We start from the raw sequence: 230,686 nt of genomic DNA on the forward strand, positions 1-230,686 counted from the left end.
GAAAGATGACCTCTACCTTTCCGCAGAACAGATGAAATTCTGTATGCACGGTGACGTGATCCTGGCGCAGCCGCTGGGTGCCGATCGCAAAGGCCGCCGCGAAGCGCGCGTGGTCCGGGTGCAGGAACCCCGCAACAATCAGATCGTTGGCCGTTACTTTACCGATGCCGGTGCCGGCTTCGTGGTGCCGGACGACAGTCGCCTGAGTTTTGATATTCTCATCCCGCCTGAAGAGACGATGAATGCCCGCATGGGTTCCGTGGTGGTGGTTGAGCTGGTCCAGCGTCCGAACCGTCGCAGCAAAGCGATCGGAAAAATCGCCGAGATTCTGGGCGATGATATGGGTACCAGCCTGGCCGTGGATATGGCGCTGCGTACGCATGAAATCCCGCACACCTGGCCGCCGGAAGTGGAAGCTCAGGTCAGCAAACTGAAAGAAGAAGTCCCGGAAGAGGCCAAAAAAGGCCGCGTCGATCTGCGTAAGCTGCCGCTGGTCACCATCGATGGTGAAGATGCCCGTGACTTTGATGATGCTGTTTACTGTGAGAAGAAGCGCGGTGGCGGATGGCGTCTGTGGGTAGCTATCGCGGATGTCAGCTATTACGTCCGTCCGGGCACCCCACTGGATGACGAAGCGCATCAGCGCGGAACCTCGGTCTACTTCCCGTCGCAGGTTGTGCCGATGCTGCCGGAAGTGCTGTCGAATGGCTTATGTTCGCTTAACCCGCAGGTCGATCGCCTCTGTATGGTGTGCGAGATGACCATCTCGACCAAAGGTAAACTGACCGGCTTCAAGCACTACGAAGCGGTGATGAACTCCCATGCGCGTCTGACCTACAACAAAGTCTGGAACATTCTGCAGGGCGACAAAGAGCTGCGCCAGCAGTATGCGCCACTGGTTAAAGACCTTGAAGAGCTGAACAACCTCTATCATGCGCTGGAAGCCGCTCGTGAAGAGCGCGGCGGTATCTCGTTTGAAACGGAAGAGGCGAAGTTTATCTTCAACGCCGAGCGCCGTATTGAGCGTGTTGAGCGCGTGTCACGTAATGACGCCCATAAGTTGATCGAAGAGTGCATGATCCTGGCGAACATCGCCTCGGCACGCTTCGTTGAGAAAAATCAGGAACCGGCGCTGTTCCGCGATCACGATCGCCCGACCGACGAAAGCATCAAGAGCTTCCGTACCGTGCTCAACGAGCTGGGACTGAGTCTGCCTGGCGGCAATAAACCGCAGCCAATCGACTATGCGGCGCTGCTGAAGCAGGTTGCCGATCGTCCTGATGCGGAAATGCTGCAAACCATGCTGCTGCGTTCGATGAAGCAGGCCGTTTACGATCCGGAAAACCGCGGTCACTTTGGTCTGGCGCTCTCGTCGTATGCGCACTTTACCTCGCCAATCCGTCGTTATCCGGATCTGACGCTGCATCGCGCCATCAAATATCTGCTGGCAAAAGAGCAGGACGAAGGTAAAGGCCTGGTACAGCGCGCCATTAAATACCTGATGCCGAGAGATCGCAGCGTCGCCAAAGATATGACGACAGCAACCGGCGGCTATCACTACGAGATGCCGCAGATGCTGCAACTGGGCCTGCACTGTTCCCTGACCGAACGCCGCGCCGATGAAGCGACCCGTGACGTCGCGGACTGGCTCAAGTGTGACTTCATGCAGGATCAGGTTGGCAACGTCTTCAACGGCGTCATTTCCAGCGTGACCGGATTTGGCTTCTTTGTACGCTTAAGCGATCTGTTCATTGATGGTCTGGTCCACGTTTCGACGCTCGACAACGATTACTACCGTTTTGACCCGGTAGGTCAGCGTCTGATCGGTGAATCGGGCGGTCGCACCTATCGTCTGGGTGACACGGTTGAAGTGCGTGTTGAAGCCGTCCATATGGATGAGCGTAAAATCGACTTTGCCCTGATCTCCAGCCAGCGTCAGGTACGTGGTGAAGGCAAAACCGCACGCGACCGGGCGAAGCGTGACGACAAAGCGCCAGCGAAACGCCGTCGTGATGCGAGCAAGAAGTCCAACTTCGAGCCGGACGCCGCTTTCCGGGGCGACAAGAGTAAGCCCGCCGCTGCAAATACCGAGAATAAAAGTAAAAACGTCTCGGAAAAAACCCGTAAAATCGCCGCCGCCACCCGGGCGAAGCGCGCCAGAAAAAAGGCGCAGCCTGACTGATGCGCGCACCCGCCCTTTCTCACTGAGAAAGGGCGGTCATTCATTCATTTCCAAACACTGAGCAGATCGATGAGCGAAATTATTTTTGGTATCCATGCCGTGCAGGCGCTGCTGGAACGTGATCCACAACGTTTCCAGGAAGTCTTTATCCTCAAAGGCCGCGACGATCGTCGCCTGCAACCCGTGGTCGCCGCGCTGGAAGCTCAGGGGGTCGTGATTCAGCTGGCCGAGCGCAAGTGGCTCGACAGCCAGGTTGAAGGCGGTGTGCATCAGGGTATTGTGGCGCGGGTAAAACCGGGTCGTCAGTATCAGGAAGGCGACCTGCCGGATCTGCTGCAGAGCCTGGAGAAACCCTTCCTGCTGGTGCTGGACGGGGTCACCGATCCGCACAATCTGGGTGCCTGCCTGCGCAGTGCCGATGCGGCCGGTGTGCACGCGATTATCGTGCCGAAAGATCGCTCTGCGCCCCTGAATGCAACGGCCAAAAAAGTGGCCAGCGGCGCGGCAGAAAATGTGCCGTTGATCCGCGTCACCAACCTGGCACGTACCCTGCGTCTGCTGCAGGAGTACAACATCTGGGTTGTCGGTACCGCAGGTGAAGCTGACCATACCGTCTTCCAGAGCAAAATGACCGGTCCGATGGCGCTGGTGATGGGCGCGGAAGGGGAAGGCATGCGTCGTCTGACCCGTGAGCATTGCGATGAGCTGATCAGCATTCCGATGGCCGGCAGCGTCTCTTCGCTGAATGTCTCGGTGGCTACGGGTGTCTGCCTGTTTGAAGCGGTGCGTCAGCGCAACGCCTGATCCCCGATGTGATCCTCGCCACAAATTAGTTTCTGTACCAGGCATAACTGCGCGTCATTCGTATATACCCAAAGGATTTCGGGTTGCATTGAGGCGGCAAGAGAACGAATCCCGATGAGCTTACATGAGTAAGTGATTCGGGTGAGTGAACGCAGCCAACAAAAATGCAGCTTGAAAGACGACGGGTATACTTACTGAGTGACATCCGCGAGGAGTGGTTATGACCTGGACAACACACACCGTTTTTAATCAGCCCCATCCTCTGAGCAACAGCAACCTGTTCCTGTCTGATACGCCGCTCGGCGAGGCACTGTCACGCGAAGGCGCCGGATGGGATCGGGAGTGGCTGGCTTCGGTAGGCCGACAGCTGGGCAGCGCCGAGTCGCTGGAGCTGGGCCGGCTCGCCAACGCGGAGCCACCTGAACTGCTGCGCTACGACGGCCGTGGCGTACGGATGGATGAAGTCCGTTTTCACCCCGCCTGGCACCTGCTGATGCAGGGTGTCTGCGCCAGCCGCCTGCATAATCTCAGCTGGCATCCCACAGTACGTGAACAGGCCAGCGTGGCGCGGGCTGCGCGCTTTATTCTGCACGCGCAGGTTGAAGCGGGCACGCTTTGCCCGGTGACCATGACGCACGCGGCCATTCCACTGTTGCAGACTTATCTGCCCGCCGCGTTTGAAGGCTGGCTCGATCCGCTGCTCAGCGATCGTTACGACACCCATGCGCAGCCCGGCGACCAGAAGCGGGGTCTGCTGATCGGTATGGGCATGACGGAAAAACAGGGCGGCAGCGATCTGCTCACCAGCACTACCCGGGCCGAGCCGCTGGGGGCGCGCGGCCCGGGTGAAGCCTACCGGCTGACCGGCCACAAATGGTTCTTCTCGGTGCCGCAGAGCGATGCGCATCTGGTGCTGGCGCAGACGCCCGCCGGATTAAGCTGTTTCTTCCTGCCGCGCCTGTTGCCTGATGGGTCACGCAACGCCATCCAGCTTGAGCAGCTTAAAGATAAGCTGGGTAATCGCTCAAATGCCAGTTGTGAGGTGGAGTTTCGCGATGCGACCGGCTGGCTGCTGGGAGAAGAGGGCGAAGGCGTGCGGCTCATCCTTAAAATGGGCGGTATGACGCGCTTCGACTGCGCACTCGGCAGTCATGGTCAGATGCGGCGTGCATTCTCGGTGGCACTCTGGCATGCACATCAGCGCCAGGTGATGGGGAAAAACCTGGTGGATCAGCCGCTGATGCGTCAGGTTCTGGCACAGCAGGCGCTGCAGCTGGAGGGACAAACCGCGCTGCTGATGCGGCTGGCGCGCGCCTGGTCACAACCGGCAAAACCGCATGAGGTCACGTTTGCCCGCTTATTCACTCCGGCTGCAAAATATCAGATCTGCAAAGCGGGAGCCCCGTTCGTCGCGGAGTCGATGGAAGTACTGGGGGGCATCGGCTACTGCGAAGCGAGCGAGCTGCCGCGCCTCTATCGTGACATACCGGTCAACAGCATCTGGGAAGGGTCGGGCAACGTGATGTGTCTTGACGTACTGCGCGTGCTCACCCGTCAGGCAGAGGTTTCGGAGATGCTGAGTCAGGAATTTGAAGCGGTGAAAGGGAGTAATCGTCATTTCGATGCGCGCTGGCGTCAGTTACGGCTGCGAATGAGCAAAGTCCCCGAAGAGCAGGCGCGCGAGGTGACCCGCACGCTGCTGCAGCTTGCGACCGGCGCTCAGCTACTGAAATATGGCGAACCGCCGCTGGCGGATGCATGGTGCCAGCAGTGGCTCGATCGGCGTGGCTCCCGCCTGCTTGAGACAGCAATCACAGACCGTTTACTGGCCCGTGCCTGTGGCAGGTGATGCGCCGTAAAGAATCGCGCTGGCGTACCAGAGACCGGGCATTACCGTTTCACTCAGCGCCACGATCTGATAGTAAGCCGCACCGGCCTGGTTAGCCCGGGCGGCGACGGCCCGCCCGGCATCATCCGGTGAGCCGCGCACGTTAACGGTAATATTGCCCAGCTTTGGCAAACCGCCACTCTGCGCCCGTGAAATCTCCTGCGCCTGTTGCGTCGGTGCGGGCGGTGCTTTTGGCGTGGTCTCAAGCGCGGAACAGCCTGCCAGCAGCAGGCTTATCACCAGTAAATAAGCGGAACGCATAGCAAAACCCTCTTTCAGGACGAAACATTAAGTGTATGCCATCGCCCTGAATGACGTCAGGATTTAAGGCTGAATACGCTGACCAGCTGGGTCAGGTGATGCCCTTTATCACTCAGGTTCTGCGCGCTGTTTTCCGCCTGTGTCACCAGTTCGCTGTTCTGGTGAGTCGCCTGGCTGATCTGGTTCATCGCCAGATTAACCTGGCCGATGCCTGCCGCCTGCTGCTGCGCCGCCACGTTGATCTCGCCCATCAGCGCCTGCACCTGCTCGATGTGGGTCACAATGTCGCTCATCGCATCGCGCGTCTGCTCAGATAACTGATGGCCTTCCGCCACGTTGCTGATGGAGGTCGCAATCAGTCCATCAATCTCTTTAGCGGCCTGCGCAGAACGCTGTGCCAGCGCACGCACTTCTGCGGCCACCACGGCAAAGCCACGGCCCTGTTCCCCGGCACGTGCCGCTTCAACGGCGGCATTCAGCGCCAGGATATTGGTCTGGAAGGCGATCGACTCAATCACGTGGGTGATATCCGCAATGCTTTGTGATGAAACCTTAATCGCCGACATGGTGTTGACCGAGCGCACCACCGTCTGGCTGCCGTGACTGACGATATCGCTGGCTTCGGCCACCAGTGACATCGCCTGACGCAGGCTGTCTGCGGTGTGTTCAACTGTCGCGCCAAACTGCTCCATGCTGGCGGAGGTCTGCTCCACGCTGCTGGCCTGACGCCCGATCTGCTCGCTGATGTTATGACTGCTGGCCGCGATGGTGTCCGTGCCGTCGCTGATCTCCTGCGCCGCGCCGCGCACCTGGCTGACGATTTTCTCCAGGCCATCGCCAATGCCGTTGATCGCAACGATCAACTGGCCCACTTCATCGCGACGCTGGGTATCCATATGGACCTGCAGATTCCCGGCGGCATACTGCTCCGCCAGATGGATCACCTGCTGCAGCGGACGGGTAATCGCCCGACGGCTGTACCAGACAAACCCCAGCGCAAAGACCACCACCAGAATCAGTCCGGTTATCAGGAACAGGTTACGGCTATGCGTAATCGGGGCGAGCAGGCTTTCACGGTTAACTTCGCCGGCGATCACCCAGTTCCAGCCCGGCAGCTGCTGCCAGGCCAGAATCTGGTGCTCGCCGTTGATCTCTGCCTGCAGCATGCCCTGCGGCTGAGTCAGCAGCGGCTGGAGTGTCGCGTCATCCCAGGCGGGTCGTTTTCCTTCGTTGTGCTGATCGAACAGATACTCTCCCTGCGTCTTACCGGGTGTGCCGTTGAGCACAAAGAAATGACCACTATCACCCAGCTTGCGTGCCAGGATTTTTTCACGCATCAGCGCATACTGCTTATCAATGCCAACGCCGACAAACAGGATGGCGACAACCTTGCCACTCTCATCTTTTACCGGCTGATATTGTGTGATGTAGCGATGGCCGAACAGCGTCGCCAGCCCCTGATAGACGTCGCCCTGACGGACGCTTTTCCAGGCGGCGCCGTTGCGGTCAAGCTGCGTACCGATCGCGCGACTGCCATCCTGCTTTTTCAGCGAGGTGGAAATACGGATAAAATCATCGCCGTCGCGCACAAAAATGGTCGCCACGGCGGCGGTGCGTTCGGTGAAATCGTCTACCGCGGTCTGGTCGAGGTTCAGCGTTTTTAACCCGGCGCGCAGCACCGGCGTCGAGAAGGCACCGACCTGCACCCGGGAGCCTTCATCCAGGCTAAAACGCTTAGGCAGGAAACTGGTAAACAGACTGGTGTAGTGAGCCACCTCTTCGGTGAGGGTGGCGTTGAACATAGTGGCCATTTCACTGATGCCCTGCACCTGGTTTTGCATGTCATCAATGGCGAGATTTTCCAGCTGCCGCGAAGCGGTGTGGCTCTGGGTTAGCGTCAGAACCAGCAACAATAACGCTACGCTGAGAGACGTCAGTACAGACAGCTTAACTCCAAGACTCAGGCCGCTGAGAGAGAGACGCTTCATAAATTACCTTTGATCAAGTTAGGGGGACACAACATCAACGGCAAAGCGCGGGAAAAGTTTAGGCCGAAATCTGGCGACTAAACGCAGCAGGGGATTTCGTAAATTAACCCGCAGACGTACACTCAATCGGCACGCCTTGCCCCTTCTCAGGAGAGACCATGATTGAACTCACCACAGAAACGCTGGCCGGTATCGAATGCCTGCACGCCACGCCTGCCGGACAACGGCATAAGCCACTTCCTACCGTGCTGTTTTATCACGGCTTTACCTCTTCAAAAGAGGTCTACGCCTACTTCGCAGTCGCGCTGGCACAGGCGGGGTTCCGGGCGGTGATGCCGGATGCAGATCTGCACGGCGCGCGCTATCACGGTGATGCCGATGCACGCCTTGGCCGCTTCTGGGAGATTCTGAAACAGAACATTGATGAGCTGCCGCAGCTGGAATCGGCGCTGCGCGCTGACGATCTGATCGCCGGCGAGCGCTTTGCGGTGGCGGGCGCGTCGATGGGCGGCATGACGGCGCTGGGCGCGATGGCGCGTTATCCGCAGATTCAAAGCGTCGCCTGCCTGATGGGATCGGGCTATTTTATGCAGCTCAGTCAGTCGCTGTTTCCGCCGCTGGTGGCCGACACGCCTGAGCAGCAAGCGCAGTTTGCTGCCCGCATGGCACCGCTGGCCGACTACGATCCCTGCAACCGGCTGGAGGCACTGGCAAACCGTCCGCTGCTGTTGTGGCATGGTGAGGCGGATGAGGTGGTGCCCTGGGCGGAGAGCGTCCGGCTGGAGAGGGCGCTGCGTGACAACGGGCTGGCGCAGCATCTGACTTCGCTGTCTGAAAAACAGATTGGACATAAGATCACGCCATCAGCATTGACGGCGCTGGTCAGCTTTTTTAAACAGCAGCTATAAAAATGAGCGGGCGGAGAGTGGTTCTGCCGCCCGTAAATTTACCGGCACTTACCAGTGCGCAGACGATTTTTCTGCTGCTCTGGCAGGCGCGTTGACCGGGTTCTTTTGTGGCGCATCCAGCCGATTAATGTAGATATAACCCGATGCCGCTTCGCTGCTGTGACTTCTTATCTGCTGCGCACAGTCAGCATTGCTGGCAAGAGCGGGTGGAGACAGGAAGAGACCCAGTAAAGTGGCGATGACGAACGTTTTCATGCCCGACTCCTCACTTCAGGGAACACACTCTGTTAGACGCCGATAAGCCAAACCGTAACGTCTGCATTAAGTTTAGCGACTGTGCACATTATCGCCAGATCGTCCGCCTGAAGCTCTTTATCAGCTTTTTTGAACCTTTCCCGCTTAACGCGCTGTATTCACATGATTAGCACGAAAAGCTACCGTATATGGCACGCCGGATGGCATTTGTTGAAATGTGCGCTTGAGTTTAGCCGTCGCCGCCAGTATGATTACGCGTCAATTTTTCAGCCGCATTCTCAGGCTGTGTCCCACAAACGCTCGTCACAACGAACCTTTGTGGGACACAGCCTATAACGTTCCTTGCTTCCATGGGCCGCGGTTGACCCCGACAGGAGGCTGAATAATCCGTAAGGAGCAATTTCGATGCGTCATTACGAAATCGTATTTATGGTTCATCCTGACCAGAGCGAACAGGTTCCTGGCATGATCGAGCGTTACACTGGTGCTATCACTGGTGCAGAAGGCACGATTCACCGTCTGGAAGACTGGGGCCGCCGTCAGCTGGCTTACCCGATCAATAAACTGCACAAAGCGCATTACGTTCTGATGAACGTTGAAGCGCCGCAGGAAGCGATCGATGAGCTGGAAACGAACTTCCGCTTCAACGACGCCGTTATCCGTAGCATGGTTATGCGCGTTAAAAACGCGGTAACTGAAGCATCGCCGATGGTTAAAGCGAAAGATGAGCGTCGTGATCGTCGCGAAGATTTTGCTAACGAATCCGCTGATGAGTCAGATGCTGGGGATTCTGAAGAGTAATCCATCGTGACGGTTAATCGACTTCGCCTGTCTGGCACTGTGTGCAAGACGCCGGTTCGAAGAGTTAGCCCGTCAGGAATTCCTCACTGTCAGTTCGTGCTTGAGCACCGCTCAGTGCAGGAGGAGGCCGGGTTTCACCGGCAAGCCTGGTGTCGTATGCCGGTTATTATCAGCGGCAGCGCCCATCAGGTGATTACTCAACATATAACGGTCGGCACGCAACTCACACTCGACGGTTTCATTAGTTGCCATCAGGCACGAAATGGCCAGAGCAAAGTGGTGTTCCATGCCGAGCAGATTGAATTGATAGATTCTGGAGACTAGCCTAATGGCACGTTATTTCCGTCGTCGCAAGTTCTGCCGTTTCACCGCGGAAGGCGTTGTTGAGATCGATTACAAAGACATCGCAACGTTGAAAAACTACATTACCGAAAGCGGTAAAATTGTCCCGAGCCGTATCACCGGTACTCGTGCAAAATACCAGCGTCAGTTGGCTCGCTGCATCAAGCGTGCGCGTTACCTGTCTCTGCTGCCGTACACTGATCGTCATCAGTAATCGGCAACTGTCCATTAACGACTTTAAGAGGATAAGGTAATGCAAGTTATTCTGCTTGATAAAGTAGCAAACCTTGGCACCCTGGGTGATCAGGTTAACGTTAAAGCGGGCTACGCTCGTAACTTCCTGGTACCACAGGGCAAAGCTGTTCCTGCTACCAAGAAAAACGTTGAGTTCTTCGAAGCACGCCGTGCTGAACTGGAAGCCAAACTGGCTGACGTTCAGTCTGCAGCAACTGCACGCGCTGAGAAAATCAATGAACTGGGCACTGTAACCATCACGTCTAAAGCGGGCGATGAAGGTAAACTGTTCGGTTCAATCGGTGCCCGCGACATCGCTGATGCAGTGACTGCAGCTGGCGTTGAAGTGGCTAAGAGCGAAGTTCGTCTGCCGAACGGCGTTCTGCGCACTACCGGTGAGCATGAAGTAAGCTTCCAGGTTCACAGCGAAGTATTCGCGAAACTGAACGTGAAAGTAGTTGCTGGTTAATCTTTATTAACTGAGCACGACACAAACGCCGGCCCTGTGCCGGCGTTTTTGTTTTTGTGCCTTTTAATCGCCGCTGTTCGCGTTACTGCGCGCGAATAAAGCTGCCGTCTGGCTGACGTGTAAACAGCACCGGACCGTTTGCGCCCTCCACCGTCAGACCGGTTACCGCCCCCTGCGCATCCTGACGGATTTTCACCTGCTGACCACTTTTCAGTGAGCTGAGTGGCTGATCGCTGCCTTCCACCCGCGCCATCGCAAACACATCATTGACCGGCAGACTATTATCACGAAACAGCTGCGCCAGCGTCTGACCGGAAGCGATGGTCAGATTGCGCCACTCGCCCTGAGAATCGGCTTTTGGCGTCTGCTGAGACGGTGAGGATGACGGCTGGCGGCTACTGTTGTTCTCATAAATATCCGCCTGCATCGGCACCTCTTTCTCCGTCTGGGGTGCGACCGGCTGCTCGACCGGATAGCGCAGCGTGCTGGCGGGCCAGAGAAACGCCACCAGCATCACCAGCAGTGCGGCCACAATGCCACGGCGGTGCGGCGCAGGCAGCGGGTCCATCCAGCGAATGTGGTCGGTAAAATGCCAGATACGCTGAAGCCATGTCGGCAGGCGGGATGACGTGTCTGAAGCCATTCGGGGTTCCTCCTCTCCGGCAGGCTGCTTTAGCCTGCGTGCGGCCAGCCAGGTCTGCAGCCGGGATACAAGATGTTTTGCACGCATCCTGCGGCGTCGTGGGGCTATCTGGCCCATGTTTGCTCTCTTATTCGTGTGCTACAGAGGGGGTGATCCCCCCCGATAGTTATAGTATGGGCAATACCGGCGCGAAGTGCCTGCCAGCATTGATAAAATTGACGGCTCTATTGTTTCTCTTTCCCCGGCAAAAGTCATCTGCGATGCAGGGCATTTTACGCCAGCGGCCTGCGCTGCTATGCTGCCGGTTCGAATTTATCCGAGAGTGAAAGGAACGAAGATGACTACCCCTTCTTTCGACAGCGTCGAAGCACAAGCAAGTTACGGTATTGGTTTACAGGTTGGCCAGCAGTTGCTGGAATCTGGTCTGCAGGGTCTGCAACCAGAAGCACTGCTCGCGGGTCTGCGCGACGCGCTGGAAGGGAACTCGCCGGCCGTACCGGTTGATGTGGTTCATCGCGCACTGCGTGAAGTGCATGAACGCGCTGAAGGCGTGCGTCGTGAGCGCACCGAAGCCATGGCCGCAGAAGGTCAGGCGTTCCTGCAGGAACATGCGCAGCGTGAAGGCGTGAGCAGCACCGAATCAGGCCTGCAGTTCAGCGTGATTACGCAGGGCGAGGGTCCAATCCCATCACGTCAGGATCGCGTACGCGTGCACTACACCGGTAAACTGATCGACGGCAGCGTATTCGACAGCTCTGTTGCCCGTGGCGAACCGGCGGAATTCCCGGTAAGCGGCGTAATTCCAGGCTGGATTGAAGCGCTGACCCTGATGCCGGTTGGCTCAAAATGGGAACTGGTGATCCCACAGAACCTCGCGTATGGCGAGCGCGGTGCGGGTGCCTCTATCCCACCATTCAGCACCCTGATCTTCGAAGTCGAACTGCTGGAAATTCTGTAATTCCGGATGCTGCAACCCCCCCGGTTGCAGCGTTTTCTTCCGCCTTATTTCTGCTGTAAATTCACCTGCCACAGAGCAAAGCCGATCTCATCTGTCCCTTTGGGCTGAAGCGGATATTGCGCATGCTGCTTAATAAATCCGGTCGCTTTATCACCCGGTGCCGTTTCAAACTGAATGTCGAGCGGGGTGGATGAGGTAATCGGTGCCAGCCGCCAGTTATTGTCCGCCTTCGGCTGAACTTCACCGTGCGCTTTGGTTTCCGCGCTGATGTAGGCTGCAACCACGGAACGGTTCTCATCCGGTGAGGCAAAGGCGATGTATTTATCTCCGGTGCCGGCAAACTTGCCGCCGTAAGCGCGATAGTTATTGGTCGCCACCAGGAAGGTCGCCTGTGGATCGACGGGTTTACCCTGCCAGCTAAGCTGACGGATACGTGAGGCCTCAGGATGGATCAGCTGGCACTCTGCGTCGTAGCGCGCGGGCTGGGTCACATCAATCTGATAATTAACCCCGTCAATCACATCAAAGTTATAGGTGCGGAAATCCCAGTTGATCAGCGACTGCGTTTTCGTGCTGTGGGGATCGATCTGATTAAACTGGCCCGCTGAGCACTCCAGCCACTCTTTTACCTGCGCACCGGTGACTTTCATGACCACCAGGGTATTGGGATAGAGATAGAGATCGGCCGCGTTACGGAAGGTCAGCGCGCCTTTCTCCACTTCGACATAGCTGGCCGGATCGTTTTTACGTCCGCCCGCTTTAAACGGCGCAGCAGCAGAGAGCACCGGCAGGCGGCCCAGATCCGGATCGCCCTGAATGAAATGCTCCACGTAGGCGCGCTGGGCATTATTGACGATCTGTACCGTCGGATCGTCCTGTACCAGCGACAGGTAGCTGTACATCACATCGGCGGACTTGCCGATGGGCTTCGCCACAAACTCTCGCGTGGCGCGGTGATCGTCAGCCAGTACCTTCACCAGCGCCGGATCCTCTGCCGCCAGCGATTTCTTCGCTGCGGTATCGTAGATTGGCCGCGCCTGTGCTTTGCCGCTGCTCACCTGCCAGCGTCCTCCCTCATTGTTCAGCACCAGGTCAACCACGCCAAGGTGATCGCCCCACATGCCTGGCATCACCGCCGGAATACCGTTCAGGGTGCCGTTGGCGATATCTGCGCCCTTGATGTCAGCAAACTCCTTGCCGGGGAAGACCGCATGCGCATGACCAAACAGGATGGCGTTAATGCCTTCCACCTGGCTGAGATAGTAAACCGAGTTCTCCGCCATCGTGTGATACGGCTCGCTGCTCAGGCCGGAGTGGGGAATAGCGATAATCAGATCGGCGCCCTGCGCGCGCATCTCAGGCACGTAGCGGCGAGCCGTTTCGGTGATGTCATCGACGCGTACCTTGCCCTGCAGGTTGGCTTTATCCCACACCATGATCTGCGGCGGCACAAAGCCGATATAACCTATCTTCAGGGTCTGCGTTTTGCCCTCACGATCAACCACCGTAGTGGATTTGATGAGGTATGGGGTAAACAGCGGTTTGCCGCTCTTCACATCAATCACGTTGGCGTTCACATAGGGAAAGCGTGCGCCCGCCAGCGCTTTTTTCAGGTAGGGCAGGCCATAATTGAATTCATGATTACCGAGGTTACCGACGCTGTAATCCAGCGTGTTGAGCGCCTTGTAGACCGGATGGATCTCGCCCTCATGTAATCCTTTGGCCGCCATGTAGTCACCCAGCGGGCTGCCCTGAATGATGTCGCCGTTATCGACCAGCAGGCTGTTTTTCACCTCCTGGCGTGCGGCGTGGATCAGCGTGGCGGTTCGCACCAGACCAAACTTCTCGGTTGGCGTGTCTTTGTAATAGTCGAAATCCATCATATTGCTGTGCAGATCGGTGGTTTCCAGTATCCGCAAATCCACCGTCGCCGCCTGGGTGGCGATGGAAACGCTCAGTGCCAGTAACATCATTCCGGGCTTAAACATGCTTGCTCCTGCTGCAAAATAAATAAGGATCTCAAAATAATGTAAAAGCATGACAGATAGTCATTTTAAATCGTGATGGGTATAACGTTTTGGCGCATCGGTCAGCGACGGATTCTTAAACGATGGAGGCGTAGCGGCACAGGCGTGGCGATAAATGGGTAACTATGATATTGATATATCTATAAATTGAATCGCCAAAGTGCCTGTAAATGGGTACTTCAGGCGGAACTGCTAAAATGTCACTATCTGACGATGAGCTGATCCTGCAGCAGACAGACACAATGAGGTGAAAAATGTTAGAGCAAATCTGCCAACTGGCACGCGAAGCAGGCGACGCGATTATGCAGGTCTATAACGGTGCCGCGCCGCTTGACGTTTCTCACAAATCGGATGATTCGCCGGTGACCGCCGCGGATATCGCTGCACACGAGGTGATCCTCGCGGGCCTCAAAAAGTTAACGCCTGATCTCCCCGTGCTGTCAGAAGAAGATCCGCCAGCCTGGGAGGTGCGTCAGCACTGGCAGCGCTACTGGCTGGTCGATCCGCTGGATGGCACCAAAGAGTTCATCAAGCGTAACGGCGAATTTACCGTTAATATTGCGCTAATCGAAGCAGGCAAGCCGGTAATGGGCGTAGTCTATGCGCCGGTGCTGGGCGTGATGTATTCCGCTGCAGACGGCAAAGCGTGGAAAGAGGAGGGCGGTCAGCGTGAACAGATTCATGTCCGTGATGCGCGACCTCCGCTGGTGGTGGTAAGTCGTTCACATGGCGACGACGATGAGATGAAAGAGTACCTGAAGCAGTTAGGTGAACATCAGACCGTCGCGACCGGATCCTCACTGAAATTCTGCCTGGTGGCAGAAGGAAAAGCGCAGCTCTATCCCCGTTTCGGACCCACCAACATCTGGGATACCGGCGCGGGCCATGCCGTGGCGATGGCGGCGGGCGCGCATGTGCACGACTGGCAGGGTAAAACTCTGGACTACGCGCCGCGCGAATCCTTCCTTAATCCTGGCTTCCGCGTATCACTGTTTTAACGCTGTCTGAGCGCTCAGCCTGCTGAAGGCTGAAACCCCGGCGGGCGATGCTCTTCCCACCGGGGCTTCAGCGATTAATCCTTCAGCAGGGAGGTGACCAGCGTAATCACTTTTGTCACTTCATCCTGCGTCAGCGATCCATCCTTCACAAATTTCACCTTACCCTGCTTATCCAGCACCACAATGGCGGAACCGCCCGGCTGTAACTGCCAGGCATGCTGCACATTGCCCTTGCTGTCGACAACAAGCTGCGACCACGGATATTGCTGCTTGTTAGTCTCGACGCTGCTGCGCACAAACATGCCCGTACCGGGAATGGCATCATCTGTATTCACGATGGTGGTGGTCTGATAGCGATCATGCGGCAGCTTCGCGGCCTTAATCGCCTCGATCAATGCGGCATTCATCTCTTTAGCGGATGAGCGACCCGCGATGTGCTGAACCACGCGAACTTTTCCGCCGAGCTGCGCGCTATTCCAGTTTTTGTAGCTAAACTTATCCTGCTGCAATAACAGCTCGCCTTTGTCGTTCACGCCAACGGCCGGTACCCGCATATCCTGCCTGAGGTCATGAGCCATCACGCTTGCCGGTATCAGTAAAGACAACGCTACAGCTGCCAGAATTATTCGCATTGCTATTTCCTTGAGTGATCAGACCAGTTAGTCATTTTACTGCAATAGTAAGCAGGGATGATGCGCCTGTCCTGGAAAGGTGTCAGGTTTGTTATGGCCGCCACAATTCCTTAACCAACGAAGGTTTATACTGTGTTGTGTGAGCCTGATAACAGAGTGTTCTGTAATGATGTGTCAATTCAGTAAAAAAAATCACTTTTAGGAACATTAGTAGGTTTGAGTGTTCTATAGTTATCGCGAATTCGCGCTTCATGGGCTGGAACCAAATTTGGAAACGGCGAAGCGTGCTTAAAAATGTACAGGAGTTAGTCAGTATGAAGATCTTCCAGCGCTATAATCCGCTACAAATAGCGAAATATGTAAAAACGCTGTTCAAAGGAAGGTTGTATATCAAGGACGTCGGCGCGTTCGAGTTCGACAAAGGGAAAGTATTAATCCCGCGCGTCAAAGACAAACAGCACCTGAGCGTGATGTCAGAAATTAACCGCCAGGTCGTTCGTCTCAAACTTGAGTTCAACTAATCATAAGGGCGCCGATGGCGCCCTTAGTGTCTGGCCAGTCAGGCCATTTTATTTGTCACTCTGAACCTGAGCAGTGCCAACAATTCTCACAGACTACGTCACATTCCGGTTGTTCCGCGCTGTCCATGTCCAGACTGCTGGTCATTCTACTCTTCTTCGCTTTTTGTCATGCTCAGCACCGGCGGTCGTTCATCGATGCGGGTGACCAGCAACTGATCGATGCGATAGCTATCAATATCCACTACCTCGAACTTGTAGCCAGCAAACTTCACAAAATCGGTACGCTTCGGAATCTTACGCAACATATACATCATAAAGCCGCCGATGGTTTCGTAGTTGCCTGACTGCGGGAAATCATCAATGTCCAGCACGCGCATCACGTCATCAATCGGCGTACCGCCTTCAACCAGCCATGAATTCTCATCGCGCGCCACAATCTGCTCTTCCATACCCTGGCCAACCAGATCGCCCATCAGCGTGGTCATTACATCATTCAGGGTAATAATGCCCACAACCAGCGCATATTCGTTCATGATCACCGCGAAATCTTCTCCGGCGGTTTTAAAACTTTCCAGTGCTTCAGAGAGGGTCAGCGTGTCCGGCACGATCAGCGCCGAGCGAATCTGCAGGCCGCTGTTCAGCGCCATGCTCTGATTACCCAGCACGCGCAGCAGCAGCTCTTTGGAGTCGACATAGCCAACGATATGGTCGATATCGCCGCTGCAGACCAGAAACTTCGAGTGAGGATGCTGGGCGATTTTGGTTTTGAGGCTGGTCTCATCTTCGTGCAGATCAAACCAGACAATATTCTCACGTGAGGTCATGGAGGAGGGAACAGTACGTGACTCCAGCTCAAACACGTTTTCAATCAGCTCGTGCTCCTGCTTACGCAGCACGCCAGCCAGCGCACCCGCTTCAACCACCGCGTAGATATCGTCGGAGGTGATGTCATCTTTACGCACCATCGGCAGCTTGAAAATACGGAAGAAGACGTTAGCCAGGCCATTAAACAGAAACACCAACGGACGCATTATCAGCAGGCAGAAACGCATCGGGTTGATGATGCGCAGCGCGATGGTTTCCGGTGCGACCATGCCGACCCGCTTTGGGGTTAAGTCAGCAAACAGGATAAACAGGCTGGTGACGATGGTGAAGGAGCAGATAAAGCTGAGCTGCTCCGCCAGTTCCGGCGAGACAAACCGGTTAAACAGGCCGCTGAAAACCGGCGAAAACGCCGCATCGCCAACAATACCCCCCAGGATGGCGACGGCGTTGAGGCCAATCTGCACCACGGTGAAGAACATGCCCGGCGTTTCCTGCATTTTCAGCACGCGCTGCGCATTTACGTTGCCTTCATCGGCCAGCAGTTTCAGTTTGATCTTACGGGCGGCCGCCAGCGAGATCTCCGACAGAGAGAAAAAGGCACTGATTACGATCAGTAACAGAATGACAAGTAAGCTATCTAACATATGAGATCCAAAGGGTTATCCACTTGTCATTTTTGGCCTGGGCAGCGTGGGTAAGCGCAAACAGAGTTGGTTTATCCGTGAAACAAAGCTATCCGTGCCAAAAATGTCTGCGCCAGTTCGACAACAAACGACATGTCGGGGCAGAAATGAAAACAGGCGGCATGCCTGTGGTGGCCGATTATAGCAGGAGCGCTCATTGCGCCGCCAGAGGGCAAACCGCTGCTTAAGGGCGCATTAGCAGCCAGAGCGGCCGGTTACAGACTCGGATTTATCTGAGTGAGTCATATCGGACTGATCATTCCGACCCGCAGGAGTTGTATCGCTCACCCCATTTACCGACAATAGCCCCGTTATTTGACTTAGATGTCAGAGTTGCTCCGCCGTTTGCCATAAAGTGCGGCTATGATGAGGATGTTGCCGTTGCGGTAGTGCGGGCAAAGAAGATTAATAAGCGCCCCGCGGAAAAGGGGCCGGCATGATTAACAGGAGTACAGGTGCCACGATTTTATGTTTATTGCATGGCTGGCCTGCTGCTTGCCGCGCCCGCCCTTGAGGCGGCGACAGTGCGATTACAGGTAGACGGCTTATCCGGGGATCTGCAAAAGAATGTCAGAGCGCGTCTGTCCACCATCGGCAGCGATGAGGTCTCTAATGATGGCCGCTTTCGCGCGCGCGTTTCTGTTGCGATAAAAGAGGGGCTGCGCGCGCTCGGTTATTACGAGCCCACCATCGATTTCGAATCCCGCCCCGCGCCTGCGCAGGGTGGACGACCGGTATTAGTGGCACACGTAACGCCTGGTGAACCGGTAAAAATCGGCGGCAGCACGATTGTGGTCGAAGGTGATGCGCGCAATGACGCGGATTACAAAGCCTGGGTGAAGCAGGGACGCCCTGAAGTGGGCAGCCAGCTTAACCACGGGCAATATGACAAATTCAAAAGCGGCTTCTCTAATCTCGCACTGCGTAACGGCTATTTCGACGGCACGTTTAAAAAAAGCCAGCTTGGTGTCTCGGTTGAGCGGCGTGAAGCGTTCTGGGATATCGACTACGACAGTGGCGAACGCTATCGCTTCGGCGACGTTACTTTCCAGGGATCGCAAATTCGCGAAGAGTACCTGCAAAACCTGGTGCCGTTTAAAGAGGGGGACTACTACAGCTCCCGCGATTTAGCCGAGCTGAACCGCCGCCTCTCCGCTACCGGCTGGTTTAATTCGGTGGTGGTCGCGCCGGAATTCAGCAAGGGACGACAGACCAAAGTGCTGCCGCTGAGCGCAGTAATGTCACCCCGCACCGAAAACACCATTGAAACCGGCGTCGGCTATTCCACAGACGTCGGTCCGCGCCTGAAAGGGACCTGGAAAAAACCGTGGATCAACGACAGCGGCCACAGCCTGGCGGCCAGCGCCTACGTTTCCGCGCCGGAACAGCAGGTCGATCTCAGCTACAAAGTGCCGCTGCTGAAAAGCCCGCTTGAGCAGTACTACACCTTCTCCGGCGGCCTGAAGCGCACCGACCTAAACGACACCAAAGCGGATACCACTACGCTTGCGATGTCGCGCAACTGGGACAGCAGCAGCGGCTGGCAGAAGGCGGTCAACCTGCGCTGGAGCCTGGATCACTTTACTCAGGGCAGCGTGACCAACACCACTATGCTGCTCTATCCCGGCGTCAGCGTAAACCGTACCCGTTCCCGTGGCGGCCTGATGCCGACATGGGGCGATTCACAGCGCTATTCGGCAGACGTCTCTGATACCACCTGGGGTTCAGAGGTCGACTTCCTGATCCTGCAGGCGCAAAACGTCTGGATCCGTACCCTTGGCGACAGTCATCGCTTTGTGGCGCGCGGCAATCTGGGCTGGATCGAAACCAACGACTTCGAAAAAGTGCCGCCGGATCTGCGCTTCTTTGCCGGTGGTGACCGCAGTATTCGTGGCTACAAATATAAAAACATTTCACCGCGCGATGATGACGGCAAACTCACCGGTGCATCAAAACTCGCCACCGGATCGCTGGAATATCAGTACAACGTCACCGGGAAATGGTGGGGCGCGGTGTTTGTCGACTCGGGCGAAGCGGTTAACGACATCAAGCAAAGTAACGTCAAAACCGGTGCGGGCGTCGGCGTGCGCTGGTCTTCACCGGTTGGCCCAATCAAATTTGATATCGCCAGACCCATCGGGGATGACGAAGAGCATGGATTACAATTTTACGTAGGGCTGGGGCCAGAACTATGAAGCTGTGGAAAAAGGTCCTGATCGGCATTCTGATCTTTCTGGTCGTGCTGTTGGGTGGGGTGGCATTTTTAATCGGTACCACGCCTGGGCTGCATTTAGTGCTGAAAGGTGCGTCGCGCTGGGTGCCGGGCCTGTCAATCAAGCAGGTCGATGGGGGCTGGCGTAACCTGACCCTTAACGGTCTGCGTTACGAAATGCCTGGCGTCAGCGTCGATGCCGGGCAAATTCATCTGGCGGTGGATCTCAACTGCCTGCTGCACTCCTCCGTGTGCGTTAACGATGTCTCCCTGCGCGATATCAGCGTGGTGGTCGACAGCAAGAAAATGACGCCTGCGGCACCAGCGCCGGAAGAGGAGAGTGGCAACACTAACCTCAGCACGCCATACCCCATCACGCTGCGTCACTTTGGCCTGCACAATATCAATGTCAAAGTTGATGACACCGCAATATCGCTGCTCGACTTCACCACCGGCCTGCAGTGGCAGGATCGTGCGCTGACGCTGAACCCGACCCATATTCAAAGCCTGCTGATTGCGCTGCCGAAAGCGGCGAAAGTGGTCAATGACGAGGTGGTGGAGCCGAAAGTCCAGCAGCCACATCCCGCTGAAAAACCGCTGGGTGAAACGCTGCAGGCGATGTTTGCGCAACCCCTGCTGCCTGAGATGCCTGATTTCCGTCTGCCGCTGGATATTGAGGTGCAGCAGATTCTGGGTGAACAGCTGCGTATTACCGGCGACACCGATATTTCCGTCAGCCGGTTGCTGCTGAAAGCCAGAACCGCCGATCGTCAGATGCAGCTCAGCACGCTGGAGGTGGACTCGAACCTCGGCAACCTGAAGGGTAGCGGTCAGGCGACGCTGGCGGATAACTGGCCTGTCGATTTCTCCCTTAACGGCACAGTGAATACCGATCCGATTAAAGGCGAAAAGCTCGCGCTGAAACTTAATGGCGCGATGCGCGACGAGCTGAAGATGGGGCTGAACCTCTCCGGTCCGGTGAATGCGCAGCTGGACGCCACGACCCAGCTGGCGGTGGCGGGACTGCCGCTGTCACTGAAGCTGACCAGTCCGCAGTTACGCTGGCCGCTGACCGGTCCGGTAGCGTATCAGGCGGATAACCTGGACTATCAGTTCAAAGGCAAAGCCACCGACTATGTGATGTCGCTGCAGACTGCCGTGAAGGGTGAATCTGTACCACCGGCGACGATCTCGCTGACGGGTAAAGGCAACGTTGAGCAGTTCAGCCTCGACCGCCTGCGCGTGGCTGCGCTGCAGGGCAATATCGATCTCACCGCGCTGGTGGACTGGAGCAAGGCGATAAGCTGGCGCAGTGAGCTGACGCTGGCGGGAATTAATACCGCTAAACAGTATCCCGACTGGCCAGCAAGGCTGGATGGCAAAATCACCACCCGCGGCAGTCTGTATGGTGGCAGCTGGCAACTGAGCGTGCCGCAGCTACAGCTGAAAGGCAATGTGAAACAGAACGCCGTGACCGCTGATGGCTCCCTGACCGGTAACAGCTACAACCAGTGGACGGTGCCGGGCATTAAGCTGGCGCTGGGACGCAACCATCTGGATGTTAAAGGCGCGCTGGGCGACAGTCTGGATCTCGATGCCAGTATCGACGCACCCCAGCTCGACAATGCGCTGCCGGGTCTGGGCGGCGTCATCAACGGCACAATAAAAGCGCGGGGTACCCTGAAGGCACCGCAGCTGCTGGCCGATCTTAATGCCCGTGGTCTGCGCTGGCAGCAGATGCAGATCAATCGCGTCACCCTGAATGGCGACGTCCGTTCAGGCGAGCAGGTGGCGGGTAAACTGCAACTGCGCGTCGAGCAGCTGAAGCAGGATGCGCTGAACATCAGCCTGCTGACGCTGAACGCGGACGGCAATGAGCATCAGCATCAGCTGAAGCTCAATGTGCAGGGCAAACCGGTCTCTGGCCAGCTGGCGCTGAACGGCAGCTTTGATCGCCAGACGGAGCGCTGGAAAGGGTCGCTGAACGACACCCACTTTGATACGCCAGTCGGTGAGTGGCGTCTGACCCGCGCCATGGCCATCGACTATCTGAACAGCCGCCAGACGGCCACCATCGGCCCACACTGCTGGCAGAACCCCAATGCGCAAATTTGTGTGCCGGAGCCGGTTGAAGCGGGCCCGGCAGGCAAGGCGCATGTGGTGCTGAATCGCTTTGACCTGGCGATGGTGAAGCCGTTTATGCCGGATGCGACTCAGCTTAGCGGCCTGTTCAGCGGCGACGTGCGCGTCAACTGGACTGCCGATGGCAGCCTGCCGACCGGTACCGTGGCGCTGAAGGGCAACGGCGTGAAAGTGGTGCAGGATGTGCAGGGCAACAATCTGCCGATCGCCTTTGACACGCTGAACCTCAATGCCGCGCTGCGAAACGGGCGCGCCCAGCTCGACTGGCTGATCCGCATCGCCAATAACGGTCAGCTGGATGGCAACGTGCAGATCGACGATCCGCAAAATCGCCGCACGCTGGGCGGTAACGTCAACATCCGCAATGTCTCGCTGGCGATGCTCAATCCGGCACTGATGCAGGGCGAGAAGATCAAAGGCAGCCTGAACAGCAGCCTGCGCCTGGGCGGCAGCGTGCAGCAGCCGCAGGTATTTGGTCAGCTTGGCCTGACGGGTGTGGATGTGGATGGCAACTTTATGCCGGTTGACCTGACCAGTGCCAACCTGAATCTGGTGTTTAACGGCATGAGCTCCACCCTGAACGGGCTGGTGCAGACCGGGCAGGGCAATATCAACCTCAGCGGTAACGCAGACTGGAGCCAGCTCGACAACTGGCGTGCGCGCATTGCGGCGCAGGGCAGCCGGGTTCGCGTGACCGTGCCGCCGATGGTGCGCATGGATGTCTCGCCGGATCTGGTGTTTGAAGCGACGCCAGCGGCCTTTAACCTTGATGGCCGGGTCGATATTCCATGGGCGCGCATCACGGTGCAGGAAGTGCCGGAAAGCGCCACTGGCGTTTCGTCGGATGAGGTGTTGCTGGATAAACAGCTGAAGCCGATTGCACCGCAAACCGCCGCGATTCCGATTAACAGCAATCTGGTGATCCACGTCGGCAACGATGTGCGACTCTCTGCGTTTGGCCTGAAAGCGAAGCTGAATGGCGATCTGAAAATGGTGCAGGATAAGTCAGGACTCGGCCTGAACGGTCAGATCAACATTCCGTCCGGTCGCTTCCACGCTTATGGTCAGGATCTGATCGTGCGTAAAGGCGAGCTGCAGTTTGCCGGTCCGCCGGATCAGCCTTACGTCAACCTGGAAGCCATCCGTAACCCGGATGCCACCGAAGATGGCGTCACCGCGGGTCTGCGCGTCACTGGCCTGGCGGATGAGCCAAAAGCGGAAGTCTTCTCCGATCCGGCGATGTCGCAACAGGAAGCGCTTTCCTATCTGCTGCGCGGTCAGGGATTGGGCAGCGACGGCGACAGTAACGCCCTCACTTCAGCACTTGTTGGCTTAGGGGTTGCACAAAGTGGGCAGGTTGTGGGTAAAATCGGGGAGACATTCGGTGTCAGCAATCTCGCTGTTGATACTGCCGGTGTTGGCGACAGCCAGCAGGTGCAGGTCAGCGGCTATGTGCTACCGGGTCTGCAGGTAAAATACGGTGTTGGCATATTTGATTCACTGGCGACGTTAACCTTGCGTTACCGCCTGATGCCTAAACTCTATCTGGAAGCCGTGTCCGGTGTGGATCAGGCTCTCGATTTGCTCTATCAGTTTGAGTTTTAGCAATGCGAATAATTGTCTACGGCAGTTTACGGCGCAAACAGGGAAACAGTCACTGGATGACGAATGCGCAGTGGCTGGGTGATCACCAGATTGAAGGCTTTGAGCTTTACAGTCTGGGCCATTATCCCGGCGTGATTGAGGGCAATGGAGCGGTACATTGTGAGGTGTACCGCATTGATGCCTCAACCCTTGCGGAGCTGGATGCGCTTCGCACCAAAGGGGGAGAGTACAAACGTTATCTGACTCAGACGCCGTTTGGCAGTGCATGGCTTTATGTCTATCAACGCTCAGTGGCAGGACGCCAGCGCATCATGAGTGGTGACTGGCTGAAGCGCGATGAGGAGCCAGAGGCCTGAACAAAAACACCGTCCATCCGGACGGTGTTTTTTTTTCGACTCACAAACCGGCAGCAGAATTACTTCTTCTGTGCGCGCTCGTAAGAGGAGATGATTTCAGCTTTAGCGGCTTCGGCATTATCCCAGCCATCCACTTTCACCCATTTGCCTTTTTCCAGATCTTTGTAGTGCTCAAAGAAGTGGGTGATCTGTGCACGCAGCAGTTCTGGCAGGTCGTTCACATCTTTGATGTGATCGTACTCTTTAGAGAGTTTGGTGTGCGGAACGGCAACCAGTTTGGCATCTTCGCCAGACTCGTCGGTCATTTTCAGCACGCCAACCGGACGGCAGCGGATCACTGAGCCTGGAACCAGTGGATACGGGGTCGGAACCAGTACGTCAACCGGATCACCATCCAGAGAAAGGGTATGGTTGATGTAGCCGTAGTTGCACGGATAGAACATGGCTGTAGACATGAAACGGTCTACAAACAGGGCACCAGACTCTTTATCAACTTCATATTTGATCGGATCAGCATTCGCTGGGATCTCAATGACAACGTAGATATCTTCTGGCAGGTCTTTACCTGCTGGCACCTGGTTCAAACTCATCTGGCATTCCTTCAGTAGTCGTATGTTGAGTGTCGGCTATTATAGCCAACTGACTCTGAAAGTATGCCCCCTTTTTGGCGTTTCGGAATGCGCCCAAACGCTACTTAGCCGCCACAAACAGCGAAACAATGCCTGCGGCAATCAGTGGTCCTACCGGCACCCCTCGGAAGAACGCCACGCCAATCACTGTACCAATCAGCAGACCACCAATCACCGAAGGCTGGACGCTCATAAAGTTCACGCCACGGCCGCCCAGCCAGGCGACAAAGATCCCCACCAGAATCGCCACAATCGACTTCCAGTTAGCAAACGACTTGATCAGCGCAGAGGCGGGCAGTGAGCCGCTTGCCAGCGGGGCCATCACAGCCACGGTAAGAATAATGATGCCTAAGGTAATGCCCTGTTTTTCTACGTAGGGGAAGAACTGAGCCAGCGGGGTAATTTTAATCGCCAGCAGCACCAGAATTGAAATTGTGACCGCGTTGTTGTGAACGAAATAACTCAGCACGGCAAGGCAAATCAGAATGATGGTCGAGGCGTAAGCAGCCATGGTTTCTCCCTGAAGGTTAATGAGCGCGCTGACTTCAGCCAGCGCAAAAACCGGTTATCGATCAGCAGTCATCGGGGTTAGCACAGCTGCCTTTACCAAGTGACTGCAACATCAGTGCCTGATTGCGCACCAGGCTCAGGCTCTGAGCGCTCAGCGCCACGCTGCCCAGCGAGCCTTGTGAACTGAGCTGGCTGCGGCTCGCCTCAAGCCAGCTGTCGCGGTAGCTCATCCAGGCGCGTTGCGCGGCACGCAGTTTGTTTTTAGGTTCGCCGGAGAGGGTTTTCATCAGTTTGTTGTACTGCTTATTCATCTCCTGATCCCAGGCCCGATTGGCCGCAGCGTAGCACTGGTTCATGGCAAGGGTAGTCGAGGCGTCATTGAGGCAGCGATCGGGCGAGGCGTCTGTCGGCAGATCCTCTGCCAGCACCGCTGTGCTGAGGCACAGCAGCATCAGAAGTAATCCTGGTTTCATTCTTTTCTCCGGATAACGGATAAGCGGCGATTAGCTTGATGGATGTTCCCGTGATGATCAAGTTGTTAACACTAATCAGGGTTAAAGTTTCGCGCCGTTACTGCCGATACTTCATCCGTTTTAGGGCCGCTGGAAAATTTGCCTTTTCACATACACGGAAACTATCTGGATGAAACAGTTATCACTTCGCACGGGGTTGCTGGCATTGCTGGCATTTATGACACTGCTGCTGTTGGCGGTGAGTTTTATGGGTATCGTGGCAATTAACAAAGGGAATCGCTCGCTGGATGTGATCAACCGCATTCAGGGGATCGAGCTGAACAGTCTTTACCAGAGCAATGCCGATCTGATGCGGGCCCGCGCTAACGCCGCGCTGGCGGTGCGTAAAATTGAAATTGGTTTGCTGGAAGAGGGGGCGGCAGTAACAAAACTGTCGCAGGCGGATGTGGTCTCATCAAAGCAAAGCCTGAAGCGCTTTGTGGACGCCGGAACGGTGACGGCGCACGGCAAAAAGCTGGCCGATGCGGTTTCGGCCAGTTACAAAGCCTATCTCGACCAGGGCATCAAACCGATGATGAACGCCCTGGATAAGCAATATACCGACGAGTATTACCAGCTGCTGGAAGGCAACCTGGCGACGCTGGCGGCCAGCTACAACAAGGCCGTCACGGACTTCAGCCAGCTGGCCGATCAGATCACCCAGGCCCAGCTGGCGCAGGCGGCCTACAACGAAACCAAAATGAAAATCCTGATCGCCGTGGCGGTGGTATTAACACTGCTGCTGCTGGTACTCGCCTGGCAACTGCTGCGCCGGATGCTGCTGCAGCCGCTGAACCTGGCCATTCTCCATCTTGAGCAGGTCGCGGCGGGCGACCTCTCGCAGGCGCTGCCACCGTCGGGCAACAATGAGCTGGGGCGGCTTAATCATGCGCTCGCCGGGATGCAGCAGTCGTTGCGTACCTCGGTGAGTCAGGTGCGCGAAGCGAGTATGCAGATCGACATCGGCAGCCGTGAACTGGCCGCGGGCAACGTCAATCTGTCGCAGCGTACCGAAGAGTCCGCCGCCTCGCTGGAGCAGACTGCCGCCAGCATGGAGCAGCTCACGGCAACCGTGCGGCTTAACGCCAGCAATGCCCAGCAGGCGCACCAGCTGGCTAACGCGGTCTCTGATACTGCCGATCGCGGCGCGGAGGTGGTCTGCTATGTGATGGAAAAAATGCATGAGATTACCGACAGTGCCAATCGTATCGGCGACATTCTTGGCGTGATTGATGGTATCGCCTTCCAGACCAATATCCTGGCACTCAACGCCGCCGTTGAAGCGGCGCGCGCAGGCGAGCAGGGCCGTGGCTTTGCGGTGGTGGCAAACGAAGTGCGCACGCTGGCACAGCGCAGCGCTAACGCGGCCAAAGAGATCCGTACGCTGATTAGTGATTCACAGTCGAGGGTCAAAGAGGGCAGCGAGATGGCGACGCGGGCCGGGGAAACCATGGATGAGATTTCTGGTGAGGTCATGCGCGTAACGGCACTGATGAAAGAGATCTCGATGGCCTCCGACGAACAGAGCCGTGGCATTGAGCAGGTTAATCTGGCGGTCACACAGATGGATGCGGCGGCGCAGCAGAACGCGGCGCTGGTAGAGCAGGCCACCGCCGCGACCCAGTCGCTGGAAGCGCAGTCCGATCAGCTTCAGGCAACCATGGCGCAGTTCAGGTTGCAGCCTGAGTAACACCGATGAGCGCATCCTCTATGCGCTCATTATCCCGCTGTTTTTTGCGTCTTACGCTGCGCCTGTCGCATAAGCGGTTTCCCCGCATCTCCCTCGCCGAAGATTTCTCCTTAGCCTGAATGGTGTTCAGTCCGGACCTTATTCGCTAACATTGCCCGCAGACCATTATGTTACAGAATCGGGAGCAAAGACGTGTACGCTTCAGTTATTGAAAACATCGACAAATTATTGTCCACATATGAACATTCACCGCTCTTTTTTATGTTAATAGTGGGCCTGTTTTTTGTGGCAGGGATACTTCGCTGGCTCTCTAAGAATATAAAGGGCGAACACCTCTTCCAGCATACAATTAATAATAAAATGCGGTTCATAAAGAATGAACTCAGTGAGGGGTTAGTGAGCGAGCGGGAACAAGCACAGCTGACAAGCCGTTATATCACCCTGTTAAACCAGAAAATATATGGGGTAAAAAATAGCGCCATCCAGCAAGAAGTTATTAAAATTATCGATACATCCAGCGAAATCACAAATTTTAGATATTTTGCCGTACATCAGTATACGCTCAGCCTCAGCCGTAACGGCCGATTATACTTTAACAGAGAGAAGATAAATTCCCGGTTCTTTACTGCTATTGCGCTGTTAATCTGCAGCCTGTGCCTGCTGGCTCTGGGCTTTTTGATGATTTATGCGAGCCTTTTTATCGGGCTGGTGGTCTGCACGTTGAGTCTGATTTTATATTTCGCCGGGCTGGATCACTTTCCGGCTAGCCCGGGTATGCGTAAGCGGGCAGAAGAAGAGATAGAAAAGTATTACCAGCATTGTAATGCCTGCGATAGCCGCGAAACGGAAAAAAATAAGCCTGCATTAAGCAGGCTTTGAATATGTCACTATCTACGCCGGATTAACCCTGACGGCAATCCGGGAACTCGGCCAGGAAACGCTCAACGTCGTTCACCATCGCCTCGTTACCGCAGTAGAACGGGCAGCGCTGGTGCAGCGTGACCGGTGGAATATCCAGAATACGCTTCTGACCGTCGCTGGCTTTACCGCCCGCCTGCTCTGCCAGGAACGCCATCGGGTTGCACTCATACAGCAGACGCAGCTTACCCTGAGGATGGCTGGCGGTGCTTGGGTAGAGGTAGATGCCGCCTTTCAGCAGGTTACGATGGAAATCCGCGACCAGCGATCCGATGTAACGTGAGGTATAAGGACGGTGCGTTGGCAGATCCTCTTCCTGACAGAACTTCAGATATTTCTTCACACCCTGCGGGAAACGAATGTAGTTACCTTCGTTAATGGAGTAGGTGTAACCCGTTGGTGGATAGGTCATACGTTCGTGGCTGAGGCAGAACACACCCAGAGACGGATCGTAAGTAAACGCATGCACGCCTGCACCGGTGGTATAAACCATCATGGTGGAGGAGCCGTAAACCACGTAACCGGCAGCGACCTGCTTGTTGCCTGGCTGCATGAAGTCAGCTTCAACAACCGGCGTACCCGGCTCGCTGACGCGGCGGTAGATAGAGAAAATGGTGCCGACGGAAACGTTAACGTCGATGTTAGAAGAACCATCCAGTGGATCCATTAACACCACGTACTTACCGTTTTCTTCACCTTCAAAGATCACAAACTCGTCTTCTTCCTCAGAAGCGATACCGGCGACGATGCCGCGTGCTTTCAGTGCTGCCTTCAGTTTCTCGTTGGCAAACAGATCAAGTTTCATCTGCTGCTCACCCTGAATATTCTCGACGCCGCTGGCACCCAGAATATCCACTAAACCGGCTTTGTTGATATCGCGGTGGATGATTTTGGCACCCAGCTTAATAGCGGAAATCAGCGCTGTCAGTTCACCTGTAGCGTGCGGAAAGTCATGCTGCTTCTCGACGATAAATTCGCCCAACGTTTTCATAACACATTCCCTGAATCTTCGATGGAGTGGCAGCACGCGTAACAGTCTGCCAACGGATGCGTACGCAGTTTAGCCGATTGAACTTCAAAAACCATAGTCCTAATCCGTTTCTTCCATCTGCGAGCGGCGTTACACTGTGCGCCGAACTTTTGAGTAATGGATCACGTAATGCGCATTCACATCCTCGGGATTTGTGGCACTTTTATGGGCGGTCTGGCGATGCTGGCCCGTTCACTTGGTCATCAGGTGACCGGGTCAGACGCCAACGTTTACCCACCTATGAGTACTCTGCTTGAACAGCAAGGTATTGAATTAACAGAAGGTTACGACGCCAGTCAGCTTGACCCGGTGCCTGATCTGGTGATTATCGGCAACGCGATGACGCGGGGTAATCCTTGCGTGGAAGCGGTGCTGGAACGCAACATTCCTTACCTCTCTGGCCCGCAGTGGCTGCACGATTTCGTGCTGCGCGATCGCTGGGTGCTGGCGGTCGCGGGAACCCACGGCAAAACCACCACAGCCGGCATGGCAGCGTGGATTCTCGAGGCCTGCGGCCTTGAGCCAGGCTTTATTATTGGTGGTGTGCCCGGAAACTTCGATGTCTCGGCAAAATTAGGAAAAAGTCCATTCTTCGTGATTGAGGCGGATGAGTACGACTGCGCGTTTTTCGATAAGCGTTCCAAGTTTGTCCATTACTGCCCACGTACGCTGATCCTCAATAATCTTGAGTTTGATCACGCCGATATCTTTGACGATCTGCGCGCGATCCAGAAGCAGTTCCACCATCTGGTGCGGATCGTACCGGGCCAGGGCAAGATCCTGCTGCCGGAACATGATCCTAACCTCAAACAGGTGATGGCGATGGGCTGCTGGAGCGAGCAGGAGAACGTGGGCGAGCACGGGCGCTGGCAGGCGAAGAAGCTCACCAACGATGCGTCTCACTGGGAAATCTGGCTCGACGGCGAAAAAGTCGGGGAAGTGAACTGGGCGCTGGTGGGTGAACACAATATGCACAACGGGCTGATGGCGATTGCTGCCGCGCGCCATGTGGGTGTGAGGCCGGAAGATGCAGGCCAGGCGCTGAACAGCTTTATCAATGCGCGTCGACGGCTGGAGCTGCGCGGCGAAGTGAACAGCATCAAAGTCTATGATGACTTCGCCCACCATCCGACCGCGATTCTGGCGACGCTGGCTGCCCTGCGTAGCAAAGTTGGCGGCAGAGCGCGTATCCTGGCTGTGCTGGAGCCACGCTCTAATACCATGAAGATGGGCGTCAGCAAGAACGATCTGGCACCGTCGCTGGCGCGTGCTGATGAGGTCTTTCTGTTCCAGCCGCACCATATTCCGTGGCAGGTATCAGATGTCGCAGAAGCGTGCATTCCGCCTGCGCACTGGAGCGCGGATATCGATACCCTGGTGGAAATGGTGGCCAAAGCCGCTCAGCCAGGCGACACGATTCTGGTCATGAGCAACGGCGGGTTTGGTGGCATCCACCAGAAGCTGCTGGACAGGCTGGCATAATGTCACAGGCGCCCGTTTCGGGCGCTTTTTTTTTAAAAGCATTATCTCCGGAAATATTATTCCCTCAATAAATCCCGCATATTTTTGAATTCGATCTGCTTACTCTTCCTGCCGTTGCCATATTTTTCTTATTAGTGTCTGAAACAGAAAGGCCGCTCTCGCCGGTTATTTCTAGCATCATCCCTGTAGTAACTGAGGAACAATAATTAACGCGTTAAAGTTAAAGGGATAAATAACAGTCTCTCTTTATGCGCGATCTTATATTGATGAGGTTTTTAAATATAAGTTAACTCTGGGTTAAACGAATGAGTTCGGATAATTCATTGCTCTGATTACCACTAATAAGGATGTTCATATGGGAAATAATAATTCATTGTCGTTTTTGCTGGGCGCCGCGTTGTTATGCAGTTCTGCTGCGGCGCTGGCCACGGCCACCGTTGATTACCGGCATGAGTACCGCCTTCGCGACCGCACGCACTACGACAAGCTGGGTCTGAGCACCACGCTGCCAGACAATATGTTTCTCGGCGTCGAAACCAAATTCAAAACCGGCGGCGCCGATCCAAAAGACAAATATTATAACGACACCGTGTTAAATGTGGTGGAGGTGACCTTTCTGAAGTCGTATTACTGGGGAAACTGGACAGTGTCGCCTTTTATTCAGCCAGAGTTTAACTCCTCGCGCACTGAATGGAAATTTGGTGTGGCACCCTGGTATAAATTTAATGATCGCTGGTCTCTCGGTGGCCTTTATCGTCTTGAGCTGACCGATTATGCGCATGACGATCAATGCCGCACCGGCGGTATTGATTATTGCGATGCTGACCGGCATCGCACTGCCAACCGTTTTGATCTCTATCTGCGAAATAAAAGCGATCGGCTGACCACCACCTATAAGCTGGTGTATAAGCACGCGGATGCGAAACTCTTTGCCAATAAACATGACGATTACGAACAGGAGTTACAGTTCGATTATGCGCTTGGCAACGATCGCGTCTGGGTGCCTTACGTCACCTTTGGCGATATCGGACGTTCTGCGACATCGAGCGAACGCCAGCTGCGGCTGCGCACCGGTATTCTCTATATCTATCGATAAATGCGCTGCCGGGAGGCGGGCGAGGCTGCCCGCCATGGCGTTACTTCGCTTCGGCCAGTTCGCGCAGATACTGGAAAATCTGACGGGCAGACTTCGGCGGCTTGCTGCCCGCTTTCTCTTTCTGCGCGTTACGGATCATGCTGCGTAACTGCTGACGATCGGCATCGGGATAAAGCGCAATCACGTCGCCCATCGCTTCATCACCCTGTTCAATCAGACGATCGCGCAGCATTTCCAGTTTATGGAACAGCGCAACCTGCTGGTTATGGCGATTATTGAGCTTATCCAGCGCAACGCGGATCGGCTCCACATCAATACTGCGCAGCAGTTTACCGATCAGCTGCAGCTGACGACGGCGACCCTCTTTCTTGATGCGCTGTGCCAGTTCCACTTCGGTACGCAGGCGCTCATCCAGCGGGATTTTATCCAGCGAGTTTTTACCCAGATCAACCAGTTCGGCACCCAGGCGCTTTAACTCTTCTGCATCGCGTTTAATTTCACTCTTACTGACCCAGATAATCTCTTCATCTTCTTCTTTGTCATTATCTGGCACATCGTCGAGCCACTCATCGGGCTGTTTGGTCATTTCCGGGCTCCCAAAAAAAAGAGGCTAATCCTACCAGTTTATCGGGTGACTGCGAAATTGTTCTCTGACTCTGATAGACTCAAATCATTCACACATAAGATTAGACGGCAGGTCGATGAACGTATCTACTCAGGTTGCAGAACAGCGAAAAGTACTGGAGCAGGCCATTGCGCAGGCACTTGAACTGGCTAAAGCAAGCACTGACAGCGCGGAAGTGGCAGTCAGTAAAACCACCGGCATCGGGGTCAGCACCCGCTATGGCGAAGTGGAAAACGTCGAATTCAACAGCGACGGTGCGCTGGGCATCACCGTCTATCATCAGAATCGTAAAGGCAGCGCCTCATCGACCGACCTCAGCCCGGACGCGATCAAACGCACCGTGCAGGCGGCGATTGATATTGCGCGCTATACCTCGCCCGATCCCTTCGCCGGTCCGGCCGACGCAGAGCTGCTGGCCTATGATGCGCCAGACCTGGATCTCTACCATCCGTGGGAGATTGATGCTGACCGCGCCATTGAACTGGCTGCGCAGGCGGAACAGGCATCACTGCGCGCCGACAAGCGTATTACTAACACTGAAGGTGGCAGCTTCAACAGCCACGTCGGCATCAAAGTCTTTGGCAACAGCCACGGTATGTTACAGAGCTACTGCTCAAGCCGTCACTCGCTCTCCAGCAGCGTGATTGCCGAGCAGGATGGCAACATGGAGCGCGACTACGCCTACACCATTGGGCGCGCGTTTGAAGATTTGAAGAGCCCGGAGTGGGTTGGTGCAGAGTGCGCGCGCCGCACGCTCTCTCGTCTGGCACCGCGTAAACTTCCGACCATGAAAGCCCCGGTGATTTTCGCCTCTGAAGTGGCAACCGGCTTATTTGGTCATCTGGTTGGCGCGATCAGCGGCGGCAACGTTTACCGTAAATCGACCTTCCTGCTGGATTCTATGGGTCAGCAGATCCTGCCGGAGTGGCTCACCATCAATGAACAGCCGCATCTGCTGAAAGGGCTCGCCTCCACGCCATTCGACAGCGAAGGGGTGCGTACCCAGGCGCGCGACATCATCAAAGATGGCGTGCTGCAGACCTGGCTGTTAACCAGCTACTCAGCCCGCAAACTGGGCCTGACCAGCACCGGTCACGCTGGCGGCATTCATAACTGGCGCATTGCGGGCCAGGGCCACAGCTTTGACGACCTGCTGAAGCAGATGGGCACCGGGTTAGTGGTGACCGAACTGATGGGACAGGGCGTCAGCGCCATTACCGGTGATTACTCACGCGGTGCGGCCGGGTTCTGGGTCGAGAATGGCGTTATTCAGTACCCGGTCAGCGAAGTGACTATCGCCGGAAATCTCAAAGAGATGTGGCGCAATATGGTGACCATCGGTGACGATATTGAAACCCGCAGCAATATCCAGTGCGGTTCAGTGTTACTGCCTGAGATGAAGATAGCGGGACAATAAAGATGGATTCCTGAAGCAGCCGGTTGGCTGCTTTTTTTTCATCACAATAAAAAGGAAGTAATGATGCGTAAGCATGTGATTGCAATGTTGTCGGCTTCTCTGTTGTTCTCCAGCGTCAGTCTCTATGCGGCGGATCTGGAGCAGGATATGGATACACTGAATGCGAACCTGAAAATCGTCAAAAAAAGTGACAATGCTCAGGAGATGCAGCAGGCGTTAACCAAAATGCGTGCCGCAGCGCAGGATGCGCGACAGGGCACGCCGGATAAGCTGGAAGGCCAGCCGGCTGACAGCCCACAGGTGAAAGATTTCCATGCCGGTATCGACTCGCTGATCGCGCAGATCGATGTGGTCAGCGCGCTGGCGAAAGCCAACAATGTGGACGGGGCGAAACGCGAAGCAGCGAAGTTCGACGACATCCGCAATACCAACCATAAGAAATTCCGTTAATCAGATCGCCGGCCAGCCAGGCCGGCGGTTTTTTACCATCACTTCTGCTTATCACCGTACCCTGAACCCCAGCGCGTCCGGCTTGTCGCCGCACAACATCACCGCTTTTCTCGGTTAAATCCATCAAATTATGCATTCTGCGACGCGTGTCGCACTAAGCATGCAGCCTGCGATCTGACGCACAACCTTCACTTCAATTTCCACTTGCTGCTGGAAATGTTGCCTCTCCACAGCCGGGGCGATGACCGCTAATTTGTTTTTAACGCGAATTATCCGGTTTAACAGGAGTAGCAAGGTGAGTAATAACGGCGTCCCGGTGTATGAAGCGGCACCTGAGAAAGTGCAACAGCTGGCTGACAGCGTGATGACGCAGATTGCTGCGATCTATCAGCAGCAGGGTATTCAGCCCAATGCGGTTCAGCAGCAGATGCTGCAATCGCATGTCGGTGCCATGGCGTCACGCTCGCTGAGCGGTGAGCCGCTGCCGGAAGTGGAAGCGGAGCTGTTTGAGGATATTCCGCCGGAAACGTTAGCGCTGGCGCAGCAGGTCGTCGATCTGTTTGGCAATCTGCCCCGCGAAGAGGCCTGGCTGCTGTCAGTGCATATTGAAGTCGCGCGATCAAACAACCAGAGAGGAACATAAGATGGTAACAGTAGTGATTGGCGATCGTTTAGGTAAAGGACAGAAAGTGGCTGCGGGCATCGAAAAAGCGGGTGGCCGTGCCGTCGTGGTGCCAGGTGTCGCCGCTGACATGAAACTGGGTGACGTGATGAAGGCGGAAAACGCCGATTTCGGCATCTCGTTCTGCGGCAGCGGCGGCGCCGGTGCTATCACCGCTCAGAACAAATATGGCTACAAAGCAAAACATGGCATGCGTTCTGTCGACGAAGGCGTCACCGCCATTAATGAAGGTGCCACGGTGCTGGGCTTCGGCTTTATGGATAAAGAAGAGTTAGGCGAGCGGCTGGTGCAGGCCTGGAACAAGAAGCACGGCAGCTGATTATGAAAGAACAATACGTTACCCAGGTGACGGTCGAGGGCAAAGGCGACACCAAAGCGAAAGCCTTTGCCGATGCCCTGAGTCGTGTGCAGAACCAGGTTCTGCGCGCGACGCAAAAAATTCTGCTGCGCATTGAACCTCAGGATGTCCGGGTGCTGCGCGCGCAGGAGAGCGTCAAAACCGAGAAGTTTCTCTTCTTCTTTCTGGCGCGCCAACGGCGGAGCTTCAGCGTCACGCTGGAGATCACCGTCAGCGTCACCGTTTTCGACACCGAACAGGTGGCGTTCACGGCGGCATCGTAAAACAGAGCCTGTTAACGCCAGCCAGCCGTTTGCCCGATGCTCTGCTGTCGCGACATCGCGATGATCAGGCGTGGGCGATGCGGCGGCGTGCGATTGGGCAGGTAAAAACGACAACAAGGTACAACAACATGTTTTTAATCATTTTGTTTAAGTCGTTGATCATTGGCGGGCTGGTAGGGGTCGGCGTCGGTGCGGGTGCTGCGCGCATGTTCCACGCGCCAACCACTCAGGGCATGGGCGCTTTCCGTACGCTGGGCGAACTGAACTCGTGCGAGGGCGATCCGGCATCCCACTTCTCCTTTGGTCTTGGCTTCTTTTTCAATGCCTGGGCATCGTCGGTTGCAGCCGGTTCATTCACTCAGGATGTGGATCATCGCATCATTCCAAACTGGGGTGCGGCCGCCTTGATGGTGAAGAATCGTAATGTGGCGGAGACGCTGCACGATCCGAAAAAAATGGCCATCGCCTGCGGCATCATCGGCATGATCGTGGTCGCCTTCCTCAACTCCACCGCCTCGGCTGTTCCGGCTGCGCTGCAGGTCACGGCAGTCAAAGTGCTGGTGCCCGCCGCTAACCTGCTGGTGAACACCGTCATGCCGGTGATCTTCTGGCTGGCGGCGATCGACGCGGGCAGAAAGTCAGGCTTCTGGGCCACCATTTTTGGCGGTCTGGCACAGCTGATCATGGGCAACGCCGTGCCGGGACTGGTGCTGGGAATCCTGATCGGTAAAGGCGTGGAAGAGAGCGGCTGGAACCGGGTCACCAAAGTCATGATGACCGCCATCGTGCTGCTGTTTGTGCTGAGCGGCTTCTTCCGTGGTTTCGATATGAAGCTGCTGCAGTCCTTCCAGCTCGGCATTCCCGGCTGGCTCGACATGATCCATAACTCAGTCAGCGGCAAATAAGAGGCGATGCGATGAACGAAAATAAAGGCTTCTGGTACGCCGACTGGTCTTTCCCGATCTTTGTTGGCCTGCTCTCTTCTGGCGTCTTTGCCGGGACACACATGTATTACCTCTATGGTATCGGCGCGTTCAACGAAGTGGCGTTTGTGTCGATGCTGCGTGCAGGCATGGAGACCGGCGTCTACGGCGCGGTCGCCGCCTTTGGTGCCAGCTTCCTGTTCGCTCGTATCATCGAAGGCTCGCTGGTGGGCATTCTGGATATCGGCGGGGCGATTCAGACCGGCGTCGGGCTGGGCGTTCCGGCACTGCTGCTGGGTGCGGGCATTGTCTTCCCGGTGGCGAACTTCGCTGCCTCGCTGGCGACGGGCCTGGTGATTGGTGTGGCGATTGGCTACCTGATTATTCTGGCGCGTAAATTCACCATCAATCAGAGCGACTCAACCTACGGCGCAGACGTGATGATGGGTGCGGGTAATGCCTCGGGGCGCTTTCTGGGGCCGCTGATCATCCTGTCAGCCATGGCGGCATCCATTCCGATTGGCCTGGGTTCGCTGCTGGGCGCGCTGCTCTTCTATCTCTGGAACAAGCCCATTACCGGCGGCGCCATCCTCGGCGCGATGATCCTTGGGGCACTGTTTCCGATTGCTCTCTGATCTCACCGGCAGCCCGGCAGCGGGCTGCCGTTAAGGAGAAACCATGTACGACTTGATTATTCGCGGTGCGCGTCTCAGCGATGAGCAGGTGGTCGACATTGCGCTGCAGGATGGCCGCATCGCCGCCATAGGCAAGGTGCAGGGTAACGCGCAGCACGAGCGCGATCTGGCTGGCCGTTACTACCTCAGCGCAGGCTGGATCGACTCCCACGTTCACTGCTATCCCAAATCACCAATTTATCATGATGAAGCGGATGCGATTGGCGTAGCGCATGGCGTCACCACGGTTGTCGATGCGGGCAGCACCGGCGCAGAGCACATTGATGACTTTTACCGGCTGACACGCGCGGCACAGACCCAGGTTTATGCGCTGATCAATATCGCCCGCACCGGCATCGTCACCCAGAATGAGCTGGCTGACATGACGCAGATAGATGGCGAGGCGGTGCAGCAGGCGGTGGCGCGGCTGCCCGATTTTATTGTCGGCCTCAAGGCGCGCATCAGCAGCAGCGTGGTGGGCGAGAATGGTGTGCAGCCGCTGATTAAAGCGAAGGCGATCCAGCAGGAAACCGGCGGGCTGCCGCTGATGGTTCACATTGGCAATAATCCGCCCAATCTCGACCAGATTGCGGATCTGCTCACCACGGGTGACATCATCACGCACTGCTTTAACGGCAAACCCAACCGTATCCTGACGCCGCAGGGTGAACTCAAAGCGGCCGTAAAACAGGCTATCGCGCGTGGCGTCAAACTCGATGTCGGCCACGGCAGTGCCAGCTTCAGCTTTGAAGTCGCCCGCGCGGCGATTGCGCAGGGCATTCTGCCCGACACCATCAGCTCTGACATCTACTGCCGCAATCGTCTGGCCGGACCGGTTCACAACCTGGCGCATGTGATGTCGAAATTTTTCAGTGTCGGTATGACGCTGCCGCAGGTGATTGACTGCGTAACGGTCAATGCGGCGGCAGGACTTCGCCTGCAGCGCAAGGGCCAGCTGAAAATCGGCTACGACGCCGATCTGACGGTGTTTAGCGTCAAAGAGGAAACCCGGCCATTCATCGATTCAGAAGGTGAACAGGTCGCAGGTGAGAAGCATCTGGTCCCGCTGGCGGCCGTCGTTGCTGGTACGTGGATCGCGACTGAAGAAGGAATAGCGCATGACCTCGGTATATGAAAAGTATGGCCTGAAGCCGGTGATTAATGCCTCTGGCCGTATGACGATCCTCGGCGTCTCTACGCCATCGAGTGAGGTGATCGATACGGTGAAATATGGCCTCGATCACTACTTCGAAATGAAAGATCTGGTGGATAAGACCGGTGCTTATATCGCCGGTCTGCTGAAGGTGGAGAACGCGCTGGTGGTCTCCTGCGCCTCGGCCGGTATCGCCCAGAGCGTGGCGGCGGTGATTGTGAAAGACAACGACTGGCTGGTGGATAACCTGCATGCCGCGCCGCTGACCGTCCCGCATCAGATTGTGGTGCCGAAAGGGCACAACGTGAACTATGGCGCACCGGTCGGCAGCATGGTGGCACTGGGTGGCGGACAACTGGTGGAAGCGGGTTACAGCAATGAGTGCTCACCCGCCCAGCTGGCGGCAGCGATCACCCCACAGACCGCGGCGATCCTCTATGTAAAATCGCACCACTGTGTGCAGAAGAGCCATCTCGATGTGGCGCAGGCCGCAGCCGTTGCGCGCCAGCATGGCGTCCCGCTGATCGTCGATGCGGCGGCAGAAGAGGATCTGCAATGCTACTACCAGGCGGGTGCCGATCTGGTGATCTACAGCGGAGCAAAAGCGATTGAAGGGCCGACCAGCGGACTGGTAATTGGCCGACACCACTACGTTGAGTGGGTCAAACGCCAGACCAACGGCATTGGCCGCGCGATGAAAGTGGGCAAAGAGGGGATCCTGGGGCTGACCCAGGCGATTGAAAACTATCTGACGCAGCCAAAAATCAGTGGTGCGCACATGGCAGAAAAAATGACGCCGTTCATTGAACAGCTCAACAGTCTGAATGGCGTGACGGCCCGGGTAGTGTGGGACGCCGCCGGACGCGACATCGCCCGGGCTGAGATCAAGTTCGACGAAGCCGCGATCCAGCAGCGCACCGGCGATCTGGTGCAGGCGCTGAAAAACGGCGATGTGGCGATCTACTTCCGCGGCTACAAAGCCAACGAAGGGATCATTGAGGCGGACGTGCGCAGCGTCAGCGCCGATCAACTGCACACTATTTTCACCCGCATTCAGGCACTGTTAAACGGAGAGAAAAACGCATGACGCTGACCCCCAATTTCTATCAGGATCGTCTCTGCCTTAACGTACTGGCGGGATCGAAAGAGAATGCGCGCGCCATCTGGCAGGCGGCAGAAGGGCATGTGCTGGTCGGCGTGCTGTCGAAAAACTACGCCAGCAATGAAGCCGCTATCGCCGATATGCGCGAGTATGCCGCGCTGATCGATAATGCGCTCTCGATTGGTCTGGGTGCGGGCGATCCCAACCAGTCACAGATGGTGAGTGAGATCGCGGCAGTGCTGCAACCGCAGCATGTGAATCAGGTCTTTACCGGCGTCGCCACCAGCCGTGCGCTGCTGGGGCAGTCGCAGACGATAGTGAACGGTCTGATCTCGCCCACCGGTACGCCAGGCCAGGTGAAAATCTCCACCGGACCGCGCAGCTCAAAACAGCGTGATGGGATTGTGCCCGTCGAAACGGCGATCGCGATGCTGCAGGATATGGGCGGCAGCTCGGTAAAATATTTCCCGATGGGCGGTCTGCAGGCGGTGGATGAGTATCGCGCTGTGGCGGAAGCCTGTGCAAAGCTGGATTTCTGGCTGGAGCCTACCGGCGGTATCGATCTGGAAAATTTCGGTGAGATCGTGCGCATTGCGCTGGAGTCGGGCGTCAGCAAAGTGATCCCGCACGTCTACAGTTCGATCATCGACAAAGCCAGTGGAGAGACCCGCATTGAAGATGTGAAGCAGTTGCTGGCCATCTGTAAAACGCTGCTGGCTTAGAGATCAACACGATCTGCCTGCAACAGGCTAGATCGCGCAACATGGACGTTGCGAGACGATCTCCGTAGGCTAATGTTCCCTATTTCTGTCTGCAAACAGGTAACGCTTGTGAGATTTCCCAATCAGCGCCTTGCGCAACTGTTCGATGCCATGCAAAACGAAACGCTGCCTCAGGATGAGCTGGCGCGGCGTTTCGCCGTCTCGACACGCACCGTGCGTACCGATATCACGGCGCTGAATGCGCTGCTGGCAGAACATGGCGCGCAGTTTGTCCTCAATCGCGGCGCGGGCTATCAGCTGAAGATTGAGGATGCTCAGCGCTTTCAGCATCTGCAACAGCATACCGCGTCGCCGCTCCGGGTACCGCGCACCTCGCCGGATCGGGTTCGCTACCTGCTGACCCGCTTTCTTACCGCCGCTTATTCCCTGAAACTTGAAGAGCTGGCAGAGGAGTGGTTTGTCAGCCGCGCGACCCTGCAGAATGATATGGCGGAGGTGCGCGAATGGCTGGGGCGCTATCACCTCACCATTGAGAGCAAGCCCCACTACGGCATGAAGCTGTTTGGCAGCGAAGTGGCAATTCGTACCTGCCTGACCGACCTGTTATGGCAAATTGATCAGGCGCAGCCCGAGAGCCCGCTGCTCACTATCGAAGCGCTGAACAGCGGCATGCTGGAGACGCTGCGCCCGCTGCTGCAAAGCTGTTTTGCTCAGCACAACATTCGGCTCAGCGATGAGGGTGAACGCTATCTGCGGCTTTACTGCGCCGTGGCGGTGCGGCGCATCAGTGAAGGCTATCCGCTTAACGATCCGGGTGCAGAGGAGATTGGTGATGAGGTGCGTGAAGCGGCCCATCACCTGGTTAATCTGATGCGCCCGCTGGTCAGCAAACCGATTTCACCGGCGGAAGAGAACTGGCTGCGGGTCAATATCGCCGCGCGACGCATTCAGGCGATTGCTCCCAGCGCCATCAATGCTGATGACGCCGACGCGCTGGTGGATTATCTGCTTAGCTTTATCAACACCCATTACAACTTCAATCTGCAAAACGATCAGCAGCTGCGTGCTGACCTGCTCACCCACATCAAAACCATGATTACGCGGGTGCGCTATCAGATTCATATTCCCAACCCGCTGCTCAGCAACATCAAACAGCACTATCCCATGGCCTATGATGTCACCTTAGCGGCGGTGACCAGCTGGGGAAAATATACCCCTTACGTCATCACCGAGAATGAGATTGGCTTTCTGGTATTGCATATCGGTGTCGGGCTGGAGCGCCACTATGACGTCGGTTATCAGCGTCATCCGCAGGTGCTGCTGGTCTGCGACAGCGGTAACTCTACGCTGCGAATGATTGAGGCGATGCTGCTGCGCAAATATCCGCAGTTGCAGGTCACGGCCCGCCTGTCCCAGCGCGAGTATGAGGCGCGCAGCCGCATCGACGAAGATTTTGTTATCTCTACCATCCGGCTCAGCGAAAAAGAGAAACCGGTGGTGGTGATGTCGCCGTTTCCCACCGGTTTTCAGCTGGAACAGATTGGCAAGCTGGTGCTGGTGGACCGTACCCGGCCCTATATGCTGGCGAAATTTTTTGATGCTCAGCACTTTCATATCGTCGACAGGCCGATGACCCAGTCTGAACTGTTTCGCCAGCTGTGCGATCAACTGGAGGCGGAGGGATTTGTGGATGCGGCGTTCTATCCGTCGGTTGAAGAGCGCGAAGCGATTGTCAGCACCATGCTCGGCGAAGGCATTGCGCTGCCGCACTCGCTGGGGCTGCTGGCAAAGAAAACCGTGGTTTACACCGTGCTGGCGCCGCACGGCATCGCCTGGGGAGACGATACCGCCTATGTCATTTTCCTGCTGGCGATCAGCAAAAGTGAATATGAAGAGGCGATGGCGATATACGATCTGTTTGTGACGTTCCTGCGTGAAAGGGCGATGACCCGCCTGCGGGACAGCACCGATTTCATCCGCTTCAGGGCAGTGGCGATGGATTGCCTGAGCCGCTCCTGGCCCTCGCCCTGAATCGGCGCTTTAGTTTTTCTTCGCCAGCAGGCGCGGGATCTCACGCAGGCACCAGGATTTGGCTTCGCCCATGCTGTCACGCCGCCACGCCATAATAATATCGACCTCGCGGGTATATTCCGGACTCACCACCCGCAGACGGCCTTCCGCAATATCCTGCTCCACCAGCGAATAGGGCATGGTCGCCACGCCCAGGCCAGCCAGCAGCGCACGGCGCTTATCGTCCATGCTGCTCACGGTCAGGCGCTGCTGCTTATCCAGTAACTGCACGGTCAGCACCGGACGCTCACGCGCGGTATCTGCGACCGCAATGCCACGGTATTTCACCCGCGTCACTTCAGACTGGGGTTCAGGCTCGTTATGAATCGGATGGTCGGCACTGGCGACATAGACGCTCATCATGGTGTAGAGCTTGCGGGTATTGATCTCGGTGGAGGCGCGGAAGTGCATATCGGGGGCGATCACGATATCGGCCCGGCCCTGTTCCAGCCGTTCCCATGCGCCCGCCAGCACTTCCGTCACCAGCGAAAATTGCGTATTGGCCTTGTCGGCCAGTCGCGTCACCAGCGGAAACAGCGCATCAACAGGTACCAGTGCTTCGGTGACGATGGTCAGATGGGTTTCCCAGCCACGTGCCAGCGCTTCCGCATCGGTGGTGAGCTTATCGGCCGCTTCCAGCAGCACCCGGCCACGCTCCAGCAGCATGCGTCCCACGTTAGTAAATTTGGTACGGTGACCGGAACGGTCAAACAGCACCACATCCAGCTCCTCTTCCAGCTTTTGCATGGTGTAGCTGAGGGCGGAAGGAACGCGCCCCAGTTCATCCGCCGCCGCGGCAAAACTGCCACGCCGATCAATCGCATCCATAACGCGTAAAGATTCAAGGGTTAACGCACGCTCTTTAGCCATCCCGGTTCTCTGTCAGGAAATTTGAACATGCCCGGCAGATTAACTGGCTAACAATCCGGCGTCCAGACTTTTACCATGGGAGCATATAGTCCGTGGCCGATCCTCGTCACCGGATGCTGGAGGTAAACAATGATAACGACACGCAGTGCGTCCGCATGTGGTCAGGCCGATTTCGGCTGGTTACAGGCGCGCTACAGTTTCTCTTTTGGCCACTATTTTGATCCCAAACTGATGGGGTACGCGTCGCTGCGCGTACTGAACCAGGAAGTGCTGGCGCCGGGTGCCGCTTTTCAGCCGCGCACCTATCCACAGGTTGATGTCCTGAACATCGTGCTGCAGGGTGAAGCTGAATACCGCGACAGCGAAGGCAACACGATCAGCGTGCGGGAAGGGGAGGCGCTGCTGCTCTCTGCCCAGCCGGGTGTGAGTTACACCGAAATGAACCTGAGCAAAGATCGACCGCTGACACGCATGCAGCTCTGGCTGGCCGCCTGTCCGGAGCGCGAAAATCCGCGGATGCAGAAAATCGCCCTGACGGATGGCCGGTTGTCCCAGCTGATCGCCTCGCCGGATGGCATGGACGACAGTCTGCAACTGCGTCAGCAGGTGTGGATTCATCAGGTCGAGCTGGCACCAGGCGAAAAGCATTCGCTGCAGTTACAGGGGCCGCGAGCCTATCTGCAGTCGATTCACGGTTCGCTGGAAGCGATGTCCGGCACGGATCATCAGGAGAAGCTGGGCTGTGGCGATGGTGCCTTTTTGCAGGAAGAGAAGCTGTTGCAACTGACGGCGAAAACGGCGACCCGCGCACTGGTCATCGACATTCCGGTCTGAATATCGGGCAATAAAAAAGGCGGCCATGGCCGCCTTTTTTGCGTTTTGCGTATTACTTCAGCATGGTGAAGGCCGTGGTGACGTGCTTCACGCCACTGACGCGGCTGGCGACATCAGCCGCTGCCTGCGCTTCCTGCGGTGTCACCAGACCCAGCAGGAACACTTCGCCATTCTCCGTCGTCACCTTCACGTTGGAGGATTTCACCTGATCGCTGCCCAGCAGCTGCGAGCGGATTTTGGTGGTAATCCAGGTGTCTGACGATGTGGTGCCCAGCGTCACTTTCTGGCCGATACGGATCTCGTTATAGACCTCGGTTGCGCCATCAACGCCCATGGTGATCTGTTTGGCTCGACCGGCGATCTCCTGCGAAGGCGCCTGACCGGTCAGCAACACTTTGCCCTGATAGGCCGTGGCGATAATGCGGGCATCGGTTTTAATCTGCTGATCTTTAGCCAGCGCGTTAGTCACGCGTAGCTCCAGCGTGCTGTCATCAACCTGCGTACCCACCGAGCGTGGATCGGTGGCCGTTTTAGTGGCAACCGCTGCGCCACCCGCCACAACCGCAACGCAGCCCTGCAGCAGCATGGCGGTTAACAGAATAGCTATAGCATTCAATGCTTTCATTCGTGCTCCTTCGGTCATTCCTGATGGGGAAAGAGAGTGTTATCGATCAGATCGCATAAGCAATTAACGGTGAGCATATGCATCTCCTGAATACGGGCGCTGCGGTGCGACGGAATGCGGATCTCCACATCCTGCGGACCCAGCAGTCCGGCGAGCTCTCCGCCATCATACCCGGTAAGCGCAACGATAGTCATATCGCGTGTTACCGCCGCTTCCACGGCCTTAACGATGTCACGGGTGTTGCCACGGGTTGAGATAGCCAGTAACACATCGCCTGCGTGTCCCAGAGCGCGCACCTGCTTGGCATAGATTTCATCGTGCAGGCGGTCATTACCAATCGCGGTCAGCATCACGTTGTCGGCGCTCAACGCCAGCGCCGGTAAGCTTGGGCGTTCGGTCTCGAAACGGTTGATCATGCTGGCGGCGAAGTGCTGTGCATTGGCGGATGAGGCACCGTTGCCACAGCTCAGGATTTTATTGCCATTCAGTAACGACTGCACCAGCGTCATAGCGGCGCGGGAGATGGCATCGGGCAACGCTTCGGCTGCGGCAATCTGAGTTTGAATACTTTCGGTAAAACACGCTTTAATTCTGTCCTGCACACGACCACCTGGTTCTAAACGTCTGCATTAAAGGCATTCGGCAGCCACTCGAGCGCCGTGCCGGTAATGGCGATGATGTCGAAACGGCAATTCACTGTTTCAAAACTCCCGCCGCGTTGCGCCAGCCAGAGAGCGGCAGCGCGCAGCAGCTTTTGTTGTTTATTCCGGGTTACGCTGGCGAGCGCGCCACCATAACGCGCATCGCGTCGGTAGCGAACTTCAACAAACACCCAACAGTGCCCGTCACGCATTATCAGGTCAAGTTCACCATTGCGAAAGTGAACATTACTGGCGACCCATATCAGGCCAGCCTGCTCCAGATAGCGCCGGGCATCTTCTTCATACCTGGCGCCAGTCTGACGCCCATTTAGTTGGCCGGTGCGATTTCGCCCCGACGATACTGGTTCCATGTCAACTTCCTGTTGATCACACAATCCGTGTCGGCGCTGAGCTTGCCGGTATTGCCGTCCAGCGTAAAGCCAGGTGACTGACGCATCTGGTTAAAGTGATTCGCCAGCGTCCAGGCATCCATTCCCATGGCATAGAGGCGCACCAGCGAATAGTCATTATTGAATGACTTTGATGTCTGCTGCATCAGGCCAGGATTGCTGCCGGAGAGCAGCGGAATATCGCTGAACTGCAGGCCATCCATTTCCAGACGGAAGTCCGGGCCGGCACCGGCTTGCGCGCTGCGCGAACTGGCGTAGAGCGAGATATTGCTGCGACTGCCGGTGCGCATGGTGATCATCGGTTTGATCAGCTGCAGTTCGTCCTGCGTTGAGACGATGTAGACCGCATCGACACCACCACCGCTGCTGGTGCTGACCACATCTGGCGTGTTCTGCTGCGGTGCCGGGATAGTCAGGCCCGCAATCGTAACACCCTGCGGCTCGGCAGGTGCAGCGTTCACTGGCGTACCGGATAAGCTGATGCCCGCGCCGCTGTTAATGCCCTGTTTCAGCTCTGAGGTCGAACCAAAGCGCTGCTGCATCACCGTGCTGCCACCCAGCGTCTGCCACTCCTGAGCAAAGGCATTGGTGACGCGATCGCCCAGTCCACTACGCGGAACCAGCAACAGCGGCTGGCGTTTGCCCTGATCCCAGATATGGTGCGCCGCATCGCGCGCTTCGTCTTCAGGAGAAAGCGCAAAGTAGCAGATATTCGGATGGTTCTGGATCTTTTCCGGCTCGTTGAGCGCCAGCACATTCAGTGGCGTCTGGCTGTTGGCGACCTTCTCAACGTTGCTTTTCAGCAGCGGGCCGACCACGATGGTGGCGCCATCCTGCTGTGCCTGCTGCATCACCTGTTCAATCGGCTGGCTGCTGGTGTCATAGACCTTGATCTGTGCGTTGCTGGCCGGTTCTGCGGCAGCAGGCTGTGATTGAGGCTGTGGCGTCGCGTCGGCAGGCTGTTGCTGCTGCGGCGCGCTGATGGGATCGGTGGAAGAACCAGCAGCGGCAGCGGGTTGGGTGCTGGCGGTTGCATCAGCAGCGGCGGGCTGAGCTGCCGCAGGCTGAGCGACCGGCGCGGAGATGCCATTCTTCGCATCATTAAAGCCTTTCTGAATCGCGTTGGCGAACACCTGAGCCTGGCCATTCAGCGGCAGCAGCAGTGCGATGATGCTGGTTGAAGCTTTGGTGTAGTTCTGCATCTGGCTCAGCTGCGTCGGCAGCGTTTTGGCCGCCGGGTTCTGCGGATAGCGGGTCTGCCAGTCTTTGATGCCTGACTTGAGCATCTCGGCATCCTGCGTGTTGGCGCGCCAGACCGCGAGCAGATCCAGCCAGCCCTGCAGCACATTTTCATCGGCATTGATGACCAGGTTGCTGACTTCCTGCGGCGACATCTGGGTCAGTGTCTGCCAGGTGGCGTCGATATTGCCCTGATGATCGGTGCCTTTCAGCAGCGGCTCCTGGGCAATATAGTTGCGCAGCAGCGAGAGTGAAGGGCGACCCTGTGCGCTGGCGATCTGCAGGCTGTAGTAACGCGCCAGCTGATCCTGCGACAGTGCGCCGGTTTTCACTGCCGCTAACAGCGGTTCGGCGTCTTTGATCTTCTGCTGTGCAATCAGCAATTGCGCTTTCAGCAGCAGGGATTCCTGTTGCTGCGTCTCAGAGAGCTGCTGCGGCAACTGGCTCAGTTGCTGAGTCGCCTCAGGATACTTTCCTTCCTTCAACAGGGCGCGGATTGCAAGTAATTGCCAGTCGGTCTTGCTATCATCGCTGCTTTGCTGCGCTTGCTGCAGATAGTAAGCGGAGCTGGCTGTGACGGGCCCCTGAATATTGACGGTTGAGGTTTGCGGCCCCTGACCGCTACATGCGGCTAAAATCAGCCCAGCAAGAATGACAGGCAGAAAGCGTCCTGCTTTATGACGAACGACTTTTGAAGGAAGCATACTGTATCCAGTGATGTTTTTTTCAAGATGCTCAATATTAAATCGGCAATTCGGATGAAACAATGAAACAACTCGATCGGGCAGAGATTTCTGCCAGCACGCTCTACATCGTTCCAACCCCGATTGGTAATTTGGGTGATATCACCCAGCGGGCGCTGACGGTGCTTTCGAGCGTCGATCTGGTCGCTGCGGAAGATACACGTCATACCGGACTGTTGCTACAACATTTCGCCATCAATGCGCGACTCTTCTCACTTCATGACCACAACGAGCAGCACAAGGCTGAACTGCTGCTGACGAAGCTGCAGGAGGGTCAAAGCATAGCCTTAGTTTCTGATGCTGGCACGCCGCTGATCAACGATCCGGGCTACCATCTGGTGCGTCGCTGCCGTGAAGCGGGCATTCGTGTGGTGCCGCTGCCGGGCGCCTGTGCTGCCATTGCTGCATTAAGTGCTGCAGGACTGCCATCCGATCGTTTCTGTTACGAAGGGTTTCTGCCCGCCAAAACCAAAGGCCGTTGCGACGCCCTGCGGGCGCTGGTGCAGGAGCCGCGCACGCTGATTTTCTATGAGTCGACCCACCGTCTGATCGACAGCCTGCAGGATATGGTGAGTGAGCTGGGTGCCGAACGCTACGTGGTGCTGGCGCGTGAGCTGACTAAAACCTGGGAGTCGATCTACGGTGCACCGGTCGGCGAGCTGCTGGCGTGGGTTAAAGAAGATGAGAATCGTCGCAAAGGCGAGATGGTGCTGATTGTCGAAGGGTACAAGACCGATGATGAAGATGCGTTACCAGCCGATGCGCTGCGTACGCTGGCGCTGCTGCAAAAAGAGCTGCCGTTGAAACGCGCGGCTGCGCTGACCGCTGAGATCCACAGCGTGAAGAAAAATGCGCTTTATAAGTATGCGCTGGAGCAGCAAGAGGCGTGACAAATGCCGGCGAATGTCCTATTATCCCGCGCCGAAGCTGACCAGACAGTCGCCGCTTTGTCGTCGTCCTCACTTGTGGGGAGACGGGCAGAGGGGAGGAAAGTCCGGGCTCCATAGGGCAGGGTGCCAGGTAACGCCTGGGAGGCGCAAGCCTACGACCAGTGCAACAGAGAGCAAACCGCCGATGGCCCAGAAATGGGATCAGGTAAGGGTGAAAGGGTGCGGTAAGAGCGCACCGCGCGACTGGCAACAGTTCGTGGCACGGTAAACTCCACCCGGAGCAAGGCCAAATAGGGGTTCACAAGGTACGGCCCGTACTGAACCCGGGTAGGCTGCTTGAGCCAGTGAGCGATTGCTGGCCTAGATGAATGACTGTCCACGACAGAACCCGGCTTAACGGTCAGCTTCGACTTTTTATCAAAAACCCCGCTTCGGCGGGGTTTTTGCTTTGCAGGGTATAAGCAGGCAGCGGTCAATGTCGAAGTTTGGTGCATCATACTCAGCGTCCCTGGGCAGACGACTACAGAGAATGAAAAACTTTTTGCATTTACATCAACAGCAATTACAGCTTCATATACATCACAAAGTCCAAGCATTGCCTATATAGCAAAATATTCGATACTGAGTACAGGTACAGCTAATACCGGTGCATCATTTTTCGCAGGTTACCGTACACCTGGTATTCACTAAATAGAGCTTTTCCTGTGGTTTGTGCTTATTGTTATTGTGGTTAAATTTTGTAATATTCCTCACAGGGTAAATGGAAATTAAATAGAGGGAATTATGACTCGTGGATTTGCGAGGTACCCAATTTGAGCAATCGTGGAGAAATCCTGGATTCATCCCGATTTGGTTCAGAAAACGGGATTAGGCATGGGCTTCTTTATTCAGGAGTGCTTGGCTGGCTTGATATGGGTCACGCTCGCGGAGATGATGTTCGTAAACTTATGGCACAGTTTTCCACTGGTGAAGCTGGCAGCGATTCTTATTACCGGGTGCGTTATGAACAAACTATGGGGATCAGCCGGTTTGCTACTGGTCGCTTTAATGTCTGGGAGATAAAAAAAGGGAGAACTCTCACAGAAAGGCAGAGTATTGCATTGGCGATGATGATGAGTACTGCTGTCGCTTTTGAAAATTGGCAGTCAATGCCCTGGTTCAGTTGGTATACTGATAGCGGTTTCAGTGGCGAGGATCTTGTGTCGGACTTATTTGGTTTCTATAAAGTTAATTATCCCCGCGTATATTGGGGAGAACTTAAGATTGCCAGCAAAGAATCAGCCCTACGCCGATGGGACCATTATGGACCGATTAGTCGTTATAAGAACACGGGTTTTTTACCCTTGTTATTTCCTGATCCTATAGAAAAATTCACCTGCCCACGCCCTTATAAAGGTCAGCTTCCGCGATTTATGAAACAGGTTATGCCATATAAATTTACTCCGAATGATGACATAGTGCGACGGTCTAATGATAAAGCCGGAATCATTAACGCATTTCAGTAAACAGAGAGTGAAAATGTTAAAAAGGATCGCTGCAATCGGCGCTGTCATTATCATTATTTTCCTGCTGATTGATTTTAGTATGCAGAAGGTGGCTGAACGGGATGAAGGTTACACTCAGTCAAATCTATGGGCATATTATCTATACACTGACAGGGATATCAGGAGGGCCCCACGTGCATCTGAATCATATCATTTTACGTTTACCGCGCAGGATGGTAGTCAACCGCAGGAAAGTAGTATTGTTTACAGCACGGATGCTCCTTTAGTTGAGGTTAAAAATTATCTGTCGTCCTTAGGTTACAGGGCAGTGGAGCATAATGGATGGTCTGAAAAATGGGAAAAGGAAGGTAATGTTACGCCTTACTTCTATATATCTCATGACAGCAAATCACATTCGCTAACGCTAAGTAAGGTAGATTTTCGCTGACAATCTTCAGTGACCCAATCTCCAGCACTAATCAAGCGACTCTTCCCCCCAAAACCAGATACGCGACGTGTGGTTTAAGCAATCTGCCTGAACGGTCAGCGTCGGCTTTTTATCAAAAACCCCGCTTCGGCGGGGTTTTTGCTTTTTGACGCGCGGTGGTTTGAAGGTCAGCGGTGAGATCGCGCCTGCAAAGGAAACAGGGTCAGATCGGAAAGTCGCAAAATCCGTCATCCCTGACATGCTCGGCCCGCGCCATCCCTGGCGCGGGACGCTTTCCTCTTCTGACCCTGTTCCCTTCGCGTTTAGATTGTCATTGCGGTCAGATTGTATCTGCTCCCTGCGCGATATGCAGGCAGCTTAACCGCGGCCGTGCGGCTCGTCCCAGTCAAACGCCGGGCCCAGTGAAATGACGCCGTTCGGGTTGATGGTCTTATGGCTGCAATAGTAGTGATGACGAATATGCGGCAGATTAACCGTCTCTGCGATACCAGGCATCTGATAGATATCACGCAGGAAACCACTCAGGTTTCTGTAGTCACTAATGCGATGGCGATCGCATTTAAAGTGGGTCACATAGACCGGATCAAATCGCACCAGCGTGGTCCATAACCGCAGATCCGCTTCGGTCAATTGATCGCCAGTAAGATAGCGATGCTGGCCTAAAATCTGCTCCAGCCGCGACAGCGAATGGAACAGCGCAGTGACTGCCTCGTCGTAAGCGGACTGAGAAGTGGCAAAGCCTGCTTTGTAAACGCCGTTGTTCACGGTGTCGTAGATCCAGCTATTCAGTTCATCAATCTTTTCGTGCAGTGCAACAGGATAATAATCCCCGGCACGGGCACCGACAGCATCAAACGCACTGTTGAACATGCGGATGATATCGGCAGACTCATTGCTGACGATGGTGTTCTGCTGCTTGTCCCACAATACCGGCACGGTTACGCGGCCACTGTATTGCGGATCGGCGTGCAGATAGAGCTGATAGAGGAACTCATTCTGGTAGAGCTTATCGCCGGTCGCATCCTGAAAACTATCATCGAACGTCCAGCCATTCTCCAGCATCAGCGGATGCACTACGGAGACATCGATCATGCTATCAAGGCCCTTCAGCTGACGCATCAGCAGCGTGCGGTGCGCCCAGGGGCAGGCCAGCGAGACATAAAGATGATAGCGGTCGCGTTCGGCGACAAATCCCGCTTTACCCACCGGGCCAGCACTGCCATCCGCGGTAACCCAGTTGCGGAAAGCCGACTCTGAACGCTTGAAGCGTCCGCCGGTAGATTTGGTGTCGTACCAGGTGTCATGCCAGACACCGTCAATTAACTGTCCCATAATGGCTCCAATGCAAACAGGGCGGGGAAATGTCCCCGCCCTGCTAAGTATATGTGGCATTACGCTTTATGTGAGATTAGCGCGCAATCGCTGGCTGTGTTTTTCTTTTGCTGATCAGGCGATCAATGCTGTATGCACCAGGACCCACCAGACCTAACACCAGGAAACCACCGGCGATAGAGAGGTTCTTCATGAACATCAGCTGGTTCACGCCTTCGGCAAAGTTACTGTGGAACAGAAACGCGGTCAGGATGGTGAAGCCTGCAGTAAACAGGGCAGTGAAACGGGTCAGGAAACCAAACAGGATAGCCAGACCGCCGCCAAACTCCAGCAGGATAACCAGCGGCAGCATAAAGCCCGGGACGCCCATTGCTTCCATATATTGCTGAGTACCTGCATAACCGGTGATTTTGCCCCAGCCAGCCGTAATGAACAGGATTGGCATCAGGATGCGAGCCAGTAACAAACCAACGTCTTCGAATTTTTTCATCATTTACTCCAGCGCTATCAGGGATGCAGGGCAAGCTGCCCGCAAGGTTTATGCCCGCTGAAAGCAGTATTGCGTTCATTGGGTTGATAGCTGGAGATGATAGTCGCGGAGTGGAAAGGTTGTAAGCGAGATATACTGTCAGTGTTTTTCAGAAATTCTGATGAAGAAAAGCCGGCCTTTTCAGGACCGGCTTTTAGCAAAATTAACGCGGTGGCAGAGCGGACTTGATCATGCGCCAGGTACTCCAGGCGCCGAATCCCCGTTTTACCCAGCGTAACAGCATGTTGGGACTGCGAACGGAGTAGATAGCCAGCGCACTGCTGCCAATGGCCAGGTAGCGGCGCAAGCTGAGGAAGGTGAACCAGCCGCGATCGTAATGGGCGGTGCCTTCCAGCCAGTCACGCCGCGCAGCGCTTAAATCCAGCCGCTGCTGCTGCACATGCTTAAGCAGTTCATGGATGCGTTCTTCACGCTCGCGGCGGCTCATCAGCGCTGGTCCTCAAGTAAATCCCGGTCTGTTTCCAGCTCCTTGCGCGTGTGGCGCAACAGCGTGGACTGACGTGATTTGTGAAGCGTCCAGAGCCCCAGAATAACCGCCAGCAATAGCAGCGTGCCGGTCGTGATGCCAATGGCCATCAGACGGTACTGCGCATCCACTGCCCAGATAATCAGAACCATCAGGCTCATCAGACCAAATGCAGTGAACAGCATTGTCAGGCCAACCATCAACAGCAGCTGAATCAGGTTAGCTTTCTCGTGCTCCAGTTCCACCACTGCCAGACGAACGCGTGTCTCGACCATGCCAACCAGCGTGGTAACAATGCGCTGGCCGATGTTAATGACCCCTTTAGCCGGGCCGTGGTTATGCTGTGAGTCAGCCATAATTATCGACGCGAAATGAGCATGCCCAGTGCGACGCCAATCGCTGCACCGATACCCACACCATGCCATGGATTTTCACGCACGTAGCCTTCGGCTTTTTGCGCCGCTTCGCGGGTGGTCGCAGCAATGCGCTCGCTTGATTCGCCCAGACGTTCACGTGAGCTATCCAGCGCCACACGCGCTTTATTGCGAAGTTTATCCAGCTCGCCTTTGGATTTTTCAGTGCTGCTGCTCAGCACCTCTTCCAGGGTATCGGCCAGGTTTTTCAGTTCAGCACGCAAATGTTCCGATGATGTGTCTTTAGACATAAAATACTCCTTTAACATCAGTTGGTTAGTTCCGATTAATAGGGCTCCGCCTGTAACTTTTTCAGCTCCCGGCGCGCTTCATCCAGTTTTTGTTGTCGCTTAGCAATCTTCTCCTTGTCATGGCCCTCTTCACGCTCTTCCCTGAGTGCGTGCTCACGCTCAGCAACTTTCTGCTTCTGAGCGTTAATTCTTTCCAGATGGGCGGCCTCGAGCTTTTTGTCGCTGCAATCGGCCCGGACTTCGGTCAGCGCGCGCTCCAGACCGTTAACCCGGCGCTGGTTGTTATGCTTCTGCGCCATCCCGATTTCACGCTGAATATCCTGCTCTTTCTGCTCACACAGCGATTCCGCTGCCAGCAGCGAACCCGACAGCGAAAACAGCGCGACTCCCAGTAATACTTGATATTTCATTGGTCCTGGACCCTTCCATTGCGACCTGATCCGTCATCACCCGCGTAATCATATGGCTGCGGGTGCTAAGAATCGACTCTCGCTTAAGCATAGACACCCATAGTAAAAAGTTCAAAGAAGACCGGGAGATAGAGCGCCTTTCAGACCGCCGAGCGATGGCGCGACGGTCTGAAAAGGAGAGGGGAGTCGGGAGATTACGCCAGTGAGAGGTGCTGAGAGTGATCGTGCTGCGCCACAATAAAGCCCTGTGGCAGCAGACGGCGTAACACCTTCTGGGCCGCCAGGCTCTGCTCTTCGCTATCAAAATGGATGATCAGTGCATCACCCGCAGGCGTAATGCTTTTGATACGAATACCCTGCGCACTTAATTGCTGGTAGAGATAAAAACCATCGGGCAGGGTGGCGCCAGCATGGGAAACCCGAATCTGCACCACCGTCTCGTGCTTCATCAGACCGGGGACCACACAAAGCGCGACCAGCGCAAAGACGCCAGCGATCAACCACGGTAACCACCGTTTAGGAATAGCCTGCAGTAGTTTCATTACTCGGCTTTCCCGTTCTGATTCGCCTGACGCTTACGCCATATCACCACCAGCGATCCCACCAGACCAAACACCAGCAGCGCCAGCGGCAGCATCATCAGGAAGAACATCATCTCATCTTCATAACGACGGAAAATCGGGGTTTTACCCAGCGCGAAGCCGATAACGGTCAGAATCACCACCCACAGGAACGCACTTACCCAGTTGAAGAACTGAAAGCGGGCATTACTGAGGCCTGATAATCCGGCGATGGTAGGCAGCAGAGTCCGCACAAACGCGATAAAGCGACCAATCAGCAGGGCAGATAAGCCGTGACGATGGAACATGCTGTGCGCGCGCAGATGATACTGGGCAGGAAGATGGGAGAGCCATTTCTGTACCGTGGGCGTGTTACCCAGCCAGCGGCCCTGTAAGTAGCTCACCCAGCAGCCAAGACTGGCACCGGTCGTTAACACCAGAATCGTCAGGGGGAAGCTCATGGTGCCTTTGGCAATCAGTACGCCGACCAGAATCAGCAGACTGTCACCCGGCAGAAATGCAGCGGGAAGAAGGCCATTTTCTAAAAACAAAATCATAAACAGCACGCCGTAAATGGCCCATACCAGCGTGGGATCGGAGAGGGTTTCGTAGTCCTGCTGCCAGAGGGCATGCAGCAACGATTGCAAAATATCCATCAATTCATTCCTGAACATCATTGTTAAACATGTCCCACAGGGACTTAAACGCAGACCGGCATTTCGTTATAAATTTTAGGAGCGCAGCCTGGGCGGGATTTTCCGGATCCTTCCAGAATTGATTGTTAAATCAGCGACTTTATAACCCCCAGTCGCAAAGGGTAATAAAAGGGCGATAACTGTAACAAAAATCGCCTGTCTGAGACAGGAAAACTCTCTGGCGAACAGGAGTTTTACCTTGTGAAACGGCGTGTAAAAAGGAGCTTTACATGACCTGACACTATTGCAGATTAACTGACCGTCTCAGGGCATTTTCAGGCACTTTTAGCGGGCGTTATTGGACCCATCAGGCAGGATGACCGGATTCTCACCAAACATGTATCGATCCACGTTAAATTCAAAATCATCCGCCGTCGCGTTAAACAGCATCTGTTTAGTATTTTCCAGATGTTGCCACATCGCCAGTTTGCTGGCGGCGGGATCTTTGCGCATCAGAGCTTTAAGAATCTGATCGTGGTCGTCGCACCAGCTGAGAATGCTGCGCTGGTCGATGTGTTCGTGAAGTTTGAGCCAGTAGGGATTGTGCAGGCGATGCAGCCACATTTTTTCAACGATGGCGGCTAAGGCACTGTTCTGGGTGGATTGCGCGATACGTACATGAAACTGCATATCCCACTCGGAGTCGCGGAAGTGATCCTCCTGGCGGGCTTTTTCCTGAATCGCCATCAGGTCGATAATGTCCTGACGCGTTACCTGCGTTGCAGCGAACTCGGCCACATTACTCTCAATCAGCTGACGAGCCTGGAGCAGTTCGAAGGGGCCAAACGTGGCGAACTCCAGCTGACTGCTGGTGGAGGCGATGCGGTTCTGCTGCTGGCTGGCAATGACGTGGATGCCCGAGCCTTTGCGGACCTCAACATAGCCTTCAACTTCCAGCATGATGATCGCTTCGCGTACAACGGTGCGGCTCACTTCCATCTCTTCGGCAATCAGGCGCTCAGCAGGCAGTTTGTCACCCACCGGATAGATCCCGGTTTCAATGCGGCTTTTCAGCTCGCTGGCCAGCTGTTGATAAAGTCGACGGGATTCAGTGAAGTCCATAGCACAATCCTGGTAGCAGACAGATAAGTTGTTATACCACTTCAGGAGGTGCGAGGAAATGGGCTGGCTTGCGCCAGCCCGGCAGATTAACTGCGAACGGCGCTGGCCTGCGGAATAACGGCTTCGGCATTCAGCTCTGAAATGGGTTTATTTTTCAGAACCGTCCAGATAACGACGGCGCCCAGCAGATCAAACACCGCCAGCGCGGCAAACAGCGGGCTGAAGCCCAGCGTATCGGCCAGTGCACCGACCACCAGCGCAAACATGGTGCTGGCGGTCCAGGCTGCCATGCCGGTCAGGCCGTTAGCCGTGGCAACTTCATTGCGGCCGAAAACGTCTGAGGAGAGGGTGATCAGCGCGCCAGAGAGGGCCTGATGCGCAAACCCGCCGATGCACAGCAGACCAATGGCGACGTAGGGGCTGGTGAACAGGCCGATGGTGCCCGGCGCAATCATTAACACCGCACCCATCGTCACGACCATCTTACGGGAGACGATCAGGTTAACGCCGAACCAGCGCTGAAACAGCGGCGGCAGATAGCCACCGAGGATGCAGCCGAAGTCCGCGAACAGCATCGGCATCCAGGCGAACATCGCAATCTCTTTCAGATTGAAGCCGTAAACCTTAAACATAAACAGCGGAATCCAGGCGTTGAACGTTCCCCAGGCCGGTTCTGCCAGAAAGCGCGGCAGGGCAATACCCCAGAACTGGCGGTTACGGATAATCTCCAGTGCTGACATTTTGCGGGTGTTGCCGGTCTGATGCTGCGCTTCCTGGCCGAAGATAATATAGTCGCGCTCTTCATCGCTCAGCTTCTTCTGCTGTTTCGGGTGCTTGTAAAACACCAGCCAGCTGAGTGCCCAGGCCATGCTCAGCACACCGGTCATGATAAATGCCATCTGCCAGCTGTGCGCCACAATCGCCCAGACCACCAGCGGCGGAGCCAGCATCGCACCGATAGACGAACCCACGTTAAAGTAGCCCACGGCGACCGAACGCTCTTTAGCCGGGAACCATTCGCTGCTCGCTTTCAGTCCGGCCGGGATCATCGCCGCTTCAGCCGCACCGACTGCGCCACGTGCCAGCGCCAGTCCGCCCCAGCTGCCCGCCATCGCGGTAGCGGCACAGAAAATCGCCCACATAATAGCAAACACCGCGTAGCCGACTTTGGTGCCGAGCAGATCCAGTACATAACCTGCCACCGGTTGCATCAGCGTGTAGCAGGCTGAATAGGCCGCAATTATGTAGGAGTACTGCTGCGTGGTGATATGCAGCTCTGACATTAATGTCGGGGCCGCCACGGCAATGGTGTTACGGGTCAGATACCCTAACACCGTACCGAGCGTCACCAGTCCAATCATGTACCAGCGTAACCCTTTGATCTTACGCATCCTCTACCTCTTCCAGTTCTGTATGCGGTCTTGCCGCTGTTGTTATCTGGAGCGGGACAGCACGTGATGCAGCTCTGCTCACGCCCGCAGGTTCTGTATGAGCAACCCTGTTATGACCTTGCCATTTGTGAGTCGCTAACGACCTCACGATGGGGCGAGAGCCTAACTTGTTATACAACTTTAAAAGTTGAGAGCCATCACAAAAACCCTTTCTGCACTGTGGGATACTGGAAACCTGCGTAATGACAGCCATTTAGCGCGATGCGGGCGACAAAAACGTCCATAACGGCAGCCAGCTACCGCCGTTTATGTGAGCAGGATCGCAAATAAATCCGTAACGGACTAAAATTGGTATGATAACTTTGGGCCATCCGTGGTTCAGTCGATGAGGAAGCATGTATGTCACGTTTCATGACCGAAGATTTTTTGCTGGATACCGAATTCGCCCGTCGTCTCTATCACGACTATGCAAAGGATCAGCCGATTTTCGACTATCACTGCCACTTACCGCCGCAGCAGATTGCCGAAAATTATCGCTTCGCCAACCTTTATGACATCTGGCTGAAGGGCGATCACTATAAGTGGCGGGCCATGCGCGCCAACGGTGTGGCTGAGGCGTTCTGTACCGGTAACGCCAGCGATCGTGAAAAATTTGACGCCTGGGCGCGCACCGTGCCGCACACTATCGGCAACCCGCTCTATCACTGGACCCACCTGGAGTTACGCCGGCCTTTCGGTATTACCGATACGCTGCTTTCTGAGAAAACGGCTGACAGCATCTGGCATCGCTGCAATGAACTGCTGGCGCAGGATAGCTTTACCACGCGCGGCATCATGCAGCAGATGAAGGTGAAGATGGTGGGCACCACTGACGATCCGCTGGATGACCTGCGCCATCACCGCGCGCTGGCAGACGATGCCAGTTTCAGCGTTAAAGTGCTGCCGAGCTGGCGTCCGGACAAAGCGTTTAATATCGAAGCGGAAACCTTCCTGCCGTGGATCGAGACGCTGGAGCAGCTGACGGATATCAGCGTGCAGCGTTTTGACGATCTGCGCAGCGCACTGCATCAGAGGCTGGATCACTTCGCGGCGCACGGCTGTAAAGTCTCCGATCACGCGCTGGATGTGGTCTGCTACGCCGAGGCGGATGACGCTACGCTGGATGCGATTCTGGCGCGTCGTCGCAGCGGTGCCGCGCCCAACCCGCAGGAAACGGCACAGTTTAAAACGGCGGTGCTGGTCTGGCTGGGCAGCGAATATGCCCGCCGTGGCTGGGTGCAGCAGTATCATATTGGCGCACTGCGCAACACCAATCCGCGCCAGTACCAGCTGCTGGGGCCTGATGTCGGCTTCGATTCAATCAACGACCAGCCGCTGGCCGAACCGCTGGCACGCCTGCTGGGCGCGCAGAATCTCAATAATGCGCTGCCTAAAACCATTCTCTACTGCCTGAACCCGCGCGACAACGAAGTGCTGGCCACCATGGCGGGCAACTTCCAGGGCGAAGGTCAGGCGGGCAAGATGCAATTCGGTTCAGCCTGGTGGTTCAACGACCAGCTGGATGGTATGCAGCGTCAGATGACGCAGCTGGCGCAGATTGGTCTGCTGAGCCGTTTCGTCGGCATGCTGACCGATAGCCGCAGCTTCCTCTCCTACACCCGCCACGAATATTTCCGCCGCCTGTTGTGCCAGATGATAGGCCGCTGGGTGGAACAGGGTGAAGCGCCAGCCGATGAAGCGCTGTTAGGTCAGATGGTACAGAACATCTGCTTCAACAATGCCCGCGATTACTTCGGCATCGAGCTGGGAGCCTGATAATGAAAAGGCTAAACCGTCACGACTTTCCGGGCGCCGTCTATCGCGACCGGGTGATCCAGTTCGGCGAAGGCAACTTCCTGCGCGCCTTTATTGACTGGCAGATCGACTGGCTCAATGAACATCAGGGCACCGATGCCGGGATCGTGGTGGTGCGGCCGCGCAACCGTGAAGTCAGCGACAGCCTGAATCAGCAGGATGGACTCTATACCACACTGATCCGCGGGCTGAACGATCAGGGCGAGCAGGTCAGCGAAACCCGGCTGATTCGCAGTCTCAACCGTGAAATCCAGCCCTGGCAGCAGTTCGGCGAGTTTATGGCGCTGGCCCGTAATCCTGATCTGCGCATAGTCTTCTCCAATACCACCGAAGCGGGCATCGCCTTTGTCAGCACGGATCAGCTTACCGATCAGCCTGCCAGCAGTTTCCCTGGCAAACTGACGCAGCTGCTGTGGGCGCGCTATTCCCACTTCAATGGCGCCAGCGACCGGGGCTGGCTGGTGGTGCCGTGCGAGCTGATTGACCATAACGGCGACACGCTGCGCGATCTGGTGCTGCGCTACGCCGATCAGTGGCATCTGCCCTCCGAATTTAAAACCTGGGTTCATCAGCACTGCGCGTTCTATAACACCCTGGTCGACCGCATCGTCACCGGCTTCCCGGCGGAAAGCGAGCAGCTACAACGCGAGCTGGGTTATGAAGATCGCTATCTGGTGGCGGGCGAAGTCTACTATCAGTTTGTGATTCAGGGGCCGTCGGCGCTGTTTAATGAACTGAAGCTGGCGGCGCTGTCGCCGCAGGTTCGGCATGTGGATGACATTGCGCCCTATAAAGCGCAAAAAGTGGCCATTCTCAATGGCGCGCACACTGCAATGGTACCGGTCGCGTTTCTGGCCGGTATTGAGAGTGTGGGAGAGGCGATGGCCGATCCGGCTATCGCCGGATTTGTGGATGACCTGCTGCGTCACGAAGTGATCCCGACGCTGGATCTGCCTGCCGATGAACTGCACGCGTTTGCCGATGCGGTACAGCGTCGTTTCCGCAATCCGTTTATTCGCCACGCGCTGCTGTCGATTGCCCTTAATGGCATGACCAAATTCCGCACCCGTCTGCTGACGCCACTCCTTGCCGCGCATCAGCAAACCGGCGAGTGGCCGGCACACATCACCTTTGCGCTGGCTGCGCTGATCGCTTTTTATCGCGGCGAGTCAGCCGGCAAGAGCTGGCCATTGCAGGACGAGCCGCAGTGGTTACAGCGCTACGCCGACGCCTGGAAAGCACTTGATGCGGATCAGCTGTCACCGCAACAGCTGGTGAACGGCGTACTCAGCGACGCGCAACACTGGGGTGAAGATTTAACCCGTCAGCCCGGACTGGCTGCGGTTGTCACCCAACACCTGCAAAATATCATCGCCCACGGAATGCGTGAGGCGCTGAGCCAACTGAGATAACGCTATGCAAGACGCAATCAAAATTGATCCCCGCGACAATGTCGCCGTGGCGTTACGTGATTTAGACGCGGGCGCCACGATAGAGCTGCCGCCACTGCGTGTGGCGGTGCAACAGGCGGTCGGACGCGGGCATAAATTTGCCCTGCAGCCTATCGCGCAGGATGAGCTGGTGATCAAATATGGGCTGCCGATTGCCCATGCCACGCAGCCTGTGGCCGCCGGTGAGTTAATCCATTCGCAGAACGCCCGCACCAATCTCAGCGATCTGGATCAATATGCGTATCAGCCCGAGTTTGTGACGCTGCCGCCGCAGCCGGGTGACCGTGAGGTGCAGATCTACCGTCGTGCTAACGGCGAGGTTGGCATCCGCAATGAGCTGTGGATCCTGCCGACCGTCGGCTGCGTCAACGGCATTGCACGGCAGATCCTGCAGCGTTTCCTGAAGGAGACGCAGGATGCAGAAGACATCGATGGCGCGTTCCTGTTCAGCCATACATTCGGTTGTTCGCAGCTGGGGCAGGATCACGAAAACACCCGCACCATGCTGCAGAATATGGTGCGCCATCCTAATGCTGGCGCGGTGCTGGTGATTGGTCTCGGCTGCGAAAACAATCAGGTTGATGCCTTCCGTGACACCCTCGGCGCGTTTGAAAGCGACCGGGTCGAGTTTATGGTGTGCCAGCAGCATGACGATGAGGTGGAAGCCGGGCTGGAGCGGCTGCACGCATTGTATGAAAAAATGCGTCACGACCAGCGCGAGCCGGGCAAACTCAGCGAGCTGAAGTTTGGTCTGGAGTGCGGCGGTTCGGATGGTTTGTCTGGCATCACCGCCAATCCGTTGCTGGGACGTTTCTCGGACCAGATGATCGCCAATGGCGGCACGACCGTACTGACCGAAGTACCGGAAATGTTTGGCGCAGAACGGATTCTGATGAGTCGCTGTCGCGACGAGGAGACCTTCAGCAAAACGGTGGCGATGATCAACGATTTCAAACAGTATTTTATCGATCACCAGCAGCCGATCTACGAAAACCCGTCGCCAGGCAACAAAGCGGGCGGTATCACCACGCTGGAGGAGAAGTCGCTGGGCTGTACTCAGAAAGCGGGGCAGAGCCAGGTGGTTGATGTGCTGAAGTATGGCGAACGGTTAAAAACGCCGGGGCTGAATCTGCTGAGTGCGCCGGGTAACGATGCGGTCGCCACCAGTGCGCTGGCGGGAGCCGGTTGCCACATGGTGCTGTTCAGTACCGGACGCGGCACGCCTTATGGCGGTTTTGTGCCGACGGTGAAGCTGGCCACCAACACGCCGCTGGCGGAGAAGAAACCGCACTGGATCGACTTTAATGCCGGACGGTTGATCGAGGGAATGAGTATGGATGCGATGCTGGAAGACTTTGTCGACAGCATTGTGGCGATTGCCAGCGGTCAGCCGACCAACAACGAGAAGAACGATTTCCGCGAGCTGGCGATTTTCAAAAGCGGTGTGACGCTATAGTTTGTCAGGCAAACAATGGCGATCCTGATGTTGTTATTACCGTCGGTTAATCCTGTGCCCTTCGTGGGTGGCAGAGTCCGATCGCAAAGTCGCTTAAAGCATCCCTGCTCGCTCGGCCCGCGCCTTCCCTGGCGCGGGACGCTTTGCTCTTCGGACTCTGCCACCCACTCTTTGAGCTTTTGAGCTATCTGAAAGGTTAAGCCCGGCTGGTTTCGCGCTCCGCTTCTGCCTGACAGACGGCTGCGGTAAACAGAATATCGGTTGAGGAGTTCAGCGCGGTTTCCGCCGAATCCTGCAGGACGCCGATAATAAAGCCGACCGCCACCACCTGCATTGCCAGATCATTCGGAATGCCGAACATGTTACAGGCCACCGGGATCAGCAGCAGCGAACCGCCCGCCACGCCAGATGCACCACAGGCACAGAGTGACGCCACCAGACTCAGCAGAATCGCCGTCGGCACATCAATGCTGATCCCCAGCGTATGCACCGCCGCCAGCGTCAGCACGGTAATGGTAATCGATGCCCCCGCCATACTGATGGTTGCGCCCAGCGGAATCGACACCGAATAGGTATCCTCATCCAGATCCAGACGTTTCGCCAGCGCCATATTCACCGGAATGTTGGCGGCAGAACTGCGGGTAAAGAAGGCGGTCACGCCGCTTTCGCGCAGGCAGGTGAAGACCAGTGGATAGGGGTTGCGACGGATTTTATAGAACACCAGCAGCGGGTTCACCACCAGCGCCATCAGCAGCATACAGCCGATCAGTAGCGCCAGCAGATGCGCATATTGCCACAGCGCGCCAAAGCCGGTAGACGCGAGGATCGAGGCCACCAGACCGAAAATACCAATCGGCGCGCAGCGAATCACGCAGCGTACCAGCCAGGTCACCGCATGAGAGGCATCATTGAGAAAGGCGCGGGTAGTGTCACTGCTGTGACGGAACGCCAGCCCGAGACCAATTGCCCACACCAGAATGCCGATGTAGTTGGCGTTCATCAGGGCCGTGATTGGATTCGACACCATGCTCATCAGCAGTCCGCGTAGCACTTCGGTAATGCCGGATGGTGGTGTGATTTCCGTGGTGCCCACCGCCAGCGTCAGCGTCTGCGGGATCAGATGGCTGAAGACCACCGCGACCACCGCCGCGAAAAAGGTGCTCAGCAGATAAAGCATAATAATCGGCCGGATATTGCTCTTCTGGCCCTGCTGGTGGTTGGCAATCGAGGCGATCACCAGCATCAGTACCAGCAATGGCGCGACTGCTTTCAGCGCACTGACAAACAGTTCACCCAGCAGACCGACCGCGATAGCGGCATCGTGTGAAATCCAGGCGAGCGCCACACCGGCGATCAGCCCAATCATGATTTGCTTCACCAGGCTTCCGGCGAGCAGCGTGCCCAGACGTGCGGAGAGAGTTTTCTGCATAATATTTTCTATATTTTGTCGCGGATGTAGTTTCAGACGCGATGTTTTGCATCGGCTAAAACGGTTTGCCCGGCGGAGTATAAGGAAAAGATCGGACGAGAAAAGAGAAAGTTCTGTCACTGTGGAGCAGGTCAGATTTTTATTATGCTGGATAGTGGAAGTGTGACAGAGGGATGAAATGGCGTGACAGGCTGCCACAAAATAAAACAGGGGCATCGGCTGCCCCTGCAGGTAATTATGGTGCGAGCTTTTTCTGGTCTCTTTTGCGGTTAACCCAGGCATTAATCAGCAGGGTTGATGCCAGAATGGCACCGACCACACCCAGCGAGATACCGACCGGGATATGGTAGATGTCGACAATCAGCATCTTAAAGCCGATGAACACCAGCACAATCGCCAGGCCATACTTCAGCATCGAGAACCGTTCCGCCACGTTTGCCAGCAGGAAGTACATGGCACGCAAACCCAGGATAGCGAACAGGTTTGAGGTCAGTACGATAAACGGGTCAGTGGTCACGGCGAAGATCGCCGGGATACTGTCGACCGCAAAGATCACGTCGCTGATTTCTACCATGATCAGCACCAGCAGCAGTGGCGTCGCAAACAGCACGCCGTTTTTGCGGGTGAAGAACTTCTCGCCGTCGAGATCGTCAGTCATGCGCAGATGCTTACGCAGCCAGCGCACCACAGGTTTTTCGCCCACCGCGCTGTCATCCTCTTTCGCCAGCGCCATTTTCACACCGGTGAACAGCAGGAAGGCACCGAACACATAGAGGATCCAGCTGAACTGCGTGACCAGCCAGCTACCGGCGAAGATCATGATGGTACGCAGCACGATAGCGCCTAATACCCCATAGATCAGCACCCGGCGCTGCAGATTGGCCGGAATAGAGAAGTAACTGAACAGCATCAGCCAGACGAAGACGTTATCCACCGCCAGCGCTTTTTCCAGCACGTAACCGGTCAGGAAGGCGAGCGTCTGCGTGTTAGCGACTTCACGTCCCGCGCTGCCCTCCAGATACCACCAGAAGGCGGCGCTGAACAGCAGTGAGACTGAAACCCAGATCAGCGACCAGACGGCCGCCTGCTTGAAAGACATGGTCTGCGCGCCACGGCGTCCCTGCAACAGCAGGTCGATAGCCAGCATGATAAGCACCACAACCGCAAAGCTGCCCCACAGTAAAGGCGTACCCACAGTTTGCATATTCGTATCCTGTCCGAAAAATAAAAAAAAACGGCTGAAGTCAGAAGACGTCAGCCGCTTATTTTTGTGTAAGCAAACCTCGCCTTCCGGCAAGGTCTCACTTACAACACAGAAATTGATTCCGGGTTGCCTGATGACCGGATGCTTTCGCATCGTAATGACGATCAATCAGCTTACAAGTTACTCCCCTTTGCAGGAGGGTAAGTTACGGTTTAGCCGCACAGGAAGCAACACCTCTCAGACATATTTAGAAATATTTACACAGCAGCCTGGTCGGCCGGGAAGATCACGCCGGTCTGGCGGCGTATCTCAGTCAGCAGCGACGCAGTAATCCGCGAAACCTCAAGCGAAGGGTGGTCCACCTGGCGCTGCTCAACCAGCCGGGCAAAAGCGGCGGCCTCATACAGCATGGTGTTGATATGCTGCGGCTGGCTCAGCGTCTGCTTTTCCGCGCCCCGCGGCACAAAAGTCAGCTGCTGGCACTCCGATAACTTCTCTATCACCAGCGCGCCCGCTTCACCCTGAATCTCGCTGGGGAGGCTGGAATCACTCACCTTCGAATGCAGAATCGTTACGTCGAAATCAGCGTAACTCAGCACCACCACGCCGTGCGCGTCCACGCCGCTTGCAAGCAAAGTCGCGCTGGCCTGCACGCGATCTGGCTCGCCCCATAGCGTCACCGCCGAGGCCAGGCAGTAATAACCGATATCCATAATTGAGCCATTCGACCAGCGCGGATCAAAGGTATTGGGGTTCTCGCCGTTGAGATAGCGTGGGTAACGTGAGGAGTACTGGCAGTAATTCAGCAGCGCTTTTCGCAGTTTCCCCACGTCAGGCAGTGCCTGCTGCAGCCGCAGGAAATTCGGCAGGCTGGCAGTTTTAAACGCCTCAAACAGAACCACCTGATGCTCACGGGCGCAGGCGATCATCTGCTCCACTTCTGCCAGGTTAGAGGCCAGCGGTTTTTCGCAAATCACATGCTTGCCGTGCGACATAAAAAGCAGCGCCTGCTGGCAGTGCAGTGCGTTGGGGCTGGCCAGATAGACCGCATCGATCTCCGGACTGGCGGCCAGCGCTTCCAGTGAGGTAAAGGTCTGTTTGCAGGGATAATCGGCGATAAAGGCCTCAGCCTGCTGCTGACTGCGTGAATAGACCGCACAGAGCTTCATCGCTCCGGTTTCATGAGCGGCATCAATAAACTGGCGTGTAATCCAGTTTGTTCCCACAATGGCAAAACGAATCACGTCATCTCTCCGGCAGCTGTAAAGCGGCAGAGTAACATCTCACCCACGCTGTGCAATGGTGCCGGGCGGGCAGGGATTGATCCTGCGATCCGCATTCCAATAATATGCGGAAGCGATGATGTTTATGTACCAACCAGGGAGCGCAGGTGAAAGCAAGTAAGCACGCATTAAACTGGACCACACTTCTGATCGCCATTCCGGTCGGGTGTACGGCGTCGCTGGTGACGCTGGCTTTCCGCGGCGTGATTGAACTGATCAACCATCTGCTGTTTGCCCGCAGTGGCGAAATAACCGAATCCCTGCATCTCTGGCCGTGGATCTTCTGGCCGCTGCTGGTGGGGGCGGGCGGCGTTCTGGCGGGCTATTTTCTGCGTTATGCCGTTGCCATTGAGCAGCAGCAGACGGTGAAAACGGATTACCTTGAAGTGATCAACGCCCGGCTCGATGCGGTGCCGACCCGGACCTCACTGTTCCGTGCCTTATCGTCGATTGCCAGTATCGGCAGCGGCGCGTCGATAGGTAAAGAGGGGCCGATGGTGCAGCTCTCGGCACTATGCGGCAGTGCGATTGGTCGCCTGTTACCGGCCTCACTTAACCTGAAAAACAGTGACGTGGTGGCGATGGCGGCGGCGGCGGGCCTCGCGTCGGTTTACCATGCGCCGCTGGCGTCGGCGATTTTTGTGGCGGAAATCGCCTTCGGCATTTCTGCGTTGCAGCGGCTGATTCCCCTGATCATCGCTGCCGCCACGGCGGTGATGACCATGTGGACGCTGGGTTTTCGCAGCGCGCTCTATCCGCTGGCAGACGCGAACTTCGCTATGGATCTCAGCAGCCTGCTGATGACGGTGGTGATTGGTCTGTGCGCCGGTCTGGCGGGCTGGATCGTGATTAAATGCATCGCCCGCAGCAAAGTGCTGTTCAGCCGGGTCGCCTCCCTGCCGCTGCGCCTCGGGGCGGGCGGCTTTGCGGTCGGCTTACTGGCGCTGATCTCCACTGATATCCTCGGCAACGGCTACGAGGTGATCGTCAAAGTGATGGCAGGGCACTACCTGCTGCCGGGTCTGCTGCTGTTGCTGGTGCTGAAAACCCTTGCTACCAGCCTGTCGGTAGGGTCGAACGCCGTCGGCGGACTCTTTACCCCTTCGCTGCTGATTGGCGCGCTGCTGGGGGTGATCATCGCGACGGTGGGTGCGGCGCTGCATCTGCCGCTCGGCAATGTGCTGCTCTATGCCGCGATTGGTATGGCGGCGGTGCTGGCGGCGGTCAGTCAGGCGCCGTTGATGGCGATGCTGATGGTGCTGGAGATGACACTCAACAGCAGCCTGCTGTTTCCGCTGATGATCGCCACGGTGCTGGCGTCGATGGTGGTCTATCGCCTGCAATCCGCCAGTACTTATCCGGTCGTGAGTCATCACTTCAGCCGTTCAGAAGCGAAATATGATTTCGATAACATGCGCATTGCCGAGCTGATTATTGCGGGTGCGGCGTTGCAGCCGGAGGAGTCGGTGGGGCAGGCGCTGGCGGTCAGCTCCCTGAAGCGTGAACGCTATGTTTATGTGATCAACGCCGCGGGCGCTTTCCTTGGCGTGGTCTCGATTCATGAGATTTCGCGCCGGGTGCTGGCCCAGGAGATCACCCTCGACTCACCGGTGCAGTGCGTGATGGATCAGGATTTCCCGGTGGTGTATCAGAATCAGAGTATGCGTGAGGGATGGGAAGCCTTTGCGGCGGTGACGCTGGAGCGGTTGCCGGTGCTCAACAATCCGCAGGAACGGCGCTTTCTGGGGGCGCTGACCAAAACCAGTCTGATTCAGAAAGCGCAGGAGTTTCTTTAAGCCGCGTTGCCGCGCATCGCCTGGTCCGTCATCCACAGTCGCGCATCAAATTCGAGCTGGTGATAATCCGGCTCCATATGGCAGCAGAGCTGGTAGAACGCCTTATCGTGATCTTTCTCTTTAAGGTGTGCCAGCTCATGCACCACGATCATCCGCAGAAACGGCTCTGGCGCGAGGCGGAAAAAGGTCGAGATACGGATTTCCGCTTTCGCCTTAAGCTTACCGCCCTGAATCCGTGAGATGGCTGTGTGCAGTCCGAGTGCATGCTTCATCACCTTAATCTTGTTATCCCACATCACTTTGCTGATCGGCGGCGCATTGCGCATATAGCGATTTTTCAGCGCCTGCGTGTAGTCATACAGCGCTTTATCACTCATCACGTCGTGGGTGTCGGGATAACGTTCCTGCAGGAACGCACCTAAGCGCTGATGGGCGATCAATGACTGAACCTGCTCAAGAAGGGGGGCAGGATAACCCTGAAGGTAGATCAGTGAGGACATTAGGGATTCCAGGCGAAAGACAGTATACTGCGCCCCCGATTTTGGGACGAAAATCAACCAAAGTGTACCACGCCGGAGAATTCATGAGCCAACTTGAACTGAACGATCGCACACTGATCCTGCATCGCTTCCCGCAGATGCGTGACGAAAGTCCATTACAAGCCTGGGATGCGGCTGATGAATATCTGTTACAGCAGGCGCTGCCAGAGGGGCCGGTGCTGGTCTTCAACGACAGTTTCGGGGCCTTAACCTGCGCCCTGAATTCGCGTACCGTCTGGCACGTCAGCGACTCCTGGCTGAGCCAGCAGGCCGCCCGTCAGAACCTGACCTTTAATGGGCTGGATGACAGCAACGTTCACTTTGTTGATAGCCTGGCTGAACTGCCTGCTTCACCTGCGGCTGTGCTGATCAAGGTGCCTAAAACCCTGGCGCTGCTGGAGCACCAGCTGCGCGCCATTCGCGAAGTTGTCACGCCTGATACGGTTATTCTGGCGGCGGCGCGCGCCAAAGAGATCCATAACTCTACCCTGCAGCTGTTCGAACAGATCATTGGTGAAACCAAAACCTCACTGGCGTGGAAAAAAGCGCGTCTGATCTACAGCCAGTTCAGCAAGCCTGCACTGCGTGAGGCCACGCCGACGCTGGTCTGGCCGCTGGATGGTACCCCTTATCAGATTCACAACTACGCCAACGTCTTTTCACGCGCTTCGCTGGATATCGGCGCACGGCTTTTTGTGCAGCATCTGCCGGAAAACATTGAGGGCGAGATTGTCGATCTCGGCTGTGGTAACGGCGTGGTGGGACTGGTGGCGCTGGAGCAGAACCCGCAGGCCGAGGTGCATTTCCTTGATGAGTCTTACATGGCGGTCGCTTCCAGCAAGCTTAACGTGGAAGTGAACCGTCCTGAGGATTTGTCACGCTGTCAGTTCCTGGTGAACAACGTGCTGAGCGGCTATCCGTCAGATCGGCTGCACGCGGTGCTGTGCAACCCGCCGTTCCACCAGCAGCACGCGGTGACCGATCACCTGGCATGGCAGATGTTCCGTGATGCCAAACGCTGCCTTCAGTATGGCGGCGAGTTGCGCATTGTCGGCAACCGCCACCTCGATTATCACCACAAGCTGAAGAAGCTGTTTGGTAACTGTACGCTGATCGCCTCTAACCAGAAGTTCGTGGTGCTGCGCGCGGTGAAAATGCGCTAGTCAGACGGTTAATGCCAGCTGCGTCGCCTGCGCAATCGCACGGCGCGCATCCAGCTCCTGCGCCACATCTGCACCGCCGATGACTGTCACCCTCTGTCCTTTTGCACGCAGCGCGGCTTCCAGTTCGCGCTGCGGCTCCTGTCCGGCACAGATAATCACATTATCGACCTCCAGCAACAGCGTTTCGCCGTTGCGCCGCAGATGCAGGCCGCTGTCATCAATCGCCAGATACTCAACGCCGCCCCACATCTCAACGCCCTGCGCCTGCAGACTGGCGCGATGGATCCAGCCGGTGGTTTTTGCCAGCCCGGCACCCGGTTTTCCCGATCGGCGTTGCAGCAGCCAGATTTGCCGTAACGCAGCAGGCGGCTCGGGTTTCATCACGCCGCCACGCTGCGTCAGGCTGTGGTCGATGCCCCATTCGGCATAAAACGCCGCCAGATCTTCGTCATGGGATGGCTGTGACAGATACTCCGCCACATCAAAGCCAATACCGCCTGCGCCGATAATCGCTACCCGTTTACCTACCGGGCGCTTATCGCGCAGCACCTCCAGATAGCTCAGCACGCTGGGGTGGTCGATGCCCGGAATATCGGGCGTACGCGGCTGAATGCCGGTCGCCAGCACCACTTCATCGGCGTCACTCAACTGATCCGCCGTTACCCGACTGCCTGTCTGAACCGTCACGCCTGCGGCCGCCAGCTCATGCCGGAAATAGCGCAGCGTTTCGCTGAATTCCGATTTGCCAGGGATCAGCCGTGCAAGATTGAACTGGCCGCCTATCTCCGGCGCGGCCTCATAGAGTGTTACCTGATGACCGCGCTGCGCCGCCTGCAGCGCAAACGCCATGCCGGCCGGACCGGCACCCACTACGGCCAGCATGCGCGGGGCGGTGCTGGCGATGACCGGCATCAGCGACTCATGGCAGGCGCGCGGATTGACCAGGCAGGAGGTAATTTTACCGGCGAACACCTGATCGAGGCAGGCCTGATTACAGGCAATGCAGGTGTTGATGCTGTCCGGTTCACCGCGCTGTGCTTTAGTGACAAAGGCGGGATCGGCGAGAAAAGGGCGCGCCATCGACACCATATCGGCGCAGCCGGACTGCAACAGCTGCTCGGCGACGGCGGGATGGTTGATGCGATTAGTAGCGATGACCGGTACCTTCACCTGTTCACGCAGGCGCTGCGTCACCCACGCAAAGGCCGCACGCGGCACGCAGGTGGCGATGGTCGGGATGCGCGCCTCGTGCCAGCCAATACCGGTATTAAACAGCGTGACGCCGCACTGCTCCAGTTCGCCCGCCAGCAACAGCGTCTCCTCCAGCGTGCTGCCCTCTTCGATCAGATCGAGCATCGACAACCGGAAGATGATGATAAAGGCGTCACCGGTCGCGGCGCGAACGGCGCGGGTAATCGCCAGCGCGAACTGCATCCGCTGCCGGAAGTCGCCACCCCAGCGGTCGGTGCGCTGATTGGTGTGCTTTACCAGAAACTGATTAATCAGGTAGCCTTCGGAACCCATGATCTCCACGCCATCGTAGCCCGCCTGCTGTGCCAGTCGGGCGCAGCGGGCAAAGTCATCAATGGTCTGTTCAATCGCCGCCTCGCTCATCGCCTGTGGCGTAAACGGGTTAATCGGCGCCTGGCGTGCCGAGGGCGCAACCAGATCGGGCTGATAGCTGTAACGACCGGTATGCAGGATCTGCAGGGCGATTTTGCCCTGATGCTGATGTACCGCCTCCGTGATCTGCCGGTGCCAGTCACATTGCGTCTCGTCGGTGAGCATCGCGCCATGCGCGGTGGTGACACCCTGGGCATTGGGGGCGATGCCGCCGGTGACGATCAGCGCGACGCCTTCACGCGCCCGCTCGCCGTAAAAAGCCGCCAGCCGGGCTGCACCATCCGGGTGTTCTTCCAGTCCGGTGTGCATCGACCCCATCAGGAAGCGGTTTTTCAGTCGGGTAAAGCCAAGGTCCAGCGGCGTAAACAGCGCAGGATAGTCAGGATTGACGGACATGATAGTCACTCACGGTAAAGTGGTCGGATGAGTTCACTCTAGCCACTTCTGCGTTAAAAAAAAGTGAAAGAATGTCAGGGTGTGAGTGAAATCATAAACAACGGCAGGGGAGTGAGGTGAGTAACAAAGAGTGGGCGGAGGTCGCCCGTGCCTTGCGCAAAGAGGTTAAGACCGTCATCCGTGGCCCGCGTAGCTTCGCGACAGGCGTCAGCGCCCGTCGCTGTTCAGGTTCCGCTACATGCTGTCAGCGCGGTGCCAGAAAACCCATTAACGTCGACGGATCCACGAATAGCGGGAGTGATAGCCGCTGCTGTGGTGGGTATTGAAGCGGTAGCTTGAACCGCTTTCGGCCATGCAGTAGGTGCAGACATTGACGTTATCGATCTGCGCAGCCGGCACACCCGCGTTTATCAGCAAATGCGTTGCCAGCGCAGGCAGATCGAACCAGACACCCTGCTGGCGGGCAGCGGCCTGTGGACGTTGCGCCAGAGGATTAACCGGCTGGTTCTGGTGCCAGCGCAGCCCGCTGGCCAATGCCGGGTTCTGCGCAATCTCCGCCAGCTGCGGTTCGGCCAGTTCATAACAGCAGGGGCCCATCGCCGGACCGATCGCCACCATCAGGTTCTGCGGCTCACAGCCCTGTTCGCACAGTTTTTCAACCGCGCGGGTCAGCACACCCGCCAGCGTACCTTTGAGTCCGGCATGAACCGCGGCCACGATCCGCTGCTGGCGATCGGCGAACAGCACTGGCAGGCAGTCGGCAGTGTAGACCGCCACCGGGCGCGTCCCGCTGCCGATCACGCCATCAGACTCGCAGCTTTTGGGTGGGATGTTCTCGATATCGGTGACCACGGTCGCGCTGTGGCGCTGATGTCCATAGGCGGCATCAGCGGGTGGGGGCTCTCCGGCTGGCTGAAACGCATATTCGAGCCACTCCAGCGAATCGAGCAATGGCGAGCGCGGGATCACGGCCATAGGAATCTCCTGTTATAACAGCGTGCGTTGGGCTGCCCACAGCTTACGTTAACTGCTACATTTTTGAAGCTTCTCCTCAGACCTTTCTCACCTTAAGGATGAAATGATGAAAACCTCCGCAAAACTGGCTGCATCCGGACTGGTCGCGCTGCTGCTTACCGGCTGCGCCTCGTCGACACATCAGACCGCGCAGCAGCAACTCGGCCAGCAATCGGTGCTGGCGGTAAACTGGTTCCAGCAGTCTGGTGAATATCAGGCGCTGACCTGGCAGGCATTTAATACCGCGCGTATGGCGTTTGATCAGGCCCCCTCGCTGACTGGCAAACCCAAAGCGGTGATTGTCGATCTGGATGAGACGATGCTGGATAACAGTGCCTACAGCGCGTGGCAGGCGAAGAACGGCCAGCCGTTCAGCAGCAAAACCTGGTCAGCCTGGACACAGGCGCGGCAGGCGAAAGCGGTGCCGGGCGCGATAGAGTTTGCGCGTCATGTCACACAGAATGGCGGCACGCTGTTCTATGTGTCGAACCGCGATCAGAAAGATTACGCGGCCACGGTCGCTAACATGCAGCAGCTCGGCTTTCCCAACGTCAGCGATAAAACGGTACGTCTGAATACTGACAGCTCCAATAAGCAGGCGCGTTTCGATGCCATTAAAAATGCCGGCTATAACGTGGTGCTCTACGTTGGCGATAACCTCAACGATTTTGGTGGCGCGACCTGGCATCAGGGTAATCAGACGCGTCGTGATTTTGTGAATCTTAACCATCAGCAGTTTGGAACGCAGTTCATCGTGCTGCCGAATCCGCTCTACGGCGACTGGGAGAGCGGAATGGCGGAAAACTACAATAAACTGACGCCCGAACAGCAGCTGTCTGTGCGGGAATCGCGCCTGCAAAGCTGGAACGGTAAATAATTCGTCAAGAAAAAGAGCCTGACCGTGTCAGGCTCTGTTAAAACATGGTCCTGATTTACTTTCTCCCGTCACTATTTTGCTGCAAATTAAATTAATTATCTCTTGCTTCATTCTTATCTAAAATCAGGCATATCTGACTGGCTATCAGCAATTAAGCCGGTTGATCGTGCTAATGGTTAATTTTTTAATTAAGAGTATTCCTGGTAAAAAGCAGGCCGGTTGGTATGGCAGTGAATATCCCCTTGGTTAATGATTGTATTTTTTTGTCAGCAATAACTTTAGTTTATTATCTTTTATATTTTAATCTATTGATATTATTGATCTTAAAATGGTTTCCGCTAATTATTTCACTTCTCTGCTGCTTAATTAAATTTACTTACCCCTGACTCTTACTGACGCCAGATTGACAAATAGCATGATGTTAAAGTGCTGTGAAATATTGCTCGTGCATTGGTAATGGTTAGCGGCTATAACCTTTTTCTGTGACTCAGTTCTTATTTACCTGGCGGCTCACGCTTTATTTGTGAGCCGATACACTTTGTGGTTAGCCAGGATGCGACATCCCGGTAGTAGAGAGAAGATGATTGTGACGACACTTAAACCCTTATTAGCGAAAAATCGCAGTTGGGCATTACAGCGCCGCCAGCGTAATCCAGACTACTTTAAAAAATTCCTTCATCAGCAAAAGCCGCACTCACTCTGGATAGGTTGTTCTGATAGTCGCGTTCCGGCAGAAGTCTTAACCGGCTCCCATCCTGGCGAACTCTTTGTGCATCGTAATATCGCCAACATGGTGATTGAGGACGATGACAATTTACTGAGCGTGCTGCAATACGCGCTCTTCTTTCTCGGTGTAAAACGCATTGTATTAAGCGGCCACTATGGCTGCGGTGGGGTGGAAGCCGCGCAGAATCTGCCGGGTAGCGTGCTGGACGGGCAGGAGAGCGCGCTGGCGAGACGCATTCAGACGCTGCGTCATGACATTCAGCATGGCCTGGCGGAAAGCCCCCCTTCAGACGCGGAGCCGGGTGAACAGCTCGATCGGCTGGTTGAGGCCAACGTTAAGGCGCAATTCGCCAGACTGGTGAAATCTGAACCGGTCCGGCAAATCTGGCAATCGGGCCAGGAACTGGAGGTGTTTGGTTGTGTGTATGACCTGCGCTCCGGCCATCTTAAAGAGCTGATTCATCAATCTGCAGAGGAACCTTCATTATGAACCTCGATACCCTGCGTCGCGACATTCCTGCGGGTCTGGTGGTGTTTCTGGTCGCCTTACCGCTCTGTCTTGGCATCGCACAGGCCAGCGGATTACCGCCGTTTGCCGGTCTGCTGACCGGTGTGATTGGCGGCCTGGTGGTCACATCACTGAGTCCGTCCCGGTTTGCCGTCAGCGGCCCGGCGGCAGGCCTGGTCACCATCGTCGTCGCCTCAATGGCGTCTCTGGGCAGCTTTTCCGCCTTTCTCACCGCGCTGATTATCGCCGGAGCACTGCAATGTCTGTTTGGCCTGCTGCGTGCCGGACGGTTTATTTCGCTGGTGCCGGGCAGCGTCATCAAAGGGATGCTGGCAGCGATCGGTTTGCTGCTGATCATGCAGCAGATCCCGGTGGCGCTGGGAGCCGCGGGCGATGCGGAGCTGGTTTCACTGGTGACCGGTGAGATGACCTTCTCGCTGCCTGCGGTAGCGGTAGCGGGTGTCGGTCTGGCCATTTTATGTCTCTGGACCACCGCACCGGTGAAGCGGATCAAAGCGCTGGCCTGGATCCCTGGGCCGCTGATTGCCGTGCTGATAGGCTGCCTTGCTACCGTCGTGGGTGGACGGCTGTTCCCGGAGATGACCAGCGGTCTGGCGCGCATTTCGTTGCCCGCTTTTGACAGCATTTCTGCGCTGGTAGCAGAGCTGGAAACGCCCGACTGGATGGCCTGGCAGAATCCGCAGGTCTGGGTCGTTGCGGTGACCTTAGCCCTGGTCGCCAGTCTGGAAACGCTGCTGAGTCAGGAGGCGCTGAAAAAACTGCGTCCTCAGACGCCCGCGCCATCGCCTAACAAAGAGATGTTCGCGCAGGGCATCGGTAACCTGGCGGCCGGTTTTCTTGGCGCGATGCCGATAACGGCGGTGATCGTGCGCAGTTCGGTTAACGTCAGTGCGGGCGCGCAGACCAAACTGTCGATCTTCATTCACGGTGTGCTGCTGCTGATTTGCGGTATGTGGTTCAGTGAGATGCTGAACGCCATTCCGCTGGCCAGCCTCGCTGCCGTGCTGCTCTATACCGGCTACAAGCTGGCGACACCCAAACTGTTTATTGAGCAGTTCCGGATGGGCGCCCAGCAGTACGTGCCGTTTCTGGCCACCATCGTCGGTATTATCACGTTGGGCATGCTGGTCGGGATTGGTATCGGCATCGCCACGCAGATCCTCTATAGCATCTATAAGAGCCATCGCAACGCGCTGCAGCTCACCCGCTATGACGACCACTACGTGCTGCGCTTTCAGCAGAACCTGACCTTTATGCACAATCCAAAGCTTCAGGGATTGCTGGATGAGATCCCGGAGAACAGCGTCGTCATCGTCGATAACGACAATGCGGAATATATCGATCCCGACGTCAAAGCGGTGCTGAAAGATTTTGGCGATAACGCCGACAAACGCGGCATTCGCCTGAGTCAGTGGCCGGTTGCCGTAAAATAGCGTTTAGCGCAACGGTAAAGTCGTCAGAACAGCAAAAATCGGATATCTCGGATATCCGATTTTTTTATTTGCGATGCATAATAGAGCCCCAGTTTTTGCTGTCATCTGATGGGTTTAGCCTCAAAACGGTAACTTTTCTGAGTTAGCCCATGAAACGAGGTTTTATCGCCGGATGACATTGAGGATATTCAGGATTTAATCATTCTGACACCACGCGCCTGTCCAGGCTGGCGTGGACAGCCAGCCTCTCTGTGACAAGGTCCGGATGTATGCGCATACAGCTGTTTGAAGAGCACAACGTTAAGAAGAACGCATTTTCACTGTTTTTAATCACGTTGCTGTTTTGCTTTATCGGCGGACACCTGCGCTTTCCACAGGAGCTGTCGCTGTTCTGGCCGGTCAACGCGATCGTCACTGGCGTGATCGTCCGGAATCCTTTTCTTCATCAGACCCGCTATTACCTGGCCACCTTTGCTGCGATGGTGTTTAACGACATCGTTTTTTCAGGCTGGGCGCTCTCTGCTTTTACCCTCAACATGGCGAATCTTCTGTTTGTGCTGGTGGCGGTGACGCTGCTGGTAAAACATCTTCAGCACGACTCCGGCAGCGAGCGTATAACCAGCGTGCTGCGCATTTTTCCGGCCTGTCTGCTGGCCGGACTGGCCTGCGCCAGCTGGGGGGCGCTGGCGCAGCAGGCCGATTTTAACAGCGGGCTGGTGACGGCCTGGGGCGAATGGTTCAGCGAACAGTTCTCAACCGGGCTGATGCTGCTGCCCTTTTTGCTGACGCGCGACTGGGCGTCGCTGTCGCCCCGGCAGTTTATGCAGATGCGCAAGCTGGCACCGGTTGTCGCCGTGATTTTTTCGCTGATGATTGGCGCGATGATGGGCGGCGCAGGCAGCCTGACGTTCCCGGTTCCGGCGCTGGTCTGGTGCGCCATCGTGCTGCCGATGCCGCTCACCAGTCTGGTGATTTTGCTCACCGGCATTAGCGAAATCATTCTGGTTTCGCATGGCGTGATGAATATCCAGGGCGATGACAATATGCTGCCGATCACCCATCTGACCTCGGCACGGCTGGGCGTGGCGACCATTGCGATCAGCCCGCTGATTGTGGCGGTGAGCATGGATGCGATTCGCCAGCTCAACCAGCGTCTGGCGCTGCGCGCCAACTATGACTTCCTGACGCGGCTGCTGTCGCGTTCCGGCCTCTATGAAAGTCTGCGTGCTGAGCCGATCTTCCCGGACCGCCGGGTGGGCGTGATCCTGCTGGATGTCGACTACTTTAAAGCGATTAACGACAATTTTGGTCATGATGCGGGTGACAGCGTGCTGGAAGAGATCGCCCGCCGTATGCAGCGCGTCGTGGGTAAAGAGGGGCGCATCTGCCGTTTTGGCGGCGAAGAGTTTGCGGTGGTGCTGTTCGACCAGAATCCGGAAAAGCTCTACTTTCTTGCTGAGAGCATCCGGCAGAAGATGGCGAAAGAAAAGTTCTGGCTGCAGGGCAGTACGGCCACGGTCACTGTCAGTCTGGGGCTGGCGCATGGCTGTGCCGGTGAGGCGACGGAGTGGCACCGCGTGATCAACCGGCTGATTTCTGCAGCCGATAAAAATCTCTATCTGTCGAAACGCAATGGCCGCAATCAGACCTCGCCGGTTAACTACCGTGCCATCACCAGCGACGTGGCATAACGCCACGCCGCCGGGTTCTGTCAGCTGACGCTGCTTTTCAGGGTACTGGCCTGCTGGTGGCGTTCAATTGCCAGGTCGATCAGGCGACTGATCAGATCCTGATAGCTGAGTCCGGCTGCCTGCCACAGTTTCGGATACATGCTGATATTGGTGAAGCCGGGCAGGGTATTCACTTCGTTGACGATAATTTCGCCATCGGCAGTTAAAAACACATCGACGCGCGCCATGCCAAAGCACTCCAGCGCGGTAAAGGCTTTGATGGCAACCTCACGTATCGCATCGCTGGTTTCCGATGAAATAGCCGCCGGGACCACCGTCTGCGCACCGCTCTCAGAGATATATTTGGTGTCATACGAGTAGAAGGCGTCATGCACCACCACCTCACCGCAGGGGCTGGCTTCAGGGGCATCGTTGCCCAGCACCGCACACTCGATCTCGCGACCTTTGATACCCTGCTCAATCAGCACCTTGCGGTCAAAGGAGAAGGCCAGCGCCAGCGCGGCATCAAACTCTTCAATGCTGTCCACTTTGCTGACGCCCACGGATGAACCCTGGTTGGCGGGTTTGATAAACAGCGGCAGGCCAAAGCGGGCAATGACTGCGCTGGCGTCCAGCTGTGCGCGCTGGGCCTGGGTGACGCTCACCCACGGCGCGACGTTGAGGCCTGCGTCGCGCAGCAGGCGTTTGGTAAAATCTTTATCCATGCTGACCGCAGAGCCCAGCACGTCGGAACCGACAAAAGGTAACGAGGCCATACGCAACAGGCCCTGCAGGGAGCCATCTTCACCCAGCGTACCGTGCACGATAGGGAAAATAACGTCGATCTGCGACAGCGGATGGGCGTTATGACGGGTGATGATCTGCTGCTGAGTCGTGCCGGGCACCAGCGCCACATCTTCAGCGGCGTGATTCAGCGCGATCAGCGCCGGATTTTCAGCGTTAAGTAAGAAGTTTGAAGCATCGTTAAGACGCCAGTGTCCCTGCTTATCAATGCCCAGCAGCACCACGTCAAACCTGGTTTTGTCGATCGCCTCAAGGATATTTTTGGCCGACTGTAACGACACCTCATGCTCAGCCGATTTCCCGCCAAACACGATCCCTACCCGCAACTTTGTCATCAATTTTGCCCACTGAAAAAATCAAAACCACAAGATAGCATGGGCTTCGCGAGGGAAAACAGGGCAGGGCGACAGATAATTGTGGGCAGGTGATTAACCCTCGCCATTCAACAGAACGCTGCCGTTGAACTGCCCGTGCTGACGCCGGTGGCAGCTCAACGGCTCGCTCGCAAAGGTCACTGAATCTCCTCTTTCACCTGATGCAGGCGGAGTGTCAGGTTTAACTTAATCTGACGCAGAGCCCAGCCAGACTTCAACCTGGTGTTCCTGGCGATGGCTTTCCAGCGCTATTTCGTCACCGTCACACCGTTTGCCATCCAGCCACAGCTGATAGGTGCTGTCACCGCGAGTAACCCGGATGTTGTAGATCCCTTCCCCCTCACGGTAGACAATTTTTATCTCTGACCAGTCAGCGGGAAGCTGTGGCCGGACAGACAGCGCGTTGCCGCGCCGGGTTATCCCAAGCAGACTCTCACTGATAAGCTGATAGGTCCAGCCTGACGAGCCGGTATACCAGGTCCAGCCGCCTCGCCCGCTGTGGCCTTCGGCCGCATACACATCCGCAGCCATCACATAAGGCTCTGCTTTGTAGATCGCCATATCCTGTTGATTGCCACTATGATTAACCGGATTAATCATAGAGAGCAGGGACCAGGCGCGCTCTGTTTCACCCATCGCCGCAAAGGCCATAATCGCCCACAGAGCCCCATGAGTGTACTGACCGCCATTTTCCCTGACGCCCGGTAAATAACCGCGAATGTAGCCCGGATTTGGCCCTGCACCATCGAAAGGCGGAGTGAGCAATTTAATCAGCCGGTTATCCTTATCAACCAGATGCTGATAAAGCGCCGCCATCGCTGACCGGCATCTGGCGTCCTCGCCTGCGCCAGAGAGTACCGACCAGCTCTGAGCAATGGCGTCTATCCGGCACTCACTGTCAGCATGTGAACCGAGCGTCTGGCCACTGTCAAAAAAGCCGCGCAGATACCATTCGCCATCCCAGGCCGCATGGTTAAGCGCGGTTTTGAGCGTCTGCGCGTGCTCCTGACAGTGGCGGGCGGTATCGGTATCGCCGAACCGCACAGCCAGCGCGGCAAAGCGGTCCAGAACCGTATAGAGGAAGAAGCCGAGCCAGACGCTTTCACCCTTGCCGGCAATCCCGACGGTACTCATACCATCGTTCCAGTCCCCGGAGCCCATCAGCGGGAGGCCGTGCTGGCCGAAATTAAGGGCGTGGTTAACCGCGCGAACGCAGTGCTGCCATAGCGGTTCATTAATCTTACTGACGCCCGGAAGCTCATAGACAGACTCTTCGTCCTCTGCCAGCAGGCGACCTTCAAGGTAGCTGACGGGCTGTGACAGCAGCGCAATATCATCGGTTGCCTGCACATAGCGGCACAGCGCATAGGGCAACCACAGGTAGTCGTCGGAGCAGCGGGTTCTGACGCCGCGGCCAGCAGGCGGATGCCACCAGTGCTGTACATCTCCCTCGATAAACTGGCGGGATGCACACAACAACAGCTGATCGCGCAGCCGCTGCGGGGCAGCGTGGGTCAGCGCCAGCGTATCCTGCAACTGATCGCGGAAACCAAAGGCACCACCGGATTGGTAATATCCGCTGCGCGCCAGCAAACGGCTGGCCAGCGTCTGGTACAGCAGCCAGCCGTTTGCCAGTAAATCGACCTCCGTTGCCGGCGTCTGGATTTGCACTTTAGTCAGTAGCTGGTGCCAGTGCTGTTTAACCCTGGTCAGCTCGTTCTGAGCCTCCCCGGTGGAGAGGAACTGCTGCATCAGCGCGGTCACTGCACTCTCATCTTCCCCGACGCCAAGGGCAAAAACAAAGCTGCGGCTGTCGCCGTCAATCAGTGTCGTCAGCGTCTGCAGCGCGGCGCAGGGATCCATTCCTGCCCCGGTGTTACCCGACAGACCGCGAACATTCATCATCGCGGGCTGCCGTGTGGTGCCGTTACGACCCAGACACTCAAGCCGGTTGCCGCTGTGCGCAATCCGGGTACCTGTGACGGCAAAAAAAGCGGTCCGTGCAGAGCCCGTGCTGTTATAAAAGTTTCTGGCCAGAACCGCGCTGCCTGTCGCGATAGCGGCAGGGGACGTCACCACATGCCTTGCGGAGCGGCTCGCCAGCTCACCCAGAACCCATTCGACGTATCCGGTAATCGACAGATTACGCGTTTTGCCAGAGAGGTTACTCAGCGTCAGCAGGGAAAGTCTGACCGGCGCCTCTTCTGCCACGAACACCGTTAACGTGCTGCTGATGCCATACTCCGTGTGTTCAAACGTGCTGTAACCGAAGCCATGACGGGTCAGATAATCCCCCTTGCCGCGAACCGGAAGCGGCGTGGGCGACCAGACATCACCCGTCTCTTCATCACGCAGATAAAGCGCTTCGCCAGAGCTGTCACTGACGGGATCGTTGTGCCAGGGCGTCAGACGATATTCATGCGCGTTTTCATACCAGCTATAGCCCTGGCCACTCTCGGAAATGACGGTGCCCAACTGGCTGTTGGCCAGCACATTGCACCACGGCGCAGGCGTCTGCTGCTGGCCGGAAAGAATGATGTGATATTCGCTGCCGTCCTCGTTGAAGCCACCGGTGCCATTGAAAAACTGCAACCGCTCCGGCGAAAAGGTGACGGCTGCAGGCGGCGGCGTCTTACTGACCGATGGAAACGCAAAAGCAGGCAGGGTGCGCACCGGTTTTAACAGCGTGCTGAGCTGATCGGCGAGGCTGCCGTTCCGGCCTTCCAGCACGACAGCCGCAACGCTCAGCAACAGTTGCAGATCGTCAGCGGAAAAACTTTCGCTTTTGCGGATAAATATGCCGCCAGGTTTGTCCGCCTGCTGCCGTTCATCTCCGGCGGGGATCAGGGTCGTGAGCTGATTGAACAGGTTCTGCTGGTAGCCGCCCTGGTCGCTGTTCAGGATAAGCAGATCGACCGTCAGCCCTTTTTGTCGCCAGTACTGGTGCGCCTGAATGAGCGTGGTGACCAGGTCGAGCTGATTATCGTTTTCTATCCGAACCAAAAGAATCGGCAGATCACCCGAAATCGCATGACGCCACAATGACTCCTGGCCCAGCCGGTTCTGCATCAGCGCGTCTGATTCGCCACGCATTTCGGCACTGGAAAACAGTACGGCACTGGCCAGTTGATTAAACAGGCTGGTATCTTCGGTGCGTATATTCAACTGACGCAAGGCGACCTGACTGTGGGACCACGCCAGTTCAAACACCCGATCGGCGCTGATGTGGTTACGGTACTTCTCAATCAGCGCAATAGTGGTGTCACGCTGAAGTGTCACACCGTAAAGCATATCGATGGTGACGGCCTCTCCCGCTTTTAACGTCACTGACTGGCGAATTGATAACACGGGATCTAACACTGCCCCCTGCTGACCCGTTAATTCACTGCCCGGCATCAGCGCCTGAGCATCGGCTGGTGTCCTGCCACGCCCGAGAAAACGAGCCCGGTCGGTTTCAAAAGAGGTCTGGCGGCCGGTATTGCCATGTATCGCCATCGCGTGAAACATCCATGCCGTCACTTCTTTCTCTTCACGTGGCCGACGGTGAGCCAGAATCGCTTCCAGTCTGTCAACGATTTCAGTCTGGACGAACAGATTACTGAACGCAGGGTGGGCCATATCGCTGGCTGCTGGTGCCAGTACCACTTCGGTGTAGCTGGTGATATCGAACGGGCGGGTCTGACGGGAACGGTTAGTGACCGTGATGCGTCTGATCTCCACATCATCTTCCGGGGAGACCACGATATGTGTGTGAATGCTGAAGGTGGTGCCTGAAGCGTCAAACTCAATCCCGGCATCATTGAAACGGGTTTTATAATGCGGACGCTCGCAGCAGGTCGGCTGATAGCTGTGAGCAATCACTTCGGCGGATTGCTGATCGGTAACGTAGCAGAACGTTCCGTAGTTGTTGCTGGTGCTATCCGCACGCCAGCGGGTGAGTGCCAGCCCCTTCCACTGGCTGTAGCCTGTCCCCGCGTGCGTCACCATCAGATGATAATCTGCGTTTGAAAGCAGCTGAAGTTGTGGCTGGCGCGGATCTGAACCACTGAATTCACGCTGGTCGGGAATGCTGCGCTGCTGTTTAGGGTCACTGTTTTCGACAAAACTGCGGCGTGGGGTATAGAGCTCAATATCATCAGGCACTTTTTCCTGAAGCAGCAAACGCGAAGACTGAAACAGTGCGCTGGACATAAACCGCGCGACCATGGGCGCATCCAGCAACTGGTGAGAGAGTGCAAGCAATCCCATCGCCTGATGATGGGCCATATACGATTTGACGATCGTAAATGGCTGACCGGGAGCCAGTCGATCCGCTGTGAAATCCAGCGCTTCGTAATAACCGTAGTCACCGCTGGCACCCATTTTTTTAAGTCTTATCAGATTAGCCGTCGCCTCCTGCGGCAGCACCATCAGCGCCAGCAGCGTCGCATAGGGCGCAACAACATGATTGTCATTCAGGCCGCGTTTCAGCCCCAGTTCTGGCGTGCCAAATGCCCGATACTGGTAGTTATGATTGACGTCAAACGCAGCGTAACCCGATTCCGAAACGCCCCAGGGCGTATCGGTGCTGTTACCCGAGGCAATCTGTTGCCTGACCGCCGATAACGCCATCTTCTCCAGCAGCGTGTCGGGGTAAACCGGCATGACCAGGTGCGGCATCAGGTATTCAAACATTGAGCCGCTCCATGACATCACGGCGGGCTGGTTATTCAGCTGAGTAAATAAGCGACCCAGTACAAACCAGCTCTTGGCCGGAAGCTGGCTGGTGGAGATAGCAAAGTAGTGCGTCAGGCGGACTTCTGAAGGGAAAAGGTCATATTTGCTGGCGTCCAGCAGACCGCTGTCCATGTTGTAGCCCACGCTGAGTAAAGACGTGGCCGGATAATAGAGAAAGCGGAAGTCCATACTGGCGTGATCGCTAAGGCGGCTGTCCAGCTCCAGCAGGGCAGCCATCCGTTCGCGGGCGGCCCATATCGCAGTCTCTGCCTGTTTTTCCGGGAGTCCGGGGCGGTTCAGGTTCAACTCAGCGAGCCACAGCAATGACGGAATCTCGGCAGGCAGTGGTGCATCCGGGCTAACCCAGCTGAAAAGCAGGGCCCACTCCTGAGTAAAATCGACCAGCTGCTGCTGGAAAAGCGCCGGCCAGTTTACCCGCGTTGTCGGAAGATAAGCCTGTTCTGCCAATACGCTTAATGCCAGCAGAGCCTGCATCCCGGCGTGAAAATCGACGGGCGAAGCGCGCTGCATCAGGCTTAGCTTAGCTGCGATTTGTTCCACAATGTCGCTGCGGGTGTCGCTCAGTTGGTCTTTAAGCAGTGAGAAGGTATCGGAGAGACCTTCCAGGATACAGGGGAGAGACATCACTGGCTGGTATTTCCACTGCGCCAGGCCAGCCTGAAGGGTCACAAGGTGAGCCGCCATATTACCGCTGTCTACGGTTGAGACGTAGCGTGGGTTCAGTGGTTTTAACGTCTGGGTGTCATACCAGTTATAAAGATGTCCTCTGAAATGCTCCATTCGATCAAGGGTATCGAGGGTGTCGAGAGTACGGCTGATGACCCGATTCTGGCTGATATAACCAAAATCCCATGCCGTCAGGTTTGCCAGCAGCGACAGGCCAATGTTGGTCGGTGAGGTCCGGTGGGCCACCCGCGACTCCGGAATCTCCTGCAGATTATCCGGCGGCAAATGGTTGTTATCACTGCTGGCAAATTCGTTAAACCAGGCCCAGGTTCTACGCGCGGTGCGACGCAAAAAGATGCGCTGTTCCGCTGAAAGGCTGCCTGGCTGAGCGCGTTCAGGCTGGCTCATGCGGCTCAGTAACGCGGGGGCGACCGCCCACAATAAAGCGAGCGCCAGTGCGACATGCGTCATCAACGGCATGCTCAGGCTGGTCAGGAATACCAGAGCCGCGCCTGCTACCGGATTAATCCACATGCGGCGGTAGAAATGGCGCACATCAGGCTCGACAGGTTTCTGTGATGAAGCGCTTTTCCACTCGTTCAGAAAGCGGTGGCTGATAGTCAGGCGCCATAAGGTTACGATAATCGCCTTCAGCGACCAGTAACTCTCGTGAGGCAGGATGGCCAGCGCCAGGCCAGCGCGGGAGAGGCGGTTAAAGGCATCGGTGACCAGCATGGATAAATGCTGCCGCCAGGCACGCTTTTTACTTTTCGTCACCCCGTCGATTACCAACGCTGGCAGTCCCGGAAGCAGCAGAAAGAGCATGATGCATCCTAGCCAGAATGCCGGGTTCGGTACTATCGTGCACAGCATAAACACCAGCATCAGCAGGGCAGGCGCCACCAGGCTGCGGCGCAGGTTGTCTGTTAATTTCCAGCGGGAAAGCGCACTGAGCGGGTTCTTTTGACGACTGCAATCTTCCTGCCGCACCTGCAACCGTAGCCAGTTAAGGAGCTGCCAGTCGCCCCGCACCCAGCGAAATCGTCGGGCAACATCGCTCAGATAACTATCCGGATATTGTTCATACAGGACGACGTTACTGACCACACCGGAGCGGGCATAGCACCCCTCAAGCAGGTCATGGCTCAGCACCAGATTTTCCGGACAGGTATTGCGTATCGCCCGGCTAAAGGCAGCGACATCGTAAATACCCTTGCCGACAAATGAGCCTTCACCAAACAGATCCTGATAAATATCGGATGAGAGTGAGGAGTAAGCATCATTCCCCGGAATGCTGCTGCACAGCCGGGCATAGCGGCTCTGACCGTTAACCGGTATCTCTTCAGCCAGACGAGGCTGCAGGATGGCATAGCCTTCAACTACTCGATTTTTGACATCGTCGAACACCGGTGCATTGAGTGGGTGGGCCATGACGCCAATCAGCTTATGCGCAGTCTCACGCGGCAGTATTGTGTCGCTGTCGAGAGTAATCACATATTTAACGCTGTGCAGCTGCGTCTGCGTGGCACCTACCGTGACGCTGAAGGCGTTTTCTTCACCCTGAAGCCAGCGATTCAGGGCATGGATCTTACCGCGCTTGCGTTCATACCCCATCCAGACGCCCTGAGAAATATTATGGGTGCGGTCACGGTGTAACAGGGAGAAGAGCGCAATGTCCGATTTACCCCCGCTGTAGCGCCGATTCAGCGCTTCCGTTTTCAGCACGGCGTAACGGATAAGCGCGGCGTCATGATGATGATCCTGTTCGGCGCTATCGGTAAAGTCGGTCAGTAACGCAAAACTGATATTCGTTAAGGCGTTACCGAGATAGCAGATTTCCAGAGAGCGCAACAGGGCGTCTGTTCCCTCATTGCTGCTGAGTAAACAGGGGATAACTACCAGTGTGCGGTCATGCTCCGGTACCGCCAGAGAATAATCGAGTCGGGGCAGGGGAAGGGGATGGCGGCTGCGGGTGGTTAACTCGCTCAGCAACTGCAAGGCTAGCTGACTGCTGACAATGATGGCGGGCAGCACCAGTAACCAGAGTAATGACGCCATGCCCGCCTGATGGGTACTGTAGAGCATCTCGGCGGTAAACGCGGTTGTCAGCAGTAAAAGGCTGCCTAACCAGGAGAGTAAAGGAGTCTGGCTCAGATGCTGCCGGCTCCTGTTCAGCCACGTCACTTTAACGTCAAGCTGCTGTTCCAGTTGCTGAAATCCTTTATCCAGCAGGTAATAGCCGACATGCTGCTGACGCAGGGGAAGATCAGGCTGGCTGGCCAGCGTCAGCACCGCCTGGGCGACTTCACGTTCATCAAAGCGACTGTGCCGTGCCAGACGTTCAATCACGTGGCGGTAGTCATCGCGACTGTCAAAATGCATCAGCGGGTATGTCCCGGTGGGATCCTGCTGCAGGACTTTCTCAACCAGGCTGACGGATTCGACAAAAGCCTGCCAGTCAATTTCGCCGAGTTGCCGCAGGCCGGTAATACTGTTGCTGACAGAGAGCTGACTCAGGGCCAGCTGCCGGTTGAACTGCTCAATGACTTCCGAGGTTTTCCGGCCGGTATTTTCCAGCTGTTGTTCGACCCAGGTTAACGCCAGAGTATTGTTCTGGCCACTTAATCGCCGTTCAAGTTCAGCGACGAAAGCGCCTGAAACCTGCGGGTTCTGGCGAGCCATATCAGCGATGACCAGAATAACTTTTGACGCATCTTCGGCGGCAGTGGAGAGGATATCGCTGATCCACTGCTCCGCTTTATTACGTTCCTGATGTACCCTGGCGACGTCAGCCGCAATCCGGGCCAGATTGTTGATAAGCGCAAACCGTAACATGGCAGGCATGGCCCACAGTTCGCCGAGCAGCAGGGGCGTAACGCGCTGGTAGGCAGCGATAAAAGGATGCAGGACGCTGGTTTCCAGTCGGCCATCACTGTGCTTAATCATCTCCTCGGCGATAGCCTGGATGCGCAGGTAATGAGCCGACTCCTCCAGCATGGGCAGCCCTTTACCGAATTTTGCCGGTAACAGGTGCCGGACCAGGCGGATCTGCTCTTCAATGATGTAAAAATTATCCAGTATCCAGACGGCCGCCGGTGTCTGGCTGCGTTTATCGCCTTCACTCAGGATCTCTGCGCTGCGCGTCAATGACAATTCATTATCTGCCAGCTGCTGCAACAGTCGGTAGGACCATTTTCCACCCGACAGATTATGCGTTTTCGCTAATTTTTCGCCGTAGTTATCCATCTGTTCAGCTGAAAAAATATCTGGCCGGTGGGCCTGATAAATACCTTCAGTCGGGAACAAAGGAAAATGCTCATCGGGTAATTCACTTTCCCGGCTGAACCACGTCGTCAGTTTTATTTTCACACTCATTTCCTTGCGCTTGCGCAGCAGCTGGATCCGGAAAAAAAAAGGATGACAAAAAAGGAGCAAAAAGAAGGGCTGGAGGTGATAAACAGGTGTAGATGATATTGATTATAGTCCTGTTTCCGTTATTCGTAGCTATCCTGATTAACCGTCTGGCGTTCTCTTATGGCGATAAAATAAAGTTAAAAAAAATAAATAGCTGCCTTCTCCTCACCTTAGCCCTTTTTAACATCAGAGCCGACAGATAAAAAAATTAATTTACCTGCACTGTGTTACGCTGATGGCAACATTTCAGAGGATAACGACATGACCTGGTTGAGCTTTCTCTTCGACGCGCTACACAGCAGCGAAACCAATACACAGTGTCCGGTGTGTAAAAAGTTTTCCAGACAGTCTGTAGCTAAAAAGAATAAAGGACAGGCAGTCTTATGCCCTCACTGTAAGTCATTGTATGTTATATAAAGTCCGTCGTCTTTTTATGTTGCGATCACCAGGCAGCAGCAAGTCATACTGTTTAACCCTATCCCTCATTGAGGCAATATCTTCGTAACATGTATTTCAATGTGCTGATAACTCTGCATTATCTTTCGTACTCGGTGAAATAACGCTGTGATTCACCCTGGTCGAGAAATTCGAATGGTGAAAGTTGAATAATATCTGGTCCTGCAGACCACACTTCATTAACTCTTGAAATAATATCGCCTTCCTGAAGCGTCAGAAGGTTATTAATGCGTAACACAGCAAATCTGCCATTTTCAAATTCGACCTGATACAACGCAACTTTCTTCAGCGGCATGATAGTTCTTCCATGAATTACCCGGCAGCAGAGTTCAGCACTCGATGAACTTTTCATGATAAACCTCTAACCTATTCATACTCTTCTGTTCAATAAATTAATCTGCAGAATTGTGAATCTGACCTAAGCGCACACGTTGTGCAGATTTCAATTGGCCCGTTTTGACTGCATTTGTTCATATCCGTAAATATAGCGGGTTTATGAAAATAATCTGATACACCCTCTGCCGGGTTAAAAAGTGACTCCGGAGTATTGTCGGGTTATCAGAATGAGGATTAGCGGTGTCTTTTACAGGGAAAATAGTGGGTAAGAAAGTGTGAGGTTAATCAGGGAAAGGGAGAGGTGAAACTACTGACGCGGCAATATACTGAAGCCTTCATTTCCCTGACGTAGTTTACTCGGCACGGCCCCGAGCAGTGGAGATATGCGCACTAAGGCATCACCACGCCGCCTGTTGAGTTCGCGAAAGGCCGAACTTTCCATCTGATGGAATCGGACATCAATCAGCAGATTTCCGGCCTGCCGGGTTAGCTGTCGGTGGCTTAACAGAAAAATTTCAGATTTTTATAGGAAGAGAGAAACAAGGAAGGGGGATTTGAAGGATAAACAAAAAGCTACCCTGAAAGGTGGCTTCAATATGCTGATTTAACAGGTAAAATTTGGTGTCCCCTGCTGGGTTTGAACCAGCGACCAAGCGATTGTGGGTCATATGAATAGCTTGTTTCATTATTTTTCATATTTACCTATATTTACTTATTAATTAATATAAATCAGATGTTTATGGTTATCTCTTGGTTTCATGTTGTTCCGGGTTTTCCTTTCAGTATCATCCTTACGTCACCTGTTACATTACCCAGAAAACGGCAATAAAATTCTCGTAAGGACTCTCTCTTGGCAGACAATCTAACGGACTCAATGGTGCGCGGACTGAAAGCACGCGACTCGGCTTATCAGGTATGGGACAAGAGTGGTGAGCGCGGAGCAGGGCGTCTGGGCGTTAAAGTTGAGCCATCCGGGCAGCGGGTTTTCTACTATCGCTACTACTGGGATGCTAAGCGCCATTTCATTCAGTTGGGTCGTTACCCTGAAATGTCGTTAGCTCTAGCTCGCCAGCTTGCGAAAGGTTATGCCGGTACGCTGAAGGAAGGGAAGAACCCTAAGGTCGAAAAAGCTGAACAGGCAATCGCGCTGGAAAAGCAAAAGCGTGCTGAACAGTTAAAGGGCAGCATTGAGCAGCTTATTCAGGGCTACACCAACAAAATGCGGGAAGACGGAAAACGGACATGGCAGCAGGTGCTATACCGCCTTGAGAAGGAAACCTATTCCTTTATCGCCAAAGATACCAAAGCAAATGAAGTCACGCCGCTACATATCAAACAGATCTTATCTGCCATTATTCAGCGCGGTGCGAGCGTTGAAGCGAACCGTGTGCGCTCTTATCTGATGGCAGCGTTCAACTATGGGCTCAAAGCGGACAACGATCCGGCCAACCACCAGCAGAACGTGATGTTTGGGCTTGAGATGAACCCGGTGAGCGTCATTCCTAAACAGTCGGCTGCAGAAAAAGCGGGGACGAACTGGCTGAAGTTGTATGAACTGCAACAGCTGATGGGTGACTTTCCTAAAACGCCAAGCGTCGGCAGCACGGTGAGTTTGCTGCTTAATTTATGTGTTTACGCTGGTGGTCAGCGCCCACATGAACTGGCTTCCAGTCGGTGGGATGCCGTGAACTGGGAAGAGAAAACGCTGTTGATAGTTGCTGACGTTTCAAAGAACAAGCGTGACCATCTGGTGCCGTTAACGGATTCAGCGGTCGAAATTCTAGAAAGGCTGAAGGTGGAAAACGTTAACGATAGTCCGTTTATCTTCCCGCAGCGACTGGATGCGGGCAAGCATCTACGAACTGACAGCTTTGCGCAGGCAATTATCTATTATCGCGAGCACTTTCCTGATCATCTGGTGTTTGTTGCGAGGGATTTACGCCGGACCTGCAAAACGCTGATGGGCGAAATCGGTGTTTCGAAAGAGCTGCGCGATCGCATTCAAAACCATGCATTGCAGGATGTCAGCTCGAAGCACTATGACTGCTATGATTATCTTAGCGAGAAACGTAAGGCACTGGAGTTATGGGAACGGCGTGTCAATAAGGTTGAAAAAACTACCAGCAATGTGGTTAATCTTTTTGGTTAATTGTAAGTTTGTTTTTTTAAGATAAAAATCACATAAACTCATTCTTTAATTGCAAAATATGCCATTACAGAGCTTGACCCGCTCGGTGTGAAAATGCTTATTAGCCATCAGATCAAGGCGAGCCGCCCAATTATCACGATTAGTCACCATGAGCTATTTAATGCTGTAATTACGCTTAGAGATTTCGTACACGATGTGCATGCAGTCAATCAGCTCATTTAGATTAGTACGGTCTATAGTTTTTTTAAAAAGTATTAGCAAGCCGATATTAGGTAGTCGGACAACGCGCGAATCTTTGCGGGGTTGTTGGTTTCAACATTTTTCGGCCAAGAGTTGAGTTGCTGTAAGATACAGAAGGCAAAGGCGTAAATCGATAAAGGCGGTACTTCCCACGATTAATGCGTGCAATTGGTGAGCAGAGCTATCTGGTTAAGAATAGTCATGCTACGCGGTACAGGCATTCAGCTCCATGAAGTGATCAGCACCAACAGCACAAGAAAAGCGCATGCAATGCGCAGTGATTTGATGTGCTTATCGCCGCGGAACTGGCTCATTTTCCGACTCCCTTCGGTGTATGGCACAGAGACCAGCTGTGTGAGCTGATGATGAGAGAGCGATTGCCGTAGCCCATACGGCGCTTCTCCTCCTCCAGCCGCTGCCAGATATAGTTTTCTGGCTTGCCGCGTTTAAGGCGGGCTCCCCAGCGCCCGCCAAACGCAATGAGTAGCAGCGGCATGAGCAACATCCCTGTAGGAATGATGACCCAGCCAACCAGTGGATAAAAGGCAGACATATCACGCCTCTAACCGCCAATCCAATCCATGCCGCTAGCCCCTGTTCCTGCGTGATGAAATCGCTAAACACAACAGGTTCGGCATTCAGTCGTTCGGGTTGGAAACAGATGGTCTGCATGCTTATCCCCTTACAGAATGATTTCGGCAGACTGGCCGAGCAGCCAGATAGTCGCGACCAGCAACACCACGCCGGTTGCAACGATGGAGCCAAACTTGGTCTAGGTGGCGCGTTCGTTACGTACTTCAACGAACGTATGCACCGCGCTGGTTGCAACGTTGATAAATGCAACGGCACAGACCAGCAGACCGGCGAACACGATGAAGTCCTACGCGTAGCCTTTGATCTGGCCTATCAATCCAGTACTAATGCTAGATTCCGGCGCTTCAACGGATGGCACATCGGCCAGTGCCGGTTTGCCGGACATCCAGGCCATACACAACTTGGAACCCAGCGCATAACCTGACGGCCTTTAAAGCGAGACAAGCGAACAAACTTTGATTTCATGAAATATTCATCTTTGACGGGTAAAGGCACTTCAAAAATGTCTGCGTTAACTGGCGAACATTCAGATGCAGAAGATTAGTAAAGCCACAGAACGGATAACAAATCGAGCAAGTGCGGAACCCCTGACTTTAGTATTTGCCCAGCTATGCCAGACATCTACCTTCGCCCATGCTCCCCAGAGAAACAGCACGCACAGTAGTGGCCTAACGGACACCAGATACAGAACGCGAATATCAATGTTGCCGGAAGCCGTTTTAAAAGCGTTGATCTGCGCGGCAGTCATCGCCATAGCGGACGGCCCCGCTTGTAATCGCCGCTGACCTTGCCGTAATCCAGCGGCTGCGCACGCGAAGGCTGCGTGTAGCGGTCGATGCCAGCACGCATGGTGTTAAGGTCTTCAGTGGCTTCCTTGTAGTCGAACAGGTAGAGGCGGTGGTAATTGGGATCGGACTGCGCGGCGACGGTTCGGTCGGGGGAGAGCTGGACTTGGTTTAGTAGCCGTTAGATGGTGCGATTTCGCCGATTTCTGAAGAGAAAACTAATGATGACTGAAGAGATATGAGTATAAGTAAAGCATTTCTGAAAATTAATGTCATAACCCATCCTCCTAATTTGGTCGGGTTATGATTGCTTAGAGTAATCTGGTAGCGTGGGGGGGAACCTTTAAAATTTTTTAAATTAACGCCACCCTGAAACTTGCCGGTTTTCTCGAAAATAGTAGGTGAACTTTTCTTCATATAACGATTTGAAGTGAATTTTAAAGTCTAACCTTTTATCTTTATTGAAAATCTCGTCAAGCATAAAGATGCTTTGATCCAATTGGCATATTGGCTTGGTTTCTTGTCGAGCTTCAATGAAAGGGGTCTCTTTATTTTTTATTAAAAAATCATTTTTTCTTGGTGTGCTGTAAACATAACAGTCAGCATTGTGGCCAAGTAGTTTCATCGCAGAGTAAAAATTGTTATTTTCAAAGGGTGTGATGATATTCCCATCTATCAAAATGACAATATCATTAACAATCGCATTTCCCATCCCGCCATTGTAGAAATAAACTCCATCTCTAGGGCTTTCCTCTCTTCCATCGATAGAGAAATAAGCTGTGATTACTGGCCTGACTGAGATTTCATCTTTATGGCGCTGTAAATACATTTGATAAAATGTGGCTAACAAAGCAATCAAAGAAATAATAACTCCGACATTGCGCCTTAAAAAATCCATTCAATCATCCCTTTTAATGTACCCGAAGGGAGCAGAACCATCGATATATACTTCATTGCGAAATAGTAACCGGCACCCACTGAAAGAGCTTTTGCCCAGAAAAAGAAAATTGCCGGCCAATTAATTACTGGCCAAGGTTGATTAATTTCTATTTCTTCTTTGTTGGGAGTGTTTTTTCCGATTTTCACGTCATGCCAAGTATGCACAATGCCCCAAGCGAAAGATTTATAAAAGTATTGAAGGTAATCTGAAACCAAACAAAGTATGAAAAAACAAAGTGCATTGTATAACTCATCCTGAATTAAATAAAGCCCAGCATCAGTGCTTGAATTGTTTATACCTGTTGGTAGAAGACTAGTTTTGAATAACCAGACTAAAGCTACACCAGCAAGCGCCAGTTGACGAGTTATATTTGATAGTGATTGTGACGAGTCATAATAAGCTTCTCTAAAATCCTTGAGTTTCATTTCATTTCCTTGATCATTTTGGTCCGGTGCTGCTTGTCATTTTAGGCGGAATTCTATTGGAATCAGTAGATATAACCCTAATTCGCCAGCCATCACTTTTAATTCTTTTTTCATCAATCTTCACGCGACCATTTCTAACTCTTATATACTTTGAGTTGATACCAAACGATTTTGCATTATCAATATTATCTAATTTTATTAGAGTAATATGTGTATTCAATAGAAGAATGTTTTTCACCTGCCATTTATTTCTTTTTAATCTTTTCATTTTAGTTTCCTTGTTTTAACCATTTTTGTTTATCGGCGATCGTAATAACAACTTTAGGCCCTGCCACGCCGCCAAAGCGGCTTGCCTGCTGATGACAGCGCACAAAGTCGAGGTTTGCACGCTGTCGTCCAGCTTACAAATACTTTTTGAATGAAGCTGTTAGCACCGCCAGTGCCATTCCCAACATCAGCGCAGCAGGCAGCAATAACAGATTTGGGTACACAACCGATGGCTACGACAGATAAACCATGCAAGGCACATAGAGCGCAGGCTTAACGAAGCGTTTGGCGTGATGATAAACAAAGCTGGATTCATACGCTGCGCCATAGCGACGCAGATCTCGTCGCCCCAAGTCATCGACCACCGCGACTAGCACCACCATCAGAAATAATAGTATTGACAGCACCAGAATCGTCACGCGAATCAGCGTCACGACAGCGACATAAACCGTCGCCAGCAGATATTCCTGTGGTGCCGATGCCAGCCAGATGCTACCGGCACTCAATCCGGCAGCAATAGCATTCCCGCCGTTTTTCATCTTCTGATTTTGCTGTGCAATCCATCTCTGCAAGCCGCTATCAACAACCAGTAGTTGATAAACCTCTGTTACCTAGGCAGAAACCGTTGTCGTTGACTATGACAGTAGCAGGCTGCGCGTAAACTCTGTAGAGAGATAGTCACTCTCAATCTGTATAACCTGCAGGCTATGCGGCGCCAGCAGCACCAGACCACCAGACTTTACTAGTGCGGTAACTTCGGCGCATCTCAGCAGCGATCTTCAGCAGGTTATCCGGCGTCAAATTGGTTTTAACAGCAGCGGGTAGCGGCATGCGTATCTTCCACAACTGGCCACCTTCCAGTAGAGCGAACGCCTGGCCTTTGGGCAAATTAATGATGTCAGCAGGAGTGAACATCGGCATTTTCACCATGCTCACACGATCCTGAGTGTTGGAGGTGAAATCGGTGCCTTGTTCATGGTTCGTGATATCTGTGTAACCCGAAACCAGTGTTTTGGAATACAAATCTACTTCAGGCAGCTGGCTGGTGAGCAATTTGGCGGTGCGATTCACACGCACGCGCAGCATGATAATTCTGTTGAAGTTGCCCGTGACCTGAGCGACTTTGGCGCTGCTGGCAATACGCGCTTCGATGTAAGAAATCGTTTGGGTGTACGCCGTCACCTCGATGCCCGCACCGTCGCTTCTGTTAATCAGCGGAAAGAATTCATCGCCCATCAGCTCATTGAACTCGTCGCAATGCAGACTGATCGGTAGCTTGCCGTCGCCGTTTTCCGGCAGTCCATCATTGATGCCGAGCTTATAGATATGGCCCGCGATACTAACCAAATCAGCGAACATGCTGTTGCCAACGGCAGCACCGGCTTCACTATCAGAGAGTGCATGCAGTCCTACATAAACGATGCCGCGCTGGTGAATCACCTGTTGCCAGTCGAACCTCGGGCGCGGATCGTCGAGGTCTTCATAGTCTGGAGAAAGCAGCGCCGCCGTTTTACCGGTGGTGAGTTTTTCCAGTAGCGGCAGCAACCAGCGCCAGCTCCATTGCCCAAATGTGCGTGGCATTTGATTGCCCCTGCATATTGCGCGGCAGATCCTTCTCCTTGAGCACATTGCTGCCATTCTCAATTTTGCTGCGCAACTCTGGCAGATGCTTATCAACCAGATGTTCCACGTAGCGCTGATAGAGATCGCCGATGTTGGTAACGTAGCAAAGATTAGCGAGTAGTCGGGTCGTTGGCCAAGCGCAACCAGCGCGCGTTATGAAGTTGATGAACCGCCAAGCGAACTCGCGAAACGCGGCGCTGTTGCCGTCAGCCCCCAATTGACCGGCAATGCGCGAAGCTACTTCCTAAACACGCCCGAAGCGGCCAACCGCGTTGTAACGCGCTAAGATCTCTGGCCAGCCAAGATGGAAACGTGGAAGTCATCCTGACGACCGGTACGATTGGCTTCAGCCCACATTCGTTTCAGCAAATCGACATCGCCTTTGGGGTCGAAGACAATGGTATATTACCGCGCCGAATATCCTAAGTGACCAGTAGCTCCTCCAGTCGCCTTCAACCAACTGCCGGGGCTGCGTTCCCAGCCCTCGCAAAGAATGCGCGCAGCTGCGTTCAGGTTGATATATGGATCAAACGCATCCCATGTTGAACTGAAGCGATGGCCATTCAGGCCAAGATTGACCTGCATATCTATTCTCTTCAGTGAATGGCTTTTCATGAACTGCTGTAGCGCCTATCAGTCAGCTTGTCTGCTTTCATAGCGGTAGCCTTTGCCCGCGACATTGATTGTCCAGGGCCACGGGCGCGTGCCGTGTGGCAGCTTGCGTGATGATGCAGCCAGCGCCAGTGAGTAAAGTGATTCAGCAGGAATACCGTGTTGCAGTGCGACTTTCTGATAGCCCGACGGCACGCTTTGCATGCTGATTGACGCCACAGAGCTGGCGGCACTCAACAATAAAGCGATGGTTAGAACGCTACGATATGCCATCCGCTTTCCCTTTGCTGGAGCAGAACCGACATGATGCCGTTGCCATAACGCATCCAGCGGCCTCCGTCATGATTCAGAGTGTTAAGGCGCTCGCGAACTTTTTTGGCGGGAATACGGTGCTGCTGCGCGCCCGGTTAAGGCGTTTATGATCGTTGCCTTTGCTATCAACTAGGTAGATATCAACGGCGCGTTTGTCGGCAGGAACAGCGGAGAGTCGAGCGTCGCAGCGTTGGCAATCTGCTTCGCGCACAAACAGTGCGAGCCGACCACCTGAGTCATGGGCGACACCTACGGCGTCGCCCATATTCACTAGCAATATGTTGGGCATCAGGCGCTTCCAGGCAGCATCCACTTCGCGCTGGAATTTGAGCTCTTTTTCGGTGCGCTCGTATCCTTGTTTTACCAAGAATTGGGCGTAGTGACGACGTTCGGCGTCTGAATCTGCTTCTATGTCTAAAACAGTTACAGGATCAATTTTAGGAGAATGGATATCTCTGATTCCATTTTTTATTTTAAGGGTTTTTTTGTATTCTTCTTCATTAAGTCCATAGACATAAAAGAATGTCCTTTTCTTCGATTACAGCATCTTTGTTTTTACTTATCTGTATGCCTCCAGCATAACTAAAGCTTGCAAAAAACAATGAAAAAATAAGCAGTTTCTTTTTAACGCCATGGAGCTCATTTGATAATGTCAAAGCTTAATTCTCATTAACAATCACTTGATAATAATTATAATGAGAATTGCTTTTCCTGTGGAGATAAAAGTAAATAGATTTAAACAAGGTTAATCAATGCTTATTTCACAACACCCTCAAGAAAACTCTCGTTTTTATATGCCCATGCTTTTATTCCGTTTTTACATGGTGATGTTCCAACTATAATGAAAATTGGACTGCTGATTATATTTTTGTTCGTAAGATAAAAACGTTCAATGCTGGTTTTATCTTGATTTGAGAGCGCAGGTATTGATTGGGGGTGAGTATGCCAGTAACCGGCAAAAATCAGACCGTGTTTCCTAGCTTGGGTTTGCTCAGATTCACATCGGTTGGGATTAAACTCTACCCAATGCCTTGTTGATTTGTCAGATGGATGAGGCAACGTGGCAGATGATAGCCATAAACCGTTATTAAATGAAGGATCAATGAATAGCAGTCCTCCACATTCTATTTTATGGCCGTGCTGTCTATGATCATTGAAAACAGTAGACACATATTCACTAACTTGTATTTTAAAATCATACTCTTCCCACTCCCAAGCCCATGCAAGAGAAGGGAGGTTATTCGTTATTCCATTCATTTTTGATTACCATAGACTCAATGTTTTCATCAACCTTTGGACCTATATACTTTCCTCCAGCCATAATTATTTTACTGCTTTCGGTAATGAGTGAGTTCCAGAGGTTACTTTCTAAATCTTCCTTTTCCTCCAAGGTTTTAATTACTGACTTTGATACCATCCCTGCAATTTGTTGAATGTTTAATGATCCGCCAGGAATAAAACCCACGCCGCATGCTGGTAATTTATAATAACCATTATTATCCCAATAAGTGAACTTATTTTTAAAGTTTCCTTCCTTGTCAAATAAAGATCTTGCGTCTGCAGTTTTTGATTTATTGCTACATAAGACGTGACCGACAAAAGCGAAAGGCTCAACCCAAGCCTGCACAAAAGAAAAGTCTTTTATTTTTGATTTCATTTCCCATAGGAAATATTCGGTTGGCCAGTCTGCCGAAGTTGAAATAATACAGTCGTAAGAATTAATATTAATATCTTTATGAGCGATCGCTTGATGAAAGTATTTTGGAATTGCTGTTATTAAAGCTGTAGGTATGCAAGACTTAAGGTAATTTTTGAGTGCTAACGATTTGTTTTTTCCTAAATCATTGACTGTTAAGATATGCCTACCTAAATTAGAATCATCTAGACTATCAGGGTCAATAATTGTAAGATCTGTTATGCCTGAATGTATTAGTTGTGATGCTACGTGGCATCCAAGTGAACCAGCACCAATTAGGAGGACTTTTTTTTGAGTAGTTTCTTCTATATTGACATCTTTTGAACGTGAAAAAATAACTTCGTTATCAAGAAAAAAAGTTTCAGTAATTAGTAAATTATCTTTTTCACCTACAGGGTTTTTTATCGATTTTTTCTTGGCTTTTCTTAACCCGAAATTATATGCTTGGCTATCTTTTACTCCTTTTCTTTTAATTAGGAAAGCTATTACACTTACTGGTTCAGCATTAAATATCTCAAGAATCACCCATCTTAAGGGATAATTAGAATCATTTTCTAACCATTCTTTTAGCGCCTGAATATCACTTACTTCAGTATTATTTGAGAGCCAATCGACAAAACCATAAGCAGTTGGCAATTTCACATTTGGTGTGGATTTGAGCTTTAAATAAAACGCACCTTTTGCTGCCTCAATTTTCTTTTTAGAGGGAGATACTTGCCATTGATAGTGTTCTAAAATTTTACTGTCACTGTCTGAAGCCCAAATTTCTTCATTACCTAACTTGCCACTCTTGGATAAAGTGTATAGAGGTGCAGATGTTTTTGGTTTACTTAGTAAAAATAATTTCTGCTGGCTTAATGTAGCTTGCATAGCCCAATAACTGATTACTTCGCTATCAAATTCATTTTTGATTTCACCAAGGTTTTGAGTTTCGCACACAAGGGAGATCATCTTCCCTAATCTCAAAAACGTGCTATCTACAACTTCTACAGGGTCACCATATACAGCCCTATCTCCACTACCAAATAAACAAACAAACTCATCTAAGATATGAGGCCATTCTAACCAAGGACTTGGTTTGATGGATAATGCTAAAGCTACACTCGGGAAACTTTCGCTAAACCCTATCTGTAGTTTCCTTTTTACCCCTAGGTAATCAACGGGGAGACTCAGCTCAAATCTAATCACTTCCTTTTTATTTGCTGTCTTAACTTCAATTAGGAAACAATTGTTGAATATTTCATAAAGTCTGTTTACACCTGCCTGGATGGCAGGTGTAATATTATTATTATTATCCAAGGCGTTCGACCGTCCCTGCATTAGCTTGACCTGACCCAGATAATGTGCCAAACGCACTCAGTAATGTTTTGTTTAAAGTTTCACCAGATTTTCTTCCCGGCAATGTCCAGGAAGTGCCAAAGTCTTTGGATATCTCATTAATCATAGATTGGGGAACGCCAAACTTATCACATACTTCCTGTTCAAATCTCTGTTGAGTGCCCCAATCGCTTAAACCAAGTGCGATATCAGTGATGGCATCAGCATGCCATTCGTAAAATGCATTTTTATATTTTTCTCCCTCTCCATTACCTCTATTCCATTTTTCGGCGAAATTTTCACCTTCATCACATGGATTTAATACTTTATATTCATCATTAGAATATTTAATATGCTGAGCCATATCAGATACTATCGAGAACATCACATCGATTTTCCTCATTGGTGTCAAAGCAGACCTTAGAGCAATCTTATAATAAGCTTGTGTTGCCAATGTTGTAATAACTGCTGAAATTGGCCTATGAATTTCAGTTGAAGAACGTATAGCCCAGCGATCGCGGTGCCTTTTTAAAAGCTTAATGGTTGCACCGAGAGGGTGAGAATCTGAATATTCTTGATACTTGGGTAGAGGGTCCATAGTGGACTTGGCGAATTCTTCATTACCAACAACACTATCCATAGTCCTGGTTGATTCAGAGATCATCACAATTTTTTCAGTGCTAATACTCTCAAGCCATTGGGAGTAAGAACGCGGAGCACTAGCTTTCCAACCATCTTGCCTGTCTGGAACAAGTAATTTACCATATCCTTCGTTTTCATAATTTCCATGCGCTTTAATAGCAGGCGTTATGTCTATATGAAAGCCTGGGTTTTCATCAGAATAGACGATTCTTATTCCCCGTCTGAGTTGTTGTGGGTCAGCTTTAACAGCTGATTCAGTTCTAAATAACTCCTCAATTGCAAGCAATACATCTTCTGGTTTGGAATTAGTAGCATTAGGTAATAGTATGATAGCGTCGGCATCAATAGTCGCCATATCGCCTTTGGCTTCAGGTGCTGGTTTAACAGTGGTTTTTAGACCAATAGAACCTTGGATAAATATATGAGCCCCGGACAAACAAAACTCTTGAGCTTTATCTAATATTTTTTGCAATTGAGAATATCGACTTTCAATCAAATCATATTGTGAAGGAGTTAAAGATATTTTCTTTGAGGCTTCTATGAGCATCTTTTCCCAACTGTTCACTTGTGAAGCATCTTGCGCTGTATAGTCTAAAACTTGAGAGCTCATACTTATCTCCAGATTAAAATTCTATTTGTTTGAAATTATGCTAAATATTTCTGATTGATATATCGCATCTTGAAGAGCATTATGGGTTGCTGTATTTTTTGTTTTTAGCTTTATATCTATTTTACTGGATTTAGTTTCCTGCCAAAGTGTTCCATACTTACCCATATAATATGATTTAATATCAAGCGCTGTAAAACCAAAGGGATTTTTACCCAAGTGCTTGATAAATGCATAATTAATAAAAGACCAATCAAAAGCAGCATTGAACCCAACAAAAACTATTTTTTTATGTTTGAATTGTTCGCTTTCCAACCAATTATTAAAAAGCTCAATAGCGAGATTTATGTTTTTACCATTTTCATTTAACTCATCAATACTCAATCCAGTAACTGCTAGTGCCTCATCCTCCACCAAGCCTCCCTGTGGTTTAACTAAGCAACTGAAATTTTCTTCCGGTTTTCCAACTAGGCAGGCACCAATACTAATGAGATCATATTCCCCTGGGATAGGGCCGGTAGTTTCAATATCAACAGAGATATAAATTTCTGGCGAAGACATTACAACCTCGCTAAATTTAGTTTAGATATGCTAATGCTGGAATGTAACAAAAATCAATGGAAAGTCAATGAATCAATAGTGCCTGAGAATCAATGAAAGTTTAACTCTATGTTTAAATTGATTTTTTATCTAAACGATCTGTGAAGTGTTGAGTTTTCATTAAGGTGTGACATGATGATTTATAAGATTGACTGCTATCAGTCCTTATCAAAAGTAAAGCAATGGTCATTTGACTTAAGTCATAATTTAAACGGTGCATTTAAATGAATAAAATTGAGTTACTCAATCAAACTAATTACCCTCCTCTTGAGGATGACCTGTCATTTAACGAATTCTTGTCTTTCATAGAAAGTGAAATAGTATGGGAATGTGTTGCCGTAATCAGTGATGAAGGAAGCTCTAATATAATTATTGTCACAATTGACAGTGGGGTTGTGAATTCATGCTTTAGATTAAACTTATCACCTAGGGAGTTTGTGGAGGTTATTAAGAAAGTTGCTTGCAATAAAAAAATAATACTATCGTATCTTCAAGGTGAAAAATTATCTATTGATAATTTATCAACTCTGGAATCCATTCAAGATATATATCTTCGTACTTTAGGACAGGCATGTGAAGTGGATTATCCTGAATTGACTGATTTTCTTGAATCCGTTGATAAAGGATCTAGGGATAAAGGTCGAGGTAAAGAATTCACAGTTGAAACCAAACGAAGTGTAAATATGGCTAGTCACAGTCGCTGCATGTTTACTGGATGCGGAGAATATTTATATATTGATGAATTGACAGGGCGGGATGGGAATTTCTCCTATTTGGCTCACAATGTTGCTTCCTCTGAGAATGGTGAACGTGGCATTCCTGTACTGTCTAATTTGCTTTCAAACGAGCCCAGCAACATCCTTTTGTTATGCGACAAACATCACCGTTTAATAGACCGTGTTGCCGCTTGTGATTACACTGCAGAAATACTTTCTCGCATGAGAAGTAAGTTCATAAATGATGCTGATGAATTGCTAGATGGTCTTAGGTATCAACCAATACCTGTTTACTCGATCTTATGGCCTATAAACACTAATGTTGCATCCCCGCCGAACAAAAAGGAAATATCAGCATCTCTTTCTACACTCAACTTAAAAATGGGTGGTGCAATAAATTGCATCTACGATAGTAATGATTCAACTCGAGAAATGCCAGAGCTTCAAAAGTGTATTATGCCATCTAGTATTAAAAATGCTGCAGATAAAATCATTCAGCAAACGGGAGGTTCAGGGCATCGAGCTGCATTGTTTGCGTTTGGCCCGACACCTGCATTAGTAGCGTTAGGAGCATTACTAGGAAACAAAAGCCAGTACACTCCAATGCTAAGATACCGTGATGGTGCTTGCTGGAAGTGGCCTTCTGTGATTGCTACTGGAGAATTTTATGACTACGACGGATTTGACGAATTAGATCTAAATGAGGAGGTTATAATATGCATCGCCTTTACTGCATTTCCGGATATTATGAGAGAAAAAGCTACTGATTTGAGCGAGAAACTCAATGCAAAAATAATCACTTACAAACCAAAGAATGATGAATTCGATAACGGTGCAATACCCCACCCCGCTGATGGAGTGTTATTTTCATCAAGACTACATTACGATTTCCATACACTAAAATCACGCTATGGCGTTAAAAAGATGCATCTCTTAATTTGTGCATCAAATGCTGCATCTGTATTTATAGGCCAAGCTTTCGATTTGCATCATCCAGAAATGATTGTTTACGATTTCAAAGAAGGGACTATGCAGCCAACTTTGTCCTTGGTTAATGACTCATCGCGCACAAATATAAGTTACTACTAATTAAAAGTAAATGCCCCATTAAGGGGCATTTAACCTAAATAGACTTATCAACATAACTTCGATTTTCAGTTTAATTTAACTGGGGGGATCTGATTTTCAGCCTTATAACCCATTGCCTGACCAATCTTGATCCAATCAACCTTAATCAGCCATACTTTCAAGCTAACCCGTTGTTCCCCTGCATGATTACCTTTTTTGAGGGTAAAAATGTCAGACGTCAGGTTACTGAGAGTAAACCCAAGCAGCACTTTCTGGTCCTCGTCTACGGCTTTCTGGCAGCGGCTTATAAGATCCGTTGCTTCCTTACCAGCGACAGTGGCATCAAAGCGCACATAGGTTGGGTTGTAAGTGGGCCCGCCCAGCGCATTAATCACCACGCTGAGGAAGCCGCCATTGAGGGTTTCAATTCTGCGAATGTTGCTCAGATAACCCTGGCCCTTAATGTTGAGATTGAAGTATTCAGCTTTGGTAGAAGTGTTATTGTTTGCAGCGTCATTGGTAGTGGTAGCAGTCATGATTTTTACTCTAGGAGTGGGAAGTAGTGACGGAGAAACATTCATCTCTGACGGATAAATGCTTTAGGTAGCGCGGATAGCTATGCCGCGCTGGCTGGTCAGTACAAAGAACCTCATCACACAGGTGACATCCGCATTAAGAGGTTGAGCGGGTCGACCACTGCAAAAGCAGCATTTCTCTCAGGTCATGAACTTTCAGATGGCAACCGCGTAAGCGTCTCCCTCTGGCTGCTGAAACATTGGCTGCTTGTTGAGATAGCATCAATAATGCCGTTTCAGTGTCCTGCCGCTAAAAGCGGATGTTAGCGATAAAGTAGTTTTGCCGGGATGAAAATAAAAAAGCGCCAGCAGTTGCCAGCGCTTAAGGCCTGCACGCAGATCGGTGGTGTATTCGTTACTTCGGGATTTGAAGCTCCGGCGCGGTTTTCATGGAGGTCGTGCGCCTTACAGACCAAATCGGATGTGCGATGATTTACCTGCCGGACTGATGATTTTCTGTCCCTGTAAAAGACATCCAACCACCCCGCAGTCACAGGGTGCTACATCGAAGCCTGTTAACCTTATCAGCATCGCTGAGGTCATAAAAGGCTTTGCTGGAGCGCCAGAGAGTTATTCAGAAGCTTAACTATTTTCCGTCAGCTTTTTCAGATTCGGTGAAAAGGTGGTTCATGATCATTGCGTTGTTTACCGTTTGACGGTTTTGATCATTATCCAGTGATCAGAATTCATGATCATATTCTTCAGCGATGTCTTGAAAAATCACATCCAGGGTTTAATCAACATTGGGTCAAAAAGCCCAATGGGAAAGTTAAACAGATACTGCCGGGCAGTGGTAACGTTCAAACCATAGAAATCCGCATACTCTCTGACGTTACAGTGCCTCAGCCACGCATCACTGTAATAGTTATCAAAATGCTGAGCCCAGATATCACTCATTGGCTGTCGCGACAACTGACGATACGCTGTGCGTTGGGGGAGCTGATGCTCAGAAACGTATTCCTGAACCGTGAGTCGTTGCTGCTGGTGAAACTGCCGACGATGATAAACCCAGAACAGCACACGAATTGCCGCGCCACCGCATTTATGCAAATTGTCATACATCACACGTTTAGGGAGCTTACGCGCTTGTGCATATTGCTGCTGCGTTATGCCACTTAAAATTGCTTCACGACGATAATTTTGTTTGTGGTAAGCCCACTGGATGCGCCACGTATCGCTCCAGAAGTTGTAGTCCTTGTAATGCACGTCGCACTCTATGGCAGGCAGCAGGAAACGCTCAAACAATTCATCCAACGTTGCAGGCAGAGCATGCAGATGCTGCTTTCTTTGCAGCCGCTGTTCATCAGTTAGCGGCACAATTTCATAACCGGTTAGCCAATCAATGCCGCCTACATAAGTCTTCATCTTACGATTAAGAGAGTAGGGCATCGCAATTTTTGCATTGTACTTCTCTTTTATCTTTTCCATCTTTACCAGTCTTTATAGGTGCTTATAGCCAGCGTGCTAAAAGTCACGGATTAATTAAATTAGCCGGGTAGTTACACAAATAGCGGCTTGCAGTACACGGATTTAGGTAATACCAGCGGCAATACTGTGAAACGCTGATATTGCATGGCCAGTAATAGCGGTAGTAGCGCTCAAAATGACGGTGCCAGTGAGGGCTGAGTTGAGCGCTTGCCACAATGCTATTACCATCACGCAGGCGGCCCCTGATTTTACTAAAACACTGCAGCGCTCGTCTGAACGCCTTCATTGGCAGTAAGGCAGCCTCATCCAGTAGTTGGCTATCTGTCAGGGCCAGTGTCGCAGGCTTACCAGTAGAAGGCTCAGCGGGAATAAAAAGCGAATCCAGCTTTCCGGGAAGGGGACAATGCGCTTGTGCACGATCTAAATGGGCAATCTGAGTACGTAATTGCACAGTTTTAGTGTGTTTGGCTTTTTTTGAAAACGGGTAATGCCGGGTTCCTGAACGCGCAATGTCTTTAGCAATTCCTTCCTTAGAGTGCCGCTTAGCAAAATAACTCAACCGCAATAACAATGCGGTCATGGCCTCAGTGTCATTCTTTCGAATTAAATAGTAACCATGCTTTGGAAACCAGACTGTTCCGCCCGTTGCTATTTTCCAGCAGCTTTCCACCAGCTTGTTAATTTTAAGAGGATGACGCACGCAGTTGCCATCAACCATCAGTAAGTAATGATAATGCTGTGCTGGTGCCTGATTCTGTTCTCTGACCCAAAACACTCGGGCAAAGCTTTTGGGATGCTCCTTCCTTAGAGCAGGAATCAATAGCTGATGAAAGCGGGTAATAACATGGTTGTCAGGCGTGTACTGAGGCAGATGAAAATCATAACGGATTGCCAGAAAGCGAGAGCAACTGACATAGGTTCTATCAACTGCCTTGAACAAAGAATTCATGATCTTCACATCCTGCTGACACTCTTCAGGCATGACTGGCCAGAGAACATCGTCATACAGAAACTCGCCTTTAGCCCGGATATCCGGATAAACCGTACTGCGCGCAATATTATTAATTACCGGTTCCTGATGGGCTGAATCCATACTTGAATTTTTGATTTTTATCATAGGGTTACGGCTGTATCAGAATCACGGATAGATAACGATTTGATGCGCTGGTTGTTTCATATGGTTGCATCAGCAGATAAAAGAAAGGCTGGAAATTCCAGCCCTGCTTAGAGGTTTAGCAGCAGTTATCGAGCCACTGTTCATATTGCGTGACTGTCCAGCCCATAGTTCTGCCTGCACGCTTTTTTGGCGCAGGAAATTCACCGCTGATTACCCAGCGATAAAGGGTGGTTCGGCTGCAATTCAGGAGGTCAAGCATCTCACAAATACGGATCAGACGTTGAGGGCCCGGAAGGTGGCTGACAGTCGTTGATAAAGAATTGATGTGTTTCATGTTTAATCTCTCGGTAGCGAATCAATATGAACCGTATCTTAAAAACCGAGAGTGTTTGTGTCGTGGTTACCCTGGAAAGATACCCTGGATACCCTTACTAACCTTTTGAAATTTATTTATTTTTTATTTCGGGCTGCTCTTTGATTTTTTTTGACGTCATGAATGTCGGTTTCTGTGCGAGTTAGCCAGCCCATTGCTTCACGCAACATCTTTAGGCACTTATCGTCACTTATGGGCAATTTTTGCTCATAAGACCAAAATAGCTTCGCTCTCTGCACAACGAGCTCCAATAATTCGGTAGCAATAGGCAGCGCGCCTTTCGAAGAAATTATTCGGCCTTTGTCATATAAGCTTGCTATCACGGCTATAAAAAATTCTTCACGCTTCTGCGCATATAATTCACCACCCTCTACTGGAACCGCTAACCTTTGAGTGAGATAGGCTATTTGTTTTTTCAGCTCGTCATTTTCTACCTGTAACTCTTTGATAGTATCGGGTTCTTTCAATTCATTTGGCGAGATAGTGTTAAGGTCAATTTCCAGAACTGAAGTAATTTCACTGCGCAGAAATCCACAATCAGCTAACTTATCACTATTCATGACGTCATCACTGACTGCCCGCAGTGCCGCCTCGGCATTAGGATAATAGTCAGGAGCACCGATGTTTGGCGCGCCATGTTTATCCAGGAGCTGGTATGGGGCGACGGGTGAAGTGTCATACCAGCTTTCATATCTAAACCAGTACAGCGAAGGCTGATGCTCTGAACGTCGATACTTTTTCAACGCTAAAAGACATAGGGCGTTGTAGCTCTGATCTGGATAACGCTGTTTGAGCTGTTCAAAAAGAGTCTTAACACTGATGAAGCGTTCTGTATCGGACCGGCGCGCGAGTTGCTCATTACGCAGTTGCTGAATGGAATCGTCGAAACTCATGGCTTGTTTTTGTCCTGCAATCCTGGGATGGTTCAGATAAGGCTGTGTTTATGATTGAACTCGAACGGCTGTCGGGCTTTTGAAGATAGGAAATCAGGTTTCTGGCAACCGGCCAGTCATACATTTAAACCCACACTGCTTACGTCACCCAGCCATTCACTTACGTCACCCACTACATCACCTGATTCGCGCCCAAAGAAAAAGGAGTCAGACGATTTCTCATCTAACTCCTTGTTTTATTTGGTGGCCCCTGCTGGGCTTGAACCAGCGACCAAGCGATTATGAGTCGCCTGCTCTAACCACTGAGCTAAGGGGCCAGCGGAGCGGGGATTATAAAGTATCTCTTCAGGGCAATCCAGCACTCAGCCACCGGTTGCTGAAATAAGCAGCAGTGATTTACCTGCTGATTTCTATAACAAAACTGTCGAACCGCGATCCCGAAGTCGCAAACAGGCACGGATAATGCTTCTCCGTGCCTTTAGTGAAACCGGACTTCAGTCGTTATGGCTGACGGCTGACTCATCGCTGACGATAACGGGATGCTGATTGATTTCGTGAAAGGTGGGGAACCATCGTGCCACGTGCCTGATCGTAGTCGTGCCACATCTGCAGATCCTCAAGCGATGGAATGGTTACCGTCTCCTTGCTGTCGAGTCCGGCAAGCGCGGCGTCCACCATCTCATCAACATCCATCAGCATTTCAGCCGGAATGTCATTAATAGACTGGCCTGCGCGGTCGAAAATCTCCGTACGGGTCGCACCGGGCAACACCGCCTGTACCTGCACGCCGCTCTCTGCGAGTTCACGCTGCATCGCACGCGTCAGAGTCAGTACGTAGGACTTAGTGGCGTTATAAGCGCCGTTGAACATCTCGTGCACCAGTGACAGCACCGAGGCGATATTGATAATGATGCCATTACCGCGCGCTTTGAAAGCCCGGCCAGCCGCCTGTGCCAGACGGGTGGGTGCCAGAATATTTAACGCCAGCATGGTGTTAATGCGTGTGATGTCCGCCTCAAGAAACTCACCCTCAACGTTCATGCCCGCGTTGTTCAGCAGCAGCGTAATCTGTGCGTTGTTCGCGAGCTCCGACTCCACGCGTTGCAGATCCTGCTCGAGCGTTAAGTCAGCCGCCATAACCGTCACCCGAATATCGTGCTGCTTTGCCAGTGCGTCAGCCAGGGTGGTGAGCCGCCCCTGATCGCGTGCGACCAGAATCAAATCATAACCGCGTGCTGCCAGTCGTTTTGCATAGGTCGCACCGATACCGCTGGATGCGCCGGTGATTAAAGCTGTGCCTGATTGTGACATCTCTTTTTCCTCGTATGATGGTCGTCATAATAGTCATCAATATGACGATCATCATATCTGTCGTCAAGCTGGAATATGATGACCGTAATAATTACTATAATAGCCAGAAGCTACGTAGCAGACACCGCAGGAGATGAGATGGAGAAGCAGAGCAGCAAAGCGCATACGCGGCGGCGTATCCTTGATGAGGCGGCGCGCGTGATGCGTGAAACCGGCACCGAAGGAATTGGTGTAGCGGCGCTGATGAAGCGGGTCGGGCTGACACACGGCGGTTTTTATGCGCATTTTACCTCACGCGAGGAGCTGGTTGAGGAGGTGCTGAAGCATATGTTTGTTGAAGCCGATACCTTAAAGCCCGCGGAGTCCGTGACCCAGCCAGCGCAGCAGCTGGCAGATTTTATTGATAGCTATCTTTCCGAGGCGCATCGCAATGCGCCGGCACAGGGCTGTCCATTAGCCGCTCTGGTGAGTGAAGTGGCTCATCTTCCACAGCCGACACGGCAGATCTTCGCACAGGGCTTTAATGCGATGCACAGCAGCCTGACGCAGATATTGCGTGAGCTGAGGCTGCCCGATGCGGAAGCGCTGGCCTCCAGCATGCTCGCAGAGATGGTTGGTGCGCTGGCGCTGGCGCGAGCCTGTCCGGATGCTGAGCAGGCCAGCCAGATGCTGCAACGCAGCCGCGATGCGCTGAAGCAGCGCACGCTGGAGGTGGCGGCATGAGTGAACACGCGATCCGCGACATCATCACCTCCGGGCTTGATGTGCTGTTCTGTGGCATTAATCCGGGTCAGTCAACGGCCCATCAGGGGTTTCACTTTGCGCATCCCGGCAACCGGTTCTGGAAAGTCATCCATCTGGCGGGATTCACCCAGCAGCAGCTGAGGCCGGAAGAGGAGCAGCGCTTAACGGAGACCGGCTGCGGCATCACCATGCTGGTTGAGCGGCCCACGGTACAGGCGAGTGAGTTAGCGCCTGATGAGCTGCGCGATGGCGGCAAACGGCTGATGGAAAAGGTACTGGATTACCAGCCGGCTGCGCTGGCGATTCTGGGTAAGGATGCGTTTCGTCGTGCTTTTAAACAGAGCAAAGTCGAATGGGGCAAACAGCCGATATACATGGGGAAAACGCAGGTGTGGGTGTTGCCGAATCCCAGCGGCCTTAATCGCGCATCACTGGACGAGATGGTAGAGGCTTATCGTCAGCTCTATGTGGAACTGCATGCGGGGAACGAATGAATCTGCGCAGGGCAGGGGAGAGGCAGTAACAGGCAGGCATAAAAAACCCCGGCGAACCGGGGTTTTTGTCTGACTTAATCGTCGAGGAAGCTGCGCAGCACTTCCGAACGGCTCGGATGGCGCAGTTTACGCAGAGCTTTGGCTTCAATCTGACGAATACGTTCACGCGTAACGTCGAACTGTTTGCCCACTTCTTCCAGCGTATGGTCAGTGTTCATATCGATACCGAAACGCATGCGCAGCACTTTTGCTTCGCGCGCGGTCAGGCCAGCCAGCACGTCATGGGTCGCAGAACGCAGGCTCTCTGAGGTAGCAGAATCCAGCGGCAGCTCCAGCGTGGTGTCTTCGATAAAATCGCCCAGATGTGAATCTTCATCATCACCAATCGGCGTCTCCATAGAGATCGGCTCTTTAGCGATTTTCAGCACCTTGCGGATTTTATCTTCTGGCATCAGCATACGTTCAGCCAGCTCTTCCGGCGTGGGTTCGCGGCCCATCTCCTGCAGCATCTGGCGTGAAATACGGTTGAGCTTGTTGATGGTCTCAATCATATGCACCGGAATACGGATGGTACGCGCCTGGTCGGCGATAGAGCGGGTGATAGCCTGACGGATCCACCAGGTCGCATAGGTTGAGAACTTGTAACCACGGCGATATTCAAACTTATCTACCGCTTTCATCAGGCCGATATTACCTTCCTGAATCAGGTCAAGGAACTGCAGACCGCGGTTGGTATATTTCTTGGCAATCGAAATAACCAGACGCAGGTTAGCTTCCACCATCTCTTTCTTGGCGCGACGTGCTTTGGCTTCACCGATCGACATGCGACGGTTAATGTCTTTGACCTGTTCAATGGTCAGACCGGTCTCTTCTTCAACCTGCGCCAGTTTCTGCAGGGAACGTGTCACGTCATCCTGCACTTCCAGCAGCTTTTCAGACCACGGCTTGTTCATGGCCAGTGCGGCTTTGAACCAGGTTTCATTGGTTTCGTTGCCGGTAAACAGCGTGATGAAGTTTTTCTTCGGCATTTTGCACAGCTCAATACAGAGCTTCATGATCAGACGTTCCTGCGTACGGACGCGTTCCATCATGGTGCGCATGCTGCCTACCAGGTAATCGAACTGCTTCGGTACCAGGCGGAATTGCTTGAAGACATCAGAGAGGTTCTGGATTTCAGCAACGGCGGCAGCATGACTGCGACCTTTGCTTTTAATCACTGCGCGGGTAGTTTCATACTGCTTACGCAGGTCAGAAAACTTCTCGCGCGCCAGTTCCGGATCGATTGAGTTATCGTCGTCGGAGCTGTCATCATCCTCCTCATCTTCTTCTTCATCGTCCTTACGATCGGCATCAGAGAGTTCAGAGCCCACGTGCGTTGCCGTTGGGGCGATATCTTCTTCTGCGTTAGGATCGACGAAACCGGTGATCAGATCGGAGAGGCGTGATTCGCCTGCTTCAACTTTGTCGTACTGATCCAGAAGATACGTAATCGCTTCAGGGTATTCGGCTACAGAACACTGAACCTGGTTGATACCGTCTTCAATACGCTTAGCGATGTCAATTTCGCCTTCGCGCGTCAGCAGTTCAACGGTACCCATTTCACGCATATACATGCGGACCGGGTCAGTAGTACGCCCGATTTCAGATTCAACGCTGGATAACACCTGAGCGGCAGCTTCCGCGGCATCTTCGTCAGTATCGGAGCTGTTTTCGTTCAGCATCAGATCGTCGGCATCCGGGGCTTCTTCAACCACCTGAATACCCATGTCGTTAATCATCTGGATGATGTCTTCGATCTGATCTGAGTCGACGATATCTTCCGGCAGATGGTCATTGACCTCAGCATAGGTCAGATAGCCTTGCTCCTTACCACGGGTGACAAGAAGCTTGAGCTGTGACTGCGGGTTTTGCTCCATAAGACGGTATCCACACTTCTGTTAAATTAGATTGGTGTCGGTCGGCAGCGAGCCAACAATAGCAGTAAAGGCATTTAATTCTTGCCGCTGCCTTCGTCGCGGCGTGGGCTTTGCCCATCAGTATTCGGCACTTAAGCCGCTTGTATAAACTCTGTGCTAAGGGCCTGGCTTACTTGCCATTCTGCTCCCCGGCAGTGCTCGCTTTCCTCACGTACTTCAGTACGCTCCGGAAGCTGTGCGCTGGCGGTGACCAGACTGGCTTCGACGCCTGCGGCCTTAAAACTATGTGCTAAGGGCCTGGCTTACTTGCCATTCTGCTCCCCGGCAGTGCTCGCTTTCCTCACGTACTTCAGTACGCTCCGGAAGCTGTGCGCTGGCGGTGACCAGACTGACTTCGGCGCCTGTGGCCTTTAACTTGTGGTACTGCGGACTATTTCGGTCCCGGACTGTTCACGGTAGCGAAACGGGTGTCAGCGGCACTAAAACAGGCAATCTGCCCTTTCATCTGTCAGAACGGGCAGCGTGCTGAAAAACAGTTACTTTCTGGCAAACGCCTGACTGAGAGTCCAGAGTTCCCGGCGCTCATCGGCGCTCAGTCCCTGGGTGCGTTCACGCGCAATCAAAAACTCCAGGCGCTCTTCAAGAGCAGAGTCGTAGATGCTGGCCAGCGAGTCCTGAAACACCGCTTCGGCTTCCTCATCTACTATCATGTGGTTCCAGATCGCCAGTGTTTCAAGCGTCTGACTAAAATTTGTTCCGCGATATAACTCTAGTAGCTGACCGGTGGTCAATCCAGGATTCTCATTACAACGGCCCACTAATTCAATAAATAGCGGTAAACCCGGCATTTTTGACTCAGACAGCCCATCAAGCGAAGGCACCAGGGTGGCCAGCTGCGGACTCTGAATCAGCAACGCGATCAGCACGCGCATAGTGGTACGCTTCAGCGGTGGTGCTACCGGCGTCGTTCCGCTTGCGGCCAGCTTCGGCATCAGCTTTTCAAGCTGATTGTCGTCAAGAATACCCAGTTTATTCCCCAGTTCCTGACGCATATAAATACGTAAGGTCTCACCAGGGATCTGCGTAATCAGCGGTAAAGCCAGCGTGCTCAGGCGCGCCTTTCCGTCGCGTGAGCTCAGATCCACCTGCGGCAGCAGGCTATCAAATAAAAACGAAGAGAGCGGCATCGCCTGCTCCATCCTCGCTTCGAAGGCCTCTTTACCCTCTTTGCGTACCAGCGTATCCGGGTCTTCACCATCGGGTAAAAACATAAAGCGTAGCTGACGACCATCATTCATGTAAGGCAATGCGGTTTCAAGCGCACGCCATGCCGCTTCACGACCAGCCCTGTCGCCGTCGTAACAGCAGATCACGGTGTCGGTACTGCGAAACAGCAACTGAATGTGTTCAGCAGTGGTGGAGGTGCCTAATGACGCGACGGCATAATCTATCCCGTACTGCGCCAGCGCAACCACGTCCATGTATCCCTCAACCACTAACAGGCGGGCGGGTTCAGGATGGTTCTTAACGGCTTCATAAAGGCCATAGAGCTGGCGGCCTTTATGGAAAATAGGTGTTTCCGGCGAGTTCAGATACTTCGGCGTATCGTTACCCAGCACGCGTCCGCCAAAACCTATGACGCGTCCACGCTTATCGCGAATCGGAAACATGACGCGGTCGCGAAACCGGTCATAAGTACGGCCTTTGTCATTGCTGACCAGCATGCCCGCTTCCATCAATGACTCGCGATCTTCCGATTGCTTACCAAAACGCTTGAGAACGTTATCCCAGCCGGCTGGCGCGTAACCTATGGCGAAGTGATTGATGATTTCGGCGCTCAGACCACGACGATCAAGATAGTCGCGTGCTGGCTGCGCACTGGATTGCTGCAGACCCTGCTGATAAAAACCGTTCAGGTTCTCCATCAGCTGATACAGGCTCTGGCGCTGATGGCGTTCCATCTGGCTGGGCCCGCTGCCTGCTTCGTAAGGCACGTCTAAACCGTGGGAAGTGGCTAACTCTTCAATACTTTCCACAAACTCCAGACGATCAAAGTTCATTAAAAAGTCGATAGCGTTGCCGTGTGCACCACAGCCGAAACAGTGATAGAACTGCTTTTCGCCGTTTACGGTGAAAGAGGGCGTTTTTTCATTATGGAAAGGACAGCACGCATGGAAATTCTTACCCTGCTTTTTCAGCTTAACGCGGGCATCGATAAGATCCACGATATCCGTGCGGGCAAGTAAATCGTTGATAAATACGCGTGGAATTCGTCCAGCCATACGCCCCAGATTTTCAGCTCATAAACGGCAACAAGCCGCGCTTCCTTTCGGAAAGCACGGCCTTTTACTTGACTCTGTCTGCGTGAATCACGCGGTGGAGGCGGACCTCCGGAACGACTTAGTACAGACGAGTGCGGCGTGCGTTTTCGCGAGCCAGTTTCTTGGCGTGACGCTTAACTGCTGACGCTTTAGCGCGCTTACGTTCGGTAGTCGGTTTTTCATAGAACTCACGACGACGAACTTCAGCCAGAACGCCTGCTTTCTCGCATGAACGCTTGAAGCGACGCAGTGCTACGTCAAATGGCTCGTTTTCACGTACTTTAATTACCGGCATGTAACTCTCACCTCGATAAAATTCGGTTTTTGCTGCTGACTGCGGCGCCAGCACATTTCAAAATGGTGCAGCATTTTACTCCAACTCAAGTTGGTTTGTAAAGCACCATGGATAATTTGAAACCAACAGGAGCGTTTGCCTGTGCGGCTGCCGGTTTTTCCAGGGGCGGGAGTATAGCGCACTCTTTAGCCGACAGAAAATGACTTTTTACGGTGGATGCCCGCGCTGCACATCCAATTGCTGTGATAAACTGCGCGCCGCAAGAATGAGGTGATGCAATGCGAATTCTGGGTATTGAAACGTCGTGCGATGAAACCGGCATCGCAATCTATGATGACGAGGCCGGATTACTGGCTAACCAACTCTACAGCCAGGTAAAACTGCACGCCGATTATGGCGGTGTGGTGCCGGAACTGGCCTCACGTGATCACGTGCGTAAAACCGTGCCGTTGATTCAGGCTGCGCTGAAAGAGGCCGGTCTGGAGCCGCAGCAGATCGACGCGGTGGCTTACACAGCAGGCCCTGGACTGGTCGGTGCGCTGCTGGTTGGTGCCACCATTGGCCGCGCCCTGGCGTTTGCCTGGAAAGTCCCCGCCGTGCCGGTCCACCATATGGAAGGCCACCTGCTGGCGCCGATGCTGGAAGAGAATCCGCCGGAATTTCCGTTTGTCGCACTCCTGGTGTCGGGCGGACATACGCAGCTGATTAGCGTCACCGGCATTGGTGAATACGCGCTGCTGGGTGAATCGATCGATGATGCCGCGGGTGAAGCGTTCGACAAAACGGCCAAGCTGCTTGGGCTGGATTATCCGGGCGGGCCAATGCTGTCGAAGATGGCGCAGCAGGGCACGGCGGGACGTTTTACCTTCCCGCGTCCGATGACCGATCGTCCGGGCCTGGATTTCAGCTTCTCTGGCCTGAAAACCTTTGCCGCTAATACCATCCGCGCCAATGATGATGATGCTCAGACCCGTGCTGACATCGCCCGCGCCTTTGAAGATGCGGTGGTGGATACGCTGTCGATCAAATGTAAGCGTGCGCTGGATCAGACCGGCTTTAAGCGTCTGGTGATTGCCGGTGGCGTCAGCGCTAACCGCACACTGCGCGAGCAGATGGCGATCATGATGCAAAAGCGCGGCGGCGAAGTGTTCTACGCCCGCCCGGAGTTCTGTACCGATAACGGTGCGATGATCGCGTATGCGGGCATGGTGCGGTTAAAAGGCGGAACGCGGGGAGAGTTAAGCGTCAGCGTGCGACCGCGCTGGCCGCTGGCGGAACTGCCCGCCATCTGATGTGAAAAAAGCCGGCTTGCCGGCTTTTTTTATGGCTGAGATTTCTTTTTGCGCTTCCAGATCTTGCCTTCCTGACCCCGCCACAGCCGCTGAATATTATCGTGATGACGCAGCAGGATCAGACAGGAGAGCATAGAAACCGGGAAGGTGAACTGCGGTTTGAACCACCACACATAAAAAGGCGCGATCAGCGCACTGACGATGGCACCCAGCGAGGAATAGCCGCTGAGTAAGACCGTTAACAGCCAGGTGCCGGTCACCAGCCCGGTTAAGTCCCAGCCAATCGGCGCAATCGCGCCAAATGCCGTCGCCACACCCTTGCCACCGCGAAAGTGAAAGAACACCGGATAGATATGACCCAGACAGGCGGCAATGGCGGTCAGGCCGAGATAGAGCGGAGTCACGTGCATCAGATAGGCCAGCCAGACCGGCACCATCCCTTTCAGCACATCAAACACTAATACGCTGGCTGCTGCGGTTTTACCGCCCAGACGCAGGACGTTGGTGGCACCCGGATTGCCGGAACCGTGTGTGCGCGGATCGGGCAGGCCAGCGAGTTTGCAAACCAGAATCGCACTGGAAATCGAACCGCAAAGATACGCGAAAATAATCATACCAAGCGCGAAAGCACTCATAACACCGTACCGTTCCCTTTAGGGTCGTTTTGATCTCTTTAACCGTGGATAATACGCATAATCAGCCGGAAGTGGTATCCGGCTTAGCCAAAAACAGAGACTCTCATCATGGATATCGTATTTATAGAACAACTCACGGTCTTCACCACTATTGGCGTTTACGACTGGGAACAGGGCATACAACAGAAGCTGGTGCTCGATGTCGAAATGGCCTGGGATAACCGTCTGGCGGCCAGCAGCGACGATGTGAAAGATTGTCTGAGCTATGCGGATGTCTCCTCGGCGATTCTGACGCATCTTACCGGCAGTCGTTTTGCGCTGGTTGAACGGGTTGCTGAAGAAATCGCGGATCTGTTGATGAACCGTTTCAATTCGCCTGGCGTCCGCATAAAGGTAAGCAAACCGGGGGCTGTAGCCCAGGCAGCACAGGTTGGCGTGCGAATTGAGCGCGGGACTATTCCTAAATAAATACGATGTGATTGCCATCACAATGAAACCAAACCAAATTACTGTCTGTCATAGCGTGTACCGTTTCGTTACAGCAGGCGAAATGGTGTAGACCTTAAGGTTTAATTCAGGCTGATAGCGGCATGATTTCAGGCGATAGCCACGCGCTACCGCCTTTTTAATGGTTTTGAAACGGATAGAGGAAACATTTGATGGCAGATATTCATCAGCTTTGGGTAGCTGCAATCCTGGGCGTTGTGGAAGGGCTGACCGAATTTTTACCGGTCTCTTCCACAGGGCACATGATTATAGTGGGTCACCTGCTGGGCTTTGAGGGTGAAAAAGCCGAGACCTTTGAAGTTGTGATCCAGTTAGGATCGATTCTGGCTGTAGTAGTGATGTTCTGGCGCCGTCTGTTTGGCCTGATCGGCATCCACTTTGGCGAAGTCAAACATGAAGGCGTCGGCACTGGCCGTCTGTCGCTGATCCATATCCTGCTGGGTATGGTACCGGCGGTGGTCGTGGGTCTGGTGCTGCACGATCAGATCAAAACGCTGTTTAATCCGATCAACGTGATGTACGCCCTGGTGGTAGGTGGTGTGCTGCTGCTGGCAGCTGAGTACCTTAAGCCAAAACAGCCGAAAGCGGTGGGCGTCGATGATATTACCTATCGTCAGGCGTTGATGATTGGCTGTTTCCAGTGCTTAGCGCTGTGGCCGGGCTTCTCACGTTCCGGGGCAACCATCTCCGGTGGCATGCTGATGGGCGTGAGCCGCTATGCCGCGTCGGAGTTCTCCTTCATCCTGGCAGTGCCAATGATGATGGGGGCAACCGTACTGGATTTGTACAAGAGCATCGGCTTCCTGACGATGGCGGATTTCCCGATGTTCGCGGTAGGCTTTGTCACGGCGTTTATCGTGGCGCTGATTGCGATTAAAGCCTTCCTTCAGCTGATCAAACGCATCTCATTTGTCTCGTTCGCGATCTACCGCTTTATTGTGGCAGCCGCGGTTTACATGGTCTTCATGTAAAGCCAGCGCAGCCTGCTAGTCAGGCTGCGTAATCGCCAGACCCTGCGCGACGGCGTTAATCCGTCGTCGCGTCAACTCTTCCCGCACTTCTGCACCTTTAAATCCCGCTTCGACCACCGCTTTGGTCGGCACCGCCTGCGCCAGTGCAAAAGCACGACGCAGATAGTCGCCCTGCGGATAAGGCATGCTCTCCAGTCCGGCTCGCCCGCGCGCATCCGCTTCACTGGTCAGCGCCATCTGCTCAACGCGCTGTGGCTTACGCCAGGCATCGATTCGGTCAAACAGTGCTACCAGCGACGCGGCAGATTGCCGTTCAATGGTGTGCACCACGTCGTGAAATTCGGTCACAATCAGCGCCAGATCGCGAATCGCATTTGGCACCCGCAGTCGCTGGCACAGCGCCCCGACCAGGGGAACGCCGGCCAGGCCATGACCGTGGTGGCTGGGCCACAACTCAGGCGGCGTCAGCGCCTTGCCGACGTCATGGAACAGCGTGGCGAAGCGCACCTCGATCTCACTGGAAAGGGCGGCGGCCATCGCCAGTGTCATCAGCGTATGGACGCCGGTGTCGATCTCCGGGTGCCACTTAATCGGCGCAGGAATACCAAACAGATTATCCAGCTCAGGAAACAGCACCTGCAACGCACCGCAGTCGCGCAGGACCTGAAAATAGACCTGCGGATTACGGGAACTCAGCGCCTTTTCCGTCTCTTTCCACACTCGCTCAGCAGTGAGATTCGACAGCTCGCCGCTTTCGGCCATCTGCTGCATCAGCTGCTGGGTTTCGGGGGCAATACGAAAGTTGAGATGGGCAAAACGCGCCGCAAAGCGCGCAACGCGCAGTACCCGCAGCGGATCTTCACTGAAGGCGTCAGAGACGTGACGCAGCAGGCGCAGGGCAATATCACGCTGGCCATTATAAGGATCGACCAGCACGCCGTTTTCATCCTGCGCAATCGCATTGATGGTCAGATCGCGGCGCTGTAAGTCCTGCTCCAGCGTCACGTCGGGCGCGGACCAGGTGACAAAACCGGTGTAGCCTTTCCCGTTTTTCCGCTCGGTACGTGCCAGCGCATACTCTTCGCGACTGACGGGATGCAGGAAAACGGGAAAATCGCGACCGACCTGGTGATAGCCCTGCTCAAGCATGGCTTCAGGCGTGGAACCTGTCACCACCCAATCTTTGTCTGTAACCGGCAGATTCAGCAGCGCATCACGCACCGCACCGCCAATAAGAAACGTCTTCACGCAAAACTCCAGAGAAAAAGAAATGACCTGCACGCCGGGCGCGTCCCGCGCCTGAAATCAGCGGTGCATATCATTTTATTGTTGCACAGATTCCCCGGATTGCAGACATGCCAAAAGGGGGATCCTGCGATCCCCTGCTCAAATCCGGCTAAATGGTGTCAGTTCATCCAGCGATCGCTTTTCTTACGGCGCGGCAGCATGTGCGGCAGTAACAGGCCCAGCAGCAGGCCGACGCCCAGCACGCCGCCGCCATACATAAACCACTGCATGATGATGGTGCGCTGCTTATCATCCAGCTGAACGTTAGCGGCGCTGACTTTCTTCTGCGCGACGATCAGCTCATTTTTCAGCTTCTGATTCTCGCCTTTCAGCCCGTTGATAACGCCGTCGCTGCTGGCGACTTTGTTCTGCATCTCAGCCGTGCGCTGGTTCCAGCTGTTGTCGATGTTATCCAGTTTGGCGGTCAGATCTTTCACCTGCTGCTCAAGCTGAGGCACCCGGGTGCGCAGGCTCGGATTAGCACTGAGCTGCGACAGGGGAATCCAGGTGGTACGGCCTTCCGAATCACGGATCTGGCCATAATGCGTGTCATTGTTGGTCTGTAACAGCTGCACCTCTTCCCCGGCGTTCAGCTTACCGAGCAGGCGAAACTGATCGCCCGGTCCGCTGCGAACCCAGGTTGAAAGTTCATCAGAAACATAGCGTTTTTCTTCGGCATGGGCAGGTGCAAGGGTGCTAAGGGCCAGCAAAGTGAGTCCAGCGAGAGTAATTTTTTTCATTCGATTTCGTTTGGCTTAGTCTGACTAAAAATTTACCGGCACAGTCTGGAGAGGCCTCGCATAAATCTGAATGAGAACTATCCTGGTCTCATGAGAGTGCGAAAAGGTCTGCGAAAGAGCAAAGAAAGCAGAGACAGCGCGGCTTCTGTGCATTAATCTTCGCCTGATAACCCCTTGCCCTCCAGGCGACAGCTTGAGTAACCTGCTGATAATCGCCTGAAATATGCAGGAAACACCCTCTTAAGTGCCAGCGGCGTAGTGAATAAAAAATTATGACCATCGAAATCGAACTAAAGTTCATTGCAACTCCACAGGCGGCCGGGAAACTGGCTGAACTGCTCTCCACTCTGCCGCATCAGCATCAGGCTGCTCGCGAGCTGACCAACATCTACTTTGAAACCGACGACAACCAGCTACGACGCTGGAATATGGGATTGCGTATCCGCGGCGTAGACCAGCGTTATGAAATGACGCTGAAAGCGGCGGGGCAGACGCTCGGCGGACTGCATCAGCGTCCGGAATACAACGTTGAGCTCAGCGAACCGGTTCTGGACATTGCACGCCTGCCGGCAGAGATCTGGCCGCAGGGCACCGATGTCGCAGCGCTGCAGCCGCGCTTGCAGCCCCTGTTCACCACCCATTTCCAGCGCGAGATCTGGCTGATCACCACAGGCAACAGTGAAATTGAAGTGGCGTTTGATCAGGGCGAGGTCACGGCAGGTGATCTCAGCGAACCGCTGTGCGAGATCGAGCTGGAGCTGAAACGTGGCGAACGCCAGGATCTGCTGGCCTTCGCACAGCAGCTGGTGGCGCTGGGCGGTCTGCGTATGGGCAGCCTGAGCAAAGCTGCCCGCGGCTATCAGCTGGCGCAGGGTAATCCGCCGCGCCAGATACAGCCTTTCCCGCTGCTGAAAGCGGGCGCCAAAGCCACCGTAGAGCAGGGCATGGTGGCCGCGATGTCGGCAGGACTTCATCACTGGCAATATCATGAAGAAGTCTGGCTGCGCGGCAATGCGGCGGCCCAGGATGCGGTGCGCGAAGCGCTGGATCTGCTGCGTCAGGCGTTCAGCCTGTTTGGTGCGCTGGTACCGCGTAAAGCCAGCAGTGCGCTGCGTCAGCAGCTGACCACGCTGGAAGAGACGCTGGTGAATGAAGAGCAGGATGCTGCCACTTTCTGCTTATCTTCCCTCTCGGTTGAGACGCAGCTGGCGCTGACACACTGGCTGGCTGAATCTCAGTGGCGTCAGTGGATCGATGCCAAAGGGGAAGCCAAGCTGCAGGGGTCCTATAAACGCTTCAGCGACATTATGCTGAGCCGCGTCAATGCCGATCTGAGAGAAACGTTCATCACGGTAAAACAACCCAACGAGTATCAGGACAAAGCCACCCGTCTGGCGCGTCAATTGCTTACCGTCCACCTGCTGGCGGGATTCTATCCGTCTGAGGCGGTCGTCAGCTGGCTCGACCCGTGGCAACAGCTGCTGTCGGCAATTCATGAAAAACAGACGTCCGGGTTAGCCTGGCTGGCGATGCAGGCGCTGAAACAGCCTCCGTTCTGGCTCACCAGCGGCGCTGGCCGCTAACGGGCATTCCGTCACGCCATCAAGGAGGGAGTTATGTTGTCAGCACTTCCCGCGTTGCTACGCGACCAGGCCGAAGAGGCCGCCCGACAGATTGGGGTTCCGCTGGCTTCGTTAAGCCCGGAGCAGGCTGCCGGACTGGCTTTCAGCGATTTTGTGCTGGAAAACCTGCAACAACATCCCGACTGGTGGCAGGCGATGCTCGACCAGCCGCCGCAGCCTGATGAGTGGCAACACTACTCTGCGTGGCTCAATCAGGCGCTTAGCGGCATCGACAGTGAAGCGAGCCTGATGCGTGAACTGCGGCTGTTTCGTCGCCGTATGCTGGTACGCATCGCCTGGATGCAGTCTCTGCAGCACGCCACAACCGAACAGAGCCTGCAACAGCTCAGCGCATTAGCCGAAGTGCTGATCAGCCGGGCGCGTGACTGGGTTTATCAGGATTGCTGTCGTGATTTTGGTACGCCCTGTAATGCGGACGGCGACGCGCAGCCGATGCTGATTCTGGGCATGGGCAAGCTGGGCGGCGGCGAACTCAATTTTTCTTCTGATATTGACCTGATTTTTGCCTGGCCGGAAAACGGCACAACGCGTGGCGGACGGCGTGAACTCGACAACGCTCAGTTCTTTACCCGCATGGGACAGCGGCTGATTAAAGTGCTGGATCAACCCACCATGGATGGTTTTGTCTATCGGGTGGATATGCGTCTGCGCCCGTTTGGCGACAGCGGCCCGCTGGTGATGAGCTTTGCCGCGCTGGAAGATTATTACCAGGAGCAGGGACGCGACTGGGAGCGTTACGCCATGGTCAAGGCGCGGCTGATGGGTGATGACCACGATCGCTGGAGCCTGGAGCTGCAGCAGATGCTGCGGCCATTCGTTTACCGCCGCTACATCGACTTCAGCGTGATCCAGTCACTGCGAAACATGAAAGGGATGATCAGCCGCGAAGTGCGGCGACGCGGGCTAAAAAACAATATCAAACTGGGTGCGGGCGGCATCCGTGAAACCGAATTTATCGTGCAGGTATTCCAGCTGATTCGCGGCGGGCGTGAGCGCTCATTACAGCTGCGCTCACTGCTGCCGACGCTGGAGGCGATCAAAACCCTGGCCCTGCTGCCCGCGGAACAGGTCGATGCGTTGCGTGTTGCCTACCTGTTCCTGCGGCGGCTAGAGAATCTGCTGCAAAGCCTGGGCGACGAGCAGACCCAGACCCTGCCAGAGGATGAACTGCATCGCGCCCGGCTGGCGTGGGCGATGGATTGTGCCGACTGGCCTGCTCTGATGACCCGGCTCGACGGCCAGATGGCGGCGGTGCGCGCTATCTTCGATGAGCTGATTGGCGAAGATACCCCTGAGATTGGCGATCAGCGTGAGCTGGCAGAGTTTCAGGTGCTGTGGCAGGACCAGCTGGAGGATAGCGAACTGGCGACGCTGGTGCCGCAGCTCAGTGACGAGCAGCGGCTTACGCTGCACCAGACGCTGGAGGCGTTTCGTCAGGATATCAACCGGCGCACCATCGGCCCGCGTGGCCGTCAGGCGCTGGACCAGCTGATGCCGCGTCTGCTGAGCGAAGTCTGCCCGCGTGAAGATGCGGCGGTGACGCTCGGCCGCCTGACGCCGCTGCTGCTAGGCGTGCTGACCCGCAGCACCTATCTGGAGCTGCTGACCGAATATCACGGTGCGCTGCGCCACTTAATTCGCCTGTGCGCCGCCTCACCGATGGTAGCCAGCCAGCTGGCGCGTCATCCCTTATTGCTGGATGAACTGCTCGATCCAGCCACGCTCTATCAGCCAACCGCCACCGATGCCTATCGCGATGAGCTGCGTCAGTATCTGCTGCGCATCCCTACCGAGGACGAAGAGCAGCAGCTGGAAGCGGTACGGCAGTTTAAGCAGGCACAGCATCTGCGTATTGCTGCCGCCGACATCGCCGGAACGCTGCCGGTGATGAAAGTCAGCGATCATCTCACCTGGCTGGCAGAAGCGATTATCGAATCTGTGGTGCGCCAGGCGTGGAATATGATGGTGCAGCGTTACGGCCGTCCTTCGCATCTGAGTAATGAACATGAACGCGGTTTTGCCGTGCTGGGCTACGGCAAACTGGGTGGCTGGGAGCTGGGTTACAGTTCTGACCTCGATTTGGTGTTCCTGCATGACTGCCCGGCAGACGCGGTGACAGAAGGGGAGCGCAGCATCGATGGCCGTCAGTTCTATCTGCGCCTCGCCCAGCGCATCATGCATCTTTTCAGTACCCGCACCTCTTCCGGCATTCTCTACGAAGTGGATGCGCGCCTGCGTCCTTCGGGCGCAGCGGGCATGCTGGTGAGTACCTTTGAGGCCTTTGAAGAGTATCAGCGCAGTGAAGCCTGGACCTGGGAGCATCAGGCGCTGGTCCGGGCACGCGTCGTCTTTGGCGAGGCGGCACTGGGTGAACGTTTTAGCGTAATTCGTCAGGCGATTCTGTCACTGCCACGTGCCGCGGAAGCGCTGCAAACGGAAGTGCGTGAGATGCGTGAAAAGATGCGCGCTCACCTCAGCAACAAACATAAAGGTCGCTGGGATATCAAAGCCGACGCGGGCGGCATCACCGATATTGAATTCATCGCCCAATATCTTGTCTTACGCTACGCCGCTGAGCAGCCTGAACTGACGCGCTGGTCTGACAATGTGCGCATTTTCGAGCTGATGGCGAAGTACCATAAAATGCCCGCCGATGAAGCACAGGCGCTGACGCAGGCTTATGTGACGCTGCGCGACGCATTGCACCATCGCGCCCTGCAGGAACAGCTCGGCCACGTTGAGCCAGAGGCCTATGCAGCGGAGCGGCAGACGGTTCTGAGCAGCTGGCAGCGCTGGCTGATAACGCCTGCGTCTATCCTGGCGTGATGCTGATAGCACAAATCGCAACTGTGCTATCATCCGCGCACTATTTTTAATGCAGTCTGGAGTGTCTGGAATGAAAGTGACTCTGCCCGCGTTCGGCCAAGCCTCAGTGCTGGTTGTTGGCGATGTAATGTTGGATCGTTACTGGTATGGCCCAACCAGCCGTATCTCCCCTGAAGCGCCGGTTCCGGTGGTGAAAGTGGACACGGTTGAAGAGCGCCCTGGCGGCGCGGCAAACGTGGCGATGAACATTGCAGCACTCGGTGCCGCGTCGCGACTGATTGGCCTGACTGGCGAAGATGATGCGGCGCGTGTGTTGAGTAACACGCTGAAAGACGTCAACGTGCATTGTGACTTCGTGGCGGTCAAAAGCCATCCGACCATTACCAAACTGCGCGTGCTTTCCCGCAATCAGCAGCTGATCCGTCTCGATTTTGAAGAGGGCTTTGATCAGGTCGATCCGGAGCCGATTCACCAGAAAATGCGTGATTCACTGGCCGCCGCGGGTGCGCTGGTGCTGTCCGATTATGCCAAAGGCGCGCTCTCCAGCGTGCAGACCATGATTACTCTGGCGCGCGAAGCGGGCGTACCGGTATTAATTGATCCGAAAGGCACCGATTTTGCGCGCTACCGTGGCGCGACGCTGCTGACGCCGAACCTCTCTGAATTTGAAGCCGTGGTCGGTAAATGCAAAAACGAAGAGGAAATTGTGGCGCGCGGCACCCAGCTGATCGCCGATTTTGACCTCTCCGCGCTGCTGGTGACCCGTTCAGAAAATGGCATGACGCTGCTGCAGCCGGGCAAAGCGCCTCTGCATCTGCCCACCCAGGCACAGGAAGTCTATGACGTGACCGGTGCGGGCGATACGGTGATTGGCGTGCTGGCGGCGGCATTAGCGGCCGGTGATTCGCTGGAAGAAGCCTGTTTCCTTGCCAACGCGGCTGCGGGTGTGGTGGTGGGTAAACTGGGTACGTCTACCGTCAGCACCGTTGAGCTGGAAAATGCGATTCATGCCCGCCCGGAACAGGGTTTCGGCATCATGACCGAAGCGCAGTTAAAAGCCGCCGTTGAGATGGCCCGCCGCCGTGGCGAAAAAGTGGTGATGACCAACGGAGTGTTCGACATTCTGCATGCCGGTCATGTCTCCTACCTGGCAAATGCCCGCAAGCTCGGCGATCGACTGATTGTCGCGGTGAACAGCGATGCGTCGACTAAACGTCTGAAAGGCGAAAGCCGTCCGGTGAATCCGCAGGAAAACCGGATGATCGTGCTGGGCGCGCTGGAAGCGGTCGACTGGGTGGTGGTATTTGAAGAGGATACGCCGCAGCGGCTGATTGCGGGCATTCTCCCTGACCTGCTGGTCAAAGGGGGAGATTACAAGCCGGAAGATATCGCGGGCAGCAAAGAAGTGTGGGCAAATGGCGGCGACGTTCAGGTGCTGAACTTCGAAGATGGTATCTCTACTACCAACATTATCAAAACCATCCGCGGCAGCTAAAACGCAGCGTAAGCGGGAGCCGGGCTCCCGCTTAAAGGCTTATTCTGGCTTGTTGTCCGAGACAGGTTTCACCACGTCCGCAACCGGTGACGGCGAGGCTGCAGGTGAGGTCGCTACGGCGGCTGATGGTGTGGTCGCGGCAGCAGGTGTTACTGGTGCGGTTGCCGTCGGCGGCGTACCGGCTGATGACCCCTGACTTTCCAGCTGCGCCAGACGCTGCTCCAGCGCCGCCAGCTTCTCACGTGTACGCAGTAATACCTGCGTCTGCACATCAAACTCCTCACGGTTGACCAGATCCATCCGGGTCAGCTGCGCCTGAAGAACCTGACGAATTTTCTTTTCGACATCATCACCAAACTCACGAACACCTTTAGGCATCGCTTCGTGAACCTGACGGGCAAGTTGTTCAATTTTTTTCGTGTCGATCATGATGATTTCCTGGTTACGGGGAGCTGTGTCAGCGTGTTTACCAACGTAATAAGAGTTAAGTGTAATGCCAGAAATGAAAAGGATAAACCTCAAATCGGTAACGCAGGAAATGCAAAAGCAATTGCGCTATTGATGATTGCCGCCTCAAACGATCGGCGTTATAGTTAAAGTGCTTATTCTCAGGGCGGGGCGCAATTCCCCACCGGCGGTAAATCAGCTTCGGCTGAAAGCCCGCGAGCGCTTTATCTTGATGAAAAGAGAGGTAAAGGTCAGCAGATCCGGTGTAATTCCGGGGCCGACGGTTACAGTCCGGATGGGAGAGGGTAACGACATCTGTCGGACAATTGTGTCTGCTTCACGTTATTGCCACGTCTTTTTGACGTCACTCCTAAGCACGCCCTGATTCTGGTAACCCATACATTTTAAGGTTTTTATTACCATGAATCAGACGCTACTTTCTGAATTTGGCACGCCTGAACAGCGTGTAGAACGTGCTATCGCCGCCCTGCGTGAGGGACGCGGTGTGATGGTACTCGACGATGAAAATCGCGAAAACGAAGGCGACATGATCTTCGCCGCAGAAACCATGACCGTTGAACAGATGGCACTGACTATCCGTCACGGCAGCGGCATCGTCTGCCTTTGCCTGACCGAAGCGCGTCGCCAGCAGCTCGATCTGCCAATGATGGTGGAAAACAACACCAGCTCTTTCGGCACTGGCTTCACCGTGACCATTGAGGCCGCAGAAGGCGTCACCACGGGCGTCTCCGCGCAGGATCGTATCACCACCATCCGCGCCGCCATTGCCGACAATGCCAGACCCACCGATCTGCATCGCCCTGGTCATGTCTTCCCGCTGCGTGCCAGCGAAGGCGGCGTATTAACCCGTGGCGGGCATACCGAAGCGACTATTGATTTAGTCACCCTGGCCGGCTTTAAGCCCGCAGGTGTGCTGTGCGAACTGACCAACGACGATGGCACCATGGCCCATGCGCCAGAAGCGATTGCGTTCGCCCGTCAGCACAACATGCCGGTGGTGACCATCGAAGATCTGATCGCCTGGCGTCGCGCGCACGAAACACGCCACGCCAGCTAATCTGGCTGCTGCGATAAACAGGCCCCTCCCGGGCCTGTTTATCGTCCTGACACCCGGAATGGCGCGGCCTGACCGCTGACTTCTCCTCTCTCCTTCATGCCGAAAACCCTGTTAAACCTGCCACGTTAAATTTCATTCAAATTTCCTGATGATCACCATCATGGTTATCCGCGTGATAAAGCAGCGGATGCGCGTATCGTAATGGCTATCAAATACTCGATCCCGGGGATCACGAATGAGCCAGTTACGAATGCCAGCGCTGTTTTTGGGTCACGGCAGCCCGATGAATGCCCTTGAAGAGAATCGCTATACCGCCGCGTGGCGTCACCTGGGCGATACTCTGCCACGTCCACGCGCGATTATTGCGGTTTCGGCGCACTGGTATACGCGCGGCACCGCCGTGACGGCAATGGCACAGCCTGAGACCATTCATGATTTTGGGGGCTTTCCGCAGGCGCTGTTTGATACGCGCTATCCGGCACCGGGATCGCCTGAACTGGCGCAGCAGCTGGTGGAGCAGTTAGCGCCCGTTGCGGTGACGCTGGATCACGAGTGGGGACTGGATCATGGTTCCTGGGGTGTGCTGATCAAGATGTATCCGGAGGCCGATATTCCGGTGGTCCAGCTAAGCATTGATGGCACCAAACCTGCGACATGGCACTTTGAGATGGGTCAGAAACTGGCTGCACTGCGCAATCAGGGCGTGATGATTGTCGCCAGCGGCAACGTGGTACATAACCTGCGTAAAGTGCGCTGGGATGGCAACAACGAAGTTTATCCATGGGCCAGCAGTTTTGAACAGTTCGTGCGCGATAACCTGGCGGTGCAGAGCGATGCTGCTTCTCATCCGCTGGTTAACTTTATGGATCATCCTGGTGCGGCGCTTTCTAATCCAACACCTGAGCACTATCTGCCGCTGCTCTATGTACTTGGCGCACGTCAGCCAGATGACGCCATCAGCATTCCGGTTGATGGCATGGAGATGGGTGCGATCAGCATGTTGTCGGTTCAGGTAGGTTAGGGAAGCCAGAAGAAAACAGGCCAGAAGCTGGCCTGTTATTATCGCGGTGCATTAACCGATAAAAGCGTGCGGATAGAAACGGGAAAGATCCTGCGTGATCAGGTCGCGATCTTCCCGCAGGCCGATACCGGCCGGTTGATCGTCAATCAGCCAGCTGCCGATCAGCGTATAGCTGTCGCCAAACTTAGGCAGCGGATGGAACTGCTGGACGATCATTCCCTCTTCGCCATACGGCCCATCGACGCGGGCGATCTCCTGACCATTTTCCACGATGCGGATGTTGGCACCTTCACGTGAAAACAGCGGCTTCACCACATATTTGTCCATGTGCGGCACGTCATCTTCCGCGAACCAGGCGGGCAGCAGGTTAGGGTGATTCGGAAACATCTCCCACAGCAGCGGCAGCAAGGCTTTATTCGAGATAATGCTTTTCCAGGCCGGTTCCAGCCAGCGCACGCCAGCATCGCCCAGCTTGGTGGAGAACATCTCACGCAGCATGAATTCCCACGGATAGAGCTTGAACAGGTTGCTAATCACCTGATCCTGGGCGTCGGTAAATTCCCCTTTCTCGCCCAGTCCAATTTCATCCATGTAGAGAAACTCACTCGGCAGTCCCGCTTCGGTGGCGCAATCCTGAAGATATTGCACGGTGCCGCGATCTTCGTCGGTATCACGGCAGCAGGCGAAGTGCAGCCAGTTGAAGCCGTGCTGCTGATGTAACGCGGCAAAGCGTTCGATCAGCTTTTCCTGCAGGCTATTAAACTGATCGCTGCCTGCGGGGAGCTGACCGGCGTTAAGCTGGTCTTCCAGCCACAGCCACTGGAAAAATGCCGCTTCATACAGCGAGGTCGGCGTATCGGCATTGTTCTCCAGCAGCTTTACATCGCCTTTGCCATCCCAGGCGAGATCCAGACGAGAGTAAAGCGAAGGCTGACGCTGATGCCATGAATCGCGCACAAAGTCCCAGGTGTGTTTAGGAATGCGGAATTTAGCCAGCAGCGCTTCGCTGTTAACCACTTTTTCCACCACCTGCAGGCACATTTGATGTAATTCAGCGGTCACATCTTCCAGATGCTCGATTTGCGCTAGCGTGAACTGATAATAAGCATCTTCACACCAGTAGGGTTCACCATGCATGGTGTGAAAACGAAAACCGAACTCGGTGGCTTTTTCGCGCCAGCCTGGGCGCTCTGAAATGGCAATGCGTTCCATCGGGGCGTTAGCCTCCCATTGAGCGGCTGGAAGTGCCGCTGGCGCTGCTACGCTGCATGCTGTTCTGCTTCGCGACGGTTTCACCAAAGCCACCACGGGTAATGGTGGAGGTGGTAGCCGGTTTTGGTGCCAGCGCCGTTTTCGGCACGGTCATGCTTTTGCCGGATGTTGCTGCACCATAATTACGGCCTGATGCATCAACAAACTGACCATTGGCCGGGCTGCGGGCATTTTTCGGTGAGAAGAGCGGTTGCTGTGCAAAGCCCGAACCACCGCCCATCATGCGACCCATCATGTAACCTGCCATCAGTGGCATCCAGAAGCTGCCGCCACTCTGCTGCGATTCGGCATTAGTGGTGCCCACGCCCGCCTGAGCCGGTGTCTGCTGACACTGGTTTTCACCAAATTCAGCGACACAATCTTCACGCGTGGCATATTTTGGCGCGGTGCGTTCCGCCTCTTTTTTGGCTTCATTGAATGCGGTAGTACATTGCGCACTCTGGCCCGGATTGGCTTTTGAACAGTCATCGGCATTCTGGTACATCGAAACTGTTTCGTCGTTCTGTTCACAACCAGCCAGCATAAATACCGCCGAAACGGCGATAGCAACGGGCGTTAAATGGCGTGCCTGCCAGCTCTTGCGAAAAGCGGCATAGCGAATAGATTTTGTGCGTTTCATTATGATTATCCTGTGCCCAAAGGTAGCGCATAGAATAGGGGATGGGGGGGTAAAATTGAAGCTGGAGGCCTGATACAACAGGGATCTTTACTTAGTTATACGTTCAACAGAGAGACGGGCCGCAAAGCAGCCCGTCCGCTCATTAATTACCGAAAGGATTACCGCTGCTGTGGCGAGCCGCAGGACGTGCTGCCTCAGAAGAGCCGGTTGCTGCCGGACCGCTATCCACGCGCGCGGTCTGCTGTGCATTTTCCGGTGCTACCGTTTCCGGTGAGGTCGGGATCTCTTTACCCAGCTGGCTGTTCAGTTTCTGCAGGCTCTGCTCATTGAGCGTACCCAGCGCATAGCTGATATTCAGCTGGTTAATCAGATAGCTATAGCGCGCATCAGAGAGCTGCTGCTTAGCGTTGTAGAGCACGGTGGTTGCATCCAGCACATCAACGATAGTACGCGTACCAACCTGATAGCCCGCTTCTGACGCATCCAGAGAGCTTTGCGCAGAGACCACGGCCTGTTTATAAGCGTTGATGCTGCTGATAGAAGCATTCACGTTGTTAAACGATGAGCGGACTGTCTGAACCGCAGAGCGGTGCGCGCTTTCCAGCGATTCACTGGCGCTGACGAAGCTGTACTGCGCCTGTTTCACCTGAGAGGTGACGCTGCCGCCGCTATAGAGTGGCAGTGAGAAGCTCAGACCCACCTGGTTAGAACCGGTAATGGAGTCAGTAGACCCCTGGCTCTGGTTCGCACGGCTGCCGCCATATTTGCTGTTCGACATGCCGGTAGAGGCCGTCAGACCCAGCGTCGGCATGTGACCAGCTTCAGCGGAGCGGATCTGCTCACGGGCTAAATCCTGGTTCAGACGCGCAGAGAGCAGCGACAGGTTACGGCTTTCCGCCTGCTTAAGCAGCGCGCTGACCGGTTCGGGCTTATCGGTTCTGAAGCGATCAATGCTCAGCGACGCCAGCGACATGTAGTCCATGCCGGTGATCTGACGCAGCGTTTCGACGTTGTTATCAAGGTTATTACGCGCGGTCACTTCGTTAGCCAGCACGCTGTCATATTGCGCACGGGCGTTCTGTACGTCAGTAATGGCAACCAGACCAACGTTAAAGCGCTGGGTAGTTTGATCCAGTTCACGATAGATCGACTGTTTCTGCGCTTCGGTGTAAGAAAGGGTATCAATCGCTTTCAGCACGTTGAAGTAGGCGGTCGCGGTGTTCAGAATCAGATCCTGCTGCGCCACCTGATAGGTCACATCCTGAATACCTGCAGCTTTTTCCTGCAGGGTCAGTGCGCGCCATTTCGACATGTCGAAAATAGTCTGGGTTAATTGCAGCGAGCCGCTGGTCGTGTTGGAATGGAGACCGCTACTGTCGCGATAGCCGTTGTTATAGGTGTAGTCTGCACCCAGGCCGAGCTGGGGTAATAATGGGCTACGCGCTTCGTTGATTTTCTCAAAGGCAGAATCGCGATCGGCAGCGGCGCTGCGCAGATCCGGGTTGCTCAGACGTGCTTGTTGATAAACCTGAAGCAGGTCTTCGGCCTGGCTGGCGAAGCTGAAACCGCCCAGGCTCAGCCCAATAAAAAATGGGAGCAGTTTTTTCATTTGCATTCCTTTTGTTGCAGCAAATTGCAGTGGGTGCGCTGCCGGGTAAGCCAAAAAATTATCGCCGATTCTAGCAGAGGGCAACTGTGAGATAAGTTGGCTGAACGTGCCTTCTCCCCCTAATTTACGTAAATAATTCAGAAAGAACCACTTACATGGAGCACGGTTACAGGCTTTTTTCGCTCCACCTCAATCTGCATAAGGAACCCGATGATGCCGGAAGAAAAAAAATCCCCTGTGACTTTCACAAAAAACGATGTAGAAATTATTGCACGCGAAACCGTCTATGATGGTTTTTTTTCCGTCGTACGTTATCGCTTCCGCCACCGCCAGTTTAACGGCGAAATGAGTGGGGAAGTACAGCGCGAAGTTTTTGAGCGCGGACATGCCGCCGTGCTGCTACCTTATGATCCCTTACGCGATGAAGTGGTGCTGATTGAACAGATCCGCATCCCGGCTTATGACAGCAGTGCTTCGCCCTGGCTGCTGGAGATGGTCGCCGGCATTATTGAGCCCGGTGAATCTGTCGAGCAGGTCGTGCGCCGTGAAGCCGTTGAAGAAGCAGGATTAGAGGTCGGCCGGATTAAGCCCATGCTTAACTATCTGGCCAGCCCTGGCGGCACCAGCGAACGTCTGTCGGTGCTGATTGGGGAAGTGGATGCCAGCCAGGCAGAGGGATGCCATGGTCTGGAGGAAGAGAATGAGGATATTCTTGTCCATGTGGTGAGCCGCGAACAGGCTTACCGCTGGGTGGAAGAGGGGATAATTGACAATGCGGCGTCTGTCATCGCCCTGCAATGGCTGGCGTTGCACCATGAGAAACTACGCGAAGAGTGGATACAAAAATGAAACAGCGCTATACCCCTGACTTTCCCGAAATGATGCGGCTCTGCGAAACCAATTTCGCCCAGTTACGCCGCCTGCTGCCGCGTAACGATGAGGCGGGAGAATCGGTGATCTATCAGGTGAGTGGCGCCCGTTATCAGCTGACGATCCAGGAGTCCACACGCTACACCACGCTGGTGGAGATCCGCCAGGTCGCGCCTGCCGTGAGTTACTGGAGTCTGCCCTCGATGTCGGTAAGGCTCTATCACGATGCGATGGTCGCCGAAGTGTGTTCAACTCAACAGATCTATCGTTTCAAAGCGCGCTATGATTATCCTAATAAAAAATTGCATCAGCGCGATGAAAAACATCAGATAAACCAGTTTCTCGCAGACTGGCTGCGCTACTGCCTGGCACATGGTGCGATGGCAGTTCCGGTTTGCTGATGCGTATAATGCAGTAAATGGCGTGGAGACGAAGGAAACGCTTTGGATAGCCTGCTAACTCTTCCTGCAGCGAACGGTTCCGAAATCAGGATTTTGCAAATCACGGATACCCACCTGTTCGCGGGAAAACATGAATCGCTGCTTGGGGTGAACACCTGGTCGAGCTATAAAGCGGTGCTGGATGCGATTATTGCGCAACATCGCGACTACGACCTGATTATCGCCACAGGCGATCTCGCCCAGGATCACTCTATCGAAGCCTATCAGCATTTTGCTGAGGGCATCTCACGTTTGCCGCGGCCCTGCGTCTGGCTGCCCGGTAATCACGATTTTCAGCCCGCGATGTTCGACACGCTGGCAGCCGCTCATATCAATGCCCACAAGCAGGTGCTGGTGGGTGAACAGTGGCAGATTGTGTTGCTGGACAGCCAGGTCTCGGGTGTGCCGCACGGGATGCTGAGCGATTATCAGCTGGAGTGGCTCGATAACGCGCTGGCCCGCTATCCGCAACGTCACACGCTGGTGCTGCTGCACCACCATCCGCTGGCCTCTGGCTGCACCTGGCTCGATCAGCACAGCCTGCGCAACTCACATCAGCTCGATGCGGTGTTACAGCATTACCCGTTAGCCCGGACGCTGGTCTGTGGTCATATTCACCAGGAGCTGGATCTTGAGTGGCACGGTCGTCGTGTGCTGGCCACCCCTTCAACCTGCGTTCAGTTCAAACCGCACTGCACCAGCTTTACGATCGACACCGTGGCACCAGGCTGGCGCTGGTTCACGCTGTATCCGGATGGCGGCCTTGAGACCGAGGTTAACCGGCTCGACACCGACGCTTTTCGTCCCGATTTAGACTCAGAAGGATACTGACGCGTGGCGGCATTACTCTATCTGCACGGTTTTAACAGCTCGCCGCAGTCGGCTAAGGCGACGCAGTTCCGGCAATGGTTAGAGGCGCAGCATCCGGAGATCGAAATGATCGTGCCCCAGCTGCCGACGTTTCCGGCCGATGCCGCCGCAATGCTGGAAGATCTGGTACTGAGCCGCAGTGGCGAAACGCTGGGGCTGGTAGGCTCGTCGCTGGGCGGTTATTACGCCACCTGGCTGTCGCAATGCTTTATGCTGCCTGCTGTGGTCGTCAATCCTGCGGTGCGGCCTTTTGAGCTGCTGGCGGATTTCCTGGGTGAAAATCAGAATCCCTACACCGGCCAGCAATATGTGTTAGAGTCACGCCACATTTACGATCTGAAAGTAATGCAGATTGAACCGCTGGAAGCGCCCGATTTACTCTGGCTGCTGCAACAGACCGGCGATGAAGTTCTCGATTACCGTCAGGCGCTCGACTATTACAGCGCGTGCCGTCACACGGTAGAAGAGGGCGGAAATCATGCATTTACTGGATTCGAGCGCCATTTCCCGCAGATTCTGGACTTTCTCGGTCTGAATCATCCCTGAGTAATGCGGAAATCGCACCCCATTTCACCCTTCTAATCAGACATTTACGATGAGTCAATCTAACTATAACGCGGATGCCATTGAGGTCCTGACTGGCCTTGAGCCTGTTCGCCGTCGCCCGGGGATGTACACCGATACGACGCGACCCAACCATTTGGGTCAGGAAGTGATTGATAACAGCGTCGATGAGGCGCTGGGCGGCCACGCGAAGCGGGTTGAAGTGATTCTGCACGCTGACCAGTCGCTGGAAGTTATTGATGATGGTCGCGGCATGCCGGTGGATATTCACCCGGAAGAGGGCGTGCCTGCCGTCGAGCTGATCCTGTGTCGTCTGCACGCGGGCGGCAAGTTCTCCAATAAAAACTATCAGTTCTCGGGCGGCCTGCACGGCGTCGGTATCTCGGTGGTTAACGCCCTGTCAAAACGCGTCGAAGTCACGGTGCGCCGTAATGGCGAAATCTATGACATGGCGTTTGAGAATGGCGACAAAGTCCAGGATCTCACGGTTACCGGCACGGTGGCTAAACGCAACACCGGCACGCGCGTCCATTTCTGGCCCGATGAAAGCTTCTTCGACAGCCCACGTTTTTCGGTGTCACGCTTATCACATCTGCTGAAAGCCAAAGCGGTGCTCTGTCCTGGCGTTGAGATTGTCTTTAAAGACAAGCTGAACAATACCGAACAAACCTGGTGCTACGAAGATGGCCTGACTGACTACCTGTGCGAAGCGGTGAATGGCTTACCGACGCTGCCGGAAAAACCGTTTGTCGGCAGCTTTGCTGGCGATGTGGAAGCGGTTGACTGGGCGCTGTTGTGGCTGCCGGAAGGCGGCGAGCTGTTAACTGAAAGCTACGTTAACCTGATCCCGACCATGCAGGGCGGGACTCACGTCAACGGCCTGCGTCAGGGGCTGCTGGATGCGATGCGCGAGTTCTGCGAATACCGCAACATTCTGCCGCGTGGCGTGAAGCTCTCTGCTGAAGATATCTGGGATCGCTGCGCCTATGTGCTGTCGGTCAAGATGCAGGATCCGCAGTTCGCCGGGCAGACCAAAGAGCGCCTCTCTTCACGTCAGTGCGCAGCCTTTGTCTCTGGCGTGGTAAAAGATGCCTTCAGCCTGTGGCTGAACCAGAATATCCAGATCGCAGAGCAACTGGCTGAGCTGGCGATCTCCAGCGCCCAGCGACGTATGCGGGCAGCCAAAAAAGTGGTGCGTAAAAAGCTCACCAGCGGTCCGGCGCTGCCGGGCAAACTGGCGGACTGCACCGCGCAGGATCTGAATAAAACAGAACTGTTCCTGGTCGAAGGGGACTCGGCAGGCGGCTCGGCCAAGCAGGCGCGCGATCGTGAATATCAGGCGATCATGCCGCTTAAGGGCAAGATCCTTAACACCTGGGAAGTCTCTTCCGATGAGGTGCTGGCGTCGCAGGAAGTGCATGATATTTCCGTGGCGATCGGCATCGATCCCGACAGCGAAGATCTTTCACAGCTGCGCTACGGCAAGATCTGCATTCTGGCGGATGCGGACTCGGATGGTCTGCACATCGCCACGCTGCTGTGTGCCCTGTTCGTGAAACATTTCCGTTCACTGGTCAGAAACGGACACGTCTACGTTGCCATGCCGCCGCTCTACCGTATCGATCTCGGTAAAGAGGTCTACTACGCGCTGGATGAAGATGAGAAAGAGGGCGTGCTGGAGCAGCTGAAACGCAAAAAGGGCAAACCTAACGTTCAGCGCTTTAAAGGGCTGGGTGAGATGAACCCTTTGCAGCTGCGCGAAACAACGCTGGATCCGAATACCCGCCGTCTGGTACAGCTGACCATCAGTGAAGAGGATATCGACCAGACGCTGCGCATGATGGATATGCTGCTGGCGAAGAAACGCTCCGAAGACCGGCGTAACTGGTTGCAGGAAAAAGGCGACAAGGCCGATATCGAAGTGTAAAAAAACAGGACGCGAAAGCGTCCTGTTCTCTTTGTGCTTCAGCCAGCACATCCCCGGAGAACCCGGCAGATTCAGAGCAGAGACAGTAATCCTTGTGAAAATTACCCTGGAAGAGTTACGTGCCTGGGTGGCGGTGGTGGACAGCGGTTCTATTACCGCGGCGGCATCCCAGCTGGCGCAGACCAGTTCGGGCATCAGCCGGGCGTTGTCCCGGCTGGAGAGCAAGCTGCAGACCACCCTGCTGCATCGCACCACCCGACGGCTGGCGCTGACCGAAGAGGGACAGGTTTTTCTGGAGCATGCGCGACAGATCCTGGCCTCGGTTGAGCAGGCCGAAGAGCAGATAGCCCTGCGGCGCGAGATGCCGTCAGGGCGGCTGCGGGTAAACGCCGCCACCCCTTTTATGCTGCATGTGATTGTGCCGCTGGTGGACGATTTCCGCGCCCGCTATCCCCTGATCCAGCTTGAACTGAATACTGACGATATCCTGATCGATCTGCTGGAGCAGCAAACGGATATTGCCATTCGCATCGGCGAACTGCGCGACTCTACGCTGCGCGCCCGGATGCTTGGCAGCAGTGCGATCCGGCTGATGGCCAGTCCGGCCTATCTGGCGAAAGCGGGCACCCCGCAGAGCGTGGCCGATCTCGCGCAGCATCAAATCATCGGCTTCAGCCATCTTGAGGCGCACAACGTCTGGCCGATCTGGCAGCCTGATGGCGATTTCATGCGCATTAAGCCCACAATCTCTGCCTCCAGCGGCGAAACCATCCGGCAGCTGGCGCTGGCAGGACAGGGGATCGCACGCCTCTCCGACTTTGTCAGCCGGGAAGATTGCGCGGCAGGACGGCTGGTGCCGGTTCTCCCCGCTGAAACCCGCGAGCTGCGGTTGCCGGTGCATGCGGTCTATTACCGCAACACCACGCTCTCTTCGCGTATCGGCTGCTTCCTGGATTTTCTCCGCACCGAGATTGATCGGCGTCAGCTGCTATGATCTCTCCTGCCATAATAAAAAACCCCTGTCATAGGGCAGGGGTTTGGAGATGCTGGCAAGTCTGGCCGGATTCGCTGTGAGATTGTGCTTGCACAGGGAACACGGTCAGATCGGAAAGGCGCTCAAGCCAGTCCCTGGTCGCTCTACCCGCGCCATCCCTGGCGCGGGACGCTTTCCTCTTCTGACCGTGTTCCCTTCGCGTTGAGCTAATTCATTGCTGCCAGAGGCACTCAGGTTTGAGGTTGTCAGCAGCCTGACCCCGTTTACCGAAAAGGGGTTAAGCCTTCAGCACGAATCAGGCGCTGGGTTCCAGCACCAGAATCTTCACATCCACCACATCATCTTTAATGATGGCGCGATGCGCATCCATGTGCGGCATCTGCTGATGCTGCTCCAGATGACGCAGCGTTTCCCACTGTTCCAGCATAAAAATGGAGTCCGGCGAGTTCTGTTTCCACGGCACCTGCGCCTGATGGTCCAGCAGCGCGTCATACTGATGGCAGCCTTCTTCTTCTAAAACCAGCGGGATCAGTTTTTTCACCGCATCCAGCACGGCCTGACGGCGACCGGGTTTGACACAAATTTCAGCAACGACTGTTAACATTCGCGAATTCCTCTTTCGTGAGAAAATAGGGGGTATCCCCCAGCCATCTTACGCAAAAACGCGACTAAGATGGGTCCGATAAGCGGCAATATCGCGTGGCACGTCCGGCGCTTTAATCACATCGTTGCAGATAAAGGTCGGCAGCGCTTCCATGCCCAGGAACTGGTTGGCTTTGTGGAAGTGCAGATAAAGACCGTCGACGCCGACGCCTTCAAAGAACTGCTCCGGATCGGTAAAGGCCTGCAGCGGCGCGTTCCAGGTCAGTGACAGCATATATTTTTTGCCCTGCAGCAGACCGCCGGAACCATATTTCTTCGCCGCATCAGAACGGGTACGGCCATCACTGGCGTAGAGCGAGCCGTGGCCTTCGGTAAAGACTTCATCGATATAACGCTTCACGGTCCACGGCTCGCCCATCCACCAGCCTGGCATCTGATAAATCACCACATCACTGTCGACATATTTCTGCACTTCATCTGCGACCACGTAGTCGCTGTCAGCCAGGGTCACAGACACCTCATGCCCCATGTCACGCAACTGGCTGGCCGCAACGTCGGTCAGCGTGTGGTTCAGTTCGCCTTTAGAGTGGGCAAAGGTTTTGCCGCCATCGATAATTAAAATCTTGCTCATGAATTGTTTGCCTCATTTCCTGAATATGGCGCTTAGCTTACGCGCGCTGCGGTCGCAGAAAAATGGGAGGTTGATCACAACACTTTTGCTGTGGAAGCAACAATGCGCCGGTTTATGGCACCATCGGCAGGCAAACTCACTGTGAAACAATTATAGAAAAACGCAAAATGAAAAAAATTGTCCTCTCTTTGCTGCTGGCCACCGGTGCTGTCCAGGCACAATCTCATCTCGACACCATCCTCAGTTCTAAAACGCTTAAGGTCTGCACCACCGGGGATTACAAGCCTTACAGCTACCTGCGACCCGATGGTCAGTATGAAGGGCTGGATATCAGCATGGCGAACGCGCTGGCTACCTCGCTCGGCGCGAAAGTGGAGTGGGTGCCAACCAGCTGGAAAAACCTGATGCCCGATTTTCTGGCAAAGCAGTGTGATATCGCCGTCGGCGGCGTCTCCGTCACGCTGAAACGCCAGCAGACCGCCTGGTTCGCCCGGCCGCTGGATGTGGATGGCAAAATCCCACTGGTGCGCTGCAGCGATAAAGATCGCTTCCAGACCATCGAACAGCTTAACCGGCCTGACGTGCGGCTGATTGAACCGGCAGGCGGCACCAACGAAGCCTTTGTGCACAGCCACCTGCCAAAGGCCTCACTGACGCTGTTCCACGATAACGTCACCATCTTCCGGCAACTGGTGGACAACAAGGCGGATGTAATGATCACCGATGCCTCTGAAGCGCGTTTTCAGCAGCAACATTACCCGACGCTCTGCGCGATCAATCCCGACAAACCGCTGCAGTATGGCGAGAAGGCTTACATGATTCCGCGTGACGACATCAGCTGGAAGCTCTATGTCGATCAGTGGCTGCATCTCAGCACCGCCACTGGTGAATATCGTGACATTGCCCGCCAGTGGATGGGCGCAAAGCCCTGATCCACTTCCGCAGAGAGGTCAGACACTTGCCGGTCTGAATCCGGCGTGCCTCCGGCACATGAAATCGCGCGGCGGGACGCCTGCTCTCCCGCGCTTCCCCTGTGACTAACACCAGCGAATAAGGTACTATCCTCGCCAAACCACCGCCGGGTGTCCCGCCGTTGTGGGCCACGATGTGAGGATGAGAAATTAATGAGTGAACTGACTCAGGATGGTGCAGAGCGTCTTGCCCTGCACACATTCACCGAGAATGCGTACTTAAACTATTCGATGTACGTCATCATGGACCGCGCCCTGCCTTACATTGGCGACGGATTAAAGCCGGTTCAGCGACGTATCGTCTACGCCATGTCCGAACTGGGACTGAGCGCCAGCGCAAAATTCAAAAAATCGGCGCGTACCGTAGGTGACGTGCTGGGTAAATACCATCCGCACGGCGACAGCGCCTGTTATGAAGCGATGGTGCTGATGGCGCAGCCGTTCTCCTACCGTTATCCGCTGGTCGATGGCCAGGGTAACTGGGGTGCACCGGATGATCCCAAGTCGTTCGCGGCGATGCGTTACACCGAATCCCGCCTGTCAAAATATGCCGAGCTGCTGCTGGGTGAGCTGGGTCAGGGGACGGTCGATTATCAGCCGAACTTTGATGGCACGCTGCAGGAGCCGAAGATGTTACCGGCGCGCCTGCCCAATATTCTGCTGAACGGCACCACCGGGATTGCCGTGGGTATGGCGACCGATATTCCGCCGCACAACCTGCGCGAAGTGGCTCAGGCCGCCATCGCACTGATCGACTCACCGAAAACCACGCTGGAACAGCTGCTGGATATTGTCCAGGGGCCTGATTATCCTACAGAGGCGGAGATCATCACGCCGCGTGACGAGATCCGCAAAATCTATCAGACCGGTCGCGGCTCGATTCGCCAGCGTGCAGTCTGGAAGAAGGAAGAGGGCGAGGCGGTGATTACCGCGCTGCCGCATCAGGTGTCGGGCGCGCGCGTGCTGGAGCAGATTGCGAACCAGATGCGCAATAAAAAACTGCCGATGGTGGAGGATCTGCGTGATGAATCGGATCACGAAAACCCGACCCGCCTGGTGATCGTTCCGCGCTCCAACCGCGTCGATCTCGATCAGGTGATGAACCATCTGTTCGCCACCACCGATCTGGAAAAGAGCTACCGCGTTAACCTCAACATGATCGGGCTGGATAACCGCCCGGCGGTGAAAAATCTGCATGAGATCCTGACCGAATGGCTGGTGTTCCGCCGCGATACGGTCAAACGTCGTCTGAATCACCGCCTGGATCGCGTGCTGCGCCGCCTGCATATCCTGGAAGGTTTGCTGGTTGCGTTCCTGAACATCGATGAAGTGATCGAGATCATCCGTACTGAGGATGAGCCTAAGCCGGTCCTGATGTCACGCTTTGGCATCAGCGAAACCCAGGCCGAGTCGATCCTCGAACTGAAGTTGCGCCACCTGGCAAAACTGGAAGAGATGAAGATCCGTGGCGAGCAGGCGGAGCTGGAAAAAGAGCGCGATCAGCTGCAGGCCACGCTGGCCTCTGAACGCAAGATGAACACCCTGCTGAAAAAAGAGTTACAGGCTGACAGCGCCAGCTACGGCGACGATCGTCGCTCGCCGCTGCGTGAGCGTGAAGAAGCCAAAGCCCTGAGCGAAACCGAGCTGGTGCCGTCTGAACCGGTGACCATTGTGCTGTCGCAGATGGGCTGGGTGCGTAGCGCCAAAGGCCACGATATCGATCCAGCCGGACTCAGCTACAAAGCCGGCGACAGCTATCTGGCTGCGGCACGCGGCAAGAGCAATCAGCCGGTGGCCTTTATCGACTCCACCGGCCGCAGCTACACTCTGGATCCGACGTCGCTGCCTTCAGCGCGCGGGCAGGGCGAGCCGCTGACCGGCAAGCTGACGCCACCGCCGGGTGCGGTAGTTGAACAGGTGCTGATGGAGCCGGATGATCAGCGCCTGCTGATGGCCTCTGATGCGGGTTACGGCTTTATCTGTACCTTCAGCGATCTGGTGTCGCGCAACCGCGCCGGTAAAGCGCTGCTGACGCTGCCGGAAAACGCCCGTGTGATGACGCCGATGGCCGTCCATCATGAAGATGACATGCTGCTGGCGATTACCCAGGCGGGACGGATGCTGATGTTCCCGGTCGGGGAGCTGCCGCAGATGTCGAAAGGCAAGGGCAACAAAATCATCTCGATTCCATCCGCGGAAGCGGCCGCCGGTCAGGACAAACTGGCCTGGCTGATGATTTTACCGCCGGGCAGCGCTATCACGCTGCACGTAGGCAAGCGTAAAATGCTGCTGCGCAGTGAAGAGCTACAAAAATTCCGCGCCGATCGCGGACGTCGCGGCACGCTGTTACCGCGCGGCCTGCAAAAAATTGATCGTGTTGAACTGGATGCGCCTGCGCGTCCGGCGAGCCCGGATAGCGAAGCGTAAACTACCCGGCTGACACCGCGTCAGCCGTGGCTCAATGAGGGAACTATGTTACTGATTCTGCGTGCCATTATTGTGGTCATCTATTCGATCTTAGTCTGTATATCTGGCTGTATCTGGTGTCTGTTTTCACCGCGCAATCCGCGTCATGTCGCCACATTTGGCCATCTGTTCGGCAAACTGTCGACGGTGTTTGGCCTTAAAGTAGAACTGCGCAGACCGGAAGGTGCTGAGAATTATGGTAATGCGATCTACATCGCGAACCATCAGAACAACTACGACATGGTCACCGCGGCTAAAATGGTGCAGCCCTGTACGGTGACGGTGGGCAAGAAGAGCCTGTTGTGGGTGCCATTTTTTGGCCTGCTCTACTGGCTGACCGGGAACCTGCTGATTGATCGCGATGACCGTGCAAAAGCACGCGGCACGATCGGTCAGCTGGTAGATGAGTTTAACAGTAAGCGCATCTCCATCTGGATGTTCCCGGAAGGAACGCGCAGCCGTGGTCGTGGCCTGCTGCCGTTTAAAACCGGTGCCTTTCACGCCGCTGTGGCGGCGGGTGTGCCGATCATTCCGATTGTGGTCTCTAACACGCATGGCAAGATCAACCTCAATCGCTGGAAAAACGGGCTGGTGATCGTTGAGATGCTGCCACCAATTGATGTAAAGGCTTTCGAGTCGTCGTCGGTGCGTAAGCTGGCGACCCACTGTCGCGAACTGATGGCGGCAAAGCTGGAAGAGCTGAACGCCGAAGTCGCAGAACGCGAAAAAAACGGAAATATCTGACCGGCGAACCATTCGCCGAACTATCCTGCAGGGATGCCGCACGGCGGGGCACGTCCGCCCGCCGTGAACGCAGCACAGCAAAAACAGATCAATAAAAACAGGGTCGGCGCTTAGCGCCACGCGTAAAGGGTCAGAAGTTTTATGTCTTTCAGCAGACGTCAGTTCATCCAGCTTTCTGCCGGAGCGGCGCTTAGCGCCAGTGTACTACCTCATGCGGCGCGTGCCGCTTCTTCAGCTAATGGCGATACGCCACTTCCGGTTCCGCCGTTGCTGGAATCCCGTCGCGGCCAGCCGCTGTTCCTGACAATGCAGCGCAGCCACTGGTCTTTTAATGGCGACAACAACAAAGTGCCGGTGTGGGGCATTAATGGCCTCTATCTTGGCCCGACCGTCCGGGTTTACAGCGGCGATGACGTTAAGCTGATCTACAGCAATCGTCTGAACGAGCCGGTCTCCATGACTATCAGCGGCCTGCAGTTGCCGGGTGCGCTGATGGGGGGCGCGCCGCGTATGATGTCAGCCGGTGTCGACTGGTCGCCGGTGCTGCCGATTCGTCAGGCGGCCTCAACCTGCTGGTATCACGCCAATACACCGAACCGCATGGCTCCGCACATCTATAACGGACTGGCGGGGATGTGGCTGGTGGAAGATGATATTGGCAGGCAGCTGCCATTGCCGAAGCATTACGGCGTCGATGACTTCCCGATTATCATTCAGGACAAGCGGCTCGATAACTTTGCCACGCCGGTCTATGACCCGCCGCAGGATGGTGGTTTCCTGGGCGACACGCTGCTGGTGAATGGCGTACGCAATCCGTTTGTGGAGGTATCACGCGGCTGGGTGCGTCTGCGTCTGCTGAACGCCTCGAATGCGCGCCGCTATGAGATGGTGCTCAGCGACAATCGCCCGTTTATGGTCATCGCCAGCGATCAGGGCTATCTGCCTGCGCCGGTCGCGGTGCAGCGCCTGTCACTGGCGCCGGGCGAACGCCGCGAAGTGCTGGTGGATATGTCGCAGGGCGATGAAGTGTCGATTACCGCAGGTACGGCGGCGGGCATTATGGATCGGCTGCGCGGCTTCTTTGAGCCATCCTCTATTCTGACGTCAACCCTGATCCTGACGCTGCGGCCAACCGGCTTGCTGCCGCTGGTGACGGATAATCTGCCGATGCGGCTGCTGGCCGATCAGATTCTGGATGGCGTGGCGGTTCGCACCCGTGAATTCCGCATCGGTGACAGCATGCCGGGCATTAACGGCGCGATCTGGGATATGAGCCGCATTGACACCACAGCACAGCAGGGCACCTTTGAGCGCTGGATCCTGCATGCTGACCGGCCACAGTCGCTGCATATCCAGGGCGTGATGTTCCTGATTAAAAGTGTCAATGGTGCGCAGCCGATGGGCGAAGATCGTGGCTGGAAAGATACGGTGTGGGTCGATGGCAGCGTGGAACTGATGGTCACTTTCCCGCAAAGTTCGTCAGATCACTTCCCGTTCGTCTACTACAGTCAGACGCTGGAACTGGCCGACCGCGGTACTGCCGGTCAGCTGGTGGTGCAGCCCAGCGCATAACAGCGCGGTCAGGCAGGGAGAGCCCGTCTGACCGCGTTAATCGTTAGCTGCCCCAGCCGCAGGGCAGATAAGGTGAGGTCACCTGGTGACGCCCAGCCTTAGTTAAAGGTTTCCGGATCCGGCCCCAGACGATTGCCGCTGTCCAGCTTCGCAATATCGCTCACTTCATGCTTGTCCAGACGGAAGTCGAACACCTTAAAGTTCTCTTCAATGCGGGCTGGTGTGACCGACTTCGGAATCACCACCAGGCCGCTATCCAGATGCCAGCGGATCACGATCTGTGCCGGCGTCTTGCCATATTTCTTCGCCAGCGACTTGATGATCTCCTGATCGAAGACCCCTTTGCCGCCCTGCGCCAGCGGACTCCAGGATTCGGTCTGGATCTGATGCAGTGCGTTCCACGCATGCAGCGTACGCTGCTGTAGCATCGGGTGCAGCTCAATCTGGTTCACAACCGGCGTGACACCGGTTTCATCCAGCAGTCGCTTCAGATGCGCCTCATGGAAGTTACAGACGCCGATACTTTTAGTCAGCCCCTGCTGCTGCAGTTCAATCATCTTCTTCCAGGCATCGACATAATTGTCTTTTTCCGGGCACGGCCAGTGCATCAGATAGAGATCAACCTGCTCCAGTTTCAGTTTCTCCAGGCTGGTTTCCATCGCCTGCTGAACGTTCTGCTGATCGTCGTTCCAGAGTTTGGTGGTCACGAAAATCTCTTCTCGCGGCACGTCAGTTTCCTGCAGTGCCTGGCCAATCGCCTCTTCATTCTTATAGGCGGCGGCGGTATCGATTGAGCGATAGCCGACCTCCAGCGCTTTCAGCACCGCATGACGTGCATCTTCAATGCTGGCCTGCCACACGCCGAGTCCGAGTTGCGGCATCATATTGCCATCGCGCAGTTTGATAATGGGTTGGTCTGCCATAGTTGCTCCTTTCCGTTGCGGTTAATCCGTGAGATTTCACTGTGCTTAAGTCTAGCCAACAATTCTCAGCCTGCTTAGCTGAGGCAACAACAGCGGTTCTGCCGCATGCCCGATCCGGTAAATTTCTTGCCTGATTCTCCAGGCTGCTGGTGATTCAGGCATTCGCACGGCACACTGGCTTTTTGCCCGTAAAAGGAGTCGCTATGGCGCACGATGCCCTGTGTCACCGGCTGGCGCAGCAGGTCGTCACATTAATGACCCATGGTCACGACCGCCTTTGTCCGGTCGAAAATGTGTCGCTGATTTACGCTAATCAATATCGTCCCCGTACGCCGATGATGTATCAGCCCGGCATTGTGATCCTGTTTCAGGGCAGCAAAACCGGCTATCTCGGCAGCACGGTGTTTCAGTATGACGCCAGCAAGTACCTGATGCTCACCGTGCCGCTGCCGGTGGAGTGCGAAACCTGGGCCTCGCCAGAGGTGCCGATTGCCGGGCTGTGCCTTAATGTCGATACCGCCAGCCTGCAGGATCTGCTGATTGAAATCGGCGATGACGATCAGTTCCAGCCCCAGCCGCAGACCTCGGGGATCCACTCGGCGTGGCTGACGGAACCGATGCTGTGTGCCGCTGAGCGGCTGCTTGATGTGATGACCCAGCCGCGCGATGCGCGGGTGCTGGGGCCGCACATCGTGCGGGAGATTATCTACTACGTGCTGACTGGCCCGATTGGTGGTGCGCTGCTCTCACTGGTGAGCCGACAGACGCAATTCAGCCTGATCGCGCGTGCCCTGCGACGGATTGAGAATCACTATGCGGAAAACCTCAGCGTCGATGCGCTGGCGGCGGAAGTGAACATGAGCGTTTCAGCCTTTCACCATAACTTTAAAGCGGTTACGCAGACCTCGCCCCTGCAGTATCTCAAGCGATATCGCCTGCATCAGGCGCGATTACTGATGCTGCACGATGGACTGAAAGCGAGTGCAGCGGCGGTGCGGGTTGGCTATGAAAGTCCCTCACAGTTTTCGCGGGAATTTAAGCGCTATTTTGGCGTGACGCCAGGGGAAGAGGTGAATCGTGTGCGGCAGACGGTAGCGGATCCGTCCGCCTGAGTGGCGGCGGATCCTGATGCTATGCGCTGACGTCAGGCCTGTTTCTGCCGACGCTTTTTCCAGATAACCAGAATGCTGCCGAACAGCCCGAGAAACAGCAACACCATCGGCAGTATCATCAGGATCGCCATCACCTGATCTTCATGACGCTTGATGAACGGCACCTGGCTGATGCCATAGCCAAACGTCACGACGATGCCGACCCACAGCACGCCGCTGAGCCAGTTGAACAGCTGGAAGCGACCATTCTGCAAGCCCGCAATGCCCGCCATGGTCGGCAGGATCGTCCGGATGAAGGCCAGAAAACGGCCGACCAGCAGCGCCATCAGGCCGTGACGGTTAAACATATTCCACGCGCGCTGGTGATACTGCGCGGGCAGATGCATCAGCCAGCTCTTCACCAGCCGGGTATTCCCCAGCCAGCGACCCTGCAGATAGCTCAGCCAGCAGCCCAGGCTGGCGGCGGTGGTGAGGATCACCATCGTCGGCACAAAATCCATCACCCCTTTTGCCACCATCGCACCCGCCAGCAGCAGCAGGCTATCGCCCGGCAGGAAAGAGGCGGGTAACAGCCCATTTTCCAGAAACAGCGTCAGGAACATCACGCCGTACACCACCCACACCACATCCGGATTTGCCAGCGCGGCAAAATCCTGATGCCAGAGCGCGTGGACAATCTCGTGTAAAACACCCATTTGCTATTCCATCACGTCACAAGGAACTATCCGTCTGCATTCAGGCAATCGGTCGCGGCGCTGCGCAATAAATGCAGCGACCTCACTGATGACCTGAACGGTCTGGGATAAATTTTAACAATAAATGAGCAGCAGCCCGGCAAACTCTGCGGGTGGCCGCTACCCGGTTCATCTTCTGTTTAGCCTCTGTTTATCTTTTGCCTGAGTTTATTAACGCGTCAGGCGCGCAAAACCGGCGTCCAGGTCAGCCAGCAGATCGTCAACGTGCTCCAGACCAATATGCAGTCGCACCAGCGTACCGGTGAAGTCGACTCCACCCGCCGGACGAATCGCGGCCAGCTCTTCCGGCTGATTCGCCAGGATCAGCGATTCATAGCCGCCCCAGGAGTACGCCATGCTGAAATGATGGAAGTGATCGAGATATTCCGCCAGCTGGGGCGCGCTGAGTTTTTCCTGCAGGATAAAAGAGAACAGGCCGCTGCTGCCGTTAAAATCACGCTGCCAGAACTGATGACCTTTGCTCTGCGCCAGCGCCGGGTGATTAACCCGCGCCACTTCGGGACGCGCTGCCAGCCACTCTGCCACCTGAATCGCGCTCTCTTCATGCTGACGCAGACGGGTGCCCAGCGTGCGCAGACCCCGACTCGCCATGTAGGCGGTATCGGCATCGACCATCTGACCCATCAGATAGGAGTTCTCGCGCAGCTGATCGATACAACGCGCATTGGCGACCGCCGTGCCGATCATCGCATCGCTGTGACCAATCAGATATTTGGTGCCCGCCTGAATCGAAATATCGATGCCGTGCGCCAGCGCATCAAATAAAATACCGGCCGCCCAGGTGTTGTCGATCATGATGATCGCCTCGGGCGCTTTGGCGCGAACCGCTGCCACAATCGCCGGAATATCCTGAACTTCCATCGTGATAGAGGCAGGCGATTCCAGGAAAACGACCCGGGTATTGGGCTGCACCAGCTCACCGATTTCACTACCGATACAGTGATCGAACCAGCCCGTTGAAACCTGCAGCTTAGTCAGGATTTTAGTACAGAAATCCTGGGTCGGTTCATAGACTGCGCCACTCATCAGCACGTGGTCGCCCGCCTCGACAAACGCCAGAATCGCGTTCGCCACGGCAGCCGCGCCGCAGGGGTAGAGCACACAGCCTGCGCCGCCTTCCAGCTCCGTCATCGCATCCTGCAGTGCAAAGTGCGTCAGGGTGCCACGACGGCCATAAAAGAGCTCGCCTTTTGCCCGACCGGCGGTGGCGCGTTTCTTCTCCGCGACCGTATCAAAAACCAGCGAGGAGGCCCGTTGAATCACACTGTTCACCGAGCCCTGGGTATAACGCTTGCTGCGTCCTGCACTGACGAGCGTGGTATCAATTTTTCTGGTGGTCATGAGTCGCCTTTGCCGCTTCTGACTAAGCCCTCACGTTACCACGAAACGACCAGCAGGGTTGAGACTCAATGGTGATTATCAGAGTGCTTCGCAGGATGAAAATCGGGTCCGCCACCGGACCCGATTTTGCCGACGCTACATCACGCCCATCAGGCGCGGTAACCAGAGGGAGATGGCGGGAATATAGGTAATCAGCATCAGCACGATAAACAGCATGCCGTAAAACGGCAGCATGGCTCTGACCACCTGCTCGATTTTCTGCTTACTGACCGCACTGGCGACAAACAGTACCGTACCGACCGGCGGGGTGATCAGGCCGATCCCGAGGTTGGTCAGCATGATCATGCCGAAGTGAACCGGATCGACGCCAAGCGCGGTGGCGACCGGCAACAGCACTGGCGTCAGGATCAGGATCAGCGGTGCCATATCCATCAGCGTTCCCACCACCAGTAGCAGGATGTTGATACACATCAGGATCACATATTTGTTATCGGAAAGGCTGGTGAACGCCTCGGTGATAATCGTCGGCAGTTGCATAAAGGTCATCACCGCGCCGAATCCGGCCGCGAAGGCGATCAGCACCATCACGATGGTAACGGTTTTAATGGTGCGGAACAGCAGGATATGCAGCTGGTTCCATTTAAAGTCGCGGTAGATAAACATGGTGACGAAAAAGGCCCAGATACAGGCGATCGCGGCGGACTCCGAGGCGGTAAAGATGCCGGAGAGAATGCCACCCATGATGATCACCACGGTAAACAGGCCCCAGAACGCGTCGAAGAAGATTTTCAGCGCCTGACGAAACGGAATACGTTCTCCTTTGGGATAGCCGCGTTTATGGGCAAAACCCAGGCACATTATCATCAGGCAGCCACCCAGCAGCAGGCCAGGAAAGATACCGGCAACAAACAGCGAGGAGATGGTCACCATGCCGCCGGTCGCCAGCGAGTAAATCACCGAGTTGTGGCTGGGTGGCGTCAGCACCGCCTGCACCGAGCCGCTGGCGGTTACTGCGGCAGCGAAATCACGCGGATAGCCTTTCTCCTCCATCTGCGGAATCATCACCGAGCCAATCGAGGCGGTATCCGCCACCGATGAGCCGGAAATCGCGCCAAAGAAGGTGGAGGCGACAATGTTCACCAGCGACAGGCCACCGCGAATAAAGCCGACAAAGATATAGGCGAAGTTGACCAGCCGCCGGGCAATCCCACCCTCCGCCATAATCGCACCCGCGAGAATAAAGAACGGGATAGTCAGCAGCGAAAATTTGTTAATGCCGTTGGTCACCTGAATCACCACCGCTTCCAGCGGCAGATCGATCCACCAGGCGCCAATAAAGGCGCTCAGCCCCACCGCAAAGGCGACCGGAAAACCCACCATCAGCAACACCAGCAAACTGCCTATCAAGATCAATGCATCCATTTTTCTGCTCCGCGTTAGTGGGTGCCGCCCAGCGTGACAATCGGCCGCTGGCTCTGATCGCCGGTCAGCAATCGCTCAACAACAAACAGCAGGGTGAAGATCGCGCCAATCGGAATCGGCAGATACATCTCGCCGTAAGTTACTGCCGGTAATGAAGCGAGCGTCTGCACCCACATCGCTTCACACAGGCTGTAACTGGCCTGAAAGATCACCAGACAGGTGATGATCATCAGCAGATCGCTGACGCGCAGCATCAGGCGCTGCCGGGCGGGTGACAGGCGATCGGTGACCATGGAAACGCAGATATGCGTTCCGGCCCGCAGTCCGACCGGTGCGCCAATAAACGTAAAAATGATCATGCAGATAATGGCTACCGGTTCCGGCCAGGAGAGCGCGCCGTTCATCACGTAGCGGGCGAAGATCCCGATCGGGATCACCGTCACCATAATCATCAGTGCCACGGCGGCAATCAGCATGCACAGCAGATAGAGCCCATCCATCAGACGTGTATAAGCAGCCATAATTGATACCTGATTAAGCACGCCACACGGCAGTGTGGCGCGGAAGGGTTATTTCACCTCAGCGATCCGGGTCATCAGATCCTGATATTTGCCGCCAAACTGATCGCGCACCGGCTGGGTCGCTTTGACGAAGTAGTCGCGGTCGGTCTGCTGGAAGGTGACGCCACCCGCCTTCATTTTGGCGATCGACTCTTCGGTATAGGTCGCCCAGAGCTGGCGCTCCTCATCCTGCGCCTCTTTGCCGAGCTTCTTCAGCAGCGCCTGATCCTCAGGTTTCAGGCGATCCCAGGCGCGTTTTGAAAACAGGATCATCTCTGGCTGGATAAAGTGGCCGCTGAGGGTGTAGTACTTCGCCACCGGCATATAGTTATGGGCGACAAAGGTCGGTGGGTTGTTCTCGGTGCCATCGACCACACCGGTCTGCATCGCACTGAACACTTCACTGACGCCCATCGCCACCGGATTCGCGCCCATCGCTTTCAGGGTCGCCAATGAGATGGCGCTGTTCTGCACCCGAATCTTCATGCCTTTCAGATCTTCCGGTTTTGCCAGCGGCTTCTTGGTGATCATGTTGCGCTCACCGGCATCGGTCCAGCCCAGGAACACCATGCGGGCGTTGGGATCTTTATCGAATTTGTCGGCAATCTCGCGGCCTATCTCGCCATCCAGCACTTTGTGCATGTGGTCAATGTCGCGGAAAATGTAGGGCAGGGTCAGCACGCTGGTTTCCGGGGCGATCGAGGTGACTGGCGCCAGCGATACACGGATCATGTCGATTGCGCCCAGCTGCACCTGTTGCAGCGTCTGATCTTCGTCCCCCAGCACGCCACCGGCGAAGAGCTTCATCTCCAGCCGTCCATCGGTGGCCTGTTTGAGTTTGTCGCCCATGTGCTGCAGGGCGACCACGGTCGGATAACCGGCAGGCTGGACTTCAGCCACTTTGATCACCTGTGCCGTGGCGGTGGCGCTCATCATCATCGCCGCCAGGGCACTGGCCAGGCATGTTTTCGTCATTCTCATTATTTTGTCTCCCGCTGAGGTAGGACGGCGTCCGGCGTCGGGGGGCTAACCGGAGAGAACCGTGTGGAGCCAGCATAGTGAAAACGCGCGCCAGTAAAATGCGGCAATGCTGATTGAATGAATGCCATCACATTTTGAAACGATGTTTTAATAAATTTTCATGCAACTTCACATTTTAGAAACATCCTTATCAAAAGTGTTTAAACCTGGTCAATTGCGGGTAAATGGCGTCGATCAGCTTTGTAAATACTAATGAGAACTACTATCAATTCGCCGTCGTTTTGCTATTATTCGCGCTTGTCTCGCATCCCTGAATCAGAAGTTGGAGAAGCAGCGTGGTAGCCAGTGATTTGATGCAAACGGACCTCTCCGTTTGGGGCATGTATCAACATGCCGATATCGTGGTAAAGGTGGTCATGATTGGCCTGTTATTGGCCTCAGTGGTGACCTGGGCGATCTTCTTCGGCAAATATGCCGAACTCAGCGCCGCTAAGCGCCGCCTGAAGCGCGAGCATCTGGCGCTGGGCGAAGCCCGCAATCTGAATGACGCCGCCCGCATTGCCCAGTCGTTTACCGGTCACAGCCACAGTGTGGTGCTGCTGAATGATGCGCAGAATGAGCTTGAACTGTCGGCTGGCGTGGAAGATACCAACGGGATTAAAGATCGCACCAGTTTCCGCCTTGAGCGCCGCGTCGCTGCGTTCAGCCGCCATGCAGGCCGGGGCAATGGCTTCCTGGCGACCATCGGTTCGGTTGCGCCGTTTATCGGCCTGTTCGGCACCGTATGGGGCATCATGAACAGCTTTATCGGCATCGCTAAAACCCAGACAACGAACCTGGCGGTTGTTGCACCGGGTATCGCCGAAGCGCTGCTGGCAACCGCGATTGGCCTGATCGCTGCGATTCCGGCGGTGGTGATCTACAACGTCTTTGCCCGCATGATCGCCAACTACAAAGCCTCGCTGGGTGATGTCGCCGCTCAGGTGATGCTGCTGCAGAGTCGTGATATCGATCTGGGCACCGTCGCCACTGATGTTCCTCGTCCTGCGACGGCTCAGAAACTGCGCTTAGGGTAAGTTCTTATGGCAATGCGATTAAACGACGATCTGGAAACGGATGGTGAAATGCATGAGATCAACGTGACGCCGTTTATCGACGTCATGCTGGTTCTGCTGATCATCTTCATGGTGGCCGCGCCGCTGGCCACGGTCGACGTACGCGTCAATCTGCCCGCCTCAACCAGCGCGCCGCAGCCGCGCCCGGAAAAGCCGGTTTACCTGTCGATTAAAGCGGATAAGCAGCTTTACGTCGGTAACGATCAGGTTACGCCGGAGTCGCTGGTTAACGTGCTGACTAACCAGACCCAGGGCAACAAAGAGACCACCATTTTCTTCCAGGCGGATAAGTCGGTCGATTATGAAACGCTGATGAGCGTGATGGATAAGCTGCGCACGGCGGGCTATCTGAAAATTGGTCTGATGGGCATGGAAACCGTGAAGAAATAGCGGGTTATCCGGCTCAGGAAAAAGGCGGCTGTTCAGGTCGCCTTTTTTTATGGCTGCTCTCCAGCCCTATAAAATCAGGCAAATCAGGGCCAGGGTAATCACTTATGCTGCCTGAGCTGAATTGTTAATTGGTTGTTACTTATGTACATGGGTTTGTAAAGTGCAATGGTGAGCCAGGTCACATTAATCCCGCATCAGGCAGGCTAAAACGGCTAAAAAACAACAGGAAGCCGTTATGAGTCACACCCCGTCTTTACAAAAGCCGCCGAAAAGTGCCGCCCGAACCATCTTCACCGTCACCAGTGGTAACTTCCTGGAGATGTACGATTTTATGGTGTTTGGCTACTACGCTACTGCCATTTCAAAAACCTTCTTTCCCGGCGATGACCCGTTTGCCTCCCTGATGCTGACCCTGATGACTTTCGGTGCCGGCTTCCTGATGCGCCCGCTGGGGGCGATCATCCTCGGTGCCTACATCGACCATCATGGTCGTCGTAAAGGGCTGTTGCTGACGCTGGGCTTAATGGCGATGGGCACCCTGACCATCGCGCTGGTGCCGGGCTATGCCACCCTGGGCGTGGCAGCGCCGATTCTGATCCTGCTGGGACGGCTGTTGCAGGGCTTCTCGGCGGGCGTGGAGCTGGGTGGCGTGTCGGTCTATCTGGCCGAAGTCGCGCCCAAAGGACGCAAAGGCTTTTTCGTCAGCTGGCAGTCGGGCAGCCAGCAGATTGCGGTGATCTTTGCTGCTCTGCTGGGTCTGATGCTGAATCATTTGCTGGCGAAAGAGGCGGTGACGGAGTGGGGCTGGCGTATCCCGTTTGTGATCGGCTGTCTGATTGTGCCGTTCCTGTTCTATATCCGCCGGATGCTGGAAGAGACCGAGGCGTTCAGCAAACGTAAACATCATCCGAGCATGACGGAAATTATGCGGTCCGTCGCCAGTAACTGGGCGCTGGTGCTGGCGGGGATGCTGATGGTGGTCACCACCACGGTGATGTTCTACATGATCACCGCCTTTACCCCGACCTTTGGTAAAACGGTGTTGATGATGAGTGACAAGCAGGCGTTTCTGGTGACGCTCTGTGTCGGTGTCTCAAACCTCATCTGGCTGCCGCTGATGGGGGCGTTGTCGGACCGCGTCGGACGCCGTCCGCTGCTGATCATTTTTACCCTGCTGATGATTGTCACCACCTGGCCGGTGCTGCACTGGCTGGTGGGATCGGCCAGCTTCGCCCACCTGCTGGAAGCGGAACTGTGGCTGTCGTTTCTCTATGCCAGCTATAACGGTGCGATGGTGGTCTATCTGGCGGAGATCATGCCTGCGGAGGTGCGCGCCGCCGGTTTCTCCATGGCTTACAGCCTGGCGACGGCGCTGTTTGGCGGCTTTACGCCTGCCATCTCCAGCTACCTGATCCATGCCACCGGTGACAAAGCGATGCCGGGCGTCTGGCTGACCTTTGCCGCAGTCTGTGGGTTGATCGGCACGTTGCTGATTGGCCGGATGGTGAAGCAGTATCAGACCCGTCACAGCGGCACGCCGGTCAGTGCTTCACTCTAAAATGACAAATCGACCACCACGCTGTCGCTGTAGTTTCCGGCTGGCGGCGTGTTCTGCGTGGTCAGGATGCGCGCGGTGTAGTTAAAACCGCGCGTCAGTCCATCCGTGGATACCGCCGTCGAGGTGGTACTGCTCCAGCGTTCAGTGCCTGCCGATCCCCAGCGATTGCTGGTGGTGCTTTTATAAATTTCATAGCTCAGCCGATTCGCGCCGCTCGCCATATTCCTGACGCTGCCCACCGGATAACTGCCGTTGCTCAGCCCGACGGTATAGGTGCTGCCTTTGCTGCACAACACGTTGATGGTCTGTGATACGGCGGAGAAGCTGCCGACCAGCGGCGCGCTGCCAAAGCTGATATTCGGCGCGGTGATGGTGGTGCAGTCATTGGTAAGAATGGCGGTGATATTAATCGGGATGACACCGCTGCCGTTCTGCTCGCTTAAACAGATATTGCCAATCGCAACGCTGGTGCAGATGCGATAAGTCACGGCCATATTCAGTGTCAGCTGGTACGTCCCGGCGGCGACCACCTGACCGGGAACGGTGCGCAGATAGACCGGGATAGCGAAGTTAAGGCTGCCCAGCAAGCCCGCCAGGTTGATCAGGGTCTGCGAACCATAGACAAACGGTGTACCGCCAATCGTCAGTTCAGTCGCGCAGGCCGTGTCGGTGCAGAGCCGCACCGGCACATTATCGCTGCCGGTATCACCGCTGCGTTTCAGCGTACCGCGCGTGCCGTTGCTATTGCTCGCGCCCGTCAGCTGAAAGGTGATCTGGTTATTGCCCAGCAGCGACAGCCCGGCACCCGCGCCACAGTTGACGTTGGCATTCGTGGTGGTGGAACTGACGGTGGTGTTCGCCACAAAGGTCGTAACTGAACCGAAACTGGCGGTCGATGCGGGCAGGGCGCAGGCGGCGTAGCCCAGCGACGGCAGTAACAGCAGCAGGCCAGCCAGTATTACAGATTTCATCATGGTCGGTTTCCGGACGTAAATGATTCAGCGGGAGAGGGGGCGCTGCCTGCGGCAGGGGCGGGCAGCGCACAGGTCAGGGGGCCGTAAGTTTTCAGCGCCTGCGGCTGACCGCTGGCGATGCGCAGTTCGGTTTCGCACTGGCGGCCATCGGGCGTCACCACCTGCATCGGGTTACTGGCGGTGAGATCTTCCATCCAGACGATGCCATCCCAGCCGACATACCCGGTGGGATGATCGGGACGCTGCACCAGGCTTGATACCGGCAGCGGCTGGCCCTGCGCATCGACCAGGATTACGCTGGCTGAGCGCAGTTTCTCCACCGGGAAGTTGAGCAGATAGCCGCTCTGGCGTTTCACCGCAAAGCGCTGCTCAACCCGAGGCGTGGTCATATCTGCCGGCAGGTCGAGGGTGTCGATATCATATTTGGCCGGGTAGTAGCTGCTGATGGCAGGCACCAGCAGATAGCCCTGTTGATTGGTGCGTCCCATCGACTGATTCTCGTAGCGCACGTTAACGTCGGGATAGTTGGTCTTCACCAGCACAAAGGCGTCGTTGATCTCGTTAGCGGCAAAGACGCTGTTGTCCATTAACACCAGCGCACCCGAGAGATCGGCCCACTGGGTGAGGTTATCATCATCGCCATAGAAGCCCGCCGAGGTGTCGATCTGGTTATTGCGATAGCGCAGACTGCCCTGACGATAATCGCCGCTGTCTCCGCTCTGATTCGCCCAGGAGGCATCCCAGGCGAACCCGCCGTCGCTGGGCATGGCGCGTGAGGCATAAACGCGCTGACTGTCGCGGCCACGCTGGTCGCGTTCGTTGCTGAGGGCAACGCTGCCCTGTTCGCCAAACGGGATCACCAGCGAAATCGCCCCGGTCCAGCTTTTCTCCTGCTGATCGCGGCTGGCCGAGACATACAGACTGCTGTTACCCCACAGGTTTTTACTCCATGAGAGGTTCCACAGCCGGGTGCGATCGCCCTGACCGTCGGTGATGTCGATGAAGGCAGCACCGACGCTGCCAAAGCGGTTCAGCGAGACGCTGGCGCTGTACTGAGCACTGCGGCGTGAGAGTGCGTAGCGGCTATCCGCCTGGCTACCGGCACGGCTGCCGACCAGCGCCAGATTGCCGAAGTCGCTGCTGCGCTGGGTCTGTTGAGTGCCGATGTTGAACCAGCGGTTATTGTACTGATATCCCCAGCTATATTGCCTGCCGCTCTCGCCATCGAGCTGACTTTGCGCCACCGCGCCGTTGACCACGCCCCAGCTGCCGACGCGCAGCTGACCACCCAGCCCGCCCATCGCCAGCGTTTCGCTGCCTTCGGCGTGGCTCTCCAGCGTCAGCCAGTCGGTCATACCGTAACGATAGGAGCCGCTGGCCGCTGCCTCACCATAATCGAAGTTCTTTATGCCATAGTTTTCGCGGATTGCCCCGGCAGAGAAGGCGTAGTCCGACAGCCCCGATTTCAGCAGGTTACTGGAGACGTAAAACGGCATGGTGGTGGTGACACGGCGGCCAATCGCATCGGTGGTAGTGATCACGGCATCACCCGCGCCGTTAACGAATGGCACATTGGTCATCGACCAGGGGCCAGGCTGCACGTTCGCCTGGCTGGAGCGATAGCCATTAATAAACAGATCGACGGTGGAAGGCACGGCGGCCTGACCGGAAAAGGCGGGCAGCGGATAGGTCACCAGATCGGGACGGACGCTGAAGTCGCGACCGACGCGGATGCCACCGAGCCGCACGCTGCTGCTCCAGGCCAGCGAGTCGGTGACCAGATCGCCGACCCGCCAGCTCACCGCCGCATTCTCATCTTCATTGCTCCACCAGGTGTCGTAGCGGATATAGCCATCATCCTGATAAGTGGTACTGCCTTCCAGCTGCTGTTGCCAGACGCCGTTAGTAGAGAAATGACCGGCATCACCAAACAGCCGCAGTTCGTTCCAGGCGGACAGGCGGGAGCCACTGTTATCCGTGCGGCTGGCGTAAAGATCATAATTAATCAGCGCGCCGCTGCTGGTACGGCCCGGATAGCGCGGTCCGTTCTTCGCCTCGCCAATCACCTGACCGGGCAGCCACTCAGGCGGTACGGTCAGCAGCAGACGCTGTCGCGCAGCGTCATACTCCACTTTGATGGGTTGCAGGCTGCTGACATCGACCTGCGTCTGCTGGCCCAGCTTATCCGCTGGCAGGCCGGCACGCTGCAGATCGCCACTGCGAATCCAGAAATGACCGTCGCGCTGCTCTGCCGGCACAATATTGCCGTTCTCCTGCTGGTTAATCACCAGCTCCAGCATATATTGCTGACCGTTGCTGCTGGTCTGCAGGCTGGGCGGCGGGGGCAGGGATGAGTAAGTCTCCGCCAGCACAGGATCCGGCGTAAAAGCGTAAATAACGCTGGCCACGGCCAGCGCGCAGGGATGCAGGGAAAACGGTCTCATTCAGCGCTTACTTCTGGGCAGCGCTGCGCCACTGGCTCTTGTTAACCTCTGCAGTGAGTTCGCCGCTCACCGGCGAGGTGAGCGGCCAGCGGTGATAGCTGTCAGCCAGCACATAGCCGTATAAGCCTTCGCCCAGTTTGCGACCGCCAATCGCCACATTGCTCAACCGGGCGTGACCGCTGCCGCTGTTGGTTAACTGGAGCCAGCGCCTGCCGCCCTCGCTGACCTGTTGCCAGCGCAGAGCCGGGCGAGCGCTGTCTGTGTTCAGCCCGGTACCGTAAACAAACAGCGGCACCGAATAGCGCATCTGGAAGGTCAGCCCGGCCTGATTCTCGCCGGGATTTCGCGGGGTCGGGATCTCATCCAGCACCACCCGATAGGCCAGCTCTTTACCGGCCGCAGGCGGCGTCTGTTTAATCAGCCTGACCAGCTGTTTCTGGCCTGGCTCCATCCGCACCATCGGCGGGCTGGCGACTACCTGCTGCTGAGTCTGATACTGCTCCTGGCCATTGTTCTGCTGCCAGCTGAAGACGCGGATCTGCATCATGGTGGTGCTGTTACCGCGATTCTCCAGCCAGAGTTCGCTGGCTTTCTCTTCAGGATTAATGGCGGGATCGATGGGCCAGATCATGACCGAATTCGCGGCGAAGGCCGGGGAGAGCAGGGTGGAACTTAGCAGCAGCAACAGGGCGCGCAGTGGCTTCATGATCATATCCTTGTTTTCTATCACCTCACCAGCTCAGGGTGACGGTCAGCGTGTCGGTATAAACGCCGGCGCGCGCAGTGCCGGGCAGTTGTAGCTGACCGTAGATCGGCAGCGTAATGTTATTGGCATTGCTATAACTCAGCGGCACCGCCTGGTTCACGGGGATCACCGTGGTGCGGCTGGCGTTGCTAAAGAGCGTATAGGGAACGGTGTTGCTGAAATTGGGCAGCTTCAGGTTACGGGTCGTGGTGAAATTGTTGCCCTGATTAATGCTCATGCTCAGCGTGGTGCCCGGCGTACAGGCGAGATTAATCGAGGTGCTCTGCAGATAGCTGGCGTTGACGGTATTCGCCGCCACGCCAGACTGCGTACCGAAATTAAGCGTGCCAAAGACGCCGGTATTGGTACCGGATATCACGCAGCCTGCCACAATCGACGCGGTAACCTGGAAGGTGCTGGTTGGCAGACTCCAGGCGCTGATACTCCCTGTCAGCAGGGGCAGACCGCATGCGATCGTCAGGCAGGATCGCCAGAGAACCACCCGTATTTACCTGCGACAGCAGTTAATAGTTCACGGCAACGTTAATCGTGTCGGTATAGGTTCCGGCAGGGATCAGGGGGTTAAAGCCGCCGCCGACCACCCGGCCATAGATGGCGTAGTTGGTCCCCAGCGTCGGATCGGTAGTACCGCTGGCGGCGATAGGCGTATTGTTGGCGATCGCCGTGGTAAAGGAGGCGTCACTGTAGAGGGTATAGGCGATGCCCTGCGCATTATCCGATCCCAGTACCAGATAACGCGGCGATGCAGAGGCGGTGCCGTAGATGGTCGCTGGCGCAGCATTGCTGCTGGTGACCACCACGTTGTAATCCTGACCGGTGGTGCAGCGCACAAAAATACCGTTACCAGCCGCACCGACCAGTGTGGCGTTCAGGGTATCGAACGTGGCTGCGCTGCTACCAAAGTTCAGGGTACCGAAGTTAACGCCCGCCGTAGCCGACTGGCCGTTCACCAGACAACCGGTGGTCAGGGTTAACGTGGCATTGATGGTTCCCGAGGTCGTCGCCGCCTGGGTTAATGACGGAATAGCGACAGTTAATCCTGCAGCGGCAAACAGAAAAAGCTTGAGTTTCATAATATTTCCTTACGGATTATCCAGAGTCAGTGCTTTTTCACCCGGTGTTTATTAACGATTCAACCCAAAATAAAGGAAATAAAATAACAAGGTAGGCAGTGCCGCTATCTTAAGAAAAATCTTAGACTTAAGAATGCTGATTTATATCAGTTTTACTTACTATAGATCAGTTAAAGCGTTACGCGAAGCCTTGCTATTTATTTTTGATTAATCAAAACGTCACTCCGGCCGATAACCCAGTAACAGCAAGGCGCGAAGACGAGGCGATAAAACAAAATTCTTTGTTTTTTCGGTATCTGGCATGCTTTCTGCTTCGGTGATATGTTCCTGTACCAATCAGACATAATAACGGTTTACCGGCTTGCTCTGCGGGCGGTTAATAAGATGCAGGTTATAAATGGCCAGCGTCGGCGGGCGCGTTTTGCCTGACCTTCAGGACCAGAAAATACCGAAATTTAATCACTTTCACCCATCGGGTGTTTTCAGATCACTTATCAGACTGTACACAGCACCCGTTTCTCCGCGGGTGGTGAGGAGTTGCACATGTTGCCTGTCACCTGGGATAGCGTCCTGATCTGCGTTTCGCTGATCGTGGCGTTCATTGCCTCTTTTACAGCCCTGGATACCGCCGGACGAGTGGCGGTATCCCGTGGCTGGAGCGCCCGGTTCTGGCTGTTGGTGGGCGGCATCGCAATGGGGATTGGCGTCTGGGCAATGCACTTTATCGGGATGCTGGCGATGATCTTGCCGATGATGATGCGCTATGACACGCGGCTGACGATCCTCTCGCTGCTGGTGGCGATCCTGGCGTCTGTGCTGGCTTTTGGCCAGACGGTGGGTGGCCTGCATCTCACCCGCCAGCGGCTGCTGCGCGGCACGCTGATCCTAAGCGCGGGTGTGGTGGTCATGCACTATCTTGGTATGTATGCCCTGCTGATTGAACCGCAACCGGAGTGGAATGCGCTGCTGGTGGCGCTCTCTGTGCTGATTGCGTTTGCGGCCTCTGGCCTGGCGCTGTGGCTGGCCTTTCATCTGCGCCAGGGCGATCATCATCTGATGCTGATGCGCGGGCTGGCCTCTCTGGTAATGGGCATCGCCATCGCCGGTATGCACTATGTGGGTATGGCGGCAGCAGAGTTCAGCCACAGCAGTATGATGCAGCCGCACGGCGTCAGTAATGCGGGCCTGGCGGTGTGGGTAACGCTGATTACCCTGACTATTCTGGGTATCACTCTGCTGAGTTCGATGCTGGATGCGCAGCTACGCGCCGCGCGTCTGGCGACCCGCCTCAATCGCGCTAACCAGGAATTGCGTCAGCTGGCGATGCATGACAACCTGACCACGCTGCCCAATCGTGTAATGCTGGAGCAGCAGCTCGATCTCGCCATTAAACAGGCGATGCTTAATGAGCATCGCTTTGCCGTGATCTATATGGATCTCGATGGCTTCAAAGCGGTCAATGACACATGGGGACATCACGTCGGTGACCGGTTGCTGGTGGCGGTGGCGGAACGGCTGTGTAGCCAGCTCAGCAACACGATGCTGCTGGTGCGTCTGGGGGGCGATGAATTTGTGCTGATGGCTGAGTGCGATATCAGCGCAGCCCGCCAGCTGGCGCAAAAACTGGTTAAAGTCATCAGTTCGCCGTTTGAACTTGATCGCTATGTGCTGCACGTTTCACTCAGCGCGGGCATTGCGATCTTTCCGCTGCACGGTCGCAACCGGCAGGAGCTATTGTTTAATGCTGATGCGGCGATGTACCACACCAAACACAGCGGACGAAACGGCTGGTGCCTGTTTGAACCGGCCATGAGCGCCGCGACGCAGCATCAGCTGGAGCTGGCGAACGATCTGTGGGAGGCGATAGAGCGCGAGCAGATGCGGCTGTTCTATCAGCCCAAATTCTGTTCCGGCGGCACCAGGTTAATGGGATTCGAAGCGTTGTTGCGCTGGCAGCATCCGCAGCGCGGTTTACTGACGCCTGAGCTGTTTCTGCCGCGCGCCGAAAAAACCGGTCAGATTATTGCGCTGGGTAACTGGGTGATCGGGGAGGCCTGCCGTCAGCTCAGGATATGGCACAGCCAGGGCCACAGTGACTGGACGGTATCGGTGAATCTCTCCGCGTTGCAGTTTCACCAGCGTGATTTGCTGACTATCCTGACGCAGACCCTGGCGCGTAACCAGCTGCCAGGCAGCGCGCTGATGCTGGAGATCACTGAAGCGATTGCCATGCGCGATCCCGCTTTCAGCCAGCAGCGCATTCGTGAATTGCAGCAGGCGGGTGTCAGCGTCGCGATTGATAACTTCGGCATCGGCTATGCCAACCTGCTGCATCTCAAAGATCTGGATGCCAGTGAACTCAAAATTGATCGCAGCTTTATCAACTGCCTGCGGCCCGGCAGTGAAGATGCGACCGTAGTCAGCGCCATGCTGACCCTGGCGCAGAGCCTCAATCTGCGCATGGTGGCGGAAGGGGTGGAGACTGAAGAGCAGCAGCATTTGCTCACCAGCTTAGGCTTTGATGCGTTGCAGGGCTATCTGCTGGGCAAGCCGACGCCAGCGGACCGGGTTGAGGCGCTGAGTTTTCCCTCACTGCGACAGCCGGTGGCGTCACTGTCCGGCTGACTGTATTGACAGCAACGATAGATTTCATCACTCAGAATGAGTGGAAGGATGCAGGGTTCGCGGCTCATTAACCGCCGGGCTGTGCCGATAACTAAGAGAATAATTTTAAAACCCTCTGCCCAACCACAAGCTCTGCTTTCGCGGGAATGCACTATGTTAGCGACCTCATACGACTCTTTTATCGTCATCGTCTCCGTTCTTGTCGCGATGCTGGCTTCGTTCACCGCCTTAGATATGGCGGGACGGGTGGTGCATTCAACCGGCAAAGTTGCGCTGGTCTGGCTGTTCGGCGGCGGTTTTTCCATGGGCATCGGCATCTGGGCGATGCACTTTATCGGCATGCTGTCGATGAACATGGAGATGGTCATGAGCTACAACGCCGGGCTCACCGCCTTTTCTGCGGCCATCGCGGTTTGTGCGTCGATATTTGCGCTGTGGCTGGTCTGCAATGGCGATCTGCCTTTGCCGCGCCTGGCGGGCGGCGCGCTGATCCTCGGCAGCGGCGTAGTCGCGATGCACTACACCGGCATGGCGGCGCTGATGTTCTCCCCCGGTATCGTCTGGAAATGGAGTTGGGTGGCGCTGTCGGTAGCGATCGCCCTGGCCGCCTCTGGCACCGCGCTGTGGCTGGCGTTTAACCTGCGGGAAGGACAGACCAGTCGGGTCACCCTGCTGCGCATTGGCGCATCGGTGGTGATGGGCTGTGCTATTGCCGGCATGCACTACACCGGCATGATGGCGGCAGAGTTTCCCGTCCACAGTCATCCGGTCGGGCAGGGCGTCAACAGCAACTGGCTGGCGATTCTGGTCACGGTGGTCACTATTTCGATTCTGGGCATTACCTTGCTGGTGTCGATGCTGGATGCGCGGATGCAGGCGCGTACCTCGATTCTCGCCAGTTCGCTGGCTGAAGCCAATCGCGAGCTGGCACAGCTGGCGCTGCACGACAACCTGACGCGACTGCCCAACCGCATCCTGCTGGAGGATCGGCTGGAGCAGGCGATTAACAAAGCGAACCGTGAGCAGAGGCAGTTTGCCCTGATGTTTATGGATCTCGATGGGTTTAAGGCGGTCAACGACGCGTTCGGGCACCACATTGGCGACAGTCTGCTGGTCGGCGTGACCGAGCGCATGAGCGAGCAGATGACCGGCTACTTCACGCTGGCGCGGCTCGGCGGTGATGAGTTTGTGCTGCTGGTAGAGATCGACGATCCCAATGATGCGGCGGCCATCGCCGATAAGCTGGTCAAAGCGGTGGATCGCCCGTTTGATATCTCACGCTATGAGCTGGTGGTATCGCTGAGTCTTGGCATCGCGGTCTATCCCGGCGATGGCGTGGATGAGCGCGAACTGATGTTCAACGCCGATGCGGCGATGTACCACACCAAAAATAATGGCCGCAACGGCTACACCTTCTTTCAGCCTTCAATGAACATTCAGGCCCAGAGCCAGCTTCAGTTGAATAACGATCTCTGGCAGGCGCTGGATCATGATGAACTGCGCCTGTTCTATCAGCCAAAATATTGCGCGCCGAGCGGTCCGATTCTCGGTTTTGAGGCGCTGCTGCGCTGGCAGCATCCGCAGCGCGGCCTGCTGTCGCCCGATAAATTTCTGCCAATGGCAGAAAAGACCGGAATGATTGTCAATATCGGCAACTGGGTAATCCATGAAGCCTGTCGCCAGCTGCGCCAGTGGCATCTGCAGGGCCATCCGCACTGGTCGGTGGCGGTGAACCTGTCGGCGTTGCAGTTTGAGCAATCGAATCTGGTGAAGACGGTGGTGGATGCGCTGGAAAAACATCAGATTCCGGCCGAACTGCTGACGCTGGAGGTGACGGAAACCACCGCGATGCGCGATCCCGATGAGAGCGTGCGTATTCTGACTGAGCTGACCCAGCTCGGGGTGAAAGCTTCAATTGATGACTTTGGCACTGGCTACTCCAGCCTGCTCTATCTGAAACGGCTACCGGCCAGTGAACTCAAGATTGACCGGGCCTTTGTGAATGAGCTGCAGCATCACACAGAAGATGCCACCATCGTGTCGGCGATAGTGGCGCTGGCGCAGTCGCTGCAATTGAAAGTGGTGGCCGAAGGCGTTGAAACCGCTGAGCAGCAGGCCTTCCTGACCAGCCTGGGCTGTAATACGCTGCAGGGCTATCTGCTGGGCAAGCCGGTTCCCCCGGAGCGGGTGCCGGAGCTGGCTGATTATGTGGTGGCAGAAATTGAAGAGGCGATTGCGGAAGTGAGTCTTAATGCCGAAGCCGAAGCCGGGCAGCCGCTGACGCCGCAGGTCGCTGTGATCTGACCTGCCTGAAGCCGTGAAGAATCAGCGCAATCGGATAAAGCGATTCGCGCTGCCTGTCATTGGTCGCCGTGCGTGGTAAAGTCTCGCGGTCAGACTATTCACGGTCAAACAAGGAGAGGTCACCCGTGGCGAAATACCAGCGATTGATGGATGAGATTCAGCAGCAGATAGAGGCCGGCATCTGGCTGCCGGGCACCCGTCTGCCGTCATTGCGTCAGCAGGTCGCGCAGCAGGGTGTCAGCCTGATGACGGTGCTGCATGCCTATGAGTTGCTGGAGAGTCAGGGCTGGATCGTCTCCCGTCCACAGTCGGGTTACTACGTTGCACCGCGTGCCTTAGCACCCGCGCCGCTGAGCGTGGCGATCAGTGAACAGGTCGATATCAACGACTTTGTGTTTGATGTGCTGCAGGCCACGCGCGATCCGGCCATCGTGCCGTTTGGCTCCGCCTTTCCCGATCCCGCACTCTTTCCGCAGCGCCAGCTGATGCGCTCGCTGGCTAACGTCTCTCATCATCTGACCCCAACCGATGCGCTGCACAATCTGCCGCCCGGCAACGCCACGCTGCGACAGCTGCTGGCGCAGCGCTATGCGCGTCAGGGCATCACCCTGTCGCCGGATGAAATTGTCATCACCAGCGGGGCGCTGGAGGCGCTGAACCTCAGTCTGCAATCCCTGACCGAGCCGGGCGATTATGTGGTGATTGAACAGCCGAGTTTTTATGGCGCGCTGCAGGCGATAGAGCGGCTTAAGCTCAAGGCGCTGGCAATTCCGGTCGATGCCAGAAATGGCATCGACCTCGTCCAGCTGGAGGAGGCCCTGCAGCGCTGGCCGGTGAAAGCCTGCTGGCTGATGACCACCCTGCAGAATCCGCTGAGCGTAACCTTAACGCCGGAACGCAAACAGCAGCTGGTCGCCCTGCTGGCGCGTTATCAGGTACCGATGATTGAAGATGATGTCTATGCCGAACTCTGGGCGGGTGATGCGCCGCCGCTGCCGGCGAAAGCCTGGGATCGCCAGGGGAACGTGCTGCACTGCGGCTCATTTTCAAAGTCGCTGGTGGCAGGATTCCGCGTCGGCTGGGTCGCGGCGGGACAGCATGCGCAGCGTATTCAGCGGCTGCAACTGATGAGCACGCTCTCTACCAGTGCGCCGATGCAGCTGGCGCTGGCCGATTTTCTTGCCACGCGGCGTTACGACACCCATCTGAAGCGGCTGCGGCAGATTCTGGCGAAGCGACAGCAGATGGTGCGCCAGGCGTTAATGAAGGTGCTGCCGCCGCAGGCCACGGTCAGCGAAGCGCGTGGCGGCTATTTTCTCTGGGTGACGCTGCCGGAAAGCATCAATACGACCCGGCTCTATCAGCGGGCGCTGGCTCAGGGGATCAGTATTGCACCGGGGCAGCTATTTTCGGCAGGTGAGCAGTTCAGGCACTGCTTCAGGTTAAATACCGCCTGGCCGTGGGATAGTCGGGCCGAGGCGGCAATCGTGAAGCTGGGTCAGCTGATGGCGGAAGGGCAGGCGGATTAAACCCGCGCCGCTTCCTGATGGCCCCAGGTCAGGTAGTAGACATCATAGAAGTCCACTTCCCCTTTTTGCGTCAGCAGACGCTGGATACCGCTCTTCACACGTTCTGGTGTCTCAGGCAGCGACAGAATGCGTGAGATTGCCTGTTCGCGCACCGGCTGAATGTAATACCACTCGCCGTTGTAGCAAACGCGCAGGTCGAGGGCATCGATATCTTCAAAGCGATATTTCGGGTTGATATCCAGCAGCATCAGCACACTCATCACCAGCACAAACACGGTGGCAAACCAGAAGGCGGGCCAGCCGAGCATCTCGGTGGTGAAAATCAGCGCCACGCACAGGCCGTAGCAGAGATACATTACTGCCCAGAGACCAGGGTGGTTCTTCAGAAACGAGAGGCTGAAACGCGGCAAATTGTCGCGACGTTCTTCGCGGTTAAGCAGGGCGATCTCGTCAATCAGGATTTGTTTAATAGCGTCCATTTGTTACCTCACTGTCATCTGTTAGCTATTACAACAGATAACAGTCAAGCATATCAGAAACAGATCTGTGCTTTTTTTATATAACAGTTTATACAACAGTGCCCGGGGCGTCGGGCTGCGGCGCCTGTGTGACTTTCCGCCTGACATTTTGCAACACTTTGCCGCAGTAAGAACCGCTATCCGCCGTCGCGCAGGCACACTCCGACCCTATAGTTAACGACACATTTGGCTTTAGTCAGCAATATCAGTCAATTATCTCAATTGTGTCGTCTGGCGCACATTGCATTGTACCGCGGGTTTGCCACACTTAGAAAAACATCGGAGAACCTGTATGCGTGCCTCATCCTCCAGTCTGCTATTAATGATGTCCTTTGCCGCTGGCACCTTCTCGGCCGGGGCCTCTGACAATCCTCAGCATCTGATGCTCGCCAGCCCGTCGGGCGGTGTACCCAATAACCCGTTACCTCTGATTATCTGGCCGCGCGTGGTGCCGGAAGAGGAGGAGATCGCTGCGTGGTTTGAGAAAACCTTTGAGGAGAACGGCTGGCCACCCGCCTGGCGCTATCCGATCTTCCCATACACCCATTATCATCCTAATACCCATGAACTGCTGGGCGTCGCTGAAGGCTGGGCGGAAGTGCTGTTTGGCGGCGACAGTGGCCGCATGGTGACCCTGCGCGCAGGCGATGCGGTCCTGATTCCGGCGGGTGTCGGCCATCGGCAGGTCAGCGCCAGCGAAGATTTTATGGTGATAGGTGCCTATCCGCACGGGATGTCGCCGGAGACGCTGCGCGATGAGCCCGCGAAGCTGAAAATGGCCCAGGAGCAGGTAAAAAAAGTGCCGTTGCCGACGCAGGATCCCTTTACCGGCAAAGAGGGCGCATTAACCGAGATCTGGCAGCCGATTGCGGCGCTCACCGCCCAGCAGTAAGCCACGGGGCGAGCACGCCCCGATGCCGCTCCGCCAGCCCGGCTTTCGCGTCCCGTAAGCCTGGCTGTCACCGGGCTGTCATCAAACTGTCGTAGCGTTTTGCCCAGCATGTTAACGGCAAAGGCAGAGTAAGATGGCGGCAATATCGTTAACCGGACTGAGCAAAGCGTTCGGCGCGCAGCCGGTACTGGACGCGATTTCGTTACAGATTAACCAGGGCGAGTTTGTCGCCGTTCTTGGGCCTTCTGGCTGCGGCAAAACCACCCTGCTGCGCCTGCTGGCCGGCTTTGAAACGCTCGACAGCGGTGAAATCCGCATCGGTGAACGTCAGGTTGCCGCAGACGGGCTGCACCTGCCGCCGGAAGCCCGCGAGCTCGGCGTGGTGTTCCAGAACTACGCTTTGTGGCCGCATATGACGGTCGCGGAGAACGTCGGCTACAGCCTGAAGGTGAACGGTGTGGCGCGCGCAGAACGCGAACTGCGCACCACCCAGGCCCTGACGCTGGTCGGGCTGGATCGCTTCGCCGACCGCCGACCCGCCGATCTCTCCGGTGGTCAGCGCCAGCGCGTGGCGCTGGCTCGCTGCCTGGTGGCACGGCCGACGCTGGTGCTGCTGGATGAGCCGCTGGCTAACCTCGATGTCCATCTGCGCGCCACCATGGAAGAGGAGTTCCGCCGCTTCCATCGCCACAGTGGCGCCACCTTACTCTATATCACCCACGATCAACGCGAAGCGATGGCACTGGCCGACCGCATCGTGGTGCTCGAACACGGCAGAGTGATGCAGTTCGCCAGCCCGCAGACCCTGTGGCGCGAACCGGCTAATGAGATGGTGGCGACCTTTATTGATGAGGGGCGGGTGCTGCCGGTCAGCGACATTGAGCCGCTCGATCCGGGTCAGGCAACCGCCACGCTCTGCGGGCTGCGGGTTTTGCTGCGCTGCTCGCCTCACCAGCGCCCGCTGCCACACGGCAAAGCCAGCTTCCACAGCGTCAGTTTTCACCTCGCCGCTGAGGGAGAGCGGCAGTTTGCCGCCCGCGTTGAGCGCATCATCTTTCGCGGTGGCTACCATCAGATCAACCTTCGACCGCTTAATCAACCGGATGTCAGCCTGTCGCTGACGCTTAATGATGCTGCATTACTGGCGGTGGATGACACCGTCGGCGTCGCCGTCGATGACGGCTGGATTCTTCCTGCATAAAGGGTTTCAGAAACCATGAAAACGGCTTTTCGTACTCCGCTTCACGCGCTGTTGTTGCTGTCGGGCCTGGCGGCCTCAACCCTGTTGCAGGCGGCCGACGCGCCCGGCGGCAAGCTGGTGGTTTACACGTCGCAGGCACCTGAAATTGCGCAACAGACCATCGATGCGTTTAAGGCCGCGTATCCGGCGGTGGAGGTGGAGTGGACCCGCAACGGCACCACTCAACTGATGAACGTGCTGCGCACGGAGATGATGAGCGGCCAGGTCAAACCCGATGTGCTGCTGGTGGCCGACGCGATCAATCTGGGCGCGCTCAAGAAAGAGGGGCAGCTCTATTCATATCCGGCCGCCCCGGTCAGCCACCTGAAGCCTGCCTATTACGATGTGGATAAAACCTTTTTCGGCACCAAAATTATCGCCACGGTGATCGCCTATAACACCCAGCGTGCGAAGCCAGTCAGTAGCTGGAAAGCGCTGGCAGTAGAAGAAAACAGAGGCCAGATTGCGGTCCCCAGTCCCCTCTATTCCGGTGCGGCGCTCTATAAGCTGCATACCGATATCCATACCCCGTCGATTGGCTGGGCGTTCTATCAGCAACTGGCCGCCATCGGCATTGCGCCACAGGGCGGCAATGGACCGGCGCTGAAAGCGGTTGCCAGCGGCATGGATAAGTATGGCGTGATCACGGATGCCGATATTATCCGCGCCAAAAAGCAGGGATCGCCCATCGATCTGGTCTATCCGCAGGAGGGCGTCTCCTATGTGACCGAGCCGGTGGCGATCATGAAGTCGGCGCATAATCTGCCGGCCGCCAAAGCCTTTGTTGATTTCATGCTGTCGGAAGCAGGACAGCAGCTGGTGGCGAAGCAGGGCAACCGGCCGGTCGATGCCCGCGTGGCGGCACCCAGTGGCTTTGCGCCGATTGAGCAAATCACGCTGCTGACGCCGGATGTGGCAAAAGCGGTGGCCGAGGATGCTCAGGTCCGCGAAACCTTTACTGAACTGTTTGGCGGCTGATCGTGAGCGTGCTGGGCAACGAATGGCGAAGAGGCCAGGCCGCCAGGCATCGCAGATGGCGGGCGGAACCGCTGGTGCTGGGCGTACTGGTTCTGGTGATTGGCCTGCTGTCGGTGGCACCCTTTGCCCGGCTGATGGGAACCGCGCTGGCACCGGATGGCATACTGGATAGCGATCGCCTGCTGAGATTGCTGACCAGCCGGCGGGTGCTCAGTGCCACGCTGAATACCCTGGCGATCGGCATCAGCGCGACGCTGCTGTCGCTGCTGCTGGGAACGGTGGCCGCCTGGCTGGTGGCGCTCACCGATTTGCGTGCCAAAGCGGCCTGGGTATTTGCCTTTATCCTGCCGCTGATGATCCCGCCGCAGGTGACTGCGCTGGCCTGGATACAGGCACTGGCACCGGGCAGTCTGCTGGCCACAGCGGTGAATGCGCTGGGCGGGACATGGCTGGCACCCGGTCAGCAACCGCTCTATACCGCGACCGGCATGGTGCTGCTGCTGGGCCTGCACAATGCGCCGCTGGTGTTCCTCACGGTGCGGGCTGGCCTGCGTCGACTCCCCGCCGAACTGGTGGAGGCGGCCCGTATCAGCGGCGCATCACCCCGGCAGATTCTGTTCACGGTGATCCTGCCGCTGGCGCGCCCCGCGATCTTCGCCGGGGCGGCGCTGGCGTTTGTCGCTGCGGTCGGGAATTTCGGTATCCAGGCGATGCTGGGTATTCCGGCGCGGGTGCCGACGCTGATTACGCTGGTTTATCAGCAGCTCAATACCCTCGGCCCCGGTGCGCTGCCCAATACCGCCGTCTACTCGATGCTGATTGCGCTGATCACCCTCGCCGGGATGCTGATTAGCGGCTGGCTGGGCGGACGACGCGATGTCCGGGTCAGCGGATCGCCACGACCCTGGCACCAGCCGCTGCGGCGCGCGCGACTGCCGGGCGAAATCATCGCCTGGCTGTGGATGGTGATCACCTTGCTGCTGCCGCTCAGCGCCTTGCTGACCACCGCCTTAACCCGCGGTTTCGGTCAGGCTCTGAACTGGCAAACCCTGACGCTGGAGAATTTTCAGCAGGCGCTGTGGGGCTATCCGGCGATACGGCAGGCGTTCTTTACCAGCCTGTGGCTCACCGGCCTGACGGCGCTGCTGCTCAGCGTCATGGCACTGTTCCTGGCTTTCTTTCTCAGCTGGCATCGTACCCGGCTGGTGCGGGGGCTGGGATTCGCCAGCGAGCTGACCTATGCGCTGCCCGGCATTGTCACCGGCGTGGCGGCGATGCTGTTTTTCCTGCGGCCACTGCCGCTGCTGGGATTTTCTCTTTACGGAACGGTGTGGATTATTCTCGCGGCCTATCTGGCCAATTTCCTGGCGCTGGTGTTAAGGCCGACGCTGGCCGGGTTCGCGCAAATCGAACCGTCACTGGATGAGGCGGCGCGCTTATGCGGCGCGGGTCTGATGCGGCGGATGACTGACATCCTGCTGCCGCTGGCGGCACCTTCTGTGCTGGCCGGTGCGCTGCTGGTGTTCCTCACCGCGCTGAATGAAATACAGGTTTCAGTGCTGCTGGTTACCGCGCAAACCCAGACGCTTGGCCCGACCATTATTTTCCTGGACGAAGGCGGATCGGCGCCGCTGGCGGCGGCGGTCGGATGCCTGATGATTGGGATCGTGCTGGGCTTAATGCTACTGGCCTCACGACTGACGCGCCGTCTGCCGCAGGGAGTCCTGCCATGGCAAGCCTGACGGTGATCAGCGGCGTCGGCGGAAAACTGCCGGCCGCTTTCCTGCTGGAGATAGAGGGATACCGACTGTTATGGGATTTAGGTGCCGGGCCGGAGCCGGGCGTCCGGCCCGCAGTGGTCGCCATCGGCCAGGTCGATGCGCTCTGCCTGACCCATTCCCATGTGGATCACGCGGCGGCGCTGGATAGCTGGGCCGACATCGGTTCACCGCCGGTCTATGCCAGTGAGATCACCTGGCAGCAGCTGGGCGAGGCTGGCGTGCCGGCTCAGGCGCGACGCATCCTGCCATTGCGCGGCCAGTGCGCGCTGGGGCCGCTGAATCTCTTTACCGGTCGCAGCGGGCATTCGCCAGGATCGATCTGGTTTCATCTGCCGATTGCAGGTGGCATCACCTATATGGGCGACTGGAGTCGCGAATCGCTGCTGTTGCCGTTTGATTGCCCGCCACGCGCACGGCTGTTGATTACCGATGGTTCCTATGGCGACCGCAATCAGCGACTGGCGCAGCAGATCGACGCGCTGGCCCTGGTGGCACAAGGGGGCGCCGTGGTCACCGCGCCGCTGCACGGGCGCGGCCCTGAGATGGCGCTGCAGCTCAGCGCTCGCGGGCTGCCGGTAGTGATGTGTCCCCAGGTGCGCGAAGAGGTGGCGCAGTTGCTGGCGCTCAACAGCCTGCCCGCCGCGGCGATGCTGGCGCTGGCCCGGTTATTGCGCGTCGCAACACCCGACCACTGGCGACCGGATACGGTAATTGTCGCGGCGGATGCGGTGGCTGACAGCGGGCTGGCGGCGCAGCTCAGCCATCAGCCCGACTTTCGTCTGATCTTAAGCAGTCACGTTTCCAGCGGCACCCGTGCCTTTGAGATGCTGCAATCCGGCATGGCACGCTGGCTGCCGTGGAATGTGCATCCGCCGCTCGACGATCAGCTGGCGCTGATCAGACAGACGGCGGCCCAGAAAGTGATCCCGGCGTTTGTCGCGCCGCAAGAGTGCCAGCAGCTGATGAGCCAAAGTCCGGCAATGCTCTGCTGGCAGCACCGTTATTCGCTCTCCTCGCGCTGGGAGCGGGTCGCCTGACGCGCCGCCACCGCGGAGTCATTGAACATTTACTCGCCGCTGCCGATAAACCCCTTATAAACACTGATTAATCTTCTTAATGCGCTTGTCATCTCAGCTCTTTTCGGCTGTAGTCTGCGCACGCTATTAAGAACATTCCTAAGCCGTCATCCGGCTACAGAGCAGCAGGCTAATCACAATGGATAATAACTCTGAGGTCATCTATCGCATGCTGGTACAAAGCGTGAATGATTACGCCATCACTATGCTAAAACCTGACGGTATCATCGGCAGCTGGAATCAGGGTGCTCAGCGCACGATAGGCTATACGCCAGACGAGATGATTGGCTGCAGCTTCGCTCTGTTGTATAGCGAAGAAGATCGCCGCCGGGGCCTGCCGCAGCGTGGGCTGGATATGGCTGCGACTGCCGGACACCATGAAAGCGAAGGCTGGCGCTATCGCAAAGATGGCAGTGCTTTCTGGGCACACGAGACGATCGACCCGATACGCAATGACGCCGGTCTGCTGGTGGGATACGCCTGTATTACCCGCGACTGCACTCAGCAGCAGGAGCAGCAGCGCAAAGAGCGGGAGCAGGAGATGCGCTTCCGCCTGCTGGTGGAGGGCGTTACCGATTACGCTATCTATATGCTCGATCATGACGGCAACGTGGTGAACTGGAATGCCGGGGCACAGCGCGCCAAAGGCTATGTGGCGGAAGAGATTGTCGGCCAGCATTTTTCCCGCTTCTACAGCGCCCAGGATCGCCTGAACCGTGTCCCGGAGCAGAACCTGCAAACCGCTTATCGCACCGGCCGTTTTGAAGATGAAGGCTGGCGCTACCGCAAAGATGGCAGCGCCTTCTGGGCGCATGTGGTGATCGACACGATCCGCGACGATCAGGGCAAGCTGCTGGGCTACGCTAAAATCACCCGCGACTGCACTGAACAGCAGCGCGTCCGCAGTCAGCAACGGGAGCAGGAGCAGCGTTTCCGTCTGCTGGTTGAAGGGGTCACCGATTACGCCATCTATATGCTCGATGTCGATGGCGTGGTGGTGAACTGGAATGCCGGTGCGCAGCGTGCCAAAGGGTACAAAGCGGATGAAGTGGTGGGTCAGCACTTCTCGCTGTTTTACAGTTCCCAGGAGCGGCTGAACCGCATCCCGGAAGCGAATCTCGGTATCGCGCTTAAGACTGGCCGTTTTGAAGATGAGGGCTGGCGCTACCGCAAAGATGGCAGCGCCTTCTGGGCGCATGTGGTCATCGACGCGATCCACGATGATGACGGTAAGCTGGTCGGCTTCGCTAAGATCACCCGCGACCGCACGGAACGCCGTGAGCAGGAGCAGCAGGTGCTGCGCGCCAGGGATCTGGCTGAAGCCCAGAGCACCCAGAAAACCGCGCTCTCTAAATTCCTGGATAATATCATCGCCAACATTCCCTCCTGCGTGATTGTTGAAGATGCGATCACCCGCGAGATCCTGCTGGTTAACGACCGCACTCAGCAGCTGTTTGGCCTGTCGAAATCGCTGATCGTCAACAAGCGCCCGCACGAATGCATGTCGCCCGAACTCAGCGATTACTTTAATAATCTGGCGGATGTTGCGCTGCGCAGTGAGGGCATGCATGAACGTGAGCAGTTGCTGATGACCGCCAGCGGCGAACGCATTCTGCATACCCGCGCCACCGCGATTAACGGTCAGGATGCGCGACGTAACTACCTGATGCTGCTGGTAGAAGATGTCACTGACCAGCGCGCCGCTGATGCCCGTATTCACCATATGGCGCACCACGACAATCTCACCAGCCTGCCGAACCGCATTCTGTTCCGCCAGCGTCTGAGTGAAGCCTTGCGCACTGCCGGTCAGATACAGCGCCAGACCGCCGCGCTCTGCCTTGATCTCGATAACTTCAAAAATGTGAACGATGCGCTGGGCCATCAGATTGGCGACGAGTTGCTGCGCAGTGTGGCTAAGCGTCTGCGTAACGCGCTGCGTGACCAGGATACTCTGGCGCGTATCGGAGGCGATGAGTTCGCCATCGTGCTGCCTTCGGTGGCCAGTAATGAAGAGGCGAGCATTGTGGCGCAGCGCCTGATTGAGGCGATTCGCCCGCCGGTCAACGTTGAAGGCCATAATCTGTCGGTCGGGCTCAGCGTGGGGATTGCGCTCAGCACCACCATCACCAATACGCCGGAGCAGCTGCTGCGCTGTGCGGACATGGCGCTGTATGAAGCCAAACGCAACGGTCGCAACCGTTATGAGCATTTCACGCTGGAGATGGACGATGTGGCGCGCAGTCGACGCCTGATTGAAAACGATCTGCGCGATGCGATTAGCGGCGGGCATCTGCGGCTCTACTATCAGCCCATCACCAACGGCGATAACCGCACCATCATTGGCTATGAGGCGCTGATGCGCTGGCATCATCCGATTCGCGGGCTGATCATGCCCAACGACTTCATCCCGATCGCTGAAGAGACCGGCCTGATTCATATGCTGGGGGCGTTTGCACTCTACGAAGCCTGTCGCGAAGCGGCGAGCTGGGAAGGGGAGCAGTCGGTCTCGGTCAACCTCTCACCGTTGCAGTTTAAAAACAGCTCGCTGGTGCCGGTGGTGGAAGGTGCGCTGAAAGAGTCGGGTCTCGATCCGGCGCGGCTGGAGGTTGAGATTACCGAATCAGTGCTGCTGGATGATTCGCTGGGTAATATCCGTACCCTGCAAAATCTCAAGGCGCTGGGCGTGCAGATTGCGCTGGATGATTTCGGCACCGGCTATTCGTCGCTGAGCTATCTGCGATCTTTCCCGTTCGACAAAATCAAAATCGACAAATCCTTTATCAATGATATGGGTGACAGCCGCGAGGCGCTGGCGATTATCCGCGCCATCACCGGCATGAGTCGCAGTCTTGATATCCAGATTACTGCCGAAGGGGTGGAGAGCGATGAGCAGTTCGCTAAGCTGCGCGATGAGGGCTGTACCCTGTTCCAGGGCTTCCTGTTCGGACGGCCTCAGCCGTCGGAACTGCGGCTGAAAACGCTGGGTTAATCCGCGCCGTGTTAATCCATACCGTGTTAATCCATACCGTGTTAATCATAGAGGCCATGCTGCTGGACCGGCGCATGGCTGAGATTATCGCGAATGCGCCGCACCGACTCGCGCACCACCAGCCTGCCATTCAGCAGCAGGCTGCCGGTGGGTGTGCCGGGATTCAGTCGCATCTCCTGCAACATTCTCACTGCCGCTGCGCCCAGCTCATCACGCGGCACCTGCACCGAGGTCAGCGGAATATCGTGGATAGCGGCCAGGTTAAAGCCATCCATACTCATCACCGAAATATCCTGCGGCACCCGCAGACCGGCCTGCTCCAGCGCAGTGACGGCGCCCGCCGCAATGTAATCACCGCTGGCGAGAATCGCGGTCGGGCGCAGCGCATCAGGACAGTGGCGCAGATATTCACTCAGCCGCTCCGCCGCTTCATTGCTGCTGAAGCTGTTCAGGGTCAGCAGATGCTGGCGGCTGTCAAACCGCAGGTTCATGGCATGCCAGGCGTCGCGCACCCCCTGCAATCGCTGCTCCATGGTGTAGCGGCGTAAGCAATGCAGCGACAGGATCTGCCGGTGTCCCTGCTCAAACAGATAGCGCGCTGAGAATTCACCAATCAGCTGATGATGGGGTGAGACTGAAGGCAGGCGCATTCGGCGATCGCGGGCGTTAATCAGCACGCAGGGTTTGTTCATCTCCGCCGCCAGCTGATGAATATGCTCATCATCAATGCCGATCAGCAGTGCCGCTTCGGTCTGCTGCATCTTGTCGATAAACAGCGCGGCATCACTTTCCACCTCCTCCAGCGGGCAGTAGCGCAGCCGCACCTCATGCGGCTCCACCGCCTGGCTGATCCCCTGAATCACTTTGTAGTAGAAGATGTCACTGCGTACATCAAAGGCGCGCGGCGGGGCAAAAACCATCAGGTTATTCAGCAGCAGGCGACCACTATGCAGGTTGTTTAGCACGCCCTGTTGCTGCGCCACGGCCAGCACTTTGTCACGGGTGGCGGGCCGGGTATTGGCTTTACCCGCCAGCACCCGCGACACCGTACTGATGGAGACGCCGCTGAGTGCCGCAATTTCGCTTACTTTCAGCCTTTGTTTCATTCTGTGATCGCCTTCAAATCTGCTGATGAAAAATTTTTCATAACATGCTGAATCGCGTCAGATAAGCGTTTCAGTGCCATTTTCTGCCGGGATTCAGCCTGCCATGAAAAGCGTTGCAAAAAAGTGTCTGTACCCACGTTTCGCACTTTTCTAAGTTCGTTACAGGACACGCGGTACGCCAGCAGGCGGTGTGCGTCATCAATGGCAATCAGGAGTGGCACAATGAGCCTCGAATCAACAACCAAACCCATCAGTGCATCCCGCACGGTGCGCGTGATTAAAAATTTACGCTGGTGGATGCTGGGAATGTTCCTGCTGGGTGTAACCGTCAACTACATCACCCGCAACTCGCTCGGCATTCTGGCACCGGAACTTAAAAACAGTCTGCACATGACGACCGAACAGTACTCCTGGGTGGTGGCGGCGTTTCAGCTGGCCTATACCCTGTTTCAGCCAATCTGCGGCTGGCTGATCGATGTGATCGGACTGAAGATGGGCTTCCTGATCTGTGCGCTGATCTGGTCGGTGACCTGTCTGCTGCACGCCGGTGCGGGAAGCTGGCTGCATCTGGCATTGCTGCGCTTTGTCATGGGCGCCTCTGAGGCGGCGGCAACGCCCGCTAACGCCAAAGCGATCGGTGACTGGTTTCCGAAAAAAGAGCGCCCGGTCGCGGCGGGCTGGGCGGGCGTCGGCTTTTCGATTGGTGCCATGCTGGCGCCACCGATTATCTATGTCGCACACATAACGTTTGGCTGGCAGGGCGCCTTTCTGCTGACCGGCGGGCTGGGCCTGCTGTGGGTTGGACTCTGGTGGTGGGGCTATCACTCGCCTGAGAGCCATCCTCGTCTCTCTGATGAGGAGCGGGCCTTTATTAATCAGGACAACGAAGCGATCGGGGAAAAACTGCCGTTCTTCACCGCGCTGAAAGTGATTGGTAAAGAGAAGAAATTCTACGGCATCGCCATCCCGGCTTTTCTGGCCGAACCCGCCTGGGCGGTACTGAGCTTCTGGGTGCCGCTCTATCTGGCCAATGAGCGCGGCATGGATCTCAAGCAGATCGTGATGTTCGCCTGGCTGCCGTTTCTGGCTGCCGACCTCGGCAGCGTCGCCAGCGGCTATCTGACCAAAATCTATGTGCGCTGGTTTGGTCTCACCCGCGTCAATTCGATTGTCGCCAGTTCGGTGACCGGCGCACTGCTGATGGTCTCCCTGGCGCTGATGACGCTGGTAAAAGATCCCTGGCTGGCGATCGCCCTGATCTCGGTCGGTGGCTTCGGCCATCAGGTGATCTCCTGCATGCTGAGCGCGCTGGTGGTGGAGCGTTTTGATCGCCGCCAGATGGCCACGGTCAACGGCATGCGCGGCTCCTGCGCCTGGATCGCCAGCTTTATCTTCTCGCTGATTATCGGTGTCACCGCCGATACCATCGGCTTCAATCCGCTGTTTGTGGCGATGGGCTTCTTTGACCTGATTGGTGCCGTTTTCCTGGTGATGCTGGTCGCCGAACGCCGCCAGCGCCCTGCTAACCCATAAGGATATCGCGATGAAAACCCTGAAGAACTGGACGCTGCATCAGCAGGCCGATCACTTTGTTGAACTCAAGGTCGAAGATCGTCACTTCCTGCGGCTTTACGTGCTGGAGGATAAGCTGATGCGCGTGCTGCTGAAGCGCGACGGTGAGCTGGCGCTGAACCGCACCTGGAGCATTGCCCCTGTCAGCGACGTGCCCTGGCAGGGGCGGGATCGTGAGGCGCTGGATGGCTTTACGCTGCCGGCATTTAAGGTTGAACACGATGCGGAGCAGTTGCTCATCAGCACGCAACGGCTGCGTGTCACGGTGCATCAGCCGCTCTGCCTGAGCTGGGAGCAGTTTGATGGTGAGAGCTGGCAGCCGCTGGCCGCCGACCGTCACACCGGTGCCTATCTGCTCAATGCACACGGCGACGGGGTCGAGCACTATCAGCGTCGCCAGCCGCAGGATCGGGTTTATGGCCTGGGCGAGAAGAGCGGCGACCTGAACCGCGTTAACCGCCGTTTTGAGATGCGTAATCTGGATGCCATGGGCTACAACGCCGCCAGCACCGATCCGCTCTATAAACATATTCCGTTTACCCTGACGCAGCGCGATGGCGTCAGTTTTGGCCTGTTTTATGACAACCTGAGCAGCAGCTGGCTCGATCTGGGGAATGAGCTGGATAACTACCATCTCCCTTATCGTCGCTACCGCGCCGAGGCGGGTGATCTCGATTACTACATGATGCTGGGCCCGACGCTGCTCGACGTCACCAAAGCCTTTGTGCGTCTGACCGGTCGCACCCTGTTTCAGCCGAAGTGGAGCCTGGGCTACAGCGGGTCCACCATGCACTACACCGACGCGCCCGACGCACAACAGCAGCTGCAATCCTTTATCCGTCTGTGTCGCGAGCATGAAATTCCCTGCGACTCGTTCCAGCTCTCATCGGGTTACACCTCGATTAACAACAAGCGCTACGTCTTCAACTGGAACTACGACAAAGTCCCGAATCCCAATGCGCTGAGCGACGCGTTTCATACTGCCGGAATGAAGCTGGCGGCCAACATCAAGCCCTGCCTGCTGCAGGATCATCCGCGCTATCAGGAAGTGGCCGCGCAGGGGCTGTTTATTCGTGACTCTGAGCAGGATCGTCCTGAGCGGTCGGTGTTCTGGGACGATGAAGGCTCGCACCTCGACTTCACTCATCCGCAGGCGGTGCGCTGGTGGCAGGAGAATGTCACCCGGCAGCTGCTGGAAAAGGGCATCGATTCCACCTGGAATGACAACAACGAATATGAGGTGTGGGATGGCGAAGCGCGCTGTCACGGTTTTGGTCAGCCGATCGCCATCAAGCATATCCGGCCGGTAATGCCGTTGCTGATGATGCGCGCCTCAATGGAAGCCCAGCAGCAGTTTGCACCGGACAAACGCCCTTATCTGATCTCCCGTTCCGGCTGCGCCGGGATGCAGCGCTATGTACAGACCTGGAGCGGCGATAACCGCACCAGCTGGCAAACCCTGCGCTACAACATCCGCATGGGACTGGGGATGAGCCTCTCCGGGCTGTTTAACGTCGGGCACGATGTCGGCGGCTTCTCGGGCGATAAGCCGGATGCCGAGCTGTTTGTGCGCTGGGTTCAGAACGGCGTGATGCACCCGCGCTTTACTATTCACTCCTGGAATGACGATCACACGGTAAACGAGCCCTGGATGTACCCGGAGGTCACGCCGATGATCCGCGAGGCGATCCGGCTGCGCTATCGCCTGATGCCCTACCTCTATAACCTGGCGTGGCAGGCCAGTGTGGGAGATGAGCCGATGCTGCGCCCGACCTTCCTCGATCACGAGCAGGATCCGCTGACCTATCAGGAGTGTGATGACTTTATGCTGGGGCGCGATCTGCTGGTCGCCAGCGTAGTAGAGCAGGGCGCGCGCAGTCGTGAAGTCTATCTGCCCCGTAACCGCGGCGGCTGGTATGACTGGCACAGCGGCAAGGCGTTTGCGGGCGGCGAGACCATCACGCTGGATGCGCCGCTGGATCGGCTGCCGCTGCTGGTAAGGGCCGGTGCGGTGATCCCGCTGGGCGAGTGCGAAAGCACCACCGATGCGCGGCGCGATACGGTGCGGCAATGGCAGCTATGGCCTGCCCCCGAAGGTGTGCAGACACAAGGCGAAATGTTTGATGACGATGGCGAGAGCCACGGCTGGCAACAGGGGAATGCGCTATGGCTTCGCTGGACGCTCTGCAGCAGCGCCACGCGTATCGACCTGACGGTGGAAAAACGTGGAGATTACCAGCCAGCCTGGCGGGAGATCGCGCTGTTACTGCCTGCGGGGGAAAGCCGTGAACTGTGGGTGAATGGCGGGAAAGCCGCGAGTTACCGGCTGGAATAGCGGTGCAGTGGTGTCAGCAAGACGGCAATAAGATCGGCCCCGAAAAGGGGCCGATAAACATTATTCTGCGTGGTTCTCGGTGCTCATCCGGCCCAGATCTTTATCGACCAGGAACAGACCGTTGCCGCTGTTGCTGACCAGCGCCAGTTTATCCAGCACGGTTTTGAACAGCTTCTCTTCTTCATGCTGCTCGGCGACATACCACTGCAGGAAGTTGAAGGTAGAGTAATCCTGTGTGGTCATGGCAGCATGGGCCAGTTCATTGATTTTGCTGGTGATCAGCTGCTCATGCTCCAGCGCCTGCTGCAGAATTTCATTCAGCGAGGTGAAAGAAACTGGCGGCGCAGCGATGGTACCCAGCACTGGCATGCCGCCGGTATCGCTCAGGTAATCAAACAGACGCTGCATATGCTGCATCTCTTCGCGTGAATGCATCTTCAGGAAGGAAGCGGCACCCTCAAAGCCTTTGTCGCTGCACCAGGCGCTCATTTGCAGATAAAGATTGGCAGAGAAAAATTCCAGGTTCAGCTGGTCGTTTAAACGCCCAGTCATTTCAGCAGTCAGCATGGCCGAGTCCTTTTAAGAAGATGTTAAATAAACAGGTATAGTCGGTGAATTATGCATCAAATATGTTAGTAAAGCGAAGGCTTTTCCGCAAAAACAGCCAATTTATCTGATTGATTTAAATAGAATTATTTCACAAATTGAATGCGAGAGATTCTCATTCTGCATCACTCCTTATCGGGCAACAAAATTACGATTTCAGCACCTTGATAGTGCGCCCGGTCGCTATCCTGCTGGTGCAATCGCCGCTGAAGCTGGAGAAATAGCGGTCATCTGATGACGCGCCGGAAATATCACGTTGCCGTCAGAAAAAGATATTTCGCAGAGCCATAACAGGCATGGCGTGGATTAAACGCCCAGAGGTGACAGCAGGGCCATTAATCATCGCGCGCCAATCGGCTCTGGCATAAATCATGCTTAGAACTCAGTTCCATATATTGAAACTTGCCACGGCAGGGAAGAGGCGGCAAGCCAGGTTATCAGGAGAAAATAATGTCAGATGAAAGTGTTATTAGTCCGGTAAAAATGACGGCGACCAAAGGCAGTTATGTCGCGTTAATTTTTGCCATCCTGTTTTTCTCAGGGCTGTTTTATAACGTCGAGGGTCTTTCATGGCTGGGCGCCTTTGACTTCACCACGCTGGGCGGCAGCTTTGGCACCATGAAAGATCCCGCCAGCAACACCTTTCTTGGCGCAGGCGGACTCAGTGCCAAAGCGGGTTTCCTGTTTGCGCTGTCGCTGACGCCCACGGTGATGCTGGCGCTGGGCGTGCTGGAAATCTTCACCCACTACGGCGCGATTCGCGCGGCGCATCGGTTGCTGACGCCGCTGCTTAAGCCGCTGATGGGGCTGCCGGGCCATTGCGGTCTGGCGTTAATCACCGACCTGCAAAGTACCGACGCGGGCGCGGCATTAACCAAAGAGATGGCCGACCAGAATCAGATCGGTAAAAAAGAGGTGGTGGTGATGAGTGCCTGGCAATATTCCGGTGCCGGCTTAATCAATAATTATTTCGCCATCGGCTCCGCGCTATTCGCCTCAATGACGCTGCCGATTATTATTCCGCTGTTATTAATGTTCGTGCTGAAATTTGTCGGTGCGGCGATAACGCGCGCTGTGTTAAACAGTGTTTATAAGAAGGATTTCGCCGATGGAAAATAAAATCACGACCAGCAGTAATCCCTTTGATGTGTTTGTGACCGGCGCGCGTAAAGGCTTTCACATCGCCATTCACAACCTGATGCCAAATGTGGTGATGGCCTATGTGCTGGCAGAAGTGCTCAATCTGCTCGGCATCATGCAGTTTCTCGGGCACGTTTTTGCGCCAGTGATGGGGCTGTTCGGCCTGCCGGGCGAGGCAATTACGGTGCTGCTCACCGCCTGGCTCTCATCGTCGGCGGGTACCGGCGTAGCGGTGAGTCTGCTGACCAAAGGGCTGCTGACCGGGGCGGATATCACGATTCTGGCCCCGGCGATTTTCCTGATGGGATCGCAGCTGCAATATATGGGACGGCTGCTGGGCGTGGCCGATGTGCCAAAAAAATACTGGCCGCTGCTGATGCTGGTGAGCATCATCAACGCGCTGATCGCAATGTCTGTTATGCGTCTGTTTATTCAGGAGTAACGCTGTGTCTGAGGTATTAGAGCATTACCACTATTTGCACGAAATTCCGGAGCTGGGTTTTCAGGAGGTGAAAACCTCGGCCTACATCGCCGATCAGCTGGAGAAAGCGGGCCTGAAGGTGACGCGCAATATCAATAACACCACCGGCATTGTGGCCGAGATCGACAGCGGTGTGCCGGGTCCGGTGCTGGCACTGCGCGCGGATATGGATGCGCTGGGGCACATCATTGATGGCATGCCGTGTGCGCGCCACACCTGCGGTCACGACGGTCACTCTTCGGTCGTGCTGACGGCGGCGACGACTCTGCTGCAGGAGGGCGCGGTGAAACGTGGCCGACTGAAGATCCTGTTCCAGCCCGCCGAGGAGCTGGGCGCCGGTGCGCTCTCAATGATCGAAGGTGGCGCACTGGATGATGTGGAGATGATTCTGGGGTTCCATCTGCGTCCGCTGGAGGAGTGTGTGGTCGGACAGGCGGTGCCTGCGGTGCTCTACTCAGCCTGCAGCACGCTGGAAGCGACCATCAAAGGCCAGCCCGCCCATGCGGCGCGTCCGCACCTGGGGGTGAATGCGCTGGATGCTGCCGTACAGGCGGTTCAGGCGGTCAACGCCATCCACCTCTCGCCCGGCCTGACCTGGAGCGTCAAAGCGACCCGCTTCCTGTGCGACGCCGGTGTCACCAACTCGGTGCCGGATGAAGCCCGCGTAGTCTGGGATCTGCGTTCGCAGGAGAACGGGCCGATGACGCTGCTGAAAGAGCAGGTCACGCGCGCCATTACTCACAGCGTGGCGGCACTGGGTGCCAGCGCCGAGGTCCGCGTATTAAAAGAGATGCCCGCCGCCGAGATTGATGATGAGGCGACGGCGGTGATCCGCGCCGCGATCGTCGAGGTGCTGGGCGAAGAGGGCGCGCTGTCAACCCGGACCACGCCAGGCAGCGAGGACTTTTTCTACTATCCGGTGAAGCGTCCGGGTGTTAAAGCGGGCTTCTGGGGACTGGGCACCAACCTGACGCCAGGATTGCATCATCCCGACATGCATTTTGATCTCGACTCGCTGGAGATTGGTGTGCAGATCTTCAAAGCCTGCGTCAGAAAGGTGCTGGGATAACGGAGGCGGGGCGGGTGCAGACCCGTCCCGCTTTGTTGTGGCATCCAACGTTCCCCGATTCCCCGCCCCTGAAATCCTGCCCCTCTCCCTGTAGGCCGCGCGCGCAAAATATTGTATGCTATGCCGCCTTAAAGCTGACCAGGTAACCGGAATTCACGCCAATGTAACTTCGCGCTGACCCGCCAACGATGAAAGATCGTTTTTGGCACCGTTTACCCGCCGGTAAGGTTCTGCCGGCCACCGTGATTTATCAGCAGCGCCAGTAAGTTGCGCTGCCTATTGAGAAGAATTCCATGTCTAATCCCTTTTTAGAAGAGGTGGCACGCCGCCGCACCTTCGCGATCATTTCGCACCCGGATGCCGGTAAAACCACCATTACCGAAAAAGTGTTGCTGTTCGGACAGGCTATCCAGACCGCCGGTACGGTAAAAGGCCGTGGCTCTAACCAGCACGCTAAGTCGGACTGGATGGAGATGGAGAAACAGCGTGGTATCTCCATTACCACCTCGGTGATGCAGTTCCCCTATCGCGATAGCCTGGTGAACCTGCTGGATACCCCGGGTCACGAAGATTTCTCGGAAGATACCTACCGTACGCTGACCGCGGTTGACTGCTGTCTGATGGTGATTGATGCCGCTAAAGGCGTTGAGGATCGTACCCGTAAGCTGATGGAAGTTACCCGTCTGCGCGATACGCCGATCCTGACCTTCATGAACAAACTTGACCGTGACATCCGCGACCCGATGGAAGTGCTGGATGAGGTGGAAAGCGAGCTGAAAATTGCCTGCGCACCGATCACCTGGCCTATCGGCTGCGGCAAGCTGTTCAAAGGGGTTTATCACCTCTACAAAGATGAGACCTATCTCTACCAGACCGGTAAAGGCCATACCATTCAGGATGTCCGCATCGTGAAGGGGCTGAACAACCCGGACCTCGACACCGCAGTCGGTGACGATCTGGCGGCACAGCTGCGTGAAGAGCTGGAGCTGGTACAGGGCGCATCGCACGAGTTTGAGCAGGAAGCCTTCCTGAGCGGCAAACTGTCGCCGGTCTTCTTCGGCACCGCGCTGGGTAACTTTGGCGTTGACCATATGCTGGATGGCCTGGTGGCATGGGCACCGCGTCCGATGCCGCGTGACACCGACACCCGCACGGTAGAAGCGAAAGAAGAGAAGTTCACCGGTTTCGTGTTTAAGATCCAGGCCAACATGGACCCGAAACACCGCGACCGCGTGGCCTTTATGCGTGTGGTGTCCGGTAAATATGAAAAAGGGATGAAGCTGCGTCAGGTGCGCACCGGCAAAGATGTGGTGATCTCCGACGCCCTGACCTTTATGGCGGGCGACCGTTCGCACGTTGAAGAAGCGTATCCTGGCGATATCATCGGCCTGCATAACCACGGCACCATTCAGATTGGCGACACCTTTACTCAGGGTGAAAACATGAAGTTCACCGGTATTCCGAACTTCGCGCCAGAGCTGTTCCGCCGTATTCGTCTGCGCGATCCGCTGAAGCAGAAACAGCTGCTTAAAGGGCTGGTTCAGCTGTCTGAAGAAGGTGCGGTACAGGTGTTCCGTCCGGTGCATAACAACGATCTGATCGTGGGCGCGGTCGGGGTGCTGCAGTTCGATGTGGTGGTCGCCCGTCTGAAAAGCGAATATAACGTCGAAGCGATCTACGAAGCGATCAACGTCTCTACGGCGCGCTGGGTTGAATGCAGCGATGCGAAAAAGTTTGAGGACTTCCAGCGTAAAAACGAAGTTAACCTGGCGCTCGATGGCGGTAATAATTTGACTTATATCGCGCCAACCATGGTTAATCTTAATATTACGCAGGAACGTTACCCCGACGTCCGTTTCCGCAAAACGCGCGAGCACTAATCGCCTGTTTCCGGGCCATTCCAGCTGGGAGTGGCCCTGTTTTCCTCCTTCCAGACTCCTCCTAAAAACCCCGTTTTTCTTCTGTTTTGACGTGTGATCAACCAGTTAGCCAGGCAAATTGCAAAATGCCGTCTATGATTACTCTATCGGACGGCGGAAGAGACTTCTCTTGTCCTTACGTCCTGTAACGCAGCGGCACCTGTGCCTCTGTTGCGCCCACAGTTTTTGGGTGAGTTAACTGATAGAAGGAAGATATCGATGAACAAGACTAAGATTGCTAAAACCCTGATGGCCGCCATGATTGGCTCAGCACTGATCAGCGGCAGCGCACTGGCTGACGAATCAATGTCGCAGAAAGCGTCACAGACAGCCGACAGCGCGGGTTCAAAAATCGATAGTTCTATGAAAAAAGTCGATGGTTATATGGATGACAGCGGCATCACCGCCAAAGCCAAAGCGGCGCTGGTAGATGATGACGCAATTAAAAGCACGGATATCTCGGTAAAAACGCATAGCGGCGTCGTGACCTTAAGCGGTTTCGTCACCTCACAGGATCAGGCTGAGAAGGCTGTGGCTGTGGTGCAGAAAATCGAAGGTGTTAAATCCGTCAGTGACAAACTACACGTCAGAGACAACAAAGCATCATCAATGAAAGGTTATGCGGGCGATACCGCCACGACCAGCGAAATTAAAGCTAAGCTATTAGCGGATGACATTGTTCCGTCGCGCAACGTAAAAGTTGAGACCACAGACGGCGTTGTTCAGCTTTCAGGGCAGGTTGCTAATCAGGCACAGTCAGATCGTGCAGAAAGCATTGCTAAAGCCATTGAAGGCGTGAAAAGCGTTAAGAATGACCTGACGGTTAAATCTTAAGCTTGCGTACGGCCACTTCTGTGGCCGTACGAATAAAAGATACCCATCCGGGGATGAAATAAGCAGATCGATTTTAAAATATTCGATTTTTAAATAGGGTAAGGAGAGGCTTATGTTTCGTTGGGGCATTATTTTTCTGGTGATCGCACTGATCGCTGCAGCGTTAGGTTTTGGCGGTTTAGCGGGCACAGCAGCATGGGCAGCTAAAGTTGTCTTCGTCGTTGGTATTATCCTGTTCCTCATCAGCCTGTTTACCGGCCGTAAAAAGCTTTAGCCGATGAGTCCTGCAGTGTAATGCAACGCAAAGCATAGAGCGGAGACCAGTCATCTGTAGCGACTGACGTGAAGAGAGGGACACCTTCACATCGCTGCAAGGCAAGCCAGCCCAGCTGGCCTGCCGGTTAAAGGAACATATGACTGGTTCTCCGGAATGCTGCCGTCTTTAACGGATCGATCCTCCAGCAGACCCGGAACCCCTTTTTGAGGTTCGTACAGTGGGTATACGCATTCCTGTCACGCTCGGCGCCATTGAACCTCTGGCCCTGACTCCGTTTAAATCTCAGAAGATTGCGCTGGTTTGTGAAGGCGGCGGTCAACGCGGCATTTTCACCGCAGGCGTATTAGATGAATTTCAGCGTGCCCGATTCAACCCCTTTCAACTGATGCTCGGCACCTCTGCCGGTGCACAAAATCTTTCTGCCTTTGTCTGTGGTCAGCCCGGCTATGCCCGGCGTGTGATTACCCGCTATACCACCAGTAAACTCTTCTTTGATCCGCTGCGCTTTGTGCGTGGTGGCAATCTGATCGACCTCGACTGGCTGATAGATATTACCCGCAGTGAATTTCCGCTGGCGATGAGCAGCGCGGAACAGCTGTTCTCCAGCGGCCGCGAGTTTTATATGTGCGCCTGCCGCAGTGACGACTACACGCCCGGCTACTTCAACCCGACCGCCGATAACTGGCTGGATCTGATCAAAGCCTCCAGTGCCATTCCCGGGTTTTACCGGCTGGGGGTCAGTCTGGAAGGGATCAGCTATCTCGATGGCGGCATCAGCGATGCGATTCCGGTGCGTGAAGCCGCCCGCCGTGGCGCTGATACCATTGTGGTGATCCGCACCGTGCCGTCGCAGATGTTCTATACCCCGAAATGGTTTAAGCGGATGGAACGCTGGCTCAGCACCGGCGCACTGCAGCCGATGATCAACGTGCTGAATAAGCATGAGCAGAGCTATCGGGAAATTCAGCAGTTCATTGAGAATCCGCCCGATGATTTGCGCATTATCGAAATCTTTCCGCCGCATGCGCTGGCCAGCAGTGCGCTGGGCAGCCGCATCGCTTCACTGAATCAGGATTATCATCTGGGACGGCGTTGCGGTCGCTATTTCCTCGCCACGCTGGGCCAGTGGCTGAGTGATGCGGAACCGATGACCACGGCGCGTATCGTAACGCCGCCTGCTCCGGCAGCCAATGCACCCGATACCCGCCTCATCATCACACCGCCGCTGGCGGATAATGATGCTGATTACGACAAAGGATCGCTGGCATGAAGTTTATTGATACGCACTGCCACTTCGATTTTCCGCCGTTTGAAGGGGATATCTCTGGCAGCCTGGCACGTGCTGCAGAAGCGGGCGTGGAAAAGATTATCGTTCCGGCGATCGATGCCAGCCGCTTTGAGCGGGTCTGCGCGTTAGCCGCGGCGCAACCGGCGCTCTATGCCGCGCTGGGCCTGCATCCGATCGTTATCGAAAATCATCAGGAGGCCCATCTCGACCAGCTGGAAACCTTACTGCAACAGCGGCCGCGTAAGCTGGTGGCGATCGGCGAGATCGGGCTGGATCTCTATCGCGACGATCCGCAGTTTGATAAGCAGCAACGCTTTCTTGAGGCGCAGCTTAAGCTGGCGAAAGCGTATCAGCTGCCGGTGATCCTGCATTCGCGCCGCACTCATGACAAGCTGGCTCAGATTCTGCGTCGTTACGATCTGCCGCGCCGTGGCGTGGTGCATGGTTTTGCGGGCAGCCTGCAGCAGGCTCAGGCCTTTATTAAGCTGGGTTATGCGATTGGCATCGGCGGGACCATTACCTATGAACGCGCCAGCAAAACCCGTCAGACCGTGGCGCAGCTGCCGCTCTCTTCGCTGCTGCTGGAAACCGATGCACCCGATATGCCGCTGCAGGGCTTTCAGGGCCAGCCTAATCGTCCGGAGCGGGCGCGTCAGGTATGGGAGGTGCTCTGCAGCCTGCGTGAAGAGTCACCGGAGGAGATTGCTGATGCGCTGTGGCACAACAGTCAGCAGCTATTTCAGCTCGATCCCGCTTTCCCGGCGCTGCGCAACTGACCGCCCGCGTCTCACCCGACCTGCAGCCATTGCGCTTAAATGTGATAATAGTAACATTGCACCCGCTGGCGTATAATAACCACCAAGCCCTGTTATCTGTAATGTTAGTCACAGTAAACGTGGCAATGTTGCACTAATTTCTTATTCCTATGTGACTCCTGGCACATATCAGGCCGCATCAGAGTGTTATTATTATAACATTCCGCCGGCGAGCCGGTGGGTTGCACCCCGATCCTTTGGAGAGCCTCATGACCGATATCAAAGACCTTGCCCTGCGCGCCCTGAAACTGATGGATTTAACCACCCTGAATGACGACGACACCGACGCAAAAGTGATCGCCCTGTGTCATCAGGCCAAATCCCCGGCAGGCAACACCGCCGCAATCTGTATCTATCCGCGTTTTATTCCGATTGCCCGTAAAACGCTGCGCGAGCAGGGTACCCCGGAGATCCGCATCGCCACGGTGACTAACTTCCCGCACGGCAATGACGACATTGATATTGCGCTGGCAGAAACCCGCGCCGCTATCGCCTACGGTGCCGATGAAGTGGATGTGGTGTTCCCGTATCGTGCGCTGATCGCCGGTAACAGTCAGGTCGGTTTCGATCTGGTAAAAGCCTGTAAAACCGCCTGTGCCGAAGCAGATGTGCTGCTGAAAGTGATCATCGAAACCGGTGAACTGAAGCAGGAAGCGCTGATCCGTCAGGCCTCTGAGATTGCCATTGATGCCGGTGCCGATTTCATTAAAACCTCTACCGGTAAAGTGCCGGTTAACGCCACGCCTGAAGTGGCGCAGATCATGATGAACGTGATCCGCGATAAAGGCGTCAGCCAGCAGGTTGGCTTTAAGCCCGCTGGTGGCGTGCGCACCGCTGAAGATGCCGCTATCTATCTGAAAATGGCGGAAGAGACGCTGGGTGCCGACTGGGCCGATGCGCGTCATTTCCGCTTTGGTGCATCAAGCCTGCTGGCGAGCCTGCTCAACACCCTGGGTCATGACAGCGACACCAGCAAAGCGGGTTACTGATCCTTCAGGCGGTCGCTGACCGCCTGTTCCCCATCCTGATTTCCCTGAACCAGGGGGTTACCTTGTTCCTGCCACAAGAAATAATTCGCAAAAAACGTGACGGCCATGCGCTGACTGAAGAGGAGATTCGCTTCTTCATCAATGGTGTGCGTGATAACACCGTTTCGGAAGGTCAGATTGCCGCGCTGGCGATGACCATCTATTTCCACGATATGACGCTGCCTGAGCGGGTCGCGCTGACCATGGCGATGCGTGATTCCGGTACGGTACTGAACTGGAAATCACTTAATCTCAATGGCCCGGTGGTGGATAAGCACTCGACCGGCGGCGTCGGCGATGTGACGTCGCTGATGTTAGGGCCGATGGTCGCGGCCTGCGGCGGATATGTCCCGATGATCTCGGGTCGTGGCCTTGGCCATACCGGTGGCACGCTGGATAAACTGGAAGCGATCCCGGGCTTCGATATCTTCCCTAGCGATGACCGCTTCCGCGAGATCATCAAGCAGGTGGGTGTGGCGATTATCGGCCAGACCAGCTCGCTGGCACCGGCGGATAAGCGTTTCTACGCCACGCGTGACATCACCGCCACCGTCGATTCGATCCCGCTGATTACCGCCTCGATTCTGGCGAAGAAGCTGGCAGAAGGGCTGGATGCACTGGTGATGGATGTCAAAGTGGGTTCCGGTGCGTTTATGCCAACCTATGAGGCGTCAGAAAGTCTGGCGCAGTCAATTGTTGGCGTCGCTAATGGCGCAGGCTGCCAGACCACCGCACTGCTGACGGATATGAACCAGGTTCTCGCCTCCTCAGCCGGTAACGCGCTGGAAGTGCGTGAAGCGGTTCGCTTCCTGACGGGCGAAGAGCGGAATCCGCGCCTGCTGGAAGTGACGCTGGCGCTCTGCAGCGAAATGCTGGTCTCCGGCAAACTGGCCGCCAGCGACACCGAAGCGCGTCAGAAGCTGATGACGGTGCTGGATAACGGCAAAGCAGCCGAGATATTTGGTCGTATGGTCGCTGCCCAGCAGGGACCTGCCGATTTTGTTGAACGCTACGACGCTTATCTGCCGCAGGCGATGCTGAGCAAGCCGGTGTATGCCGACCAGCCAGGCATCGTCAGCAGCATGGATACCCGTGCGCTGGGTCTGGCGGTGGTGGCAATGGGCGGCGGACGTCAGCGTGCCAGCGACAGCATTGATTACAGCGTCGGCTTAAGCGACATGATCACCCTGGGCGAACGTGCCGATGCGCAGCGTCCACTGGCGATCATTCACGCCAGCAGCGAAGACAAATGGCAGCAGGCCGCCGCGGCGGTCAAAGCCGCGCTGGTGCTCGGTGATTCCGCCCCGGCTGAGACGCCGGTTGTCTATCGCCGTGTGAGCGATATCAGCTAACTGACCGGTAACCGGTGCCAGCTGCGATGCATTCGGGTATACTGATCTGATCGCTTTTTTTTGACTTGTCACGCGCCAATGCGCAGGAGACTTGCATGAAACGTGCTTTTATTATGGTTCTCGATTCCTTTGGAATTGGCTCCAGTAAAGATGCCGATAAATTCGGCGACGCAGGTTCGGATACGTTAGGTCACATCGCCGAAGCCTGTTTCAGGGGTGAAGCAGACAAGGGACGTAAAGGCCCGTTGCATCTGCCTAATCTTACCGCGCTGGGTCTGGGCAAAGCCGCAGAGCTGTCGACCGGCCGCTTCCCGGCAGGTCTGGATCCTGAGGCGAAAATCACCGGCGCGTACGCTTACGCCAGCGAGCTTTCGTCAGGTAAAGATACGCCGTCAGGCCACTGGGAGATCGCCGGTGTGCCGGTGCTGTTTGACTGGGGCTACTTCAGCGACAAAGAGAACAGCTTCCCACAGGAGTTGCTGGACAAACTGGTTGAGCGTGCAGATCTGCCGGGCTATCTCGGGAACTGCCACTCTTCAGGTACGGTGATCCTCGACCAGCTGGGCGAAGAGCACATGAAAACCGGCAAGCCGATTTTCTATACCTCTGCGGACTCGGTGTTCCAGATCGCCTGTCACGAAGAGACCTTTGGTCTGGATCGACTCTATGCGCTGTGCGAAATCGCCCGTGAAGAGCTGACCGAGGGTGGCTACAACATCGGCCGGGTTATCGCCCGTCCGTTTGTGGGCGACAAAGCGGGTCAGTTCGAGCGCACCGGCAATCGTCACGACCTGGCAGTTGAGCCGCCATCCGCCACCATGCTGAAAAAGCTGGTGGATGAGAAGGGCGGTCACGTGATCTCCGTGGGTAAAATCGCCGATATCTATGCTGAGCAGGGCATTACCAAAAAGGTCAAAGCGACCGGTCTGGATGCGCTGTTTGACGCGACGATTCAGGAGATGAAAACCGCGCCGGATCAGGCGATTGTTTTCACTAACTTCGTTGATTTCGACTCAACCTGGGGACATCGTCGTGATGTTGCCGGTTATGCGGGCGGGCTGGAGCTGTTTGACCGTCGTCTGCCTGAGCTGATGGAGTTAGTCGGAGAAGATGACATTCTGATCCTGACCGCTGACCACGGCTGTGACCCGACGTGGGAAGGCACTGAACACACGCGTGAGCACATTCCGATTCTTATCTACGGACCGAAAGTCGAGCCGGGTTCACTCGGTTACCGCGAAACTTTCGCCGATATTGGTCAGACAATTGCACACTATTTTGGCCTGTCCGAGATGGACTATGGCAAGAACATGCTGTAAATCAGCAATTTAATAAGGATTAAACAATGGCAACCCCTCATATTAATGCTGAAATGGGCGATTTCGCAGACGTCGTGCTGATGCCTGGCGATCCGCTGCGTGCAAAGCACATTGCTGAAACCTTCCTGGAAAATCCGGTAGAAGTGAACAACGTGCGCGGGATGCTGGGCTACACCGGCACCTATAAAGGCCGCAAAGTCTCTGTAATGGGCCATGGAATGGGTATTCCTTCCTGCTCCATCTACACCAAAGAGCTGATCACCGACTTTGGCGTGAAAAAGATCATCCGTGTGGGCTCCTGTGGTGCCGTGCGTGCCGATGTAAAACTGCGTGACATCGTGATTGGTATGGGTGCCTGCACCGATTCCAAAGTGAACCGTATGCGTTTCAAAGATCACGATTTTGCTGCGATTGCTGACTTCGACATGGTGCGTAACGCGGTTGATGCGGCGAAAAACCTGGGTGTTGAAGCGCGCGTAGGTAACATCTTCTCTGCCGATCTCTTCTACACCCCGGATCCGCAGATGTTCGACGTGATGGAAAAATATGGCATCCTCGGCGTTGAGATGGAAGCTGCAGGTATCTACGGTGTGGCCGCAGAGTTCGGTGCTAAAGCGCTGACCATCTGCACCGTATCAGACCACATCCGTACGCACGAGCAGACCACCGCTGCTGAGCGTCAGACCACCTTCAACGACATGATCAAGATTGCGCTGGAGTCTGTTCTGCTGGGTGATTAATCAGCGTGGCAGGCATTGACGCCTGCTGCCCGATCCCCTTGCGCAGATCCCCCTTAACCGGGGGATCTGCATTTTCCCGCCTCGCCGTCCCGGTAACATTCACATCAAATGACACACTTTTGGTCAGGCTTGTGCATCTTCGCGCTGGCACGCCCGCGATCGCGCTTTATCATGGTGCGCAATAACAGATAATAATTAATCGCCTGATAATGCCCCCTGATGAACTTTCGTAACTTCGAAGCTGAAGAGAAGCTGTTTGCCCGCCGCGCTGCAATAGCCTTTGCTCTGGTCTGTCTCTGTTTCACCATTCTTGGCGTAAACCTTTTTCGCTTACAGGTGCGCGACCATGGCTATTACCAGACGCGCTCTAACCAGAACGACATCAAAATGATCCCCATTGCGCCGACGCGTGGGCTGATTTATGACCGCAATGGCATTCCGCTGGTGCGAAACGTCAGCTGGTACGCCATTACGCTGACGCCTTACAAAATCAGCGACATGGACGCCACGCTGCGGGCACTGACGCCGATCGTTAATCTGACGCCGGACGAAATCGACACCTTCCGCCATGCGCTGAAGCAGACCAGCCGTTACAAGCCGGTGGTGCTGAAAGAGGAGCTGACTGAAGAGCAGGTCGCCCGCTTTGCGGTCAATCAGTTTCACTTCACCGGCGCCAGCATTGAGACCTACCAGGATCGTGAATATCCCTATGGCGCGGATCTGGCGCATGTGATCGGCTATGTGTCGAAAATCAACGATAACGACTATAAACGGCTGAATGCGGAAGGCATCGCCGAAAACTATGCGGCTGACCATAACATTGGTAAGCAGGGGATTGAGGGTTATTACGAAGCGCTGCTGCACGGCAAGCCGGGTTATCAGGAAGTGGAAGTGGATAATCATGGCCGCATTGTGCGGGTGCTGAAAGAGGTGCCGCCGGTCGCGGGTAAAAACCTGACGCTGACGCTGGATCTGCACCTGCAACAGTATGTGGAAAGCCTGCTGGCGGGGCAGCGTGCGGCGCTGCTGATTGAAGATCCGCACGACGGCTCCGTGCTGGCGATGGTCTCCAGCCCCAGTTACGACCCCAATCCGTTTGTAAAAGGCATCAGCTATCAGGCCTACAAAAAGCTGCTACAGGACAAAGATCTGCCGCTGATTAACCGCGTCACGCAGGGACTCTATCCGCCCGCCTCCACGGTGAAGCCTTACATGGCGATGTCGGCGCTGCTGACTCATGTGATTACGCCGCAGTCGCAATTCTTTGGCGCACCTACCTGGACGCTGCCAGGCACGGACCGGCGCTATCGCGACTGGAAAAAAACCGGGCACGGCATGCTGGATGTGACGCGGGCAATCGAAGAGTCCGCCGATACCTTCTTCTACCAGGTGGCGTTTATGATGGGCATCGATCGCATTCACACCATGCTCAGCCAGTTTGGCTATGGCAAATCGACCGGCATTGACCTGAATGAGGAGTACAGCGGCTTACTGCCGAGCCGTGAGTGGAAGCAGAAGGTGCATAAAAAGGCCTGGTATCAGGGTGATACGGTTTCAGTCGGTATCGGACAGGGTTACTGGATTGCGACACCCATTCAGATGGTGAAAGCGATGGTGGCGCTGATTAATAACGGTCGGGTCATTGCCCCCCATCTGCTGGAGAAAACCCAGCGCGGCACGCTGGTGGAGAACTATCATCCGCAGCAGCATGAAGCGCAGATTGGCGATCCTCATTCACCTTACTGGTCGCTGGTACGCCACGCGATGTTTGGCATGGCTAACGCACCCAACGGCACCGGTTATAAATATTTCCACACGGCACCCTATGGCATCGCCGCGAAGAGCGGGACGTCGCAGGTGTTCAGCCTGCGCCAGAACCAGACCTATAACGCGAAGATGATACCGGTACGGCTACGTGACCATATCTTCTACACCGCCTTTGCGCCCTTTAATGACCCCAAAGTGGCGGTGGCGTTGATACTGGAGAATGGTGGCAACGAAGGAATTACTGCGGCACCCGTAATGCGGGCGATTCTGGATCATATCTTTATCCCGCCGGTGCCAGAAGCGCCGTCTCAGGCAACACCTTAAAAGGGGGCGATTGCCCCCGCAGAGCGTCAGACTTTAAGCGTTTTGGTCACCTGGCCGATGGCGCGTACTACATCCGTTGCGCCTTCACGGATTTCCGCAATCACGCCGCCCGCCTCCTGGGCCAGCTGTACGCCCTGATCGGCGCGCTTCAGGTTGGATTCAATCCCTTTCAGTGCCCGGCTCGCCAGCTGATGGTTTTGCTGTATCCGATTTTCGATATCGGTGGTGGCGCGGTTGATGTTTGCTGCCAGCGTGCGGACTTCATTAGCCACTACCGCAAAGCTGCGGCCATGGGTTCCGGCCCGTGCCGCTTCGATAGCGGCATTCAACGCCAGCAGGTTAGTCTGATCGGCTATCCGGCGGATGCCCTCCACAATCGCGCCGATACGCTCTGAGGATTCACTCAGTCCGGTAATATCACCGGAGATCCCCTGCAGTTCACCCGCCAGGGCGTTCATGGTCTGCACGCTGCTGGCGATAACATCGGCACCCAGCTTTGTGCTTTCATCCGTTTGCAGCGCGGTGTGATAAGCCCGCTGTGCCGCATCATGTTCCTGCTGATTCTTTTCCACCTGCGCGGTCACATCAGTGGCGAATTTCACGATTTTGTAGAGCCTGCCCTGTTCGTCAAACACCGGATTATAGGTGGCGCGCAGCCAGATAGTCTCACCCCGTTTATTGACCCGGGGAAACTGGCCTGAGACAAATTCGCCGCGGTTCAGCTGCTGCCAGAACTCGCTATATTCGCGGCTGTCGCGCAGCGCCTGCGAGCAGAAGCGACGGTGGTGCACACCTTCTACCTCCTCACGACGGTAGCCCATGGTTTTCAGGAAGTTATCATTGGCTTTCAGCACTTCACCTTTGAGGTTAAAAGCGATCACCGCCATCGACCGTTCTATGGCGGTGGTGATGGCGCGCTGCTCCTGCGCATCGTTGATATGATCGGTGATGTCGGTTGCCAGTTTGACGATTTTAATCACCCGGCCATGGCGGTTCTGCACCGGCACATAGTTGGCTTCGAGCCATACCGGTCGGCCGTTTTTCGCCACGCGCAGGAACTTATCGCTGAAGCTTTCGCCCCGGTTCAGTCGCAGCCAGAAATCCTGATAGTCCCGCGACTCAAGCTGCTCTGCGGTACAAAACAGGCTGTGGTGCTGGTCTTCGATCTCCGCCAGCGTGTAGCCCATGCGCGCCAGAAACAGCGCATTCGCGCTGAGAATGGTGCCATCGGGGGAGAATTCAATCATGGCGATGGAGCCGTTGAGAGAGCTCAGCGTTGCCGCTGAGTGTGAACGCTTCTGCCAGCTGTGACGGGAAGCGATACCTGATGTAATGGTGGAAAACATGGCGATCCTTATTATTAGTGTTGGTCTCGCATGCTATATCGGCAATTTCGCGTCACAATGCAGACTCTGCCTGCTTTCTGACTAAAATATATCCGGCCAACAGAGAGGTTTATGGCGGCAGGTCAGACCCACTCTTTGGGTTGATGGAAAAGCGGTCAGTCGATTTGATTTTGGTGAAAAGCGTTTGACGCTGCCGGGCCGCTTTGGTTTAATGCGCCCCGTTGCCCGAATAGCTCAGTCGGTAGAGCAGGGGATTGAAAATCCCCGTGTCCCTGGTTCGATTCCGGGTTCGGGCACCATCTTTAAAGAACCCGCCTCTGGCGGGTTTTTGCTTTTTTAAGGCCACCCGATTCGCCATCTCCCCGAACATTCCGAATTTCGCCTCTCCCGCGCCCATTCCACTTCTCAACCCTGTAGCAACACAAACAGATTTCATGGCGAAACCAATTGCCAGGTTTGCCTCTGTGCTGCATTGCCAGACTGGCACCGCCTGATATCCTGTCCAGCCTGCAATTGACCGCGGCTAATCGTGTTTTATAAGCCACCCTTTACAGAATCAGCCTGACAGGCACAATACCCCTTTTTCCTCCTCTCACACGGTTATGTCAGAAGAAGCGCTGCGTCTGCAGATACAGAACCTCAAAAAGCACAATGCGCGTCTGAAGCGTATAGCGCATGACGCCCGCACAAAACTCAATGCGGCGCTGGATGGTACCGGGCTGTTCCTGTGGCAGCTGGATATTCCCAGCGGCAAACTGGTGATCTTCAACCGGCGCTGGGGGGCGATGCTGGGCTTCCAGCCGAAAGAGACCGACGCCAACTTTGAATCCTGGAAAGAGAGCCTGCATCCCGATGATGCCGCCGACGTTCTACAGGCATTCAACGACCACATCGCCGGGAAAGCGCCTTATTACGAGGCTCTGCACCGCATGATCGCCAAAAATGGCAGCATTACGTGGGTGCTGGATCGGGGCCGGGTCAGCGAATGGAATGCGCACGGAGAGCCGGTTAAAGTGATCGGCACTCACATCGATATGACCAAAGAGAAGCAATATGAGGAGCAGCTCGCCCTGCTGGCGCTGCACGATCCCCTTACGCTGCTCAACAATCGTCATGCTCTGCAGAATTATTTCTGTGAAATGAAAGCTCAGGGACCGCTCTGCGTGGTCTTTATTGACCTGGATAACTTCAAACACGTCAACGACACCCTGGGGCACCGCAGCGGAGATGAAGTCCTCATCCAGTTAAGTCAGCGGTTTACGGAACTCTCTCCGGCAGAAGTGATCATTGGCCGACTGGGCGGCGACGAGTTTGTATTGTTAATACCCTGGGCGCTGAACCATCCGCGGGTAAAGACACTGGCGCACGCCTGTCTTGACGCGGTAATGACACCTTTTGATATGGCAAACGGGCATGCCCTCATTGGGGCGTCTGTCGGTGTGTCTCAGGCGCAGGATAAAGATGACTTTGATACTGCACTGCAGCGTGCTGATGAAGCGATGTACCGCATCAAGAAAAATGGCAAGCGCGGTGTCGCTTTTGATTCCACTTTTCCCGACTCCCTCTGACTCTGCTGAACAGGGCATATGTTTTGCCTACCATTAACGCACAATCTCCCCCTCATGGCTTTGCGCCATCTCATTCATAACGTTGAGTTCCCCTTTTCGCAGGCATGCAAAATTTATGCGTATCCCCGCAGAAAATGCTTTTTAGTACTATTCCGAAAACCCGTTTTTTGCCCTCAGGAAGCAGAAATTCATCCGCTTCGCTTAGATTCAAATTTCATCGCTAAATCTGACCTCTCTTTTTAATAAAAATTTTCATTAAATCAGCAGAATTGATCGTTTATTGATCGATTCCGGCTATTTTTAACTGGTGCCATCAATGCGTCACGCTTCGCTTATTTTTGACGTAAAAGCAGGGTTTTAAATTTCTATTTAGCGCTTCGCTTGGGGAAATTGATCGTTTGTTGATCATCTTCACTACCTGATGTTGATTAATCTATCTATTTACCGCTTCGCTTATATTTTTTTCAATTGGACTTTTTTTGAAAAAGATCGATTAATAGGGCGCGGCGATTTTCGTTATAAAGATTTTTCATGCCGCGGCTCTTTTATGAATTGAAAAGAGCGATGGTTGGAATCCGTTATCATTTCGGTTGAAGGTAGTACGATCATTAAGCCAGAACTGTGACGGGTTTTTTATTTATCTCACTTGATCGGTCCGATTTTCTGTCTACATTTATGTTGCTGAATCGGCCTGATGAAGCGTTAACTGTGCAAATTCCAATTTTTAAAATTCAAAGAGGACGCATATGACTCAATATCGCGGTGGGGCCGGGAATTTTGCGGCCGACAAAGAGCGTGCTGCTGAAGCAGGACGCAAAGGAGGCCAGAAAAGCGGCGGTAACTTCAAGAACGATCCTGAACGTGCCATTGAAGCGGGGCGCAAGGGAGGTAAGGTTAGCCGCCGGAGCTGAACGTCTTTAACACTGCTGTGACGGCAGGGTTACTCTGTTAGCCGGGCATTTTGAATCTGTTTAGTTCCTCGTGAAGATAATTACACCCTGAATTATGTCATTGCTCCATCATTGGCAATGGCGGGAGCTGTTAATTGAACCGGAAGGGTTTACCCTTCCGGTTTTTTATTTCCGATCGATTAAAGCTATACGGTTAAATACAACTTTGTACAGGTAAGTTTTTGACTGGTACTTTTTTATGCAGTTAATCTTAAAAAATGTATACAACGATTTATTACTTTGTACAAAATCCAGCGCAGCTAACGAAGCGGCAACGATAAAAACATTATTCAGCTAAATCTTTGCTGTAAAAAGGAAAATGCATTTTACATGCCACTTTTGTCTTAAATTCATACTGATGCAGCGTGCGATATTAAGAATCTCCACTAGACTTTTCAGGTGTCAACGATATGACTGGCGCTGCGTTATTACAGACGCAGCTTTTTAATCAATGAGGCTATCTTATGACAGTGAAAACGTTAAACGATCTGTTCATCCATGACTTATCCGATGTATACAGCGCTGAGAAGCAGATAACCCGTGCATTGCCTAAAATGGCGCGTGCAGCCAGTGACGAAAATCTTATCGCTGCGTTTAATCAGCATCTGGAAGAGACCCGTGCTCAGATTGAACGACTCGACGAACTGGTGGAAGTAACACCTGAAGTCAAAATCAAACGAATGAAATGTCATGCGCTGGAAGGTCTGGTTGAAGAAGCGCAGGAAATTATCGACTCGGTCGAGAAGGGCGAGATTCGCGATCAGGGACTGATCGGTGCGGCGCAGAAAGTTGAGCATTATGAGATTGCCACCTACGGTACCCTGCATGCGCTGGCGCTGAAGCTGGGTTACACCAAAGCCGCACAGCTGCTGGAAGAAACCCTGAATGAAGAGAAGCAAACGGATGAGAAGCTCACCTCGGTAGCCGAGTCTATTACCGTCTCTTAAGGAGTAATACATGACTGCGATTGAACATTATCACGACTGGCTGCGCGATGCGCATGCGATGGAAAAACAAGCAGAAAGCATGCTGAGCAAGATGTCAGGTCGTCTTGAACACTATCCGGCGCTGGAACAGCGTCTGGCGCAACATCTCGATGAAACTAAACATCAGCTGACTCTGCTGGAACAGCTGCTCGACAGCCACGGTATCGATCACTCTGTAATGAAAGATGCGATGGGCAAAATGGCAGCCACCGGTCAGGCCGTGGGCGGCATGTTTAACTCAGATGAAGTGGTGAAGGGCGCTATCAGTGGCTATGTATTCGAAAATGCCGAGATCGCCAGCTACACCAGCCTGATCGCCGCGGCTGAGCAGGTCGGTGATGCGCAGGGCGTACGCATACTGAGTGAGATCCGCGATCAGGAAGTGGCGATGGCGGAGTGGCTGCTGCAGCACCTGCCTGAAGTGACACAGCAGTTCCTGCAACGTGCGTCACAACCAGGCACTGAAGCGAAGAAGTAGCGCTGAATAGCCTGCATGAAACATGAAAAAGCCGGGATAACCCGGCTTTTTGCGTTTTAAAGGTTTACAGGCTGCGATACTCAGTCAGCCATTAAATGCCCATACATCGTCATCAGCTTACGTGTGACGCCGTTAGTCCAGCCGAATCCATCCTGTAACGGATACTCACCACCGCCACCAGGACGAGCGCGCTCGCCGCTGATGTCATACTTCTCTACCAGCTTATGGTGCAACTGATAGAAGTTATTGACCGTGTTGAGCCAGTTCACTGCCACTTCAGTCGCCAGCGTCTCTTCACCGTAATTATTAAGGCCAACAACCGCCATCCACTGCATCGGTGCCCAGCCGTTGGGTCGATCCCACTGCTCACCGCTTTCCACCATTGAGGTCAGCAGGCCGCCGTTGCTCAATAGCAGATGGCGTAGCGAGATCGATTGCAGGTGCGCCTGATGCGGCGTCGCCAGACCGACAAACAGCGGCACCACGGAGGCGACGGTAAAGGCACCGAAACGCTCCCGACGCCAGTCGTAGTCACGGAACACACCGGCGGTGCTGTCCCAGAGATAACGGGTAATCGCACGTTTGCGCGCTTCCGCTTTTTTCTGCCAGGCCAGCGCGGTCAGCTCTTCGCCTTTCGCGTGCGACAGGGTGGCGATCATCAGCTCCAGCTTGTACAGGAACGAGTTCAGATCGATAGGAATAAACTGCGTGGTACGGATGCTCGACAGCCGTTTCGGGTTACGCAGCCAGCGCGAGGAGTAATCCCAGCCCGATTCCGCTCCGGCACGCAGGTCACGATACACTTCGCTGGCCGGACGTTTCGATTCGCGGGCGGTTTCCACATCTTCGATCCACGACTCATCGCGCGGCGTATCGCGGTCATCCCAGTAGCGGTTCAGCAGTGAGCCGTTTGGCATCCGCACTACGTGACGATAAGCCTGGTTCGGCATCAGTGAACCGGCACCGTCCATCCAGAACTGATACTCCTTCATCAGCTGTTCCTGATAGCGCTTAGCACCGCGCACGCCATCTTCTTCGAACAGCTCAACCATCAGGGCAAACACCGGCGGCTGCGAGCGGCTGAGATAATAGGTACGGTTGCCGTTTGGCACATGACCGTAGTTATCGATCAGCCAGGCAAAGTTATCCGCCATGTGACGCAGCAGATCGTCGCGGCCCGATTCTGCCAGGCCGAGCATGGTGAAGTAAGAGTCCCAGTAGTAGGTTTCGCCAAAACGTCCGCCCGGCACCACATAGGGTTTGGGTAATGGCAGCAGCGATGAGTGCGGCATATGCTGCTGCGGCATTTTGGTCAGAACCGGCCACAGGTCGTCGATATGCTCATTGAGCGTTTTATCCGGGTTGGAGACATAAAAGCTTTCGTTTACGCCAGGCAGATAAAAGTGATCGGCGACAAAACGCGACAGGTCAAAATCACTGCTGCGTTTCTGTCGACGATAGCGCATCAGCACATCCAGCGGATCGTACTTGGGCGAACAGTCGGGGAAGGTTTTGCTGTCCTCGAAAATCCGCGACATCTGAACATGTTCAAACAGTTCCAGATAACGATCGGCAGGGGTCAACGCATCCGGCGCCGGCAAGCCTTCAATCAGCTCCGGCTCCGGTTCAGAATCCTGCATGCGATCCAGCTTCAGTTCATGGGGATCGTATTGATACTCAACTTCCGCCCCGGCACGAACCTCTTTAAGTGCATTTTGTTGCTGGCGATGGGTATTAATAACGGCCTCCTGAGCGGTCGTGTCGTGGTTGCACAAAGGACAAATTATAGACCTCTCATCCTGCGGAACAACAATGCAGAATATCTATGAACGTAATAAATATTGTCGATTAATCGAGGTTTTTGGATAAATTCCAGACAATTCAACCAAATATAGCGCTGTTCACAAAAAACGCATTTCAGATGAATCTCTTAGCGACCTGAATAAAAAAATTTAACCTGAAGAAAACTGGCATTTATTCACATTTTGTAAAAGAAACCGCAGCCGCAAAGAGTGCAGAAAGTGGCATACCCAACGGGAATTCGGGCAGGAAGGTGAGGTGAGCGGACCAGCTTGCCCGCTCATGAGAGACAGAATTAACGGTTCGTCAGCGCCGCGCGAATGACTGCCTGCCAGGTGGTGGTGGGGCGACCGATGAGCTGGCTCAGCTGACGGGAGTCATCGAACAAACCGCTTTTCTCTGCACCGGCATCAGAATCCGCCAGCATTTCCGCCAGACCTTCTGGCAGGCCTGCATTTTTCAGCGCCGCCGCAAACTCACTCTGAGAGAGATTGACGTAATCAACCTTTTCACCGCTCTGTGCGGCAATCTCCGCAGCAAACTGCGCCAGCGTGTAGCTGTCATCACCTGCCAGTTCATACACTTTGCCCGCCTGATCCTCACGGGTCATCACTTCTGCCGCCGCTTCAGCATAATCCTGACGCGCTGCCGAGGCGATACGACCTTCACCCGCTGCGCCAATAAACGCATGATGCGCCAGCGCCGGTGGGATGCTGGCTGCGTAGTTCTCGCTGTACCAGCCGTTACGCAGCAGGGCGAACGGGATGCCAGAGGCTTTCAGCAGCGCTTCTGTTGCACGGTGTTCAACGCCCAGGCCCAGCGGCGAGGTATCTGCATGCAACAGGCTGGTATAGGCGATAAAGCCCACGCCCGCCGCCCGAGCAGCCTCGATGACGGCTTTATGCTGCGCTTCACGCTGGCCCACTTCACTACCGGAGATCAGTAGCAGCTTATCCACGCCTGCAAAAGCGGCCTCCAGCGTCTCTGGCTGGCCATAATCGGCCTGGCGGACAATGACGCCCAGCGCTGCGAGATCGGCCGCTTTGGCAGGCGTACGGACGGCGGCAACAATTTCTCCCGCCGGGACTTTTTTCAGTAATGCATCAATCACGAAACGGCCCAGCTGGCCGGTGGCACCTGTAACTGCAATCATGTTAATACTCCTGTGGCTGTTGGTGAAATTCAGACTAGTGTATAAACTAATTTTTAGTAAGTACTTACAGAATTGTTAGTTTGAGGTGGATAAGTTAAATGTCTGAAAAAATGAGTGAAAAATTTATCCGCGGCGAATTGCTCAACGTCAACTGCCCGTCACGCGACGTGCTGAAACGCGTAACCAGCCGCTGGAGCGTATTAATTCTGCTGGCCCTGCAGGACCAGACGCTGCGCTTCAGCGCGTTGCGCCGGACGGTCGGTGGCGTCAGCGAGCGGATGCTGGCGCAGAATCTGCGCTACCTGGAAGAAGATGGCTTCGTGCAGCGTATCGCCTACGATGTGGTGCCACCGCACGTGGAATATCGCTTAACCCCGCTTGGACGCGAAGTCGGTGAACAGGTTGTGGGGCTGGCTGACTGGCTGGAGCTGAACCTGAGCCGGATTCTGGCACAGCGCGAAAAATCTGCGGCAGAGTAAAATCACCCTGTATCAGCCGTCATAACGTGACGGCATGGGTATACTCGCTGCAAAATTTCTGACCCCATTTGTCTGTCATCTCACTTCCTGAAAGCGCGATAACGTAACGGCAGCGCAAATAATCCCGGCGCTCTTTTCGCACGGTTGCTGGTTATTAAATCGTTTTATGAATCTCTGGCCCGGAATAATCGACTACCCGCAGCGCGCTGTTAATTCATACCTTCTTTTTGACTCATTTTATTAACATCTCTGATGGCGCTTAAAAGCGCCGTTCTGCGTTTTTTCTGTCAGAAGTTATAGCTGCATTAGCCAGGCAAAAGCAAAAAAGCAAACAAAGCGGCAGAGGTAACTATTTACTCTTTTAACCTGTTAAAAAATAAGGGTATTTAATTTGGAGGCTCTAAAATTTGACCTTTACTCAATCAGGGTTTATAACAAAATAGTGCCTGAAAACAGCCTGTTGAAGGCATTTTTCAGGCAAGGTTCGCTTTAGCGCTATCGATTTTTAAAGTACAAATTACCGTAACATTAACGACACATAAACACGCTCTGATTAACCTTTAGGCCTTATTTTTAAATAAATAATTCCCGTCAAAAACAATGATCAGAATCAATAAAGACTGTTATAGTTTTCATTAACCCCACTGTTTCTATTTCCTCGCCGCGAATAGTTTTAAATTTGCGGCAGGAATTTCAATAAGCGCAGAGAACCAGGCGCATCAGGCTTAAGTTGTTAATTATAAGTAAATACATGGTGTTCTATGTGGCAAAGAGGTAAGCAATGTTCGGATTAGATGCCTTTCATCTGGCCAGGATTCAGTTCGCATTTACTGTTTCCTTCCATATTATCTTTCCCGCCATCACCATCGGTCTCGCCAGTTTTCTGGCCGTGCTCGAAGGTATGTGGCTCAAAACCCGCGATCACACCTATCGCGATCTCTACCACTTCTGGTCGAAAATCTTTGCCGTTAACTTCGGCATGGGTGTGGTATCAGGACTGGTCATGGCTTATCAGTTCGGGACGAACTGGAGCGGCTTCTCGGAGTTTGCTGGCAGTATCACCGGTCCGCTGCTGACCTATGAAGTACTGACGGCGTTCTTCCTGGAAGCGGGCTTCCTGGGCGTGATGCTGTTTGGCTGGAATCGCGTGGGTCCCGGGCTGCACTTCTTTGCCACCTGCATGGTCGCCCTCGGTACGCTGATTTCCACCTTCTGGATCCTGGCCTCTAACAGCTGGATGCATACGCCTCAGGGCTACATCATCCAGAATGGCATCGTGGTTCCGCAGGACTGGTTCAAAATCGTCTTTAACCCCTCATTCCCTTATCGCCTGTTCCATATGTCTGTAGCGGCGTTCCTGGCGAGTGCTTTCTTTGTGGGATCGTCGGCTGCCTGGCATCTGCTGAAGGGGAATAACAATCCCGCAATCCGCAAGATGTTCTCAATGGCGTTGTGGATGGCACTGATTGTCGCGCCGATTCAGGCGATGATTGGTGATGCTCATGGTCTGAATACGCTGGAACACCAGCCTGCCAAAATCGCGGCGATTGAAGGGCACTGGGAAAACCCACCGGGTGAAGCCACACCGCTGATCCTGTTCGGGATCCCCGACATGGAGCAGGAACGTACCAAGTATGCGCTGGAGGTGCCTTATCTTGGCAGCCTGATTCTGACGCATAGCCTGGACAAGCAGGTCCCGGCGCTGAAGTCCTTCCCGAAAGAGGACCGGCCTAATTCAACGGTCATCTTCTGGTCCTTCCGCGTGATGGTGGCGCTGGGCCTGCTGATGATTACGCTGGGCGTGGTCAGCCTGTGGCTGCGTTTCAAAGGGCGTCTCTATGAGTCGCGTCCTTTCCTGTGGTTTGCGCTGTTGATGGGGCCATCGGGTCTGATTGCGATTCTGGCAGGCTGGTTTACCACTGAAATCGGTCGTCAGCCGTGGGTGGTCTATGGCGTGCAGCGCACGATTGATGCGGTCTCGGCACATGGGGATATGCACATGAGCATCAGCCTGCTGGCCTTTATTCTGGTCTACAGCTCGGTGTTCGGCGTGGGGTATCACTACATGATGCGTCTGATTAAGCAGGGACCGGTTACCGGCGAAGGCCATATCACCGAAGAGGGTGGTCCTGGTCAGAAGAAAACCCCGGCGCGTCCGCTTTCCGCTGCCACCTTTAAGGATGGAGACCACTAAGATGATCGATTATTCCGTTATCTGGTTTGCGATTATCGTTTTCGCAACCCTGATGTATATCGTGATGGATGGCTTCGACCTGGGTATTGGTCTGCTGTTCCCGTTCAATAAAGATGCTGGCGAGCGCGACATGATGGTTAACACCGTCGCGCCGGTCTGGGACGGAAATGAAACCTGGCTGGTTCTGGGTGGTGCTGGCCTGTTCGGCGCGTTCCCGCTGGCCTATGCGGTGATTGCCGATGCGCTGTCGATTCCGCTGACCGCTATGCTGATTGGCCTGATTTTCCGTGGTGTCGCCTTTGAGTTCCGCTTCAAGGCCGTAGAAGGCCATCGGGCGTTCTGGGACAAGTCATTTATTGCCGGTTCAGTCATCGCCACCTTCAGTCAGGGTGTGGCCGTGGGTGCGTTGCTGGATGGTATTCCGGTTGAGGGACGCCGTTTTGCCGGTTCCGCAATGGACTGGCTGGCACCGTTCCCGCTGTTCTGCGGCGTGGGTCTGGTTGTTGCCTACGCGTTGCTGGGCTGCACCTGGCTTATCATGAAGACCGAGAACGAGCTGCACCGTAAAATGTCTGCGCTGGCTACGCCGCTGGTGATTGCGCTGTTAGTGATTATCGGCATCATCAGCCTGTGGACACCGTTTGCGCATGCGGATATCGCGCATCGCTGGTTCAGCAAACCCAACCTGTTCCTGTTCCTGCCGGTTCCGGTATTGGTGCTGCTCTGTTCGTGGGGCATTGTGCGCGCCATTAAGCGCGAGGCGCACTATTCACCGTTCCTGCTGACGCTGGCGCTGATCTTTCTGGGCTTCTCCGGGCTGGGCATCAGTATCTGGCCAAACATTATTCCGCCATCAGTGACCATCTGGGCTGCCGCCTCACCGCCGCAGAGCCAGGCCTTTATGCTGGTGGGTAGCCTGCTGATTATCCCGATGATCCTGGGCTACACCTTCTGGAGCTACTACGTGTTCCGTGGAAAAATCAAAGCAGACGCAGGATATCATTGATATGAAAAGCCTCAGCAGCATGAAAGACCACAATCACAATGAAGAAACGAAAGCGCCATGGTGGAAGCGTGTGATGTGGCTGGTGTTTATCTATGCCGCCAGCGTGCTGGCGCTAGGCGTTGTCGCCTCGCTGTTCCGCATGATGATGACAGCGGCCGGAATGCGCAGTCATTAGTTGTCGCAGGCTCCGTCTTACAGCTATCCGGCGCAGTTTTTATCAATAATCAGAAGGCTGACGTAAGTCAGCCTTTTTTAGTTAGTAACCTAAGCAATTAATGCGGAAACGCCCTGAACGGGCGGGCAATGCTTACCCTTTCCTTACACCGATTTGCGATTTTTGTTATCCTTTTGTAACTGAAATCCCAGTCCTAACCCGCGTCGTAAATCGCCATCATGCTCAGTCAGGCCATTAAAAAACAGCACATCAACGATCTGGTCGAGTGGATTGAAGCCAATCTCACCGACGATCTTAATATCGATCAGATTACCCTCAAGTCAGGTTATTCCAAATGGCACATGCAGCGCATGTTTAAGGAGATGACCGGACAGACCCTGGCGGCTTACACCCGTAAACGGCGTCTGACGATGGCCGCTATGGCGCTGCGTCTGACCCGCATGACGCTGATCGATATCGCCGTACGTTTTGGTTTTGATAACCAGCAAAATTTTACCCGGGTATTCAAAGGTCACTTTTCGCTGACGCCTGGTGCGTTTCGCCGTATTCCCCATTTGCCGGTTAAAAACTTCCATGGTCGCATTCTGGTGCGATCGCTGGCAGAGCGTGCAACGCTGGTGGAGCGTGAGGAAGAGCTGCACCTGTGCGGAGAGACGCTGGAGTGGGAGTGTAAGTTTGGCGATTACATTGCCGATCGCGATCACCGGGTGGCCGAACAGGCGCGGCAACTGGTGGCGCTGGCGGGCGGCCGCGTGTCGCAGGGCTGGTTAGGCTTTCAGTATGGCCCCGGCCATAGCTCTGCTGATCAGCAAAATATCAGCCTGCTTCAGGCGCTGGAGCCGCAACATGCCGGGCTGCTGGGTGACAACACCGCCAGCTGGAGCGAGGTTCGTGGACTCTATGCGTCGATCCGCTGGAGCGGCAGCCCGGAGCAGCTGACACGCTTTATCGAGGATATCTACTATCAGCATCTGCCAGCACTGGGTGTGTCACGTCGTCCGGGTAAAGATCTGCTGCGTCTCGATTTTGCGCACTGTAAGCCTGACTGGCTGAGCGGCGTTTTTTCTATTCCGGTGATGCAGGCTTAGCCAGCAGGGCAGGGTATGTGGCTCCCGACCCTGTTAATGCATAATTCGTGCGGTAAACCGTGACAAACCGCACGATTTTATAAAATAACTCGCCGTTCTGGCGTAAAATCCTCTCCCGAAACCCTGCCATGCCTGAATCATCGTGCATCTGTGCCAGGGCTGGAATATTTACCTGCATTTCAGGCCTTTTCTGGTCAAAAAAACAAACGAAGACAACTATGCGACGCTTAATGATTTCACTGATCTTGGCATTGCCTGTCATGGCGATGGCACAACAGGCTGAACCTTTTTCACCTCCTGCCGGACTGCATCCGCACTCTCAGGCCACCCAGCATGAAATTCTGGGTGATGGTGAGCTGCCGGAACACACCAGCAGCAATCCTTCCCTCTCCGGATTCAACGACACACTGTAAGTGGTCACGCGCTGCCAGAATGTGCGGCGCAACATCATGCCCGGCTCGTCAGGAGCCGGACAGTTTCCGCCTTCTCTGCCTGCCCCCATAAACACGCCGCACCTGCTGATTACCTCTCACTGAACGCTCTTATCAGGGCCGCTCTTCGTCTGCACTACGCACACCCGTACAGGCATAAAATATATCTTAAGCCGCTGGATCGCATTTTTCGTTCTTGCAGTGAAGATATATCATAGCTAATCTTGGCACTTCAGATGAGAATGATTGTTATTCCATGATTGTCAGCATGCCCTTGAGTCACGGGCATCCATCCCGTTTCAGGAGAGAAATTTTGCCTGTATCAGCCGATCAGCGTGTACCACAGCGCGTCCGTAATGAATTGCGTTTCCGTCATATTCAGGTCGCGAGTAAAACTAACATTGCCGGTAAATTCTGGCGTATCCGGTTCAGCGGCAGCGATCTGGCGGGCTTTACGTCGCCAGGCTTTGATGACCACATTAAGGTTTTCTTCCCTTCTGCTGAAGGAGCCACACTGGCTCTGCCACAAATCACCGATGCAGGGATTGTCTGGCCCGAAGGGCTGCGTCCGCAGGCGCGTGATTACACACCGCTGGAATTCGATGGTGAATCTTCACTGACCCTCGATTTCTATATTCATGAGCAGGGCGTAGCCAGTGACTGGGCAACTCAGGCGCAGCCTGGCGATCGGTTGATTGTCGGCGGGCCACGCGGCTCGCTGGTGGTGCCGACCGATTACGCATTCCAGCTCTACGTCTGTGATGAAACCGGGCTGCCGGCTTTTGCGCGCCGTCAGCGTGACGCCCGGGCGCAGGCGCTGCATCTCTATGCCTTTACCGATGAAGCGACGGGCCGCGACTATTTATCTGATACGGCTGATGTGACGACAAACTGGCTCGGCAGCGGCCAGATGCAGAAAGCGCAGCTCAGCCAGCTGATTGCCCGGCTGGATCAGATCACTATCCCGACGGAAGATTACTTTGTCTGGCTGACCGGCGAAGGTGAGTTTGTTAAAGCGCTGTGTGACTACTTTACGGTGCAGCGCGGCCTCAACAGTGACTTCGTGCGGGCGGTGGCCTACTGGCACCAGAAGTAAGTCACTAAGGCAATTGAGTTTTGCCAGGCAGCGCACTACCATCAATCCCACTTTTTTCGCAGCAGGGCAGGCCATGAAACAGCATCCGACTTCCACTTCAACTGAGGATCAGACTGCGCGCGCAGGCAGTTGCAGCGGACGGCGCAAGCGACGTGAAAAGATGCTGGAAGCAAGTGAGATTCGCCTGCTGATGCTCCATTTCCTGGCGCAGAATGCTGCGCACGGCTATGAGCTGATCAAGTCTGTCGAGGAGCTGTCAAAGGGAGAGTATTCGCCCAGTCCGGGGATCATTTATCCCAACCTGACGCTGCTGGAAGAGATGGAGGCGATTCAGGTGGTGGATGCGCAGGCAACGCGTAAAGCCTACCGCCTGACGGCATCGGGAGAAGCGCAGCTGGCAGAGAATCGTGAAACGGTCACCAGCCTGATTACACGGCTCTCTACGCTGGCGATTCTGGTCAATAACCGCAGCATTCCTGCTGTTGAGCAGGCGATTCATGGGCTGAAGGTCGCGCTGAACCAGCGGCTTGCGCAGGAAGATATCTCAGAAGCCGCGCTGCAGACGCTGATTAAGGCGCTGCACGACGCGGCAGAAAAAATCACCCTCAGCTAATCGCGGAGTTAGCTGACTTCAGTTTTGTGTTTGTCGATGTGGCCCAGCGTACGATCCGGGAAGCAGATGTCCCGCACACGCTGTTTCAGCGTGGTCGCATCCGGGAAGCCACCATCCCGCTTACGTTCCCACAGCAGATGCTCATCCAGCGTAATCTCAAAGATACCGCCGGTGCCCGGTTTCAGCGTCACCTCCGCCAGATCCTCAGCGAACGTATGCAGAAGTTCCTGTGCCATCCACGCTGACCGCATCAGCCAGTTGCATTGCATACAGTAGTGAATAACAACCACAGGTTTTTGCGCCATAACTCTATTCCTTTACGTGTTGATAAATGCCAATGCATTCGGGTTAACAATTTGTGCGCTGTGGTTTATATCTAAATGTAAATAAGATTGATAATGATTATCAGTTGCATTAAATTCCGGGCGATAATTACTACACCAGCATGATGTTCTGACTTTTCACGGCTTTTATGCGGAGCCGTTTTACTGTTGCCAGCAAGCAAGTGAGCGAATACTAACAATTAATCAGGTAATTCGCGCCTATGTCACCACGTTTTCGGAGATTGACGCAACCGCGTCTGACTCAACTGGCGTTGCTCGCCACCTTCATCAATACCACCTGCACTTATGCTGCGGGCAGTGAATCTGCCACGCTAACCCTTTCTGATCGCTATGGCAGCAGTGCCGAACCGGTAATGACGGTGACAGCACCGGAAATCAAAAAAACGGCAGGCAGTAAAACCTCGCTCTCTGCCAGCGATCTGCAACAGCGTGGTGCCACTGACTTTGGATCGATCATGCGCTATGAACCGCTGATCAGTGCTACCGGTACCCGTGGCGGTTCATCAGCCGGTAAGAGCGGTTTTGATCGGGCCGGTTATACCGGCTACAACATTCGTGGCCTCGAGAGCAACCGCGTCGGTCTGGATGTGGACGGCATTCCGTTGCCGCAGGCCACCGGCCGCAGCTATGTAGGACGCGCAGGTCTCGACAGCTTTGGCATTGGCCGCGATTACATCGATCCTTATATGTTTGGCCGTATTGAGATTGAGAAGGGCGCCACAGCAGTGGAACAGCCGAACACCTCGATTGGCGGCAACGTCTCGTTCCGTAATAAGTCTCCCGACGATTACCTGCTTCCCGGAAAAGCAACCGCATTCAGTTATCAGAGCGACTATGACTCATCCAGTCGCAGCTGGCATAACGGCATCACCGCCGCTGCCGGTGACGATGAACTGCGCGGCATCTTTGTTTACAGCCGCCGTGACGGACAGCAGACCCGTAACAACAGCGATACGCTGGATGCGTATCCCGCTAACTGGCACTCCGACGCCTTTATGACCTCCGGCATCTGGCAGCCCAATGATGCTCACAAGCTCAGCGCGACGGTCGATTACTATCACAAAACCCACCACAGCCATTACGACAGCTGGAGCACTTCAGGCAATACAGTCTGGGGGACGGCACAGCAGCAGAGTGATACCCGCCGCTGGGGCATCAGCCTGGCGGATGAGTACACCCCTTACAATGACCTGATCGACAGCCTGACGGCCCGCGTTTACTGGCAGCAGACCCAGGCGCATGACAACACCCGCATGCCGTCGAGTGCCACTGCCAGGCAAACCGTCTATTCCGACTACAACAGCGACAGCTACGGTTTTGACACCCGCGCGCTTAAAAGCGTCGGGCGACATGAACTGAGTGCCGGGCTGAATGCGCGTCTGTTGGATACTGAACGACCTTTCCGTCAGTCACCGCCAGCCAGTGCTTTTACTGCGATCATGCAGCCGCAGGCTAACAGTCGCAGCTACAGCGTGGGTGGTTATCTGCAGGATACCATCAGCTTCGATGCTGACGGACATCGGGCGGCCATCGTGCCGGGCGCGCGCGTGGCCTATCAGAACACCCGACCGCGTGATGTGGCGACGCTGACCACGAACAGTAGCGTGCTCGACGCCAGCGAAGTTTCAGCGCTCTACGGTTCGCCAAACAGCGACACCCAGGTATTGCCGTCGATCGCCTTCCAGTACGATCTGACACCGAAGCTGATGACTTATCTGCAATATACCCGTGGCGCGCAGTTCCCCAACGATACGCAGCTTTATGGTTCATGGAACCTTGGCTCCAGCTATGCCGGCACCGCGCAGTATGCGCTGATTGGTAATGCAGATCTGAAAACCGAAACCAGCAACAACTACGAGTGGGGTATAAAAGGAGAGGTGGCAAAAGGCGTCACGCTTAACGCTGCCGCTTTTTATAACGACTATAAAAACTTTATTGCCTTTACCCGCTACAGCCGGGCGGCTAATCCGGGTCAGTTCGTCAATGTGCCTGCCAACATTTACACCACCTATCAGGCGGAGAACCGCGATAAAGCCTACATCTACGGGGCTGAAATCAGCAGTAAAGTGAACTTCGGTAGCTGGTTCAGCGAGGTCGAGGGTCTGAGCGCCAATCTGGCGTTTGGTTACACGCAGGGCGCGGCAAAGTCGAGCTACCTTGGTGACCGCTACATCGACCTTGAGAGTGTTGCCCCGATGAAAGCGATCGTCGGACTCGCCTGGGATGATGAGGCGCGCGGCTACGGTGCCGCCGTTACCGCTACCTTTGTCAAAGGTAAGCAAGCCAGTGCGACTAACCGCGAAAGCTTCGCTAACAACGGCAGCAGCCTGGCCGACTCCAGCACCGATTACATGCGGGTGCCGGGTTATGGCATGGTGGATATGACCGCTTACTGGCGTGTCGCGCACAACGTCAGGCTGAGTGGCGGGCTTTACAACATAACCGATCGCAAATACCGGGATTACCTCAGCAGCCGTGAACTGACCAGCGCCACTCAGCAGGAGCGCAACGATCAGGCACTGGCCGTGATGCCGGGCCGTACTTTCCAGTTAGGTGTTAACGTCGATTTTTGATAGCCGTCGCCCTGCGCTGATGCAGGGCACTACTAAGAGAGCCTGAGTCATGAACCCGATTTATCAGCACTATCTTGTCCTTAAAGGTGAACAACCGAAGAAATATGCCCGCGACCTGGCCGCGCTGATCGGTATCAGCGAAGCGGAATTGTGTGAAGCGCGCATCGGCGTTGATGCCGTGGCGCTGAAACGCGATTTTCCGGCGTTGCTGAAGGCACTGGGCGCAGTCGGCGAAACCAAAAACATTACCCGTAACGCTTATGCGGTACATGAACACTTGGGTGAATACCACAATGTACAGATTGGCGCGCATGGTGGCCTGGTGCTTAATCCCCGTGCGCTCGATCTGCGCCTGTTCGTCGGTCAGTGGTGCAGCGCCTTTGCTCTGCAGGAGCCGACCGGGCAGGGCGTTCGTCACAGCATTCAGATTTTTGATCGTCATGGCGATGCGGTGCTGAAAGTTTACGCCACGGAGCAGACCAGCATGGCAGTGTGGCAGACGCTGATCGCCGACTTTACCGACGCCGCGACGACGCCGCTCGTGGTTGAGCCGGTTGCCGCTGCTCCCCTGACGGAGGCGATTGATGCCACCGCCATCGACCGTGAATGGCGCGCCATGACCGATGTTCATCAGTTTTTCGCGTTGCTGAAGCGCCACCAGGTGTCACGACCGCAGGCGTTTCGCGCGGTGGGTGAGGATCTCGCCTGGCAGACCGGCAACGACGCACTTGAGCGCCTGCTACAGATGGCACAGCAGGCGGGCAATGAAATTATGATTTTTGTCGGCAACCGTGGCTGTACTCAGATTTTCACCGGCAGGGTAGAGATGCTGCAGCCAGTGGAAAACTGGCTCAATATCTTCAATCCGCAGTTCACGCTGCATCTGATGGCTGATCAGATCAGCGAAAGCTGGGTAACACGCAAGCCAACGGGTGATGGCTTTGTTACCAGCCTGGAACTGTTCGCTGCCGACGGCACGCAGATCGCCCAGCTCTACGGTCAGCGCACGGAAGGTACGCCAGAGCAGTCACGCTGGCGCGAGCAGATTGGCGCACTCCGCACGCCGGGAGCGGCGGCATGAAAAGAGCGATGCTGTTATGGCTGCTGATGACGCTGCCATCACTGGCGGCGGAGCGGGTGGTGTCGATTGGCGGTGACGTCACTCAGATTATCTATGCGCTGGATGCCCAGTCACAGCTGGTGGCGCGCGACAGCACCAGTCTGCGTCCGGCGCAGGCCGCCCGACTGCCGGACGTGGGTTATATGCGCCAGCTCAACGCCGAAGGCATTCTGGCACTGAAACCGACGCTGGTGATCGCCAGCGCGCAGGCGCAACCGTCGCTGGTGCTGCAACAGATTGCCCGCGCGGGCGTCAGGGTGGTCACGGTCAGCGGCGACAGCAGCCTGCAGGCAATTCCGCAGAAAATTATCACTGTGGGCCAGGCGCTGCAGCGTGAAAGCGAAGCTCAGGCACTGGCGCAGCAAATGACGCAGCAGATTCGCCAGTTGCCGCAGCAACCGCTGCCGGTAAAAGTGCTCTACATCATGGCGAACAGCGGCATGAAGTCGATGGCGGCTGGAAATCAGACTGCGGCCGATGGCGCCATTCGCAGCGCCGGGCTGGAGAATGCTATGGGCCCGGTGCCGCACTATCAGGCACTGTCGCAGGAAGGGGTGATCGCCGCCGCGCCGGATCTGGTGGTAATAGGCGAGGATGGCCTGAAAACCCTGGGCGGCGAAGCGCAGCTGTGGCAGTTACCGGGTCTGGCGCTGACGCCTGCCGGGCAGCAGCATCGTCTGCTGGTGATCGACACCATGGCACTGCTGGGGTTTGGTCTTGATACGCCGCGGGCAATCGTGAAATTGCGTCAGGCGGCGGAATCGCTGAACCATGATTAAGGATAATGCGCTGCGTGGCCTGGTGCTGATGCTGATCTTCCTGCTGGTGGCGATGGTGCTGGCGGCAAATCTGGGGGCGATGTCGCTTTCAGTGCGGGCGCTGTGGCAGGCACCGCTCAGCGATCTTATCTGGCAGATCTGGCTGGATATCCGTCTGCCGCGCGTGCTGCTGGCGGTGGTGATGGGCATGGCGCTGGCAGTCTCTGGCGCAGTGATGCAGGGTGTTTTTCGTAACCCACTGGCCGATCCCGGTCTGCTGGGGATCAGCAGCGGGGCGGGACTGGCGGTGGCGCTGGCAATCATTATTCCGCTGGCGTTGCCGGCACCGCTGGCATTGTGGCTACCGATGATCGCCGCGTTTATCGGCAGTCTGCTGGTTACACTGCTGATCTTCAGTTTCAGTCGGCTGGCGCGCGGCAATCTTTCGCGGCTGTTGCTGGTCGGCATTGCGATTAATGCGTTGTGCGGGGCGGCGGTAGGCGTGCTGTCATGGCTGAGCAACGACCAGCAGCTGCGCCAGCTGTCGCTGTGGGGCATGGGAAGCCTCAGCCAGGCACAGTGGCCTGCACTGCTGATCTGCCTGCTGCTGATTCTGCCAGCCTTGCTGCTGTTACAGACTCGCGCCCGCCACCTTAACCTGCTGCAGGCGGGCGAAGAGGATGCGCACTACATGGGCGTTGATGTGAAGCGTACTCAGCATCAGCTGCTGATCCTCAGTGCGTTGCTGGTCGGTACGGCGGTCTCGGTCAGCGGCGTGATCGGCTTCGTCGGACTGGTGGTGCCACACGTGATGCGTTTTTGCCTTGGCGGCGATCATCGCTGGCTGCTGCCCGGCTCAGCGCTGGCGGGAGCGATTCTGCTGCTGCTGGCCGATACGCTGGCGCGCACTCTGGTGGTTCCGGCCGAGATGCCGGTGGGGCTGCTGACCAGCCTGATTGGTGGTCCGTGGTTTCTCTGGCTGATTCTGCGTCAACAGCGAGGGCTGGAGTGATGGAAATTTTACAGGCCAGGGGATTGTGTCTCGCGCGCGGCGGCAAAACCGTTATTGATAACCTCGACGTCACGCTGTCAGGTGGCGAGCTGGTGGCGCTGATTGGCCCCAACGGCGCAGGTAAGTCGACGCTACTGCGGATGCTGACGGGATTTCTGTCGCCCGATCGGGGCGAGTGCTGGCTGGGCGATCGACGGCTGACGGCATGGCCGCGTGAGCAGCTGGCACGACGCCGCGCAGTGATGCGCCAGCAGAACAACCTGACGTTTGCACAGTCTGCGCAGTCGGTCGTGGCGATGGGCCGTGCGCCCTGGCCGGAGGCGCAGACGTCGCAGATTGTGGCTGAGGTCATGCGGCTGACCGGTTGTGAAGGGCTGGCGCAGCGCGATTACCGCCAGCTCTCTGGCGGTGAACAACAACGGGTTCAGCTGGCACGGGTGCTGGCACAGCTCTGGCATGAGGGAAGACCACGCGGCTGGCTGTTTCTGGATGAGCCGACTTCGGCGCTGGATCTCTTCTGGCAGCAGCAAACCCTGCGTTTACTGCGCCAGCTGACGCGCGCCGGAGATCTCACCGTCTGCACCGTGTTACATGACCTTAATCAGGCCTCCTTATGGGCCGATCGCATACTGCTGCTGCACGCAGGCCGACTGGTGGCACAAGGCTCACCGCAGACGGTGATGACGGAATCGACGCTGACGCGCTGGTACCAGGCCGATCTGCAGGTAGTGGCGCATGCCGGGAGTGGACAGCCGCATATCCAGCTGCGTATTTAGACCGTTTCGCTTTAAAAACATCGCCTTGCGCGGTTTTATTCGCTGATTTTGCGCTATACCTGGAGTTCCGGACAGATTCAAGGAGACCATAATGGCAAAATCATTAGATCAGACCGCTGAGCAACTGGGGAATATTTTACTCTCTTCCGGACTTCATCTGGCGACCGCCGAATCCTGTACCGCCGGGCTGATCAGCATGACGCTGGCCGCGGTGGAAAACAGCGGAGATTTTTATACCAGCGGCTTTGTGACCTACAGCGAAAATGCCAAAATCCGTCTGCTGGGGGTGCGCCCTGACACGCTGAAACAGCATACGGCGGTGAGCGAACAGACGGCGCGGGAGATGGTGCAGGGCGCCTGCGCCCGCTCCGGCGAGCCGGTGGGATTATCCATTACCGGCTATGCCGGACCGGATGGCGGCGAAGATGGTACACCGGCGGGCACCATCTGGTTTGGCTGGGTATTGCCCGACGGCAGAGACGAAGCGGAGTGCCATCAGTTCAGCGGCGATCCGAAATCGGTGATGGAGCAGGGGACACAGTTCGCGCTGGAAGGACTTATAAAACGGCTGCAGCGAGCCGATCGTTAAAGGCGCGAAACGCGCCTTTAAACAGGCTTAGCGGCAGTCGACAATCAGACGACCCTGCACTTTACCATCCAGCAATGCCTGCGCACCTTCTCTGGCTTCACTTAGCGGGATCACCCGGCTCAGCTTACTGAGCCGTTCGCTATCCATCAGCTCACCGAGTCGTTGCCACGCCTGCTGACGAAGCGGCTTCGGACACATCACGCTATCGACACCGGCCAGCGTAACGCCACGCAAAATAAAGGGTGCGACGCTGGCTGGCAGGTCGAGTCCCTGCGCCATACCACAGGCGGCAACCGCGCCGTCGCGCTGGGTGGCGGCCAGCACATTCGCCAGGGTGTGACTGCCTACGCTGTCTATCGCGGCGGCCCAGCGCTCTTTTGCCAGTGGCTTGCCGGGTTGGGAGAGTTCTTCACGGTCAATGACCGATGCCGCGCCCAGCGTATCAATCAGATAGGCATGGTCGCTGGTGCGCCCGCTGGAAGCGATCACCTGATAACCCAGACGCGCCAGCAGGCTGACGCTATAGCTGCCGACGCCGCCACTGGCACCGGTGACCAGTACCGGTCCCTGATCAGGTGTGATGCCCTGTTTTTCCAGCGCCATCACGCAGAGCATTGCGGTCAGTCCCGCCGTACCGATTGCCATGGTTTGCAGCGGACTCAGCGTGGCGGGCGGGCGCACCAGCCAGTCACCACTGACGCTGGCTTTCTGTGCCAGGCCGCCCCACTGTTTTTCGCCCACGCCCCAGCCCGTCAGCAGTGCCACATCATCCTCTTTCCAGTCGGAATGGCGGCTGGCCGTCACCCGGCCAACAAAATCGATACCTGGCACCATCGGGAAGTGGCGCACAATCGGGCCTTTGTTACAGATAGCCAGGGCATCTTTGTAGTTCAGGGATGAGTAGCTGACGTCGAGCGTGACATCGTGGTCGGGCAGTTGAGATTCGGGGAGATCTTTCAGCAGGGAACGGTAACCTTGTTCGTCATTTTCAATGACCAGTGCCTTGAACATGCAGCCTCCGGCAGAGTGGGAAAGAGAAGATCAGTTTACGCCTGGCAGATGCAATGCGGTAGGGCAATGGTCGCGTCTGCAGGCAATGGAGACAACACGAGCGGAAAAGCACGCTGACAGCGGCAGTGAGTTAAGTGCATAAATCTGCATATAATTCAGATAATTAGTCGCATTATGAATTTTTCATGATAAATAGACTATAAAAATCATATTGTTACATGCTAAGGATGTGACTGAATAATTACCTGGTTCGGGTTGTCCATGCCTGAAAAAGATGACATTATGACCGCCACTTTTTGACCCTGCTTCTTTGCCACAGAGGACGTCGCCATGTCCGGTTCACCGCGCATCCGCCCGGATTACCGTTCGCTTTTTCCGGCGCTCACCGGGTTATCCTCTTTTCCGATATCTCCGTTATTCACCATGCGGTGAGGCCAGCCAGGCAGCGGCTATGGATCTGCTCTCCACGGGCTGCGTAACGCCTTCTGACTGTTAAGTATTCGCCGGGGCACTGTCCCCTTAATTGTGCCTCTGGCACTTCCTCCCTGACGTTAGGGATTCTGTTATGACTCCACTGAAAATTGCTGCCAGCGCCGCTGTGGCGCCCAGCCTGACCCTGAACACTGCGCGAGACGTGGTGACGCTGGATAACACCGATTTCACCGATGTGGCGGCGGTTGTCGTCTCGCTGGCGGATACCCGTAGCGGCGTGCTGGCGCTGCTGCGTCATACCGGCTTTAATCTGCCAGTGTTTGTCGCTAACGCGTTTGAAGAAGAGGTGATGCACCTGCCCGGCGTCAGCGGTGAGCTGAATGGCGATCCGCAGGAGTGGATCGCGCTGGAAGCGGCTGCGCAGGCGTATGAAGCGGCGCTGCTGCCCCCTTTCTTCGAGACGCTGACCCGCTATGTCGATATGCAGAACAGCACCTTTGCCTGTCCCGGCCATCAGGGCGGTGCTTTCTTTAAAAAGCATCCGGCGGGCAAACAGTTTTATGACTTCTACGGCGAGAATGTTTTCCGCTCTGATATGTGCAATGCCGACGTCAAACTGGGCGATCTGCTGATCCACGAAGGCTCGGCTAAAGATGCGCAGAAGTATGCGGCAAAAGTGTTTAACGCCGATAAAACCTACTTTGTGCTCAACGGCACCTCAAGTGCCAATAAAGTGGTGACCAATGCGCTGCTGACGCGTGGCGATCTGGTGCTGTTTGACCGCAACAATCACAAGTCGAACCATCATGGCGCGCTGATTCAGGCGGGCGCGACCCCGGTTTATCTTGAAGCGACGCGCAATCCTTTCGGCTTTATTGGCGGCATTGACGCACACTGCTTCGATGAGGCTTATCTGCGCGAGCAGATCGCGGCCGTGGCTCCGCAGCGCGCGGCTGAAGAGCGGCCTTTCCGTCTGGCGATCATCCAGCTGGGCACCTACGACGGCACGGTCTACAACGCGCGTCAGGTGGTGGATCGCATCGGCCATCTGTGTGATTACATCCTGTTTGATTCCGCGTGGCTGGGCTATGAGCAGTTCATTCCACTGATGGAAGGCTGTTCGCCGCTGACCCTGCAACTGAATGAGAACGATCCCGGCATTTTTGTCACGCAGTCAGTGCATAAGCAGCTGGCAGGTTTTTCGCAGACTTCGCAGATCCATAAAAAAGATAATCATATTCGCGGACAGCGCCGCTTCTGCCCGCATAAGCGACTGAATAACGCCTTTATGCTGCACGCATCAACCAGTCCGTTTTATCCGCTGTTTGCCGCGCTGGATATCAACGCCAGAATGCATCAGGGCGAAGCGGGGCGTCGCATGTGGGATGAGTGCGTCACGCTGGGTATTGAGGCGCGTAAAGCGATCCTGGATCGCTGTGAGATGATCCTGCCGTTTGTACCGGAGACGGTGGATGGTCAGCGCTGGCAGGATGCGCCCACTGAGACGATCGCCCGCGATCTGCGCTACTTCAGCTTTGAACCGCAGGCGAAGTGGCACGGTTTCGCGGGTTATGCGCGCGATCAGTATCGGGTGGATCCCTGCAAGCTGTTGCTGACCACGCCGGGGATTGATGCGGCCAGCGGTGAGTATAGTGATTTCGGGATTCCGGCGACCATTCTGGCGAACTATCTGCGCGAAAACGGCATTGTGCCGGAGAAGTGCGATCTCAACTCAATCCTGTTCCTGCTGACCCCGGCAGAGAGTCCGGAGAAGATGGCGAATCTGGTGGCGATGCTGGCGCAGTTCGAACAGCACGTCAAAGAGGATGCGCCGCTGGCCGAAGTGCTGCCGACCATTTACCGCAAAAATGCCGAACGCTATGCCGGGTATACCCTGCGTCGCCTCTGTCAGGAGATGCACGACCTTTACGTCAGTCACAACGTCAAGGATCTGCAGCGCCTGATGTTCCGCGCCGCGGAGTTCCCGCCGGTCAGGGTGAATCCGCAGGATGCGCATCAGGCTTATATTCGCGGCGAAGTGGAGCTGGTGCCGATAGCCGAAGCGCAAGGCCGGGTTGCCGCGGAAGGTGCACTGCCTTATCCACCGGGTGTGCTGTGCGTAGTCCCGGGGGAAGTCTGGGGCGGCGCGGTGCAGCGTTACTTCCTGGCGCTGGAAGAGGGGCTTAATCTGCTGCCTGGCTTCTCACCAGAGCTGCAGGGCGTTTACACCGAAGAGGATGACCAGGGACGGAAGTATCTGGTGGCCAATATGATAGTGGGGCGCTGAACTGAGCGTGGGCAGAGGCGGGTAGCGGCCCGCCTGCCTTTTTGTTCGCTGCGCGAACGGGGCTGAGAAGGTTTCGCCTGGCGGCGGTGTACGCTTTGCAGCGAGCTGGCACTTAATGGGTTTTCGCCCGGCAGGCCCTGTTCGCTGCGCGAACGGGCTATGAGAGATTTTCGTTCGCTTAGCAGCGTGCTAACACTGAGCGGGTTCCGCCCGCCAGACGATGGGGAGTTTCAGGTTGCCTGAGCAGGCGGACGCGTCAAGGGGCGGACGCCCGCCCCTTAACAATCCCGGCGTCCGGCTGCCTCCGCGCCCCGCGTAGCGGGGTACCTTCGTCACGCCCTGCGGCCGACGGACCGTCCGGACTCGCCATCCCTGGCTCGTGCCGTCCTTTCGCCGACGTCCTGTCGGCTCATCCTGGCCTGCGGTTGTTCCTCAGCGCTTCGGACGCCTCTGGGAAACCCCCGCCTGTGATTTCTTTATGTTTTCTTTGGTGCACAGTTGCCTGGTGGTCTGAAAGCCAGTCTCAATTCCTGAAGTTCACCGCAACAATCTTAGTTACCTGAAAACGAGATAACAGCGGGTAGGGTTGAATGCCATTCTGTGTGCTGAGCCGAAAGTCAGAGGCAATCCCAAATTCACAGCGACAGCGAACCCAATATAAGAAGAAAAGATAACAGCGAGGGGGTGGGGAGGCCGTCAGAACCGCTGAGCGGATGAGGGATTTCAGGACGAGCGACAGGGATGTCGCGAAGAGGCGGGTTCGCGCCAGGGATGGCGCGTCCCGCTGGTCCGTGAGAAATCCTGAAGAGGCGAAGGAACCGCGAAGCGGCGGTGAAGCAGGCCGGAGCCCGGGGTCAAGGGGGCGCGGCGACTGGCGCCCCCTTGTCGGTCGCCTGCAGAGGCGAATCTGAAACTGCCCGGCTTACCAGGCGAACGAAACCTTCTCATAGCCTGTTCGCGCAGCGAGCAATCCCAGCTTCAGCGTTGCACTCCTGATCGCCTGGCGGGCGGAACCCGCTCAGTGCATACCCGCGGCTAAGCGAACGAAACCTTCTCATAGCCTGTTCGCGCAGCGAACAATCCCAGCTTCAGGCGCTGCACCCAAGCCCGTTCGCGCAGCGAACACTCCCCCGCTTTAGCGCTGAGCCCATCAGAATCCCCGATAACTCTTCTGCGCGGTACTCACCTTATAAAGATAACGACGCGACTCCGCCGACGGATGCTGGTTCGCCAGTGTCTGGTAAACCTTGCTCGGTGACATGCCGTTAATCATCGAAAACGCCCGGTCTTTATCGCTGGAGAAGACGCGCAGCACGCTGCCTGCGCCGCCGTTATAGGCGGTGATCACCGCATAACGACGTGACACCGGATCCTGAATGCCGCCCAGATAGCTACGCTGCAACAGCGACAGATAAGCGGTACCCGCATCAATATTGTTCTCCGGATCCAGCAGATAGCTGCGGCTCGGCTTGCCCCATTTACCCTTCATGCGGAACACGTCAACACCGGCAGTATGCTGCACCACCTGCATCAGACCCAGCGCATCAGAATGGCTCACGGCGTAGGGGTTAAAGCTCGACTCGGTCTGCATAATCGCCAGAATCAACGAGGCATCGACACCATACTGATCGGCGGCTTTACGCACCATCGGCAGGTATTTGTGCGCACGCTTATCCAGGTGGTTCGGCACCATCGGAATCGAAATGGTGTAAATCACATGCAGACCCGAGGTGCGGCGCTGCAATTTATTCTGAATCAGATAGTCAGCAAAGGCTTCCGCGCGACCCTGCCAGCGAATCGGCTGACCGGTATTATCCAGCACCTGCCCATACAGCAACGGCTCTTTACTGATTTCAATATCGTTGGCGTCAGAGTAGAGATCGACATTACCCGGATCTTCGCCAATCAACAGGGTGGTCACGATTGCCTGACGCAGGCTGGCCATAGGATCGGTGCCAGAAATCGTCTCGATGGTCAGCTTACCGCTTTCAAAGTTAATGTGGCTGCGGGTGTAATAGTTGTCGCTATATTTGACGTAATCTTTGGGTCCGGCGATCAGGACCTCATTGATACCCCAGATATTCTCAATATTATGAGCAAACTGCCCCATCAGAATATCAAAGGCGTTGGTATCTTTTACCCACTCCTCGTGGGACTGCTGTTTCTTTGACCCGGAACAGGAAACCAAAAGTGGTGCTATCACCAGCAGGGCGATTAATTTTTTATTCATTGGGAATGCAAGCCTGACCTGGATAACCGGCCTCAGCGATGAGGCCCGGAATGTTTACGCTTCTGGCGGTGTATAGCCTTCGATATGAACGTCTTTACCTTCGAACAGGAAATTGATCATCTCCTTCTCCAGCACTTTACGATCTTCGGGATTCATCATGTTGAGCTTCTTCTCGTTGATCAACATGGTCTGTTTCGCCATCCACTTCTGCCAGGCTTCTTTAGAAATGTCGTTGTAAATGCGCTTACCCAGATCGCCCGGGTAGAGCTGAAAATCCTGTCCTTCCGCGTCGCGCTGTAAAAAAGTACAAAAAATAGTGCGGCTCATTATTCTTCCTCATTAATCTCACAACTGTTCAAAGCCAGTTGTCGGGGATGGCGCAGCTCGTGTAACAGGCGCTCAACGGGTGCGGCTAATCCCACAGATGGTGGCAGCGCTAAGTTATACCAGAGACCGCCTGCTTCATCCATCGCCGCCCCGACAGAAGGCCACGTCAGCCACATTGGCACGATATCGAGATGGAAATGGCTGAAGGTGTGACGAAACGCAGTAAGCTGCTGCGGTTTTGCATGGATGCCGCGGGCCGCCAGCCAGTCGGTCAGTGCCGCTTCCGTAGTGAACTGCGGGAAGCAGAACAGGCCGCCCCACAAGCCCACAGGCGGGCGCTGCTCCAGCCAGACATCATCACCATCCTGCATCATCAGGAACCAGCCGCTGCGCTCTGGCAGCACCTGCTTAGGCTTCTTACCGGGATAGCTCGCCCAGCTGCTGCTGGCATACGCCTCACAACCGCTGTTCAGCGGGCAGATTTCGCACTTCGGCTTCGATCGGGTACAGACGATAGCGCCCAGATCCATCATCGCCTGATTAAACTGGCTGACGCCCTCGGCGGGTGTGACCTCTTCGCTGATCTGCCAGAGCCGCTTTTCGACCTCTTTCTTACCCGGCCAGCCGCTGACGGCATAGCAGCGGGCCAGCACGCGCTTGACGTTGCCATCCAGAATCGGGAAATGCTGCCCCAGTGACAGCGACAGGATCGCGCCCGCCGTGGAGCGGCCTACGCCGGGCAGGGCAGAGACATCATCGAAATTACGCGGGAACTCGCCCTGATGAACCTCGACAATCTGCTTTGCGGCTTTATGCAGATTACGCGCACGGGCGTAGTAGCCGAGGCCGGTCCAGAGATGTAACACCTCATCCAGCGGAGCCGCAGCCAGATCGGTAACCGTGGGGAAGCGCGCCATAAAGCGTTCAAAATAGGGAATAACCGTGGCAACCTGGGTTTGCTGCAGCATCACTTCGGAGAGCCACACCTTATAAGGCGTTTTCTCCAGCTGCCACGGCAGGGTTTTGCGACCAAAGCGCTGATACCAGTCCAGCACCTGTTGCGCGAACTGCGGCGCTTGCATCATAAGAAGGAAATTTTCCGTGTTTACTCTACACTCAGGCAGGAATTCCAGCACATGCGCACCTGGGTGTAAACCGGAAGATTGCAAAGGCTTGCTTCTGCTTATGAACTTTGCATAATGCCCGTTTCCCGGAACAGGCTAACCAGCAGGCTTTTACATGATTAATGACGTCATCACCCCAGAATTTGATGAGAACGGGCGGCCATTACGCCGGATCCGCAGCTTTGTGCGCCGCCAGGGCCGCTTAACCAAAGGCCAGCAGCAGGCGCTGGACACCCTGTGGCCGGTCATGGGGGTGGAATATCAGCCGGAGCCTGTCGATCTGCCTGCGCTGTTTGGCCGCGAAGCCCCGGTGACGCTGGAAATTGGCTTTGGCATGGGCGCTTCGCTGGTAACGATGGCGCAGAACACGCCGCATCAGAACTTCCTGGGTATTGAAGTGCATGCGCCGGGCGTGGGTGCCTGTCTGGCCGCCGCCAAAGAAGCCGATGTGCAGAACCTTCGGGTGATGTGCCATGACGCGGTGGAAGTGCTGGAGAAGATGATTCCGGATAACTCGCTGCGCATGGTTCAGCTCTTCTTCCCCGATCCGTGGCATAAAGCGCGTCACAATAAACGCCGTATTGTCCAGGTGCCTTTTGCCGAGCTGGTGATGCGTAAACTGAAGCTGGGCGGCGTTTTCCACATGGCGACCGACTGGGAAGCCTACGCGGAGCATATGCTGGAAGTGATGAACAGCATCGATGGTTACCGCAACCAGTCAGAACAACAGAATTATGTGCCGCGTCCTGAGACGCGTCCACTGACCAAGTTTGAGCAGCGCGGGCAGCGTTTAGGCCACGGCGTATGGGATTTAATGTTTGAGAGGGTGAAATAATGGCCACACAACGCAGCCGCCGTTTACGTAAAAAACTGCACATTGATGAGTTTCAGGAACTGGGCTTCTCGGTTGCCTGGCGCTTCCCGGAAGGCACCAGCGAAAGCGAAATTGATGAGACGCTGAACCAGTTCATCAATGAAGCGATCGACCCTAACGGCCTGGCCTTCGATGGCAGCGGTTACCTGGTGTGGGAAGGTCTGGTTTGCCTGCAGAAAACCGGCAAATGCACCGATGAGCATCGTGCTCTGGTTCGTAAATGGCTGGAAGATCGCAAGCTGCAGGACGTTCAGATGACTGAACTCTTTGACGTCTGGTGGGACTAAGTCGTCACACAGTGTCGGGCTGAGGCCCGATCAAAGGGTTTCAGACCCGATCTTAGGGAGTAGATATGATGCGTAAAGCGCTTCTTGCTGTGCTGCTGGTGGCAGCAACCCAGGCTCAGGCAGCCTATGAATGCAGCGTTAAGCCGCAGGACGATGTGGTGATTAAGCCGCAGAGCGTGCAGGTGGTCGGTGCCAACGGCAATATGGAAATCTCGCCGCAGGGCGACGTGCAGTTCAATGGACAGAAGGTCACGCTCGATACGGCCGGACGCCAGAAAGCGATCGACTATCAGAACGCGCTGCGTCGCGATCTGCCGTGGATCGACAGCGGGGCGACATCACGTCTGGAGAAAGGGCGTGCGGCACTGGATCAGGTCATCGTTGAAAAACTGGGCACCGACAGCAACGTGCGTAATCGCCTGACCACGCTGAATGGTCAGCTGAAGCAGCAGATGAACCGCATCATTGAACACCGTGAAGATGGGCTGACGTTCCACCATCAGGCGATTGATCAGGTTCGCGCCGAAGGTGAAAGGCTGGTGCAGTCGACGCTGGGCGGCGTGATGCAGGATAGCCTGAACGAGATGGGCAGTAAGCAGGGCAGCGGCGGCAGTAATCCGCTGCAGGCGATTATGGGTAATCTGGGCGGTTTGCAGCAGTCGATTCAGGCTGAGTGGAGCAAGCAGGAGCAGGATTTCCAGAACTTCGGTCACGAGGTGTGTAATCGCGTTATTTCGCTGGAAGATCAGCGTAAACAGCTTACCGGCGCACTGAAAAAATAGGTCAACGCCTCAGCCTGTCGGGCTGAGGCGCTTTTGTTACTCTTCCGCTAAGAACAGCTCCAGCAGCGAATTCAGGAATAGCTTCCCTTTCTCCGTAATCTGCCACTGCTCCGCGGTTTCAGTCACGTAACCAGCGGCAATCGCGGCATCCATCTGCGGACGGATCACCTGCTCTGATAAACCGGTATAGCGGCTGAACTCGTCACGCGGCGCGGCTTCCAGCAGGCGAAAGCGGTTCATGAAATATTCAAACGGCTTGTCGCTATCGGCAACGTCATACTGCTTTTCGCGGTAGTTCCCCTGCATAAATCCACGCGGATGACGGGTTTTCACCGTGCGGACTATGCGGCCATCCGGTTGCGTCAGCTTACCGTGTGCGCCACACCCAATCCCCAGATAGTCGCCAAAGCGCCAGTAGTTGAGGTTGTGCTCACAGCGATAACCCGGCTTCGCGTAGGCAGAGGTCTCATACTGCTGATAACCGGCAGCCTGCAACAGCTGATCGCCCTGTTCGAAAATATCCCATAGCGCATCATCATCCGGCAGCACCGGCGGGCGTGAGCCAAACAGGGTGTTGGGTTCAATCGTGAGCTGATACCAGGAGAGATGCGGCGGATTAAGCGCAATCGCCTGACGTAAATCATCGAGCGCCTCTTCCAGCGACTGATCGGGCAGGCCATGCATCAGGTCAAGGTTAAAACTGCGCAGCGAGAGCGACTCGGCCAGTTCAGCGGCGCGGACCGCCTCTTCCGGGCCGTGAATGCGGCCAAGACGCTGCAGCTTTTGCGGACTGAAGCTCTGTACGCCAATCGAAATACGGTTGATACCGGCGCGCTGATAGGCGCTGAACCGGTCCGCTTCCACGGTGCCCGGATTGGCTTCCATGGTCACTTCCGCATCGGGCGAGAGCGTCAGACGATCCCGCACGCCATCCATCAGCATCTGCATCGCGCTGCTGCTCAGCAGGCTGGGCGTGCCGCCACCGATGAAGATCGTGCGCACTTCCCGGCCATTGATCAGCGGTAAATCGATCTCCAGATCGCGCAGCAGGTGCTGCACGTATTCAACGTGCGGCACCTCATCTTTCAGCGCGTGGGAGTTAAAATCACAGTAGGGACATTTCTGTACGCACCACGGAATGTGGATATAGAGACTTAACGGCGGCAGATTAGGCATTACGCATCGCTTCCAGCAACAGCGTCAATGCTTTACCCCGGTGAGAAACTGCACCTTTTTCCGCTTTACTCAGTTCGGCCGCGGTTTTACCCAGTGCCGGGACAAAGAAAATCGGGTCGTAACCAAAACCACCGGCACCAGCGGCGGCGCGGGTGATCTCACCCTGCCAGCTGCCATGGAACACCAGCGGGGTCGGATCTTCCGCATGACGCAGATAGACCAGCACGCAGTGAAATTGTGCCTTGCGCTGACCGTCCGGCACGTTTTCCAGCGCCTGCAGCAGCTTCTCCAGGTTCTGTTGATCGCTGGCCTCTTCACCGGCGTAGCGCGCCGAGTAGATGCCGGGCGCGCCGCCCAGCGCATCCACGGCCAGGCCGGAATCATCGGCAATGGCCGGTAATCCGGTGATCTGTGCCGCGTGACGCGCCTTGAGAATCGCGTTCTCAATAAAGGTCAGGCCGGTCTCTTCCGCCGATTCAACACCAAGGTCGGTCTGTGCGACGATATCCAGACCAAAGGCGGAGAGTAACTCCGCCAGTTCACGCACTTTGCCGGGATTGCCGGTTGCGAGGACAACTTTTTGCATAACAGTTCCAGTTTGATTCATTTACAGCAGATACCAGAGACCCGGGAACAGGTCCATGCCGAGAAAGTTCAGGGCATACAGCACCAGGATGACGATCATCGCTGAGAAGTCGATACCGCCCATCGCAGGCAGAATACGGCGAACAGGTGCCATCATCGGCTCGGTTAACTGCACCAGCAGATAGTCGACAGGCCCCCGGCCCTGGCTGATCCAGCTCATCAGGGAGCGAATAATAATCACCCAGAAGACCAGATAGCCGGCGGATTTAACCAGCGACAGCAGGCCGACCAGCAGATTGGTTGGGTCGACTGAGAAGACGCCCACCTGAATCAGCAATAAAATCGGGTATTTCAGCGTAGTCAGCACAAATGCCAGCAGCAGCGAGGCGGTATCTATCGGTCCCAGTGCCGGCAGTATACGGCGCAGCGGCTTAACAATCGGCTGTGTCACTTTTACGACAAACTGCGCCACTGGATTGTAAAAATCGCAGCGGGACCACTGCATCCAGATGCGTAACAGCAGCACCATGACGTAGAGATCGATCAGCGTTTTTACTAAAAACGTCAGTGTTAACATGAAGTTCCTCTGTTATTGTTGTGAGTTGTGCGCATAATCTCGTGCGCCAAAAATGGCGGTGCCGATACGCACCATCGTACTGCCTGCGGCGATTGCCGCCTCCATGTCATCGCTCATTCCCAGCGAAAGCGTGTCTGCATGCGGATAGTGCTGTTGCAGTTGCCGGAAGGCTTCCGCCATCTGCTGACACACCGCCAGCTGCCGCGCGTAATCACTCTCTGCTGCCGGAATCGCCATTAATCCGCGCAGCCGCAGTTGCGGCAGGGCAGCGATCTGCTCCGCCAGCCCGGAAACGGCCTCCAGCATGATGCCAGATTTGCTGTTCTCGTCACTGATATTTACCTGAATTAACACATTCAGCGGTGGCAGCGAAGCAGGCCGCTGATCGTTGAGCCGCTGCGCG

At 55.4% G+C, this 230,686-nt stretch carries 205 protein-coding genes, 2 tRNA genes, 1 other RNA gene, 7 pseudogenes and 1 riboswitch (2 of these 216 only partly in view); of the genes and pseudogenes, 117 read left to right on the forward strand and 98 right to left on the reverse strand.

The window, feature by feature from the left end; translation table 11 throughout:
* The 3 genes from rnr to OK409_RS16580 all read left to right on the forward strand — a co-directional run.
* A protein-coding gene (gene rnr, locus OK409_RS16570; protein ID WP_132500098.1) for a ribonuclease R crosses the window boundary here: on the forward strand, window positions 1–2,182 show its 3' portion. 311 nt of this gene lie to the left of the window's left edge; only the last 2,182 of its 2,493 coding nucleotides appear in the window; its start codon lies off the left edge, out of view; the stop codon is at window positions 2,180–2,182.
* A gap of 69 nt (window positions 2,183–2,251) precedes the next feature.
* Window positions 2,252–2,986, forward strand: coding sequence for a 23S rRNA (guanosine(2251)-2'-O)-methyltransferase RlmB (rlmB, locus tag OK409_RS16575; protein WP_010256134.1), 735 nt, complete (start codon window positions 2,252–2,254; stop codon window positions 2,984–2,986).
* A 220-nt stretch (window positions 2,987–3,206) separates the two neighbouring features.
* Window positions 3,207–4,835, forward strand: a complete 1,629-nt coding sequence (locus OK409_RS16580) for an isovaleryl-CoA dehydrogenase (protein WP_264367236.1) — start codon at window positions 3,207–3,209, stop codon at window positions 4,833–4,835.
* On the opposite strand, the gene bsmA is transcribed toward OK409_RS16580, so the two are convergent.
* Both bsmA and OK409_RS16590 read right to left on the reverse strand, forming a co-directional pair.
* Window positions 4,809–5,135: a biofilm peroxide resistance protein BsmA gene (gene bsmA, locus OK409_RS16585; protein WP_264367237.1), complete on the reverse strand. Its 327-nt coding sequence runs from the start codon at window positions 5,133–5,135 to the stop codon at window positions 4,809–4,811. The genes OK409_RS16580 and bsmA overlap by 27 nt on opposite strands.
* Window positions 5,136–5,191: 56 nt before the next feature.
* Window positions 5,192–7,123, reverse strand: coding sequence for a methyl-accepting chemotaxis protein (locus tag OK409_RS16590; protein WP_264367238.1), 1,932 nt, complete (start codon window positions 7,121–7,123; stop codon window positions 5,192–5,194).
* A gap of 158 nt (window positions 7,124–7,281) precedes the next feature.
* Between OK409_RS16590 and yjfP the strand changes: the two genes are divergently transcribed.
* Window positions 7,282–8,031: an esterase gene (yjfP, locus tag OK409_RS16595; RefSeq protein ID WP_264367239.1), complete on the forward strand. Its 750-nt coding sequence runs from the start codon at window positions 7,282–7,284 to the stop codon at window positions 8,029–8,031.
* 48 nt (window positions 8,032–8,079) lie between these two features.
* Here the strand turns inward: yjfP and OK409_RS16600 are convergent, their stop codons facing one another.
* On the reverse strand, window positions 8,080–8,286 hold the full coding sequence (locus OK409_RS16600) for a hypothetical protein (protein WP_033758904.1): 207 nt from the start codon (window positions 8,284–8,286) through the stop codon (window positions 8,080–8,082).
* A 405-nt stretch (window positions 8,287–8,691) separates the two neighbouring features.
* Between OK409_RS16600 and rpsF the strand changes: the two genes are divergently transcribed.
* The 4 genes from rpsF to rplI are packed head-to-tail and all read left to right on the forward strand — an operon-like array spanning window position 8,692 to window position 10,132.
* Window positions 8,692–9,087, forward strand: a complete 396-nt coding sequence (gene rpsF, locus OK409_RS16605) for a 30S ribosomal protein S6 (protein WP_003855334.1) — start codon at window positions 8,692–8,694, stop codon at window positions 9,085–9,087.
* Window positions 9,088–9,093: 6 nt separating this feature from the next.
* A complete protein-coding gene (gene priB / locus OK409_RS16610) occupies window positions 9,094–9,411 on the forward strand; it encodes a primosomal replication protein N (protein ID WP_010256154.1) in 318 nt (105 codons plus the stop codon).
* Window positions 9,412–9,415: 4 nt separating this feature from the next.
* A complete protein-coding gene (gene rpsR, locus OK409_RS16615) occupies window positions 9,416–9,643 on the forward strand; it encodes a 30S ribosomal protein S18 (protein WP_002210155.1) in 228 nt (75 codons plus the stop codon).
* Window positions 9,644–9,682: 39 nt separating this feature from the next.
* The gene (rplI, locus tag OK409_RS16620; RefSeq protein WP_010256429.1) at window positions 9,683–10,132 is read left to right on the forward strand and encodes a 50S ribosomal protein L9; all 450 of its coding nucleotides are present in this window, start codon (window positions 9,683–9,685) and stop codon (window positions 10,130–10,132) included.
* Window positions 10,133–10,214: 82 nt separating this feature from the next.
* Here rplI and OK409_RS16625 read toward each other — a convergent pair whose 3' ends face one another.
* Window positions 10,215–10,892, reverse strand: coding sequence for a LysM-like peptidoglycan-binding domain-containing protein (locus tag OK409_RS16625; RefSeq protein WP_149917073.1), 678 nt, complete (start codon window positions 10,890–10,892; stop codon window positions 10,215–10,217).
* A 220-nt stretch (window positions 10,893–11,112) separates the two neighbouring features.
* Here OK409_RS16625 and fklB point away from each other — a divergent pair, with 220 nt between their 5' ends.
* On the forward strand, window positions 11,113–11,733 hold the full coding sequence (fklB, locus tag OK409_RS16630; protein WP_010256433.1) for an FKBP-type peptidyl-prolyl cis-trans isomerase: 621 nt from the start codon (window positions 11,113–11,115) through the stop codon (window positions 11,731–11,733).
* Window positions 11,734–11,777: 44 nt separating this feature from the next.
* On the opposite strand, the gene OK409_RS16635 is transcribed toward fklB, so the two are convergent.
* On the reverse strand, window positions 11,778–13,721 hold the full coding sequence (locus tag OK409_RS16635) for a bifunctional 2',3'-cyclic-nucleotide 2'-phosphodiesterase/3'-nucleotidase (RefSeq protein WP_264367240.1): 1,944 nt from the start codon (window positions 13,719–13,721) through the stop codon (window positions 11,778–11,780).
* A 293-nt stretch (window positions 13,722–14,014) separates the two neighbouring features.
* Between OK409_RS16635 and cysQ the strand changes: the two genes are divergently transcribed.
* Window positions 14,015–14,758, forward strand: a complete 744-nt coding sequence (gene cysQ / locus OK409_RS16640) for a 3'(2'),5'-bisphosphate nucleotidase CysQ (RefSeq protein ID WP_010256437.1) — start codon at window positions 14,015–14,017, stop codon at window positions 14,756–14,758.
* Window positions 14,759–14,832: 74 nt separating this feature from the next.
* Here cysQ and OK409_RS16645 read toward each other — a convergent pair whose 3' ends face one another.
* Window positions 14,833–15,390, reverse strand: a complete 558-nt coding sequence (locus OK409_RS16645) for a YtfJ family protein (RefSeq protein WP_264367241.1) — start codon at window positions 15,388–15,390, stop codon at window positions 14,833–14,835.
* Between the two features lie 314 nt (window positions 15,391–15,704).
* Between OK409_RS16645 and OK409_RS16650 the strand changes: the two genes are divergently transcribed.
* Window positions 15,705–15,911: a DUF1107 domain-containing protein gene (locus OK409_RS16650; RefSeq protein ID WP_003855513.1), complete on the forward strand. Its 207-nt coding sequence runs from the start codon at window positions 15,705–15,707 to the stop codon at window positions 15,909–15,911.
* Between the two features lie 146 nt (window positions 15,912–16,057).
* On the opposite strand, the gene OK409_RS16655 is transcribed toward OK409_RS16650, so the two are convergent.
* Window positions 16,058–17,380 (reverse strand): hemolysin family protein, encoded by a 1,323-nt coding sequence (locus OK409_RS16655; RefSeq protein WP_010256442.1) that lies wholly within the window; start codon window positions 17,378–17,380, stop codon window positions 16,058–16,060.
* A 518-nt stretch (window positions 17,381–17,898) separates the two neighbouring features.
* Here OK409_RS16655 and tamA point away from each other — a divergent pair.
* From tamA to OK409_RS16670, 3 genes are read left to right on the forward strand one after another with little or no spacing between them, the layout of a single operon-like run.
* Entirely contained in the window at window positions 17,899–19,614 is a 1,716-nt protein-coding gene (tamA, locus tag OK409_RS16660) for an autotransporter assembly complex protein TamA (protein WP_264367305.1), read from the forward strand.
* On the forward strand, window positions 19,611–23,378 hold the full coding sequence (gene tamB, locus OK409_RS16665; protein WP_033758895.1) for an autotransporter assembly complex protein TamB: 3,768 nt from the start codon (window positions 19,611–19,613) through the stop codon (window positions 23,376–23,378). The genes tamA and tamB overlap by 4 nt, the downstream gene beginning before the upstream one ends.
* Before the next feature lie 2 nt (window positions 23,379–23,380).
* Window positions 23,381–23,734 (forward strand): gamma-glutamylcyclotransferase, encoded by a 354-nt coding sequence (locus OK409_RS16670; RefSeq protein ID WP_010256451.1) that lies wholly within the window; start codon window positions 23,381–23,383, stop codon window positions 23,732–23,734.
* 59 nt (window positions 23,735–23,793) lie between these two features.
* Here OK409_RS16670 and ppa read toward each other — a convergent pair whose 3' ends face one another.
* From ppa to OK409_RS16685, 3 genes are all read right to left on the reverse strand, one after another.
* Window positions 23,794–24,324 carry an inorganic diphosphatase gene (gene ppa, locus OK409_RS16675; RefSeq protein ID WP_003855519.1) on the reverse strand — a complete coding sequence of 177 codons (531 nt, stop codon included), beginning with the start codon at window positions 24,322–24,324 and terminating at the stop codon, window positions 23,794–23,796.
* Between the two features lie 100 nt (window positions 24,325–24,424).
* The gene (locus OK409_RS16680) at window positions 24,425–24,874 is read right to left on the reverse strand and encodes a DUF441 domain-containing protein (RefSeq protein WP_003855520.1); all 450 of its coding nucleotides are present in this window, start codon (window positions 24,872–24,874) and stop codon (window positions 24,425–24,427) included.
* Window positions 24,875–24,935: 61 nt separating this feature from the next.
* The gene (locus tag OK409_RS16685) at window positions 24,936–25,346 is read right to left on the reverse strand and encodes a lysozyme inhibitor LprI family protein (RefSeq protein ID WP_029519419.1); all 411 of its coding nucleotides are present in this window, start codon (window positions 25,344–25,346) and stop codon (window positions 24,936–24,938) included.
* Between the two features lie 169 nt (window positions 25,347–25,515).
* Here OK409_RS16685 and OK409_RS16690 point away from each other — a divergent pair, with 169 nt between their 5' ends.
* Together OK409_RS16690 and OK409_RS16695 are read left to right on the forward strand one after the other, a co-directional pair.
* Complete coding sequence (locus OK409_RS16690; RefSeq protein WP_264367242.1) at window positions 25,516–27,075, forward strand: methyl-accepting chemotaxis protein; 1,560 nt, start codon at window positions 25,516–25,518, stop codon at window positions 27,073–27,075.
* A 192-nt stretch (window positions 27,076–27,267) separates the two neighbouring features.
* Complete coding sequence (locus OK409_RS16695; RefSeq protein WP_033772710.1) at window positions 27,268–27,954, forward strand: hypothetical protein; 687 nt, start codon at window positions 27,268–27,270, stop codon at window positions 27,952–27,954.
* A 22-nt stretch (window positions 27,955–27,976) separates the two neighbouring features.
* Here OK409_RS16695 and fbp read toward each other — a convergent pair whose 3' ends face one another.
* Entirely contained in the window at window positions 27,977–28,984 is a 1,008-nt protein-coding gene (gene fbp, locus OK409_RS16700) for a class 1 fructose-bisphosphatase (protein WP_010256459.1), read from the reverse strand.
* A gap of 168 nt (window positions 28,985–29,152) precedes the next feature.
* Here fbp and mpl point away from each other — a divergent pair, with 168 nt between their 5' ends.
* Together mpl and OK409_RS16710 are read left to right on the forward strand one after the other, a co-directional pair.
* Complete coding sequence (gene mpl, locus OK409_RS16705; protein WP_179257520.1) at window positions 29,153–30,505, forward strand: UDP-N-acetylmuramate:L-alanyl-gamma-D-glutamyl-meso-diaminopimelate ligase; 1,353 nt, start codon at window positions 29,153–29,155, stop codon at window positions 30,503–30,505.
* Between the two features lie 355 nt (window positions 30,506–30,860).
* Window positions 30,861–31,601 carry an oligogalacturonate-specific porin KdgM family protein gene (locus OK409_RS16710; protein WP_264367243.1) on the forward strand — a complete coding sequence of 247 codons (741 nt, stop codon included), beginning with the start codon at window positions 30,861–30,863 and terminating at the stop codon, window positions 31,599–31,601.
* A 40-nt stretch (window positions 31,602–31,641) separates the two neighbouring features.
* Here OK409_RS16710 and yjgA read toward each other — a convergent pair whose 3' ends face one another.
* On the reverse strand, window positions 31,642–32,187 hold the full coding sequence (gene yjgA, locus OK409_RS16715) for a ribosome biogenesis factor YjgA (protein ID WP_264367244.1): 546 nt from the start codon (window positions 32,185–32,187) through the stop codon (window positions 31,642–31,644).
* A gap of 115 nt (window positions 32,188–32,302) precedes the next feature.
* On the opposite strand from yjgA, the gene pmbA reads away from it, so the two are divergent.
* The 11 genes from pmbA (at window position 32,303) to OK409_RS16770 (ending at window position 42,001) form a co-directional block, all read left to right on the forward strand.
* Window positions 32,303–33,643, forward strand: a complete 1,341-nt coding sequence (gene pmbA / locus OK409_RS16720) for a metalloprotease PmbA (protein WP_010256470.1) — start codon at window positions 32,303–32,305, stop codon at window positions 33,641–33,643.
* A 63-nt stretch (window positions 33,644–33,706) separates the two neighbouring features.
* Window positions 33,707–34,093 (forward strand): cytochrome b562, encoded by a 387-nt coding sequence (cybC, locus tag OK409_RS16725; protein ID WP_010256473.1) that lies wholly within the window; start codon window positions 33,707–33,709, stop codon window positions 34,091–34,093.
* A gap of 295 nt (window positions 34,094–34,388) precedes the next feature.
* Window positions 34,389–34,736, forward strand: coding sequence for a glycine dehydrogenase (locus OK409_RS16730; protein WP_022623928.1), 348 nt, complete (start codon window positions 34,389–34,391; stop codon window positions 34,734–34,736).
* 1 nt (window position 34,737) lies between these two features.
* On the forward strand, window positions 34,738–35,094 hold the full coding sequence (locus OK409_RS16735) for an SFCGS family glycine-rich protein (protein ID WP_010256477.1): 357 nt from the start codon (window positions 34,738–34,740) through the stop codon (window positions 35,092–35,094).
* A gap of 2 nt (window positions 35,095–35,096) precedes the next feature.
* A complete protein-coding gene (locus tag OK409_RS16740) occupies window positions 35,097–35,396 on the forward strand; it encodes a DUF4312 family protein (RefSeq protein ID WP_010256479.1) in 300 nt (99 codons plus the stop codon).
* Between the two features lie 128 nt (window positions 35,397–35,524).
* Entirely contained in the window at window positions 35,525–36,301 is a 777-nt protein-coding gene (locus OK409_RS16745) for a DUF4311 domain-containing protein (protein ID WP_010256480.1), read from the forward strand.
* An 11-nt stretch (window positions 36,302–36,312) separates the two neighbouring features.
* Window positions 36,313–36,954: a DUF4310 family protein gene (locus OK409_RS16750; protein WP_010256482.1), complete on the forward strand. Its 642-nt coding sequence runs from the start codon at window positions 36,313–36,315 to the stop codon at window positions 36,952–36,954.
* 43 nt (window positions 36,955–36,997) lie between these two features.
* Window positions 36,998–38,128, forward strand: a complete 1,131-nt coding sequence (locus OK409_RS16755; protein ID WP_192033486.1) for an amidohydrolase/deacetylase family metallohydrolase — start codon at window positions 36,998–37,000, stop codon at window positions 38,126–38,128.
* The gene (locus tag OK409_RS16760; protein WP_245115935.1) at window positions 38,112–39,233 is read left to right on the forward strand and encodes a DgaE family pyridoxal phosphate-dependent ammonia lyase; all 1,122 of its coding nucleotides are present in this window, start codon (window positions 38,112–38,114) and stop codon (window positions 39,231–39,233) included. The genes OK409_RS16755 and OK409_RS16760 overlap by 17 nt, the downstream gene beginning before the upstream one ends.
* Complete coding sequence (gene dagF / locus OK409_RS16765; protein WP_158148969.1) at window positions 39,230–39,970, forward strand: 2-dehydro-3-deoxy-phosphogluconate aldolase; 741 nt, start codon at window positions 39,230–39,232, stop codon at window positions 39,968–39,970. The genes OK409_RS16760 and dagF overlap by 4 nt, the downstream gene beginning before the upstream one ends.
* Window positions 39,971–40,078: 108 nt before the next feature.
* Entirely contained in the window at window positions 40,079–42,001 is a 1,923-nt protein-coding gene (locus OK409_RS16770; RefSeq protein WP_264367245.1) for a BglG family transcription antiterminator, read from the forward strand.
* A 9-nt stretch (window positions 42,002–42,010) separates the two neighbouring features.
* Here the strand turns inward: OK409_RS16770 and OK409_RS16775 are convergent, their stop codons facing one another.
* The gene (locus OK409_RS16775; RefSeq protein ID WP_010256496.1) at window positions 42,011–42,910 is read right to left on the reverse strand and encodes a LysR family transcriptional regulator; all 900 of its coding nucleotides are present in this window, start codon (window positions 42,908–42,910) and stop codon (window positions 42,011–42,013) included.
* 129 nt (window positions 42,911–43,039) lie between these two features.
* Between OK409_RS16775 and OK409_RS16780 the strand changes: the two genes are divergently transcribed.
* Complete coding sequence (locus tag OK409_RS16780; RefSeq protein WP_060681136.1) at window positions 43,040–43,744, forward strand: pirin family protein; 705 nt, start codon at window positions 43,040–43,042, stop codon at window positions 43,742–43,744.
* Between the two features lie 52 nt (window positions 43,745–43,796).
* On the opposite strand, the gene dolP is transcribed toward OK409_RS16780, so the two are convergent.
* Genes dolP through OK409_RS16800 form a run of 4 tightly spaced genes read right to left on the reverse strand, consistent with a single transcriptional unit; the run spans window position 43,797 to window position 47,363 of the window.
* Window positions 43,797–44,369, reverse strand: a complete 573-nt coding sequence (dolP, locus tag OK409_RS16785; RefSeq protein ID WP_010256504.1) for a division/outer membrane stress-associated lipid-binding lipoprotein — start codon at window positions 44,367–44,369, stop codon at window positions 43,797–43,799.
* 14 nt (window positions 44,370–44,383) lie between these two features.
* On the reverse strand, window positions 44,384–44,971 hold the full coding sequence (diaA, locus tag OK409_RS16790) for a DnaA initiator-associating protein DiaA (RefSeq protein WP_010256507.1): 588 nt from the start codon (window positions 44,969–44,971) through the stop codon (window positions 44,384–44,386).
* 14 nt (window positions 44,972–44,985) lie between these two features.
* Window positions 44,986–45,381 (reverse strand): YraN family protein, encoded by a 396-nt coding sequence (locus OK409_RS16795; RefSeq protein WP_264367246.1) that lies wholly within the window; start codon window positions 45,379–45,381, stop codon window positions 44,986–44,988.
* Window positions 45,339–47,363: a penicillin-binding protein activator gene (locus OK409_RS16800; RefSeq protein ID WP_045139594.1), complete on the reverse strand. Its 2,025-nt coding sequence runs from the start codon at window positions 47,361–47,363 to the stop codon at window positions 45,339–45,341. The genes OK409_RS16795 and OK409_RS16800 overlap by 43 nt, the downstream gene beginning before the upstream one ends.
* 62 nt (window positions 47,364–47,425) lie before the next feature.
* On the opposite strand from OK409_RS16800, the gene rsmI reads away from it, so the two are divergent.
* From rsmI to OK409_RS16820, 4 genes are all read left to right on the forward strand, one after another.
* Window positions 47,426–48,292 (forward strand): 16S rRNA (cytidine(1402)-2'-O)-methyltransferase, encoded by an 867-nt coding sequence (gene rsmI, locus OK409_RS16805; RefSeq protein WP_010256516.1) that lies wholly within the window; start codon window positions 47,426–47,428, stop codon window positions 48,290–48,292.
* Window positions 48,293–48,325: 33 nt separating this feature from the next.
* Window positions 48,326–48,704: RNase P RNA component class A (rnpB, locus tag OK409_RS16810), an RNA gene on the forward strand.
* A 400-nt stretch (window positions 48,705–49,104) separates the two neighbouring features.
* Window positions 49,105–49,797, forward strand: a complete 693-nt coding sequence (locus tag OK409_RS16815) for a hypothetical protein (protein ID WP_132500349.1) — start codon at window positions 49,105–49,107, stop codon at window positions 49,795–49,797.
* 13 nt (window positions 49,798–49,810) lie between these two features.
* Complete coding sequence (locus OK409_RS16820; protein ID WP_264367247.1) at window positions 49,811–50,224, forward strand: hypothetical protein; 414 nt, start codon at window positions 49,811–49,813, stop codon at window positions 50,222–50,224.
* A gap of 357 nt (window positions 50,225–50,581) precedes the next feature.
* Here OK409_RS16820 and OK409_RS16825 read toward each other — a convergent pair whose 3' ends face one another.
* The 10 genes from OK409_RS16825 to OK409_RS16870 all read right to left on the reverse strand — a co-directional run bounded on the left by OK409_RS16825 (window position 50,582) and on the right by OK409_RS16870 (window position 57,354).
* Window positions 50,582–51,556, reverse strand: coding sequence for a glutathione S-transferase family protein (locus tag OK409_RS16825; RefSeq protein WP_010256519.1), 975 nt, complete (start codon window positions 51,554–51,556; stop codon window positions 50,582–50,584).
* Between the two features lie 76 nt (window positions 51,557–51,632).
* Window positions 51,633–52,046, reverse strand: coding sequence for a DoxX family protein (locus OK409_RS16830; RefSeq protein WP_010256522.1), 414 nt, complete (start codon window positions 52,044–52,046; stop codon window positions 51,633–51,635).
* 202 nt (window positions 52,047–52,248) lie between these two features.
* Window positions 52,249–52,533, reverse strand: a complete 285-nt coding sequence (locus OK409_RS16835) for a YqjK-like family protein (protein ID WP_010256526.1) — start codon at window positions 52,531–52,533, stop codon at window positions 52,249–52,251.
* Window positions 52,533–52,928 carry a phage holin family protein gene (locus OK409_RS16840; protein ID WP_010256529.1) on the reverse strand — a complete coding sequence of 132 codons (396 nt, stop codon included), beginning with the start codon at window positions 52,926–52,928 and terminating at the stop codon, window positions 52,533–52,535. Before OK409_RS16840 ends, OK409_RS16835 begins: the two co-directional genes overlap by 1 nt.
* 2 nt (window positions 52,929–52,930) lie before the next feature.
* Window positions 52,931–53,236 carry a DUF883 family protein gene (locus OK409_RS16845; protein WP_010256532.1) on the reverse strand — a complete coding sequence of 102 codons (306 nt, stop codon included), beginning with the start codon at window positions 53,234–53,236 and terminating at the stop codon, window positions 52,931–52,933.
* A 35-nt stretch (window positions 53,237–53,271) separates the two neighbouring features.
* Window positions 53,272–53,646, reverse strand: coding sequence for a DUF1090 domain-containing protein (locus tag OK409_RS16850; protein WP_010256536.1), 375 nt, complete (start codon window positions 53,644–53,646; stop codon window positions 53,272–53,274).
* Window positions 53,647–53,840: 194 nt separating this feature from the next.
* A complete protein-coding gene (gene mzrA / locus OK409_RS16855; RefSeq protein WP_010256540.1) occupies window positions 53,841–54,188 on the reverse strand; it encodes an EnvZ/OmpR regulon moderator MzrA in 348 nt (115 codons plus the stop codon).
* Window positions 54,188–54,862 (reverse strand): DedA family protein, encoded by a 675-nt coding sequence (locus tag OK409_RS16860; protein ID WP_010699781.1) that lies wholly within the window; start codon window positions 54,860–54,862, stop codon window positions 54,188–54,190. Before OK409_RS16860 ends, mzrA begins: the two co-directional genes overlap by 1 nt.
* A 324-nt stretch (window positions 54,863–55,186) precedes the next feature.
* On the reverse strand, window positions 55,187–55,963 hold the full coding sequence (gene exuR, locus OK409_RS16865) for a transcriptional regulator ExuR (protein ID WP_022623920.1): 777 nt from the start codon (window positions 55,961–55,963) through the stop codon (window positions 55,187–55,189).
* Window positions 55,964–56,049: 86 nt separating this feature from the next.
* Window positions 56,050–57,354 carry an MFS transporter gene (locus tag OK409_RS16870; protein ID WP_264367248.1) on the reverse strand — a complete coding sequence of 435 codons (1,305 nt, stop codon included), beginning with the start codon at window positions 57,352–57,354 and terminating at the stop codon, window positions 56,050–56,052.
* 399 nt (window positions 57,355–57,753) lie between these two features.
* Between OK409_RS16870 and uxaC the strand changes: the two genes are divergently transcribed.
* The 3 genes from uxaC to OK409_RS16885 are packed head-to-tail and all read left to right on the forward strand — an operon-like array spanning window position 57,754 to window position 62,115.
* Window positions 57,754–59,169 (forward strand): glucuronate isomerase, encoded by a 1,416-nt coding sequence (uxaC, locus tag OK409_RS16875; RefSeq protein ID WP_010256553.1) that lies wholly within the window; start codon window positions 57,754–57,756, stop codon window positions 59,167–59,169.
* A gap of 2 nt (window positions 59,170–59,171) precedes the next feature.
* Complete coding sequence (locus OK409_RS16880) at window positions 59,172–60,620, forward strand: tagaturonate reductase (protein ID WP_264367249.1); 1,449 nt, start codon at window positions 59,172–59,174, stop codon at window positions 60,618–60,620.
* Window positions 60,621–60,624: 4 nt separating this feature from the next.
* Complete coding sequence (locus tag OK409_RS16885; protein WP_031590941.1) at window positions 60,625–62,115, forward strand: UxaA family hydrolase; 1,491 nt, start codon at window positions 60,625–60,627, stop codon at window positions 62,113–62,115.
* Between the two features lie 196 nt (window positions 62,116–62,311).
* Here OK409_RS16885 and sstT read toward each other — a convergent pair whose 3' ends face one another.
* From sstT to OK409_RS16900, 3 genes are all read right to left on the reverse strand, one after another.
* Window positions 62,312–63,544, reverse strand: a complete 1,233-nt coding sequence (gene sstT, locus OK409_RS16890) for a serine/threonine transporter SstT (RefSeq protein WP_010256557.1) — start codon at window positions 63,542–63,544, stop codon at window positions 62,312–62,314.
* 235 nt (window positions 63,545–63,779) lie between these two features.
* Entirely contained in the window at window positions 63,780–64,748 is a 969-nt protein-coding gene (locus OK409_RS16895) for a TerC family protein (RefSeq protein WP_010256559.1), read from the reverse strand.
* Between the two features lie 257 nt (window positions 64,749–65,005).
* Entirely contained in the window at window positions 65,006–65,992 is a 987-nt protein-coding gene (locus tag OK409_RS16900) for a Gfo/Idh/MocA family protein (protein ID WP_182500818.1), read from the reverse strand.
* Between the two features lie 146 nt (window positions 65,993–66,138).
* Between OK409_RS16900 and OK409_RS16905 the strand changes: the two genes are divergently transcribed.
* Window positions 66,139–67,827, forward strand: a complete 1,689-nt coding sequence (locus tag OK409_RS16905) for a chloride channel protein (RefSeq protein WP_264367250.1) — start codon at window positions 66,139–66,141, stop codon at window positions 67,825–67,827.
* Here the strand turns inward: OK409_RS16905 and OK409_RS16910 are convergent.
* Window positions 67,824–68,327, reverse strand: coding sequence for a M48 family metallopeptidase (locus OK409_RS16910; protein WP_010256568.1), 504 nt, complete (start codon window positions 68,325–68,327; stop codon window positions 67,824–67,826). The two genes, OK409_RS16905 and OK409_RS16910, sit on opposite strands and share 4 nt — an antisense overlap.
* 83 nt (window positions 68,328–68,410) lie before the next feature.
* Here OK409_RS16910 and rlmG point away from each other — a divergent pair, with 83 nt between their 5' ends.
* Complete coding sequence (gene rlmG, locus OK409_RS16915) at window positions 68,411–69,529, forward strand: 23S rRNA (guanine(1835)-N(2))-methyltransferase RlmG (protein WP_115387154.1); 1,119 nt, start codon at window positions 68,411–68,413, stop codon at window positions 69,527–69,529.
* Here the strand turns inward: rlmG and OK409_RS16920 are convergent, their stop codons facing one another.
* Together OK409_RS16920 and OK409_RS16925 are read right to left on the reverse strand one after the other, a co-directional pair.
* Complete coding sequence (locus OK409_RS16920; RefSeq protein ID WP_264367251.1) at window positions 69,530–71,548, reverse strand: NADPH-dependent 2,4-dienoyl-CoA reductase; 2,019 nt, start codon at window positions 71,546–71,548, stop codon at window positions 69,530–69,532.
* Window positions 71,549–71,815: 267 nt separating this feature from the next.
* Window positions 71,816–72,523, reverse strand: a complete 708-nt coding sequence (locus OK409_RS16925; protein WP_157353769.1) for a polyphenol oxidase family protein — start codon at window positions 72,521–72,523, stop codon at window positions 71,816–71,818.
* A 106-nt stretch (window positions 72,524–72,629) separates the two neighbouring features.
* Between OK409_RS16925 and OK409_RS16930 the strand changes: the two genes are divergently transcribed.
* From OK409_RS16930 to OK409_RS16945, 4 genes are all read left to right on the forward strand, one after another.
* Entirely contained in the window at window positions 72,630–73,439 is an 810-nt protein-coding gene (locus OK409_RS16930; RefSeq protein ID WP_010699771.1) for a 5'-nucleotidase, lipoprotein e(P4) family, read from the forward strand.
* A gap of 580 nt (window positions 73,440–74,019) precedes the next feature.
* Complete coding sequence (locus OK409_RS16935; protein ID WP_029519418.1) at window positions 74,020–74,655, forward strand: carbonic anhydrase; 636 nt, start codon at window positions 74,020–74,022, stop codon at window positions 74,653–74,655.
* On the forward strand, window positions 74,652–76,127 hold the full coding sequence (locus OK409_RS16940; protein ID WP_010256584.1) for a SulP family inorganic anion transporter: 1,476 nt from the start codon (window positions 74,652–74,654) through the stop codon (window positions 76,125–76,127). Before OK409_RS16935 ends, OK409_RS16940 begins: the two co-directional genes overlap by 4 nt.
* Before the next feature lie 269 nt (window positions 76,128–76,396).
* Window positions 76,397–77,818 carry a GGDEF domain-containing protein gene (locus OK409_RS16945; RefSeq protein WP_122889574.1) on the forward strand — a complete coding sequence of 474 codons (1,422 nt, stop codon included), beginning with the start codon at window positions 76,397–76,399 and terminating at the stop codon, window positions 77,816–77,818.
* A 20-nt stretch (window positions 77,819–77,838) separates the two neighbouring features.
* Here OK409_RS16945 and ddlA read toward each other — a convergent pair whose 3' ends face one another.
* The gene (gene ddlA, locus OK409_RS16950; RefSeq protein ID WP_033785579.1) at window positions 77,839–78,936 is read right to left on the reverse strand and encodes a D-alanine--D-alanine ligase; all 1,098 of its coding nucleotides are present in this window, start codon (window positions 78,934–78,936) and stop codon (window positions 77,839–77,841) included.
* A gap of 225 nt (window positions 78,937–79,161) precedes the next feature.
* The gene (locus OK409_RS16955) at window positions 79,162–87,747 is read right to left on the reverse strand and encodes a GH36-type glycosyl hydrolase domain-containing protein (RefSeq protein WP_264367252.1); all 8,586 of its coding nucleotides are present in this window, start codon (window positions 87,745–87,747) and stop codon (window positions 79,162–79,164) included.
* A gap of 306 nt (window positions 87,748–88,053) precedes the next feature.
* On the opposite strand from OK409_RS16955, the gene OK409_RS16960 reads away from it, so the two are divergent.
* Complete coding sequence (locus OK409_RS16960; RefSeq protein WP_216844881.1) at window positions 88,054–88,209, forward strand: YnfU family zinc-binding protein; 156 nt, start codon at window positions 88,054–88,056, stop codon at window positions 88,207–88,209.
* Between the two features lie 118 nt (window positions 88,210–88,327).
* Here the strand turns inward: OK409_RS16960 and OK409_RS16965 are convergent, their stop codons facing one another.
* Window positions 88,328–88,600, reverse strand: a complete 273-nt coding sequence (locus OK409_RS16965; RefSeq protein ID WP_264367253.1) for a hypothetical protein — start codon at window positions 88,598–88,600, stop codon at window positions 88,328–88,330.
* A gap of 834 nt (window positions 88,601–89,434) precedes the next feature.
* Here OK409_RS16965 and OK409_RS16970 point away from each other — a divergent pair.
* A complete protein-coding gene (locus tag OK409_RS16970) occupies window positions 89,435–90,733 on the forward strand; it encodes a tyrosine-type recombinase/integrase (RefSeq protein WP_264367254.1) in 1,299 nt (432 codons plus the stop codon).
* A gap of 254 nt (window positions 90,734–90,987) precedes the next feature.
* Here the strand turns inward: OK409_RS16970 and OK409_RS22560 are convergent.
* From OK409_RS22560 to OK409_RS17045, 16 genes and pseudogenes are all read right to left on the reverse strand, one after another.
* Window positions 90,988–91,113 (reverse strand): annotated as a pseudogene (locus tag OK409_RS22560) (DUF2895 family protein); the annotation flags it as partial.
* A gap of 170 nt (window positions 91,114–91,283) precedes the next feature.
* Window positions 91,284–91,645: pseudogene (locus tag OK409_RS16975) on the reverse strand (TIGR03750 family conjugal transfer protein).
* Window positions 91,646–91,745: 100 nt separating this feature from the next.
* Window positions 91,746–91,844: a DUF2976 domain-containing protein gene (locus OK409_RS22565; RefSeq protein WP_413629624.1), complete on the reverse strand. Its 99-nt coding sequence runs from the start codon at window positions 91,842–91,844 to the stop codon at window positions 91,746–91,748.
* Between the two features lie 249 nt (window positions 91,845–92,093).
* The gene (locus OK409_RS16985) at window positions 92,094–92,321 is read right to left on the reverse strand and encodes a TIGR03758 family integrating conjugative element protein (RefSeq protein ID WP_264367255.1); all 228 of its coding nucleotides are present in this window, start codon (window positions 92,319–92,321) and stop codon (window positions 92,094–92,096) included.
* Window positions 92,312–92,470: pseudogene (locus tag OK409_RS16990) on the reverse strand (RAQPRD family integrative conjugative element protein); the annotation flags it as partial. The gene OK409_RS16985 and the pseudogene OK409_RS16990, both read right to left, overlap by 10 nt.
* Before the next feature lie 240 nt (window positions 92,471–92,710).
* Window positions 92,711–93,250, reverse strand: a complete 540-nt coding sequence (locus OK409_RS16995; protein WP_264367256.1) for a hypothetical protein — start codon at window positions 93,248–93,250, stop codon at window positions 92,711–92,713.
* On the reverse strand, window positions 93,238–93,717 hold the full coding sequence (locus tag OK409_RS17000; RefSeq protein ID WP_264367257.1) for a hypothetical protein: 480 nt from the start codon (window positions 93,715–93,717) through the stop codon (window positions 93,238–93,240). The genes OK409_RS16995 and OK409_RS17000 overlap by 13 nt, the downstream gene beginning before the upstream one ends.
* A 13-nt stretch (window positions 93,718–93,730) precedes the next feature.
* Window positions 93,731–93,985 carry a hypothetical protein gene (locus OK409_RS17005; protein WP_264367258.1) on the reverse strand — a complete coding sequence of 85 codons (255 nt, stop codon included), beginning with the start codon at window positions 93,983–93,985 and terminating at the stop codon, window positions 93,731–93,733.
* 133 nt (window positions 93,986–94,118) lie between these two features.
* Window positions 94,119–94,700 (reverse strand): annotated as a pseudogene (locus OK409_RS17010) (TIGR03747 family integrating conjugative element membrane protein); the annotation flags it as partial.
* Window positions 94,690–96,056, reverse strand: a pseudogene (locus tag OK409_RS17015) (TraM recognition domain-containing protein); the annotation flags it as partial. The pseudogenes OK409_RS17010 and OK409_RS17015, both read right to left, overlap by 11 nt.
* A 40-nt stretch (window positions 96,057–96,096) precedes the next feature.
* Window positions 96,097–96,492 (reverse strand): annotated as a pseudogene (locus OK409_RS22570) (lytic transglycosylase domain-containing protein); the annotation flags it as partial.
* A pseudogene (locus OK409_RS17025) lies at window positions 96,471–97,003 on the reverse strand (TIGR03759 family integrating conjugative element protein). The pseudogenes OK409_RS17025 and OK409_RS22570, both read right to left, overlap by 22 nt.
* Before the next feature lie 284 nt (window positions 97,004–97,287).
* Window positions 97,288–97,788 carry a Mov34/MPN/PAD-1 family protein gene (locus tag OK409_RS17030; RefSeq protein WP_264367260.1) on the reverse strand — a complete coding sequence of 167 codons (501 nt, stop codon included), beginning with the start codon at window positions 97,786–97,788 and terminating at the stop codon, window positions 97,288–97,290.
* Window positions 97,769–99,526, reverse strand: a complete 1,758-nt coding sequence (locus tag OK409_RS17035; RefSeq protein ID WP_264367261.1) for a HesA/MoeB/ThiF family protein — start codon at window positions 99,524–99,526, stop codon at window positions 97,769–97,771. Before OK409_RS17035 ends, OK409_RS17030 begins: the two co-directional genes overlap by 20 nt.
* Window positions 99,519–100,796, reverse strand: coding sequence for a nucleotidyltransferase (locus tag OK409_RS17040; RefSeq protein ID WP_264367262.1), 1,278 nt, complete (start codon window positions 100,794–100,796; stop codon window positions 99,519–99,521). The genes OK409_RS17035 and OK409_RS17040 overlap by 8 nt, the downstream gene beginning before the upstream one ends.
* Window positions 100,797–100,817: 21 nt before the next feature.
* Window positions 100,818–101,354: a 3'-5' exonuclease gene (locus OK409_RS17045; protein ID WP_264367263.1), complete on the reverse strand. Its 537-nt coding sequence runs from the start codon at window positions 101,352–101,354 to the stop codon at window positions 100,818–100,820.
* Between the two features lie 263 nt (window positions 101,355–101,617).
* Here OK409_RS17045 and OK409_RS17050 point away from each other — a divergent pair, with 263 nt between their 5' ends.
* The gene (locus OK409_RS17050; RefSeq protein WP_264367264.1) at window positions 101,618–103,198 is read left to right on the forward strand and encodes an SAVED domain-containing protein; all 1,581 of its coding nucleotides are present in this window, start codon (window positions 101,618–101,620) and stop codon (window positions 103,196–103,198) included.
* A gap of 65 nt (window positions 103,199–103,263) precedes the next feature.
* Here the strand turns inward: OK409_RS17050 and OK409_RS17055 are convergent, their stop codons facing one another.
* The 7 genes from OK409_RS17055 to OK409_RS17085 form a co-directional block, all read right to left on the reverse strand.
* Window positions 103,264–103,713 (reverse strand): STY4534 family ICE replication protein, encoded by a 450-nt coding sequence (locus tag OK409_RS17055; RefSeq protein ID WP_264367265.1) that lies wholly within the window; start codon window positions 103,711–103,713, stop codon window positions 103,264–103,266.
* 759 nt (window positions 103,714–104,472) lie between these two features.
* Complete coding sequence (locus OK409_RS17060; RefSeq protein WP_264367266.1) at window positions 104,473–105,180, reverse strand: hypothetical protein; 708 nt, start codon at window positions 105,178–105,180, stop codon at window positions 104,473–104,475.
* A gap of 43 nt (window positions 105,181–105,223) precedes the next feature.
* Window positions 105,224–106,297, reverse strand: coding sequence for an inovirus Gp2 family protein (locus tag OK409_RS17065; protein ID WP_264367267.1), 1,074 nt, complete (start codon window positions 106,295–106,297; stop codon window positions 105,224–105,226).
* Between the two features lie 115 nt (window positions 106,298–106,412).
* On the reverse strand, window positions 106,413–106,631 hold the full coding sequence (locus OK409_RS17070; protein ID WP_190296207.1) for a helix-turn-helix transcriptional regulator: 219 nt from the start codon (window positions 106,629–106,631) through the stop codon (window positions 106,413–106,415).
* 116 nt (window positions 106,632–106,747) lie between these two features.
* Window positions 106,748–107,563 (reverse strand): hypothetical protein, encoded by an 816-nt coding sequence (locus OK409_RS17075; protein WP_264367268.1) that lies wholly within the window; start codon window positions 107,561–107,563, stop codon window positions 106,748–106,750.
* A gap of 241 nt (window positions 107,564–107,804) precedes the next feature.
* A tRNA-Ile gene (locus tag OK409_RS17080) sits at window positions 107,805–107,880 on the reverse strand.
* A 202-nt stretch (window positions 107,881–108,082) separates the two neighbouring features.
* Complete coding sequence (locus tag OK409_RS17085; RefSeq protein WP_264367269.1) at window positions 108,083–108,874, reverse strand: SDR family NAD(P)-dependent oxidoreductase; 792 nt, start codon at window positions 108,872–108,874, stop codon at window positions 108,083–108,085.
* Window positions 108,875–109,012: 138 nt separating this feature from the next.
* Between OK409_RS17085 and OK409_RS17090 the strand changes: the two genes are divergently transcribed.
* Window positions 109,013–109,597: a TetR/AcrR family transcriptional regulator gene (locus OK409_RS17090; protein ID WP_264367270.1), complete on the forward strand. Its 585-nt coding sequence runs from the start codon at window positions 109,013–109,015 to the stop codon at window positions 109,595–109,597.
* A complete protein-coding gene (gene mug, locus OK409_RS17095) occupies window positions 109,594–110,112 on the forward strand; it encodes a G/U mismatch-specific DNA glycosylase (RefSeq protein WP_137228862.1) in 519 nt (172 codons plus the stop codon). The genes OK409_RS17090 and mug overlap by 4 nt, the downstream gene beginning before the upstream one ends.
* Window positions 110,113–110,186: 74 nt before the next feature.
* Here mug and rpoD read toward each other — a convergent pair whose 3' ends face one another.
* The 3 genes from rpoD to rpsU form a co-directional block, all read right to left on the reverse strand.
* Window positions 110,187–112,028 (reverse strand): RNA polymerase sigma factor RpoD, encoded by a 1,842-nt coding sequence (gene rpoD, locus OK409_RS17100; RefSeq protein WP_010678531.1) that lies wholly within the window; start codon window positions 112,026–112,028, stop codon window positions 110,187–110,189.
* Between the two features lie 536 nt (window positions 112,029–112,564).
* The gene (gene dnaG, locus OK409_RS17105) at window positions 112,565–114,310 is read right to left on the reverse strand and encodes a DNA primase (RefSeq protein ID WP_033772636.1); all 1,746 of its coding nucleotides are present in this window, start codon (window positions 114,308–114,310) and stop codon (window positions 112,565–112,567) included.
* A 118-nt stretch (window positions 114,311–114,428) separates the two neighbouring features.
* Window positions 114,429–114,644: a 30S ribosomal protein S21 gene (gene rpsU / locus OK409_RS17110; RefSeq protein ID WP_001144069.1), complete on the reverse strand. Its 216-nt coding sequence runs from the start codon at window positions 114,642–114,644 to the stop codon at window positions 114,429–114,431.
* Window positions 114,645–114,922: 278 nt separating this feature from the next.
* On the opposite strand from rpsU, the gene tsaD reads away from it, so the two are divergent.
* Entirely contained in the window at window positions 114,923–115,936 is a 1,014-nt protein-coding gene (gene tsaD / locus OK409_RS17115) for a tRNA (adenosine(37)-N6)-threonylcarbamoyltransferase complex transferase subunit TsaD (RefSeq protein WP_010249066.1), read from the forward strand.
* A gap of 29 nt (window positions 115,937–115,965) precedes the next feature.
* On the opposite strand, the gene plsY is transcribed toward tsaD, so the two are convergent.
* Entirely contained in the window at window positions 115,966–116,571 is a 606-nt protein-coding gene (gene plsY, locus OK409_RS17120) for a glycerol-3-phosphate 1-O-acyltransferase PlsY (RefSeq protein ID WP_010249063.1), read from the reverse strand.
* Window positions 116,572–116,679: 108 nt separating this feature from the next.
* On the opposite strand from plsY, the gene folB reads away from it, so the two are divergent.
* Window positions 116,680–117,039 carry a bifunctional dihydroneopterin aldolase/7,8-dihydroneopterin epimerase gene (gene folB, locus OK409_RS17125; RefSeq protein WP_010249061.1) on the forward strand — a complete coding sequence of 120 codons (360 nt, stop codon included), beginning with the start codon at window positions 116,680–116,682 and terminating at the stop codon, window positions 117,037–117,039.
* Between the two features lie 191 nt (window positions 117,040–117,230).
* Window positions 117,231–118,049: an undecaprenyl-diphosphate phosphatase gene (bacA, locus tag OK409_RS17130; RefSeq protein WP_010671134.1), complete on the forward strand. Its 819-nt coding sequence runs from the start codon at window positions 117,231–117,233 to the stop codon at window positions 118,047–118,049.
* Window positions 118,050–118,064: 15 nt separating this feature from the next.
* Here the strand turns inward: bacA and OK409_RS17135 are convergent, their stop codons facing one another.
* Complete coding sequence (locus OK409_RS17135; protein WP_264367271.1) at window positions 118,065–119,297, reverse strand: multifunctional CCA addition/repair protein; 1,233 nt, start codon at window positions 119,295–119,297, stop codon at window positions 118,065–118,067.
* A 158-nt stretch (window positions 119,298–119,455) separates the two neighbouring features.
* On the reverse strand, window positions 119,456–120,076 hold the full coding sequence (locus OK409_RS17140) for a TIGR04211 family SH3 domain-containing protein (protein WP_010671133.1): 621 nt from the start codon (window positions 120,074–120,076) through the stop codon (window positions 119,456–119,458).
* A gap of 272 nt (window positions 120,077–120,348) precedes the next feature.
* Here OK409_RS17140 and OK409_RS17145 point away from each other — a divergent pair, with 272 nt between their 5' ends.
* The 3 genes from OK409_RS17145 (at window position 120,349) to hldE (ending at window position 126,040) form a co-directional block, all read left to right on the forward strand.
* Window positions 120,349–121,659: an inorganic triphosphatase gene (locus OK409_RS17145; RefSeq protein ID WP_033769845.1), complete on the forward strand. Its 1,311-nt coding sequence runs from the start codon at window positions 120,349–120,351 to the stop codon at window positions 121,657–121,659.
* A 33-nt stretch (window positions 121,660–121,692) separates the two neighbouring features.
* Complete coding sequence (glnE, locus tag OK409_RS17150) at window positions 121,693–124,545, forward strand: bifunctional [glutamate--ammonia ligase]-adenylyl-L-tyrosine phosphorylase/[glutamate--ammonia-ligase] adenylyltransferase (RefSeq protein WP_264367272.1); 2,853 nt, start codon at window positions 121,693–121,695, stop codon at window positions 124,543–124,545.
* A 70-nt stretch (window positions 124,546–124,615) separates the two neighbouring features.
* A complete protein-coding gene (gene hldE / locus OK409_RS17155) occupies window positions 124,616–126,040 on the forward strand; it encodes a bifunctional D-glycero-beta-D-manno-heptose-7-phosphate kinase/D-glycero-beta-D-manno-heptose 1-phosphate adenylyltransferase HldE (protein ID WP_010249049.1) in 1,425 nt (474 codons plus the stop codon).
* Between the two features lie 39 nt (window positions 126,041–126,079).
* Here the strand turns inward: hldE and ubiK are convergent, their stop codons facing one another.
* Window positions 126,080–126,469: a ubiquinone biosynthesis accessory factor UbiK gene (ubiK, locus tag OK409_RS17160; RefSeq protein ID WP_154210445.1), complete on the reverse strand. Its 390-nt coding sequence runs from the start codon at window positions 126,467–126,469 to the stop codon at window positions 126,080–126,082.
* A 171-nt stretch (window positions 126,470–126,640) separates the two neighbouring features.
* A riboswitch (FMN riboswitch) is annotated at window positions 126,641–126,798 on the forward strand.
* 110 nt (window positions 126,799–126,908) lie between these two features.
* On the opposite strand from ubiK, the gene ribB reads away from it, so the two are divergent.
* Window positions 126,909–127,565 (forward strand): 3,4-dihydroxy-2-butanone-4-phosphate synthase, encoded by a 657-nt coding sequence (gene ribB, locus OK409_RS17165; protein ID WP_031590879.1) that lies wholly within the window; start codon window positions 126,909–126,911, stop codon window positions 127,563–127,565.
* A gap of 235 nt (window positions 127,566–127,800) precedes the next feature.
* Entirely contained in the window at window positions 127,801–128,586 is a 786-nt protein-coding gene (ygiD, locus tag OK409_RS17170) for a 4,5-DOPA dioxygenase extradiol (protein WP_264367273.1), read from the forward strand.
* Window positions 128,587–128,637: 51 nt separating this feature from the next.
* On the opposite strand, the gene OK409_RS17175 is transcribed toward ygiD, so the two are convergent.
* From OK409_RS17175 to tolC, 3 genes are all read right to left on the reverse strand, one after another.
* The gene (locus OK409_RS17175) at window positions 128,638–129,798 is read right to left on the reverse strand and encodes a glutathionylspermidine synthase family protein (RefSeq protein WP_033769850.1); all 1,161 of its coding nucleotides are present in this window, start codon (window positions 129,796–129,798) and stop codon (window positions 128,638–128,640) included.
* A 7-nt stretch (window positions 129,799–129,805) separates the two neighbouring features.
* Window positions 129,806–130,477 carry a DUF1190 family protein gene (locus tag OK409_RS17180; RefSeq protein ID WP_010249037.1) on the reverse strand — a complete coding sequence of 224 codons (672 nt, stop codon included), beginning with the start codon at window positions 130,475–130,477 and terminating at the stop codon, window positions 129,806–129,808.
* Window positions 130,478–130,619: 142 nt separating this feature from the next.
* The gene (tolC, locus tag OK409_RS17185; RefSeq protein ID WP_010249035.1) at window positions 130,620–132,086 is read right to left on the reverse strand and encodes an outer membrane channel protein TolC; all 1,467 of its coding nucleotides are present in this window, start codon (window positions 132,084–132,086) and stop codon (window positions 130,620–130,622) included.
* Window positions 132,087–132,299: 213 nt separating this feature from the next.
* Between tolC and nudF the strand changes: the two genes are divergently transcribed.
* The 6 genes from nudF (at window position 132,300) to OK409_RS17215 (ending at window position 137,751) form a co-directional block, all read left to right on the forward strand.
* Window positions 132,300–132,935: an ADP-ribose diphosphatase gene (gene nudF, locus OK409_RS17190; RefSeq protein ID WP_010671126.1), complete on the forward strand. Its 636-nt coding sequence runs from the start codon at window positions 132,300–132,302 to the stop codon at window positions 132,933–132,935.
* Window positions 132,932–133,357 (forward strand): DUF1249 family protein, encoded by a 426-nt coding sequence (locus OK409_RS17195; RefSeq protein WP_008925735.1) that lies wholly within the window; start codon window positions 132,932–132,934, stop codon window positions 133,355–133,357. The genes nudF and OK409_RS17195 overlap by 4 nt, the downstream gene beginning before the upstream one ends.
* A gap of 42 nt (window positions 133,358–133,399) precedes the next feature.
* Window positions 133,400–134,227, forward strand: coding sequence for a 3',5'-cyclic-AMP phosphodiesterase (gene cpdA / locus OK409_RS17200; protein ID WP_022623882.1), 828 nt, complete (start codon window positions 133,400–133,402; stop codon window positions 134,225–134,227).
* Window positions 134,228–134,230: 3 nt separating this feature from the next.
* Complete coding sequence (gene yqiA, locus OK409_RS17205) at window positions 134,231–134,812, forward strand: esterase YqiA (RefSeq protein WP_010249032.1); 582 nt, start codon at window positions 134,231–134,233, stop codon at window positions 134,810–134,812.
* A 49-nt stretch (window positions 134,813–134,861) separates the two neighbouring features.
* Window positions 134,862–136,757, forward strand: a complete 1,896-nt coding sequence (gene parE, locus OK409_RS17210) for a DNA topoisomerase IV subunit B (RefSeq protein ID WP_010249031.1) — start codon at window positions 134,862–134,864, stop codon at window positions 136,755–136,757.
* A 94-nt stretch (window positions 136,758–136,851) separates the two neighbouring features.
* A complete protein-coding gene (locus tag OK409_RS17215; RefSeq protein WP_010671124.1) occupies window positions 136,852–137,751 on the forward strand; it encodes a LysR substrate-binding domain-containing protein in 900 nt (299 codons plus the stop codon).
* 295 nt (window positions 137,752–138,046) lie between these two features.
* Here OK409_RS17215 and OK409_RS17220 read toward each other — a convergent pair whose 3' ends face one another.
* Window positions 138,047–138,355: a putative quinol monooxygenase gene (locus OK409_RS17220; protein ID WP_010249029.1), complete on the reverse strand. Its 309-nt coding sequence runs from the start codon at window positions 138,353–138,355 to the stop codon at window positions 138,047–138,049.
* 48 nt (window positions 138,356–138,403) lie between these two features.
* The gene (locus OK409_RS17225) at window positions 138,404–138,985 is read right to left on the reverse strand and encodes an NAD(P)H-dependent oxidoreductase (RefSeq protein WP_010249028.1); all 582 of its coding nucleotides are present in this window, start codon (window positions 138,983–138,985) and stop codon (window positions 138,404–138,406) included.
* A 167-nt stretch (window positions 138,986–139,152) separates the two neighbouring features.
* Here OK409_RS17225 and OK409_RS17230 point away from each other — a divergent pair, with 167 nt between their 5' ends.
* The 4 genes from OK409_RS17230 (at window position 139,153) to ftsP (ending at window position 144,738) form a co-directional block, all read left to right on the forward strand.
* Window positions 139,153–139,917: a transporter substrate-binding domain-containing protein gene (locus OK409_RS17230; RefSeq protein WP_061703106.1), complete on the forward strand. Its 765-nt coding sequence runs from the start codon at window positions 139,153–139,155 to the stop codon at window positions 139,915–139,917.
* Window positions 139,918–140,109: 192 nt separating this feature from the next.
* Window positions 140,110–142,383 carry a DNA topoisomerase IV subunit A gene (gene parC / locus OK409_RS17235; RefSeq protein WP_010671122.1) on the forward strand — a complete coding sequence of 758 codons (2,274 nt, stop codon included), beginning with the start codon at window positions 140,110–140,112 and terminating at the stop codon, window positions 142,381–142,383.
* 45 nt (window positions 142,384–142,428) lie between these two features.
* A complete protein-coding gene (locus OK409_RS17240) occupies window positions 142,429–143,166 on the forward strand; it encodes a 1-acylglycerol-3-phosphate O-acyltransferase (RefSeq protein ID WP_010671121.1) in 738 nt (245 codons plus the stop codon).
* 141 nt (window positions 143,167–143,307) lie between these two features.
* The gene (gene ftsP / locus OK409_RS17245) at window positions 143,308–144,738 is read left to right on the forward strand and encodes a cell division protein FtsP (protein ID WP_010249023.1); all 1,431 of its coding nucleotides are present in this window, start codon (window positions 143,308–143,310) and stop codon (window positions 144,736–144,738) included.
* A 98-nt stretch (window positions 144,739–144,836) separates the two neighbouring features.
* Here the strand turns inward: ftsP and dkgA are convergent, their stop codons facing one another.
* Complete coding sequence (dkgA, locus tag OK409_RS17250; protein WP_010249022.1) at window positions 144,837–145,661, reverse strand: 2,5-didehydrogluconate reductase DkgA; 825 nt, start codon at window positions 145,659–145,661, stop codon at window positions 144,837–144,839.
* A gap of 203 nt (window positions 145,662–145,864) precedes the next feature.
* Here dkgA and OK409_RS17255 point away from each other — a divergent pair, with 203 nt between their 5' ends.
* The gene (locus OK409_RS17255) at window positions 145,865–146,773 is read left to right on the forward strand and encodes an AraC family transcriptional regulator (RefSeq protein WP_010249021.1); all 909 of its coding nucleotides are present in this window, start codon (window positions 145,865–145,867) and stop codon (window positions 146,771–146,773) included.
* Window positions 146,774–146,805: 32 nt separating this feature from the next.
* Here OK409_RS17255 and OK409_RS17260 read toward each other — a convergent pair whose 3' ends face one another.
* From OK409_RS17260 to OK409_RS17280, 5 genes are all read right to left on the reverse strand, one after another.
* Window positions 146,806–147,468, reverse strand: a complete 663-nt coding sequence (locus tag OK409_RS17260) for a DedA family protein (protein WP_010249020.1) — start codon at window positions 147,466–147,468, stop codon at window positions 146,806–146,808.
* 210 nt (window positions 147,469–147,678) lie between these two features.
* Complete coding sequence (gene metC, locus OK409_RS17265) at window positions 147,679–148,869, reverse strand: cystathionine beta-lyase (protein WP_010671119.1); 1,191 nt, start codon at window positions 148,867–148,869, stop codon at window positions 147,679–147,681.
* A 135-nt stretch (window positions 148,870–149,004) separates the two neighbouring features.
* Complete coding sequence (locus OK409_RS17270; protein ID WP_010671118.1) at window positions 149,005–150,291, reverse strand: TRAP transporter large permease; 1,287 nt, start codon at window positions 150,289–150,291, stop codon at window positions 149,005–149,007.
* A 14-nt stretch (window positions 150,292–150,305) separates the two neighbouring features.
* Complete coding sequence (locus OK409_RS17275) at window positions 150,306–150,812, reverse strand: TRAP transporter small permease (RefSeq protein WP_010671117.1); 507 nt, start codon at window positions 150,810–150,812, stop codon at window positions 150,306–150,308.
* Window positions 150,813–150,860: 48 nt separating this feature from the next.
* Window positions 150,861–151,832: a TRAP transporter substrate-binding protein gene (locus tag OK409_RS17280; RefSeq protein ID WP_010249015.1), complete on the reverse strand. Its 972-nt coding sequence runs from the start codon at window positions 151,830–151,832 to the stop codon at window positions 150,861–150,863.
* Window positions 151,833–152,185: 353 nt separating this feature from the next.
* Between OK409_RS17280 and exbB the strand changes: the two genes are divergently transcribed.
* The 3 genes from exbB to OK409_RS17295 all read left to right on the forward strand — a co-directional run bounded on the left by exbB (window position 152,186) and on the right by OK409_RS17295 (window position 154,895).
* Window positions 152,186–152,908, forward strand: coding sequence for a tol-pal system-associated acyl-CoA thioesterase (exbB, locus tag OK409_RS17285; protein WP_022623877.1), 723 nt, complete (start codon window positions 152,186–152,188; stop codon window positions 152,906–152,908).
* A gap of 6 nt (window positions 152,909–152,914) precedes the next feature.
* Window positions 152,915–153,337, forward strand: a complete 423-nt coding sequence (exbD, locus tag OK409_RS17290) for a TonB system transport protein ExbD (protein ID WP_010249013.1) — start codon at window positions 152,915–152,917, stop codon at window positions 153,335–153,337.
* A gap of 235 nt (window positions 153,338–153,572) precedes the next feature.
* Complete coding sequence (locus OK409_RS17295; protein ID WP_010671115.1) at window positions 153,573–154,895, forward strand: MFS transporter; 1,323 nt, start codon at window positions 153,573–153,575, stop codon at window positions 154,893–154,895.
* Here the strand turns inward: OK409_RS17295 and OK409_RS17300 are convergent.
* From OK409_RS17300 to OK409_RS17320, 5 genes are read right to left on the reverse strand one after another with little or no spacing between them, the layout of a single operon-like run.
* Window positions 154,892–155,869 (reverse strand): spore coat protein U domain-containing protein, encoded by a 978-nt coding sequence (locus tag OK409_RS17300; protein ID WP_124890335.1) that lies wholly within the window; start codon window positions 155,867–155,869, stop codon window positions 154,892–154,894. The two genes, OK409_RS17295 and OK409_RS17300, sit on opposite strands and share 4 nt — an antisense overlap.
* Complete coding sequence (locus OK409_RS17305) at window positions 155,866–158,313, reverse strand: fimbria/pilus outer membrane usher protein (RefSeq protein ID WP_264367274.1); 2,448 nt, start codon at window positions 158,311–158,313, stop codon at window positions 155,866–155,868. The genes OK409_RS17300 and OK409_RS17305 overlap by 4 nt, the downstream gene beginning before the upstream one ends.
* Before the next feature lie 7 nt (window positions 158,314–158,320).
* Window positions 158,321–159,019 (reverse strand): molecular chaperone, encoded by a 699-nt coding sequence (locus OK409_RS17310; protein WP_010671112.1) that lies wholly within the window; start codon window positions 159,017–159,019, stop codon window positions 158,321–158,323.
* Window positions 159,020–159,044: 25 nt separating this feature from the next.
* Window positions 159,045–159,560 carry a spore coat U domain-containing protein gene (locus OK409_RS17315; RefSeq protein WP_010249007.1) on the reverse strand — a complete coding sequence of 172 codons (516 nt, stop codon included), beginning with the start codon at window positions 159,558–159,560 and terminating at the stop codon, window positions 159,045–159,047.
* Window positions 159,561–159,582: 22 nt separating this feature from the next.
* Window positions 159,583–160,152 carry a spore coat protein U domain-containing protein gene (locus OK409_RS17320; protein WP_033758818.1) on the reverse strand — a complete coding sequence of 190 codons (570 nt, stop codon included), beginning with the start codon at window positions 160,150–160,152 and terminating at the stop codon, window positions 159,583–159,585.
* 543 nt (window positions 160,153–160,695) lie between these two features.
* On the opposite strand from OK409_RS17320, the gene OK409_RS17325 reads away from it, so the two are divergent.
* The 3 genes from OK409_RS17325 (at window position 160,696) to OK409_RS17335 (ending at window position 166,610) form a co-directional block, all read left to right on the forward strand.
* Complete coding sequence (locus OK409_RS17325) at window positions 160,696–162,777, forward strand: putative bifunctional diguanylate cyclase/phosphodiesterase (RefSeq protein WP_264367275.1); 2,082 nt, start codon at window positions 160,696–160,698, stop codon at window positions 162,775–162,777.
* 153 nt (window positions 162,778–162,930) lie between these two features.
* Window positions 162,931–165,081: a putative bifunctional diguanylate cyclase/phosphodiesterase gene (locus OK409_RS17330; protein ID WP_061703102.1), complete on the forward strand. Its 2,151-nt coding sequence runs from the start codon at window positions 162,931–162,933 to the stop codon at window positions 165,079–165,081.
* Between the two features lie 125 nt (window positions 165,082–165,206).
* Window positions 165,207–166,610 carry a PLP-dependent aminotransferase family protein gene (locus OK409_RS17335; RefSeq protein ID WP_010249003.1) on the forward strand — a complete coding sequence of 468 codons (1,404 nt, stop codon included), beginning with the start codon at window positions 165,207–165,209 and terminating at the stop codon, window positions 166,608–166,610.
* Here OK409_RS17335 and OK409_RS17340 read toward each other — a convergent pair.
* Window positions 166,607–167,089, reverse strand: a complete 483-nt coding sequence (locus OK409_RS17340; RefSeq protein ID WP_010249002.1) for a YlaC family protein — start codon at window positions 167,087–167,089, stop codon at window positions 166,607–166,609. The genes OK409_RS17335 and OK409_RS17340 overlap by 4 nt on opposite strands.
* Before the next feature lie 331 nt (window positions 167,090–167,420).
* On the opposite strand from OK409_RS17340, the gene OK409_RS17345 reads away from it, so the two are divergent.
* The 6 genes from OK409_RS17345 (at window position 167,421) to OK409_RS17370 (ending at window position 176,084) form a co-directional block, all read left to right on the forward strand.
* Window positions 167,421–168,020: a cupin domain-containing protein gene (locus tag OK409_RS17345; RefSeq protein ID WP_010249001.1), complete on the forward strand. Its 600-nt coding sequence runs from the start codon at window positions 167,421–167,423 to the stop codon at window positions 168,018–168,020.
* A 133-nt stretch (window positions 168,021–168,153) separates the two neighbouring features.
* A complete protein-coding gene (locus OK409_RS17350) occupies window positions 168,154–169,221 on the forward strand; it encodes an ABC transporter ATP-binding protein (RefSeq protein ID WP_033769858.1) in 1,068 nt (355 codons plus the stop codon).
* A gap of 15 nt (window positions 169,222–169,236) precedes the next feature.
* Window positions 169,237–170,238, forward strand: coding sequence for an ABC transporter substrate-binding protein (locus OK409_RS17355; RefSeq protein ID WP_187505889.1), 1,002 nt, complete (start codon window positions 169,237–169,239; stop codon window positions 170,236–170,238).
* Between the two features lie 2 nt (window positions 170,239–170,240).
* Window positions 170,241–171,980 carry an ABC transporter permease gene (locus OK409_RS17360; protein WP_122457714.1) on the forward strand — a complete coding sequence of 580 codons (1,740 nt, stop codon included), beginning with the start codon at window positions 170,241–170,243 and terminating at the stop codon, window positions 171,978–171,980.
* Window positions 171,968–173,056, forward strand: a complete 1,089-nt coding sequence (locus tag OK409_RS17365) for an MBL fold metallo-hydrolase (protein WP_264367276.1) — start codon at window positions 171,968–171,970, stop codon at window positions 173,054–173,056. Before OK409_RS17360 ends, OK409_RS17365 begins: the two co-directional genes overlap by 13 nt.
* 178 nt (window positions 173,057–173,234) lie before the next feature.
* Window positions 173,235–176,084, forward strand: coding sequence for a bifunctional diguanylate cyclase/phosphodiesterase (locus tag OK409_RS17370; RefSeq protein ID WP_010671103.1), 2,850 nt, complete (start codon window positions 173,235–173,237; stop codon window positions 176,082–176,084).
* 41 nt (window positions 176,085–176,125) lie between these two features.
* On the opposite strand, the gene OK409_RS17375 is transcribed toward OK409_RS17370, so the two are convergent.
* On the reverse strand, window positions 176,126–177,190 hold the full coding sequence (locus tag OK409_RS17375) for a LacI family DNA-binding transcriptional regulator (RefSeq protein WP_010248992.1): 1,065 nt from the start codon (window positions 177,188–177,190) through the stop codon (window positions 176,126–176,128).
* Window positions 177,187–177,441 (reverse strand): hypothetical protein, encoded by a 255-nt coding sequence (locus OK409_RS17380; RefSeq protein WP_033770027.1) that lies wholly within the window; start codon window positions 177,439–177,441, stop codon window positions 177,187–177,189. Before OK409_RS17380 ends, OK409_RS17375 begins: the two co-directional genes overlap by 4 nt.
* Between OK409_RS17380 and OK409_RS17385 the strand changes: the two genes are divergently transcribed.
* Entirely contained in the window at window positions 177,413–178,723 is a 1,311-nt protein-coding gene (locus tag OK409_RS17385; protein WP_031593879.1) for an MFS transporter, read from the forward strand. The genes OK409_RS17380 and OK409_RS17385 overlap by 29 nt on opposite strands.
* Window positions 178,724–178,733: 10 nt before the next feature.
* Window positions 178,734–181,097 (forward strand): glycoside hydrolase family 31 protein, encoded by a 2,364-nt coding sequence (locus OK409_RS17390; RefSeq protein WP_264367277.1) that lies wholly within the window; start codon window positions 178,734–178,736, stop codon window positions 181,095–181,097.
* 60 nt (window positions 181,098–181,157) lie between these two features.
* On the opposite strand, the gene ftnA is transcribed toward OK409_RS17390, so the two are convergent.
* On the reverse strand, window positions 181,158–181,664 hold the full coding sequence (ftnA, locus tag OK409_RS17395; RefSeq protein WP_069025374.1) for a non-heme ferritin: 507 nt from the start codon (window positions 181,662–181,664) through the stop codon (window positions 181,158–181,160).
* A 489-nt stretch (window positions 181,665–182,153) separates the two neighbouring features.
* Between ftnA and OK409_RS17400 the strand changes: the two genes are divergently transcribed.
* The 13 genes from OK409_RS17400 (at window position 182,154) to mrdA (ending at window position 196,056) form a co-directional block, all read left to right on the forward strand.
* Window positions 182,154–182,822, forward strand: coding sequence for a nucleoside recognition domain-containing protein (locus OK409_RS17400; RefSeq protein WP_033758794.1), 669 nt, complete (start codon window positions 182,154–182,156; stop codon window positions 182,820–182,822).
* Entirely contained in the window at window positions 182,812–183,285 is a 474-nt protein-coding gene (locus OK409_RS17405) for a YjiG family protein (RefSeq protein ID WP_010248980.1), read from the forward strand. The genes OK409_RS17400 and OK409_RS17405 overlap by 11 nt, the downstream gene beginning before the upstream one ends.
* Before the next feature lie 4 nt (window positions 183,286–183,289).
* Window positions 183,290–184,393, forward strand: coding sequence for a M20 peptidase aminoacylase family protein (locus OK409_RS17410; RefSeq protein WP_179257220.1), 1,104 nt, complete (start codon window positions 183,290–183,292; stop codon window positions 184,391–184,393).
* Window positions 184,394–184,686: 293 nt separating this feature from the next.
* Window positions 184,687–186,273, forward strand: coding sequence for a peptide chain release factor 3 (gene prfC, locus OK409_RS17415; protein ID WP_010671098.1), 1,587 nt, complete (start codon window positions 184,687–184,689; stop codon window positions 186,271–186,273).
* A 258-nt stretch (window positions 186,274–186,531) separates the two neighbouring features.
* Complete coding sequence (gene osmY, locus OK409_RS17420; RefSeq protein ID WP_264367278.1) at window positions 186,532–187,146, forward strand: molecular chaperone OsmY; 615 nt, start codon at window positions 186,532–186,534, stop codon at window positions 187,144–187,146.
* A gap of 112 nt (window positions 187,147–187,258) precedes the next feature.
* Window positions 187,259–187,420 carry a DUF1328 domain-containing protein gene (locus OK409_RS17425; protein WP_003848537.1) on the forward strand — a complete coding sequence of 54 codons (162 nt, stop codon included), beginning with the start codon at window positions 187,259–187,261 and terminating at the stop codon, window positions 187,418–187,420.
* Window positions 187,421–187,640: 220 nt separating this feature from the next.
* Entirely contained in the window at window positions 187,641–188,693 is a 1,053-nt protein-coding gene (locus OK409_RS17430) for a patatin family protein (RefSeq protein ID WP_033769872.1), read from the forward strand.
* Window positions 188,690–189,487 (forward strand): TatD family hydrolase, encoded by a 798-nt coding sequence (locus OK409_RS17435; protein WP_010671095.1) that lies wholly within the window; start codon window positions 188,690–188,692, stop codon window positions 189,485–189,487. The genes OK409_RS17430 and OK409_RS17435 overlap by 4 nt, the downstream gene beginning before the upstream one ends.
* A 248-nt stretch (window positions 189,488–189,735) precedes the next feature.
* On the forward strand, window positions 189,736–190,515 hold the full coding sequence (gene deoC / locus OK409_RS17440; protein ID WP_010248957.1) for a deoxyribose-phosphate aldolase: 780 nt from the start codon (window positions 189,736–189,738) through the stop codon (window positions 190,513–190,515).
* Window positions 190,516–190,577: 62 nt separating this feature from the next.
* Window positions 190,578–191,906, forward strand: coding sequence for a thymidine phosphorylase (gene deoA, locus OK409_RS17445; protein WP_061703093.1), 1,329 nt, complete (start codon window positions 190,578–190,580; stop codon window positions 191,904–191,906).
* Window positions 191,907–192,001: 95 nt separating this feature from the next.
* Window positions 192,002–193,225 carry a phosphopentomutase gene (gene deoB, locus OK409_RS17450; RefSeq protein WP_010671093.1) on the forward strand — a complete coding sequence of 408 codons (1,224 nt, stop codon included), beginning with the start codon at window positions 192,002–192,004 and terminating at the stop codon, window positions 193,223–193,225.
* Between the two features lie 26 nt (window positions 193,226–193,251).
* The gene (gene deoD / locus OK409_RS17455) at window positions 193,252–193,965 is read left to right on the forward strand and encodes a purine-nucleoside phosphorylase (protein WP_010248951.1); all 714 of its coding nucleotides are present in this window, start codon (window positions 193,252–193,254) and stop codon (window positions 193,963–193,965) included.
* Between the two features lie 219 nt (window positions 193,966–194,184).
* Window positions 194,185–196,056: a penicillin-binding protein 2 gene (mrdA, locus tag OK409_RS17460; protein ID WP_264367279.1), complete on the forward strand. Its 1,872-nt coding sequence runs from the start codon at window positions 194,185–194,187 to the stop codon at window positions 196,054–196,056.
* Window positions 196,057–196,082: 26 nt separating this feature from the next.
* On the opposite strand, the gene OK409_RS17465 is transcribed toward mrdA, so the two are convergent.
* The gene (locus OK409_RS17465) at window positions 196,083–197,402 is read right to left on the reverse strand and encodes a methyl-accepting chemotaxis protein (protein WP_010248946.1); all 1,320 of its coding nucleotides are present in this window, start codon (window positions 197,400–197,402) and stop codon (window positions 196,083–196,085) included.
* Window positions 197,403–197,625: 223 nt separating this feature from the next.
* On the opposite strand from OK409_RS17465, the gene OK409_RS17470 reads away from it, so the two are divergent.
* From OK409_RS17470 to OK409_RS17490, 5 genes are all read left to right on the forward strand, one after another.
* A tRNA-Phe gene (locus tag OK409_RS17470) sits at window positions 197,626–197,701 on the forward strand.
* A 303-nt stretch (window positions 197,702–198,004) separates the two neighbouring features.
* Window positions 198,005–198,970: a sensor domain-containing diguanylate cyclase gene (locus tag OK409_RS17475; RefSeq protein WP_083070066.1), complete on the forward strand. Its 966-nt coding sequence runs from the start codon at window positions 198,005–198,007 to the stop codon at window positions 198,968–198,970.
* 746 nt (window positions 198,971–199,716) lie between these two features.
* The gene (locus OK409_RS17480; protein ID WP_004571242.1) at window positions 199,717–199,881 is read left to right on the forward strand and encodes a general stress protein; all 165 of its coding nucleotides are present in this window, start codon (window positions 199,717–199,719) and stop codon (window positions 199,879–199,881) included.
* A 503-nt stretch (window positions 199,882–200,384) separates the two neighbouring features.
* Window positions 200,385–200,867 (forward strand): ferritin-like domain-containing protein, encoded by a 483-nt coding sequence (locus OK409_RS17485; RefSeq protein ID WP_033758778.1) that lies wholly within the window; start codon window positions 200,385–200,387, stop codon window positions 200,865–200,867.
* Window positions 200,868–200,877: 10 nt separating this feature from the next.
* The gene (locus OK409_RS17490) at window positions 200,878–201,384 is read left to right on the forward strand and encodes a ferritin-like domain-containing protein (RefSeq protein WP_031594042.1); all 507 of its coding nucleotides are present in this window, start codon (window positions 200,878–200,880) and stop codon (window positions 201,382–201,384) included.
* 80 nt (window positions 201,385–201,464) lie between these two features.
* Here the strand turns inward: OK409_RS17490 and treF are convergent, their stop codons facing one another.
* A complete protein-coding gene (gene treF / locus OK409_RS17495; RefSeq protein ID WP_064703198.1) occupies window positions 201,465–203,123 on the reverse strand; it encodes an alpha,alpha-trehalase TreF in 1,659 nt (552 codons plus the stop codon).
* A gap of 356 nt (window positions 203,124–203,479) precedes the next feature.
* Window positions 203,480–204,337: an SDR family oxidoreductase gene (locus OK409_RS17500; protein ID WP_264367280.1), complete on the reverse strand. Its 858-nt coding sequence runs from the start codon at window positions 204,335–204,337 to the stop codon at window positions 203,480–203,482.
* A gap of 98 nt (window positions 204,338–204,435) precedes the next feature.
* On the opposite strand from OK409_RS17500, the gene OK409_RS17505 reads away from it, so the two are divergent.
* The 8 genes from OK409_RS17505 (at window position 204,436) to OK409_RS17540 (ending at window position 211,419) form a co-directional block, all read left to right on the forward strand.
* Entirely contained in the window at window positions 204,436–204,816 is a 381-nt protein-coding gene (locus OK409_RS17505) for a winged helix-turn-helix transcriptional regulator (protein WP_010248931.1), read from the forward strand.
* Between the two features lie 781 nt (window positions 204,817–205,597).
* Entirely contained in the window at window positions 205,598–207,010 is a 1,413-nt protein-coding gene (locus OK409_RS17510; protein WP_010671087.1) for a cytochrome ubiquinol oxidase subunit I, read from the forward strand.
* 1 nt (window position 207,011) lies between these two features.
* Window positions 207,012–208,016: a cytochrome d ubiquinol oxidase subunit II gene (gene cydB, locus OK409_RS17515; RefSeq protein ID WP_010248926.1), complete on the forward strand. Its 1,005-nt coding sequence runs from the start codon at window positions 207,012–207,014 to the stop codon at window positions 208,014–208,016.
* Window position 208,017: 1 nt separating this feature from the next.
* Complete coding sequence (locus OK409_RS17520) at window positions 208,018–208,191, forward strand: DUF2474 domain-containing protein (RefSeq protein WP_010671086.1); 174 nt, start codon at window positions 208,018–208,020, stop codon at window positions 208,189–208,191.
* Between the two features lie 218 nt (window positions 208,192–208,409).
* Window positions 208,410–209,279: a helix-turn-helix domain-containing protein gene (locus OK409_RS17525; RefSeq protein ID WP_264367281.1), complete on the forward strand. Its 870-nt coding sequence runs from the start codon at window positions 208,410–208,412 to the stop codon at window positions 209,277–209,279.
* Window positions 209,280–209,509: 230 nt separating this feature from the next.
* A complete protein-coding gene (locus OK409_RS17530; RefSeq protein ID WP_244637887.1) occupies window positions 209,510–209,692 on the forward strand; it encodes a hypothetical protein in 183 nt (60 codons plus the stop codon).
* Window positions 209,693–210,023: 331 nt separating this feature from the next.
* Window positions 210,024–210,806: a siderophore-interacting protein gene (locus OK409_RS17535; protein WP_022623856.1), complete on the forward strand. Its 783-nt coding sequence runs from the start codon at window positions 210,024–210,026 to the stop codon at window positions 210,804–210,806.
* Between the two features lie 73 nt (window positions 210,807–210,879).
* Window positions 210,880–211,419 carry a PadR family transcriptional regulator gene (locus OK409_RS17540; protein WP_264367282.1) on the forward strand — a complete coding sequence of 180 codons (540 nt, stop codon included), beginning with the start codon at window positions 210,880–210,882 and terminating at the stop codon, window positions 211,417–211,419.
* A gap of 8 nt (window positions 211,420–211,427) precedes the next feature.
* Here OK409_RS17540 and OK409_RS17545 read toward each other — a convergent pair whose 3' ends face one another.
* Window positions 211,428–211,724, reverse strand: coding sequence for a SelT/SelW/SelH family protein (locus OK409_RS17545; RefSeq protein ID WP_010248912.1), 297 nt, complete (start codon window positions 211,722–211,724; stop codon window positions 211,428–211,430).
* 239 nt (window positions 211,725–211,963) lie between these two features.
* Here OK409_RS17545 and OK409_RS17550 point away from each other — a divergent pair, with 239 nt between their 5' ends.
* From OK409_RS17550 to OK409_RS17575, 6 genes are all read left to right on the forward strand, one after another.
* Window positions 211,964–214,336 (forward strand): TonB-dependent receptor domain-containing protein, encoded by a 2,373-nt coding sequence (locus OK409_RS17550; RefSeq protein WP_264367283.1) that lies wholly within the window; start codon window positions 211,964–211,966, stop codon window positions 214,334–214,336.
* A gap of 49 nt (window positions 214,337–214,385) precedes the next feature.
* Entirely contained in the window at window positions 214,386–215,417 is a 1,032-nt protein-coding gene (locus OK409_RS17555) for a hemin-degrading factor (RefSeq protein ID WP_264367284.1), read from the forward strand.
* On the forward strand, window positions 215,414–216,235 hold the full coding sequence (locus tag OK409_RS17560) for a heme/hemin ABC transporter substrate-binding protein (protein ID WP_111534617.1): 822 nt from the start codon (window positions 215,414–215,416) through the stop codon (window positions 216,233–216,235). Before OK409_RS17555 ends, OK409_RS17560 begins: the two co-directional genes overlap by 4 nt.
* Window positions 216,228–217,226, forward strand: coding sequence for a FecCD family ABC transporter permease (locus OK409_RS17565; protein ID WP_010671078.1), 999 nt, complete (start codon window positions 216,228–216,230; stop codon window positions 217,224–217,226). Before OK409_RS17560 ends, OK409_RS17565 begins: the two co-directional genes overlap by 8 nt.
* Entirely contained in the window at window positions 217,226–218,002 is a 777-nt protein-coding gene (locus OK409_RS17570; RefSeq protein WP_031594228.1) for a heme ABC transporter ATP-binding protein, read from the forward strand. The genes OK409_RS17565 and OK409_RS17570 overlap by 1 nt, the downstream gene beginning before the upstream one ends.
* A 91-nt stretch (window positions 218,003–218,093) precedes the next feature.
* Window positions 218,094–218,591 (forward strand): CinA family protein, encoded by a 498-nt coding sequence (locus OK409_RS17575; protein WP_010671076.1) that lies wholly within the window; start codon window positions 218,094–218,096, stop codon window positions 218,589–218,591.
* A gap of 27 nt (window positions 218,592–218,618) precedes the next feature.
* On the opposite strand, the gene OK409_RS17580 is transcribed toward OK409_RS17575, so the two are convergent.
* The gene (locus tag OK409_RS17580; RefSeq protein WP_033780713.1) at window positions 218,619–219,602 is read right to left on the reverse strand and encodes an MDR family oxidoreductase; all 984 of its coding nucleotides are present in this window, start codon (window positions 219,600–219,602) and stop codon (window positions 218,619–218,621) included.
* Between the two features lie 565 nt (window positions 219,603–220,167).
* Here OK409_RS17580 and OK409_RS17585 point away from each other — a divergent pair.
* A complete protein-coding gene (locus tag OK409_RS17585) occupies window positions 220,168–222,321 on the forward strand; it encodes an ornithine decarboxylase (protein WP_022623848.1) in 2,154 nt (717 codons plus the stop codon).
* Window positions 222,322–223,471: 1,150 nt separating this feature from the next.
* On the opposite strand, the gene mltC is transcribed toward OK409_RS17585, so the two are convergent.
* The 3 genes from mltC to mutY are packed head-to-tail and all read right to left on the reverse strand — an operon-like array spanning window position 223,472 to window position 225,963.
* On the reverse strand, window positions 223,472–224,551 hold the full coding sequence (gene mltC / locus OK409_RS17590; RefSeq protein WP_033758737.1) for a membrane-bound lytic murein transglycosylase MltC: 1,080 nt from the start codon (window positions 224,549–224,551) through the stop codon (window positions 223,472–223,474).
* Between the two features lie 54 nt (window positions 224,552–224,605).
* Entirely contained in the window at window positions 224,606–224,878 is a 273-nt protein-coding gene (locus tag OK409_RS17595) for an oxidative damage protection protein (RefSeq protein WP_003853409.1), read from the reverse strand.
* On the reverse strand, window positions 224,878–225,963 hold the full coding sequence (mutY, locus tag OK409_RS17600) for an A/G-specific adenine glycosylase (protein ID WP_033769896.1): 1,086 nt from the start codon (window positions 225,961–225,963) through the stop codon (window positions 224,878–224,880). The genes OK409_RS17595 and mutY overlap by 1 nt, the downstream gene beginning before the upstream one ends.
* Window positions 225,964–226,117: 154 nt before the next feature.
* Here mutY and trmB point away from each other — a divergent pair, with 154 nt between their 5' ends.
* The 3 genes from trmB to OK409_RS17615 all read left to right on the forward strand — a co-directional run bounded on the left by trmB (window position 226,118) and on the right by OK409_RS17615 (window position 227,945).
* Complete coding sequence (gene trmB / locus OK409_RS17605) at window positions 226,118–226,837, forward strand: tRNA (guanosine(46)-N7)-methyltransferase TrmB (protein WP_010248887.1); 720 nt, start codon at window positions 226,118–226,120, stop codon at window positions 226,835–226,837.
* Entirely contained in the window at window positions 226,837–227,163 is a 327-nt protein-coding gene (locus OK409_RS17610) for a YggL family protein (protein ID WP_003853403.1), read from the forward strand. Before trmB ends, OK409_RS17610 begins: the two co-directional genes overlap by 1 nt.
* A gap of 65 nt (window positions 227,164–227,228) precedes the next feature.
* A complete protein-coding gene (locus OK409_RS17615) occupies window positions 227,229–227,945 on the forward strand; it encodes a DUF2884 domain-containing protein (protein ID WP_010248885.1) in 717 nt (238 codons plus the stop codon).
* 36 nt (window positions 227,946–227,981) lie between these two features.
* On the opposite strand, the gene hemW is transcribed toward OK409_RS17615, so the two are convergent.
* The 4 genes in view from hemW to OK409_RS17635 are tightly spaced (at most 21 nt apart) and all read right to left on the reverse strand, a layout consistent with a single transcriptional unit that may run on beyond the window.
* A complete protein-coding gene (gene hemW / locus OK409_RS17620; RefSeq protein ID WP_033769897.1) occupies window positions 227,982–229,121 on the reverse strand; it encodes a radical SAM family heme chaperone HemW in 1,140 nt (379 codons plus the stop codon).
* Window positions 229,114–229,707: an XTP/dITP diphosphatase gene (locus tag OK409_RS17625; protein WP_264367285.1), complete on the reverse strand. Its 594-nt coding sequence runs from the start codon at window positions 229,705–229,707 to the stop codon at window positions 229,114–229,116. The genes hemW and OK409_RS17625 overlap by 8 nt, the downstream gene beginning before the upstream one ends.
* A gap of 21 nt (window positions 229,708–229,728) precedes the next feature.
* The gene (locus OK409_RS17630) at window positions 229,729–230,283 is read right to left on the reverse strand and encodes a YggT family protein (RefSeq protein WP_010248879.1); all 555 of its coding nucleotides are present in this window, start codon (window positions 230,281–230,283) and stop codon (window positions 229,729–229,731) included.
* Window positions 230,284–230,295: 12 nt separating this feature from the next.
* On the reverse strand, window positions 230,296–230,686 hold the 3' portion of the coding sequence (locus tag OK409_RS17635; protein WP_010671071.1) for a YggS family pyridoxal phosphate-dependent enzyme. Its footprint extends 317 nt past the window's final position; only the last 391 of its 708 coding nucleotides appear in the window; its start codon lies off the right edge, out of view; its stop codon occupies window positions 230,296–230,298.

Source organism: Pantoea sp. RG18 (assembly GCF_025910075.1).
In the GTDB taxonomy this organism is placed as follows: Bacteria; Pseudomonadota; Gammaproteobacteria; order Enterobacterales; family Enterobacteriaceae; genus Pantoea; species Pantoea agglomerans.

Excerpts from the sequence above, each read along its gene's own strand:
- rlmB (WP_010256134.1), top strand. The coding sequence starts at position 2,252 with ATGAGCGAAATTATTTTTGGTATCCATGCCGTGCAGGCGCTGCTGGAA.
- OK409_RS16580 (WP_264367236.1), top strand. The coding sequence starts at position 3,207 with ATGACCTGGACAACACACACCGTTTTTAATCAGCCCCATCCTCTGAGC.
- bsmA (WP_264367237.1), bottom strand. The coding sequence starts at position 5,135 with ATGCGTTCCGCTTATTTACTGGTGATAAGCCTGCTGCTGGCAGGCTGT.
- OK409_RS16590 (WP_264367238.1), bottom strand. The coding sequence starts at position 7,123 with ATGAAGCGTCTCTCTCTCAGCGGCCTGAGTCTTGGAGTTAAGCTGTCT.
- yjfP (WP_264367239.1), top strand. The coding sequence starts at position 7,282 with ATGATTGAACTCACCACAGAAACGCTGGCCGGTATCGAATGCCTGCAC.
- OK409_RS16600 (WP_033758904.1), bottom strand. The coding sequence starts at position 8,286 with ATGAAAACGTTCGTCATCGCCACTTTACTGGGTCTCTTCCTGTCTCCA.
- rpsF (WP_003855334.1), top strand. The coding sequence starts at position 8,692 with ATGCGTCATTACGAAATCGTATTTATGGTTCATCCTGACCAGAGCGAA.
- rpsR (WP_002210155.1), top strand. The coding sequence starts at position 9,416 with ATGGCACGTTATTTCCGTCGTCGCAAGTTCTGCCGTTTCACCGCGGAA.
- rplI (WP_010256429.1), top strand. The coding sequence starts at position 9,683 with ATGCAAGTTATTCTGCTTGATAAAGTAGCAAACCTTGGCACCCTGGGT.
- OK409_RS16625 (WP_149917073.1), bottom strand. The coding sequence starts at position 10,892 with ATGGGCCAGATAGCCCCACGACGCCGCAGGATGCGTGCAAAACATCTT.
- fklB (WP_010256433.1), top strand. The coding sequence starts at position 11,113 with ATGACTACCCCTTCTTTCGACAGCGTCGAAGCACAAGCAAGTTACGGT.
- OK409_RS16635 (WP_264367240.1), bottom strand. The coding sequence starts at position 13,721 with ATGTTTAAGCCCGGAATGATGTTACTGGCACTGAGCGTTTCCATCGCC.
- cysQ (WP_010256437.1), top strand. The coding sequence starts at position 14,015 with ATGTTAGAGCAAATCTGCCAACTGGCACGCGAAGCAGGCGACGCGATT.
- OK409_RS16645 (WP_264367241.1), bottom strand. The coding sequence starts at position 15,390 with ATGCGAATAATTCTGGCAGCTGTAGCGTTGTCTTTACTGATACCGGCA.
- OK409_RS16650 (WP_003855513.1), top strand. The coding sequence starts at position 15,705 with ATGAAGATCTTCCAGCGCTATAATCCGCTACAAATAGCGAAATATGTA.
- OK409_RS16655 (WP_010256442.1), bottom strand. The coding sequence starts at position 17,380 with ATGTTAGATAGCTTACTTGTCATTCTGTTACTGATCGTAATCAGTGCC.
- tamA (WP_264367305.1), top strand. The coding sequence starts at position 17,899 with ATGGCTGGCCTGCTGCTTGCCGCGCCCGCCCTTGAGGCGGCGACAGTG.
- tamB (WP_033758895.1), top strand. The coding sequence starts at position 19,611 with ATGAAGCTGTGGAAAAAGGTCCTGATCGGCATTCTGATCTTTCTGGTC.
- OK409_RS16670 (WP_010256451.1), top strand. The coding sequence starts at position 23,381 with ATGCGAATAATTGTCTACGGCAGTTTACGGCGCAAACAGGGAAACAGT.
- ppa (WP_003855519.1), bottom strand. The coding sequence starts at position 24,324 with ATGAGTTTGAACCAGGTGCCAGCAGGTAAAGACCTGCCAGAAGATATC.
- OK409_RS16680 (WP_003855520.1), bottom strand. The coding sequence starts at position 24,874 with ATGGCTGCTTACGCCTCGACCATCATTCTGATTTGCCTTGCCGTGCTG.
- OK409_RS16685 (WP_029519419.1), bottom strand. The coding sequence starts at position 25,346 with ATGAAACCAGGATTACTTCTGATGCTGCTGTGCCTCAGCACAGCGGTG.
- OK409_RS16690 (WP_264367242.1), top strand. The coding sequence starts at position 25,516 with ATGAAACAGTTATCACTTCGCACGGGGTTGCTGGCATTGCTGGCATTT.
- fbp (WP_010256459.1), bottom strand. The coding sequence starts at position 28,984 with ATGAAAACGTTGGGCGAATTTATCGTCGAGAAGCAGCATGACTTTCCG.
- mpl (WP_179257520.1), top strand. The coding sequence starts at position 29,153 with ATGCGCATTCACATCCTCGGGATTTGTGGCACTTTTATGGGCGGTCTG.
- OK409_RS16710 (WP_264367243.1), top strand. The coding sequence starts at position 30,861 with ATGGGAAATAATAATTCATTGTCGTTTTTGCTGGGCGCCGCGTTGTTA.
- yjgA (WP_264367244.1), bottom strand. The coding sequence starts at position 32,187 with ATGACCAAACAGCCCGATGAGTGGCTCGACGATGTGCCAGATAATGAC.
- pmbA (WP_010256470.1), top strand. The coding sequence starts at position 32,303 with ATGAACGTATCTACTCAGGTTGCAGAACAGCGAAAAGTACTGGAGCAG.
- cybC (WP_010256473.1), top strand. The coding sequence starts at position 33,707 with ATGCGTAAGCATGTGATTGCAATGTTGTCGGCTTCTCTGTTGTTCTCC.
- OK409_RS16735 (WP_010256477.1), top strand. The coding sequence starts at position 34,738 with ATGGTAACAGTAGTGATTGGCGATCGTTTAGGTAAAGGACAGAAAGTG.
- OK409_RS16740 (WP_010256479.1), top strand. The coding sequence starts at position 35,097 with ATGAAAGAACAATACGTTACCCAGGTGACGGTCGAGGGCAAAGGCGAC.
- OK409_RS16745 (WP_010256480.1), top strand. The coding sequence starts at position 35,525 with ATGTTTTTAATCATTTTGTTTAAGTCGTTGATCATTGGCGGGCTGGTA.
- OK409_RS16750 (WP_010256482.1), top strand. The coding sequence starts at position 36,313 with ATGAACGAAAATAAAGGCTTCTGGTACGCCGACTGGTCTTTCCCGATC.
- OK409_RS16755 (WP_192033486.1), top strand. The coding sequence starts at position 36,998 with ATGTACGACTTGATTATTCGCGGTGCGCGTCTCAGCGATGAGCAGGTG.
- OK409_RS16760 (WP_245115935.1), top strand. The coding sequence starts at position 38,112 with ATGACCTCGGTATATGAAAAGTATGGCCTGAAGCCGGTGATTAATGCC.
- dagF (WP_158148969.1), top strand. The coding sequence starts at position 39,230 with ATGACGCTGACCCCCAATTTCTATCAGGATCGTCTCTGCCTTAACGTA.
- OK409_RS16775 (WP_010256496.1), bottom strand. The coding sequence starts at position 42,910 with ATGGCTAAAGAGCGTGCGTTAACCCTTGAATCTTTACGCGTTATGGAT.
- OK409_RS16780 (WP_060681136.1), top strand. The coding sequence starts at position 43,040 with ATGATAACGACACGCAGTGCGTCCGCATGTGGTCAGGCCGATTTCGGC.
- dolP (WP_010256504.1), bottom strand. The coding sequence starts at position 44,369 with ATGAAAGCATTGAATGCTATAGCTATTCTGTTAACCGCCATGCTGCTG.
- OK409_RS16795 (WP_264367246.1), bottom strand. The coding sequence starts at position 45,381 with ATGGAACCAGTATCGTCGGGGCGAAATCGCACCGGCCAACTAAATGGG.
- OK409_RS16800 (WP_045139594.1), bottom strand. The coding sequence starts at position 47,363 with ATGCTTCCTTCAAAAGTCGTTCGTCATAAAGCAGGACGCTTTCTGCCT.
- rsmI (WP_010256516.1), top strand. The coding sequence starts at position 47,426 with ATGAAACAACTCGATCGGGCAGAGATTTCTGCCAGCACGCTCTACATC.
- OK409_RS16820 (WP_264367247.1), top strand. The coding sequence starts at position 49,811 with ATGTTAAAAAGGATCGCTGCAATCGGCGCTGTCATTATCATTATTTTC.
- OK409_RS16825 (WP_010256519.1), bottom strand. The coding sequence starts at position 51,556 with ATGGGACAGTTAATTGACGGTGTCTGGCATGACACCTGGTACGACACC.
- OK409_RS16830 (WP_010256522.1), bottom strand. The coding sequence starts at position 52,046 with ATGAAAAAATTCGAAGACGTTGGTTTGTTACTGGCTCGCATCCTGATG.
- OK409_RS16835 (WP_010256526.1), bottom strand. The coding sequence starts at position 52,533 with ATGAGCCGCCGCGAGCGTGAAGAACGCATCCATGAACTGCTTAAGCAT.
- OK409_RS16840 (WP_010256529.1), bottom strand. The coding sequence starts at position 52,928 with ATGGCTGACTCACAGCATAACCACGGCCCGGCTAAAGGGGTCATTAAC.
- OK409_RS16845 (WP_010256532.1), bottom strand. The coding sequence starts at position 53,236 with ATGTCTAAAGACACATCATCGGAACATTTGCGTGCTGAACTGAAAAAC.
- OK409_RS16850 (WP_010256536.1), bottom strand. The coding sequence starts at position 53,646 with ATGAAATATCAAGTATTACTGGGAGTCGCGCTGTTTTCGCTGTCGGGT.
- mzrA (WP_010256540.1), bottom strand. The coding sequence starts at position 54,188 with ATGAAACTACTGCAGGCTATTCCTAAACGGTGGTTACCGTGGTTGATC.
- OK409_RS16860 (WP_010699781.1), bottom strand. The coding sequence starts at position 54,862 with ATGGATATTTTGCAATCGTTGCTGCATGCCCTCTGGCAGCAGGACTAC.
- exuR (WP_022623920.1), bottom strand. The coding sequence starts at position 55,963 with ATGGACTTCACTGAATCCCGTCGACTTTATCAACAGCTGGCCAGCGAG.
- OK409_RS16870 (WP_264367248.1), bottom strand. The coding sequence starts at position 57,354 with ATGCGTAAGATCAAAGGGTTACGCTGGTACATGATTGGACTGGTGACG.
- uxaC (WP_010256553.1), top strand. The coding sequence starts at position 57,754 with ATGTCACGTTTCATGACCGAAGATTTTTTGCTGGATACCGAATTCGCC.
- OK409_RS16880 (WP_264367249.1), top strand. The coding sequence starts at position 59,172 with ATGAAAAGGCTAAACCGTCACGACTTTCCGGGCGCCGTCTATCGCGAC.
- OK409_RS16885 (WP_031590941.1), top strand. The coding sequence starts at position 60,625 with ATGCAAGACGCAATCAAAATTGATCCCCGCGACAATGTCGCCGTGGCG.
- sstT (WP_010256557.1), bottom strand. The coding sequence starts at position 63,544 with ATGCAGAAAACTCTCTCCGCACGTCTGGGCACGCTGCTCGCCGGAAGC.
- OK409_RS16895 (WP_010256559.1), bottom strand. The coding sequence starts at position 64,748 with ATGCAAACTGTGGGTACGCCTTTACTGTGGGGCAGCTTTGCGGTTGTG.
- OK409_RS16910 (WP_010256568.1), bottom strand. The coding sequence starts at position 68,327 with ATGTCCTCACTGATCTACCTTCAGGGTTATCCTGCCCCCCTTCTTGAG.
- rlmG (WP_115387154.1), top strand. The coding sequence starts at position 68,411 with ATGAGCCAACTTGAACTGAACGATCGCACACTGATCCTGCATCGCTTC.
- OK409_RS16920 (WP_264367251.1), bottom strand. The coding sequence starts at position 71,548 with ATGTCCGTCAATCCTGACTATCCTGCGCTGTTTACGCCGCTGGACCTT.
- OK409_RS16925 (WP_157353769.1), bottom strand. The coding sequence starts at position 72,523 with ATGGCCGTGATCCCGCGCTCGCCATTGCTCGATTCGCTGGAGTGGCTC.
- OK409_RS16930 (WP_010699771.1), top strand. The coding sequence starts at position 72,630 with ATGAAAACCTCCGCAAAACTGGCTGCATCCGGACTGGTCGCGCTGCTG.
- OK409_RS16935 (WP_029519418.1), top strand. The coding sequence starts at position 74,020 with ATGATTGTGACGACACTTAAACCCTTATTAGCGAAAAATCGCAGTTGG.
- OK409_RS16940 (WP_010256584.1), top strand. The coding sequence starts at position 74,652 with ATGAACCTCGATACCCTGCGTCGCGACATTCCTGCGGGTCTGGTGGTG.
- OK409_RS16945 (WP_122889574.1), top strand. The coding sequence starts at position 76,397 with ATGCGCATACAGCTGTTTGAAGAGCACAACGTTAAGAAGAACGCATTT.
- ddlA (WP_033785579.1), bottom strand. The coding sequence starts at position 78,936 with ATGACAAAGTTGCGGGTAGGGATCGTGTTTGGCGGGAAATCGGCTGAG.
- OK409_RS16960 (WP_216844881.1), top strand. The coding sequence starts at position 88,054 with ATGACCTGGTTGAGCTTTCTCTTCGACGCGCTACACAGCAGCGAAACC.
- OK409_RS16965 (WP_264367253.1), bottom strand. The coding sequence starts at position 88,600 with ATGAAAAGTTCATCGAGTGCTGAACTCTGCTGCCGGGTAATTCATGGA.
- OK409_RS16985 (WP_264367255.1), bottom strand. The coding sequence starts at position 92,321 with ATGGCGATGACTGCCGCGCAGATCAACGCTTTTAAAACGGCTTCCGGC.
- OK409_RS16995 (WP_264367256.1), bottom strand. The coding sequence starts at position 93,250 with ATGGATTTTTTAAGGCGCAATGTCGGAGTTATTATTTCTTTGATTGCT.
- OK409_RS17000 (WP_264367257.1), bottom strand. The coding sequence starts at position 93,717 with ATGAAACTCAAGGATTTTAGAGAAGCTTATTATGACTCGTCACAATCA.
- OK409_RS17005 (WP_264367258.1), bottom strand. The coding sequence starts at position 93,985 with ATGAAAAGATTAAAAAGAAATAAATGGCAGGTGAAAAACATTCTTCTA.
- OK409_RS17030 (WP_264367260.1), bottom strand. The coding sequence starts at position 97,788 with ATGAATGGAATAACGAATAACCTCCCTTCTCTTGCATGGGCTTGGGAG.
- OK409_RS17040 (WP_264367262.1), bottom strand. The coding sequence starts at position 100,796 with ATGAGCTCTCAAGTTTTAGACTATACAGCGCAAGATGCTTCACAAGTG.
- OK409_RS17045 (WP_264367263.1), bottom strand. The coding sequence starts at position 101,354 with ATGTCTTCGCCAGAAATTTATATCTCTGTTGATATTGAAACTACCGGC.
- OK409_RS17050 (WP_264367264.1), top strand. The coding sequence starts at position 101,618 with ATGAATAAAATTGAGTTACTCAATCAAACTAATTACCCTCCTCTTGAG.
- OK409_RS17055 (WP_264367265.1), bottom strand. The coding sequence starts at position 103,713 with ATGACTGCTACCACTACCAATGACGCTGCAAACAATAACACTTCTACC.
- OK409_RS17060 (WP_264367266.1), bottom strand. The coding sequence starts at position 105,180 with ATGGAAAAGATAAAAGAGAAGTACAATGCAAAAATTGCGATGCCCTAC.
- OK409_RS17065 (WP_264367267.1), bottom strand. The coding sequence starts at position 106,297 with ATGATAAAAATCAAAAATTCAAGTATGGATTCAGCCCATCAGGAACCG.
- OK409_RS17070 (WP_190296207.1), bottom strand. The coding sequence starts at position 106,631 with ATGAAACACATCAATTCTTTATCAACGACTGTCAGCCACCTTCCGGGC.
- OK409_RS17075 (WP_264367268.1), bottom strand. The coding sequence starts at position 107,563 with ATGAGTTTCGACGATTCCATTCAGCAACTGCGTAATGAGCAACTCGCG.
- OK409_RS17085 (WP_264367269.1), bottom strand. The coding sequence starts at position 108,874 with ATGTCACAATCAGGCACAGCTTTAATCACCGGCGCATCCAGCGGTATC.
- OK409_RS17090 (WP_264367270.1), top strand. The coding sequence starts at position 109,013 with ATGGAGAAGCAGAGCAGCAAAGCGCATACGCGGCGGCGTATCCTTGAT.
- mug (WP_137228862.1), top strand. The coding sequence starts at position 109,594 with ATGAGTGAACACGCGATCCGCGACATCATCACCTCCGGGCTTGATGTG.
- rpoD (WP_010678531.1), bottom strand. The coding sequence starts at position 112,028 with ATGGAGCAAAACCCGCAGTCACAGCTCAAGCTTCTTGTCACCCGTGGT.
- dnaG (WP_033772636.1), bottom strand. The coding sequence starts at position 114,310 with ATGGCTGGACGAATTCCACGCGTATTTATCAACGATTTACTTGCCCGC.
- rpsU (WP_001144069.1), bottom strand. The coding sequence starts at position 114,644 with ATGCCGGTAATTAAAGTACGTGAAAACGAGCCATTTGACGTAGCACTG.
- tsaD (WP_010249066.1), top strand. The coding sequence starts at position 114,923 with ATGCGAATTCTGGGTATTGAAACGTCGTGCGATGAAACCGGCATCGCA.
- plsY (WP_010249063.1), bottom strand. The coding sequence starts at position 116,571 with ATGAGTGCTTTCGCGCTTGGTATGATTATTTTCGCGTATCTTTGCGGT.
- folB (WP_010249061.1), top strand. The coding sequence starts at position 116,680 with ATGGATATCGTATTTATAGAACAACTCACGGTCTTCACCACTATTGGC.
- bacA (WP_010671134.1), top strand. The coding sequence starts at position 117,231 with ATGGCAGATATTCATCAGCTTTGGGTAGCTGCAATCCTGGGCGTTGTG.
- OK409_RS17140 (WP_010671133.1), bottom strand. The coding sequence starts at position 120,076 with ATGAAAAAAATTACTCTCGCTGGACTCACTTTGCTGGCCCTTAGCACC.
- OK409_RS17145 (WP_033769845.1), top strand. The coding sequence starts at position 120,349 with ATGACCATCGAAATCGAACTAAAGTTCATTGCAACTCCACAGGCGGCC.
- glnE (WP_264367272.1), top strand. The coding sequence starts at position 121,693 with ATGTTGTCAGCACTTCCCGCGTTGCTACGCGACCAGGCCGAAGAGGCC.
- hldE (WP_010249049.1), top strand. The coding sequence starts at position 124,616 with ATGAAAGTGACTCTGCCCGCGTTCGGCCAAGCCTCAGTGCTGGTTGTT.
- ubiK (WP_154210445.1), bottom strand. The coding sequence starts at position 126,469 with ATGATCGACACGAAAAAAATTGAACAACTTGCCCGTCAGGTTCACGAA.
- ribB (WP_031590879.1), top strand. The coding sequence starts at position 126,909 with ATGAATCAGACGCTACTTTCTGAATTTGGCACGCCTGAACAGCGTGTA.
- ygiD (WP_264367273.1), top strand. The coding sequence starts at position 127,801 with ATGAGCCAGTTACGAATGCCAGCGCTGTTTTTGGGTCACGGCAGCCCG.
- OK409_RS17175 (WP_033769850.1), bottom strand. The coding sequence starts at position 129,798 with ATGGAACGCATTGCCATTTCAGAGCGCCCAGGCTGGCGCGAAAAAGCC.
- OK409_RS17180 (WP_010249037.1), bottom strand. The coding sequence starts at position 130,477 with ATGAAACGCACAAAATCTATTCGCTATGCCGCTTTTCGCAAGAGCTGG.
- tolC (WP_010249035.1), bottom strand. The coding sequence starts at position 132,086 with ATGAAAAAACTGCTCCCATTTTTTATTGGGCTGAGCCTGGGCGGTTTC.
- nudF (WP_010671126.1), top strand. The coding sequence starts at position 132,300 with ATGCCGGAAGAAAAAAAATCCCCTGTGACTTTCACAAAAAACGATGTA.
- OK409_RS17195 (WP_008925735.1), top strand. The coding sequence starts at position 132,932 with ATGAAACAGCGCTATACCCCTGACTTTCCCGAAATGATGCGGCTCTGC.
- parE (WP_010249031.1), top strand. The coding sequence starts at position 134,862 with ATGAGTCAATCTAACTATAACGCGGATGCCATTGAGGTCCTGACTGGC.
- OK409_RS17220 (WP_010249029.1), bottom strand. The coding sequence starts at position 138,355 with ATGTTAACAGTCGTTGCTGAAATTTGTGTCAAACCCGGTCGCCGTCAG.
- OK409_RS17225 (WP_010249028.1), bottom strand. The coding sequence starts at position 138,985 with ATGAGCAAGATTTTAATTATCGATGGCGGCAAAACCTTTGCCCACTCT.
- OK409_RS17230 (WP_061703106.1), top strand. The coding sequence starts at position 139,153 with ATGAAAAAAATTGTCCTCTCTTTGCTGCTGGCCACCGGTGCTGTCCAG.
- parC (WP_010671122.1), top strand. The coding sequence starts at position 140,110 with ATGAGTGAACTGACTCAGGATGGTGCAGAGCGTCTTGCCCTGCACACA.
- OK409_RS17240 (WP_010671121.1), top strand. The coding sequence starts at position 142,429 with ATGTTACTGATTCTGCGTGCCATTATTGTGGTCATCTATTCGATCTTA.
- ftsP (WP_010249023.1), top strand. The coding sequence starts at position 143,308 with ATGTCTTTCAGCAGACGTCAGTTCATCCAGCTTTCTGCCGGAGCGGCG.
- dkgA (WP_010249022.1), bottom strand. The coding sequence starts at position 145,661 with ATGGCAGACCAACCCATTATCAAACTGCGCGATGGCAATATGATGCCG.
- OK409_RS17255 (WP_010249021.1), top strand. The coding sequence starts at position 145,865 with ATGGCGCACGATGCCCTGTGTCACCGGCTGGCGCAGCAGGTCGTCACA.
- OK409_RS17260 (WP_010249020.1), bottom strand. The coding sequence starts at position 147,468 with ATGGGTGTTTTACACGAGATTGTCCACGCGCTCTGGCATCAGGATTTT.
- metC (WP_010671119.1), bottom strand. The coding sequence starts at position 148,869 with ATGACCACCAGAAAAATTGATACCACGCTCGTCAGTGCAGGACGCAGC.
- OK409_RS17270 (WP_010671118.1), bottom strand. The coding sequence starts at position 150,291 with ATGGATGCATTGATCTTGATAGGCAGTTTGCTGGTGTTGCTGATGGTG.
- OK409_RS17275 (WP_010671117.1), bottom strand. The coding sequence starts at position 150,812 with ATGGCTGCTTATACACGTCTGATGGATGGGCTCTATCTGCTGTGCATG.
- OK409_RS17280 (WP_010249015.1), bottom strand. The coding sequence starts at position 151,832 with ATGAGAATGACGAAAACATGCCTGGCCAGTGCCCTGGCGGCGATGATG.
- exbB (WP_022623877.1), top strand. The coding sequence starts at position 152,186 with ATGCAAACGGACCTCTCCGTTTGGGGCATGTATCAACATGCCGATATC.
- exbD (WP_010249013.1), top strand. The coding sequence starts at position 152,915 with ATGGCAATGCGATTAAACGACGATCTGGAAACGGATGGTGAAATGCAT.
- OK409_RS17295 (WP_010671115.1), top strand. The coding sequence starts at position 153,573 with ATGAGTCACACCCCGTCTTTACAAAAGCCGCCGAAAAGTGCCGCCCGA.
- OK409_RS17300 (WP_124890335.1), bottom strand. The coding sequence starts at position 155,869 with ATGATGAAATCTGTAATACTGGCTGGCCTGCTGCTGTTACTGCCGTCG.
- OK409_RS17305 (WP_264367274.1), bottom strand. The coding sequence starts at position 158,313 with ATGAGACCGTTTTCCCTGCATCCCTGCGCGCTGGCCGTGGCCAGCGTT.
- OK409_RS17310 (WP_010671112.1), bottom strand. The coding sequence starts at position 159,019 with ATGAAGCCACTGCGCGCCCTGTTGCTGCTGCTAAGTTCCACCCTGCTC.
- OK409_RS17320 (WP_033758818.1), bottom strand. The coding sequence starts at position 160,152 with ATGAAACTCAAGCTTTTTCTGTTTGCCGCTGCAGGATTAACTGTCGCT.
- OK409_RS17325 (WP_264367275.1), top strand. The coding sequence starts at position 160,696 with ATGTTGCCTGTCACCTGGGATAGCGTCCTGATCTGCGTTTCGCTGATC.
- OK409_RS17330 (WP_061703102.1), top strand. The coding sequence starts at position 162,931 with ATGTTAGCGACCTCATACGACTCTTTTATCGTCATCGTCTCCGTTCTT.
- OK409_RS17340 (WP_010249002.1), bottom strand. The coding sequence starts at position 167,089 with ATGGACGCTATTAAACAAATCCTGATTGACGAGATCGCCCTGCTTAAC.
- OK409_RS17345 (WP_010249001.1), top strand. The coding sequence starts at position 167,421 with ATGCGTGCCTCATCCTCCAGTCTGCTATTAATGATGTCCTTTGCCGCT.
- OK409_RS17350 (WP_033769858.1), top strand. The coding sequence starts at position 168,154 with ATGGCGGCAATATCGTTAACCGGACTGAGCAAAGCGTTCGGCGCGCAG.
- OK409_RS17355 (WP_187505889.1), top strand. The coding sequence starts at position 169,237 with ATGAAAACGGCTTTTCGTACTCCGCTTCACGCGCTGTTGTTGCTGTCG.
- OK409_RS17365 (WP_264367276.1), top strand. The coding sequence starts at position 171,968 with ATGGCAAGCCTGACGGTGATCAGCGGCGTCGGCGGAAAACTGCCGGCC.
- OK409_RS17370 (WP_010671103.1), top strand. The coding sequence starts at position 173,235 with ATGGATAATAACTCTGAGGTCATCTATCGCATGCTGGTACAAAGCGTG.
- OK409_RS17375 (WP_010248992.1), bottom strand. The coding sequence starts at position 177,190 with ATGAAACAAAGGCTGAAAGTAAGCGAAATTGCGGCACTCAGCGGCGTC.
- OK409_RS17385 (WP_031593879.1), top strand. The coding sequence starts at position 177,413 with ATGAGCCTCGAATCAACAACCAAACCCATCAGTGCATCCCGCACGGTG.
- OK409_RS17380 (WP_033770027.1), bottom strand. The coding sequence starts at position 177,441 with ATGGGTTTGGTTGTTGATTCGAGGCTCATTGTGCCACTCCTGATTGCC.
- OK409_RS17390 (WP_264367277.1), top strand. The coding sequence starts at position 178,734 with ATGAAAACCCTGAAGAACTGGACGCTGCATCAGCAGGCCGATCACTTT.
- ftnA (WP_069025374.1), bottom strand. The coding sequence starts at position 181,664 with ATGCTGACTGCTGAAATGACTGGGCGTTTAAACGACCAGCTGAACCTG.
- OK409_RS17400 (WP_033758794.1), top strand. The coding sequence starts at position 182,154 with ATGTCAGATGAAAGTGTTATTAGTCCGGTAAAAATGACGGCGACCAAA.
- OK409_RS17405 (WP_010248980.1), top strand. The coding sequence starts at position 182,812 with ATGGAAAATAAAATCACGACCAGCAGTAATCCCTTTGATGTGTTTGTG.
- prfC (WP_010671098.1), top strand. The coding sequence starts at position 184,687 with ATGTCTAATCCCTTTTTAGAAGAGGTGGCACGCCGCCGCACCTTCGCG.
- osmY (WP_264367278.1), top strand. The coding sequence starts at position 186,532 with ATGAACAAGACTAAGATTGCTAAAACCCTGATGGCCGCCATGATTGGC.
- OK409_RS17425 (WP_003848537.1), top strand. The coding sequence starts at position 187,259 with ATGTTTCGTTGGGGCATTATTTTTCTGGTGATCGCACTGATCGCTGCA.
- OK409_RS17435 (WP_010671095.1), top strand. The coding sequence starts at position 188,690 with ATGAAGTTTATTGATACGCACTGCCACTTCGATTTTCCGCCGTTTGAA.
- deoC (WP_010248957.1), top strand. The coding sequence starts at position 189,736 with ATGACCGATATCAAAGACCTTGCCCTGCGCGCCCTGAAACTGATGGAT.
- deoB (WP_010671093.1), top strand. The coding sequence starts at position 192,002 with ATGAAACGTGCTTTTATTATGGTTCTCGATTCCTTTGGAATTGGCTCC.
- deoD (WP_010248951.1), top strand. The coding sequence starts at position 193,252 with ATGGCAACCCCTCATATTAATGCTGAAATGGGCGATTTCGCAGACGTC.
- mrdA (WP_264367279.1), top strand. The coding sequence starts at position 194,185 with ATGAACTTTCGTAACTTCGAAGCTGAAGAGAAGCTGTTTGCCCGCCGC.
- OK409_RS17465 (WP_010248946.1), bottom strand. The coding sequence starts at position 197,402 with ATGTTTTCCACCATTACATCAGGTATCGCTTCCCGTCACAGCTGGCAG.
- OK409_RS17475 (WP_083070066.1), top strand. The coding sequence starts at position 198,005 with ATGTCAGAAGAAGCGCTGCGTCTGCAGATACAGAACCTCAAAAAGCAC.
- OK409_RS17480 (WP_004571242.1), top strand. The coding sequence starts at position 199,717 with ATGACTCAATATCGCGGTGGGGCCGGGAATTTTGCGGCCGACAAAGAG.
- OK409_RS17485 (WP_033758778.1), top strand. The coding sequence starts at position 200,385 with ATGACAGTGAAAACGTTAAACGATCTGTTCATCCATGACTTATCCGAT.
- OK409_RS17490 (WP_031594042.1), top strand. The coding sequence starts at position 200,878 with ATGACTGCGATTGAACATTATCACGACTGGCTGCGCGATGCGCATGCG.
- OK409_RS17500 (WP_264367280.1), bottom strand. The coding sequence starts at position 204,337 with ATGATTGCAGTTACAGGTGCCACCGGCCAGCTGGGCCGTTTCGTGATT.
- OK409_RS17505 (WP_010248931.1), top strand. The coding sequence starts at position 204,436 with ATGTCTGAAAAAATGAGTGAAAAATTTATCCGCGGCGAATTGCTCAAC.
- OK409_RS17510 (WP_010671087.1), top strand. The coding sequence starts at position 205,598 with ATGTTCGGATTAGATGCCTTTCATCTGGCCAGGATTCAGTTCGCATTT.
- cydB (WP_010248926.1), top strand. The coding sequence starts at position 207,012 with ATGATCGATTATTCCGTTATCTGGTTTGCGATTATCGTTTTCGCAACC.
- OK409_RS17520 (WP_010671086.1), top strand. The coding sequence starts at position 208,018 with ATGAAAAGCCTCAGCAGCATGAAAGACCACAATCACAATGAAGAAACG.
- OK409_RS17525 (WP_264367281.1), top strand. The coding sequence starts at position 208,410 with ATGCTCAGTCAGGCCATTAAAAAACAGCACATCAACGATCTGGTCGAG.
- OK409_RS17530 (WP_244637887.1), top strand. The coding sequence starts at position 209,510 with ATGATTTCACTGATCTTGGCATTGCCTGTCATGGCGATGGCACAACAG.
- OK409_RS17540 (WP_264367282.1), top strand. The coding sequence starts at position 210,880 with ATGAAACAGCATCCGACTTCCACTTCAACTGAGGATCAGACTGCGCGC.
- OK409_RS17545 (WP_010248912.1), bottom strand. The coding sequence starts at position 211,724 with ATGGCGCAAAAACCTGTGGTTGTTATTCACTACTGTATGCAATGCAAC.
- OK409_RS17550 (WP_264367283.1), top strand. The coding sequence starts at position 211,964 with ATGTCACCACGTTTTCGGAGATTGACGCAACCGCGTCTGACTCAACTG.
- OK409_RS17555 (WP_264367284.1), top strand. The coding sequence starts at position 214,386 with ATGAACCCGATTTATCAGCACTATCTTGTCCTTAAAGGTGAACAACCG.
- OK409_RS17560 (WP_111534617.1), top strand. The coding sequence starts at position 215,414 with ATGAAAAGAGCGATGCTGTTATGGCTGCTGATGACGCTGCCATCACTG.
- OK409_RS17565 (WP_010671078.1), top strand. The coding sequence starts at position 216,228 with ATGATTAAGGATAATGCGCTGCGTGGCCTGGTGCTGATGCTGATCTTC.
- OK409_RS17570 (WP_031594228.1), top strand. The coding sequence starts at position 217,226 with ATGGAAATTTTACAGGCCAGGGGATTGTGTCTCGCGCGCGGCGGCAAA.
- OK409_RS17575 (WP_010671076.1), top strand. The coding sequence starts at position 218,094 with ATGGCAAAATCATTAGATCAGACCGCTGAGCAACTGGGGAATATTTTA.
- OK409_RS17580 (WP_033780713.1), bottom strand. The coding sequence starts at position 219,602 with ATGTTCAAGGCACTGGTCATTGAAAATGACGAACAAGGTTACCGTTCC.
- OK409_RS17585 (WP_022623848.1), top strand. The coding sequence starts at position 220,168 with ATGACTCCACTGAAAATTGCTGCCAGCGCCGCTGTGGCGCCCAGCCTG.
- mltC (WP_033758737.1), bottom strand. The coding sequence starts at position 224,551 with ATGAATAAAAAATTAATCGCCCTGCTGGTGATAGCACCACTTTTGGTT.
- OK409_RS17595 (WP_003853409.1), bottom strand. The coding sequence starts at position 224,878 with ATGAGCCGCACTATTTTTTGTACTTTTTTACAGCGCGACGCGGAAGGA.
- mutY (WP_033769896.1), bottom strand. The coding sequence starts at position 225,963 with ATGATGCAAGCGCCGCAGTTCGCGCAACAGGTGCTGGACTGGTATCAG.
- trmB (WP_010248887.1), top strand. The coding sequence starts at position 226,118 with ATGATTAATGACGTCATCACCCCAGAATTTGATGAGAACGGGCGGCCA.
- OK409_RS17610 (WP_003853403.1), top strand. The coding sequence starts at position 226,837 with ATGGCCACACAACGCAGCCGCCGTTTACGTAAAAAACTGCACATTGAT.
- OK409_RS17615 (WP_010248885.1), top strand. The coding sequence starts at position 227,229 with ATGATGCGTAAAGCGCTTCTTGCTGTGCTGCTGGTGGCAGCAACCCAG.
- hemW (WP_033769897.1), bottom strand. The coding sequence starts at position 229,121 with ATGCCTAATCTGCCGCCGTTAAGTCTCTATATCCACATTCCGTGGTGC.
- OK409_RS17625 (WP_264367285.1), bottom strand. The coding sequence starts at position 229,707 with ATGCAAAAAGTTGTCCTCGCAACCGGCAATCCCGGCAAAGTGCGTGAA.
- OK409_RS17630 (WP_010248879.1), bottom strand. The coding sequence starts at position 230,283 with ATGTTAACACTGACGTTTTTAGTAAAAACGCTGATCGATCTCTACGTC.